Source organism: Lysobacter sp. KACC 24251 (assembly GCF_057747755.1).
The window spans coordinates 113,898-341,258 of the sequence record NZ_CM173222.1 but is presented as its reverse complement, the minus strand read 5'-3'; the positions used below and the strand labels follow the sequence as shown (position 1 = coordinate 341,258).

Annotated in this window: 202 protein-coding genes (2 of these 202 running past the window's edge); 82 read left to right on the top strand and 120 right to left on the bottom strand. The window is 68.2% G+C overall.

From position 1 onward, the window contains the following. The 4 genes from AC3ARF_RS01545 to AC3ARF_RS01530 all read left to right on the top strand — a co-directional run. Positions 1 to 404: the end of an efflux RND transporter periplasmic adaptor subunit gene (locus tag AC3ARF_RS01545; RefSeq protein WP_498929662.1), read on the top strand. The gene continues 844 nt to the left of window position 1, outside the view; the window shows 404 of its 1,248 coding nt (coding positions 845-1,248); the start codon falls outside the window, past its left edge; the stop codon is at positions 402 to 404. A 4-nt stretch (positions 405 to 408) separates the two neighbouring features. Beyond that, entirely contained in the window at positions 409 to 1,110 is a 702-nt protein-coding gene (locus AC3ARF_RS01540) for an ABC transporter ATP-binding protein (RefSeq protein WP_498929660.1), read from the top strand. Positions 1,111 to 1,113: 3 nt separating this feature from the next. Then, positions 1,114 to 2,274, top strand: a complete 1,161-nt coding sequence (locus tag AC3ARF_RS01535; RefSeq protein ID WP_498929658.1) for an ABC transporter permease — start codon at positions 1,114 to 1,116, stop codon at positions 2,272 to 2,274. A 69-nt stretch (positions 2,275 to 2,343) separates the two neighbouring features. Continuing rightward, positions 2,344 to 3,546: an ABC transporter permease gene (locus tag AC3ARF_RS01530; RefSeq protein WP_498929656.1), complete on the top strand. Its 1,203-nt coding sequence runs from the start codon at positions 2,344 to 2,346 to the stop codon at positions 3,544 to 3,546. A 28-nt stretch (positions 3,547 to 3,574) separates the two neighbouring features. Here AC3ARF_RS01530 and rarD read toward each other — a convergent pair whose 3' ends face one another. Together rarD and yedA are read right to left on the bottom strand one after the other, a co-directional pair. Further along, the gene (gene rarD, locus AC3ARF_RS01525; RefSeq protein WP_498929655.1) at positions 3,575 to 4,498 is read right to left on the bottom strand and encodes an EamA family transporter RarD; all 924 of its coding nucleotides are present in this window, start codon (positions 4,496 to 4,498) and stop codon (positions 3,575 to 3,577) included. Beyond that, positions 4,495 to 5,424, bottom strand: a complete 930-nt coding sequence (gene yedA, locus AC3ARF_RS01520; protein ID WP_498929653.1) for a drug/metabolite exporter YedA — start codon at positions 5,422 to 5,424, stop codon at positions 4,495 to 4,497. Before yedA ends, rarD begins: the two co-directional genes overlap by 4 nt. Before the next feature lie 221 nt (positions 5,425 to 5,645). Between yedA and AC3ARF_RS01515 the strand changes: the two genes are divergently transcribed. Then, entirely contained in the window at positions 5,646 to 6,137 is a 492-nt protein-coding gene (locus AC3ARF_RS01515; RefSeq protein ID WP_498929650.1) for an Lrp/AsnC family transcriptional regulator, read from the top strand. Between the two features lie 313 nt (positions 6,138 to 6,450). Here the strand turns inward: AC3ARF_RS01515 and AC3ARF_RS01510 are convergent, their stop codons facing one another. The 8 genes from AC3ARF_RS01510 to AC3ARF_RS01475 form a co-directional block, all read right to left on the bottom strand. Then, positions 6,451 to 7,680 (bottom strand): alpha/beta hydrolase, encoded by a 1,230-nt coding sequence (locus AC3ARF_RS01510; protein ID WP_498929648.1) that lies wholly within the window; start codon positions 7,678 to 7,680, stop codon positions 6,451 to 6,453. A 541-nt stretch (positions 7,681 to 8,221) separates the two neighbouring features. Beyond that, positions 8,222 to 8,482 (bottom strand): hypothetical protein, encoded by a 261-nt coding sequence (locus AC3ARF_RS01505; protein ID WP_498929646.1) that lies wholly within the window; start codon positions 8,480 to 8,482, stop codon positions 8,222 to 8,224. A 142-nt stretch (positions 8,483 to 8,624) separates the two neighbouring features. Further along, positions 8,625 to 8,942, bottom strand: coding sequence for a hypothetical protein (locus AC3ARF_RS01500; RefSeq protein WP_498929644.1), 318 nt, complete (start codon positions 8,940 to 8,942; stop codon positions 8,625 to 8,627). Between the two features lie 1,689 nt (positions 8,943 to 10,631). Further along, a complete protein-coding gene (locus AC3ARF_RS01495) occupies positions 10,632 to 10,937 on the bottom strand; it encodes a hypothetical protein (RefSeq protein WP_498929642.1) in 306 nt (101 codons plus the stop codon). 434 nt (positions 10,938 to 11,371) lie between these two features. Further along, the gene (locus AC3ARF_RS01490; RefSeq protein ID WP_498929641.1) at positions 11,372 to 13,549 is read right to left on the bottom strand and encodes a carboxy terminal-processing peptidase; all 2,178 of its coding nucleotides are present in this window, start codon (positions 13,547 to 13,549) and stop codon (positions 11,372 to 11,374) included. A 188-nt stretch (positions 13,550 to 13,737) separates the two neighbouring features. Continuing rightward, positions 13,738 to 14,748 (bottom strand): lipoyl synthase, encoded by a 1,011-nt coding sequence (gene lipA / locus AC3ARF_RS01485; RefSeq protein ID WP_498929639.1) that lies wholly within the window; start codon positions 14,746 to 14,748, stop codon positions 13,738 to 13,740. A gap of 85 nt (positions 14,749 to 14,833) precedes the next feature. After that, positions 14,834 to 15,463, bottom strand: a complete 630-nt coding sequence (gene lipB / locus AC3ARF_RS01480; protein WP_498931938.1) for a lipoyl(octanoyl) transferase LipB — start codon at positions 15,461 to 15,463, stop codon at positions 14,834 to 14,836. Between the two features lie 74 nt (positions 15,464 to 15,537). Then, a complete protein-coding gene (locus AC3ARF_RS01475; RefSeq protein ID WP_498929638.1) occupies positions 15,538 to 15,816 on the bottom strand; it encodes a DUF493 family protein in 279 nt (92 codons plus the stop codon). A 215-nt stretch (positions 15,817 to 16,031) separates the two neighbouring features. Here AC3ARF_RS01475 and AC3ARF_RS01470 point away from each other — a divergent pair, with 215 nt between their 5' ends. Next, complete coding sequence (locus AC3ARF_RS01470) at positions 16,032 to 16,205, top strand: hypothetical protein (protein WP_498929636.1); 174 nt, start codon at positions 16,032 to 16,034, stop codon at positions 16,203 to 16,205. Positions 16,206 to 16,317: 112 nt separating this feature from the next. Here the strand turns inward: AC3ARF_RS01470 and AC3ARF_RS01465 are convergent, their stop codons facing one another. From AC3ARF_RS01465 to AC3ARF_RS01430, 8 genes are all read right to left on the bottom strand, one after another. Next, positions 16,318 to 17,541, bottom strand: a complete 1,224-nt coding sequence (locus AC3ARF_RS01465) for a D-alanyl-D-alanine carboxypeptidase family protein (protein ID WP_498929635.1) — start codon at positions 17,539 to 17,541, stop codon at positions 16,318 to 16,320. Between the two features lie 83 nt (positions 17,542 to 17,624). Then, positions 17,625 to 18,872 (bottom strand): septal ring lytic transglycosylase RlpA family protein, encoded by a 1,248-nt coding sequence (locus AC3ARF_RS01460; RefSeq protein ID WP_498929634.1) that lies wholly within the window; start codon positions 18,870 to 18,872, stop codon positions 17,625 to 17,627. Next, positions 18,869 to 20,017: a lytic murein transglycosylase B gene (gene mltB, locus AC3ARF_RS01455; RefSeq protein ID WP_498929632.1), complete on the bottom strand. Its 1,149-nt coding sequence runs from the start codon at positions 20,015 to 20,017 to the stop codon at positions 18,869 to 18,871. The genes AC3ARF_RS01460 and mltB overlap by 4 nt, the downstream gene beginning before the upstream one ends. A gap of 100 nt (positions 20,018 to 20,117) precedes the next feature. Beyond that, entirely contained in the window at positions 20,118 to 21,230 is a 1,113-nt protein-coding gene (gene rodA, locus AC3ARF_RS01450) for a rod shape-determining protein RodA (protein ID WP_498929630.1), read from the bottom strand. Beyond that, positions 21,227 to 23,281, bottom strand: a complete 2,055-nt coding sequence (mrdA, locus tag AC3ARF_RS01445; protein ID WP_498929628.1) for a penicillin-binding protein 2 — start codon at positions 23,279 to 23,281, stop codon at positions 21,227 to 21,229. The genes rodA and mrdA overlap by 4 nt, the downstream gene beginning before the upstream one ends. 3 nt (positions 23,282 to 23,284) lie before the next feature. After that, positions 23,285 to 23,770, bottom strand: a complete 486-nt coding sequence (gene mreD / locus AC3ARF_RS01440) for a rod shape-determining protein MreD (protein WP_498929626.1) — start codon at positions 23,768 to 23,770, stop codon at positions 23,285 to 23,287. Continuing rightward, positions 23,767 to 24,999, bottom strand: a complete 1,233-nt coding sequence (gene mreC, locus AC3ARF_RS01435; protein WP_498929624.1) for a rod shape-determining protein MreC — start codon at positions 24,997 to 24,999, stop codon at positions 23,767 to 23,769. The genes mreD and mreC overlap by 4 nt, the downstream gene beginning before the upstream one ends. A 71-nt stretch (positions 25,000 to 25,070) precedes the next feature. Then, positions 25,071 to 26,117 carry a rod shape-determining protein gene (locus AC3ARF_RS01430; RefSeq protein ID WP_498929623.1) on the bottom strand — a complete coding sequence of 349 codons (1,047 nt, stop codon included), beginning with the start codon at positions 26,115 to 26,117 and terminating at the stop codon, positions 25,071 to 25,073. 289 nt (positions 26,118 to 26,406) lie between these two features. Between AC3ARF_RS01430 and AC3ARF_RS01425 the strand changes: the two genes are divergently transcribed. Together AC3ARF_RS01425 and AC3ARF_RS01420 are read left to right on the top strand one after the other, a co-directional pair. Further along, a complete protein-coding gene (locus tag AC3ARF_RS01425; RefSeq protein WP_498929621.1) occupies positions 26,407 to 27,339 on the top strand; it encodes a carbohydrate kinase family protein in 933 nt (310 codons plus the stop codon). A 116-nt stretch (positions 27,340 to 27,455) separates the two neighbouring features. Next, positions 27,456 to 29,291 (top strand): serine hydrolase domain-containing protein, encoded by a 1,836-nt coding sequence (locus AC3ARF_RS01420; RefSeq protein ID WP_498929619.1) that lies wholly within the window; start codon positions 27,456 to 27,458, stop codon positions 29,289 to 29,291. Between the two features lie 18 nt (positions 29,292 to 29,309). Here the strand turns inward: AC3ARF_RS01420 and AC3ARF_RS01415 are convergent, their stop codons facing one another. The 5 genes from AC3ARF_RS01415 to ubiE all read right to left on the bottom strand — a co-directional run bounded on the left by AC3ARF_RS01415 (position 29,310) and on the right by ubiE (position 34,566). Next, positions 29,310 to 29,777 carry an aminoacyl-tRNA deacylase gene (locus AC3ARF_RS01415; RefSeq protein WP_498929617.1) on the bottom strand — a complete coding sequence of 156 codons (468 nt, stop codon included), beginning with the start codon at positions 29,775 to 29,777 and terminating at the stop codon, positions 29,310 to 29,312. Positions 29,778 to 29,928: 151 nt separating this feature from the next. Further along, positions 29,929 to 30,669, bottom strand: a complete 741-nt coding sequence (locus AC3ARF_RS01410; RefSeq protein WP_498929615.1) for a hypothetical protein — start codon at positions 30,667 to 30,669, stop codon at positions 29,929 to 29,931. Next, positions 30,666 to 31,640: an alpha/beta fold hydrolase gene (locus AC3ARF_RS01405; RefSeq protein WP_498929614.1), complete on the bottom strand. Its 975-nt coding sequence runs from the start codon at positions 31,638 to 31,640 to the stop codon at positions 30,666 to 30,668. Before AC3ARF_RS01405 ends, AC3ARF_RS01410 begins: the two co-directional genes overlap by 4 nt. A 3-nt stretch (positions 31,641 to 31,643) precedes the next feature. Continuing rightward, positions 31,644 to 33,581 carry a M1 family metallopeptidase gene (locus AC3ARF_RS01400; protein WP_498929613.1) on the bottom strand — a complete coding sequence of 646 codons (1,938 nt, stop codon included), beginning with the start codon at positions 33,579 to 33,581 and terminating at the stop codon, positions 31,644 to 31,646. Positions 33,582 to 33,780: 199 nt separating this feature from the next. After that, positions 33,781 to 34,566, bottom strand: a complete 786-nt coding sequence (gene ubiE, locus AC3ARF_RS01395) for a bifunctional demethylmenaquinone methyltransferase/2-methoxy-6-polyprenyl-1,4-benzoquinol methylase UbiE (RefSeq protein ID WP_498929611.1) — start codon at positions 34,564 to 34,566, stop codon at positions 33,781 to 33,783. Positions 34,567 to 34,691: 125 nt separating this feature from the next. On the opposite strand from ubiE, the gene AC3ARF_RS01390 reads away from it, so the two are divergent. Then, entirely contained in the window at positions 34,692 to 36,377 is a 1,686-nt protein-coding gene (locus AC3ARF_RS01390) for a GspE/PulE family protein (protein WP_498929609.1), read from the top strand. 85 nt (positions 36,378 to 36,462) lie between these two features. Here AC3ARF_RS01390 and AC3ARF_RS01385 read toward each other — a convergent pair whose 3' ends face one another. The 13 genes from AC3ARF_RS01385 to AC3ARF_RS01325 all read right to left on the bottom strand — a co-directional run bounded on the left by AC3ARF_RS01385 (position 36,463) and on the right by AC3ARF_RS01325 (position 50,664). Further along, complete coding sequence (locus AC3ARF_RS01385) at positions 36,463 to 38,205, bottom strand: S8 family serine peptidase (protein WP_498929607.1); 1,743 nt, start codon at positions 38,203 to 38,205, stop codon at positions 36,463 to 36,465. 123 nt (positions 38,206 to 38,328) lie between these two features. Further along, positions 38,329 to 39,699, bottom strand: coding sequence for an ATP-dependent protease ATPase subunit HslU (hslU, locus tag AC3ARF_RS01380; protein WP_498929605.1), 1,371 nt, complete (start codon positions 39,697 to 39,699; stop codon positions 38,329 to 38,331). Positions 39,700 to 39,701: 2 nt separating this feature from the next. Next, positions 39,702 to 40,253, bottom strand: a complete 552-nt coding sequence (gene hslV / locus AC3ARF_RS01375) for an ATP-dependent protease subunit HslV (RefSeq protein ID WP_498929603.1) — start codon at positions 40,251 to 40,253, stop codon at positions 39,702 to 39,704. 169 nt (positions 40,254 to 40,422) lie between these two features. Further along, positions 40,423 to 41,310, bottom strand: a complete 888-nt coding sequence (xerC, locus tag AC3ARF_RS01370; RefSeq protein WP_498929601.1) for a tyrosine recombinase XerC — start codon at positions 41,308 to 41,310, stop codon at positions 40,423 to 40,425. Further along, positions 41,300 to 41,974 (bottom strand): DUF484 family protein, encoded by a 675-nt coding sequence (locus AC3ARF_RS01365; protein WP_498929599.1) that lies wholly within the window; start codon positions 41,972 to 41,974, stop codon positions 41,300 to 41,302. The genes xerC and AC3ARF_RS01365 overlap by 11 nt, the downstream gene beginning before the upstream one ends. Continuing rightward, positions 41,971 to 42,837: a diaminopimelate epimerase gene (dapF, locus tag AC3ARF_RS01360; RefSeq protein ID WP_498929597.1), complete on the bottom strand. Its 867-nt coding sequence runs from the start codon at positions 42,835 to 42,837 to the stop codon at positions 41,971 to 41,973. Before dapF ends, AC3ARF_RS01365 begins: the two co-directional genes overlap by 4 nt. Further along, the gene (lptM, locus tag AC3ARF_RS01355) at positions 42,830 to 43,099 is read right to left on the bottom strand and encodes an LPS translocon maturation chaperone LptM (protein ID WP_498929595.1); all 270 of its coding nucleotides are present in this window, start codon (positions 43,097 to 43,099) and stop codon (positions 42,830 to 42,832) included. The genes dapF and lptM overlap by 8 nt, the downstream gene beginning before the upstream one ends. Positions 43,100 to 43,146: 47 nt before the next feature. Continuing rightward, positions 43,147 to 43,539: a YbaN family protein gene (locus AC3ARF_RS01350; protein WP_498929593.1), complete on the bottom strand. Its 393-nt coding sequence runs from the start codon at positions 43,537 to 43,539 to the stop codon at positions 43,147 to 43,149. Between the two features lie 75 nt (positions 43,540 to 43,614). Next, positions 43,615 to 45,822: a S9 family peptidase gene (locus AC3ARF_RS01345; RefSeq protein ID WP_498929591.1), complete on the bottom strand. Its 2,208-nt coding sequence runs from the start codon at positions 45,820 to 45,822 to the stop codon at positions 43,615 to 43,617. A gap of 86 nt (positions 45,823 to 45,908) precedes the next feature. After that, positions 45,909 to 48,053 carry a prolyl oligopeptidase family serine peptidase gene (locus AC3ARF_RS01340; protein WP_498929590.1) on the bottom strand — a complete coding sequence of 715 codons (2,145 nt, stop codon included), beginning with the start codon at positions 48,051 to 48,053 and terminating at the stop codon, positions 45,909 to 45,911. A gap of 107 nt (positions 48,054 to 48,160) precedes the next feature. Further along, positions 48,161 to 48,550 carry a hypothetical protein gene (locus AC3ARF_RS01335; protein WP_498929588.1) on the bottom strand — a complete coding sequence of 130 codons (390 nt, stop codon included), beginning with the start codon at positions 48,548 to 48,550 and terminating at the stop codon, positions 48,161 to 48,163. Between the two features lie 127 nt (positions 48,551 to 48,677). Continuing rightward, a complete protein-coding gene (locus tag AC3ARF_RS01330) occupies positions 48,678 to 49,694 on the bottom strand; it encodes a patatin-like phospholipase family protein (RefSeq protein WP_498929586.1) in 1,017 nt (338 codons plus the stop codon). A gap of 1 nt (position 49,695) precedes the next feature. Next, positions 49,696 to 50,664: a helix-turn-helix transcriptional regulator gene (locus AC3ARF_RS01325; RefSeq protein WP_498929584.1), complete on the bottom strand. Its 969-nt coding sequence runs from the start codon at positions 50,662 to 50,664 to the stop codon at positions 49,696 to 49,698. Between the two features lie 158 nt (positions 50,665 to 50,822). Here AC3ARF_RS01325 and AC3ARF_RS01320 point away from each other — a divergent pair, with 158 nt between their 5' ends. The 5 genes from AC3ARF_RS01320 (at position 50,823) to AC3ARF_RS01300 (ending at position 56,505) form a co-directional block, all read left to right on the top strand. Beyond that, positions 50,823 to 53,807 (top strand): molybdopterin oxidoreductase family protein, encoded by a 2,985-nt coding sequence (locus AC3ARF_RS01320; RefSeq protein WP_498929582.1) that lies wholly within the window; start codon positions 50,823 to 50,825, stop codon positions 53,805 to 53,807. Then, positions 53,804 to 54,031 (top strand): hypothetical protein, encoded by a 228-nt coding sequence (locus AC3ARF_RS01315; RefSeq protein WP_498929581.1) that lies wholly within the window; start codon positions 53,804 to 53,806, stop codon positions 54,029 to 54,031. The genes AC3ARF_RS01320 and AC3ARF_RS01315 overlap by 4 nt, the downstream gene beginning before the upstream one ends. Further along, positions 54,028 to 54,801 carry a 4Fe-4S dicluster domain-containing protein gene (locus tag AC3ARF_RS01310; protein WP_498929579.1) on the top strand — a complete coding sequence of 258 codons (774 nt, stop codon included), beginning with the start codon at positions 54,028 to 54,030 and terminating at the stop codon, positions 54,799 to 54,801. The genes AC3ARF_RS01315 and AC3ARF_RS01310 overlap by 4 nt, the downstream gene beginning before the upstream one ends. After that, positions 54,798 to 55,754, top strand: coding sequence for a dimethyl sulfoxide reductase anchor subunit family protein (locus AC3ARF_RS01305; RefSeq protein WP_498929577.1), 957 nt, complete (start codon positions 54,798 to 54,800; stop codon positions 55,752 to 55,754). Before AC3ARF_RS01310 ends, AC3ARF_RS01305 begins: the two co-directional genes overlap by 4 nt. A 97-nt stretch (positions 55,755 to 55,851) precedes the next feature. After that, on the top strand, positions 55,852 to 56,505 hold the full coding sequence (locus tag AC3ARF_RS01300) for a DUF481 domain-containing protein (protein WP_498929575.1): 654 nt from the start codon (positions 55,852 to 55,854) through the stop codon (positions 56,503 to 56,505). Positions 56,506 to 56,519: 14 nt separating this feature from the next. On the opposite strand, the gene hemC is transcribed toward AC3ARF_RS01300, so the two are convergent. From hemC to dtd, 8 genes are all read right to left on the bottom strand, one after another. Next, the gene (gene hemC / locus AC3ARF_RS01295; protein ID WP_498929574.1) at positions 56,520 to 57,437 is read right to left on the bottom strand and encodes a hydroxymethylbilane synthase; all 918 of its coding nucleotides are present in this window, start codon (positions 57,435 to 57,437) and stop codon (positions 56,520 to 56,522) included. A gap of 91 nt (positions 57,438 to 57,528) precedes the next feature. Continuing rightward, the gene (locus AC3ARF_RS01290) at positions 57,529 to 58,257 is read right to left on the bottom strand and encodes a LytR/AlgR family response regulator transcription factor (RefSeq protein WP_498929572.1); all 729 of its coding nucleotides are present in this window, start codon (positions 58,255 to 58,257) and stop codon (positions 57,529 to 57,531) included. A gap of 11 nt (positions 58,258 to 58,268) precedes the next feature. Continuing rightward, positions 58,269 to 59,330 carry a sensor histidine kinase gene (locus AC3ARF_RS01285; protein WP_498929570.1) on the bottom strand — a complete coding sequence of 354 codons (1,062 nt, stop codon included), beginning with the start codon at positions 59,328 to 59,330 and terminating at the stop codon, positions 58,269 to 58,271. Between the two features lie 3 nt (positions 59,331 to 59,333). Beyond that, positions 59,334 to 60,020: an alpha/beta hydrolase gene (locus AC3ARF_RS01280; protein WP_498929568.1), complete on the bottom strand. Its 687-nt coding sequence runs from the start codon at positions 60,018 to 60,020 to the stop codon at positions 59,334 to 59,336. Positions 60,021 to 60,076: 56 nt separating this feature from the next. Further along, positions 60,077 to 60,547: a hypothetical protein gene (locus AC3ARF_RS01275; protein WP_498929566.1), complete on the bottom strand. Its 471-nt coding sequence runs from the start codon at positions 60,545 to 60,547 to the stop codon at positions 60,077 to 60,079. Positions 60,548 to 61,105: 558 nt separating this feature from the next. Further along, positions 61,106 to 61,513: a hypothetical protein gene (locus AC3ARF_RS01270; RefSeq protein ID WP_498929564.1), complete on the bottom strand. Its 408-nt coding sequence runs from the start codon at positions 61,511 to 61,513 to the stop codon at positions 61,106 to 61,108. A 68-nt stretch (positions 61,514 to 61,581) separates the two neighbouring features. After that, positions 61,582 to 63,438 carry an RNA polymerase sigma factor RpoD gene (rpoD, locus tag AC3ARF_RS01265; protein WP_498929563.1) on the bottom strand — a complete coding sequence of 619 codons (1,857 nt, stop codon included), beginning with the start codon at positions 63,436 to 63,438 and terminating at the stop codon, positions 61,582 to 61,584. Between the two features lie 99 nt (positions 63,439 to 63,537). Continuing rightward, entirely contained in the window at positions 63,538 to 63,978 is a 441-nt protein-coding gene (gene dtd / locus AC3ARF_RS01260) for a D-aminoacyl-tRNA deacylase (protein ID WP_498929561.1), read from the bottom strand. A gap of 66 nt (positions 63,979 to 64,044) precedes the next feature. Here dtd and AC3ARF_RS01255 point away from each other — a divergent pair, with 66 nt between their 5' ends. The 3 genes from AC3ARF_RS01255 to AC3ARF_RS01245 are packed head-to-tail and all read left to right on the top strand — an operon-like array spanning position 64,045 to position 67,038. Further along, the gene (locus tag AC3ARF_RS01255; protein ID WP_498929559.1) at positions 64,045 to 64,971 is read left to right on the top strand and encodes a lauroyl acyltransferase; all 927 of its coding nucleotides are present in this window, start codon (positions 64,045 to 64,047) and stop codon (positions 64,969 to 64,971) included. 20 nt (positions 64,972 to 64,991) lie between these two features. Further along, on the top strand, positions 64,992 to 65,525 hold the full coding sequence (locus AC3ARF_RS01250; protein ID WP_498929557.1) for a PH domain-containing protein: 534 nt from the start codon (positions 64,992 to 64,994) through the stop codon (positions 65,523 to 65,525). Beyond that, positions 65,509 to 67,038 carry a PH domain-containing protein gene (locus AC3ARF_RS01245; protein WP_498929555.1) on the top strand — a complete coding sequence of 510 codons (1,530 nt, stop codon included), beginning with the start codon at positions 65,509 to 65,511 and terminating at the stop codon, positions 67,036 to 67,038. The genes AC3ARF_RS01250 and AC3ARF_RS01245 overlap by 17 nt, the downstream gene beginning before the upstream one ends. A gap of 29 nt (positions 67,039 to 67,067) precedes the next feature. On the opposite strand, the gene AC3ARF_RS01240 is transcribed toward AC3ARF_RS01245, so the two are convergent. After that, on the bottom strand, positions 67,068 to 68,057 hold the full coding sequence (locus AC3ARF_RS01240; protein ID WP_498929554.1) for a glycosyltransferase: 990 nt from the start codon (positions 68,055 to 68,057) through the stop codon (positions 67,068 to 67,070). Positions 68,058 to 68,170: 113 nt separating this feature from the next. On the opposite strand from AC3ARF_RS01240, the gene AC3ARF_RS01235 reads away from it, so the two are divergent. Continuing rightward, a complete protein-coding gene (locus tag AC3ARF_RS01235; RefSeq protein WP_498929552.1) occupies positions 68,171 to 69,229 on the top strand; it encodes a hypothetical protein in 1,059 nt (352 codons plus the stop codon). Next, the gene (locus AC3ARF_RS01230) at positions 69,226 to 70,290 is read left to right on the top strand and encodes a glycosyltransferase family 9 protein (protein ID WP_498929550.1); all 1,065 of its coding nucleotides are present in this window, start codon (positions 69,226 to 69,228) and stop codon (positions 70,288 to 70,290) included. The genes AC3ARF_RS01235 and AC3ARF_RS01230 overlap by 4 nt, the downstream gene beginning before the upstream one ends. A 123-nt stretch (positions 70,291 to 70,413) precedes the next feature. Here the strand turns inward: AC3ARF_RS01230 and AC3ARF_RS01225 are convergent, their stop codons facing one another. From AC3ARF_RS01225 to def, 4 genes are all read right to left on the bottom strand, one after another. Then, positions 70,414 to 72,084, bottom strand: coding sequence for an ArnT family glycosyltransferase (locus tag AC3ARF_RS01225; protein ID WP_498929548.1), 1,671 nt, complete (start codon positions 72,082 to 72,084; stop codon positions 70,414 to 70,416). A gap of 125 nt (positions 72,085 to 72,209) precedes the next feature. Next, positions 72,210 to 73,520, bottom strand: coding sequence for a 16S rRNA (cytosine(967)-C(5))-methyltransferase RsmB (gene rsmB, locus AC3ARF_RS01220; protein WP_498929546.1), 1,311 nt, complete (start codon positions 73,518 to 73,520; stop codon positions 72,210 to 72,212). Further along, positions 73,517 to 74,437, bottom strand: a complete 921-nt coding sequence (gene fmt, locus AC3ARF_RS01215) for a methionyl-tRNA formyltransferase (protein WP_498929545.1) — start codon at positions 74,435 to 74,437, stop codon at positions 73,517 to 73,519. The genes rsmB and fmt overlap by 4 nt, the downstream gene beginning before the upstream one ends. A 94-nt stretch (positions 74,438 to 74,531) precedes the next feature. Further along, entirely contained in the window at positions 74,532 to 75,047 is a 516-nt protein-coding gene (gene def / locus AC3ARF_RS01210; RefSeq protein ID WP_498929543.1) for a peptide deformylase, read from the bottom strand. Between the two features lie 172 nt (positions 75,048 to 75,219). Between def and AC3ARF_RS01205 the strand changes: the two genes are divergently transcribed. From AC3ARF_RS01205 to AC3ARF_RS01165, 9 genes are all read left to right on the top strand, one after another. Further along, complete coding sequence (locus AC3ARF_RS01205) at positions 75,220 to 76,368, top strand: LysM peptidoglycan-binding domain-containing protein (protein ID WP_498929541.1); 1,149 nt, start codon at positions 75,220 to 75,222, stop codon at positions 76,366 to 76,368. A gap of 70 nt (positions 76,369 to 76,438) precedes the next feature. Beyond that, positions 76,439 to 77,614 carry a DNA-processing protein DprA gene (dprA, locus tag AC3ARF_RS01200; protein ID WP_498929539.1) on the top strand — a complete coding sequence of 392 codons (1,176 nt, stop codon included), beginning with the start codon at positions 76,439 to 76,441 and terminating at the stop codon, positions 77,612 to 77,614. Between the two features lie 86 nt (positions 77,615 to 77,700). Then, positions 77,701 to 78,189, top strand: coding sequence for a DUF494 family protein (locus tag AC3ARF_RS01195; RefSeq protein WP_498929537.1), 489 nt, complete (start codon positions 77,701 to 77,703; stop codon positions 78,187 to 78,189). 264 nt (positions 78,190 to 78,453) lie between these two features. Beyond that, complete coding sequence (locus AC3ARF_RS01190; RefSeq protein ID WP_498929535.1) at positions 78,454 to 81,003, top strand: DNA topoisomerase I; 2,550 nt, start codon at positions 78,454 to 78,456, stop codon at positions 81,001 to 81,003. Positions 81,004 to 81,082: 79 nt separating this feature from the next. Further along, the gene (tsaC, locus tag AC3ARF_RS01185) at positions 81,083 to 81,655 is read left to right on the top strand and encodes an L-threonylcarbamoyladenylate synthase type 1 TsaC (protein ID WP_498931936.1); all 573 of its coding nucleotides are present in this window, start codon (positions 81,083 to 81,085) and stop codon (positions 81,653 to 81,655) included. A 94-nt stretch (positions 81,656 to 81,749) separates the two neighbouring features. Continuing rightward, entirely contained in the window at positions 81,750 to 82,478 is a 729-nt protein-coding gene (locus AC3ARF_RS01180; protein ID WP_498929534.1) for a DUF4124 domain-containing protein, read from the top strand. Between the two features lie 1,164 nt (positions 82,479 to 83,642). After that, a complete protein-coding gene (locus tag AC3ARF_RS01175) occupies positions 83,643 to 84,152 on the top strand; it encodes a hypothetical protein (RefSeq protein ID WP_498929532.1) in 510 nt (169 codons plus the stop codon). A 722-nt stretch (positions 84,153 to 84,874) separates the two neighbouring features. Further along, complete coding sequence (locus AC3ARF_RS01170; RefSeq protein WP_498929530.1) at positions 84,875 to 85,225, top strand: HNH endonuclease; 351 nt, start codon at positions 84,875 to 84,877, stop codon at positions 85,223 to 85,225. Between the two features lie 997 nt (positions 85,226 to 86,222). Continuing rightward, complete coding sequence (locus AC3ARF_RS01165; RefSeq protein WP_498929529.1) at positions 86,223 to 86,687, top strand: hypothetical protein; 465 nt, start codon at positions 86,223 to 86,225, stop codon at positions 86,685 to 86,687. Here the strand turns inward: AC3ARF_RS01165 and AC3ARF_RS01160 are convergent. Beyond that, on the bottom strand, positions 86,652 to 86,939 hold the full coding sequence (locus tag AC3ARF_RS01160; protein ID WP_498929527.1) for a hypothetical protein: 288 nt from the start codon (positions 86,937 to 86,939) through the stop codon (positions 86,652 to 86,654). The genes AC3ARF_RS01165 and AC3ARF_RS01160 overlap by 36 nt on opposite strands. Positions 86,940 to 87,110: 171 nt before the next feature. Here AC3ARF_RS01160 and bamE point away from each other — a divergent pair, with 171 nt between their 5' ends. From bamE to AC3ARF_RS01070, 18 genes are all read left to right on the top strand, one after another. After that, positions 87,111 to 87,488: an outer membrane protein assembly factor BamE domain-containing protein gene (gene bamE / locus AC3ARF_RS01155; protein WP_498929525.1), complete on the top strand. Its 378-nt coding sequence runs from the start codon at positions 87,111 to 87,113 to the stop codon at positions 87,486 to 87,488. Positions 87,489 to 87,937: 449 nt separating this feature from the next. After that, on the top strand, positions 87,938 to 88,399 hold the full coding sequence (locus tag AC3ARF_RS01150) for a hypothetical protein (protein WP_498929523.1): 462 nt from the start codon (positions 87,938 to 87,940) through the stop codon (positions 88,397 to 88,399). A gap of 479 nt (positions 88,400 to 88,878) precedes the next feature. Continuing rightward, positions 88,879 to 89,121, top strand: coding sequence for a hypothetical protein (locus AC3ARF_RS01145; RefSeq protein ID WP_498929521.1), 243 nt, complete (start codon positions 88,879 to 88,881; stop codon positions 89,119 to 89,121). A 963-nt stretch (positions 89,122 to 90,084) separates the two neighbouring features. Next, positions 90,085 to 90,450, top strand: a complete 366-nt coding sequence (locus AC3ARF_RS01140; RefSeq protein ID WP_498929519.1) for a hypothetical protein — start codon at positions 90,085 to 90,087, stop codon at positions 90,448 to 90,450. A gap of 384 nt (positions 90,451 to 90,834) precedes the next feature. Then, positions 90,835 to 91,134, top strand: a complete 300-nt coding sequence (locus AC3ARF_RS01135) for an immunity 53 family protein (RefSeq protein WP_498929518.1) — start codon at positions 90,835 to 90,837, stop codon at positions 91,132 to 91,134. A gap of 70 nt (positions 91,135 to 91,204) precedes the next feature. Continuing rightward, positions 91,205 to 91,687: a hypothetical protein gene (locus tag AC3ARF_RS01130; protein WP_498929516.1), complete on the top strand. Its 483-nt coding sequence runs from the start codon at positions 91,205 to 91,207 to the stop codon at positions 91,685 to 91,687. Between the two features lie 66 nt (positions 91,688 to 91,753). Then, positions 91,754 to 92,047, top strand: coding sequence for a hypothetical protein (locus AC3ARF_RS01125; RefSeq protein ID WP_498929514.1), 294 nt, complete (start codon positions 91,754 to 91,756; stop codon positions 92,045 to 92,047). 609 nt (positions 92,048 to 92,656) lie between these two features. Beyond that, complete coding sequence (locus tag AC3ARF_RS01120) at positions 92,657 to 93,124, top strand: hypothetical protein (RefSeq protein ID WP_498929512.1); 468 nt, start codon at positions 92,657 to 92,659, stop codon at positions 93,122 to 93,124. A gap of 62 nt (positions 93,125 to 93,186) precedes the next feature. Next, complete coding sequence (locus AC3ARF_RS01115) at positions 93,187 to 93,789, top strand: hypothetical protein (protein ID WP_498929510.1); 603 nt, start codon at positions 93,187 to 93,189, stop codon at positions 93,787 to 93,789. 507 nt (positions 93,790 to 94,296) lie between these two features. After that, the gene (locus tag AC3ARF_RS01110) at positions 94,297 to 94,806 is read left to right on the top strand and encodes a hypothetical protein (RefSeq protein WP_498929509.1); all 510 of its coding nucleotides are present in this window, start codon (positions 94,297 to 94,299) and stop codon (positions 94,804 to 94,806) included. 614 nt (positions 94,807 to 95,420) lie between these two features. Then, positions 95,421 to 95,669 carry a DUF1272 domain-containing protein gene (locus tag AC3ARF_RS01105; RefSeq protein WP_498929507.1) on the top strand — a complete coding sequence of 83 codons (249 nt, stop codon included), beginning with the start codon at positions 95,421 to 95,423 and terminating at the stop codon, positions 95,667 to 95,669. Positions 95,670 to 96,544: 875 nt separating this feature from the next. Next, positions 96,545 to 96,925, top strand: a complete 381-nt coding sequence (locus AC3ARF_RS01100; protein WP_498929506.1) for a hypothetical protein — start codon at positions 96,545 to 96,547, stop codon at positions 96,923 to 96,925. A 76-nt stretch (positions 96,926 to 97,001) separates the two neighbouring features. Beyond that, the gene (locus AC3ARF_RS01095; RefSeq protein WP_498929504.1) at positions 97,002 to 97,301 is read left to right on the top strand and encodes a hypothetical protein; all 300 of its coding nucleotides are present in this window, start codon (positions 97,002 to 97,004) and stop codon (positions 97,299 to 97,301) included. 57 nt (positions 97,302 to 97,358) lie between these two features. Further along, on the top strand, positions 97,359 to 97,826 hold the full coding sequence (locus AC3ARF_RS01090; protein WP_498929503.1) for a hypothetical protein: 468 nt from the start codon (positions 97,359 to 97,361) through the stop codon (positions 97,824 to 97,826). Between the two features lie 254 nt (positions 97,827 to 98,080). Continuing rightward, the gene (locus AC3ARF_RS01085; RefSeq protein ID WP_498929501.1) at positions 98,081 to 98,365 is read left to right on the top strand and encodes a hypothetical protein; all 285 of its coding nucleotides are present in this window, start codon (positions 98,081 to 98,083) and stop codon (positions 98,363 to 98,365) included. A 927-nt stretch (positions 98,366 to 99,292) separates the two neighbouring features. Further along, the gene (locus AC3ARF_RS01080) at positions 99,293 to 99,670 is read left to right on the top strand and encodes a GFA family protein (protein WP_498929499.1); all 378 of its coding nucleotides are present in this window, start codon (positions 99,293 to 99,295) and stop codon (positions 99,668 to 99,670) included. Between the two features lie 31 nt (positions 99,671 to 99,701). After that, positions 99,702 to 99,842, top strand: coding sequence for a hypothetical protein (locus AC3ARF_RS01075; protein ID WP_498929498.1), 141 nt, complete (start codon positions 99,702 to 99,704; stop codon positions 99,840 to 99,842). Continuing rightward, positions 99,832 to 100,212, top strand: coding sequence for a VOC family protein (locus tag AC3ARF_RS01070; RefSeq protein WP_498929497.1), 381 nt, complete (start codon positions 99,832 to 99,834; stop codon positions 100,210 to 100,212). The genes AC3ARF_RS01075 and AC3ARF_RS01070 overlap by 11 nt, the downstream gene beginning before the upstream one ends. A gap of 84 nt (positions 100,213 to 100,296) precedes the next feature. On the opposite strand, the gene alr is transcribed toward AC3ARF_RS01070, so the two are convergent. Both alr and AC3ARF_RS01060 read right to left on the bottom strand, forming a co-directional pair. Next, entirely contained in the window at positions 100,297 to 101,370 is a 1,074-nt protein-coding gene (alr, locus tag AC3ARF_RS01065; protein WP_498929495.1) for an alanine racemase, read from the bottom strand. 94 nt (positions 101,371 to 101,464) lie between these two features. Continuing rightward, positions 101,465 to 102,718, bottom strand: coding sequence for a D-amino acid dehydrogenase (locus tag AC3ARF_RS01060; protein WP_498929493.1), 1,254 nt, complete (start codon positions 102,716 to 102,718; stop codon positions 101,465 to 101,467). Between the two features lie 137 nt (positions 102,719 to 102,855). Between AC3ARF_RS01060 and AC3ARF_RS01055 the strand changes: the two genes are divergently transcribed. Then, positions 102,856 to 103,335 carry an Lrp/AsnC ligand binding domain-containing protein gene (locus AC3ARF_RS01055; protein WP_036140013.1) on the top strand — a complete coding sequence of 160 codons (480 nt, stop codon included), beginning with the start codon at positions 102,856 to 102,858 and terminating at the stop codon, positions 103,333 to 103,335. A gap of 93 nt (positions 103,336 to 103,428) precedes the next feature. Here AC3ARF_RS01055 and AC3ARF_RS01050 read toward each other — a convergent pair whose 3' ends face one another. Further along, complete coding sequence (locus tag AC3ARF_RS01050; RefSeq protein WP_498929491.1) at positions 103,429 to 104,205, bottom strand: SDR family oxidoreductase; 777 nt, start codon at positions 104,203 to 104,205, stop codon at positions 103,429 to 103,431. Between the two features lie 138 nt (positions 104,206 to 104,343). Between AC3ARF_RS01050 and AC3ARF_RS01045 the strand changes: the two genes are divergently transcribed. Further along, the gene (locus tag AC3ARF_RS01045) at positions 104,344 to 104,571 is read left to right on the top strand and encodes a hypothetical protein (protein ID WP_498929489.1); all 228 of its coding nucleotides are present in this window, start codon (positions 104,344 to 104,346) and stop codon (positions 104,569 to 104,571) included. Between the two features lie 13 nt (positions 104,572 to 104,584). On the opposite strand, the gene sppA is transcribed toward AC3ARF_RS01045, so the two are convergent. Both sppA and AC3ARF_RS01035 read right to left on the bottom strand, forming a co-directional pair. Continuing rightward, entirely contained in the window at positions 104,585 to 106,474 is a 1,890-nt protein-coding gene (gene sppA, locus AC3ARF_RS01040) for a signal peptide peptidase SppA (protein WP_498929487.1), read from the bottom strand. 222 nt (positions 106,475 to 106,696) lie between these two features. Then, the gene (locus tag AC3ARF_RS01035) at positions 106,697 to 108,097 is read right to left on the bottom strand and encodes an MATE family efflux transporter (protein ID WP_498929485.1); all 1,401 of its coding nucleotides are present in this window, start codon (positions 108,095 to 108,097) and stop codon (positions 106,697 to 106,699) included. A 124-nt stretch (positions 108,098 to 108,221) separates the two neighbouring features. On the opposite strand from AC3ARF_RS01035, the gene AC3ARF_RS01030 reads away from it, so the two are divergent. Beyond that, positions 108,222 to 109,394, top strand: a complete 1,173-nt coding sequence (locus AC3ARF_RS01030; RefSeq protein ID WP_498929483.1) for a DUF3667 domain-containing protein — start codon at positions 108,222 to 108,224, stop codon at positions 109,392 to 109,394. Between the two features lie 6 nt (positions 109,395 to 109,400). Here the strand turns inward: AC3ARF_RS01030 and AC3ARF_RS01025 are convergent, their stop codons facing one another. Both AC3ARF_RS01025 and AC3ARF_RS01020 read right to left on the bottom strand, forming a co-directional pair. Beyond that, a complete protein-coding gene (locus AC3ARF_RS01025; RefSeq protein ID WP_498929481.1) occupies positions 109,401 to 110,054 on the bottom strand; it encodes a DUF3106 domain-containing protein in 654 nt (217 codons plus the stop codon). Beyond that, positions 110,041 to 111,045, bottom strand: coding sequence for a hypothetical protein (locus tag AC3ARF_RS01020; protein ID WP_498929479.1), 1,005 nt, complete (start codon positions 111,043 to 111,045; stop codon positions 110,041 to 110,043). Before AC3ARF_RS01020 ends, AC3ARF_RS01025 begins: the two co-directional genes overlap by 14 nt. Before the next feature lie 452 nt (positions 111,046 to 111,497). Between AC3ARF_RS01020 and AC3ARF_RS01015 the strand changes: the two genes are divergently transcribed. Further along, a complete protein-coding gene (locus tag AC3ARF_RS01015; RefSeq protein WP_498929477.1) occupies positions 111,498 to 113,762 on the top strand; it encodes a primosomal protein N' in 2,265 nt (754 codons plus the stop codon). 111 nt (positions 113,763 to 113,873) lie between these two features. Here AC3ARF_RS01015 and AC3ARF_RS01010 read toward each other — a convergent pair whose 3' ends face one another. The 3 genes from AC3ARF_RS01010 to rpoH form a co-directional block, all read right to left on the bottom strand. After that, on the bottom strand, positions 113,874 to 114,389 hold the full coding sequence (locus tag AC3ARF_RS01010) for a MarR family winged helix-turn-helix transcriptional regulator (protein WP_498929476.1): 516 nt from the start codon (positions 114,387 to 114,389) through the stop codon (positions 113,874 to 113,876). Between the two features lie 463 nt (positions 114,390 to 114,852). Then, on the bottom strand, positions 114,853 to 116,559 hold the full coding sequence (locus AC3ARF_RS01005; RefSeq protein ID WP_498929475.1) for a histidine kinase: 1,707 nt from the start codon (positions 116,557 to 116,559) through the stop codon (positions 114,853 to 114,855). Positions 116,560 to 116,622: 63 nt separating this feature from the next. Next, the gene (gene rpoH, locus AC3ARF_RS01000) at positions 116,623 to 117,516 is read right to left on the bottom strand and encodes an RNA polymerase sigma factor RpoH (protein WP_498931934.1); all 894 of its coding nucleotides are present in this window, start codon (positions 117,514 to 117,516) and stop codon (positions 116,623 to 116,625) included. Between the two features lie 202 nt (positions 117,517 to 117,718). Here rpoH and AC3ARF_RS00995 point away from each other — a divergent pair, with 202 nt between their 5' ends. Next, the gene (locus tag AC3ARF_RS00995; protein WP_498929473.1) at positions 117,719 to 118,756 is read left to right on the top strand and encodes a LacI family DNA-binding transcriptional regulator; all 1,038 of its coding nucleotides are present in this window, start codon (positions 117,719 to 117,721) and stop codon (positions 118,754 to 118,756) included. Between the two features lie 137 nt (positions 118,757 to 118,893). Here AC3ARF_RS00995 and AC3ARF_RS00990 read toward each other — a convergent pair whose 3' ends face one another. Both AC3ARF_RS00990 and AC3ARF_RS00985 read right to left on the bottom strand, forming a co-directional pair. Then, complete coding sequence (locus AC3ARF_RS00990) at positions 118,894 to 120,744, bottom strand: alpha-amylase family glycosyl hydrolase (protein ID WP_498929471.1); 1,851 nt, start codon at positions 120,742 to 120,744, stop codon at positions 118,894 to 118,896. Positions 120,745 to 120,753: 9 nt separating this feature from the next. Beyond that, positions 120,754 to 122,265 carry an MFS transporter gene (locus AC3ARF_RS00985; RefSeq protein ID WP_498929469.1) on the bottom strand — a complete coding sequence of 504 codons (1,512 nt, stop codon included), beginning with the start codon at positions 122,263 to 122,265 and terminating at the stop codon, positions 120,754 to 120,756. Positions 122,266 to 122,511: 246 nt separating this feature from the next. Between AC3ARF_RS00985 and AC3ARF_RS00980 the strand changes: the two genes are divergently transcribed. The 3 genes from AC3ARF_RS00980 to AC3ARF_RS00970 all read left to right on the top strand — a co-directional run bounded on the left by AC3ARF_RS00980 (position 122,512) and on the right by AC3ARF_RS00970 (position 129,170). Further along, entirely contained in the window at positions 122,512 to 124,128 is a 1,617-nt protein-coding gene (locus tag AC3ARF_RS00980; protein ID WP_498929468.1) for an alpha-glucosidase family protein, read from the top strand. Between the two features lie 178 nt (positions 124,129 to 124,306). Further along, positions 124,307 to 127,084 (top strand): alpha-1,6-glucosidase domain-containing protein, encoded by a 2,778-nt coding sequence (locus tag AC3ARF_RS00975; RefSeq protein ID WP_498931932.1) that lies wholly within the window; start codon positions 124,307 to 124,309, stop codon positions 127,082 to 127,084. 16 nt (positions 127,085 to 127,100) lie between these two features. Continuing rightward, on the top strand, positions 127,101 to 129,170 hold the full coding sequence (locus tag AC3ARF_RS00970) for a glycoside hydrolase family 97 protein (protein ID WP_498929466.1): 2,070 nt from the start codon (positions 127,101 to 127,103) through the stop codon (positions 129,168 to 129,170). A 72-nt stretch (positions 129,171 to 129,242) separates the two neighbouring features. On the opposite strand, the gene AC3ARF_RS00965 is transcribed toward AC3ARF_RS00970, so the two are convergent. Together AC3ARF_RS00965 and AC3ARF_RS00960 are read right to left on the bottom strand one after the other, a co-directional pair. Continuing rightward, on the bottom strand, positions 129,243 to 130,181 hold the full coding sequence (locus AC3ARF_RS00965; protein WP_498929464.1) for an endonuclease/exonuclease/phosphatase family protein: 939 nt from the start codon (positions 130,179 to 130,181) through the stop codon (positions 129,243 to 129,245). 363 nt (positions 130,182 to 130,544) lie between these two features. After that, positions 130,545 to 133,226: an alpha-amylase family glycosyl hydrolase gene (locus AC3ARF_RS00960; protein WP_498929462.1), complete on the bottom strand. Its 2,682-nt coding sequence runs from the start codon at positions 133,224 to 133,226 to the stop codon at positions 130,545 to 130,547. A gap of 253 nt (positions 133,227 to 133,479) precedes the next feature. On the opposite strand from AC3ARF_RS00960, the gene AC3ARF_RS00955 reads away from it, so the two are divergent. Then, positions 133,480 to 136,200, top strand: coding sequence for a TonB-dependent receptor (locus AC3ARF_RS00955; RefSeq protein WP_498929460.1), 2,721 nt, complete (start codon positions 133,480 to 133,482; stop codon positions 136,198 to 136,200). 109 nt (positions 136,201 to 136,309) lie between these two features. Here AC3ARF_RS00955 and glk read toward each other — a convergent pair whose 3' ends face one another. The 7 genes from glk to rhlB form a co-directional block, all read right to left on the bottom strand. Beyond that, entirely contained in the window at positions 136,310 to 137,299 is a 990-nt protein-coding gene (glk, locus tag AC3ARF_RS00950; RefSeq protein WP_498929458.1) for a glucokinase, read from the bottom strand. Between the two features lie 219 nt (positions 137,300 to 137,518). Further along, positions 137,519 to 138,580, bottom strand: a complete 1,062-nt coding sequence (locus AC3ARF_RS00945; RefSeq protein ID WP_498929456.1) for a prephenate dehydrogenase/arogenate dehydrogenase family protein — start codon at positions 138,578 to 138,580, stop codon at positions 137,519 to 137,521. A 94-nt stretch (positions 138,581 to 138,674) separates the two neighbouring features. After that, positions 138,675 to 139,376, bottom strand: a complete 702-nt coding sequence (gene ung, locus AC3ARF_RS00940; protein ID WP_498929454.1) for a uracil-DNA glycosylase — start codon at positions 139,374 to 139,376, stop codon at positions 138,675 to 138,677. A 95-nt stretch (positions 139,377 to 139,471) separates the two neighbouring features. Further along, the gene (locus AC3ARF_RS00935; RefSeq protein WP_498929452.1) at positions 139,472 to 140,314 is read right to left on the bottom strand and encodes a response regulator; all 843 of its coding nucleotides are present in this window, start codon (positions 140,312 to 140,314) and stop codon (positions 139,472 to 139,474) included. A gap of 2 nt (positions 140,315 to 140,316) precedes the next feature. Continuing rightward, entirely contained in the window at positions 140,317 to 141,273 is a 957-nt protein-coding gene (gene ftsX, locus AC3ARF_RS00930) for a permease-like cell division protein FtsX (RefSeq protein ID WP_498929451.1), read from the bottom strand. Next, complete coding sequence (gene ftsE / locus AC3ARF_RS00925) at positions 141,270 to 141,956, bottom strand: cell division ATP-binding protein FtsE (protein ID WP_498929449.1); 687 nt, start codon at positions 141,954 to 141,956, stop codon at positions 141,270 to 141,272. The genes ftsX and ftsE overlap by 4 nt, the downstream gene beginning before the upstream one ends. Before the next feature lie 111 nt (positions 141,957 to 142,067). Continuing rightward, entirely contained in the window at positions 142,068 to 143,837 is a 1,770-nt protein-coding gene (gene rhlB / locus AC3ARF_RS00920) for an ATP-dependent RNA helicase RhlB (RefSeq protein ID WP_498929447.1), read from the bottom strand. Positions 143,838 to 144,107: 270 nt separating this feature from the next. Between rhlB and trxA the strand changes: the two genes are divergently transcribed. Both trxA and rho read left to right on the top strand, forming a co-directional pair. Beyond that, on the top strand, positions 144,108 to 144,434 hold the full coding sequence (trxA, locus tag AC3ARF_RS00915; protein ID WP_498929445.1) for a thioredoxin TrxA: 327 nt from the start codon (positions 144,108 to 144,110) through the stop codon (positions 144,432 to 144,434). Between the two features lie 207 nt (positions 144,435 to 144,641). Next, positions 144,642 to 146,393: a transcription termination factor Rho gene (rho, locus tag AC3ARF_RS00910; protein ID WP_498929443.1), complete on the top strand. Its 1,752-nt coding sequence runs from the start codon at positions 144,642 to 144,644 to the stop codon at positions 146,391 to 146,393. 84 nt (positions 146,394 to 146,477) lie between these two features. Here rho and AC3ARF_RS00905 read toward each other — a convergent pair whose 3' ends face one another. Further along, complete coding sequence (locus tag AC3ARF_RS00905) at positions 146,478 to 147,287, bottom strand: energy transducer TonB (RefSeq protein WP_498929441.1); 810 nt, start codon at positions 147,285 to 147,287, stop codon at positions 146,478 to 146,480. A 125-nt stretch (positions 147,288 to 147,412) separates the two neighbouring features. After that, a complete protein-coding gene (locus AC3ARF_RS00900; RefSeq protein ID WP_498929439.1) occupies positions 147,413 to 148,288 on the bottom strand; it encodes an energy transducer TonB in 876 nt (291 codons plus the stop codon). 107 nt (positions 148,289 to 148,395) lie between these two features. Between AC3ARF_RS00900 and AC3ARF_RS00895 the strand changes: the two genes are divergently transcribed. Further along, on the top strand, positions 148,396 to 150,213 hold the full coding sequence (locus AC3ARF_RS00895) for a monovalent cation:proton antiporter-2 (CPA2) family protein (RefSeq protein ID WP_498929437.1): 1,818 nt from the start codon (positions 148,396 to 148,398) through the stop codon (positions 150,211 to 150,213). Positions 150,214 to 150,307: 94 nt separating this feature from the next. Here AC3ARF_RS00895 and AC3ARF_RS00890 read toward each other — a convergent pair whose 3' ends face one another. From AC3ARF_RS00890 to AC3ARF_RS00875, 4 genes are all read right to left on the bottom strand, one after another. Next, a complete protein-coding gene (locus AC3ARF_RS00890; protein ID WP_498929435.1) occupies positions 150,308 to 153,616 on the bottom strand; it encodes an ankyrin repeat domain-containing protein in 3,309 nt (1,102 codons plus the stop codon). Further along, positions 153,609 to 153,881: a YcgL domain-containing protein gene (locus AC3ARF_RS00885; protein ID WP_498929433.1), complete on the bottom strand. Its 273-nt coding sequence runs from the start codon at positions 153,879 to 153,881 to the stop codon at positions 153,609 to 153,611. The genes AC3ARF_RS00890 and AC3ARF_RS00885 overlap by 8 nt, the downstream gene beginning before the upstream one ends. Positions 153,882 to 153,992: 111 nt before the next feature. Continuing rightward, entirely contained in the window at positions 153,993 to 155,000 is a 1,008-nt protein-coding gene (gene cydB / locus AC3ARF_RS00880; protein ID WP_498929431.1) for a cytochrome d ubiquinol oxidase subunit II, read from the bottom strand. Positions 155,001 to 155,046: 46 nt separating this feature from the next. Continuing rightward, on the bottom strand, positions 155,047 to 156,516 hold the full coding sequence (locus tag AC3ARF_RS00875) for a cytochrome ubiquinol oxidase subunit I (protein WP_498929429.1): 1,470 nt from the start codon (positions 156,514 to 156,516) through the stop codon (positions 155,047 to 155,049). Positions 156,517 to 156,707: 191 nt separating this feature from the next. Between AC3ARF_RS00875 and AC3ARF_RS00870 the strand changes: the two genes are divergently transcribed. Further along, the gene (locus AC3ARF_RS00870; RefSeq protein WP_498929427.1) at positions 156,708 to 159,083 is read left to right on the top strand and encodes a prolyl oligopeptidase family serine peptidase; all 2,376 of its coding nucleotides are present in this window, start codon (positions 156,708 to 156,710) and stop codon (positions 159,081 to 159,083) included. A gap of 362 nt (positions 159,084 to 159,445) precedes the next feature. Beyond that, the gene (hemF, locus tag AC3ARF_RS00865) at positions 159,446 to 160,390 is read left to right on the top strand and encodes an oxygen-dependent coproporphyrinogen oxidase (protein ID WP_498929425.1); all 945 of its coding nucleotides are present in this window, start codon (positions 159,446 to 159,448) and stop codon (positions 160,388 to 160,390) included. 87 nt (positions 160,391 to 160,477) lie between these two features. Here the strand turns inward: hemF and AC3ARF_RS00860 are convergent, their stop codons facing one another. The 4 genes from AC3ARF_RS00860 to AC3ARF_RS00845 form a co-directional block, all read right to left on the bottom strand. Continuing rightward, on the bottom strand, positions 160,478 to 160,951 hold the full coding sequence (locus AC3ARF_RS00860; RefSeq protein WP_498929423.1) for a DUF421 domain-containing protein: 474 nt from the start codon (positions 160,949 to 160,951) through the stop codon (positions 160,478 to 160,480). A gap of 480 nt (positions 160,952 to 161,431) precedes the next feature. Further along, entirely contained in the window at positions 161,432 to 164,239 is a 2,808-nt protein-coding gene (gene polA, locus AC3ARF_RS00855; RefSeq protein ID WP_498929421.1) for a DNA polymerase I, read from the bottom strand. 24 nt (positions 164,240 to 164,263) lie between these two features. Further along, on the bottom strand, positions 164,264 to 165,244 hold the full coding sequence (locus AC3ARF_RS00850; protein WP_498929419.1) for a PA2778 family cysteine peptidase: 981 nt from the start codon (positions 165,242 to 165,244) through the stop codon (positions 164,264 to 164,266). Then, positions 165,244 to 165,618 carry a PA2779 family protein gene (locus AC3ARF_RS00845; RefSeq protein ID WP_498929417.1) on the bottom strand — a complete coding sequence of 125 codons (375 nt, stop codon included), beginning with the start codon at positions 165,616 to 165,618 and terminating at the stop codon, positions 165,244 to 165,246. Before AC3ARF_RS00845 ends, AC3ARF_RS00850 begins: the two co-directional genes overlap by 1 nt. A gap of 144 nt (positions 165,619 to 165,762) precedes the next feature. On the opposite strand from AC3ARF_RS00845, the gene AC3ARF_RS00840 reads away from it, so the two are divergent. After that, a complete protein-coding gene (locus AC3ARF_RS00840) occupies positions 165,763 to 166,062 on the top strand; it encodes a DUF2782 domain-containing protein (RefSeq protein WP_498929415.1) in 300 nt (99 codons plus the stop codon). A 112-nt stretch (positions 166,063 to 166,174) separates the two neighbouring features. Here AC3ARF_RS00840 and AC3ARF_RS00835 read toward each other — a convergent pair whose 3' ends face one another. From AC3ARF_RS00835 to AC3ARF_RS00735, 21 genes are all read right to left on the bottom strand, one after another. Then, positions 166,175 to 166,678 carry a hypothetical protein gene (locus tag AC3ARF_RS00835; RefSeq protein ID WP_498929413.1) on the bottom strand — a complete coding sequence of 168 codons (504 nt, stop codon included), beginning with the start codon at positions 166,676 to 166,678 and terminating at the stop codon, positions 166,175 to 166,177. 33 nt (positions 166,679 to 166,711) lie between these two features. Next, positions 166,712 to 167,953: a beta-ketoacyl-ACP synthase gene (locus AC3ARF_RS00830; RefSeq protein ID WP_498929411.1), complete on the bottom strand. Its 1,242-nt coding sequence runs from the start codon at positions 167,951 to 167,953 to the stop codon at positions 166,712 to 166,714. Then, positions 167,950 to 168,678, bottom strand: coding sequence for a 3-oxoacyl-ACP reductase FabG (gene fabG, locus AC3ARF_RS00825; RefSeq protein WP_498931930.1), 729 nt, complete (start codon positions 168,676 to 168,678; stop codon positions 167,950 to 167,952). Before fabG ends, AC3ARF_RS00830 begins: the two co-directional genes overlap by 4 nt. A gap of 20 nt (positions 168,679 to 168,698) precedes the next feature. Then, entirely contained in the window at positions 168,699 to 169,160 is a 462-nt protein-coding gene (locus AC3ARF_RS00820) for a hotdog family protein (protein ID WP_498929410.1), read from the bottom strand. Next, positions 169,160 to 170,350 (bottom strand): beta-ketoacyl-ACP synthase, encoded by a 1,191-nt coding sequence (locus AC3ARF_RS00815; protein WP_498929408.1) that lies wholly within the window; start codon positions 170,348 to 170,350, stop codon positions 169,160 to 169,162. The genes AC3ARF_RS00820 and AC3ARF_RS00815 overlap by 1 nt, the downstream gene beginning before the upstream one ends. Continuing rightward, on the bottom strand, positions 170,347 to 170,913 hold the full coding sequence (locus AC3ARF_RS00810; RefSeq protein ID WP_498929406.1) for a DUF3261 domain-containing protein: 567 nt from the start codon (positions 170,911 to 170,913) through the stop codon (positions 170,347 to 170,349). The genes AC3ARF_RS00815 and AC3ARF_RS00810 overlap by 4 nt, the downstream gene beginning before the upstream one ends. Beyond that, a complete protein-coding gene (locus AC3ARF_RS00805; protein ID WP_498929404.1) occupies positions 170,901 to 171,995 on the bottom strand; it encodes a methyltransferase in 1,095 nt (364 codons plus the stop codon). Before AC3ARF_RS00805 ends, AC3ARF_RS00810 begins: the two co-directional genes overlap by 13 nt. Continuing rightward, the gene (locus tag AC3ARF_RS00800) at positions 171,992 to 174,358 is read right to left on the bottom strand and encodes an MMPL family transporter (protein ID WP_498929402.1); all 2,367 of its coding nucleotides are present in this window, start codon (positions 174,356 to 174,358) and stop codon (positions 171,992 to 171,994) included. Before AC3ARF_RS00800 ends, AC3ARF_RS00805 begins: the two co-directional genes overlap by 4 nt. Next, positions 174,351 to 175,007 carry an outer membrane lipoprotein carrier protein LolA gene (locus tag AC3ARF_RS00795; protein WP_498931928.1) on the bottom strand — a complete coding sequence of 219 codons (657 nt, stop codon included), beginning with the start codon at positions 175,005 to 175,007 and terminating at the stop codon, positions 174,351 to 174,353. The genes AC3ARF_RS00800 and AC3ARF_RS00795 overlap by 8 nt, the downstream gene beginning before the upstream one ends. A gap of 98 nt (positions 175,008 to 175,105) precedes the next feature. Next, positions 175,106 to 175,561, bottom strand: coding sequence for an acyl-CoA thioesterase (locus tag AC3ARF_RS00790; RefSeq protein WP_498929400.1), 456 nt, complete (start codon positions 175,559 to 175,561; stop codon positions 175,106 to 175,108). Then, entirely contained in the window at positions 175,551 to 177,104 is a 1,554-nt protein-coding gene (locus tag AC3ARF_RS00785; RefSeq protein WP_498929398.1) for an HAL/PAL/TAL family ammonia-lyase, read from the bottom strand. Before AC3ARF_RS00785 ends, AC3ARF_RS00790 begins: the two co-directional genes overlap by 11 nt. After that, a complete protein-coding gene (locus AC3ARF_RS00780) occupies positions 177,085 to 178,035 on the bottom strand; it encodes a lysophospholipid acyltransferase family protein (RefSeq protein WP_498929396.1) in 951 nt (316 codons plus the stop codon). Before AC3ARF_RS00780 ends, AC3ARF_RS00785 begins: the two co-directional genes overlap by 20 nt. Further along, positions 178,032 to 178,781: a glycosyltransferase family 2 protein gene (locus AC3ARF_RS00775; RefSeq protein WP_498931926.1), complete on the bottom strand. Its 750-nt coding sequence runs from the start codon at positions 178,779 to 178,781 to the stop codon at positions 178,032 to 178,034. The genes AC3ARF_RS00780 and AC3ARF_RS00775 overlap by 4 nt, the downstream gene beginning before the upstream one ends. A gap of 5 nt (positions 178,782 to 178,786) precedes the next feature. Beyond that, entirely contained in the window at positions 178,787 to 180,493 is a 1,707-nt protein-coding gene (locus AC3ARF_RS00770) for an ApeI family dehydratase (RefSeq protein ID WP_498929394.1), read from the bottom strand. After that, positions 180,486 to 181,019, bottom strand: coding sequence for a COG4648 family protein (locus tag AC3ARF_RS00765; RefSeq protein ID WP_498929392.1), 534 nt, complete (start codon positions 181,017 to 181,019; stop codon positions 180,486 to 180,488). Before AC3ARF_RS00765 ends, AC3ARF_RS00770 begins: the two co-directional genes overlap by 8 nt. 38 nt (positions 181,020 to 181,057) lie before the next feature. Continuing rightward, the gene (locus AC3ARF_RS00760) at positions 181,058 to 181,309 is read right to left on the bottom strand and encodes an acyl carrier protein (protein ID WP_498929390.1); all 252 of its coding nucleotides are present in this window, start codon (positions 181,307 to 181,309) and stop codon (positions 181,058 to 181,060) included. A gap of 19 nt (positions 181,310 to 181,328) precedes the next feature. Further along, on the bottom strand, positions 181,329 to 181,586 hold the full coding sequence (locus AC3ARF_RS00755) for a phosphopantetheine-binding protein (protein WP_498929388.1): 258 nt from the start codon (positions 181,584 to 181,586) through the stop codon (positions 181,329 to 181,331). Beyond that, positions 181,573 to 182,382 (bottom strand): lysophospholipid acyltransferase family protein, encoded by an 810-nt coding sequence (locus AC3ARF_RS00750; protein ID WP_498929386.1) that lies wholly within the window; start codon positions 182,380 to 182,382, stop codon positions 181,573 to 181,575. Before AC3ARF_RS00750 ends, AC3ARF_RS00755 begins: the two co-directional genes overlap by 14 nt. Next, on the bottom strand, positions 182,375 to 183,214 hold the full coding sequence (locus tag AC3ARF_RS00745) for a beta-ketoacyl synthase chain length factor (protein ID WP_498929385.1): 840 nt from the start codon (positions 183,212 to 183,214) through the stop codon (positions 182,375 to 182,377). The genes AC3ARF_RS00750 and AC3ARF_RS00745 overlap by 8 nt, the downstream gene beginning before the upstream one ends. A 91-nt stretch (positions 183,215 to 183,305) precedes the next feature. After that, positions 183,306 to 185,510 carry a DNA helicase II gene (gene uvrD, locus AC3ARF_RS00740; protein WP_498929383.1) on the bottom strand — a complete coding sequence of 735 codons (2,205 nt, stop codon included), beginning with the start codon at positions 185,508 to 185,510 and terminating at the stop codon, positions 183,306 to 183,308. Between the two features lie 28 nt (positions 185,511 to 185,538). Continuing rightward, complete coding sequence (locus AC3ARF_RS00735; RefSeq protein ID WP_498929381.1) at positions 185,539 to 186,135, bottom strand: TIGR00645 family protein; 597 nt, start codon at positions 186,133 to 186,135, stop codon at positions 185,539 to 185,541. Between the two features lie 133 nt (positions 186,136 to 186,268). Between AC3ARF_RS00735 and AC3ARF_RS00730 the strand changes: the two genes are divergently transcribed. The 4 genes from AC3ARF_RS00730 to AC3ARF_RS00715 all read left to right on the top strand — a co-directional run bounded on the left by AC3ARF_RS00730 (position 186,269) and on the right by AC3ARF_RS00715 (position 192,370). After that, positions 186,269 to 186,958 carry a glutathione binding-like protein gene (locus tag AC3ARF_RS00730; RefSeq protein WP_498929379.1) on the top strand — a complete coding sequence of 230 codons (690 nt, stop codon included), beginning with the start codon at positions 186,269 to 186,271 and terminating at the stop codon, positions 186,956 to 186,958. 54 nt (positions 186,959 to 187,012) lie between these two features. After that, entirely contained in the window at positions 187,013 to 189,232 is a 2,220-nt protein-coding gene (locus AC3ARF_RS00725; protein WP_498931924.1) for a S9 family peptidase, read from the top strand. Positions 189,233 to 189,422: 190 nt separating this feature from the next. Continuing rightward, entirely contained in the window at positions 189,423 to 191,246 is a 1,824-nt protein-coding gene (locus AC3ARF_RS00720; protein WP_498929377.1) for a DUF885 domain-containing protein, read from the top strand. A 314-nt stretch (positions 191,247 to 191,560) separates the two neighbouring features. Next, entirely contained in the window at positions 191,561 to 192,370 is an 810-nt protein-coding gene (locus AC3ARF_RS00715) for a glycosyltransferase family 2 protein (protein WP_498929375.1), read from the top strand. Positions 192,371 to 192,431: 61 nt separating this feature from the next. Here AC3ARF_RS00715 and AC3ARF_RS00710 read toward each other — a convergent pair whose 3' ends face one another. After that, positions 192,432 to 192,848 carry a hypothetical protein gene (locus tag AC3ARF_RS00710; protein WP_498929373.1) on the bottom strand — a complete coding sequence of 139 codons (417 nt, stop codon included), beginning with the start codon at positions 192,846 to 192,848 and terminating at the stop codon, positions 192,432 to 192,434. 76 nt (positions 192,849 to 192,924) lie between these two features. On the opposite strand from AC3ARF_RS00710, the gene AC3ARF_RS00705 reads away from it, so the two are divergent. Together AC3ARF_RS00705 and AC3ARF_RS00700 are read left to right on the top strand one after the other, a co-directional pair. Further along, positions 192,925 to 193,974: a chorismate transformation FkbO/Hyg5 family protein gene (locus tag AC3ARF_RS00705; RefSeq protein ID WP_498929371.1), complete on the top strand. Its 1,050-nt coding sequence runs from the start codon at positions 192,925 to 192,927 to the stop codon at positions 193,972 to 193,974. Between the two features lie 149 nt (positions 193,975 to 194,123). Next, positions 194,124 to 194,372: a hypothetical protein gene (locus AC3ARF_RS00700; protein WP_498929369.1), complete on the top strand. Its 249-nt coding sequence runs from the start codon at positions 194,124 to 194,126 to the stop codon at positions 194,370 to 194,372. 41 nt (positions 194,373 to 194,413) lie between these two features. Here AC3ARF_RS00700 and AC3ARF_RS00695 read toward each other — a convergent pair whose 3' ends face one another. The 3 genes from AC3ARF_RS00695 to AC3ARF_RS00685 form a co-directional block, all read right to left on the bottom strand. Beyond that, positions 194,414 to 195,982: a dipeptide ABC transporter ATP-binding protein gene (locus AC3ARF_RS00695; protein WP_498929367.1), complete on the bottom strand. Its 1,569-nt coding sequence runs from the start codon at positions 195,980 to 195,982 to the stop codon at positions 194,414 to 194,416. Further along, positions 195,979 to 196,812 carry an ABC transporter permease gene (locus AC3ARF_RS00690; RefSeq protein ID WP_498929365.1) on the bottom strand — a complete coding sequence of 278 codons (834 nt, stop codon included), beginning with the start codon at positions 196,810 to 196,812 and terminating at the stop codon, positions 195,979 to 195,981. Before AC3ARF_RS00690 ends, AC3ARF_RS00695 begins: the two co-directional genes overlap by 4 nt. A 148-nt stretch (positions 196,813 to 196,960) precedes the next feature. After that, positions 196,961 to 197,287, bottom strand: a complete 327-nt coding sequence (locus AC3ARF_RS00685; RefSeq protein WP_498929363.1) for a high-potential iron-sulfur protein — start codon at positions 197,285 to 197,287, stop codon at positions 196,961 to 196,963. A gap of 202 nt (positions 197,288 to 197,489) precedes the next feature. Here AC3ARF_RS00685 and hemB point away from each other — a divergent pair, with 202 nt between their 5' ends. Continuing rightward, positions 197,490 to 198,482: a porphobilinogen synthase gene (hemB, locus tag AC3ARF_RS00680; protein WP_498929361.1), complete on the top strand. Its 993-nt coding sequence runs from the start codon at positions 197,490 to 197,492 to the stop codon at positions 198,480 to 198,482. Between the two features lie 119 nt (positions 198,483 to 198,601). On the opposite strand, the gene AC3ARF_RS00675 is transcribed toward hemB, so the two are convergent. After that, positions 198,602 to 199,498, bottom strand: coding sequence for a TolB family protein (locus AC3ARF_RS00675; RefSeq protein WP_498929359.1), 897 nt, complete (start codon positions 199,496 to 199,498; stop codon positions 198,602 to 198,604). 47 nt (positions 199,499 to 199,545) lie between these two features. Between AC3ARF_RS00675 and aroE the strand changes: the two genes are divergently transcribed. Both aroE and AC3ARF_RS00665 read left to right on the top strand, forming a co-directional pair. After that, positions 199,546 to 200,406: a shikimate dehydrogenase gene (aroE, locus tag AC3ARF_RS00670; protein WP_498929357.1), complete on the top strand. Its 861-nt coding sequence runs from the start codon at positions 199,546 to 199,548 to the stop codon at positions 200,404 to 200,406. An 11-nt stretch (positions 200,407 to 200,417) separates the two neighbouring features. Beyond that, positions 200,418 to 200,672, top strand: a complete 255-nt coding sequence (locus AC3ARF_RS00665; RefSeq protein ID WP_498929356.1) for a YkgJ family cysteine cluster protein — start codon at positions 200,418 to 200,420, stop codon at positions 200,670 to 200,672. A 35-nt stretch (positions 200,673 to 200,707) separates the two neighbouring features. Here AC3ARF_RS00665 and AC3ARF_RS00660 read toward each other — a convergent pair whose 3' ends face one another. Next, on the bottom strand, positions 200,708 to 201,268 hold the full coding sequence (locus AC3ARF_RS00660; protein WP_498929354.1) for a gamma carbonic anhydrase family protein: 561 nt from the start codon (positions 201,266 to 201,268) through the stop codon (positions 200,708 to 200,710). Between the two features lie 144 nt (positions 201,269 to 201,412). On the opposite strand from AC3ARF_RS00660, the gene AC3ARF_RS00655 reads away from it, so the two are divergent. Then, complete coding sequence (locus AC3ARF_RS00655) at positions 201,413 to 202,849, top strand: coniferyl aldehyde dehydrogenase (RefSeq protein WP_498929352.1); 1,437 nt, start codon at positions 201,413 to 201,415, stop codon at positions 202,847 to 202,849. Between the two features lie 73 nt (positions 202,850 to 202,922). Here AC3ARF_RS00655 and ltaE read toward each other — a convergent pair whose 3' ends face one another. Beyond that, entirely contained in the window at positions 202,923 to 203,951 is a 1,029-nt protein-coding gene (gene ltaE / locus AC3ARF_RS00650; RefSeq protein WP_498929348.1) for a low-specificity L-threonine aldolase, read from the bottom strand. 61 nt (positions 203,952 to 204,012) lie between these two features. Between ltaE and xth the strand changes: the two genes are divergently transcribed. Further along, positions 204,013 to 204,783 (top strand): exodeoxyribonuclease III, encoded by a 771-nt coding sequence (gene xth, locus AC3ARF_RS00645; protein WP_498929346.1) that lies wholly within the window; start codon positions 204,013 to 204,015, stop codon positions 204,781 to 204,783. Between the two features lie 57 nt (positions 204,784 to 204,840). Here xth and AC3ARF_RS00640 read toward each other — a convergent pair whose 3' ends face one another. Continuing rightward, positions 204,841 to 205,113 (bottom strand): GlsB/YeaQ/YmgE family stress response membrane protein, encoded by a 273-nt coding sequence (locus tag AC3ARF_RS00640; protein ID WP_498929344.1) that lies wholly within the window; start codon positions 205,111 to 205,113, stop codon positions 204,841 to 204,843. A 219-nt stretch (positions 205,114 to 205,332) separates the two neighbouring features. Between AC3ARF_RS00640 and AC3ARF_RS00635 the strand changes: the two genes are divergently transcribed. The 9 genes from AC3ARF_RS00635 (at position 205,333) to rpmG (ending at position 212,579) form a co-directional block, all read left to right on the top strand. Continuing rightward, the gene (locus AC3ARF_RS00635; protein WP_498929342.1) at positions 205,333 to 205,929 is read left to right on the top strand and encodes a 4'-phosphopantetheinyl transferase family protein; all 597 of its coding nucleotides are present in this window, start codon (positions 205,333 to 205,335) and stop codon (positions 205,927 to 205,929) included. 85 nt (positions 205,930 to 206,014) lie between these two features. After that, entirely contained in the window at positions 206,015 to 206,677 is a 663-nt protein-coding gene (rsmG, locus tag AC3ARF_RS00630; RefSeq protein ID WP_498929340.1) for a 16S rRNA (guanine(527)-N(7))-methyltransferase RsmG, read from the top strand. A 222-nt stretch (positions 206,678 to 206,899) separates the two neighbouring features. Continuing rightward, a complete protein-coding gene (locus AC3ARF_RS00625) occupies positions 206,900 to 207,715 on the top strand; it encodes a ParA family protein (protein WP_498929338.1) in 816 nt (271 codons plus the stop codon). After that, a complete protein-coding gene (locus AC3ARF_RS00620; protein WP_498929336.1) occupies positions 207,712 to 208,638 on the top strand; it encodes a ParB/RepB/Spo0J family partition protein in 927 nt (308 codons plus the stop codon). Before AC3ARF_RS00625 ends, AC3ARF_RS00620 begins: the two co-directional genes overlap by 4 nt. Positions 208,639 to 208,717: 79 nt before the next feature. Continuing rightward, complete coding sequence (locus AC3ARF_RS00615; RefSeq protein WP_498929335.1) at positions 208,718 to 209,458, top strand: glycosyltransferase family 2 protein; 741 nt, start codon at positions 208,718 to 208,720, stop codon at positions 209,456 to 209,458. A gap of 32 nt (positions 209,459 to 209,490) precedes the next feature. After that, positions 209,491 to 209,817 (top strand): lipid-A-disaccharide synthase N-terminal domain-containing protein, encoded by a 327-nt coding sequence (locus AC3ARF_RS00610; RefSeq protein WP_498931922.1) that lies wholly within the window; start codon positions 209,491 to 209,493, stop codon positions 209,815 to 209,817. Between the two features lie 252 nt (positions 209,818 to 210,069). Further along, a complete protein-coding gene (locus AC3ARF_RS00605; RefSeq protein ID WP_498929334.1) occupies positions 210,070 to 211,863 on the top strand; it encodes a DUF885 domain-containing protein in 1,794 nt (597 codons plus the stop codon). A gap of 301 nt (positions 211,864 to 212,164) precedes the next feature. Beyond that, the gene (gene rpmB / locus AC3ARF_RS00600) at positions 212,165 to 212,401 is read left to right on the top strand and encodes a 50S ribosomal protein L28 (protein WP_036137641.1); all 237 of its coding nucleotides are present in this window, start codon (positions 212,165 to 212,167) and stop codon (positions 212,399 to 212,401) included. 13 nt (positions 212,402 to 212,414) lie between these two features. After that, complete coding sequence (rpmG, locus tag AC3ARF_RS00595; protein ID WP_036137644.1) at positions 212,415 to 212,579, top strand: 50S ribosomal protein L33; 165 nt, start codon at positions 212,415 to 212,417, stop codon at positions 212,577 to 212,579. A gap of 130 nt (positions 212,580 to 212,709) precedes the next feature. On the opposite strand, the gene AC3ARF_RS00590 is transcribed toward rpmG, so the two are convergent. The 3 genes from AC3ARF_RS00590 to AC3ARF_RS00580 form a co-directional block, all read right to left on the bottom strand. After that, positions 212,710 to 214,632: a M20/M25/M40 family metallo-hydrolase gene (locus tag AC3ARF_RS00590; RefSeq protein ID WP_498929331.1), complete on the bottom strand. Its 1,923-nt coding sequence runs from the start codon at positions 214,630 to 214,632 to the stop codon at positions 212,710 to 212,712. 111 nt (positions 214,633 to 214,743) lie between these two features. Beyond that, positions 214,744 to 216,975: a M4 family metallopeptidase gene (locus AC3ARF_RS00585; RefSeq protein ID WP_498929330.1), complete on the bottom strand. Its 2,232-nt coding sequence runs from the start codon at positions 216,973 to 216,975 to the stop codon at positions 214,744 to 214,746. Between the two features lie 466 nt (positions 216,976 to 217,441). After that, the gene (locus AC3ARF_RS00580; protein WP_498929328.1) at positions 217,442 to 218,845 is read right to left on the bottom strand and encodes a GGDEF domain-containing protein; all 1,404 of its coding nucleotides are present in this window, start codon (positions 218,843 to 218,845) and stop codon (positions 217,442 to 217,444) included. Positions 218,846 to 218,928: 83 nt separating this feature from the next. Here AC3ARF_RS00580 and AC3ARF_RS00575 point away from each other — a divergent pair, with 83 nt between their 5' ends. Beyond that, on the top strand, positions 218,929 to 222,387 hold the full coding sequence (locus AC3ARF_RS00575) for a hybrid sensor histidine kinase/response regulator (protein WP_498929326.1): 3,459 nt from the start codon (positions 218,929 to 218,931) through the stop codon (positions 222,385 to 222,387). Positions 222,388 to 222,411: 24 nt separating this feature from the next. On the opposite strand, the gene AC3ARF_RS00570 is transcribed toward AC3ARF_RS00575, so the two are convergent. The 7 genes from AC3ARF_RS00570 to acs all read right to left on the bottom strand — a co-directional run. Then, the gene (locus AC3ARF_RS00570; protein ID WP_498929324.1) at positions 222,412 to 224,184 is read right to left on the bottom strand and encodes a GGDEF domain-containing protein; all 1,773 of its coding nucleotides are present in this window, start codon (positions 224,182 to 224,184) and stop codon (positions 222,412 to 222,414) included. A gap of 69 nt (positions 224,185 to 224,253) precedes the next feature. Further along, entirely contained in the window at positions 224,254 to 224,532 is a 279-nt protein-coding gene (locus tag AC3ARF_RS00565; protein WP_498929323.1) for a hypothetical protein, read from the bottom strand. A 135-nt stretch (positions 224,533 to 224,667) separates the two neighbouring features. Further along, on the bottom strand, positions 224,668 to 224,925 hold the full coding sequence (locus tag AC3ARF_RS00560) for a hypothetical protein (protein WP_498929321.1): 258 nt from the start codon (positions 224,923 to 224,925) through the stop codon (positions 224,668 to 224,670). A gap of 22 nt (positions 224,926 to 224,947) precedes the next feature. Next, positions 224,948 to 225,811 (bottom strand): SAM-dependent methyltransferase, encoded by an 864-nt coding sequence (locus tag AC3ARF_RS00555; RefSeq protein WP_498929319.1) that lies wholly within the window; start codon positions 225,809 to 225,811, stop codon positions 224,948 to 224,950. 71 nt (positions 225,812 to 225,882) lie between these two features. Further along, positions 225,883 to 226,437, bottom strand: a complete 555-nt coding sequence (locus AC3ARF_RS00550; protein WP_498929317.1) for a GNAT family N-acetyltransferase — start codon at positions 226,435 to 226,437, stop codon at positions 225,883 to 225,885. Between the two features lie 30 nt (positions 226,438 to 226,467). After that, the gene (locus tag AC3ARF_RS00545) at positions 226,468 to 227,136 is read right to left on the bottom strand and encodes a response regulator (RefSeq protein ID WP_498929316.1); all 669 of its coding nucleotides are present in this window, start codon (positions 227,134 to 227,136) and stop codon (positions 226,468 to 226,470) included. Positions 227,137 to 227,145: 9 nt separating this feature from the next. Next, positions 227,146 to 227,361: the 3' portion of an acetate--CoA ligase gene (gene acs, locus AC3ARF_RS00540; protein WP_498929314.1), read on the bottom strand. It continues 1,737 nt past the right edge of the window; 216 of the gene's 1,953 nt are visible here — the last part of the coding sequence; the start codon falls outside the window, past its right edge; the stop codon is at positions 227,146 to 227,148.

The window sequence follows — 227,361 nt, the reverse complement described above, 5'->3', positions numbered from 1 at the left end:
AAGTCATCGCCATCATCCCCACCGCCGACCGCACCAAGGCCACGGTCAAGGTGCGCATCGCGCTGGCACAGAAGGACCCGCGCATCGTGCCTGACATGGGCGTACGCGTGAGCTTCCTGGAGAAGGCCGGCGCCAACACGCCCAAGCCGGTGGGCGTGTGGATCCCGGCCAAAGCCATCGTCCTGCCGGATGGAACCGATCCAAAGGCCGCCGAACGGGCCAAGAGCGGGTATGTCTTCGTCGTGGCCGACGGCAAGGCCACGCGTCGCGAGGTGCAGTTGGCCGAAGTGCGCGACGCCGACCGCCATGTCGTCGCCGGGCTCAAGCCCGAGGAGGCGGTGGCGCTGGACCCCGCCAAGCTGCGCGAGGGCCAGCGCGTGACCACCGCCGCGGACAAGCGGTGAACCCATGGATGCGCGCCCGCTGGTACAGATCCGCGACCTGACCAAAACCTACGAGCGCGGCAAGCAGCGTATCGAGGTGCTGCACCACATCAACCTCGACATCCCGCACGGCGACTTCGTCGCGCTGATGGGGCCGTCGGGCTCGGGCAAGACCACCCTCCTCAACTTGATCGGCGGGCTGGACTCGCCCACCGATGGCGACCTGCGCGTGGATGGCGTGGCCATCGACGACCTCGACGGCGACGCACTGGCTGCCTGGCGCGCCGAAACCGTGGGCTTCATCTTCCAGAGCTACAACCTGATGCCGGTGCTGACCGCGCAGAAGAACGTTGAGCTCCCGCTGCTGCTCACCGACATGGGCGCCGCCGAACGCGCGCGCAGAGCCTCCGTGGCGCTGGAGCTGGTAGGGCTCGGCGATCGCGCCCGGCACAAGCCCAACGAGCTTTCCGGCGGCCAGCAGCAGCGCGTGGCCATTGCCCGTGCGCTGGTCTCCGACCCGCTGCTGCTGATCTGCGATGAACCCACCGGCGATCTGGACCGCAAGACCGCCGACGAGGTGCTCACGCTGCTGCAGCAACTAAACCGCGAGTTCGGCAAGACCATCGTGATGGTGACCCACGACCCCAAGGCGGCCGACTACGCCAAGCACACCGTGCACCTGGACAAGGGCACCCTGGTCGATGAGCCGGCGGCAGGCTCGCACTGAGCCATGGTGCGCAAATACCTGCCACTGGTGTGGGGCTCGCTGTTCCGCAAGAAGACGCGGACCGGCTTCACCCTCGCCTCGCTGACCGCGGCGTTCCTGCTGCTGGGGCTGCTGCAGGCGGTGAACTCGCTGTTCAATTCCGGCGCGGACTTCCTCGGCGCCAACCGGCTGATCGTGCAGGCCAAGACCAGCTTCACCCAGCCTCTGCCGATGCGCATGCTGCCGCAGCTGGAAGCGGTGCCGGGCGTGGAGCGCGTGGCCACCTCGCAGTTCTTCGGTGGCCAGTACCGCGACGAGCGCGCCGGCTTCCCGCAATTCGCGGTGATCCCGCAGCGCCTGCGCGACACCTATCCCGAATGGGTCATGCCCGAGGACCAGTGGCGCGCGTTCGTCTCCACCCAGGACGGTGCCATCGTCGGCCGCAACCTCGCCGACAAGTATGACTGGAAGCTCGGCGACATCGTGCCGCTCAACAGCTTCATCTGGACCAAGGCCGACGGCAGCCGGATCTGGGAGTGGCGCATCGTCGGCATCTTCGATGGCCGCGATGCCAAGTGGCAGGAGCAGGCGGGCATCATGTACCTGCACTACGGGCAGTTCGACGAGGCGCGCAGCGAGCGCGCTAAGGGGCTGGCCGGCGTGTTCATCGTGCGCGTGGCCGATCCGCTGGATTCGCCCCGCGTAGCGGCGGAGATCGACCGTCGCTTCGCCAACTCCGCCGACGAGACCAAGACCCAGAACGAGCAGGACTTCCAGCTCGGGTTCCTGCGTCAGTTCGGCGACATCGGCTTCATCATGAACGCCATCTCCGGCGCGGTGTTCTTCACCATCCTGATCCTGACCGGCTTCACCATGAGCCAGGCAGTGCGCGAGCGCATCCCCGAGCTGGCGGTGCTCAAGTGCCTGGGCTTCACCGACCGCACCGTGCTGTGGCTGGTGCTGGCCGAGGCGCTGTTGCTCTGCGCACTGGGCGCCGCGCTGGGCATGGGGCTGGCGGCGGTGATCACCGCGCACCTGCCCCCCGAATTCCCGCCGCTGCAGCCCGACCGCCGGGTGTGGCTGTTCGTGACCGCCGCGGTGCTGGTGCTGACCGCCGCCGTCGGCCTGCCGCCCGCGCTGCGCGCGATGCGGCTGAAGATCGTCGATGCGCTGGCGGGACGCTGACATGGGCATTCACGACGCTTGCGCAATCCACGCCCGCAGTCACGGCACGGACCTTTCGGGACGGCAACGATGAGCGGCCGCCAGCAGAACGCGCTCCGGCAGATCCGCGAGATCGTGCTGATGAACCTGCAGAGCATCCCGCAACGTTGGGGCGCCTCGCTGGTGATCGTGGTGGGTATCGCCGGCGTGGTCGCGGTGCTGGTGGCGATGCTGTCGATGTCCGCCGGCCTTACCCGCACCCTCGGCACCACCGGGCGCATGGACCGCGCCGTGGTGCTGCGTGGCGGCAGCACCGCGGAACTGTCCAGCTTCCTCGACCGCGCGCTGGTCACCCTGATCAAGCAGGACCCGGCCATCGCCCGTGGTCGTGACGGCTTGCCGCTTGCGTCCGGGGAGATCATCGTGATCACCGAGGTGGCGCGCAAGGGAGAGAGCGGCGGCACCAACGTGACCCTGCGCGGCGTGGAGCCCAACGCCTTCGAACTGCGCCCCGAACTGTCGCTGGTGCAGGGACGGCGCTTCCGTCCCGGATTGCAGGAACTGCTGGTGGGCGTGGCCGCACAACGCCAGTTCGACGGACTGGACGTCGGACGCACCCTGCGCTTCAAAGGCTCGGACTGGCGCATCGTCGGCGTGTTCGAGTCCGACGGCGACGGCCACGAGTCGGAACTGTGGGCCGACACCGAATCGGTGCAGAACGCCTTCGACCGCAGCGGCTACTCCTCGGTGCTGGCGCAGATGACCAGCCTGGCGGCCTTCGATGGATTCCGCGAACGGCTGAAGAACGATCCGCAGCTCACGGTCGATGTGGAGCCGGAGCTGGAGTACTTCAGCAAGCAGTCCGAAACGCTGACCTTCCTGATCCGCCTGCTGACCAACGTCATCACCGTGATCATGGCGATCGGTGCGTTGTTTGGCGCACTCAACACCATGTACTCCGCGGTGTCGGCACGCACCCGGGAGATCGGCACGCTGCGCGCACTCGGATTTGGTCGCCTGGCGGTGATCGCCTCGGTGATGGCCGAGGCATTGGTGCTGGCGGTGGCAGGTGGCATGCTGGGTGCGTTGCTGGCCTACCTGTTGTTCAACGGCTACAGCGTGTCCACGCTCAGCCCGGGCTCGTTCACCCAGGTGGCGTTCAATTTCGCGGTGACGCCCGCGCTGCTGGTGCAGGGGCTGGCGTGGGCGCTGCTGATCGGCTTTCTCGGCGGGTTGATGCCGGCGCTGCGGGCGGCGCGGATTCCGGTGACGGAGGCCCTTCGGGCCACCTGAGGATCAAGCCATACGCTGTCAGTGCGCGTTACCGTTCCATGGGCGTTGCAGGCACGGACACGCGACGTCGCGACTGGCGCCAGCCATCAACCGCAAACACCGCCAACCCTACCCAGATCAGCGCAAAGCCGAGCATCCGCTCGCGCGGGAATGCCTCGCCGAATACCAGCGCGCCAATCAGCAGCTGCAACGTCGGGGCAATGTATTGCAGCATGCCAACCACCGTGTACGGCACGCGGCGTACGGCGAAGGCGAAGCCGATCAGCGGCAGCGCGGTCAACGCGCCCGCCAGCACCAGCAGCAGGTCTATGCCCAGGCCCCAACCGGACAGGAAGTGGCCCTGCCCGGACGCCTCCAGCCACACCAGCGCGGCCAGCGCCGGGAGGAACAGGTACGCGCCTTCCACGCCCAGCCCAATCACCGCGTCCACCGCCAGGATCTTGCGCAGCAGGCCATACGCCGCGAAAGAAAACGCCAACCCCAACGCGATCCACGGCACCTGGCCCAGCGCCACGGTCAACCACAACACGCCCGCGCCGGCGAGGCCCACCGCCACCCACTGCATCGCGTTGAGCCGCTCGCGCAGCAGCAGCACGCCCAGCACCACGTTGACCAGCGGGTTGATGTAATAGCCCAGGCTGCCTTCGATCACGTGGCCGGCATTCACCGCCCAGATGTACAGGCCCCAGTTGAAGGTGATCAGCACGCTGGTAACCCCCAGCATCGCCGCGGCACGCGGCCGCGCCTTCACCTTGCGCCACCAGCCCCCGCCCTGCTTCACCACCAGCCACAGCGCCACCAGCAGCGCGCTCCACACCACCCGGTGCAGCACGATCTGCAGCGACGGCACCGCCTTGAGCAGATGCCAGTACAGCGGCATCAGCCCCCACAGCACGAACGAGGCCACCGCGCCCCACAAGCCGGCGCGGTCGATGGGAGTGCCGGGGCTCATGCCGCGGGCTCGGATTCGGCCGGCGGTTCCGCGGGCTTGGCCGCGCGCGCTTTGGCCAGGGTGATGATCACCACGCCGGCCAGGATCACCGCCATCGCCCCGATGTCGTGCGAGGTGAACCGTTCGCCTGCCAGCAGCGCGCCGAATAGCACCGCGATGGGCGGATTGACGTAGGCGTAGCTGGTGGCGAGCGCGGGCCGCACGTGGTGCAGCAGCCAGATATAGGCGGTGAAGCCGAAGATCGAACCCGCCACCACCAGGTACAGCAACGCAGCCGTGGCGCCGCCCGAGGGCATGCCGTCGAAGCGCTCGCCAGTGACCAGCGCCGCCAGCAACATCCATACGCTGCCGGTGAGCATCTGCCCCGCGGCCGACATGAAGGGACCGGGCAGGTCCTGGTCGCGGCTCCAGATCGAGCCCCATGCCCAAGCGATGGGCGCTATCACCAGGCACACAAGCCCCAGCGTCGACGACGACAGCGCGCTGCCCGCGTTGAGCCAGATGACGCCGAGGAAGCCCACCACCAGGCCGACCCACTCGATCTTCGACGGATGGCGCCCGCGCAACATCGCGAACACGCCGGCGAACAACGGCATCGACGCCACCGCGATGGCCGCGAGCCCCGAGCCGACCTCGGTCTCGGCGAGGTTCACCAGGCCGTTGGACAGCAGCACCATCCAGATCGACAGCACCCACAGCGTGCGCCACTGCTTGGCGGTGGGGCGTGTCTCGCCGCGTGCGCGCAGCACTGCATACATGACTGCGCCAGCCAGGGCCATGCGGATGGCGCCGAGCAGGAACGGCGGGTAGCTCTCAAGCGCGAAGCGGATCGCAAGGTAGGTGGAACCCCACAGGATGTAGACGGACGCCAGCGCGATGGCGATGGCGGCGGCCGAAGCGGAGTGGGCGGAAACGGCGGTGCTCATGCGGGAAGGACGCTCGGAAAGGGTCTGGATCGGAGGTGGTGTCGCCGGCGGACCCGACCGCCCAGCAACCCGCACCTGGAATTCCGCGCACGCCCGGCCCGCCGGGCCGGTCACTCCTGCGGACCGGGCTCCGGCGCCAGACAGGCGACGAGTGGAGTCAGCGTAGCCGCTGCCCGCGCACGCCGGTTGAAAATTCATGCGCCATCGCGCAAGAATTTTGCATGAACCAGCCACCGTCGCTCGACGAGTTCGACCATCGTCTACTGGAGCTGCTACAGCGCAACACCGATACCACCCTGACCGCACTGGGCGAGTCGGTGGGCCTGTCGGCCAGCGCCGTGCAACGGCGCATCACCCGCTACCGCGCCAGCGGCCTGCTGCGGCAGGTTGGGGTGCTGGACGCGCGCCAGCTGCCCAGCGTCACTCTCGCCTCGGTGCTGGTGGCGATGGAACGCGAAGGCGCCAAACGCCACGCCGCGTTCACCGCGCGCATGCGCGCCGCGCCCGAGGTGCAGCAGTGCTATGTGCTGGCCGGCGATTGGGATTACCTGGTGATCCTCGCCACCACCAGCCTGGCGCACTGCCGCGAGGTCGCCGAACGGCTGTTCGTGGACGAAGGCACCATCCGTCGCTATGAGACGCGGATGGTGTTCGACGTGGTCAAGGCGGGGTTGCAGTTGCCGACGCGGGTGGCGGCGCGGCGGCGGAAGTGAACGGTGCTGCGCATAAGATGTCGGTTCTCGTATCAGCACCAACGTCTCCCTCCTCGCTGCTCTGCTGTTCCGGGTTGGCGACGCAGAGTAGCCTCCAGGGTTGAGGAGACCGAGATACGAACCGTATCCTCGCGTCATTGAGGGTCCCTGACGAAGTATCCGCGCTCCGAGTGGTCGTATGACCCAGAGTGCTTCCGGTAGGCGAAAGAACCAGACGCCCCCACCTATTGGGTCCATCGAAGCCAGCCGTCAAGCAACTGCTCAAACCGGTAGCTCATCCACTGATTTGCCGGGAGCAGTGATCGCTTGGTGCTCAGCGTTCGCCGCGGGGCGCCAGACCGCGCTCGGCCAGGAAACGCACGGTGATGGATCTCCGTGCCTGGTTGCCGAGCGAATTCGCGGCGAGCTGGTTGTAGACGTGGTTAGCGAACGGGATCCGCACGAGTTCCACGTCGATCCCCGACTTCCGCGCGGAGTGGGCGAAGCGGATCACGGACCACGCCGGGACGAGTCCGTCCTTCTCCGGGGCGAGAATCAGCGTCGGCGGTGCGTGACCATGGAGATGGGTATGGGAGCTGACGGCCCGCACCCGCTCAGGCAGCGCGTGCGGTGACCCGCCCAGATACCCACTGACGAGCATTCGCGGCTCGAAGCCACGAACCGGGTAGCCGTGTTCGTAGATCGCCAGTGGATCGACGGCCGGGTACTGCACCACGACCGCGCTGCCTGTGGGCACTGCGCCGCAGTTGCTGCGCACGTCGCCGCTGGCAGCCGCGTACGCGAGGTTGATGGCGAGATTGCCCCCGGCCGAATCGCCCAGGTAGGCGAGCCGTCCAATATCGCCGCCGAAGTGCGAGGCGTGCGTGCCTAGCCACGCAGCCGCGCACGCGACATCGGCAGGCGCTAGATCCCAAGTCGGAGCGCCTTCGGGAAAGAGCCGATAATCGACGCTCACCACCAGCCAGCCCTTATCCGCGAACCATCGCAGATCGGCGTCCGTCTCCGTGACAGAGCCGGTCATGAAGCCGCCCCCGTGCACGTAGAGGAGCACCGGCGCCAGGCCCCCGGAGAGGTGCGGGCGGTATATCGCTGCCCGCAGGGGCCGGCCGTCCACCGTAGCAACCGTGACCGTCTCATCCGGACCACCGACCGTCATAGGCTGGAGGAATAGGCCAGCGAGCGGGCTGACCGCCCCTCCCGCCACGCGCGTCGCCGAGACGATTTGCCAAGTGATGAACACCGATCCGAGAGTGGCGCAGCTGGCTAGCGTGAGCGCAAGGATTGCAAGCCGCCGCGGCGCGCGTTGGAAGGCGTAGATCCCGATTCCGAGCGCGAGCAGGCTTAGCAGCACGAAGTGCGGCCCAAAGGTGGTCCAGAGGGCCGAGCCGAGCATGCCGTGCAGGCTCTCGGTGGGATCGCGCAGCGCGCCGACCACCAGCACTAGAGGAATCGCGGCGAGCAGAATCGCCGCAACGCCGGCGGCTCCGTACTTGGCCCCACCACCGGCCCGACGCAAGGGGCGTTTACCCTCGGCAACTGACATGGTCAATCCTCGACGGGAGTGAAAACGGGTCGGAATCGAGTCTAACGCCTGAATTAAGCCGAGTTGCGAAGCAACTTCGGCTTGAATGAACTGTTAGGCCACAGACCGGCTGCTACGACCATGAACCCTGAACCCATGCAGTGGCAACGGCGCTCAACCCAGATACAAGACACACCGCAACAAAGACCCCAATCGCCCCAAGAGTGGCAATCAGGCCGCGCCTCCAGCCGCGGGACCTTACGAGATAGTAGGGCAAGGCAACCGCAGCCAAGCCAAACACTGCGACGTTGAGAAAAGGAGAGCGCCGATACGAGCGTTGGATTGCGTCCGCACGGAACCAAGCGAATGTGGCCAAGGCGAAGAGAACTACGAACACGGCGCTGGCCGCCTCAGACGGATGGTACGGGTCTGGATATTGGGTAGCGATGCCATTGGCTATTGCGAGCGCCGTCAAAACAATGAGGGCTAGCGACTTTATGCTCATTCGGCCTAACGCTTGAATTAAGCCGAGTTGCGAAGCAACTTCGGCTTGAATGAACTGTTAGGCCGTGGGCCGCGCAAGGCGGGAGCCAAGGTAGCGACCCGCTAGCGCGCCGAGCACGGTTCCGATGAGGGATGCGGGAAATGTGCTCTCAAGGAACAATCCGCCAACAACCATGCCCAGACCAAAGCCGACAAGAGCGCCAATGCCGGTCGAGCGTTGGTGATGCGGAACCGCCTGCTGCGTTGCTTTGGCAGGTTTGTTCGCGCGCTCAACGTCCATCAGGACATCAGCGGCGGTCTCGACTTGCTCTCTATCCATTTGCTGAAGACTCCATTACAAGGCCTAACGCCTCAGTTAAGCCGCCTTGCGTAGCGTAGCCGACAACATGGCAAGCTTTACCTGCCATGTTGTTGGTGTAGCGAAGCAAGTTCGGCTTGAATGAATTGTTAGGGCCCAAGCCTCAGCCCCTCTCAACGCACCGAGCCCCAACGATTAGATGCTCCACAAACAGCTCGTCAGATTTGTGTCCGCCATAATCTATCTCGGCGTTTGTGTAGAACTTGCGGCCGTACTCTTGCTCGTAGGCGCTTACCTCGAACTCTAGCAGCTCAACGCAGTCTTCAAGGCTGTTGTATCCGCCCAAGTGGAAATCGCGCACCGCTCCTGAGCTGTCCTGCAACATCAGGTATGCCTGAAAAGGCCCTTTGGGATCGCTACCGGACTCGCCGCAACCGGCAAGAAGCACAAGCAGAAGAGCGGCTAGTATTTTGACCGTCACGTCAATGTGTCCATGGGCCCTAACGCCTGAGTTAAGCCGAGCCCAAGCGCGTAGCGATTGGGCTTCGGCTTGAACGAATTGTTAGGCCCGCAGCGAGGGAGAAAGCGACCCCAGCCACAAGCCCCAAACCTGCGCCCCAGCCAATCTGAAGTGCCCCAGGTGGCTGCTGATTCAACGAAAGCGCCCAAGTGAGGAGCGAGAAGGCAGCCATGCCTATAACGGTAGATCCGGCGCAGACTGCGATGGCGCTGAGAGAGCCACGGAACCGGAGCCAGAGCACGTAAGGAAGACCGAAGCAAAGCATTGCTAAGAACGAAACCGGGACTGCCACAGTGAGAAAAATAGCGCTGTTGCCAATCAAGTAGCCGATGGAGCCGCGGTCGGCCAAGCGGAACATCTCTGGCACTAAGAAGCACAAGGACGGTGCCAGCACCGCGGCAAGCGAGCCTAGCCAGATTGATCGCCGGTGCTGAGGATGTTTCATATGGGCCTAACGCCTGAATTAAGCCGAGCCGCGAAGCGGCTTCGGCTTGAATGAATTGTTAGGCGCCAAGCCCACCATGGCTAGGGAGCGCCTCACAACGGTTCTTGCGGCGATTTTCGGTTGAGTAGCGTCGCAACGAACACAACTAGCAGACACACGCCGGCGACCAATGTCGCTATGGCGGCGATCGAATGCGTATCTAGGTACGCAAGGAACGCTCGGCCTATTACTACCCCAATGCCGATAATAGCTAGGGTGCCATAGAACCATCGAAGCAGTCTTTGGTCGCGCGGGGTGAGCTTCATCTATGGCGCCTAACGCCTGAATTAAGCCGAGCCGCGAAGCGGCTTCGGCTTGAATGAATTGTTAGAGGTGAGGCTAGCTGGCTGTGCAAGCATTCTTTTGTTCCTCGCCCGCCCTGACGTAGAACGCCTCATTTCTAGTGCGTTCGCTTTTGGTGGTGAGCCGCGTGCTGTCAGCATTAACGCCGAGGTAGATGGTCAGAAGGCTTCCCTTTGCATTTACGGCAAGCATTACCTGGCCGGGAGCCTCCTTGAACAAGAATGGAGACTTTGGCTTGCCCGACCTTAAACTGAAGCCGTATCCCTCTGGGAAGAATTGAAGAGTGTCCTTTGGGCTGTTGTCAGGGTCTTGGCATAGAACCCAGGTTCCGATCAGCGGGCTCGATGCGGGGTCGGATGCATGAGCCGTTCCGGAAGCCGAGGCCACGGCGATGATTGTTGCTACAACCAGCGACCAAACTTTCATCCTCACCTCTAACGCCTGAATTAAGCCGAGCCGCGAAGCGGCTTCGGCTTGAATGAACTGTTAGAGCGCAAGCTAGCCGAAGCCGCTCTCGTGTGCACGTTTGGCCCAATCTCGATCCACTGGCCCGTCGAAGCCTACGACCGCGTCTACGCTGCAATGTGGACATATCGCTGTTTGACCCACCCCATCATCGTCCTCGTCGCACCAGTCAACGACATCCGACGGAGGAAATTCAGCGAAGCAGTAGTAGCAGACTGCGACCTCACTTTGGAGGAGTTGTTTTCGATGCCCGGAAGATTCGCAGGTCCTGCCCATGCGCTCTAACGCTTGAGTTAAGTCGAGCTCAAGCGCGAAGCGATTGAGCTTCGACTTGAACGAACTGTTAGGCCATGCGGCCATTAATGCGATTCTAGGGGTGTTGCACTTGTTGTGTGAATTCACCGCTCAGACCGGCTGCGCAAAAACCGCACTGCGTATACACCGGCAAGGCCCAGTACGAGAACAGCCGAAGCGAACAGGAAGGCAACAATTGCCCAGAAGAACAATGGGTTGTCGTCCGACGAGAACGAGCCACGGCACCGCCAGCCCGGACAGGGCGTGGCACCAGACTGCAATGCATCAATCACGCCGTAAAGCCCCAGGAACGCCCCAAAACCACAAGCTGCAAGGATGAAAGCGAAGCCGAGCCAGGTGCGCCCAATGCGGGCACCGAGCTTGTGAGCTGCGTCTTGCAAAAAGATCACGATATGAGCCCTAACGCTAATTAGATCCCGTTTCGGGACGATATCACCGTATGGTCGGATCGCCCTGCGGGAGTGTCAACATGAAAATTCTCCCACCAAATCAATCTCTTGCTCCGCATCCTAATGCCCCTCCAGACTGCCCGCGGCGTGTTATCCGGCGAATATGAGGTGATAACGCTTATCACCGACAAATTGTCGTGATATGCACGCGTGTCGACGCGCCGCCGCAGTGTGTGTGTTAACCGACGTTCAATGCGTGGTCGCCGCCAAAGGCGACAGGTGGCCCGCCGCAGGTCGGATATCACAGGTGCAAACGCCCTTTCGTTTGGCGCCGAACAAGACAAGACCCCATAAAAAAACGGGCGACCTTGAGGTCGCCCGTTTCATGTGGACTTACAACCATCCCCGCCCGGCAACGCCGGGCGCCGGCACGCTCAATCCGCCCAGTGCCCCCGCACATTCGCGGTGGGCAGCACCACCGCCGAGAGCTTGTCGTCGCCATTGAGCAACCGCACCGCATCCGCCAGGATCGCCGCCGATTCACGCAGCAGCGGATCGGGGCGGGTCTCGGCCAGCTTCTCGCGCGCGGCGTCCTTGGCGATGTCGCGCTCGCTGGCGGCCAGGCCGTCGTCGGCGCCTTCGTCCGCCAGCGGGTCCAGCGCCAGGCCCAGGGCCTTGCGTTGCTCCTGGCGCAGCTTGCGCTTGGCCTCGTTGCGGTCCCGCTCGGCGCGACGCTCGGCCTCGTTGAGCGACACCGACTTCTTGGCGCGCTCGGCCTTGAACTGCGCCACGTCCTCCGACCACCACTTGTACTCCTTGTTGTCGGCCACGCGCTTGTCGTGCAGCACGCGCAGCTTGGGCAGCAACGGCTCGAAGTTGCCATAGCGCGTGTGCGGCACCGCGGCGATGCGGGTCCACGGCAGCGCATTGTCGTAGGTGCTCTCGCCAAACTCGCTGGCATCCACGGACGCCGGGAACGCGATGTCCGGCTCCACGCCCTTGTGCTGGGTGGAGCTCCCGTTGACGCGGAAGAACTGGGCGATGGTCAGCTTGACCTGGCCAAAGCGCGCGGTCTCGTTGGCCGGCCAGCGGTCCAGGTCCACCAGGTTCTGCACGGTGCCCTTGCCGAAGGTGGTCTCGCCGATCACCAGGCCCCGGCCGTAGTCCTGCATCGCACCGGCGAAGATCTCCGATGCCGACGCCGAGCCGCGGTTGATCAGCACCGCGAGCGGGCCTTCCCAGGCGATGCCCGCATCGCTGTCGGATTCCACGCTGACGCGGCCGCCGGACTCGCGCACCTGCACCACCGGGCCACGGTCGATGAACAGACCGGACAGCTCGATCGCCTCGGTCAGCGAACCGCCGCCGTTGTTGCGCAGGTCCAGCACGACGCCGTCCACGCCTTCGCCGCGCAGCTTGACCAGCAGCTTGGCCACGTCGCGGGTGGCGGAGGCGTAGTCGCCGTTGTTGCGGCGGCGGCCTTCGAAGTCCTGGTAGAAGCCGGGCAGCTTGATCACGCCGATGCGCTTGGCCGGTGCCTTGCCGGCGGCCGGGATGGTGATGACCTCGGACTTGGCGGCCTGGTCTTCCAGCCGCACCTTGTCGCGCACCAGCACCACGCGCACCGGATCGCTGTCGAGGCCCGCCTCGGCAGGGATCACGTCCAGCCGCACCTTGGTGCCCTTCTTGCCACGGATCTTGGCCACCACATCATCGATGCGCCAGCCGATCACGTCCTCCATCGGCCCGCTGTCGCCCTGGCCCACGCCGACCACGCGGTCGCCGGCCTTGAGCTTGCCCGAGTTGCCCGCCGGGCCACCGACCACGATCTCGCGGATGGCGACCACGTCGTCCTGCTTCTGCAGCACCGCGCCAATGCCCTCCAGCGAGAGCGACATCGACAGGTTGAAGTTGTCGGCCGAGCGCGGGGTGAAGTAGTCGGTGTGCGGATCGACCGAGTTGGCGTAGCTGTTGACGAAGGTCTGGAACACGTCCTCGCCCTTCAGTTCGCCGATACCCTTGGCCAGGTTCTCGTAGCGCTTGTCCAGCGTCTTGCGGATGTCCTCGGGCTTCTTGCCGGCCAGCTTCAGGCGCAGCCAGTCGTTGCGCACCGACTGCTTCCACAGCGTATCGAGGGCGGCCTTGTCGGCGGCCCACGGCACGTCCTCGCGGTCGTAGACAAAGCTGTCGTTGCCGGCGAAGTCGAAGATGTCCTGCTTCAGCAGCGCGCGCGCATGCGCCACGCGGGCCTCCACGCGCTGGCGGTACACGGCGAAGATGGCGTAGGCGGCGGACATGTCGCCGCGCTTGAAGCCGTCGTCCAGCTTGGTCTTGTACGCGTCGAACCTGGCGATGTCCTGGGCGGTGAAGAACTGCTTGCCCGGGTCCAGCGCCTCCAGGTAGCGCTTGTACATGTCGGCCGCGAGCGCGTCGTCCAGCGCCTTGGGCCGGTAGGCGTAGCGGCTGTCGGACAGCAGCCCGTAGACCAGCTTGGCCGCGGTGGCCTGGTCGGCGGTGGGCGCGCTGGGCAGGGCGGTGCCGCTGTCGGCACGGGCCATCAGCGCGAACGGCGCGGTGAGCAACAACGCGAGCAGGGTTTTCTTGACGGTCATGGGGGAGCTTCTGTGGCCACGGGCGGCCGGAACCTGGGGGGCGGATTGCACGTTCAGGATGGTCCAAGCTTCGACCACCCCACAGTGCCGAAAGTTGCGGCCGGTGTCATCCGACCATGCCCCAAAAACCAACGCCCCGGGGCGCGGGGGGCGGCCGGGGCGCAGTCGGTGTTCAGGTTGGGGCGCGGTCAGGCCGTGGCGACGCCGGCTTCCTTGGCCGAGCGGTCGGCGTGGTACGACGAGCGCACCAGCGGCCCGGAGGCCACGTGGCTGAAGCCCAGCTCGTAGCCGTAGACCTCCAGCGCCTTGTACTCGTCCGGGGTCCAGTAGCGCAACACCGGGTGGTGGTGCGCTGATGGCTGCAGGTACTGGCCGATGGTGACCATGTCCACGTCGTGCGCGCGCAGGTCCCGCAGGGTGGCCTGCACCTGCTCCATGGTCTCGCCCAGGCCCAGCATGATGCCGCTCTTGGTGGTCACGTCCGGGTGCTGGGCCTTGAACTTCTGCAGCAGGGTCAGCGACCACTGGTAGTCCGCGCCCGGGCGCACGTTGCGGTACAGGTCGGGCACGGTCTCGATGTTGTGGTTGAACACGTCCGGCGGGTTGGCCGCCAGGATCTCCAGCGCGCGCTCCATGCGGCCCTTGCCGCGGAAGTCGGGCGTCAGGATCTCGATCTTGGTGCTGGGGGTGAACTCGCGGATCGCGGTGATGCAGTCGACGAAGTGGCCGGCGCCACCGTCGCGCAGGTCGTCGCGATCGACGCTGGTGACCACCACGTACTTCAGGCCCATGTCCTTGACGGTCTGGGCCAGCTTCAGCGGCTCGGCGGCATCGGGCGGCTTGGGCCGCCCGTGGGCCACGTCGCAGAAGCTGCAGCGGCGGGTGCAGACCTCGCCCAGGATCATGAACGTGGCGGTGCCGTGGCCGAAGCACTCGTGGATGTTCGGGCAGCTCGCCTCCTCGCACACGGTGACCAGGCGGTTCTCGCGCAGCTTTTCCTTCAGCTTCTGCACCGAGTTGCCCGAGGGGATGCGCACGCGGATCCACGAGGGCTTGCGCAGCACGGGCGCGTCGGCGAACTGCACCGGGGAGCGGTTGATCTTGTCGCCGGCCAGCTGCTTCGCGCCCGGTTCGAGCGACGCGGGGGCATCACCGCCCACGACTGCGAGCGGGATGGACTTGGGGGCGGAGTCGGTCATTGCTGCTGTGGCGCCTTTGCGGATGGCCACGCAGGCCGTGGCCGGGCCGGGCGCGTCCGCCGGTCGGGGCGCGCTCGCGAGGGGGTCAGCCGAACGACGGCGGCGCGGCGGGTTCGACCGTCAGCCCGAACAATCGGGCGATGTGGCCGACCAGCACCGGCTTGACCGCGTCCAGGCCGGACGGGCCGCCCAAGTCTACCATCGACGTCACCGCCATCCCCGCGTAACCACAGGGATTGATACGTTGGTAGGGGGACAGGTCCATGGCGATGTTGAAGGCCAGGCCGTGGAAGGTGCGGCCGTTGCGCACGCGGATGCCGAGGGCGCCGATCTTGGCCCCGTTTACGTACACTCCCGGGGCGCCGTCGAGGCGGCGGGCCTCGATGTTCCAGTCGGCCAGGGTGTCGATCATGGCCTGCTCGATGCGGCAGACGTACTCCTTCACCCCGACCTTGAGCCGCTTCAGGTCCAGCAGCGGGTACAGCACGATCTGGCCGGGGCCGTGGTAGGTCACTTGGCCGCCGCGGTCTACCTTGATCACCGGAATGTCGCCGGGCATCAACACATGCTCGGGCTTGCCGGCCTGGCCAAGGGTGAACACCGGGTCGTGCTCCACCAGCCACAGCTCGTCCGGGGTCTCCGCCGTGCGCGCGTCGGTGAAGGCCTGCATGGCACGCCAGACCGGCTCGTAGGGCCGGCGACCGAGGTCGCGCAGGCGTGCGGGAGGAACCGCCGCCTCACGCGTGCCGGCCGGTGGCGCAAGCGTGCAGGCGAGCTCCTGCTCGCCGCTCACAGCGTCCACTTCACTTCCGGATGGTCGCGCAGCACCTGGTGGGCACGGTCGTACTGCTCGCGACTGTCGGCCTGGAAACTGATCCGCACCGACACGTAGCGACCGTTGCTGGAGTGCTTCCAGGTGACGGTTTCCTGGACGACGTCGATGCCCGCGTCCATCAGCAGGTTGGGCAGGACGGTTTCCAGGTCCATTTCGGCGGTGCCCATGGCGCTGAGCTCGAAGGTGCCGGGGAACTGGAAGCCGTGGTCGGGGTTGTCGGATTTGATTTCCATGGCGGGATTATGGGTGCGGGAGGCGTTAATCCCAAGGCAAGGGACCGAGGTTGCGGAACCCGAGTGCACCGGAAGCCCCTTGACCCGGGCGGTACAGTGGGGCCATCGAGGAACCCGCCGGTACGCTCAGCTCATATAGGGAATAGACACCCGGCGGTGGCACCCCGCATGCCATTCTTGGTATTCCGGCTCGGGCCGATGGGGCGAGGAGTAACATGGAAATGTTTGCCAATGCACTGCTGTGGATTTCAGGCTCCACACTTATTGTCCTGCCGAGCCTGGTCATCCGGCACGTTGTCAACCCAAAGCGGAAACGCTTCTTTTCCACGATCTACGGCTTGACCGTGGCTCTATTTGCCGTTGGGTGGATCATCAAAAACCACTCCTAGCACTGCCGCAAGAAGCAGTTGGCCAGGTCTGCGCTTGACCTTGCGAAAGTCCAACGCCACCAAAGACGAAGCCGGCTCCCGCCGGCTTCGTAATCTTGCGCAATGTGTCGCCTCAGTCGGCGTACCACCACATCAGCAGTTCGTGCCACAGGCGCTTGAAGAAGCCGGCCTGCTCGATGGCGTTGATCGCCACCAGCGGGCGCTGGGCCACGACCTTGCCATCCAGCATGACCTTCACCGTGCCAATGGCCTGGCCCTTCTTGATCGGGGCCACCAGCGACTTGGGCACGTCCATCATCGGCTTGAGCTGGTCGTACTTGCCCCGCGGGATCGTCACCAGCATCGGCTCGGCCACGCCCAGCAGCACTTCGTTCTCCTGGCCCTTCCACACCTTCTGCTGGGCGATCTGCTTGCCCACGTCGTACAGCTTGTGGGTTTCGTAGAAGCGGAAGCCCCAGTTGAGCAGGGCCAGGCTGTCGCTGGCGCGCTGCGCCTCGGAGGTGGAGCCCATCACCACCGAGATCAGGCGCTGGTCGCCGCGCTTGGCCGAGGCCATCAGGCAATAGCCCGCCGCGGCGGTGTGGCCGGTCTTGATGCCGTCGACGGTGCTGTCGCGCCACAGCAGGAGGTTGCGGTTGGGCTGGGTGATCGGGCCGACGGTGAACTCCTTGATCTTGTTGTAGGAGTACGCCTTGGGGAAGTCGTGGATCAGCGCGCGGCCCAGCATCGCCAGGTCGCGGGCGGTGGAGACGTGGCCTTCGGCCGGCAAGCCGTGCGGATTGACGAAGTTGCTGCTCTTCATGCCGATCCGCTGCGCATACATGTTCATCAGCTGCGCGAAGGCATCGGTGCTGCCGGCCACGTGCTCGGCCAGCGCGATGGCGGCGTCGTTGCCCGACTGCACCACCATGCCCTTTTCCATCTGCTCCAGCGGCGCGGTCTTGTTGACCTCGAACCCCGAGTAGCTGCCGTCGGTGCCGGCACCGCCCTGGCGCCAGGCGTTCTCCGACATCATCACCTGGTCGGTTTCCTTGATCTTGCCGCCGGCCAGTTCGGCCGCGATCACGTAGCTGGTCATCACCTTGGTGATGCTGGCCGGCTCCAGCGGGGTGTCGTAGTTCTCACCCGCGAGCACGTTGCCGCTGGCGGCATCCACCAGGATCCAGGCCTTGCCGGTAATGGCCGGGGGCGGCGGCACCGGCAAGTTGCTGCTCAACGCCGCCGCCGCGGGCTTGGCCGGCGTGGCGGGCGTCTGCTGGGCCACGGCCAAACCGACGGCAAAGGTGGCCAGGGCGGCCACCGCGAACCCGCGCAGGGCGTTCACTCCAGGGGTCATGCGGGTGCGGGGTGAGAAGCGGGCTTTCATGGTTGAACGGCTCCGGAGGGCCGGGGGGTGTCCGGCCGGGATGATCAGGAATTCTAGTCGTGCACGAACTGCGGTTGGCCAAAGCCGAGGCCCACCAGGCGTGCGCTCAGTTCCGACGCGGCGCTGACCGCGAGCGGTCCCACGCGCAGGCGCCAGACGCTGCGTCCGTTGGCTCTGCCATCATGCAGGCTGGCGCCAGCGATGCCGGCGCCGCGCAGCAGGTCCAGCGCGCGGTCGGCGTTGCCGCGGGTGGCAAAACTGGCCACCTGCAGCGTGACGTTGCCGGCGGCCGGCACGGCGGCGGCCACGGCCTTGGCTACCTGGGTGGGCGATGGCGGTGGCGGCGCGGCAGCCGCGACGGTCAGCGCCGCCTTGGCGCCGCCTTCGCTCACTGCTTCGGCGGAGGCACTGCCCTTGCCGGGGACGGCGTCGGATGCGGGGTCGGAGGTCGCACCCGCAGCGCGCGGCTTGCCGGTGGCCACGGTCAGCCGGCGCGACTTCATCCACGCGTCGAACTCGTTGGCGGTCATCGGCTTGCCGTCCTGGCGCATGTCGAAGCGCTGTTCGGCGCCGCCTGCGGCCACGAGGCGATCCATCGGACTGGGCTTGGCCCCGCGCGGCTCGGCGCGCGCCAGGCGGCCATCCGCGCCGGGGGTCAGCGCACGGACTTCGACGCGGCCCACGCCCCGGTGGGTGATGCCCAACTTCACCGCCGCGGCGTAACTCAGGTCGATGATGCGCCCGGCGTGGAACGGGCCGCGGTCGTTGACGCGCACCACCACCGACTTGCCATTGTCGAGGTTGGTGACGCGGGCGAAGCTCGGCAACGGCAGCGTCTTGTGCGCGGCGGTGAAGGCGTACATGTCGTACACCTCCAGGTTGGACGTGCGGCGGCCATGGAATTTCTGGCCGTAGTAGGAGGCGTGGCCCTCCTCCACGTAGTCGGCGGCATCGGCCAGGACCCGATACTGCTTGCCCAGCACGGTGTAGGTGGAACGATTGCCCGCGCGCGAACGCGGCTCGGCGACCACCTCGGGCTCCGGAATGGCATCCACGTCGGGCACGTAGTCCGGCGTGCTGTCGGGCACGCCCGGCTTGTACAGGCCGCCGGCAACGTAATCGCCGCGGGTAGTCGGGTCTTCCTGGGCGGGTGCGTAGGGCGAGACCTTGGCCGGCCGCGGCGCGCTGGACGCGCTTGCCGCGCTGGCGGCAGCCGGGGCTTGCGGCGGGGGCGACTTCTTCGGCGCGCTGGCGCAGGCGGCCAGGCCGAGCACCATCGCGACGGCGAGCAGCCGCCTCATGCGCCCGACTGCCCTTCGACGGTGGCGGCGAGCGGGTTCTCGCGCCCGGCCACGGCTTCGGACAACTGGTACACCGCCATCGCGTAGTGCTTGGAGATGTTGTAGCGGGTGATGGCGTGGAAATTTCGGAAACCAAACCAGTACTCGGGGCCGCTGACGCCGTCGAACTTCAGCACGGTGGCGGTCTGCACGCCCGGCACGTCGACCAGCGGACGGAAGCCGCGGGCGGCCAGTTCGGCCATCGGCACCACCGGCTCCAGCGATTCGGGTTCGAGGTCGCGCGCGTCGGCGGCACGGTTGGCGCGCACGGTGACCGGCGCGCCGCGCATCCAGCCGCCCTTCTTCACGAAGTAGTTGGCGATGGAAGCGAACACGTCGTCGGTGCTGGTGAACAGGTCGCGCTTGCCGTCGCCGTTGCCGTCCACCGCGTATTCGCGGTAACTGGAGGGCATGAACTGGCCCCAGCCCATCGCGCCGGCGTAGCTGCCGGTGAGCGTGGTGATGTCCATGCCGGTTTCCTTGCCCAGCGCGAACAGTTGCGCCAGTTCGCCGCGGAAGAACGCCTCGCGGCGGTTCTCGCGATCGGCCTTGGCCGGGTCGCCACTGCGCGGGTAAGCGAAGGCCAGGGTGTACAGCGCATCCACCACCCGGTACTTGCCCATGTTGGCGCCGAAGCTGGTTTCCACGCCGATGATCGAGACGATGATCTCAGCCGGCACGCCGTATTGCGCTTCCGCCCGCGCCAAGGCGTCGCGGTGGGTGGCGAGGAACGCCTTGCCCCCATCGATGCGCCCCTGGGTGATGAAGATTGGGCGGTAGTCGCGCCACGGCTTGGCTTCGGCCGGTCGCGACATCGCGGCGATGATCGACTCGCTGATCTGCGCCCTTGCCAGCACGGACTCGATGTACGCCGCCTCCACGCCGTACTGGGCCGCGGTGTCACGGACGAAGGCGGCCTTGGCCTCGGCCAGCGGCATGGCCGGCAACGGCGGAGGCAGTGGGTCGGTGCCCGGGGTGGTGGTCGCTGGCGCCGGCGTGGCGGCCGGTGCGGCATCAGGGGGAGACGGCACCTGCGTCGCGCAGGCCGCCAGCACGAGCGGGAGCACGCAGATCGCGGCCCGGCGGGTGAGGTCGGTTCTACTCATCGCAGCGAGGGTAGCATGCGCAAGTTGGGGCAAAAAACCGGGGGATTTGGCCCGACTGAACGTGTCAGTCAGGTTGGGCGGACGCAGGCGGGCGGTCGACTCATCGCCCATGCACCGGCCGGTGCGCGCGCACCGCCATCACCACGCCCAGGCCCGCGAGCAGTGACACCGCCGACGTACCGCCATAACTGAGCAACGGCATCGGCACGCCCACCACCGGCAGCAGGCCGGAGATCATGCCGCCGTTGACGATCACGTACACGCAGAATGCCAGGCCCAAAGCGCCTGCCAGCAGCCGTGAGTATCCGTCGCGCGCGTCGGCGGCAATCCACAGGCACCGCCCCACCACGAACAGGTACAGCGCCAGCACCGTGGCCACGCCGATCCAGCCGAACTCCTCGCTGAGCACGGCGAAGATGAAGTCGGTGGTGTGCTCGGGGATGTAGTTCAGATGCGACTGGCTGCCCTCGCCCCAGCCCTTGCCGGTGAAGCCGCCGCCGCCGATGGCGATCTTCGACTGGATGATGTTCCAGCCGGTGCCGAGCGGGTCGGACTCCGGATTCAGGAAGGTGAGGATGCGGTCCTTCTGGTACGGCCGCAGCAGCCAGAACCACGCCACTGGCGCGATCGCCGCCACCCCGGCAAATGCCGCGCCGAACCACCACCACGGCAGGCCCGCCAGGTACAGGGCGAAGGCGCCGCTGCTGGCCACCAGCATCGCGGTGCCGAAGTCGGGCTGCTTGAGGATCAGCAGCGTCGGCACGGCGATGATCACGGCAGCGACCAGCACCACATTGAACCGCGGTGGTAGCGGCTGGGTGTTGAGGTACCAGGCCACCATCATCGGCAGGCTCAGCTTGAGCAGCTCGGCCGGCTGGAAATAGAACACGCCCAGGTTGATCCAGTGGTTACCGTGCTTGCCCTCGCCGACCACCAGCACCAGCAGCAGCGGGATCAGGGTGACCGCATACACCGGGGGCGTCCAGTTGCGCAGTTGGGTGGGCGGCACGCGCGACAGCGCCCACATCGCGCCCATGCCCACGGCAAACCGCGCGCCCTGTGCCATCACCAGCGTCGTCGACCCGCCGCCGGCGCTGTACAGCACGGCCAGGCCAATGGCCATCAGCGCCAGCAGCGCGGCCATCAGCGGCGCATCCAGCGTACGCAGGAAGTGGGCCGCCAAGCCATAGAGCCAGCGCAGGATGGCACTCATCGGCGCGGCTCCCGGCTGGGGTCCGGGGCGGCCGGGGTCGTGGCCGGGCTTGCCGCCGTTGGCCGCGCGTTCGGCGCCGGCGTCGTAGCCGGTGTCGTCGCCGGCTGTGTCGTCGGTGAAGCGCTCGCATTGGCCACCACTGGTGCGGCAGCCTCACCCGCAAGCGGCGCGCCCGGCCGGCTGGCCGCACTCGGCGCCGGCGGCTCGGGCATCTTGCCCAGCAGCCACGCGTCAAAGATCTTGCGGGCGATGGGCGCGGCGGTGCTGCCGCCATAGCCGCCGTGTTCCACCACCACCGCCACCGCGATCTTCGGGTTGTCGGCCGGGGCGTAGCCCACGAACAACGCCTGGTGACGCAGGTGGTACGGCAGGTTGTGCGGGTCGACGCTGGCGCTGCCCTTTCGGCTGACCTTCTGCGCGGTGCCGGTCTTGCCAGCCATCAGGTAGGGTGCGCCGCGGGCCATCGCCGCGCCCGTGCCACCACCGTGGATCGTCGCCATCATGCCTTCCTGCACCGCGCGCAGATGCGCCGCGTTGTCGGTGATGCGCGTGGGCTTCGGCTGCGGCAAGGCGGACCACGGCGCCTCGAATCCGTCGCGACGCTGCGCCACCAGGTGGGGCCGGCGGAGGTCGCCGCCGTTGGCGATCGCCGCCGTGGCGCGCGCCAACTGCAGCGCGGTGGCAATCCAGTAGCCCTGGCCGATGCCGGCGATCACCGTCTCGCCCGGGTACCAGTTCTCCTTGGTACGCGAGGCCTTCCACTCCGGCGATGGCACCACGCCCGCGTTCTCGCCCGCCAGGTCGATGCCGGTGGGCTGACCGAACCCGTACCGGTGCATGTAGTCGGCGAAGGTGCGGATGCCCATCTCGTAGGCAAGCTTGTAGTAGTAGTAGTTCACCGACTCCGAGATGGACTTGCGCAGGTCGGTCCAGCCGGCGCCACCGTGTGCGTCGCGGTAGCCGCGGCGCTGCCCGGGGATGTGGAACTCGCCGGTGGAGAACACCTTGTCCTCCGGCGTGCGCAGGCCGCTGTCCAGGCCGGCGAGCGCGACCATCGGCTTCACCGTGGACCCCGGGGGGCCGCCGCCCAGCACGTTGCGGTTGAACAGCGGACGCGAGGGGTCGTCCATCAGCGCGCGGTAATCGGTGTGCGAGATGCCGTTGACGAACAGGTTGGGGTCGTAGCCCGGCAGGCTGACCATGCCGAGGATCTCGCCGGTGGACGGGTCGATCGCCACCGCGGAGCCGTCCATGTCGCCGAAGGCGTAGACCATGGCCTGCTGCAGGTCCAGGTCCAGGCTCAGCCGCAGGTCGGCACCCGGCACCGCCGGCACGCGCCCGACCAGCCCCATCGGCCGCCCGTCGACGTTGGTCTCGATCTTCTCGTAGCCGATACGGCCACGCAGGGCCTCGTCGTAGTAGCGCTCCAGGCCCGTCTTGCCGATATGGCTGAACGCTGCATTGGCTTCGCCCAAGGCCTCGGCGTCCTTGGCATCCACGCGGGCGACATACCCGATCACATGCGAAAACAGGTCGGCATGGGGGTAGCGGCGATTGAGGTACGACACCAGCTCCACGCCCGGGAAGCGCCACTGGTCCACGGCAAAGGCCGCGGCCTCCTCCTCGCTCAGGCGCAGCTTCAAGGTCACCGGCTTGTAGCCGCGCGCGGCGCGACGGCCTTCCTCGTAGCGCTTGAGGTCGTCCGCGCTCAGCGCCACCACCTTGGCTAGCGCCGGCAGCCATTTCTCCGCGTCACCGGCTTCGCGCGGGGTGACGTCCAGGCGGAACGCGGGCACGTTGTCAGCCAGCAGCCGGCCCTTGCGGTCGTAGATGAGTCCACGCCCCGGGACCACCGGCTGCAGCTTGATGCGGTTGGCCTCCGAACGCGTGGCGTACTCGGCGTGCTGCCAGACCTGCAGGCGGAAATACCACAGGGCCAGGCCGCCCAGCGCCAGCATCACTCCCGCGAAGGCGAGCGCGGAGCGGCGGCGGAACTGTTCGGCTTCGGCCGCACTGTTCTTGAGGATGCGGCGCCCGCGCCGTGGACGCATGGCTCAGCCCCTCCGCCACCGGCCGTAGCGCGCCGCGTCCAGTGCGAGGAACACCAGCGGCCACAGCACCATGCCGGCGACAGGCGCCAGCCAGAACATCGACGGCAGCGCCTTCAGGCCCAACGCCACGTGAATGGCCGCGGCGACGATGCGGTCGTTGAACAGCAGCCCACCGATCGACAACGCCTGCTGCCAGATCGGGAAGAAGCGCAACCGCGCGCGGAAGCGCTGGATGATGAAGCCCATCACCACCAGGCGCAGCGCCTGCTCGCCCAGCAGCGTGCCGAAGGCCAGGTCGGCGATGACGCCGACGCAGAAAACCACGCCCAGTCCTACCCGGTCGGGCTCCTCGATCAGCCAGTACGCAAGCACCAACGCGATCCAGTACGGACGCAGCGGCTGCAGCATCGGCGGCAAGGGCAGCAGGCCGAGCAGCAGCGCGGCGACCACGCTCAGCGGCAGCACCCAATGGGTCAGCGTGCGGCTCATCGGCCCGCTCCTTCGTTGGTGGCGGGCGGCGACGATGGCGGCGGCGGGCGGCGGACCGGGGCGGCTTGAGGCGACGTGGTCGGAGGCGGCGTGGTTTGAGGCAGCGTGGTTTGAGGCTGCGCGGATGGCGGCGGAGTGACCGCCGCTGGCGCCGCGGGTTGGTTGACCGCCGGGGTGCTACCGGCAGTCCCCGCCGCTCCGGTCGGTGGCACGGCCGCGTTCTGCGTGGCCGGGCCGTCACCGGGGCCGGGCGTGGGACGCCGCGGGTAGCGGACCTGCAGCGCGGGCGAAACCGGCGCCAGTTGTCCGGGCACGCCAGCGGCGGCGTTGGTGGCCTCGGTCGCGGCGGGGGCCGTGTTTATACCGGCTGAAGGCACGGCCGCGGGGCCCGGCGCCGCGCGCAGCAGCAGCACGTCGCGGCCCCGGTCCAGTTGCGCGGCGGGCCGCACCTCTCCTTGCAGGTAGGCGCGGCTCTCATCGGGCCTCAGGTCAACGATGGTGCCCACCATGAAACCGGCGGGGAAGCGACCGCCCAGCCCGGAAGTGATCAACTCGTCGCCCACCTTCACGTCACTGGAGGTGGGAATGTTGCCCAGGCGCAGGCGTCCCCCTTCGCCGCTGCCGTAGGCCACCAGGCGCACGCCGTTGCGCACCACCGCCACCGGCACCGCGTGCGCCGGGTCGGTGATCAACAGCACGGTGGACTGTTGCGGGTTGACCTGGATGACCTGCCCCAGCAGGCCACCGGCATCGATCACGCTCTGCCCGACCCGCACGCCATCGGCCGTGCCGGCCCGCACCACCAGGCGCTGGCGGGTGGGATCGAGGTCGATATCGAGGATCGGCGCCAGTTGAACGTCGACGCCACTGGTCTGGGCGGCACCGAGCAGCCCGCGCAGGCGTTCGTTGTCGGCCGCCACGGTGCGCAGGCGTGCCATTCGCGCCTGGCTGAGCAGCAGCTCCTGGCGCAGGTGCTGGTTCTCTTCGGTGAGCTGGCCCAGCGTGCCGGCATCGTCCTGCACGCGGCGCATGGCTTGCCCGGGCCATCCGGCCACCGCCCACAGGGGCTGCACGACCTGGGAGACGACGGTCCGCGCCTGGTGCAGCCAGCCGCCGCGGTGGTCGAGCACGATCAGGGCCAGCGCCAGCCCTAGGTAAATCATCAGCCGCAGTGAATCGGCAATCTCGCCGGAGCGGGGGGGCGTGGGGGGACCGGCGTAGGGCGGCACGTCAGCGGATCAGGTCACGGATTGGAGGGGACGACGGGGCCGCGCCACGCGCGCGGTAACACGGATGCGGCTCAGTCCGGCGCGAAGAACTCGTTGCCGTGCATGTCCACCAGTTCCAGCGCACGACCGCCGCCACGGGCCACGCAGGTCAGCGGGTCATCGGCCACCTGCACGTGCAGGCCGGTTTCCTCGCTGATCAGGCGATCCACGTCGCGCAGCAGCGCGCCGCCACCGGTCAGCACGATGCCGCGCTCGGCCACGTCGGCACCCAGTTCGGGCGGGGTCTGCTCCAGCGCCAGCTTGATCGCGGTGACGATGCCGGCCAGCGGCTCGCGCAGCGCTTCCAGCACCTCGTTGTTGCTGATGGTGATCATCTTCGGCACGCCCTCGGCGAGGTTGCGGCCGGTGACCTCCATGGTGCGGTTGTCCTTCTGCGGGTAGGCGCAGCCCAGCTCGAGCTTGATCCGCTCGGCGGTGGCCTCACCAATCAGGGTGCCGTAGGTGCGGCGCACGTAGTTGATGATCGACTCGTCGAAACGGTCGCCACCGATGCGCACCGATGCCGAGTACACGATACCGTTGAGCGCGATCACCGCCACTTCGGTGGTGCCGCCGCCGATGTCCACGACCATCGAACCGCGGGCCTCGGTCACCGGCATGCCGGCACCGATCGCCGCCGCCATCGGCTCCTCGATCAGGTACACCTCGCGCGCGCCGGCCTCCTCGGCCGATTCCTTGATGGCGCGGCGCTCCACCTGGGTGCTGCCGCACGGCACGCACACCAGCACGCGCGGGCTGGGGCGCAGGAAGCGGCTCTTGTGCACCTTGCGGATGAAGTACTTGAGCATTTCCTCGGTGTAGGTGAAGTCGGCGATGACGCCATCCTTCATCGGCCGGATGGTGGTGATGTGGCCGGGGGTGCGGCCGAGCATCTGCTTGGCCTCCGCGCCGACCGCGGCCACCGACCGGGTACCGCCAATCAGGCGATCCTGGCGGACCGCAACCACCGAGGGTTCGTTCAGGACGATGCCCTGTCCGCGGACATAGATGAGGGTATTGGCCGTGCCCAGGTCGATGGACAGGTCATTGGAGAACATGCCGCGAAACTTCTTGAACATCGGGAAACAGGCCGTCTTGGGGGATGCGGGGGCAAGTGGTCTAGCCTAGCAACACCCCCCGGGCCGGGCAAGGAAAATCAGGGGTTTGCGTCGGTTTTCGCGACGTTCACAAGGTCCCGCGCTGGCGCTTGGTTCAACTTGCGACGGCGGTCACGGGCCGGAGTCGGCTGGCCCGGGGGCGGCCCACCGGCTACCCTACGCGCCGTACGGCCACGTCCGTCCCTTCCACACCCTGCCGCACCCGTCCGTCCGGCGGGCGGCCTGCCCCCTCAACAGGAGCTTCCCGCCCATGTCGGCACTCATCTGCGGTTCGCTGGCCTACGACACCATCATGGTGTTCCCCGACCAATTCAAGAACCACATCCTCCCGGACAAGGTGCACATCCTCAACGTGTCCTTCCTGGTCCCGCGGATGCGCCGCGAATTCGGTGGCTGCGCCGGCAACATCGCCTACAACCTGAAGTTGCTTGGCGGCGATCCGATCCCGATGGCCACGGTGGGCCAGGACTTCGGCCCGTACCGCGACTGGTTCACCGAGCAGGGCATCACGCTCGACCGGGTCAAGGTGATCGATGAGCTTTTCACCCCGCAGGCATTCATCACCACCGACCACGACAACAACCAGATCACTGCGTTCCACCCGGGCGCGATGATGCGTTCGTACGAGAACCACGTGAAGGACGTGCCTGGCGTGACCTTCGGCATCGTCAGCCCCGATGGTTACGAAGGCATGCTGCAGAACGCGAAGCAGTTCGCCGAAGCCGGCATCCCCTTCATCTTCGATCCGGGCCAGGCGATGCCGCTGTTCAACGGCGAGGAACTGCGCAATTTCATCGAGTTGGCCGACTACGTCACCGTCAACGACTACGAGTCCAACCTGCTGCAGGAGCGCACCGGCTGGAGCGAGAAGGACATCATGCAGCGGGTGAAGGCATACATCTGCACGCGCGGGCCCAAGGGTGCGGAGATCCACACCACGGAGAAAACCTTCGACGTGCCGCCGGCGCACGAGCGCCGCGTGACCGACCCGACCGGCTGCGGTGATGCGTTCCGCGCGGGGCTGATCTTCGGCATCGAGAAGGGCTACGACTGGATGACCATCGGCCGCATCGGCAACCTGATGGGTGCGCTGAAGGTGGAGCATCCGGGCACGCAGAACCAGCGCTTCGATTACGAGGAGTTTGCCGAGCAGTTCAAGCAGCAGTTCGGCTACGCGCTTTAAGTCCCAGCGCCCGCGGCTCGCTGCGGCAGCCGGTCGTTGGGATGACCTTCGGCCCTGTCCCATCATGCTGGCCGTCGGTTGAATGGCCATGGCCGCGTAACCGGGAGTGCCACAGGATGTGGAGCGATCATCAACGCCTGCTCATCGCGGGCGTGCTGGCAGGACTGTTGGGCGTGGTGGCACCGGCGCGCGCCGCGCCCGGGGCCCTGAAGGCGCAGGTCGAGCGGACCTTGCAGGAGGAAGGCGTGACCGGCGCGGTCTGGGCCACGCTCGGCCGTGACGGTGCGATCCACACCGGCGCGGCCGGGGTGAAGAATGCGGCCACCCGCGAGCCGCTTCGCGCCGACAGCCGGGTGCACGTCGGCTCGATTGCCAAGACCGTGCTGGCCACCGGCCTGCTGCACCTGGCGAGCACCGGCCGGCTGGACCTCGACGCGCCGGTCAACCGCTACCTGCCGGCACTGCGCTTCGACAATCCGTGGCCCGACCAACCGGTGCGCGTGCGCCACCTGCTCGACCACACCGCGGGGCTCGACGACATCCGCCTGTGGCAGCTGTTCAGCACGCAGCCGACGCCCGACACGCCATTGCGCGAGGCCTTTGACCGCGATCCGACGGTACTGGCCATCCGCAGCCGCCCCGGCAGCCAGTTCTCCTACTCGAACATGGGCTTCGCGTTGGCCGGCATGGTGATCGAAGCGGTCACGCGGGAACGCTATGAAACCTGGCTCGACCGCGAACTGCTGCGGCCACTGGGCATGCGCGACAGCACCTTCCGCTTCACCACGCAGGACGGCCCGGGCGCGGATCCGCGCCTGGCCTGGGGCCACCACGATCTCGCCACACCGGCGCCAGCGATGCCGGTCTACCTGCGGCCCGCGGGGCAGTTCACCACCACGGCGCGGGACCTGGCGGTGTTCGGGGCCTTCCTGCTGGGCGAGGGACGCGTCGGCGACCGCCCGCTGGTGGCGCCGTCGCTGCTGCGCGCGATGGGCCGGCCGACCTCGACCGACGCCGCGCGCGCCGGCTTGCAGGTGGGCTACGCCCTCGGCCTGGCGCGCCGCGACCGCCATGGCGTGGTCGGCCTGTGCCATGCCGGCGACGTGGTCGGCTTCCACGCGATGCTGTGCGTGTATCCGGACCCGAACGCCGCCCGTGGCGGACACGTGTTCGTGACCGTGCAGAACGCCGACGGCGATGGCCGCGATTCGGGTCGCTTCGACGCGCTGCTGGTCAACGCCCTCGGTCTGCCCGCGGCCCGCAGGGAAAGCGCGCAACCGCCGCCGCGCAACGTAGCCGCGTGGACGGGGCGCTTCGTCCCTGCGCCCAACCGCATGGCCCAGTTTGCCTACGCCGACTTCCTGTTCGACAGCGCAACCCTGGCGTGGGACGGCCAGGCCCTGCGCTACACCCACGGCCAACGCCCCACGCGCACACTGACTCCGCAGGGCGGGGCGCGTTTCGTCGCCGACGATCGCAGCAGTGCCTCGCACGTGCTGTTGTCCGGCGCGAACGGCGAACGACTGATCAGCGACGGCCTGCGGACCCATCGCCAGGTGCACCCCGCCACCTACTGGTCCATGGTGGCCAGCCCGGCCTTGGGACTGCTGGGACTGGCGTGGTTCCTGCTGGTCGTACCGGTACGTGCCGCACTGGGGCACGAACCGCTCCGCACGCCGGGCGTGATGGGGGCGGCGCTGCTGGTGCTGCCGGTTCCGCTGTTCCTGCTCCAGTCCTATACCCAGTTGGGCGACCGTACCGCGGCCAGTCTGGCGCTGTATGCGGTCACGGCCGCGTTGCCGCTGCTGATGCTGTGGCAGGCGTGGCGCAGCGTCCGCGGGCACGAGGGTCTGGTGCGTGGCCGCTTCAACCTGGTCGCCGCCGTGCTGGTGCTGCAGTGGTGCGCGGTGCTCGCGGCTTGGGGCATGTTGCCGTTCGCACTGTGGCGTTGAGCAGCAGAGGCGCCGCCTCTACATCACGTGCGCGAGCCACAGCAGTTCCGGCTCGGCGAGCCTCTCGAATTCGGCGTACGGCATGCGCACCGCGTCGGTGTGCGTGCCGGCATTGAAGGCGATCTCCGGCTGCTGCGCCAGGCGCGAGTCGACGTACACCGGCATGCCATACAGGTGACCGAACGGTGGCATCGCGCCCAGTTCGCAGTCGGGGAAGGCATCGCGGAATTCCGCCTCTTCAGCCACCTCGACCAGGGGACCGCCCAGCGCCAGCGACAGCCGATGGAGGTCGACGCGGTAGGCGGCGGGCATCACCATCATCGCCAGTGCGCCATCGATCTTGAGCATCACGGTCTTGGCGAACAACTCGCGCCGGACATGCGCGGCCGCAGCGGTGTCGAGCGCGGTGACGGAACGCTCGTGGGACAACGGGGTGTAGGGCGCGTGTTGCGCATCGAGCAGGTTGTGCAAACGGGGCGAAAGCATGGCGGCCTCCCGGAAGGCGGCGCCTGCGCTCCACGCGGCGTCGCCGCAGTGACGGGGCGCGGGGTTCCGCCTCGCGCCGGCATGGCGGGCGATCCGCGCGCCATGCCCGGAGCTTACTCCCGTGATGGAAAAGCGACGTAAAGCCCAGCGCCTATTGCGGCCACTTCGGCAGCGAGGTGGTATCCAGCGCGGCTACTTCGAACACCGCGGTGCGCGTGCCACCGGCCTTCACCGGGAATTCGATCTCAATCACCTTGGCGTCGCGCGCCAGCTTCCACAACGCCTTCTCGTCCTCGATGAACATCGCGATGGCCTCGTCGGTCTTCGGGCGCGTGGCGGCCATCGGCCTGGGTGCGACATCGTCAGCCTTCACCTTGACCTTGCAGCCGGCGTAACAGTTGAAGTCACCGGCTTCCAGCACGAGGTAGCTGCTGGTGCCCCACTCCGGGTGGTCGCGGAAGATCAGGCGCACGGGTTGGGCGCCGCCGCCGGTGTCCACCGGTTCCTGCGAGTAGATCGACGCGGACAGCTGGCTGCCCTTCCGCGCCGGCTCGTTGCCGTACGACCACAGTGAGGACAGGCGACGCTGCTCGCGCGCGTCGACGGCTTTGGTCACGGCCTCAGCGTGGCGTTCCTTGATGCGCGCGGCGGCGGTGCTGTCGGGGTACTTGTCGATCAGCACGTCGCCGTGCGCCTTGGCCAGCTCCCAGTTGTGGCGGCCGTATTCGGCGTCGAACTGCCTGGCGGCTTCGTCGGCGGCCTGCTCGATCGCGGCCTTCTGCCGCGCGGCGATGGCAGCGGGATCCTCGGCGGGCTTGCAGGCCACCACAGCCAGTGCGGCGGCCAGCGGCAGAAGGAGACGGAGGGGGGCGGGCTTGTTCGGTACGGTCATCGGGGCTGTCCTCGTTCGATCAGCGCGACCACCGCATCGGCAACGGCCGCAGGTTGTTCCATCAATGACATGTGGCCGCAGCCATCGAGCAGTACTTTTGCCGCCTGTGGCATGCGCGCGGCGTAAAGCTCGAGTGCACTGGGGTCGATCACCGCGTCCTGGCGGCACCATAGCAGCAGCGCGGGCTGGCGGATGTGCCCGGCTTCATCCCCGGGCAGGAATCGTTCGTCGCCGCGACCGATGCGGTCGAGCACGGCCTGTTCGAAGGCCGCCTCGCGCTGGCGACGCGCGATGTAGATGCCGTCCGCCGGCCACGGGATCCAGGGCTTGGCGGCGTCGACGTGGAACACGGTGTCGAGGTAGCGGTGCATCGTGGCGACATCGTGCACTTCAAACGGGTTGCGTCCGGCGAGCACTTCCTCGCCAAAGCGGTTGTCGGCGAACCGCACGCCGGCGGCATCGAGCAGGCCGACGCGATCGATCAATTCGGGATACCGCGCTGCCACCAGCGCGGCGATGCCCCCGCCCATGGAGTGGCCGAGCAGCACGGTCGGCCGCCCGGTCTGACGCGCCGCCTTGACGAAGGCCGCCACGCGCCCGGCCTGCGCGGCGAAGCCGTAATCGGCGCCCGGCTGCCTGCTGCTGGCGCCCCACCCGGCTAGATCGGGCGCGACCAGCCTGTAGCGCCCGCGCAACTGCGCGGCCAGTGGGTACCAGTTCTCCTTGCTGCCGGTGAAGCCGTGCAGCATCACGATCAGCGGCGCGTCGGCCGGGGCGTCGTCGTTGTACGCGTACACCCAGCGGTGTCCGGCCGCCTGCACCGTGCCGGAACGCAGCCCCGCCTTCCAGCGCAGGCGGGCGAACTCGCCGCGCAGCACCACCTCCGGATCGCGCGCCACCCACGCACCACCCGCCAACAACAACGCGGCCGCCACGAGGGCGGCCGCGATGAAGGCATTGCGCCATCGCATGCGTTACTGCGCCGGAGCCTGCTTGGCCTTGGCGATCACCGCTTCCACCGAACCGGTGGTGATCGGGTGGTAGCCCGGCTTGGCCTTGGCGAAGGTTTCCTCGGCCAGCTTCAGGCCTTCGGGCGTCTTCACCAGCGCGCTGTAGGTCGGCATGATCAGCTTGCGGCGGCCGATCTTCTGCAGGAACGCGCTGATCGCGGCATTGGCCTGGGTGTAGCCGCTGCGCACCGCCAGCGGATACCAGCGCTGCGCGATCTCGCCGTTGGGCGTGCCGGTGAACTGGTACGCGGCATCCAGCGCGGCCAGCTGGTCAGGCTTGAGCGTCTCCGGCATGCCTTCGATGAAGTGCACCCACTCCTGGGTGATCCACTTCGAGGTCAGCGCCTTGTCCGGCAGCGTGCCGTTGTCCAGCCACGCCTTGCGCGCGGTGTCGACGGCCTCGAAGCGCGCCGATACGGTCTTCGGAGCGAAGTCGGGGATGCCCGGCTGGTACACCCACTGCTCGACTTCGGCCATGGTGACCTTGCCCGGGTGCTTCTCGATCAGGTTGGTCTTGAGGTAGTCGACGAACTTCGCGGTGGGGATCGACTGGAACGCGAAGTGGTCGAAGTAGCCCTTCAGGAACGGGTCGAACACGTCACGCCCGAAGCGCTGCTCGAGGAACTGCAGGAACCACGCGCCCTTGGTGTACTGCTGCGAGGTCAGCGTGTCGTCCGGGTTTCGGATGGTTTCAGGCTTGAGCGCCAGCACGGTGAGTTCCGGCTTGGCGTCCTTGAACTCGTCGGCCAGCTCGTTGCGCGAGATCACGCTCTCCATGTCGGCCTGTTCCTTGCCGAACAGGTCCTCGATGATGCGGTTCTCGACGTAGCTGGTGAAGCCTTCGTTGAGCCACGCGTCCTTGGAGCTGGAGAAGGTGACCAGGTTGCCCGACCAGCTGTGCGCCAGCTCGTGCGCGATCAGCGACACCAGCGTCTTGTCGCCGGTGATCACGGTCGGCGTGGCGAAGGTCAGGCGCGGGTTCTCCATGCCGCCGTACGGGAACGACGGCGGCAGCACCAGGATGTCGTAGCGGCCCCAGCGGTACGGGCCGTACAGGCGCTCGGCAGTGTCGATCATGCGGCCGGTGTCGGCGAACTCGGCCGCGGCCTTGGGCGCCATCGACGGCTCGGCCCACACGCCGGCCTTGTCGGTGATCGGCTGGAACACCAGGTCGCCCGCGGCAATGGCCAGCAGGTACGACGGGATCGGCTGCGGCATGGTGAAGCTGTAGTCGCCGTCACGCGCGGCCTTCGGATCGTTGTCGGCGCTCATCAGCACCATCGCATCCTTCGGCGCGGTCACGTGCGCGGTGTAGGTGAAGCGCACGCGCGGCGTGTCCTGCAGCGGCACCCACGAACGCGCGTGGATCTGCTGCGACTGGCTGAACATGAAGGGTGTCTTCTTGCCCTCGGTCATCGCCGGGGTCAGCCACTGCAGGCCCGAGGCCTCCGGCGACGTGGTGTAGGTCACGCGGATGCGGGCGTTGCGCTGCGGCGCTTCGATGGTGAGCTTGCTGCCCAGCAGTTCGTCCGCCGGCGCGAAGCTGAACTTGAGGTCGTCCCACTTGCCGTCGGCGCGCTCGCCGACCACCTTCTCGACGGTGATCGCACGGCTGTCCAGCACCAGCTGGGTGGCGTTCTTGTCCAGCCAGTCCAGGGTGTAGGTGGCACTGCCCGACAGGGTCCTGGCGTCGAAGTCGACCTTCAGCTCCAGCGCGAGGTCCTTGGTGCGGACCTTGTGGGGTTCGGCGTAGGACTGCTCGTCGGTTTCGGCGGTGGCGTTCACGGCGGCCTGCTGGGTGGCGGCGGGCTGGGCATCTGCGCCGGGGGCCGGCGTGGTGTCGCGCGAGCAGCCAGCGGCGAGCGCGGCGGCCAGGCACAGGGTCAGGATCGAATGACGCATGGAAGGACCACGGTTGCGGGTGAGCGGCCGAGTGTACCGCCGCCCGCGTCGATGGTGCGCCTGCGGCCTGTCACGCCAGCCCCGGCTTGGGCGCCGTCAGGCCTCCACACGCCGATTTGGCGACGTCTGCGATGGCCCGCCCCGCCGCGGGGGAGCGGGCATCAGCCGCGTTCGGGGTGCGGCTCGCGGGGTGCAGCCCTCAGGCCTTGTAGCCGGTGTGGATCGCGACGATGCCGGCGTTGAGGTTCTTGTAGTCGCAGCGGGCGAAGCCGGCGGCCTGCATCATTGCCTTCAGCTCGTCCTGCGGCGGGTGCTTGCGGATGCTCTCGGCCAGGTACTGGTAGCTCCCCGCGTCACCGGCGAACAGGCTGCCCAGCTTGGGCAGCACGTTGAACGAGTGGAAGTCGTAGATCGGCTTGAACCAGTCGGCCTTGACCTCGGAGAACTCCAGCACGCGTGCCTGCCCGCCCGGCTTCAGCACGCGGAACATCTCGCGCAGCGCGGCGTCCTTGTCGGTGACGTTGCGCAGGCCGAAGGCAATGGTGATCAGGTCGAAGCTGGCGTCCGGGAAGGGCAATTTCTCGGCGTTCATCTGCACGTATTCGAAGCCGCCGACCTTGCCCTTGTCGGTCATGCGATCGCGGCCCACGCGCAGCATTTCGCCGTTGATGTCGCCCAGGACGATGCTGCCGCTGTCGCCCACGCGGTCGCGCAGCAGCAGGGCGATATCACCGGTGCCGCCGGCCAGGTCCAGCACGCGATCGCCACGGCGTACCTGCGCGGTGCCGACGAAGTAGCGCTTCCAGATCCGGTGGATGCCCAGCGACATCAGGTCGTTCATCAGGTCGTACTTACCCGCGACCGAGGAGAACACTTCGGCCACCAGCTTCTGCTTCTGGGCCACGGGCACGTCGCGGTAGCCGAAGTGGGTGGTCTCGGGCTTTGCGGCGGGCGGGGTCTGGGGTGGGGTCTGGGCATCGCTCATCCGGCGATTATCGCACCCTCGGGCCGGCGGCCCACGATCCACCCCGCCGGCCGGGGGCTTGACACGCATCAAGACAAGCCGCGCGCCTTGCAGCACACTGGGCAAAGCCCACCCGAGTGCCGCCCATGGCCGACGACACCGCACCTGGCGATGGACCGCTGCTGATCGACAGTTCCGCTGCGTTGGACCAGTTCCTGGCCAATTACCCGCGTTCCGCCTTTGCCCGCCTGCGTGGCTCATCCGGCACCCCGCTGGAAGGCTGGCTGGCGCTGGGGGACGACGCCTCCGAAGCCAGCTACCGCGTCGCGTGCCGGTTCGGCGTGCCCCTGGTGCGGCTGTCGGGCCTGGAGCCGGCCCAGGACGCACTCACCCAGATCAGCCCGGCCATCGCCCGGCAGCTGCGCGCGGTGCCCCTGCGCACCCATAACGGCATGGTGGCGGTGGCGATGGAGGACCCCGGGGCCGCCAACGCACAGGCCACCCTCGACTTCCTCAGTCCCGAACGCATCATTGCCCTGGTCGCCAGTCCCCGCGACATCCGCGAAGCCATTGCCCGGCTCTACGACCAGGTCGAAGACCGCGACGTGGTCCAGCAGCTGGGCCTGGACCCCACCGCCACCGCCATCGAGAGCGAACAGGAAGCGCAGCGGCTGGCCCGCGAAGCACCGGTGGTGCGGATGGTGAAGACGCTGATCACGGAAGCGGTGCTGCGTCGCGCCTCGGACATCCACCTGCGACCGGGAGTCCACGGTACCGACGTGCTGTACCGCATCGACGACGAGATGGTGCCGGTGCGCCGGCTGATGCGCGCGCTGCACCCGGCGGTGGTCAGCCGCATCAAGGTGCTCGGTGCGATGAACCTGGCCGAGCACCGACGCCCGCAGGACGGTCGCACCAGCCACGTGATGGACGACGGCCGCAAGATCGACATGCGCATCTCGGTGCTGCCGGCGGTGCATGGCGAAAGCGTGGTCGTGCGCCTGCTGGACGCAAACGAAGGCCTGTGGAGCCTGGACCAGCTGGGACTGACCGCGCACGACCGCGAGCGCCTGGACGACGTGATGTCGCGCAGCCACGGCATGTTCCTCACCACCGGGCCCACCGGCTGCGGCAAGTCGACCACGCTGTACGCGATGCTGCTGGAGCTGCGCCGGCAGCGCATCAACATCCTCACCATCGAGGACCCGGTGGAATTCCACGTCGAGGACGTGCAGCAGATGCAGGTGAACCGCGCCGCCGGCTTCACCTTCGCCTCGGCGATGCGCAACTTCCTGCGCCACGACCCCGACGTGATCATGGTCGGCGAGATCCGCGACCAGGAAACGGCCGACATCGCGGTCGAAAGCGCGCTCACTGGCCACCTGATGCTGAGCACGCTGCACACCAACACCGCGGCCACCACCGTCACCCGATTGCTGGACTTGGGCGTGGAGGCCTACCTGCTGCGCGCTTCGCTGCTGGCGGTGATGTCGCAGCGGCTGGTGCGGCTGACCTGCGTGCATTGCCGCGAGGTCGAAGCGGTGCATCCGCACATCCGTGAGGCGCTGGGGGTGGACGCGGATGAGGTGTTCCATACCGGCCACGGCTGTCCGCAGTGCGACGGCCTGGGCGTGCACAAGCGCCGTGCGGTCTACGAACTCATGGTGATGACGCCGCGCCTGCAGGCACTGGTGGTGCCCGGTGCGCAGGCGGACGAGATCCACCGCACCGCCGTCGAGGAAGGCATGGTGCCGCTGACCCAGGCCGCGGTGGCGCTGGCGCGCACTGGCGCCATATCGCTGGCGGAGGCGTGGCGGGTGCGGGCGGACTGACTCTGGCCACCCGAGGGCAGAACTATCGCTGCCCGAAGAACCGAGGGCCCGCAACGCGGGCCCCCGGGTACCACTGCGCGACAGGTCAGAAGCTGACCGTGACCGACCCGCTGCATTCGCTGGTGCCCGCGTTGCACACTTGGTAGGTGTACGAGCCGCGCGCACGCACCGACTGCGCGTACGTGCCGGTATTGGCAATCCCCCCGGCCACGACGCTACCGTTGCGGCGAACGTCGACGGCGCTGGCGCCACCGCTCCAGTTCAGGGTGATGGTCGACTTACCCTTCACGACCGCCCCCTTGCTCGCGGTCAGGTTGGCCGGCGGGGTGCCGCCACCGCCGCCGCCCAGCAACGCCTCGCTCGCATCGAATGCCTGCACCAGCCCATAGCCGAAGTTGTTGTCGCGGCCCGCTGCGCCCAGGTCGATCGCCGTGGACTCCAGGGCCGAACGCACGTCGCCGTTGGTCGCCGTCGGCTTGGCACTCCACGCCAATGCCGCCACGCCCGACACATGCGGTGTCGCCATCGACGTGCCATCGAGATAGGCATAGCCACTGGTATTGCTGACCGGCACCGTGCTGACACTGGCGTTCTGGCCCAGCACGCCGGCCACCAGGGACTGCCCGTCCTCCTGGCTCATGCTCACCGCGGGAATCGTGGAGCTGCCGTTCAGCGTTCCGGAAAAGCCCCCGGATACGTTGTTGTAGATCACCGCTGCCGCGCCGCCACCGCTGGTGACGTTGGCCACCTTCTGCGCAAAGCTGACCACGCCGCGTTCGCACAGCACGACCTTGCCGGCCCAACTGCCGACGCTGTCGCACAGGCCGCCGTTGACCAGCGCGCCGGAGGCGGTGGACTGCACGGTGCCGTCAATGGCCGATACCAGGTAGCTGTTCCCGCCAACGGTGACGTCGGCGCTCTTGAACGGGTACGTGCTGAGCACGCCCACGCCCGGCGCGGCGATGTCGACCGCACTGTTGTACTGCGAGAAGGTGGCCTTGGCATTGGCGCTGTCCGTGGCCGCCACCGACATCACACTGGCGTACGAAGCGGGGTAGCTGAACGTGGAGTTGCCCGCGTTGCCTGCGGCCGCGATGCTGAGGATGCCCGCGCTGTTGAGGTTGGCGAACGCGGTGTTTTCCGTTGAGCTCGAGCCGCTGCCACCCAGGCTCATGCTAATGATCTTCGCGCCCGCCGACTGGCAACGGTTGGCCGCATCCACCAAGGTCGAGCTGTAGCTCCAGCCGCAACTGGCGCCGTCGAACACCTTGACGATGTGCAGACTGACCTTGGCCGGGCTGACGCCGACCACGCCCACGCTGTTGTTGGCGGCGGCGATGGTGCCGGCAACGTGCGTGCCGTGGCCGCAACTGTCGTTGTTCCAGCCGCTCGGGTAACCGGTCATGCTGATGCCGGCGAAGTCCTCGTGGCTGGCGTTGATGCCCGAGTCGATCACGCACACCTTGATACCGGTGCCGTCGGCGCCAGTGGCGGCGGTTTCCGGCGCCTGCACGCGGGTGATGCCCCACGGCGTGGTCTGCGCCGTGGGATAGCGCGGCACGTCAGCTTCGATGTATTCGATGTTGGGGTTGTTGCGCAGACCCTGCAGCGCTTGCGGCGGTACGGTGGCGGCGAACGCGCGCAGGCGGTCGAACCGGTAGTGGGTGCGGGCGCCGGCGGCCTTCAGCGCCGCCTCGGCACTCGCGCCGGCACCGGGTTTGTACTTCACCCAGACGCGATTGGGATCCGGCTGGGCGGCGAGCGCGGTGGCGGACAGGGTCAATGCAAGGGCGGCGGCAAGCGCCGCGACGAGCTTCTGCTGCTTCATGTGTGGTCCCCGAAAGAGTGGAACGGACGAACGCGCAGTGCGCGCATCTCCCCCTGTCGGCGCGCACCGAGGACCGTAGCCCGGTGCGCGTTAAGCTCACGTAAAGCAAATGCCGCCCCGCGGTTACAGGATGTAACGGCTCAGGTCCGGGTCCTGCACCAGCTCGCCCAGATGCGCATCGACATACGTGCGGTCTATGGCCACGCCCTGCCCGTCGCGATCCGGCGCCTCATAGCTCAACGTGTCGAGCAGGCGCTCCAGCACCGTGTGCAGGCGGCGCGCGCCGATGTTCTCCTGGCGGTCGTTCACCTGCGCGGCGATCTCGGCCAGGCGCTCGACGGCATCGGCGCTGAACGAAAGGTCCACGCCCTCGGTGCGCATCAGCTCCACGTACTGGGTGGTCAGCGCCGCCTTGGGTTCGGTGAGGATGCGGACGAAGTCGTCCTTGCTCAGCGCGCCCAGCTCCACCCGGATCGGGAAGCGGCCCTGCAACTCGGGGATCAGGTCGCTGGGCTTGGCCAGGTGGAACGCACCCGATGCGATGAACAGGATGTGGTCGGTCTTCACCGGCCCGTACTTGGTGCTCACGGTGGAGCCTTCGACCAGGGGCAGCAGGTCGCGCTGCACGCCCTCGCGGCTGACATCGCCGCCGGTCGCACCAGGCTGGCTGCGCTTGGCGACCTTGTCGATCTCATCGATGAACACGATGCCGTGCTGCTCGCACGCTTCGATCGCGGCGGCACGGATGTCGTCCTCGTTGACCAGTTTGGCCGCCTCGTCCTCGACCAGCAGCGTGCGCGCGGCCTTGATCGTCAGCTTCTTCTTGTTGGTCTTGTTGCCGGCCACCTGCGAGAACATCTGCCGCAGCTGTTGCCCCATCTCTTCCATGCCGGGCGGCGCCATGATGTCCACGCCGATGTTGACCGCGGCATCGACTTCGATCTCACGCTCGTCCAGCGCGCCACTGCGCAGCTGCTTGCGCAGCTTGATCCGCGTTTCCGACTCCTGCGCCGATGGCTCGGCCTGCGCGGCCTGCGGGTCGAAACCGATGCCGGTCACGCGGCGCGGCAGCAACGCATCGAGGATGCGGTCTTCGGCGCGTTCCTCGGCCTGGGTGCGCACCTGTACCTTGGCCTGCTCGCGGTACAGTTTGACCGCGGTGTCGGCCAGGTCGCGCACGATCTGCTCCACGTCCTTGCCGACGTAGCCCACTTCGGTGAAACGCGTGGCCTCGACCTTCACGAACGGCGCGTTGGCCAGCGTGGCCAGGCGCCGCGCGATCTCGGTCTTGCCCACGCCGGTGGGGCCGATCATCAGGATGTTCTTCGGCATCACCTCGTTGCGCAGCTCCGGCGCCAGCTGCATGCGGCGCCAGCGGTTGCGCAGTGCGATCGCCACCGCGCGCTTGGCCTGCTGCTGGCCGACGATGTGGCGGTCGAGTTCCTGCACGATCTCGCGCGGGGTCATGGTGGCACTGCTGGTGTCGGGTTTCATGCTCACAGTTCCTCCACCACGACGTTGCGGTTGGTGTAGATGCAGACGTCGCCGGCGATGCCGATTGCCTCCGTGGCGATGGAGCGGGCGTCGAGTTGGGTGTGCGCCATCAGCGCGCGCGCGGCCGACAGCGCGTACATGCCGCCGGAACCGATGGCGATGATGCCGTCCTCGGGTTCGATCACGTCGCCGGTGCCGCTGATGATCAGCGAGGTCTCGCGGTCAGCCACTGCCAGCAGCGCCTCGAGCTTGCCGAGGCGGCGCTCGGTGCGCCAATCCTTGGCCAGCTCGACGGCGGCGCGGGTCAGCTGGCCGTGTTTCTCCAGGTTGGCCTCGAACAACTCGAACAGGGTGAACGCATCGGCCGCAGCGCCGGCGAAACCGGCGATCACTTGGCCGTCGCGGCCAAGGCGGCGCACCTTGCGCGCGTTGCCCTTCATCACGGTGGCGCCGAGGGTGACCTGGCCGTCGCCAGCGACGGCGACGCGGCCGTCGCGACGCACGGACACGATGGTGGTGGCGTGGAAGACGTTTGGATTCTGGCTCGGGCCCATGGGGACCTTCCTGGGGGAGGAAACCCATGGATGGGGGTGGGTCTTGCGTCCCTCAAGGGTTACTGGGGGCGGGCATGGGGTGCCCTCGCAAGTCGCTCCCCGATACTCGCTTGGTTGCGAGAGCACCCCATGCCCGCCTCCAGCCCTTGGCGGTGACGTCTCACCGCTCTCACCCCTTCCGCTTGGCCCGCGGATGCGCCGCGTCGTACACCTTCGCGAGGTGCTGGTAGTCGAGGTGGGTGTAGATCTGCGTGGTGGCGATATCGGCGTGGCCGAGCAGTTCCTGCACACCGCGCAGGTCACCCGAGGATTCGAGGATGTGGCTGGCGAAGCTGTGCCGCAGCAAGTGCGGATGCACGCGCTTGAACAGCCCCTGGCGCTGCGCCAGCTGACGCAGGCGCAGCTGCACCGCGCGCGACGTGATCGGCCCGCCGCCGCGCCCCGGGAATACCGGCGCGTCGCTGGTGGCGCCGGTGGACGCACGCCATTCGTGCAGCGCCGTGCGCGCGAAGGAGCCCAGCGGCACGCTGCGCTGCTTGCTGCCCTTGCCCAGCACCGTGACCAGGCCATCGGCCAGGTCGAGGTCACGCCAGCGCAGCGCGCACAGTTCGCCCAGGCGCAGGCCGGAGGAATAGAACAGTTCCAGCAACGCACGGTCGCGCAGGCCGAGTGGCACGTCGGTGGGCACTTCCACCAGCGCCTTCACCTCGTCCGGGTCGAGCACCTGCGGCAGCTTGCGCGGCGCCTGGGGTGCACGGATTCCTGCGACGGGACTCGCGGCTAGCCGACCGTGCCGCACCAGCCAGCCGTAGAAGCTGCGGCACGCGGACAGGCGCCGCTGCAGGCTCTTGGGCGACAGGCCACGGCGGTGTTCGGCGGCGACGAAGCCACGGACCTGCTCCGGCTGTAGCTCGAGCACATCGATAGCCTGTGCGTCGCTCCACTGGGCCAGTGCCTCGAGGTCGCGGCGGTAGGCATCGATGGTGTGCGCGGACATGCGCCGCTCCACCGTCAGGTAGGCGAGGAAATCCTCGACCGCGGGAAACTCAGTCCGCATACCTCGCCAGTGCCGCGGTCAGCGATTCGCCCATCATGCGCAGGAACAGCGTGCCCATGCCGGGGAAGAAGCGGTTGGGGTCGCGGCTGCCCACGGCCACCAGGCCGATGCCCGGCAGCGGCAGCAGTGCGGTGGACTGCACATCCTCGGCTCGCGGGCCATACAGCACGACGTGCTTTTCCGGCTGCAGGCGACCACACAGCGGCTCGCCCGCGCCCATGCAGTCGCGGAACGAATGCAGGCGCGCGTCATCGCTGGGCATCACCTGCAGCCACTCGGCCTCGTCCAGTCCGGCCACGGGCTTGAACAGCACCATGCGCACCAGGTCGCCGTTGAAGTCCTCGGCCAGCGAGGCCGCCATCGCGCGCAGCGTGTCCGCGGCCGTGCCCTGACGCATCAGTGCCAGCGTGAGCTGGTGCGTGCGCACGGTCAGGCGCTCGTTCTCCTGTGCGTTGCCGAACAGGTCCTGCAGGCGGCGGGCGAGTTCGCGGTTCTTGTCGCGCAGCACCTCGAGCTGGTAGCTGGCCAACGAGGCCGCCGGGCCTTCGTCGCGCGGCACCACCAGGCTGATCGCGAGGTCGGGAAACTGCTGCAGGAAGCGCGGGTGGCGCCGCAGCCAGATCGCGACTTCATGGGCGCCCAGCTTCTCAACGGTATCGGTCATGGCGTCGCGTTCTCGCTCAGGAGGCCTTCGAAGACGAAAGCAGTGGGGCCGGCCATGGCCAGCGGCGCATCGTCGGCCGGCCAGCGGATGCGCAGTTCGCCACCGGGCAGCGTGACCGCGACGTCGCGCGCCACGCGGCCCCGGCGCATCAGCACCGCTGCCGCGGCGCAAGCGCCACTGCCGCAGGCCAGGGTCTCGCCAGCGCCACGCTCGTACACCCGCAGGCGGATGCGGTCGAAGGCGTCCACCTGGGCAAAGCCGATGTTGGCCGACTCGGGGAAGGCGGGCTGCGCCTGCAGCGCGGGGCCGAGCGTGGCCACGTCGGCGCTGGCGGTGTCGGGCACCTCGAGCACGGCGTGCGGGTTGCCCATCGACACCGCGCCGAAGAACTGGGGCGTGCCCGCAACGTCGAGGACGTAGGTGTCCTGCCTCTGCTCGAAGCCACGCAGCGGCACGCGTGCCGGCTCGAAGTCCGGCACGCCCATGACTACTTCGAAACGCCCGTCGCCGAGGTCGGTGACCGCATGGGTGCCGACCGGGCTGTCGAGCTGGAACTGGCCGCCGGCGGGAGCGGCCCCATCGCGCACCAGCCACGCGGCGATGCAGCGCGCGCCATTGCCGCACTGCTGCGATGGGCTCGCGTCGGAGTTCCAGATGCGGTAACTGGCGACCGAGCCGGCGGCGCGCGGCGGCTCCACGGTCAGGATCTGATCGCAACCCACGCCGCGGTGACGGTCACCGAGCAGGCGACACAACGTGGCATCGGGCGCGGGCACGCCATCGCGCAGATCGATCACGACGAAATCGTTGCCGGCGCCGTGCATCTTGCTGAAGCGCAGGCTCGAAGCGGAGGTCTCAGCCATCGCCGTCCTGCGGGGCGGGGTCTGGCGGTGTGTCGGCGGTTGGCACCGGCGGCACATCGGGCGCAGTGGCGTCGGGCGCGGGGGCGTCTGGCGCGGTGGCGTCGGCAGGCACCGGCTCGGCGGGCACCTCATCCACCGGCGTCACCGGCACCGTCTCGTCCACCGATACCGGCGCCTGCGGCAGCACCAACGGGCCCTTGTTGCCGCAGCCGGCGAGCGGCAGCGACAACGCGATCAACAGCATGGCGGTTTTCAGCTTCATCCGCGCAGTGTAGCGCGACCCCGCGATGGCTCAATGCCGGGCAGCGGTCAGGGCTCCGGGCGCATCCACAACCACATCGCCACCACGGCCATGACCGCGCTGCCCAGCGCCGCCATCCACCAGGCGGGCGCGGTCAAGACCATGATCAGGGCACACACGATCATCATCCCGATGGCCAGGCGCTTGGCGCGGCGGCTGACCGCCCCGCTGCGCTCCCAGTCGCGGATCATCGGCCCGAACTGACGGTGCGCGTGCAGCCACGCGTGCAGGCGCTTGGAACCGCGCCCCGCCGCGAATGCGGCCAACAGCACGAACGGCACCGTCGGCAGCCCGGGCAGCACGATGCCGACCAGGCCCAGGGCCAGCGCGGCGTAGGCCAGCAGCCACCAGGCCCAGCGGAATCGGCCGAGATGCGCGTCGTCCGGCGGTTGTTTAGTCATGGGCCAAGTATGCGGCAGTGAGCGGCAACGCTGCCGCTCGAACCCGGAACCACCGGCTGGCGCGACAGCATCACGTCAGTCCGACAAGGAAGCACCTTGCTTGACGCCCAACTGGTCCAACAGGAACGCATACATCTCCGACAGCTCGCGATACCGGCGGAAGCGCCCTGACTTGCCGCCGTGCCCCGCGTCCATGTTGGTGCGGAACAGCACCGGCAGCGGCGAGGTGTTCAGGTCACGCAACCGCGCGACGTACTTGGCCGGCTCCCAGTACTGCACCTGCGAATCCCACAGCCCGGTTCCCACGAACATCGCCGGGTAGGCCTGCGCCTTCAGGTTGTCGTACGGCGAATACGACAGCATGTAGTCGTAGTAGTCCTTCTTTTCCGGATTTCCCCATTCGTCGTACTCGTTGGTGGTCAACGGGATCGACGGGTCGAGCATGGTGGTGACCACGTCCACGAACGGCACCTGCGACAGGATCACGCGGTAACGGTCGGGCGCCAGGTTGCTGATCGCGCCCACCAGCAGGCCGCCGGCGCTGCCACCGTAGGCCGCCACGCGGTCCTTGGCTGCATAGCCTTCCCTGACCAGGAAGTCGGTGACGTCGATGAAGTCGGTAAAGGTGTTCTGCTTGTGGAACAGCTTGCCGTCGTCGTACCACTTGCGGCCCATCTCCTGGCCGCCGCGGATGTGGGCGATGGCATACACCACGCCGCGGTCGAGCAGGCTCACCACCGGCAGGTTGAAGCCCGGGTCGATGGAGTTGCCGTAGCTGCCGTAGGCGTACTGCAGCAGCGCCGCCTTGCCGTTCTTCTCGAAGCCCTTGCGGTACACCAGCGACACCGGGACCTTGGTGCCGTCCTTGGCCGTGGCCCAGACGCGCTCGGTGGTGTACTTGGACGGGTCGTAGCCCAACACCGGCTGCTGCTTGAGCAGGCGGCGCTCGCCCGACCGGGTGTTGACCTCATACGTGGTGGCCGGCGTGGTCAACGAGGTGTAGGTGTAGCGCAACCAGTCGGTGTCATGCTCGGAATTGGTCGACAGGCCCATGCTGTAGGCAGGCTCGTCGGCACCCACGTACTCCTCCTGGCCATCGGGCTTGAGCAGGCGCAGGCGCTCCAGGCCGTTGCTGCGCTCGCTGATGGCGCTGAAGCCGTCGAACAGCTCGAAGCCTTCGATGAACACGTCGTCGCGGTGGCCGATCCACTCCTGCCAATGCGCGCGCGAGGTCGCGTCGCTGGGCGCGGTCATCAGCTTGAAGTTGGAGGCAGGCTTGCCATCCCTGCCCGGCGCGTTGGTGCGGATCACCCAGCGGCCCCCGTGGTGGTCGGCCTGGTATTCCACGTCGCGCTGACGCGCGGCGAGCACGGTGAAGTTGTCGGGATTGGCGGCCGGGGCACAGCGCGATTCGCTGGACACCGTGCTTTCCACGCCGATGCAGATGTACTGGTCGTCGCGGGTGCGACCGATGCCCATGTAGAAGCTGTCGTCGTGCTCCTCGTATACCAGCACGTCCTGCGCGACGGGGGTGCCGAGCACGTGCTTCTTCACCCGCACGGTGAGCAGGGTTTCCGGGTCGTTCTCGACGTAGAACAGGGTCCTGTTGTCGTCCGCCCACACCAGGTTGGGGGAGACGCCGGTGATGGTGTCGGGGTACACCTCGCCGGTGTCGAGGTTCTTGATCCGCACGGTGTACTGGCGACGACCCACCGCGTCCTCGGCCCAGGCCAGCAGTCGGTTGTCCTGGCTGACTTCCCAGTCGCCGACGCTGAAGTAGTCCTTGCCCTGGGCCATGACGTTGACGTCGAGCAGCACCTGCTCGTCGGCATCGGGGGTCTCGCTGGCCTTGAGCACGGTGGCGGCATTGGCGCCGGCGACGTCCTTGCGGCGCGCATAGATCGGGTAGTCCTGGCCGGTGGCGAAACGGCTGTAGTACCACCAGCCGCGCTCGCGATACGGCACCGAGCTGTCGTCCTGCTTGATGCGGCCCACGATCTCGTCGTACAGCGCGTTCTCCAGCGGCTTCAGCGGCGCCATCAGCGCATCCACGTAGGCATTCTCGGCGTTGAGGTACGCGAGGACTTCGGGGTTCTTGCGCTTGTCGTCGCGCAGCCAGTAGTACTCATCAACGCGCTGCGCGCCGTGCGGGGCCTTGACCACGTGCGGCTTGCGGGCGGCATCAGGGGCGGGCGGCAGGTCGGTGCGGCCGGCAGCGCCGGCGAGGCTGGGGGTGGTGGTCATGAGCAGCGTGGCCGCCAGGATCAGGGAAGTGGGCTTCATGGAATGGGGTCCATCCTAGTCAAAAGCAACGGGCGCCCCATGGAGGCGCCCGTTGCGGTATCACGTCAATGCCTCACGGCGCCCGCTCACTTGCTCAGCTGGTTCCAGAGGAAGGTGTAGGCCAACGCGCTCATGTGAGCGGCCTGCGCGTTGTTGGCCGCACCACCGTGGCCACCCTCGATGTTCTCGTAGTAGCGCACATCCTTGCCCGCCTCCGACATCAGCGCGTGCATCTTGCGGGCGTGGCCCGGGTGCACGCGGTCGTCGCGGGTGGAGGTGGTGAACAGGGTCGGCGGGTACTGCTTCTTCGCGTCGAACAGGTGGTACGGCGAGAAGGTCTGGATGTACTCCCAGTCGGCGGTGTCGGGGTTGCCGTATTCGGCCATCCACGACGCGCCGGCCAGCAGGTGGCTGTAGCGCTTCATGTCCAGCAGCGGTACCTGTACCACCACCGCGCCGAACAGCTCGGGGTACTGGGTCAGCATGTTGCCAGTCAGCAGGCCACCGTTGCTGCCGCCCTGGATGCCCAGGTGCTTCGGCGAGGTGATCTTCTTGGCGACCAGGTCGCGGGCGACCGCGGCAAAGTCCTCGTACGCCTTGTGGCGGTTGGCCTTGAGTGCGGCCTGGTGCCAGCGCGGGCCATACTCGCCGCCGCCGCGGATGTTGGCGACCACATACACGCCACCCTTCTCCAGCCATCCCTTGCCGGCGCCGGCGTTGTAGCTGGGGGTCAGCGCGATCTCGAAGCCGCCGTAGCCGTACAGCAGTGTCGGGGTCTTGCCGTCCAGCTTCAGGCCCTTGGGCTTGACCATGAAGTACGGCACCTTGGTACCGTCCTTGCTGGTGGCGAAGTGCTGCTCCACCACGTGCCGGGTGCCGTCGAAGAACACCGGGTTGGTCTTCAGTACTTCGGGCTGCTGGCCCGACGCGCCGGGCTCAAGCTGGGCCAGCGACAGCGAGGTCGGGGTCAGGTAGTCGGTGGCGGTCATCCACACTGCGTTGCTTTCGTCGGCGTCCACCGCGCTGACGGCCACGGTGCCGAGGGTCGGCACGCCCACCATCGGCGCACTGGCCCACGCGGCGCCCTGCGCGGCGTCGGCCGCGGGCGGCGTCAGCACGCTGATGCGGTTCTTCACGTCCTCGAGCACGTTGACGACGAGGTGGTCCTTGGTCCAGCTGTAGCTGGCCAGCGACGTACGCTCGGTCGGCGCAAACAGCGTGGTGAACACGCGCTGGCCGGCCATGAAGTCGTCGAACTTCGTGGCGATCAGGCTGCCCGCGGCATGGGTCTGGCCGCCCGCGGCATACGGTTCACGCAGCTCCAGCAGCAGCCACTCCTTGTGCACACCCTTGTTGGCCGAATTGGGCGCGTCGATCTTGGTCAGCCTGCCGTCCTTGCCGCGCAGGTACAGCTCATCGTTGTAGAACGCCAAGGTGCGGCTGACGAAGTCGCGCTCGTAGCCCACGGTGTCGTCGTGCATGCCCGCGATGTACATGTCGTCGGCCTTGCCTTCGTACACCACGGCGGCGGCGGACATCGGGGTGCCGCGCTTCCACTGCTTGACCACGCGCGGGTAGCCTGACGAAGTCATCGACCCGGGGCCGAAGTCGGTGTAGACGTAGACATTGTCCTGGTCGATCCAGCCCAGGCCGCCCTTCGCCTCGGGGCGGAAGAAGCCGTCCTTGATCCAGGTCTTGCTGGTGAGGTCGAACTCGCGGGTGACGTCGGCGTCGGCGCCGCCGCGCGACAGTGCGACAAGGCAGCGTTCGTACTTGGGCTTCAGGCACTGCGCACCGTGCCACACCCAGTTCTCGCCTTCGGCCTTGTTCAGGGCGTCCAGGTCCAGCACCGTTTCCCACTTCGGCTCGGGCTTGCGGTACTCGTCCAGCGTGGTGCGGCGCCACAGGCCGCGCTGGTGGTTCGCGTCCTTCCAGAAGTTGTAGTAATAGGGCCCGATCTTCTCCACGCCGGGGATCTTGGCGGTGGAGTCGAGGATGGCGCGGATGTCGGACTCAAGCTGCTTGAACGCCGGGGTGGTGGCCAGCTCCGCTTCCGCCTTGGCGTTCTGCTGCTTGACCCAGGTAAGGGCGCGCTCGCCTTCGACGTCTTCCAGCCAGGCGTAGGGGTCGGTCATCGCGGTCTCCTTGGCGTGGGCGAATCCCACGGTGGCGACGGTGGCGAAGCCGGCGGCGGCCACCAGGTGCTGGCAGGCCTTCGACAGTTGCGTCATGGGTTCTCCGAACGGGCATCCAAACCCCGGACGCTAGCACACCCCCGGAGCCGCACCCGCGTGGCCAAAGTCATGGCGCCCCGGGTGCGGGCCGGGCCAGGCAGGCGTCAGGCTGCCCGCGCGCGCACCGGCGTCCCCGTGCCCCGGGCCCGGCGGCGGGCCTGCGGCTTGGTGCCGCGACGGCGCGCGCGAATCGCCGGTGCCGCCGGTTTGCGGCCGCCCCACCGCAGCGGGAAACCACGGATGGCCCACAGCGCCACCAGCGGCATGCCCAGCAACCACATCGGCAGCCAGCCCACGCTCACCGCCGAGCCGCGGGCGTCGGGCAGCAGCAGCACCAGCACGGCGCCCACCGCCAGCAGGAGTCTCAATGCCTCGTCCACGCGCGGGTCGGGCGCCACGTGCCGGGGTGCGCCCGCTAGCCGGGGACAGGCCCGCGTGTCAGTAGCGCTGGCTGCAGTGGACGGACGGGCAACGGCGGCGAGCATGCGGGTCATGGCGGTGGCTCCGAAGGTGTGGAGACACCATCACTCGCGCTTGTCTCAGGGACTGCGACCCCCACCGGCCCGTTGGCCGCCAGTTGCGGTGTCGGCGGGGTCGGTGGCGGCATGGGCCGCCAGCGGCTCAGTACCCCGCCGCGTTCAGCACCTTGTCCGCTTCGCGCCGGCCGATCTCGATCAGTTCGCCGGCGCGCCAGAACTCGTAGAACTGGCAGGCGTCCCGCGGAATGCGGATCACCAGCTCGGGCGGGTCGAGCGCCATCTGCACCCGCGCGATCTGTGCCTGCATCGTGTCCAGCGAGCGGGCCATCAGCTCGGTGAACCCGAGCGGCGCCGGCATGCCGATGGACGCCAGGGCCGAGACCGGCGCCTGCCGCTGCGCCTCGTCGCGAAAACGTCGGGCCAGCCAGCTCATGACCCGGGAGCGCTCCATTTCGGGCGCGAGGGGCGTCTCCGGAATACCCTCGATCTCGCGCTCGCCCGCACTGGCATCGGTAGCCGTCGGGTTGCGAGCGCCATCGCCGGCTCCGTTGCCGCTGGCCAGGCGTCCGACCGGCCGGTCCGGCCAGCTGTGCATGTCGACGGCGATCAGGCGGTGCGCACCGGACAGGCGCGTGGCGGCAATCGGCAGCGGCGCGAGAAGGCCGCCGTCGACCAGCGCGCGGCCGCGCACGACGTGCGGGGTAAAGATCCCGGGGATTGCGATCGATGCGCGCACCGCATCCCACAGGTCGCCCTCGCGAAGCCACACCTCGCGCTGGCGCATGAGATCGACGGCGACCGCGGTGAACGGGATCGCCAGTTGTTCGATGCGGTGGTCACCGGCCTGCTCGCGCAGGGCCTGGATCAGGCGCTCGCCGCCAAACAGGGAGGGCTGGCCGAATACCGGGTCCAGCAGGCGAAGCATCGCGGTGCGGCTCAGGCCCAGCAGCCATTTCTGGAAGTCGGGCAGCCGGCCGGACGCGTACAGGCCCCCGACCAGCGCCCCGCTGGACGAGCCGGCAATCGCGACCACGCGCAGGCCGCGCGCCTGCAACGCCTCGATCACCCCGATCTGGGCAAAGCCGCGCGCGCCGCCGGCACCCAGCACCAGCGCCACCGGTTCGCCCTGTTCGATCTTCGGCGCGTCGGCGGCCGCCATGTCAGCGCTCGTAGTTGCCCAGCGCCAGCGACAGCAGCGCCCGTGCCTGCTCGCGCAGCACCGGCGGCTCGATGATCTCGGCGTCGGCGCCGTAGTGCATCACATCCATCAGCAGTTCGCGGCCGGCGCTGTAGGGCACCTTCAGCTCGTAACGGCCGTCGGCGAGGAAGCGGCCCTGTTGTTGCGAATGCCAGTGTTCGTCGGCCACCCAGCGCGCGGCCTTGGCACTGAACACGATGGTGGCCCAGCCCTTGGGCGTGCCGGAGAAGATGCCGTAGCTGGACGCCAGATGCTGGTTGAGCTCGTCCTCGGGCAGGTCGCGCGCCGCGGCATCGCCGACGCGCGCATTGCCGATGCGATCGACGGAGAAGCTGCGCAGTGCTTCGCGCGCATGGTCCCAGGCATCGAGGTACCAGTTGTCCCGGTAATGGGTCAGCCGCTGCGGCGACACGGTGCGGCGGGTGGTCTCGTCGGTGGATCGCGCGCGGTATTCGAAGGTGAGCTGCTTTCGGTCCAGCACCGCGGTGGCGACGTTGCGGAAGGCGTGTTCATCGAGGCGGCGGGTGCGGTGCGGCACCACGCGCACGCGCTCGACCGGGATGCGACGGCCGCCGGCATGTTCGTCGAGCAACTTCTCGATGCGGTGCTGCAACGGCGCCAGCGCGTTCGACAGCACCCCACCGCCGCTGCGCATCAGCAACTGCTGCGCGGCCAGCAGCGAGTGCAGCTCTTCCGAGCTCAGCCACAGGCCCGGCAGCTCGAACCGTTCGTTCTCGCTGTGGTCGTAGCGGAAGCCGGCCTCACCGTTGCCGACCAGGGGCGCCATCAGGCTGTCGCGCAGGTAGGCGAGGTCGCGGTACACGGTGGCGCGCGAGCACTCCAGCTCGTCCTGCAGGCGCTGCACCGTCACCGGATAGCGCGCGGCGGACAGGATGCGATGCAGGGCGTGGATGCGTTCGATGCGTTCCATGGCGGGCCGGAAGGCGGGTGGCAGGGCTTTAGGATGGCACACGCGGCCCGCCAAGGACCGCGCCGCCGTCACTTAACCGCCAACGGCGACCCCGCGAGCCCCCGCGCCACGTGGCTGGCGACGTGGTGTCGCGCAGGCGGCGCGGGCACAATGCGGGCATGCGCTTGCCCCCGGAACCGGCCATCGACACCTCGCCCTCGCCGGGCGACGAGGTCAAGACCACGACCTGTTACATGTGCGCCTGCCGCTGCGGCATCAAGGTATGGCTGCGCGACGGACGGGTGCGCTACATCCAGGGCAACCCCGACCATCCCGTCAACCAGGGCGTGCTGTGTGCCAAGGGCTCGGCGGGGATCATGCAGCACTACTCACCCGCACGGCTGGACAAGCCCTTGCTGCGCGTGGGCGAGCGCGGCAGCGGCGAGTTCCGCGAGATCGAATGGGACGAGGCACTGCAGATCGCGACCGACTGGCTGGCTCCGATCCGCGAACGCAATCCCGATGAACTGGCGTTCTTCACCGGCCGCGACCAGTCGCAGGCGCTGACGGGCTGGTGGGCGCAACAGTTCGGCACGGTCAATTACGCGGCCCACGGCGGCTTCTGTTCGGTGAACATGGCGGCCGGCGGCCTGTACACGCTGGGCGGCAGCTTCTGGGAATTCGGTGAGCCCGACTGGGATCACACGCAGTACCTGATGTTGTGGGGCGTGGCGGAGGACCACGACTCCAACCCGATCAAGCTCGGCCTGGGCAAGCTCAAGGCGCGCGGCGCGAAAATCGTGGCGGTGAACCCGGTGCGCAGCGGTTACGGCGCCATCGCCGACGAGTGGGTCGGCATCCGCCCCGGCACGGACGGCCTGTTCGCCTTCGCGCTGATCCACGAGCTGCTCAAGGCCGACCGCATCGACCTCGATTACCTGGTGCGCTACACCAACGCGCACTGGCTGGTGGTGCGCAACCCGGGCGGCGCCGATGACGGGCTGTTCGCGCGTGACGCCGAGGGCCGGCCGTTGTGCTGGCAGCGCGGCGACGTGATTGCGGCACCTGCAGACCAGGCAGTCCGCATCCACGCATCGCCGGGCAAGGAGGACAGGAGCGATGGGCCTCGCGAACATACGTCGGGCCGCGTCGTTGCCGCGGATGCCATCGGCATCACGCCCGCGGTCGTCGGCGAAGTGACCCTGCCGGACGGCCGCCGCGCCGTCCCCGCGTTCCACCTCCTCGCCGAGCGCTACCTCGATCCGCAATACGCACCCGATGCGGTCAGCGAACGTTGTGGCATCCCCGCCGACACCATCCGCCGCGTTGCCCGCGAACTGGCGGAAACCGCCTTCGAGCGCGAAGTGCGCCTACCAATCGCGTGGACCGACGCCTGGGGCCGCGAGCACGACGAGATGGTCGGGCGCCCCGTGGCGTTGCACGCCATGCGCGGAATCAGCGCGCACAGCAATGGCTTCCACACGTGCCGCGCGCTGCACCTGCTGCAGTTGCTGCTGGGCGCGGTGGATACGCCCGGTTCGTTCCGTTACCAGCCGCCCTACCCCAAGCCGATCCCACCGCCCAATCGCCCCGGCAAGGCGCGGCAGGCCAACGGTGCGCTCGACGCGGCGCCGCTGGGTTTCGTGCACGGACCCGAGGACCTGGTGGTGGATGCCGATGGGGCGCCGCGCCGCATCGACCATGCGTTCTCGTGGGCCTATCCGCTCTCCGCGCACGGGATGATGCACACCGTGATCCGCAACGCATGGGCCGGCGACCCGTACCGCATCGACACGCTGCTGATGTTCATGGCCAATATGGGCTGGAACTCGGCGATGAACACCGCGCAGACCATCGGCTGGCTGACTGACAAGGATGACCGCGGCGAATACCGCATCCCGCGCATCATCTACGCCGATGCGTACGCCAGCGAGACCGTGGCGTACGCGGACCTGGTGTTGCCCGACACCACTTACCTCGAGCGCTTCGACGCGATCAGCCTGCTCGACCGCCCGATCTCCGATGCCGACGGCGCCGCCGATGCAATCCGCCACCCGGTGCTGGACCCGGCGCTCGGCGGCAGCGCGCACGCCGACGACGGCGCCGACGCCACGCCGCGAAGCCGCGACGTGCGCGGCTTCCAGAGCGTGCTGCTCGACCTGGGCGCGCGGTTGGGACTGCCGGGCATGGTCAACGACGACGGCTCGCCGAAGTACCGCGACTACGCCGACTACATCCTGCGCCACGAACGCGCGCCCGGCGTGGGCCTGCTGGCCGGCTGGCGCGGCGAGGACGGCTCGCGCGAGGCCAAGGGCGCGCCCAATCCGGACCAGCTGCAGCGCTACATCGAACACGGCGGTTTCTGGCGCAGCGAGATCCCCGAGCACGCGCGCTACTTCAAGATGGCGAACCGCGGTTACCTGGACTGGGCGCAGCGCATGGGCTTCCTCGGCCACGCGGAGGCCATCCCGTTGCAGCTGTACTCCGAGACGCTGCAGAAGTTCCGCCTGGCCGCGCTGGGCCATGGCCCGCAGCAGCCGCCGGATGCCCACCGCAAGCGCGTGGCCACCTACTTCGACCCGCTGCCGATCTGGTACGAACCGTTTGAAGGCGCACAGGCCGTAGGCACGTTTCCGCTCAGCGCCGTCACCCAGCGGCCGATGTTCATGTACCACGCCTGGGGTTCGCAGAACGCATGGCTGCGGCAGATCGCCACGCGCAACGTGTTGTTCCTGCACCCGGACACCGGCGCGCGCCATCGCATTGCCGATGACGACTGGATCACCGTGACCTCGCACCACGGCACCATCACCGTGCAGGCCAAGCTGGCCGCCAACGTGCAGCCCGACACGGTGTGGACGTGGAATGCCATCGGCAAGCGCAAAGGCGCGTGGCGCCTGGACCCGGACGCCCCCGAGGCGAACCGGGGCTTCCTGCTCAACCACCTCATCAGCGACATCACCCCGCGCGGCGACTACGCCAATGCCGACCCGGTCACCGGCCAGGCCGCGTGGTTTGACCTGCGCGTAAGCATCGCCAGGGCCGACGGCGCGGTGGAGGCCGCGCCCCGGTTCGCACCCCTGCCCCATGGCGGGGCGGATCCGCGGCCGTTGCGCTATGGCGCCGCCTTCCGCATCGCCACCAAGCCCGGAGACAAGCTATGAACGAAGGACGCCGCATCGCCGGCTGGCTGTGCGTGGCCCTGGCCTTTGCCGCGGTCGTGCTGCTGGGCTATGGCGCGATCGATCCGATCGGCGTGTCCGCCACCCAGGCGACGGCCTCGCTGGCCGCGATGCTGTTTGCGCTGCTGCCCACGGTACTGGGCGCGCTGGCGCTGTTCGTGCTGGGCCTGTGGCTGCTCAAGGGCGCCAAACGGGGCCGCCAATGACTGCACTGCCACCGCCATCGAAGAAGAAGCTGGGGCTGGTGATCGACCTCGACACCTGCGTCGGCTGCCATGCGTGCGCGGTGAGCTGCAAGGAGTGGAACGCCGGCGGATTCGCTGCCCCGCTCACCGACGAGCAGCCGTACGGCAAGGCGCCGTCGGGCGTGTGGTTCAACCGCGTGCACAGTTATGAACTGGCGGCGACCACCGGCTGCGCCGCCAGTGCCGGCACCGCGGCCGAGGCCGCGCAACCGGCGATGACCCTGCACTTCCCGCGTTCGTGCCTGCATTGCGAGCAGCCAGCCTGCGTGACCGTATGTCCCACGGGCGCCAGCTACAAGCGTGCCGAGGACGGCATCGTGCTCGTGGACGAAGACAAGTGCATCGGCTGCAAGCTGTGCTCGTGGGCCTGCCCCTACGGCGCGCGCGAGTACAGCCACGTCGAAGGCGTGATGAAGAAATGCACGCTGTGCATCGACCGCATCTACAACGAACACCTCGACGAAGCCGAACGCCAGCCGGCTTGCGTGCAGGCCTGCCCCACGCGCGCGCGCCATTTCGGCGACCTTGGCGATCCCGAATCCAAGGTGTCGAAGCTGGTCGCCGAGCGCGGCGGCGTCGACCTGATGCCCGAACTGGGCTATCAGCCCACCAACAAGTACCTGCCTCCCCGACCTCGTCGCGCCGGATCCGCCGCACCCACCCAGGAGACCCTGGACACCGCGCAACTGCCCGGCGTCCTTCGCTGGCTCGACCGGGTGCTGTCGCGATGAATCCAGCCTTCTCCGTCATCGTTTTCACCACGCTGTCTGGCGCGGGCTACGGACTGTGGTGCTGGCTCGCGCTGCGGCTTGCGGTGGGCGGCGTTACGCGTGCCGACGCCGGCGTGTGGCTGGCGGGACTGTTGCTCGGTGGCGTGTTGGTCACAGCCGGCCTGTTGTCGTCGCTCGGCCACTTGGGCAAACCACGACGCGCCTGGCGCGCGTTCTCGCAGTGGCGCACCTCGTGGCTGTCGCGCGAAGGGGTGGCGGCCATGCTCACCTTCGTGCCGGCCTCGCTGTTGCTGGGGCTACTGGGCGCGCGCCATCTTGACCTGGGCGGCCACGGCTTGGGCTACCTGCCCGCCGGGTGGTGGACGCTCGCCGCCAGCCTGCTGGCCGTGGGCAGCCTGGTCACGGTGGCGTGCACAGCGATGATCTATGCCTCGCTCAAACCGATTCCGGCCTGGTGCCAACCGCTGGTGCTGCCGGGCTACCTCGGCTTTGCGTTGTTCACCGGAGGCGTGCTCGACCAGGCGGTACTGGCGTTGTCCGGACGGACTGTTCCGGGTACCTGGGCGATGCTCGCGATGGCGGCGGCCCTGGTGCTGCTGAAACTGGGCTACTGGCGCGCCATCGACACCACGCCGCTGCCGGTCAGCCGCGGCGATGCGTTGGGACTGCCAACGCGCCAGCCCAGCGTGTTCGAGCGCCCGCATACCGAAGCGAACTACATCACCCGCGAGATGGGCTACGTGCTGGCACGAAAGCACGCGCGTGCATTGCGCGGGTGCGCGCTGGCGTTGTTCGGTGCGGTGCCGATGCTGTGTCTGTCGCTGGGCGTGGTTTGGCCGAGCGCCGTGCCCGCACTGCTTCTGCTGGCCACGCTGTCCGCACTGCTGGGCACGGCGGTGGAGCGCTGGCTGTTCTTCGCACAGGCGCGGCACGTGGTCAGCCTTTACTACTGAGCACCGCCAGAGGCGGCCTGCGTTGGTCCCGCCGCCCGGGATGCCTCGCAGCCGGCTTTTGGCATAATCAAAGTCCACTCCCTCGCGCAGCCTTCGCATGCTCGGTGCCGTTGGACTGGCCCTGCTGTCGGGCCCGTTCGTGTCCTTCCCCACGCCGGTGTACGGCGGCGAGCCCGCATTGATCGTGCTTGCCAGCGACCCGGCGAACCTGCGCCTGCGCTGCTATTCCACGCAGTGCGGCGACCGCGAGTGGCGGCTGGCCGGCGATGCGAAGGCGCAGCGGCTGGTGACCGCCAGCCGCGCTCCGGTCAGGCTGCCCGGCAGCCACCGCCGCGCCCCATTGAGCGCTCCAGCCACCCGCCGCGACGCCGCCGCCCACTACGCCGACCATTTCCGCGTGGGCACCACTTACGGCTACGACGCACTGCGGGACGGCGACACGCGGCTGGGCCTGAACTTCGGCGCCGGCTACCGGCTGGCGCCGCTGCACGATGATGGCGTTCGCCGCGCCGGGCCGGTATTCCGCGGCGAGTTGCGCGTCGGCCAGCGGCTCGGCGAGCGCGCTGAATGGACCCAGCGGATCCAGGTGGAAGCGGGGCGCGGCGACACCTTCGTCAAGCAGTCGATCGGGCTCGACGTGGCCCTGTGGCCCGAATGGACACTGGAAACCGATGCAGTCATCCGCCATCGCCCGGATGCGGACACGTTGCGCACCGCCGAGGGTTGGCTGGGAATCCGTCGACGGTTCTGATCGCCCGGAAGGTGTCAGACCGCAGCGTTGATCAGGTCCCGCGCGCCCTGCTCCAGCAGCGCCTGCGCCACTGCGGTGCCCAACTGCGAGGGCACAGCGGCCGCACCTTCGCCGTGTGCGCGCACCACGGTGCCGTCGGTCGCCGAGCCCACCGCGCCTTCCAGCTGCAGTCGATCGCCCTCCAGCGAGGCATAGGCCGCCACCGGCACATGGCAGCTGCCGTGCAGCGCCAGGTTCATCGCGCGCTCGGCCGACACGCAGGTCCGGGTAGGCGCGTGGTCGAGGACCGCGCACAGGGTCTGCACCTCGGCGTCGTCGTCACGGGTCTCGATGGCGATGGCGCCCTGCGCCGGCGCAGGCAACCACTGGGGCGCATCCAACCGCGCACGGATCCGCGACTCGAAGCCCAAGCGCGCCAGACCCGCACATGCGAGCACGATGGCGTCGTAGTCGCCCGCGTCCAGCTTGGCCAGGCGCGTGTTGACGTTGCCGCGCAGGTCCAGCAACTGCAGGTCGGGGCGCAATGCACGCAGCTGTGCCTGACGACGCAGCGACGACGTGCCCACGCGCGCACCCTGCGGCAACGCGGTGATGCCGTCGAAGTGGTTGCTGACGAAGGCGTCGGCGTGGTCGGCGCGCTCCAGGATGGCCGGCAGGGCGAAGCCGGGCTCCAGTTCCATCGGCACGTCCTTGAGCGAATGCACGGCGCAATCGGCTTCGCCGCGCTGCATCGCCAGCTCCAGCTCCTTGAGGAACAGGCCCTTGCCGCCGATGGCCGCCAGGGAGCGGTCCAGCACCTCGTCGCCACGGGTGCTCATCGGCACCAGCACCACCTCCAAGCCGGGGTGGGCGGCGCGCAGGCGGGCGGCGACGTGCTCGCTCTGCCAGAGGGCGAGCGGGCTCTTGCGGGTGGCGATGCGCAGGGTCTTCATCCGACCATTATCGGTGATCGCGGCATCGGCCGCGCGAACCAGGCACCTTTCCCTTGCCGCCCGCGGCCAGGCAGCGACGCGGCAAGCCGGCTTACAGGTGCTTCAGCGTCTCGCGCAGGTGCGCCACGCAGCGCCGGCTGACCTCCAGCGGCTGCCGACCATGGCGCAGGACCGCCTGCGTATGCCCATCGGGGGCGCGGCGCAGCTCGGTGATCTCGTGGCGGGCCACCAGGCAGTTGCGGTGGATGCGCACGAAGCGCTCGCCGAACTCCTCTTCCAGCGACTTCAGCGACTCCTCGATCAGGTCCTCACCGCGGGCGTGGTGCACCACCACGTACTTCTCCTCGGCCTGCAGGTAGTGCACGTCCTCGATCGGGATCAGGCGCAGGCTGCCGCGCAGGCGCGCGCACAGGTGGCTGCGGCGGCGGCAGTCGGCGGCGGGCGCCGACTGCTGGCGGCCGGCGGCGAAGGTGCGCACGCGCTGCAGGGCCGCGACCAGCCGCTCGGGGCGCACCGGCTTGACCAGGTAGTCGATGGCCTCGGCTTCGAAGGCCGACAGGGCGTGGGCATCGTAGGCGGTGCAGAACACCACGGCGGGGCGCGGCTCGAACGCCGCCAGGTGCCGCGCCGCCTCCAACCCGTCGATGCCCGGCATGGCGATGTCCAGCAGCACCAGGTCCGGGTTGAGCTCGGCGCAGGCATGCAGCGCCTGCTGGCCGTCGGGCACCTCGGCGACGACCTCGATGTCGCCCATGTCCGCCAGCAGCCCGCGCAGACGCTCGCGGGCCAGTGGTTCGTCGTCGGCGATGATCACCCGCATCGGCATCCCCTTCATCCGGCGCGCGGCCCGCCCCCCAGCGGAACGCGCAGTTCACACAGATAGTAGTCCGCCTCCCAGCGCGCGGTCATCCGCGCCCGGGGGCCGTAGTGGTAGCGCAGGCGCTGGCCGATGTTGGCCTGGGCGTGCTGGGCGCCGCGGCCGTCGCGCTCGCGCGGCGGGGGGGCCGGGTTGCGCACCCGCAGGAGCAGCTCGTGGCCTTCCACGGACAGCGCGATCTCCACCGTGCCGCCCTCCGGCAGGCGCGAGATGCCATGCAGCACCGCGTTCTCCAGCAGCGGCTGCAACACCAGCCGCGGCATGGCGAAATCCCACGGCAGCGGCTCGTCGCGGTACCAGTTCACATTCAGCCTATCGCCCAGGCGCAGTTGCTCGATGGCGAGGTAGCGCTCGGCCAGTTCCACCTCTTCGGCCAGCGTGGAGTCGCCCTTGTTGGCGCCGAGCGCGGCGCGGAACAGGTCGGACAGGTCCAGCACCGCGCGCTCGGCCACGGCGGGGTCGCTGCGCACCAGCCCGGCGATGGTGTTCATGCTGTTGAACAGGAAATGCGGCTTGATCCGCGCCTGCAGCGCCTCGACCTCGGCGCGGGCGCTGGCGCGCACCTGCGCCTGCCAGCCGTCGTTGATGTACAGGTAACGCAGCACCACCGCGGCAATGAGCATGGTGATCGCCGCCGCGCCCCAGGCGAAGCGCAGCAGGCTCACCGCGGGTGGCACCAGCGCGTAGCCGAGGCTGCTGTCGATCACGTGCACCATCGAGGCGCCCACCGCCGCGATGATCCCGGCTCCCAGCAGCGCCAGCGTCGCGCCCACCGGCGGCGGCAGGCGCGACAGCGCGCGACGCGAGACGCAGAGCAGCACGGACGCGGTCAACGCCAGCCACAGCGCGAAGCCGCTGGCGGTGATGAAGCGCTCGAGGTCCCAGCGCGCGCCGCCGTCAGGCGACAGCGCCAGCACCACCACCACCAGTTCGGCCACGCCCAGCATCACCGCCAGCCGCGGCAGCCGGCACAGGTCCGGCAGCCAGGGTTCGCGCTCGGTGCCGGCGTGGGCCATCGGTCAGGCGTCGGTGAAGCGCCGGGTCAGCCACTCGCCCAGGTCGCGGATCTGCTCGGCGCAGACCTGGTGCGCCATGGGGTAGGCGTGCCAGTCGACGCTGAAACCCAGTTGCCGCAGCAGCCCGGCGCTGAACTGACCCGCCTGCACCGGGACGACCGGGTCCATCGTGCCGTGGGCCATGAACACCGGTTGGGCCTTCGCCTCGGTCCGCGCAAACTCACCGGCCTTCTGCGCTGACGGCACGTAGGTCGACAGCGCCACCAGCCCTGCCAACGGATGCGTCGTACGTACGCCCCACGCAAGCGTGATCGCGCCCCCCTGCGAGAAGCCGGCCAGCACGATGCGCTCACGCGGGATGCCCCGCTCGACCTCGCGCGCGACCAGCGTCTCGACCTGTTCGATGGACTCGGCCACGCCCGCCTCATCGGCGCGGCTGGCCAGGTCGAAGTCCTTGATGTCGTACCAGGCACGCATGCGCGCACCGTTGTTGATGGTCACCGCGCGCACCGGCGCATGCGGGAACACGAAGCGGATCGCGGGCCAGTCCGGGCGCAGCAGCTCGGGCACGATGGGTTCGAAGTCGTGGCCGTCGGCGCCGAGGCCATGCAGCCAGATCACCGACCACGTGGGCGACGGGCCGGTCTCGCGTTCGACGGTTTCAAGCAATGAGGGGGCAAGGCTGTCCATGCCCGCATTGTGGCCGCAGCCGCCGGGGCGTGCCAGCGGCGCGGGTCGCGGTTTGCTCAGCCAGCCGTTGCCTTCGACCGGGTGGCCACCTTGATGGTGGACGGGTCGGGGAACTTGCAGGTCTTGAAACCGGCCTCGTAACGGCACGTGGTGACGTTGCCGTACGCGTCGGTCCAGCGCTCGGTGCGATCGGACACATAGACGTCCCAGCGATTGCCCTCGTGGTCCCTGATCACCCGCGTGGCATTCGCCTGGGTGGCGCCGGCGAACTTGCGCTGGCTGTCGTCGCAGCTCTGGATTCCACCCGTGGGCGCCGTGGCGAACGACTCGTCCTGGGTGCCCGCCAGGCATTTGACGACGCGTCTGCCGGCGTGGTCGTACTCGCGCCACATGTTCGGACCTTCGCTCCAGCCCTTGCCGGTGGGCGCCGGCACATAGCCGTCGGGGAGCCGGGAACGGGCCTCCGTGGCCCCGGCAAAACAGGGAGCAAGGGTGAGCACGAGGGCGACGGCGAGCTTGCAGGACATGGTGCGGCGGCTTCTTACAGGATCCGCCCCGAGGCTATCGCCTGCACCCGGTGTGAAAAGGTGCGCCGCGTCGCAATCCCGGACGCGCTGCACACGCTGTCGCGATGGCACCTCGTTTCACTGGTCGCGAGGCGCCGGAATCAGCAGCACCTTGGAAGAGTGGAAGCCCGGCGGTTGGCGACAACAGGGGTTGGTGGGCCCACCAGGATTCGAACCTGGAACCAAGGGATTCGCGTAGCCCATCGGTTTCCCGACGGCGCGGACTATCTCTTCGCCCTTCGTCACACGCAGTGGCGTGGGACGGGTGGGGCGCGGGACGCTCTAGCCTGTCATCAAGGGCACTTCAGCCCCCAGGTAGTCTCTGCACCTTCCGGCGGTGCACCGCCGGCTTGGCTCAGGGTTGCCACCGTCCGCGCTGTGCGCGCCGCTGAGGTTTCCCTGAATTCATCCCGTTCCCGTCCGCACATTCCTGCACGGCGGCACCTTTCGATGAGTCCCCTGCTCTAACCGTTGAGCTATAGGCCCGTAAGCGCATGTTAGCAAGTCACAGAGATCATCTCACTCATCCTTGAATTGGATTATTCTGCTTTGATGGAATCTCCTACATCCTGCGTAGTCTGCAATAGGTATTTGTCTGGTCGACAGCGCCGATTCTGTTCGCGCGTCTGCAAGAATCAGGACACCAACTCCCGGCACCAGAGCTACGAGAGCCAGCAGTTGCGAGGGCTTCGGAGGAAAACCGAACTCGTTGTCGCCGCGGGCAATGGATGTACCCGCTGCGGATATCAGCGCAACTTGGCAGCGCTGACGTGGCACCACCTTGACCCATCCGAAAAACGTTTCAATCTGGACGTCCGGGCGTTGTCCAATCGGAGCCAACTGGAGATCGATGCGGAAGTGCGAAAATGCGTGTTGCTCTGTGCCAACTGTCACGCCGAGGTGCACTTTCCAGAGTTGAACCAGCACGTGGCCACACCTGAAAAAGAAAACGGCCGCAAACGCGGCCGTTGATTCTCGACTCCACAGCCCCTCGATCAGTCGATATCGAGGAAGCTGCGCAGTTGCTCCGAACGGCTCGGATGACGCAGCTTGCGCAGCGCCTTGGCCTCGATCTGGCGGATGCGCTCGCGGGTCACGTCAAACTGCTTGCCGACCTCTTCCAGGGTGTGGTCGGTGTTCATGTCGATGCCGAAGCGCATGCGCAGCACCTTGGCCTCCCTCGGGGTCAGGCCGGCCAACACGTCGCGCACCGTCTCGGTGAGGTTGATGTTGGTGGTGGCTTCGATCGGGGACTCCACGTTGGTGTCCTCGATGAAGTCGCCCAGGTGCGAGTCCTCGTCGTCGCCGATCGGGGTCTCCATGGAGATCGGCTCCTTGGCGATCTTCATGACCTTGCGGATCTTGTCCTCGGGCATGTCCATTTCCTTGGCCAGCTCCTCCGGCGTGGCCTCGCGGCCGAACTGCTGGAGCATCTGGCGGGAAATGCGGTTGAGCTTGTTGATCGTCTCGATCATGTGCACCGGGATGCGGATGGTGCGCGCCTGGTCGGCGATCGAGCGGGTGATCGCCTGGCGGATCCACCAAGTCGCATAGGTCGAGAACTTGTAGCCGCGACGGTATTCGAACTTGTCCACCGCCTTCATCAGGCCAATGTTGCCTTCCTGGATCAGGTCGAGGAACTGCAGGCCGCGGTTGGTGTACTTCTTGGCGATGGAGATCACCAGGCGCAGGTTGGCCTCCACCATCTCCTTCTTGGCCTTGCGCGCCTTGGCTTCGCCATAGGCCATCGCGCGGCTGATTTCCTTGAGGTCGGCCAGGGTCACCAGGATGCCGGTCTCCAGGTCCAGGGTGGCCTGCTGTTCGGCCACGATCTGGTCCTTGACGTCACGCAGGCCCGACGACCACTTCTGCTTGCGCTTGATCAGCTCGTCGGTCCACTCCAGGTTGGTCTGGTTGCCATCCCACGCGCGGATGAAATCCTTGCGCGGCATCTTGGCGATGCGGGTGGCCATGTCGAGGATGCGGCGCTCATGCTCCTTCACCTTGGCCTGGACGTCCCGCAGGTTCTTGACCAGCACGTCGGTCAGCGGCAGCGGCAGCTTGAAGGTGACGAACACTTCCGCCATTTCCTCACGCAGCTTCAGCGCGGTCTTGTGCGCGGCGCCGTGCTTGGCGTGGGCCTTCTCGAACTTGGCGTACGCGTCGGCCAGCACCTGCATGCGGTTGGCGACCTCCACCGGGTCCGGACCGGTCGGGGTGTCGTCGGTCTCGGTGGCGTCGGCCGCCTCCTCGTCCTCATCCTCGGCATCGGCGTCGGCGACCGCCACCTCTTCGAGCACGGGCTCGGGGGCGGGCTCGTCGATCAGGTCGTTGAAGCCGACGATGATCTCGGCGAGGCGCTTCTTGCCGGCCTTGTGCTGCTCGTAGTCCTCGAGGATCGAGGCGATGGTGCCCGGGAACGAAGCCAACGCGGCCTGCATCTGGCCCAGGCCTTCCTCGATGCGCTTGGCGATGGCGATTTCGCCTTCGCGGGTCAGCAGCTCGACCGTGCCCATCTCGCGCATGTACATGCGCACCGGGTCGGTGGTGCGGCCACCCTCGGCGTCCAGGCCGCTCAGTGCCGCGGCGGCCTCTTCGGCGGCGGTCTCGTCGACTTCGCGGCCGCTGGCACTCTCGCCGGCGAGCAGCAGGGTCTCGGCGTCGGGGGCGACTTCATGCACCTGGATGCCCAGGCCATTGATCATGCCGATGATGTCTTCGATCTGTTCCGGATCGACGACGTCATCGGGCAGGTGGTCATTGACCTCGGCATAGGTCAGGTAGCCCTGCTCCAGGCCCTTACTGATCAGTTGCTTGAGTTCGGACTGGGGGGCCTGACGTTCGTTTGCCATGGGCTGCGCCACCACGGTGGTTGGAAGGTGAACCAAGCATTATACCAGCGCAGACGGCATCCATTGGAAAAACCGGCAGTCGCGCCCGCAAGGGGTGGTTCAGGCCCGCAGCAGGAAGGTCACCGGGCCGTCGTTGACCAGGCTAATGACCATATGGGCGCCAAACTGCCCGGTTTCCACCCCCGGCCCGTGTTTTTGCCGGCACGTTGCCAGCAACTGGTTGAACACCGGTTCAGCCAGCGACGGCGCTGCCGCGGTGCTGAAGCCAGGGCGCATGCCGCTGCGGGTGTCGGCGGCTAGGGTGAACTGGCTGACGAGGAGCAATCCCCCGCCGGTATCAGCCAGGCCGAGGTTCATCCTGCCCTCGGCATCGGCGAACACCCGGTAGCCGAGCAGGCGTTCGGCCATGCGCACCACCTGCGCGTCGCCGTCACCGGGCTCGACGCCCACCAGCGCCAACAGGCCGGGGCCGATCCGACCGATGACGTCACCGTCCACGCTGACGCTGGCCTGGGTGACGCGCTGGATGAGGGCGAGCATCGGCAGGGCTCCATGGGGGACGCGCGGCGGTAAAGCTAGCAGAACCCAACGGCTACACTTCGGCCCATGACTGAATTCGCCGCCCGCCTGCTGTACCTGCTTGCCGCCGCCGTCGCACGCCTGCCCTGGTCGTGGCTGGCGCGACTGGGCGATGCAATGGCACGGGCGGTGGTGCGCCGCGACCGGCGCGAGAGCCGGGTCACCCGACGCAATATGGAGATCATCCACCCGGAGCTGTCGGCGTCGCAGCGCGAGGCATTGCACGACGCCATCCTGCGCACCACCGCGCGCCAGGTGCTGGAGACGCTGCGCCTGTGGACGCGGCCGCATGCGAAGAACCTGCGGCTGCTGCGTGCCGAGCACGGCGTGGAACTGTTCGACGCGGCGCTGGCCAGCGGGCGCGGGGTGATCGTGGCCGCGCCGCACTACGGCAACTGGGAGCTGCTCAACCAGTGGCTGGCGGCGAAGACGCCGCTGGCGGTGCTGTACGCGCCGCCGGACTCGAAGGTGGGCGAGGCGTTCCTCAACCTCGTGCGCGCGGCGCCGGGCAACGATGCCGAGCGGGTCACGCAGGTCCGCGCCGAGGGTCCGGCCGCGGTACGCCAGTTGCTGAAGCTGCTCAAGGACGGCGGCGTGGTCGGGATCCTGCCCGACCAGCAGCCCAAGCGCGGCGACGGCGAGTTCGCACCGTTCTTCGGCCGCCCGGCGCTGACCATGAGCCTGCTGACGCGGCTGGCGGCGCGCACCGGGGCGACGGTGCTGTATGCCTACTGCGAGCGCGTGGCGGACGACGGCAACGAACCGGCCTTCGAACTGCACATCGAGCCGGCGGCTACCGATGTGGCGAGCACGGACCCGCAGGTGGCGGTGGCCGCGCTCAACGCGGGGATCGAGCGCATTGCCCGCCGGGATCCCACGCAGTACCAATGGACCTACAAGCGCTTCTCCCTGCAGCCCGATGACGCCAACCCGTATTCGCCCGATTGCTACTGAGTGCCACAGAAGGCTGACGCATGCATTCCACGCTTGATTCCCACGCTTCACCGGAGGCCGCCGACCAGGGTTGGCAACCGCTGCCCGTGCGCGCCCGCGGCTTGATGGCGCTGACGGGCGCTCTGCAGTTCGCGTTGCCCGGTGCGGGCGTCGCGTTCGTCATCGGCCGTATGCTGGCCGATGCCCTGTCCTTGCCACCTGCGTGGCCGCTGCGGCTGGGTGCGATCGGCCTGCTGCTGGCGGCGGCGGCAGGCCTGGGCGCCTGGATCGGCGTGCGCCGCTACCGCCACACCCACTGGCGCCACGATGACCTGGGCCTTGCCCTGCGCAGCGGCCGCCTGTGGCACCGCGAGACGCGGGTGCCGGCCACCCGGGTGCAGCACCTGGACGTGACCCGTGGTCCGCTGCAGCGCGGCCGCGACCTCGCCACGCTGGTGGTGCACACCGCCGGCACGCAGCACAGTGCGGTCAAGATCCCCAATCTCGATGCCGGCGACGCCGAGCGACTGCGCGATGCCCTCGGCCGGCAGATCGACCATGACGACGACGCCTGAGCCCCTCGCCACCGGCGCGGTAGCGCAGGCAGTGATGGCCGAACGCCGCCTGCACCCGATGTCGTGGCTGTTCGTGCTGCTGGCCCAGCTGCGGCAGTTCGTGGTGCCGCTGGTGGCGCTGCTGGTGTTCGGACGCGGCGACCGCAACGAGCTGTGGCCGCTGATCGGCGTGGGCGTACTGGCGCTCAGTTCGGTGTGGCAGTACTTCACCTTTCGCTACGGCGTAGCCGGCGACGCACTGCTGGTGCGCAAGGGCCTGCTGGAGCGCAGCGTGCGGGTCATCCCCTTCGCGCGCATCCACAATGTGGCCCTGCAGCAATCGCTGCTGCACCGCGTGTTTGGCGTGGCCGAAGTGCGCCTGGAGTCGGCCGGCGGCAAGAAGCCCGAGGCGGAAATGCGCGTGCTCACGCTGGCCGATGCGCTGGCACTGGAGCAACTGGTCCGACATCGCGGACAGGTGCCCCACGTGGGCGACGACGCCGACGGTGCGGTCGCGGCGGCAGCACCCGAAGCCACCACCCTGCTGCAGCTGCCGCTGGGTGAGGTGCTGCGCCACGGCCTGGTCTCCAATCGCGGCCTGATCGTGGTCGGCGCCGGCGTCGCGGGCCTGTCGCAGTTCAGTCCGCGGCTGTTGCCCAATCTGTTCGAGCGCTGGGGCGAAGTGGTGTTTGGCTACGCCGGCAGCCACGACTTCGGCATCGCCGAATACGCGCTGGCCGCGGCCAGCCTCGCGGCGTTGGCGGTGGGCTTGTTGCGCCTGCTGTCGGTGCTGCTGTCGCTGCTGCAGTACTACGGGTTCACCCTGCGCGAGTCAGGCCGGCGTTTGACCGTGGAACGTGGACTGCTGGCGCGCTGGCGTACCAGCGCCTCGCGTCGGCGCATCCAGGCCTGGACCCTGCACGAGGGCGTGATGCACCGGCTGCTACGCCGGCGGAGCCTGCACGTGGACACCGCCGTCGCCGAGGACCAGCAACAGCAACGCGCACTGCGCGAAGTGGCGCCCATCGCCACCCCCGAAACCTGCGATCGGCTCGTCGCGCACCTGCTGCCGAACGCGGACTGGGCCGGCCAGGCCTGGCAGCCGATCCCCGCGCGAAGTTGGTGGCGGCTGTGGCTGCCGAGCGTGCCTTGGCTGGTGCTGTTCGGCGCCGTGGTGGGCTGGCGCTTCGGCGCAGTGGGCCTGCTGGCGTTGCCATGGCTCGCCTGGAGCGCCATTGCTGCGCGCCAGCATGCGCACCGCGCCGCCTATGCCGTCAACGACCAACTCGTCGCCGTGCGCGGCGGCTGGTGGAGCCGCTGGTGGCGTTTCGCCGAGGTCGACAAACTTCAGGCGGTGTCGCTCCGCCTTTCGCCGCTGGATCGCCGCTGCGGCACGGCCACGCTGTGGCTCGACACCGCGGGCGCAACACCGATGGCGCCGCCGTTGCGGATCCGCTTCCTGCCAGAGGCCGAAGCCCGCGCGTTGCACGAGGCGCTGACGGCAACACTGGCGCGGCGACCGCTGCGTTGGTGATCGCCGCGGCGCCTTTGCGGTAAGCAACGTCAGCGCTTCTCGCCCCAGGCGCGCGCTACGCGTGAAGCGATGTCGCGCATCCGTCGGTGCCACAGAGGGACGGGGCGTTGCTGCTGACGCGCCCACGCCGGAACCAGCACCTCGTCCCTTAGCTGGCGCCATGCCGCCAGCGTGGCGTCGTCGGTGAAGGCCGCACCGCGCGCGCGGCCGTTCTCCACCATCGTCCGGTACAGCGCGGGATCGGCCAACAGGCGGTCGATGCCCGCCATGGTGTCCTCCACGCCGGTGGCCTCGATGTAATCCAGGGGGCCGGTGCGCAGCTCGCGGTAACCGGCTTCGGGTCCGAGGATGGCCGGCACCCCGGCCAGCCACGCGTTGAACAGCTTCCACGCCGGCTTGTTGCGCACCAGGGTTGCACCGCTTGGACGCACGGCCAGCATCAGGTCCACGTCGTGGTAGTCATGCCATGCCGGCGGCCTGCCGCCCGCGCGCGCGTAATGGCAGCGGAACTCCAGCCCGCGCGCCTGCACGAACGCGTCCCACTGCGCCGAGCGGAAGCCGGGATGCAGGTTCTGCGGCGTGCCGGGAAACAGCACCGTGCGCAGGGTGTTGCCGCGCGCGGGGTCGCGCGCACGCAGCCCCGGTTGCGGCCAGTGCGGGACGTGGAAGGCGCGCACGCCATCGGCGGATGCCGCGTTCTGCACCACCTCAAGATCGGCGAACCCGACGGGGTGGCGGTCACTGCGCACCCCTACCAGCAGGGCGCGGCTGCCACGCTGCGCCGCGCGCCACACCGCACGCTTGTCGCCGGCGTAGAACAGCACGATGCCCGACTCGGGCACGTGGTTGTCCAGCTGCACGGCATCGCCAGCGTCGCGCAGCCGTGCATACGTCTGCGTGATCCAGTAGTCCTCGCCCAGCACCAGCCGTTGCGGTTCCGCATCCGGGCGCAGTGCGCGCCACGACGCGATATCCTTGTCGTCGACATCCAGGTAGAACGTGACGGGAACAGGTTGCATGGCCGCTTCGCTGCTTCAGGTCGGGCGATGATAGCGACGCGCCGCGCACAACGGCGTGCGCCGCATCGCGACCTGCGCCTCCGCCCCTTCCCGTTGCCGCAAGGAACGCCCGCATGAGCCGCCTGCTGTTCGTCCCGGTATCCGGCAGCCAGGGCAGTGGCGAAGTGCAGCGCTGTCGCTTGCTGGCCGATGCGCTGCACGCGCGCTGGCCCACTGTCCAGGCGCATTTCCTGCTCGCCGAAGGCACGTCCCCGCTGCCGTGGCCGACCACGACGCTCAGCGCCTCGCCCACGCGCGCGGTGCCCGAAGTGGTCGCCGCGATCGAAGCCGTGCGCCCCGCCGTGGTGGTGTTCGACGGCAATACGCGCGTGGCCGCCCTGCGCGCGGCGCGACGCGTGGGCGCGCGCGTGGTGCTGCTGAGTTCGCGACCCAGCGCGCGCGACCGCGGCTTCCGCTGGCGGCGCATGGCGCACCTGCACGAGCACTGGCTGGTCGGGGCCGACCTGCTGGCCGCCGGCGGCTGGCGCGAGAAGCTGGCGCGTTGGCGCCATCCCTCCGTGGTCGTGCGCCGGTTCGCCACCCTGTTCGCGCCGCCGGGCGATGCGGCACCGCTGCTGCACCGTCTGGGGATCAGCGGCCCCTACGCAGTGCTGTGTCCCGGCGGGGGCCGCCATGTGCTGGCCGGCGAAAGCGCCTCGCAGCGCTTTGGCGCCGTGGCCACCCGGGTGGCCCGCGAAGGCTTGGCTGCCGTGGCCGTAGCCGCGCCCACCGCGGCGCCCGCGGTCGATGCCGGTGAGCTGCCAAACGCCGAGCTCATGGCGCTGCTCTCCCACGCCGACGTGGCCCTGCTGGGCGGCGGCAGCCTGCTGGTGCAGGCGCTCGCGCTGGGCACGCCCACGCTGGCCCTACCGCTGCAGGCCGAGCAGGCCGCGCGCGTCGAATGGCTCGCGCGCGCCGGTGCCGTGCTCACCTCGCCGGGCTCGACGCCAGACGTTCTCACCGACGCCCTGCTGCGCCTGCATTCCGATGACGGCTCGCGCGCACGACTGCGCGCGCAAGCCGCCGCCCTGGGCCTGTCCAACGGCCTGCCGGCCGCCGTCGACGCCTTGGCCGCGCTCGCCGGCCTCGGTGCCAGCAGCCCCGTGCCCGATTCTTCTGGAGCCCGCGCATGAGCGCACGCCCCCTCATCGTCCGCTGTGGTGCCTTTGGGGACATGGTGCTGATCACGCCGCTGATCCGGCTGTTGGCCGCCCGCTACGGGCAACCGGTCGACGTGGTCAGCAGCGGCGGCTGGACGCCACCGCTGTTGCAGCACGAACCGGCGGTCGGCCACCTGCAGCTGGTCACCAGCCGCAACACCCCGTACCTGCTCTGCCCCAGCCAGTGGGCGCTGGTGCGCTGGCTGCGCGCGCGCGGACGCGGCCCGGTATACCTGTGCGACGCGGACGCGGAGATGGCCGCACTGTTGCGGCGCGCCGGCATTGCCGATGAGGACATCGTCGGGCGCCTGCCCGGTGACGCCGTCGTGGACGGCCAGCAACAACTGTGGCCGGACCGCTGGCTGCGCATGGGCGCGCGCAATCCGGCGCACCCCTACCCCGCGCAGGACGTGGATCCCGCGCCCTTCCGCCTGCCCGCACTGGTGGTGGGCGAGGACGACCGCCGCGCCCTTGACCCGTGGCGTGCCGCCCACGGGTTACAGGGGCCGCTGGTGCTGTTTCAGCCTGGCAACAAGCGCACCCACAAACGTGGCACGGTCGCCACCCGCCAGCACCCCAAGCACTGGCCGCCCGAGCGCTGGGCAGCCGTCGCGCGCGCGGTGTGGGCCCGCCTGCCCGACGCGCAGGTGGTGCTGTGCGGCTCCGAAGGCGAACGCGAAGTGCTCGAGGAGATCCGCGCGTCCGCCGGCGGCGACCCGCGCCTGCACAACCTGGCCGGCGACCTGCCCATCCCGCGCCTGCTGGCGCTGCTGGAAGTCGCGCACAGCATGGTCTCGGTGGACACGGGTCCGGCCCACGCGGCGGCGGCGTTGGGTTGCCCGCTGGTGGTGCTGTTCGGCAATGCGTCGCCGGCGATGTGGCGACCGCTCGGTCCGGGCCCTGTGCGCTGCCTCGGCGGCGAGAACGGCGAGCAGAGCCAAGCCCGCGACATTCCCGCCGAGGCCGTCATCGCCGCATGGCAGGACATGGCGGACGCGATCGCCGCACACGGTCGTGCCGCCGTCCCGGGCTGATGCGCCCGGCGCCCGGGCGATCCACCGCGCGGCGTCAGGTCGCCGTCACGCTCCTTACTGAAGGCGCACGCCGGCGCCCAACGACATGCGAGGCCCCAGACGACGCTACGCCGCGCGGCACGCTCATGGGTGCTGGCACGCCGCGCGGGCCGGCACCAGCCACCACTCACGCCGGTTGGAAACCCCGAGGTTCTCCGCCTGCGACCAGTCCACGCACGCACTGAGCGCGGCGCGCTCCACCAGCAGCCAGCGCGTGGCGGGCGCCTGCGCCTGCCATGCCTGGGCCTCGCGCAACTGCTCGTCGGCCGGACGCAGGAAACCGAAGGTCCGCGCCGGCCGGTCGGCCATCAGCAGGTTCTGTTCCTTCCACGCCACCAGCCCCAACTCGGCCTCCGGGCCGATGCGCGCACCCGCGCGTTGCATCAGGCCACGCGCGGAGCTGGCATCGTTGAGCAGCGGGTAGCCGATCAGGCTGACGCCCACCCAAAGCCCCGACAGCACCCACGCCAACGCGGCGACGCCGCGACCTGCGCGCAGCCACGCCACCGCCGCCAGCCCGAACGCGCCGATGGCCAGCAACATCGCGCCCAGCGGATCGGCGCCGTGCGCCACGCCGCGCGCATCTTCCAGCGTCCGCTCGAAGCTGGGCTCGCCCAGCACCACCAGTGCGCCGGCGATCGCCAACAACACAGACAGCCCCAGCGCGATGCCGAAGGCGATCCGACGTGGCCACGCCTTCGCCAGGATCTCTGGCAGGTACGGGCCCATCGCCAGGCACAACATGGGCAGCGCCGGCATGATGTAAACCTCGCGCTTGCCGCTGCTGAGGCTGAAGAACAGCAGCACCAGCGCCACCCAGGCCAGCGGCAGCAGGATGCGGGCATCACGCGCGCGCAGCGCGTCGCGCCACGGCCGCAGCATCCATGGCAACGCAGCGACGGCCGGCAACCATTGGGTCAGGGCGATCTGGATGAAGTACCAGAACGGCTGGTGGTGGTGCCAAGGATCGGCGTAGCGCTTGGCCGTCTGCTTGAGCAGGATGTTGTCGGCGTAGGCGCGCAATGCGGGATCGTCGCTGGCGTTGACCGCCAGCAGCATCGGCACCAGCCACAGCGCCAGCGGCAGCAGCAATGCCATGGGGCCCAGCCAGAACTTCGCGCCGCGCATCGAGGCCACGCCGGTCCAGCCACGCCATTGCGCCCATGCCGCCGGCAGCAGCACCAGCAATGCGACCACGCCCACGCCCTTGCTGATCACGCCCAGGCCGGCGGCGAACCAGCCAAGCATCCAGAAGCGCCAGTCGGGTCCGCGCAGCAGGTGGCGCAGCAGCGAGTACACCGACAGCGTGATGAAGAAGGTGACGGTCGGGTCGATCTGCGCGCGCTTGGCCTGCCAGGTGAACTGCAGCGCGAACAGCAGCGCCCATGCCGCATACGTGCCGGCCTGCGCCGACCACAACCGGCGCCCGAGGTCGCGCACCAGCCACAACGTGCCCAGCGCCGCGAGCAGCGACGGCAGCAGGAACGCGATGCGCAGCTGCCCGGTCAGCGCATAGGCGGCCGCCTGCAGCCACATGAACAACGGCGGCTTATCCGGATACAGCTCGTCACCGCGCATCGGGAACAGCCACTGGCCGCTTTCCACCATCTGCTTGGCGACCAGCGCGAAGCGCGGTTCGTCGGCGGGCCACGGATCGCGCAGGCCGAGGCCGGCGAACAGCACCACCGTGGCGACCAGCCAGAACAGCCAGGCGTCGCGGGAGTCGGCGGAATTCAGAGCAAGGGGCGTGCGCATCGGCGGATGATACTGGCCGACATGCACCTGTCGCACCGCGACGGACGCTAGCGCCGTGGTGGGACGCCGGTCCGCGGGCCTGCCGTCACACAATTGCCAGGGAATCGCGAGGCTCCGCGCGCGGGCTAACCGGCCTTCCGCAACCTGGCGTAGAAGAAGCCGTCGCCACCGGCTTCGCCTGGCAGCCGCTGATGGCCGGCGTAACGGCCATCGACCTGCACGGCCCGGCCGAAGCGCTCGTCGAGCGGCTCCAGCATCGCATCGGGCGTGCGCGCCAGGAATGCGGCGACCTGATCGGCGTTTTCCGCTCGCAGGATCGAGCACGTGGCGTACAGCAGCACGCCGCCGGGGGCGACGGTGGTCCACAGCGTGTCCAGCAGTTGCGCCTGCACCGCGGTCAGGGTGACCAGATCGGACGCGCGCCGGTGCAGCAGCACGTCCGGCTGGCGGCGCACGATACCGGTGGCCGAACAGGGCGCGTCCAGCAGCACGGCGTCCTGCGGTTCGCCGTCCCACCAGGCGGCAAGCTGGGTGGCATCGGCCGCAACCAGGCGTGCGCGGTCGGCCAGCCCGACCCGGCGCAGGCTGTCGTGCACGCGCTGCAGGCGGGTGTTGTCGATGTCGAGTGCGGTCAGGCGCAGGCCCGGCTCCCGTTCGAGCAGGTGCGCGGCCTTGCCGCCGGGCGCGGCGCAGGCGTCGACCACGCGCGCGCCGGGCCGCAGTTCCAGCGCATCGGCCACGCGTTGCGCGGAGGCATCCTGTATCGACACCGCGCCGTCGGCAAAACCCGGCAGCACCGACACCGCGACCGGCACATCAAGCCGCACGGCATCGGACAGGGTCGGGTCGATGGCATGAGCGATGCCAGCCGCCTCCAAGCGCGGGAGGTACGCATCGCGCGACTGCACCCGGCGGTTGACCCGCAACCACATCGGGGGCGTGATCGCGCCGGCGTGGAAGATCGCCTCGGCGTCCTCCGGCCAGTCGGCGGCGATGCGCTCGCGCAGCCAGCGCGGCCAGTGCGCCTGCATCTCGGCCACGGGGACGCCTTCCCGCTGCGCACGGCGCAACAGAGCGTTGACCATGCCGGCCTGGTGGCGTCGGCCGATCAGCCGGGCCGCTTCCACGGTTTCAGCCACCGCCGCGTGGGCGGACAGGCCCAGCGGGTCGAGCTGGGCGAAGCCGACGAACAGCAACGCGCGCAACGGCTGGTCACGCTTGCCCAACGGGCGCGGGATCCAGGCATCCAGTGCGGCCTGGTAGCGGGCGGGCTGGCGCAGTACAGCGAAACAGATGCTTTCGACCAGCGCCCGGTCGCGCGGATCGGGCAGCGTGGGCAGGTGCGCGCCCAGTTCCGCCTTCAGCGAACGGCCCTGGTGCAGCACCGCATCGAGGATGCGGGCTGCCAGGGCGCGTGGCGCGGCGCCGCCGCTCATGCACTCCTCAGGTCGGGACGGCCATTGAGGTAGTCGGCCGCGGTGATGGCCTTGCCGCCGTCACGCTGCAGCACGCGGATGCGCAGCACGCCTTCGCCGCAGGCCACGTCCAGGCCATCGCGGCCGGCCCGCAGCAGCGTGCCCGGTGCAGCGGCAGGCGCCTCGTCCAGCGCCGCCGCCCCGTGCAGGCGCAGGCGTTCGCCGGCCACCACCGCCTCGGCCATCGGCCAGGGGTTGAAGGCCCGCACCCGGTTGGCCAGCTCGGCGGCCGGGCGCGTCCAGTCGAGTTTGGCTTCGGCCTTGTCCAGCTTGTGCGCGTAGGTGACGCCTTCGGCCGGCTGCGGCTTTGCCACCGGGCGGATGCCGGCGCGCAACAGGCCGAGGCCATCGGCCAGCACCTGCGCGCCCAGTTCGGCGAGTCGGTCGTGCAGCTGGCCGCCGGTGTCGGTGGCGCCGATCGGCAACGACTGCGACAGCAGTACCGGACCGGTGTCCAGGCCCTTTTCCATCTGCATCAGGCACACGCCGGTCTCGGCGTCGCCGGCCTCGATCGCGCGCTGGATCGGCGCCGCGCCTCGCCAGCGCGGGAGCAGCGAGGCGTGCACGTTCCAGCAGCCGTAGGTGGGGATGTCGAGTACCGACTGCGGCAGGATCAGCCCGTAGGCGACCACCACCATCAGGTCGGGCTCGAGCGCGCGCAGCGCGGCCCTGGATTCGGCGCTGCGGAAGTTCTCCGGCTGCAGCACGGGAATGCCACGCAGCAGCGCTTCGCGCTTCACCGGCGACGGGGTCAATTCACGGCCGCGGCCGGCGGGGCGGTCGGGCTGGGTGTACACGGCCACCACCTCGCCGCGCTGCGCTGCGGCGTGCAGGCAGGGCACGGCGAAGTCGGGAGTGCCGGCAAAGACGATTCTCATGGGGCGGCCAGGTCCTGTGGCGGTCGCAGTGCGAAAGTCTGCGCTAGGCGGGAACGACGGGCGGCCGACGGTGCGGACGCGCCCACCCGGGCTGTCAGGCGGCCTTGTGGCGCTGCGCCTTGGCCAGCTTCTTGCGCACCATCTCGCGCTTGAGCGGCGAGAGGTAGTCGACGAACAGCTTGCCTTCCAGGTGGTCCATTTCGTGCTGGATGCACACCGCCAGCAGGCCGTCGGCATCCAGCTCGAACGGCTGGCCGTCGCGGCCGATGGCCTTGACCGTGATCTGGTTGGCGCGGGTGACATCGGCGAAGATGCCCGGCACCGACAGGCAGCCTTCCTGGTAGACCTGGTGGCCGTCGGCGGCGGTGATCTCCGGGTTGATGAAGACCAGCGGCCGGTCCTTCTCATCGGATACGTCTATGACCATGAAGCGCTGGTGGACGTCCACCTGGCTGGCAGCCAGGCCGATGCCCGGCGCTTCGTACATGGTCTCGAACATGTCGTCGAGCAGCCGCTGGAACTCCGCCCCGGTGACCTGGGCAGGATCGACCGGCACCGCCTTGGTGCGCAGGCGCGGATCGGGGAACTCGAGGATGGGGAGCTGGGCCATGGCGGAAAAATGGGGGCGCTTGTCACAGACGCAAGCTTTACACGGGCATTGTAGCGCCGTTGTGAGCCGACCATGCTTGCAACCGCGTGCACCTTCTGGGCTATAGTGCCGGTGCCTCATCGGCGCTGCCGCCCGGGGAAAACCTGCAAGGGGAATCAGGTAGATGGCTGCCATGTTTAAACCGATCCGTGCGGTGATGACCGCCGCGTTGCTGACGATTGCCACCTATGGTGTCGCTGCCGAGATGGCGGGGGGCCATCCCGACACGTACATCGTGAAGCGTGGCGATACCCTGTGGGACATCGCCGGCAAGTTCCTGAAGCGTCCGTGGCTGTGGCCGGAGATCTGGCAGGCCAACCCGCAGATCAAGAATCCGCACCTGATCTACCCGGGTGACGTGATCTCGCTGGCCTACCTCAACCGCGTCGCGGTGCAGGAAGGCCCGCGCGACGAGGCGCCGATCAACGCGATCCCGCTGGCCGACGTGGAGAAGTTCCTCAAGGACCTGCGCGTGGTCGACGAGTTCGAGCAGCTGCCGTACGTGGCTGGCCTCGAGGATGACCGCTTGCGCACCGCCGAAGGCCAGGTCGCCTACGTCCACGGTTTGGCCGACGCCCAGCCGGGCCAGCGCTACCTGGTGGTGCGCGCCACCCAGACCTACGCCAGCATCGACCCGACCCGCTGCTGCGGCACCGAAGGCCGTCGCGCCGCCGACCTGGATTTCCGGGGCCGCGCCAACATCGGCGTCGAGCGCCTGTGGGGCTACCAGATCCCGCACGGTGGCGGCGAGTTCCTCGGCCACGAGCTGATGCGCCAGAACACCGGCACCATCACCCGCCCCGTCGAAGGCCGCGCCGAAGTATCCACCCTGCTGCTCGACCAGGGCGGCCGCGAGGTGCGCGTCGGCGACCGCCTGCTCCCGATCGAGGCACAGCCGTACGACCTGCAGTTCATCCCGCACCCGCCGGCGCAGGAGATCGAGTACGGCAAGGCCAAGGTACTGGCCGTGGCCGACATGCTCACCACCGGTGGTCCGCGTGACGTGGTCGCGTTGTCGGTCGGCGCCCGCGACGGCGTGGACAACGGCACCGTGTTCTCGGCGTGGCGCCCGGGCAGCAACGTTGCCGACGTGGTCACCCGCGGCGCCGAGCACGAGAACAAGGTGCTGCGCTCCAGGGACGGCATCCAGCTGCCCGACGAGTTCGCCAGCCACCTGATGGTGTTCCGCACGTTCGACAAGGTCAGCTACGCGCTGGTGATGGACGCGACCAAGCCGACCCGCCTGGGCTACGAGCTCAAGCATCCGGACGCGGCTTACTGATTCTTCGGAATCGTCCTACACGATGTTGCGACGGCGCCCTAGGGCGCCGTCGTCGTTTCTGCCCCAGACTGTGGCGATGCACTCCGACGATATCGATGCCTTGCTGCGCCTGCTGGCCGCAGGGGGGCCTTCCGGACCCCGCCGCCAGCTGCTGGCCGCCCTGGGGAGTCCTGCCGCCGCACTCGGCGCAGGCGCCCGTGCCTGGCGCGAGGCCGGCTTGAGCGAAGCCCAGCAGGCCGCGCTGCAGGGACCGGCGCCACGCGAGCTGGTCCGCAGCCGGGACTGGCTGCAGGCGCCCGAGCACCACCTGCTGGGCTGGCACGACCCCGACTACCCCGCGCTGTTGCGCCGCGCGCCCAGTCCGCCGCTGGCGCTGTTCGTGTCGGGGAACCCGGCCCTGCTCTGGCACCCGGCGGTGGCGGTGGTCGGGAGCCGCTCGCCCACCCCGGGAGGGCGCGACAACGCCGCCGATTTCGCCCACGCCCTCGCCGCGTCCGGACTGGCCGTGGCCAGCGGGCTGGCCGCCGGGATCGACGCCGCCGCCCACGAGGCCGCGCTGGCCGCAGGCGGCCTGACCCTGGCGGTGATCGGCACCGGCCCCGACGTGCCGTACCCGCGCAGCCATGCCGGCCTGCACGCACGCATTTCAGAGCACGGCGCCGTCATCAGCGAACACCCGCCCGGCACCGGCCCGCAGCGCCAGCACTTCCCGAGCCGCAACCGGATCCTCGCGGGGCTGACCCTGGGCACGCTGGTGGTGGAGGCTGCCGAGCGCTCCGGGGCATTGATCACCGCCCGCCAGGCCACCGAGGCCGGCCGCGAGGTGTTCGCCGTGCCCGGTTCGATCCACAACCCGCTAGCCCGCGGCTGCCACCGCCTGATCCGCGAGGGCGCCGGACTGGTGGAAAGCGCCAGTGAGGTGATCGCCGCCCTGGCCCCGCTGGCCGCGGAACTGGCCGACGACTTGCGCGCCCGCCTCGCCGCCCCCACCTCAGTCGGCCACGGAACGGTCACATCCCGCCGGCAGCCTCGTGAACGGGACTCAACCCCTGTTCATCACGGAGGCCCCGCTGACGACCCCGACTACCAGAACTTGTGGCAGGCGCTCGGGCATGACCCAACCGGTATGGATCAGCTGGTCGAGCGAACCCGATTGACGGCCGCCCAACTGTCCTCCATGCTGCTGCTCATGGAGCTTGAGGGCCGGGTGTCGTCTAAACACGGCCGGTACTACCGCAACCGCTGACCACCGTGCTTTTCCGCAGGGATCCGTCCGGTGGCCAGTCCGCAACTCCTGCCCACCGCGCCGCTCCCGGCGCAGGCCGAGGGGAAATGAAAGAGAGCATCCTGGACGTCCTGCTGTACCTGTTCGAGCACTACTTCACCGACGATGCGGACCTCGTCCGCGACCGTGATTCGCTCCAGAGCGGCCCGCTGTTCGATGAACTGGGGCAGGCCGGTTTCAGCCCCGCCGAGATCAACAAGGCGTTCGAATGGCTCGATGCCCTGGCGCAGCAGCGCCCGGCACCCGAGCCGCGACGCGCCGACGGCCCCACGCGCGTGTTCAACGGCCCGGAGCTGGACAAGCTGGACGTGGAGTGCCGCGGGTTCCTGCTGTTCCTGGAGCAACACGGCGTGCTCGACGCCGGCCAGCGCGAGCTGGTGCTGGACCGCGCCATGGCCCTGGACCAGGACCAGCTGGACCTGGACGACCTCAAGTGGGTGGTGCTGATGGTGCTGTTCAACCAGCCCGGCAGCGAGGCCGCCTACGCCTGGATGGAGACCCAGATCTTCGCCGACGAGCCCGAGCCGGTGCATTGAGCCGGCGGGGACGTTGTCCGTCCTCACGCCGGGATCACGTAACAGCCGCTGTGATCCCGTGCGGCGCCTCCGGCGTCCGTGACCGCCATCGCCGTCAAAGCGGCGATGGCTTGACAGCCGGCTCCGGCGCGTGATTCCACTATATATAAGGAAACACCCCACGCCCGCGGCCAGACCCCGCGGGCGTCGCTACTTCAGCGGTTGCCACGGACAGGCCGGCGGCGACCCCCCATGCGGGCTCCCCCGGACCCGCGGAGATGTTCCATGGCCAAGAACCTCCTGATCGTCGAGTCGCCCGCCAAGGCGAAGACGATCAACAAGTACCTCGGCAAGGATTTCACCGTCCTTGCCTCCTACGGCCACGTCCGCGACCTGATTCCCAAGGAAGGCGCGGTCGACCCGGACAAGGATTTCGCGATGACCTACGAGGTCATCGAGAAGAACGAGAAGCACGTCGACGCGATCGCCAAGGCAGCCAAGCAGGCCGACCACCTGTTCCTGGCGACCGACCCGGACCGCGAGGGCGAGGCGATCAGCTGGCACATCGCGGAGATCCTGCGCGAGCGCGGCCTGCTCAAGGACAAGTCGCTGGAGCGCGTGGTGTTCACCGAGATCACGCCGCGCGCGATCAAGGAAGCGATGACCCACCCGCGCGCCATCGCCAGCGACCTGGTGGACGCGCAGCAGGCGCGCCGCGCGCTGGATTACCTGGTGGGCTTCAACCTCTCGCCCGTGCTGTGGCGCAAGGTGCAGCGCGGCCTGTCGGCCGGACGCGTGCAGTCGCCGGCGCTGCGCATGATCGTGGAGCGCGAGCAGGAGATCGAAGCCTTCATCGCGCGCGAGTACTGGTCGATCGAGGCCGAGTGCCTGCACCCGAAGCAGGCATTCACTGCCCGACTCACCAAGCTGGACGGTAAGAAGTTCGAGCAGTTCACCATCACTGATGGCGACACCGCCGAGGCGGCGCGCCAGCGCATCGTCAAGGCCGCCGATGGTGCGTTGCACGTCACCGACGTGACCAGCAAGGAGCGCAAGCGCCGCCCGGCGCCGCCGTTCACCACCTCCACGCTGCAGCAGGAGGCCTCGCGCAAGCTGGGCTTCACCACCAAGCGCACCATGCAGGTGGCGCAGAAGCTGTACGAAGGCGTGACGCTCGGTGACGAAGGCACCGTGGGCCTGATCAGCTACATGCGTACCGACTCGGTCAACCTGTCGGCCGAAGCGGTCGCCGAGATCCGCGACGTGATCGCGCGCGACTACGGCACACAGGCGGTGCCGGACAAGCCCAACACCTACCAGACCAAGTCGAAGAACGCGCAGGAAGCGCACGAGGCGGTGCGTCCGACCTCTGCGCTGCGCACGCCCGCGCAGATGGCCCGCTACCTGGATGACGACGCGCGCCGCCTGTACGAGCTGATCTGGAAGCGCGCCGTCGCCTGCCAGATGGTGCCGGCCACGCTCAACACCGTCTCCGTCGACCTGGCCGCGGGCAGTGAGCATTCCTTCCGCGTCTCGGGCACCACCGTGGTCGATCCGGGCTTCCTCGCCGTGTACGAGGAAGGCAAGGATGCCAAGGCCGCGGAGGACGACGACGAGGGCCGCAAGTTGCCCGCGATGAAGACCGGCGACCGCATCCCGCTGGACCGCATCCATGCCGACCAGCATTTCACCGAGCCGCCGCCGCGCTATTCGGAAGCCTCGCTGGTGAAGGCGCTGGAGGAATACGGCATCGGCCGGCCGTCGACGTACGCATCGATCATCGCCACGCTGCTGTTCCGCAAGTACGTCGAGCTCGACAGCCGCCGTTTCAAGCCGACCGACGTAGGCCGCGCTGTGAGCAACTTCCTCAGCAGCCACTTCACCCAGTACGTCGATTACGACTTCACCGCCAAGCTCGAAGACGAGCTGGACGCGGTGTCGCGCGGCGAGGAGGAGTGGGTGCCGCTGATGGTGAAGTTCTGGGGCCCGTTCAAGGAACTGGTCGACGACAAGACCGAATCGGTGGACCGCACCGAGGCCACCGGCGCGCGCGAGCTGGGTACCGACCCCAAGAGCGGCAAGCCGGTCAGCGTGCGCCTGGGCCGCTACGGGCCCTATGCACAGATCGGCACGGCCGAGGATGAGGACAAGCCGACGTTCGCCTCGCTGCGTCCCGGCCAGAGCATGCACACGATCGCACTGGACGATGCGCTGGAGCTGTTCAAGTTGCCGCGCAAGCTGGGCATGAACGACGGGCATGAGGTCAGCGTGGGCGTCGGGCGCTTCGGGCCGTTCGCCAAGCGCGGCACCACGTATGCCTCGCTGCCGAAGGAAGACGACCCGTACACCATCGAGCTGGATCGCGCGGTGTTCCTGATCGAGCAGAAGGAAGAGATCGCGCGCAACCGCATCATCAAGGCGTTCGAAGGCAGCGACATCCAGGTGCTCAATGGCCGCTTCGGCCCGTACCTGAGCGACGGCAAGCTCAACGGCAAGATCCCCAAGGACCGCGACCCGGCTTCGCTGACCCTGGAAGAGGTCACGCAGCTGATGGCCGAGACCGGCAAGCCGATGCGCGGGCGCTTTGGCAAGAAGGTCGCGGCCAAGAAGGAACCGGCGAAGAAGGCAGCCAAGAAGACCGCCGACACCGCAGCGAAGCCGGCGAAGAAGGCCGCGAAGAAGACCGCCAAGAAAACGGTGAAGAAGGCGGCCAAGAAGACCGCAGCCAAGGCGCCGGCGAAGGCGGCGAAGGCCGCCCCCGCCGCGAAGAAGGCCACGAAGAAGGTCGTCAAGAAGACCGCCACCGTGGCGGACGACGACGACGCGCCGTTCTGACGGCATCCGGGCCGCGGCCGCCTCACCGGCGGTTGCGGCAACCGGGTGCGTGGGTTCAACCGCCGAGTACTCCAGCAACATGCAGGACACCAACCGCACTGACAGCCTGGCCGCCACCGTCGACGCGCTGCGCCGAGGCGGCGTGGTGGCCTACCCGACCGAAGCGGTTTGGGGATTAGGCTGCAATCCGTTCGATGAGGCGGCGGTAACGCGCCTGCTGGCGATCAAGCAGCGCCCGGTGGACAAGGGGTTGATCCTGATTGCCGCGGACGCCGCGCAGCTGGACCCGCTGGTGGACTGGGCCGCCCTTGCCGGCGACCGCCGGCTGGTGGTGCAGGCCACGTGGCCCGGCCCCAACACCTGGACCGTGCCGGTCACCGACCGCGTCCCGGCCTGGATTCGCGGCGCGCACGCGAGCGTGGCGGTGCGGGTCAGCGACCACCCCACGGTGATCGCCCTCTGCGAGGCCTTCGGCGGCCCGCTGGTGTCCACCAGCGCCAACCTGACCGGCATGCCGCCCGCCTTCCACCGTGACGCGTTGGACCCCGCTCTGGTGGACCAGCTGGATGCGGTCTGCGAAGGCGAGACCGGCGGCCTGGCCAGCCCGACGGCAATCCGCGACGCGGCCACGGGCGACGTCCTGCGCAGCTAGGCCGCACCGTCGCTCCGACGGCATGCATGAATCCCTGCGAACGACCCGCACGGACCGCCTTCCGGGCGCGGTACCGCTGGCGCAAGATGGCGGCATGCGCTCCGTCCTGCTGCTGACCCTGTTGCTGCTGGCAACCCACACCGGGACACCCGGGCACGCGGGCGAGATCACCGTGTACCGCTGCACGGACGCGGCCGGCCGGGTCAGCCTGCGCGATACGCCCTGCCCTCGCGGCCAGCGGCAGAGCACCCGCGAGATGCTTCGGCCGAAGGATCCCGCGCCGAGCGCGACACCCGCGATACGTCCGTCCACACCGCCCCTGTCATCGACGCCCGTGCCGCCCAGCGTGGTGGTGGTGCGGATGCCCGAGCCGGTGTACGAGTGCGTGACGCCTGACGGCGAGCGGTACACCTCGTCCAACCCCGACGGCAACCCGCGCTGGGTGCCGTCGTGGACACTGGGCTATCCGGTCTATCCCGATGTCCCCGTGCACCACGATGGCGTGCGCGGGCGCGTCGACATGGGCGGAGGTCGCGTGCGCGGCCGCGTGGAGTTTGGCAGTACGCTGCCGCCCCGCCCGCCCCTGACGCGGCCCGTGCCCACGCCGCAACCCTCCACCGTGGTGGCGGCCTTCCCGGCCGGCACCTGGATCCGTGATGCGTGCACACGGCTGCCGCAGGCGGAAGTGTGTGGCCGGCTGCGTGACCGCCGGTATGCACTGGACCGGCGCTACAACAGCGCGCTGCAAAGTGAGCGCCAGCGCATCACCGACGAGCAGAGGCTGATCGATGGGCAACTGGCGGAGGGGTGCGGCGGCCGCTGACGTGGGCGCGGGCTTGCCCGCCCTTCGGGGGTGCCGATTGGTTGCGATATCAGCCTAGGCTGCATTCAACTTCTTGCGACGGACGGCGAACCGGCGTGGATCGTCGTGCAAATAGTGGTTTCGAAAGGGCGGGAAACCGCCGTGCTTATCACGACGTTCTGCGGTGGATAAATTGTTATCACTACAAATGTGCGTGATAACACTGCTGCCATCTGGGTGGGGAGCAGCGTTGCGACAAGCGCAAGGCATTGAGCCCAAGGGAAAATTCCCGATTGACAGGCGTCAGCAGGCTCTCGACCATACGGTGATATCGTCCCGAAACGGGATCTAATTAGCGTTAGGCCTCACTGAAAATGCGCGTACTTTCCTTTGCACTAATGCTGGCCGGATTGCTAGTTTTCTCTTGGGCGAGCCCACGATATGCCTCGTATCTGTCCTCCCATCGCCCCGAAGCTCCGAACATTGCTTCCGGGCAAACCCTAGAGCGAAAGTTTCGTGGCGGGCACCCTGTCTACATTAGTTACAGCGACATGTTCATAGAAGCGACCATTGTGCTGAGCGGCATGGCATTGTTCGCAGCAGGTTTCACTGTCTTTGACCGGTATTACCCACCTCGACGCGAGAGTTGAGATCACACACCAAGTGCGACACCCAGAATCTAGTACTTACAGGCCATTGGCCTAACAGTTCGTTCAAGTCGAAGCTCAATCGCTTCGCGCTTGAGCTCGACTTAACTCAAGCGTTAGGCACCATCACAAAGCATGTCGCGACTAATCTCCCCAATGGAGGCTGCAATCGTCGAGCGCGCACTTCAAGTTGCGCCGACCACTGAGGTTGCGCAGGAGGTCTTTGCCTCGATTCACTCCTTACAGGTAACAGCAACGTGTGATTGCGGCTGCGCGACCGTGTGGTTTGGCCCTGAGGGAGCCGCCTCAACCGGAAAGATTCTGGCAGACGCTCGAGGCACCGCTGACGGGCAAGATATGGACGTCATCGTCTGGTCCAGCCAAGGAGCGCTCGTCGGTCTGGAGCTGGTTGGTATGGGCGCAACCCCATTGCCCCAGCCGGAGTCAGTTCGAGGGCATGATGTTGCCTAACAATTCATTCAAGCCGAAGCCGCTTCGCGGCTCGGCTTAATTCAGGCGTTAGGCCTGTTTCAGAGCAATGTCGATCCCGATGAAGCCAACTAGCGCTGTGCCCGTGTTCTTCCCGGTCTCTGTCGGGAAGTTCTTGGTGATGTCCATCTGCACGTTCGGTCTTTACCAGATCTACTGGTTCTACTGGAATTGGCGTTTGCTCAAGCACCGCGAGCAAAGGCGCCTGTCGGCCCCATGGCGGTCTGTGCTCGGCCTGATTTTTGCTCTGCCTCTTTTCCGCCGGATGGCTCACCCGGCAGGACGCCATTCAATCGCACTTGCGTTTGCATGCTTCCTAACGTGGGTGGTTCTCTCGCTAGCCAGCTACAGTTCCGAGCCCTGGGCTGTTGTTGCGCTGCTCTCGGTAGTGCCGCTGTTGCCTATGCAAGTGCTGGCAAATCGCACCAACGCTGAGCAAGCTCCTCTCCACGCTCCAAACTCGCGAATCCGGGGCTGGAACTTTCTGGCGGTCGCAATCGGCGGGCTCCTCGTCCTACTCACAGCACTGGACTTGGCGGTTGGCGCAGGGCAGGAGTGAATGCACACACCAAGTGCAACAGCCACAGAATCAATTGCGTTCGGGCCATCGGCCTAACAATTCGTTCAAGTCGAAGCCCAACCGCTTCGCGCTTGAGCTCGACTTAACTCAAGCGTTAGGCAGCAGGGGAGCAATGAGCGCTTTGATATTTCCAACTTCGAGGTATCTGAGAGAGCGGTGGTGGCACCGCCTTGCCATTGTTGTTTTTTGGGCCTGGCTTGCCATTTCTGCATTGTTTGCGCTGAGATGGATCGTGTTCGAGCCATACTCATCCTGCGTGCGAATCAAGTACGCCTTGTCAGAGCCGTCCAATTTAGACTGCGGTTCTGGCCCTTTCAGCTACCTAGTTCATGCGTTGTCGCAAGAGTCGGATGTCTGGGTAAGCGTTACTTTCCTGCTTGTGGCACTGATGATTGTGCTTCTGGCGCCAGGCATGCTCTATCGCATCTTTCTTTACATCGCCAAAGGCAGCTCCTGGAAGGATCGCGGGCCAGCTGCCTAACAACTCATTCAAGTCGAAGCCACTTCGTGGCTCGACTTAATTCAAGCGTTAGGCACTGGTTGACGGAATAGGCCGCACCCGATGTAAACTCGGTAGGTGCCCGAAACGAGGGGCACAGTAAGACTGAGCTAAAGCCAGTCCACGCTCGCTACTACCTTGGCGAGTCTCCCGTGATGCCCTGCCGGCAATCGGGACTCTAGATCCTTAAGAGTCCTTTGCCATGACATCACAACTACCCAAGACAAGATCCCTTGCCTTTCAACAGCAGCGTCAGCGCTGCTACTACTGTTTGCATCCCATGTGGCAAACACATCGGAAACAGTTCGCAAAGACACACGGGCTAACCCCAGATCAGGCCAAGCTTCATCGTTGCACTGCGGAGCACTTGATGGCCCGCAGCCTCGGCGGCTCCAATCACGCCAGCAATATCGTGGCGGCGTGCTTGTACTGCAACCAAGAACGTCACAGAGTGCGCCACGCTCTTGAACCTGATAGCTACAAGGATTACGTTCGCCAGGAGCTTCGAGAGGGGCGCTGGCATGGACACCAACCTGTGCCGGCCAGTGCCTAACAGTTCATTCAAGCCGAAGTTGCTGCGCAACTCGGCTTAATTCAGGCGTTAGGCGCGCTCGGGAAGTTTGCCGTGTGGAAACGATTGGACGTTGATAAGGACCAGCAGTACCAAGTCGCTTTGTGCCAAGAGCCCAATGGCACTCGTCGATACGCCCTGGTGTTGGCTGGCAGCAATTCTTTGCCTGACCACTGCGTTCTCCTTACCGGAGTGGTTCCATACGACCTGCTGTGGCGGGGAGATGTTGTTGGTATCGGGCAGACAATCGCGCTCACTAACGGCCGGCCCTTTGGTACTGACGCCCATGGCATATGGTTCACTGAGCAAGAGATGGACGCGTGGTCCAAGGATGTACCCTGGCATGACATCCCGTGGCTCAACGGCCTTCCTCCTGCCAACATGCCTCCGTGTTAGCAATTTGGCGTGGCGCGTCGGCGGCACCGGGGCGCGCGCCTAACAATTCATTCAAGCCGAAGCCGCTTCGCGGCTCGGCTTAATTCAGGCGTTAGGCCCATATGAAACATCCTCAGCACCGGCGATCAATCTGGCTAGGCTCGCTTGCCGCGGTGCTGGCACCGTCCTTGTGCTTCTTAGTGCCAGAGATGTTCCGCTTGGCCGACCGCGGCTCCATCGGCTACTTGATTGGCAACAGCACTATTTTTCTCACTGTGGCAGTCCCGGTTTCGTTCTTAGCAATGCTTTGCTTCGGTCTTCCTTACGTGCTCTGGCTCCGGTTCCGTGGCTCTCTCAGCGCCATCGCAGTCTGCGCCGGATCTACCGTTATAGGCATGGCTGCCTTCTCGCTCCTCACTTGGGCGCTTTCGTTGAATCAGCAGCCACCTGGGGCACTTCAGATTGGCTGGGGCGCAGGTTTGGGGCTTGTGGCTGGGGTCGCTTTCTCCCTCGCTGCGGGCCTAACAATTCGTTCAAGCCGAAGCCCAATCGCTACGCGCTTGGGCTCGGCTTAACTCAGGCGTTAGGCCGCATGGAGGAGAACATGCCCGACCGCAAGGCTTCTATCTTTCTTTCGTCCACCGCCGCAATCGTGCTTGGTTGGGTATTTCCGTACTTACAACTTTATGCCATGCAGTACGTGACAAGGTGGATGCCCTTTCCAGGAATTTTAAAGGCAGCCGGCTTTACTGGAAGCCAGTTCACTTGGGCGCTTTTCCCAATTGACTTTGTCACGTGGGTACTCATCGCCCTGCCGATCGCGCTCGTACTCACTTGGCTAAGCCCTGCTCGCCTTGTTTGGTATACCGCGCTCGCCACCCTTCCATTCTTTCTCGCCATGAATATCCGGCTGCTAGTAGATGGCAATCTGCTGCTATCAGGCCTATTGGTGCGCGAATGGATAGGTTGGCTATTTGTGTTGCCTTGCACAGTGCTCGTCGTCAACGGACTTGCCCAGGTGCGGCCTAACAATTCATTCAAGCCGAAGTTGCTTCGCAACTCGACTTAACTCAAGCGTTAGGCCCGCATGGACATAGACGCAGGTTTCATCGCTCTCATTGGTCTCGCCTGCTTCCTCTGGCCTGTCCTGTTCTTTCTGGCATTCCGGCGAGTCAACCGCTTCCTGATCTTCCTGCTTGCCATTGCATTCGCATGTTTTGTGGTCGCACTTGGGGTCATGGCTTGGGAGGACTATCAGCAGGGTATCGCCCATATTCCCGCTGGCCGCCGCACCACCACTGAGATCACGCGAGACCAGCACCCTGCGCTATTCTGGGCGTCGACTACGGTTGTGTGGCTTGGTGTCGCAGGCCTGCTGTCAATGAGTGCATACCTTCTTAGGATCGCAGTCATGCGGCGCCGGCAGCGGGCCTAACAGTTCATTGAAGCCGAAGCCGCTTCGCGGCTCGGCTTAATTCAGGCGTTAGGCCCTATGAGAGCACTCAAAGCTTTGACGGTCACGGCGGCTGCAATTGCATCTATCGCTGTGGCAGCGTGTGTCTATTGGCATGTAACGCGCGGCCCTACTGAGTTTGACCGCACCGTATGGCTGAAGAGTGCGCCCACCTCTGGAAACCCGCGTCCTCGGATGGCCGACGGCCTACTTAGATCGCAGGTCCTCCTAGGCAAGTCCAGACCCGAGATTGAGGCACTGCTTGGCCCGCCAACCTCCACGGATAAGTTTAGAGACTCGGGTTTGGCCTACTGGCTTGGGCCGGAGCGCGGGTTCATTAGCATTGATTACGAGTGGCTAACGCTAAACTTTGACCAGGCGGGCAAAGTCCGTGACGCTCGCATTGTCACGGACTAGGGCCTAACAATTCATTCAAGCAGAAGCCGCTTCGCGGCTCGGCTTAATTCAGGCGTTAGGACCCATGTCGGACTTCCTCTGCCCCTCTTGTAAAGAGTCACTGCGGATAACCAGCTGGGATTTGGTTCCATCCAGTTTCCCCGACAAGCATTCCTGCAATACGTGCGGCGCACCTAGCATGCTGAGCCGCAAGACAATCACGCTTTCTCTCGTACCAAGCCTAGCGCTCTCGCTCATCGTCGGCCTGATCCATCGTCTCTGGCCCACTGACGTTGGTCCCGTCATTGTCGTGGTGGCCGCTTACCTGGTGGGCATGCCGATCGGCGTTTGGGCTGCGCGGCGGTACGGTAGGCTAGTTGAGCCATACGGGCCTCTACTCTAGGGGCCTAACAGTTCATTCAAGCCGAAGCCACTTCGTGGCTCGGCTTAATTCAGGCGTTAGGTGGCACTTGGACTCTTCCGCACTCGCAAAGCTGCTAAATCGCGATGATGTGCGCGGCCGCATCATCCGTGACACTTCCATCCTTGATGTAGAGATGGGCATTGCGATCTGCTTTTACTTCACAACCGATCAACGCTGGCGAGCATTTCACGAGCTAATCGTTGATCGGCTTGGATTCAACGACAAGATCGCAATTCTCGAGAAGATTCCGTATCGCAAGAAATACCTATCTCTAAAATCGCTCACGCATGTACGTCACTTGCAGCAGGTACGCAATTACGTCGCCCATGAGCATTACGTCCACCAGAGCGACAAGAAGTTCGTCTCGGCCGCCTGGAAACCGCTATTCTCCAACTATCCGAAAAGCTATGACTCGGCGGTCCACTCGGCCAGACGCGGAATTGGCCGTATCATCGGCACAAATGAATTCTTGGATCACTTCGCCCCACATCGACGGGGCGCCACCTAACAATTCATTCAAGCCGAAGCCGCTTCGCGGCTCAGCTTAATTCAGGCGTTAGGCCATGTTCGAGCGACTACCAGAACTCTTCCACAAGGTCATGCCACAAGTCTCCGTGGCATCCTTTGTGGTTCTCTACGCTGTGTATCACTTGATCTTTACCGTAGCGGCAAAGAAGAATGATGCGGACATGGATGAGATTCGCCCTCTAATTCCAATCACATTTGGGCTGATTGTCATGCCTGCGATATATCTGGTTTGGCGCGGCTGGTTCAAGAACTCGTAGGCCATCCCTTGCTGTCGGCTGGCCTAACAATTCATTCAAGTCGAAGCTGCTTCGCAGCTCGACTTAATTCAAGCGTTAGGCACGCATGGTCGTTATTCGGCAGCACGGAACCAACAGCAAGCTCTTTGACATCGCGAGCTTTCTCGCTGACGTCGATCGGTTTGCGCCACCTGACACTTGGCACATAACAATCGATGAGTGCATGGGTGACCGCGCATTAGAGATTGAGCAGCTCACGGCCTCCGGCTTGTCATTGCCGGATGGAGAGTTCCGAGCTCTATACCGCGGCATTTACCAGACAATTGATGGCCACTTTGTTGGCCTAGCCAATGGGGAGCGCGTGTTTGAGCTGATTGCGGTCGACTCGTCGTTCTGGGAGGTGACTGGCTCACCAGCGTTCGAGTCGCATATGCTCGCAACTTACGGGGCGTGGCAGCGCGCCTAACAATTCATTCAAGCCGAAGCCGCTTCGCGGCTCGGCTTAATTCAGGCGTTAGGCCTGCAAGGAACGCACATGAGCCTATTTGCCCTTATTGTCGCTGCAATTATTTCATGCGCATGGTTCCTGCTGTCGCTTCGCCCAGGATCCGCACTAGGTTTCGCGTTCACTAGCGGAGACTGGCTCCGTTCTTTTCGGGAGTCGGGCGGCGGCGCACAGCTGGACCGCGCGCTGCTCTGGTCTGCTTGTCGGCGATCTCTGTTCTTTCATTTGGGCTTGGCGGTGTTGCTCACGACAAGCCATGTTTCCTTGGGGGTGGCCGTCGCCTCTGGCATCCTTCTTGGCTGCGGCATACTCTTTGTAACCACACGGGTTCCGACAAGTCGCTCCGGGGCCTAACAGTTCGTTCAAGTCGAAGCTGCTTCGCAGCTCGACTTAACTCAAGCGTTAGCGCTCAGAGCAAATCACATATTCTCCGGGGGAGAAGATGCCAGCTCGAAACATGCTAGCTGTCGCGTGCCACACGGTGGACGCAATCGTGGCTAGCCCACGAGTAGAGATGTACAACGTTGGCATCACTATGAGTCCAGACCGACGTCGGCGCCAATATGTGCTCTATTCAACGCCGCGACCTTGGAAACACATGACTTTTCTAGCCTACGGCCTCACCTTGAAGCAGGCAAAACGTCTCGAGGAAGGTCTGTTTAATTACTGCACGGAATCGGAGCCGAAATCGCTTCGCTGCAGAAAATACAGCCCAGTTAAGGAAGGCCCGTATCGCGCCAGTTCCGGCGGGCGGGCCGATGATGGCAACCCGATTTATTCGGTTTACGTTGCTTGGTGCGAGCCGGGAGCGCGCTAACAATGCGTTCAAGCCGAAATTGCATCGCTACGCCGTCAACATGGCAGGACAGCTTGCCATGTTGCCAGCTAAGCGCTGCAATTCGGCTCAACTTAGGCGTTAGGCCCGTGCACAAACGTCACCGTTATTTGATTCCAATTGTTGCGCTCACGGCTGGCGGCTGCACGCCCGGCAACTACGCTCCAGTGGACGTTCGCAACGCGTGCAACACCTTTGTGTCTGAGTCGGCACCGCGCCAAACCCCTGCGCTGCGGCGCGGCAAGGGCGGCTTGGAGCTGGTCTTGTCTTTCACGCCGGCTAAGGACCCTGAGGCAGATGCAATCCTCAGTGCTGTACGTAAAGGGCCGGTAGAGCTGATAGTTCATCCAGGCATGGAGCGCTTGCGGGCTCTCGGCGAGGAGGATGGCTATCTGGTTCTGTCTGTTTCCTCGGAGACCCATGCCAAGCAGGTGGAGCGGCTACTGTGCTTCTAGTCCCTGCCCACGGGCCTAACAATTCATTCAAGCCGAAGCCGCTTCGCGGCTCGGCTTAATTCAGGTGTTAGGTGCCATAGATGAAGTTCACCCCGCGCGACCAAAGACTGCTTCGATGGTTCTATGACACCCTAGCTATTATCGGCATTGGGGTAGTAATAGGCCGAGCGTTCCTTGCGTACCTAGATACGCATTCGATCGCCGCCATAGCGACATTGGTCGCCGGCGTGTGTCTTCTAGTTGTGTTCGTTGCGATGCTACGCAACCGAAAATCGCCGCAAAAACCGTTGTGAGGCGCTCCTCAGCCATGGTGGGCTTGGCGCCTAACAATTCATTCAAGCCGAAGCCGCTTCGCGGCTCGGCTTAATTCAGGCGTTAGGCCGCATGGACGAACTCCAGAAACTCCAAGATTGGTACATCTCTCAGTGCAACGACGACTGGGAGCACTCCTTTGGCGTGAAGATCGACACGCTGGACAATCCTGGTTGGACGCTAGAGGTCGACCTCCGCGAGACAGAACTAGCGGGGCGCAGCTTTGAGCCGCTTAGCCGTGGGGACAGCGAGGATGACTTTGACTGGATTCACTGCAAGGTGGAGCAAGAGAAGTTCATTGGCGCAGGTGGTGCGAACAATCTCACCAAGCTTTTGCGCGTATTCCTTACATGGGCTGCCAGTGCGGCCTAACAATTCATTCAAGCCGAAGCCGCTTCGCGGCTCGGCTTAATTCAGGCGTTAGGCCTTGTATCGGAGGCTCATGAACTTTCGGCTTTTGCTCCTCTCGCTCTTACTCATCCTTTCCTGCACCGTGACAGGAGCGCCAAGTGCAAATATTGTTGGCGCTTGGGTGTGCGGTCCCTATGAGATAAGCGACCAAGACTTTGCGATTACAGCCGTTGATCGACCAGTCTATTCAAACGACGGTACGTTCGCGGAGCTTGGCAAAGCCACTTACACTCTTCCCGGTGGCACCAAGATCCGGACGGAGACAAAGCATGCAGGTCACTGGTCACTCCAAGCGGACCTCATTGAGATCCGCTTCACTTCAGCGGAGTTCCTATCCTCTGACCACCCGGCAGTTACCGTCGCGGCCGGCCAAGCGTCACTTGATGCCATGATGCAGCGCAAGAATTGGACAAGAAAACGTATCCTTAAACTTGACGGGCAGGAGCTTGTCACGATTCCTGTGGATACCAACCTCAAACAGGCCGAGGTTAAGGTCTCTTGCAGCAAGGCCTAACAACTCATTCAAGTCGAAGCTGCTTCGCAGCTCGACTTAGTTCAGCGTTAGGCAGCAGAAGCAGCCATGTCGCAAACTCCAGAGGCATTACCGCAGCGATTCGTACTGGCTTTGGCAGCTGGCGCTGCTTCGCTGGTTGGGCTCTGCGCCCTGTTTGTCGCAACAATGCTGCTGCACTACCGAGCCATAGACTTCGCATACTTGTCGCTCGCTCTGCTGCGCATCACGGCAATCTCCGGAGTGGTCGCCGCCATCACCTTTGTTGTGGCCCGACATCTACCCTCTCTATGGGCGGCAGTTCTGTTTGGCGTGGTGGTAGGGGGCATGGGCGGAGTGGCGTTTGTCGCCGTTGCTGCCTAACAATTCATTCAAGTCGAAGCCGCTCCGCGGCTCGGCTTAATTCAGGCGTTAGAGGCCATGGAAAGATCATTTCGAACGTCGCTAATTGCCACAGCGTTACTTCTGCTGAGCCCTTCGGCGAGCTCGACAGAGTCAGTATTTGTTGGTCGGGTCGAGCAGGTTCTCGTCCTGCCAAAGGGCCATGCCCGGTGCCAATGCAGCGCCCCTCCTGGAAAGATCTGCGTGTCAAACAGCTGTGGCTGTGCCGAGGCATCGGTTACACCAAGCAAAGTGTTGGTCGGCCCTCTTCCAGGTGGGCCACTCGTAGTTCTAGAACGTCTTGATGAGTGGTGTCGCTTGCCCATCCATCCCGATTCTGAGCTGGTTGTGCGGCAACTCTCACCATCCGATGTTGCCTGGACGCCCATCGAGATGGGGCCACACGGGCCGGAGTTTGACGCATCTGCCTTCCCGGCCATTGGCAGCCTCCCTATCTCAGAGGTTCCGGCGGAGGAAGGCCGTATACCGCTGGCTGAGCTGGTTCGCCGGCTTGGCCTCTAACAATTCATTCAAGCCGAAGCCGCTTCGCGGCTCGGCTTAATTCAGGCGTTAGGGGGCTTGGGAAGCGTCATGCATCTGCAGGTCGCAAACTGGCAGATTGAGTGCGATGCGGAGGCCACTCGGTCGGCCTACGCAGCGCTCCCCGTCGGTACTGATTGCCCTTGCGATCAATGCCGCAACTTCAACGCTGCGGCGGGCCGTACCTTCCCATCCGAGTTCATTGTGCTTGCCAAGTCCATTGGCATTGACCCATCCAAACCAGCTGAGTTGTGTCATTGGTGTCGAGAGCCTTCCGGCCTCTATCTCACTGGCGGCTGGTTCCATTTCGTTGGCCGCATTATTTCCGGCGCGGACGCAATGCCGCACTCGGATGGCACTGGCACTATCCAGTACCAACCTCTGGCACCTGGCATCGAGCTCGGCCTGACGCACCACACCGGCTTGGTGCCTGACACATTCGCCGGGCTTGCCGTCTGCCAGCTTGAGTTCCAGACTCGCGTGCCATGGGTGCTGGGAGATGTTGAGCCCGCCCCCTAACAATTCATTCAAGCCGAAGCCGCTTCGCGGCTCGGCTTAATTCAGGCGTTAGGTGCCAGGACATGTATCGCCAACTTTCAGCCTTTATCTTCGCTTTGATCGTTGTTCTGGCGTCTGTTGGTCTTGTGTCGCTTCTTTGGTCATCTCAACCGCTGTATTTTCCGCAGGGCATCCTCGACGCGGGCTCCAAGCAGTCCGACGAGTTCCAGAACAACTGGTACTCCCGTCAACTCAGTGCCATGGATGAGCCCGTGCTCAAAGCCGGGACAGGTACTCGCACATATCGTTTCACATGGCTTCGCACATTCCATCACCCAGTTGCGGTACGGATCGCCCAAACAAACTCAAGCGCCCACCTTGTAGCAGTCGAGCTGGACGGCGCCGGAGGCTATAACCCTGGCTCTGTACTTCGGCGCAAAGCCGTCGCCTTATCCAAGTCCCAGTTCGAAGATATCGAGCGCCTTATTGGCAAAAGCGGGTTCTGGGATACGCCGTCTAGCGAAAGAACTAACGGCCGGGACGGGTCAGGATGGATAGTCGAGGGAGCTACCTCCAAGTATCACGTGGTCAGCCGGTGGACACCCACGTCAGGTCCAGCGCATGAGATTGGCACGCACCTACTGTCACTTACCGGCTGGGACTACCCCGCAGATGAAACATACTAGGCTGGCACCTAACAATTCATTCAAGCCGAAGCCGCTTCGCGGCTCGGATTAACTCAGGCGTTAGCGCTATGAAAGGACTCTTGCCATTCGTCCTCCTGCTTGGCGGCTGCGCCACATCGGTCATCCCTTTGGCCAAGCTTGGCCAGGATCGCGATGGATCACGTGTTTCAGTTACTGGCCAGTTGTACACGCAATCTGGCGCGTATCAGCTATTCCATCTTTGCCCGGACGCATCTGCTGAGGAGACGTACCGCAGCTGCATTGACCTGGTGGTGCCCCAGCGGCTACAGCCATCTTTTCCGGCCGAGCAAGGTGCTTGCGTCGCCCCTTCCGGAAGGTTCCACGCGTTTGGCCCTGACCGCGTTGGCCTCGGCAACTACTACAGCAGCATCGGGTACATTGTGGTCAGCCGCGTTGCTCACTGCACTGGGCAGCGCTAACAATTCATTCAAGCCGAAGCCGCTTCGCGGCTCGGCTTAATTCAGGCGTTAGGCCTGTTTCAGAGCAATGTCGATCCCGATGAAGCCAACTAGCGCTGTGCCCGTGTTCTTCCCGGTCTCTGTCGGGAAGTTCTTGGTGATGTCCATCTGCACGTTCGGTCTTTACCAGATCTACTGGTTCTACTGGAATTGGCGTTTGCTCAAGCACCGCGAGCAAAGGCGCCTGTCGGCCCCATGGCGGTCTGTGCTCGGCCTGATTTTTGCTCTGCCTCTTTTCCGCCGGATGGCTCACCCGGCAGGACGCCATTCAATCGCACTTGCGTTTGCATGCTTCCTAACGTGGGTGGTTCTCTCGCTGACCAGCTACAGTTCCGAGCCATGGGCTGTTGTTGCGCTGCTCTCGGTAGTGCCGCTGTTGCCTATGCAGGTGCTGGCAAATCGCACCAACGCTGAGCAGGCTCCTCTCCACGCTCCAAACTCGCGAATCCGGGGCTGGAACCTTCTGGCGGTCGCAATCGGCGGGCTCCTCGTCCTACTCACAGCACTGGACTTGGCGGTTGGCGCAGGGCAGGAGTGAATGCACACACCATGTGCAACAGCCCTAGAATCTATTGCGTTCGGGCCATCGGCCTAACAATTCGTTCAAGTCGAAGCCCAACCGCTTCGCGCTTGAGCTCGACTTAACTCAAGCGTTAGGCATGCTTATGACCCTACTTGCGGCCACACTCCTTACAGCAGCACTTATGGGCGCTGGCGGTTCGCAGGCGAGCACCTGCGTCATCCATTCTGCAAATGGAGACTCCCACAGCGGCACCTCCCAGCAATTCGCGGTTGCATTGGAGAGGTCCGTGACCGCGGTCAGAACTCTAAGCCTTGCGCAAACCAACGGCGCATTCGATATTGAGTTCTATCTGGTGCGTGCACTGGCCAACAACATCCGAGACTATCCTAAAGATGACCGGTTTCGGGTGTTCTACGTCTTGAAGAGTCAAGAGGAAAGGTTCATCTCTGCAGATGTCTTGAGCTGTTCTGGAAATGGATCAGAGTGCGCAGCATCTGCTGCAAGGAGGCTTGTGGAGGCTTGCGCCCGTAGGCCTAACAGTTCATTCAAGCCGAAGCCGCTTCGCGGCTCGGCTTAATTCAGGCGTTAGGCCGCGAGATAATTGGCGTCCCTCACGATAGGAGCCCGACATGCTGCAAATGCGCCCTGGCTGCGAGTGCTGCAATATTGATCTCCCACCAGATTCGAATGACGCTTGGATCTGTTCCTTTGAGTGCACGTTCTGCACGACTTGCGTTGAGTCAAAGCTTGGTGGTCGCTGCCCAAACTGCGGCGGGTCGTTTTCCAAGCGCCCCACCCGCGTGGCTGGCGCCTTGGAAAGAAACCCAGCATCAACAGTACGCGTCTTCAAACCCAGTGGCTGCGCTCCCGCGGCCTAACAGCTCATTCAAACCGAAGCCGCTTCGCGGCTCGGCTTAATTCAGGCGTTAGGCCCAGAGGAGGCTCTATCGTGTCTTGGCGTAAGGCCATTGCGATTGTTCTTCTGACTCCAGTGGCTCTCGTCGCTTTGTATGTCGGCCTTCTTGCCGCGAGCTATAGAAGCAAAAGTGTCAGCTAAGGCTCTGCCTACGGCTTTCAAATCGGCGACTCAAAGGCACAGGTGGCTAGCTCCCTAGATGCTTTCCGACGCGACTATCCGGAGGCGACGGTATATGTCAGCTACGGCCCCAGGGCCGGCGACCATTTCACCGTCCCCGCTTCAGAGACACAGTTGACTCGGCTGCGGCCGCACGACCAGTGGGATGTCTTGCTTGCTGGCCCGGGGGAGTTCAATAACTCCGTCAGGCTGACCTTCAAGATGGACAGACTCGCAACGATCTATCGGCATCGGCAATACTTTGAGCTTCCGTAGGGCCGCGGCTGGGCCTAACAATTCATTCAAGCCGAAGCCGCTTCGCGGCTTCAGGCGTTAGGCCTGGGAGGGAGAATGGACGTAGTTGATGCAATGGCAAGCGCCAGTTTGGTTGGACTAGTGGCCCTTTTGATTGCGGCCACAGTCAGAACCCTATTTTCCTTGTCGCGCCCGGATTATCCACCCATGATCTTTGCAGTCGGCGCGTTCGCTGCTGCTTGCGGACTCGTGGAGCTCTACCAGTTGGACCAGCCATACAGTAGCCTGATCAAGTTCGTTGCACTCGTAGGGACGCTATACGCGTTCCCCAGTTTCCGGCAGTACCTGCGCCGGGGGTGAACCCTTAGGCTAGGGGAAACTCAAGACATAAGGCGTTAAGTCATTGATCAAGGAGATCAGTTAATGCGAAAGGAAGTACTTCTTGGTGCTATCGCAATGTTTACGGTGCTGGCGGCGATCAGTTTCCTGCCGTATGCGGCCAGAACGCTGACGGGACTTGCCGCACAAACGGCGATTGGGTTTCTGATAAGCGCGTTCATCGGCTCCATCGTGGCCAAGCGGAATTTTATGGTTCCGGCAACGCTCATCTGGGCTGCGATTTGGTACTTCACGCTCTACTTTGCGCTGCGTATCGCACAACCAGCTGGGGGCGACATGGCATCTGTTATCAGTTCAAACTCGACCTCCGTATTGCTTTCGCTAGCCGCTGTAGTAGCTGGTGCGCTGCTCGGGCAGTTCGCAGCGTCGCGGCGAACACCAGGTCGCGACCGGGCAATGACCTAACAGTTCATTCAAGTCGAGGCTGCTTCGCAGCTCGACTTAATTCAAGCGTTAGGCCTCAACAGGCATTGTCAAAGCCATGACCCAACCAACGCTCAACATTTTGTTTTCGGTCGCGTTCCTCACCACCCTGTGGTACTTGATCGAGTGCGTCATCTTTACGCGTAGACTCGAAACGAAGAATCGCACTGAATGGGAAGCAATGGGCCGTCCAAGTCTGTGGGACATCCGCGCCCAAGGCCCGCTGCTCGCTATCCTGTTGGGAACTTCATCCTTGGGCCTCATCCAAGATGACTATCGCCAGCAACTTCTGAGGATCAGAGTGCTTCTCGCTACTGCATTTAGCCTCATGGTCGTCGTCGCAATTGGCACGGCCTAACAGTTCACTCAAGTCGAAGCTGCTTGGCGGCTCGGCTTACTTCAGGCGTTAGGCCTCATGAAGAATCTCCTCGTGGTCGCCGTTGTCCTCTCGGGGTCGGTAGCTTGCTCCGGTGCTGCCATTAGAGATAGAGAGCTTAGTCTTGGGGGAGTGGCGCTCGGCGATTCCGAGACCCAGGTGCTTGCCGCTCTCGGCCAGCCCAAGACGCGAACTGACACGGGCGAGGGTGTTGCCCTTGAATACTCCGGCCTGACCGTGCTGATCGGCTGGTTAGACCAAGCCGCTCCGGGCAAGCAACAGCGCGTGTTTCAACTCACCGCCACTGGCCCCAATGCCTGCACCCCCTCTGGCATTTGCCCGGGTGCTCCGGTATCAAGGGCCGTGGCCATCTATGGCCAACCGGTCAGGGCCGCTCGGCAGTCTGGTAGCTTCATGGAGTACTACAGCAACCAATCCTCCTGTTGGCTTCAGGTCGGCGCATCCGGCGACACCATTCGTTCAATCGGCGCGGTGTGTCAGCCATGAGGCCTAACAGTTCATTCAAGTCGAAGCTGCTTCGCAGCTCGACTTAATTCAAGCGTTAACGCTTACCAACGCTACAATGGAGACTCGGTATGGAAACTAGGATCTTCCGCGGACTAATGCTGCTTTCGCTAGCGCTGCTCTTAGCTGCAGTATCAGTCGCTTGGCCAGTGGCAGGCACCCCACCGGCTCAGACTGGAGATGTCGAGTTTTCGGCGCAAGCCACGTTCGGCGCCACCTACTCCATCTTGTGGGCTGTGTTCTACGTCGCCAGCTTCATTGGAATGTTCCTGTTCCGTCCTTGGGGACGGCTCCTTTCACTCGTTGCTGCGCTGCTCCTGCCCACGGCTGCCTTAGTACAGGCGCTGATCTTCGGCGAGCAATCCGCTTCTGAGGTGGAGCCCGCGGCGTCCACCGCCCTGCAGCAACTTTCAGATCTAAGCTGGGGCGCTGTCATTGCGCTTGCCTACTTCTCACAGATCAGGCACCAGTTCGGCGCTAACAGTTCATTCAAGCAGAAGCCGCTTCGCGGCTCGGCTTAACTCAGGCGTTTGGTGCCAATGGACAAGTCTATGCTCGTGAATTGCCCCGCATGCGCAAAGCCTATTTCACGGAAAGCTTATTCTTGCCCGCAATGCGGCCACCCAAACGCCCATTTGACGCGCAACTACTAATTGCGTCGGCTATGCTCGCCATAACGGGCCTGGGGATTGTGTCGTGGCGCATCGTCAAAACCAATGCAGAGCACGACCGTTCGCTCCGATCAATCGCCGCGCGCGTCGAGAGAATGTACGACGAATCACTGCGTTCTGGACAGCGCCACCAGCTTTGCACGTATGCCAATTTCTTGGTGTCAATCTATGTCTCAGCCAATGACTCTGCCCATGTCAACAAGTGGCGGGCCAATGCAGCTAGGGTTTGCGGTAGCCAGATTGGTACCTAGCAATTCATTCAAGCCGAAGCCGCTTCGCGGCTCGGCTTAATTCAGGCGTTAGACCTCACTAAATGGCATTGTCCTCCAAGCGCAATAACGTCAACACCGCACTGGGCATCGTCCTACTTGCGGGGGTGGCGTACTGGCTATGGCCGTTCGTCGCGGGCCCGCGCCAGATGCGGAGTTTTTGCCAGAGTCTTCCGGCCGGCGCCACCGTCGCTCAAGTTCGCTCTATCTCTGAGCAGCTCGGATACGCTGTTTCGCCAGTCGCTGACGGCCAGTCCTTCATATACTCGGCACGAGCGTTCGGGAGGGTCGGCTGCACTGTGCAATTTGACTCTAGCGGGCTTGTGTCGTGGAAGTACAGGCTCGATGAGTAGGGGTGAATTCAACCACCAAGTGCGACAACGCTGATCAGCCAGACACACTGTTTTGTGATCGCACCCTGCATCCCTAGTTCCACGTCTCTCCCCGCCACTCGCCACTGCGCCTTGCACATAAGGCGTTGCGGTACAACCAGCAACGGCGTATTCCTGTGAGTCACGAACGAGTTCCGCTGCAAGGTTCATGCCACTGCGGCTCAGTCCGCCTTACTCTGCCGGCGGCGCCCGAAACGGCGACGAGTTGCAACTGCTCGTTGTGCCGGCGCACGGGAGCCATATGGGCGTACTACGAACTTGGCACGGTCTTCTTCGAAGGCCATCCCGAGAACACGGAAAGCTACATCTGGGGTGATAGGACCCTTACGAACGTTCGTTGCAAGACCTGCGGCATCCTCACCCACTGGGAACCCCTCGAACCTGCGACCGGCGCTCGTCATGGAGTGAACCTGCGGAATTTCGCACCAGGGCTCCTGCAGTCGGTCGTCGTCAGACGGTTCGATGGGGCAGATACATGGGAATTCCTGGATTGAGCACTTGCCGCTTCTTTAAGGAGAGCCCGTCATGATTCTGAGTTCCATGCTGGCAAACAGCCCGGTGTGTCTTGTCGTCATGTCCGCGCTCTTGCTGGCGCTGTATGGCGCTTTTCGCCTTGTCCAGGCGTGCTCAGGCATCAAACGAAGGCTTCTGATCCATGAAGATTGACCACGTAACACTGTTGGTTTCGTCGCTCGACCGAAGCATGCCGTACTACGATCATTTGTTGCCTCTGGTTGGCTTCTGCAAGACGAGGGATCATGTCTGGACGGACGGTAACGGCTTCTTCTTTCAGTTTCTGCAAGCCAAGGCCGGCACGTCGCCCTATGAGCGGTACGGGGCGGGCATGAACCACCTCGGGTTTGGTGCCTCATCTCCCGACGAGGTTCATGCCATCCGCGCGTCCATGCGTGACGCGGGCTTCGAGGTTCCCGACGTCCAGGACCTTCGCGGCGCCATTGCGCTCTTCATGAAGGACCCGGATGGGATGCGGTTTGAGATCACCTACTACCCGCCTGGGATGGCGGTGGTGGACTAGGTTTCTGTGGGGCCTGACTGCTCACTCGAGTCGAAGCTGCTTGGCAACTTCACGCACGTGTTGCGCGGAGCTTCGCAGGGCGGCTCAGCCCCCGAGGTAGGCGCGCACCGCACGCTTCAGCGCACACGGCAACTGGTAGGCACTGGCGCGCGCCGCCGCGGCCACGGCGGTCAACGGCACCTGCGCGCCCCACAGCTCCACCGTGCTGCCCACGCCGGCCTGCGGGTGGTCGGTGAGGTCCACGGTCAGCATGTCCATCGACACGCGGCCGATCAGCGCGCCCGCGGCGCCGTCGATGGCCACCGGCGTGCCGCTGGGCGCGAACTGCGGATAGCCGTCGGCGTAGCCCATCGCCACCACGCCCACGCGGGTGGGGCGCGCGGCGACGAAGTGGGCGCCGTAGCCCACCGGCTCGCCGATGGCGATGTCGCGCACGCTGATCACCTGCGATTGCAGGGTCATCACCGGGCGCAGGCGCGCGGCCACCGGATGCGGCTGCGGGAAAGGGCTGAGGCCATACAGCATCAGGCCGGGGCGGGCCCAGTCGTTGCGCAGGTTGTCCCAGCCCAATAGCCCGGGCGAGTTGGACAGGCTGCGCGGCAGGCCGAGGCCGGCGGTGGCGGCGTCGAACACCGCCGCTTGGGCGCGGGTGGTGTCGCGGTCGAGCTCGTCAGCGCGGGCGAAGTGGGTCATGGCCACCACTTCGCGCACGTGCGGCAGCGCCTGCAGGCGCGCGGCGGCGGAGGCGTAGTCGGCGGGCTCGATGCCGAGGCGGTGCATGCCCGAGTCCAGCTTGAGCCACACGGTGAACGGCCGGGCCGGCCGCGCCTGTTCAACCGCGGCCAGTTGCCACGGCGTGGCCACGGCAAACCACAGGTCGTGCTGGTCGATCAGCGCCAGCTCGGCGGTGTCGAAGAAGCCTTCCAGCAACAGGATCGGCGCGCGGATGCCGGCGGCGCGCAGTTCCAGCGCTTCCTCGATGGCGGCCACGGCGAAGGCGTCGGCCTCGGCTTCCAGCGCGCGGGCGCAGGCGACGGCGCCGTGGCCGTAGGCGTCGGCCTTGACCACCGCCAGCGCCTTGCCGCCGCCCAGCTCGCGGGCCAGGCGGTAGTTGTGACGCAGGGCGTCGAGGTCGATCAGGGCACGGGCGGGGCGCAAGGCAAGGGTTCCGGGTAGGTGGGCGGCACGGGGTCGACGCGGGTCAGGTCAGGGGGCGGGGTGCAGAGGGCGACTGAGGTGGGCCGGGCGTCGCTCAGTCGTAACGCGACAGGTCGAGGCCTTCGCCGCTGATCTGCGGGGTGCGGCCATCGATCACGTCGGCCAGGTAGCGACCGGACCCGCAGGCCATGGTCCAGCCAAGGGTGCCATGGCCGGTGTTGAGGTACAGGTTGCCGTAGCGGGTGGCGCCCACGACCGGCGTGCCGTCGGGAGTGGCCGGGCGCATGCCGGTCCAGAAGGTCGCCGCGGCCACGTCGCCGCCGCGCGGGTACAGGTCGCCCACCACCTTCTCGAGCGTGGCACGGCGACGCGGCGACAGCGACAGGTCGAAGCCGGCCACTTCGGCCATGCCACCGACGCGGATGCGCTGGTCGAAGCGGGTGATCGCCACCTTGTAGGTCTCGTCGAGGATGGTCGAGGTCGGTGCCATCGCCGCATCGGTGATCGGCAGGGTCAGCGAGTAGCCCTTGAGCGGGTACACCGGCAGGCGCAGGCCCAGCGGCGCGACGAGCCTGGGGGAGTAGCTGCCCAGCGCCAGCACGTAGCGGTCGGCACGTTCGATTTTGCCATCGATGCGCACGCCGGTGATGCGCGCGCCGTCGTGTTCCAGCGCCTGGATGTCCTGGCCGAAGCGGAATTCGACGCCGGCGCGCGCGGCCATCCCGGCCAGGTGGCGGGTGAACAGCTCGCAGTCGCCGGTCTGGTCGTTGGGCAGGCGCAGCGCGCCGACCAGCGGCGCGGGCGCGTTGGCCAGCGCCGGTTCCACGCGCGCGATGCCGTCGCGGTCCAGCAGCTCGTACGGCACGCCGTACTGCTCCAGCACCGGGATGTCCTTCGCGGCGCCGTCCAGTTGCGCCTGGGTGCGGAACAGCTGGGTGGTGCCGAGCTGGCGGTCCTCGAAGTCGATGCCGGTCTCGGCGCGCAGCTCGTCCAGCACGTCGCGGCTGTATTCGGACAGGCGCACCATGCGCGCCTTGTTGACCGCATAGCGCGCGTGCGTGCAGTTGCGCAGCATCTGCAGCAGCCACAGGTACTGCTGCGGGTCCATGCCCGGTTTGATGGCCAGCGGGGCGTGGCGCTGGAACAGCCACTTCAGCGCCTTCAGCGGCACACCGGGCGCGGCCCACGGCGAGGCGTAGCCGGGCGAGATCTGGCCGGCGTTGGCGAAACTGGTTTCCTGCGCGACCGCGGGCTGGCGGTCGACCACGACCACCTCATGGCCGGCACGAGCCAGGTACCACGCGCTGCTCACGCCGATCACGCCACCGCCCAGCACCAGAACCCGCATCGCTCGCCTCGTCCGTCACCGCCGGCAGGAGTGCCGGCAAAGTCGCGCAGTATCGGGCAAAGCACGCAGGGGGTTTTTCTGATTTTTACGCCGAGTACAGGTGTAAACTTCGTGCATAGCCACTACTGCAGTGCAACATGGCCGGCAAAGCCCGCGAACTCGACAGGATCGACCGCCACATCCTGCGCATCCTGCAGGAGGAGGGGCGCATCTCCTTCACCGAACTGGGCGAGCGCGTGGGGCTGTCCACCACGCCCTGTACCGAGCGCGTGCGGCGGCTGGAGCGCGACGGGGTGATCACCGGCTACCACGCGCGCCTGGACCCGCAGCACGTGAAGGCCACGCTGCTGGTGTTCGTGGAGATCAGCCTGGCCTACAAGTCCGGCGACATCTTCGAGGAGTTCCGCCGCGCGGCGTTGCGCCTGCCCAATGTGCTGGAATGCCACCTGGTCTCGGGCGACTTCGATTACCTGCTGAAGGCGCGCATCAGCGAGATGGCCAGCTACCGCAAGCTGCTGGGCAGCACCCTGCTGACCATGCCGCACGTGCGCGAGTCGAAGAGCTACATCGTGATGGAAGAGATCAAGGAGACGCTGAGCCTGCCGATTGCCGACTGAGCGTTCGGCAATCAAAGGCGCAACTCACGCGCGGGGGTGCGCGGGGTGTGTCCACGGGCAACACGGGGATAGCCGGCACGGCGACCGCCGCTGTCAGAACCCGTAGCGCAGGAACCCACCGTCCACCGCGATGCACTCGCCGGTGACGTAGCTGGAGGCCGGCAGGCAGAGGAAGGCCACTGCCGCGGCCACCTCCTCCGGCTCGCCGATGCGGCCCAGCGGCGTGCGCAGCAGCACCTCGTCCAGGTAGTCGGGATCGGCCAGCTTGTCGTGGGTGCGGCGGGTGCGGATGTACCACGGCGCCACCGCGTTGACGCGGATGCCGTCCTCGGCCCACTCCACCGCCAGGTTCTTCGTCATCTGGTGCATCGCCGCCTTGCTCATGCCGTACGGCGCGCCGGTGCGCACGTGGGTCAGGCCCGACACGCTGCCCACGTTGACGATGCTGGACGCCGCGTGGCGGGTCAGCAACGGATAGGCGTAGCGCGACAGCTCGAACGCGGAGAACAGGTTGATCTCGAAGATCTGCCTCCACTCGTCCTCGGTGTAGTCGGTGGCCGGCTTGCCGAGGTTGCCGCCGGCGTTGTTGACCAGGATGTGCAGGCCTTCGCCGAAGTCCTCGACCCAGTCCAGCAGTTCGCGGCGCTGCTCGTCATCGGCGACGTCGGCGGCAAATACATTCACCTCGCGCTCGGGGAAGTCCTCCAGCAGCTCGGCGCGCACCCGGTCGAGCGAGGCCGCGTCGCGCGCGGCGAGCAGCACGTCGGCGCCGAAGCCCAGCAGTTCGCGGGCGATGGCATGGCCGATGCCGGCGCTGCTGCCGGTGACCAGGGCCAGTTGTCCGTCCAGCCGCCAGCGCTTGGGGTCCATGCTGCTCTCCGTGTTCTGGCGCACGTGCGCCCAGGGCGTAGGATAGCCGCAGGCCCGATCCGGAGTGCCACCATGTCCGAGCCCCGCCACGCTGCCCGCCCGCGTCCACCCATTCGTGCAGCGCAACCGCCTCGCCACATGGCCACGGCACTGCTCGCCTGCATCGCGCTGGTGTCGGCGGCCTGTTCGCGCCCCGAGCCCCCTGAGAAGGAGCGCCCACCCGAGCCGCAGGCTAGTGCGCCGGCGCGCCACACCGAACTGCGTGACGCAATCCAGGCGCCGCAGGACAAGGCGCGCGCGGTGGAAGGCGCGGTGGACGATGCGGCCAAGGCCCAACGCAAGGCGATCGAGGCGGCGGGCGGCTGAAGCGACCCGCCCGTTACAACCCGCAGAAGCAGTACGCCAGCGCCTTGACCGGCACGCCGCGGGTCGGCTTGATCGCGCCCTGGATGAAGCGCAGGTCGTTCGCGGCCTGCGGCATCGCCTGCGCCACCAGCGCCTGCAGCAGCGACGAGTCCTTCAGCAGCGCTGCGCCCATGCGGCTCTCGGCAAAGCCGGCGAAGAACTGCTCGAACGGCGAGCCGGCCTTCTCGAGGTAACGCACGCCGTAGTTGCCGCGCTTGCCCAGCTTGGCACGCGCGGCGGCGTCGTCGAGGGCCGCCTGCAGGCTACCGAGTTCGTCGACCAGCCCACGTTCCTTCGCCTGCGCGCCGCTCCATACGCGGCCGCGCGCGACGGCGTCGATCGCGGCCACCGGCTGCTTGCGCGCCGCCGCGACCCTGCCGGTGAAATCGCGATAACCCTTGTCGATCACCGACTGGATCACCTGCCCCACTTCCGGCTGCAGGTCGCGGGTGATGTCGAACGCGCCGGCGAAGCGCGTGGTGCCGACGCCGTCGGTGCGCACGCCGATCTTCTCCAGCGTGCGCGGGATGGTCGGGATCATGCCGAAGATGCCGATCGAGCCGGTGATGGTCGACGGATCGGCGTAGATGCGGTCGGCATTCATGCTGATCCAGTATCCACCGGACGCGGCCAGGTCGCCCATCGACACGACCACCGGCTTGCCCGCGGCCTTGAGGCCTTCGACCTCGCGGCGGATCTGCTCGGAGGCGAACACTTCGCCGCCCGGCGAATCCACGCGCAGCACCACCGCCTTGACCTTGTCGTCGTCGCGCGCCTCGCGCAGCAGCGCGGAAGTGGACACGCCGCCGATGGTGCCAGGCGGCTGCTCGCCGCCCGTGATCTCGCCTTCGGCCACCACCACCGCGACCTGGTCGCGGCGCGGGTCGACGGCATTGAGGCTGGTGTTGACGTGGGCGAGGAAGCCGTCGAGCGTGACCTGGCGGAACCCGCCATCGGCATCCTCGTCGGCGACGCCGCGCTCGGTCATCAGGGTGTCGAATTCCTCGCGGGTCTTCAGTCCGTCGACCAGCTTCTGCTGCAACGCGTACCTGGCCAGGTCACCGCCGGCGGCGGCGATGCCCGCGGGCATGGTGTCGATGCCGGCGGTGATCGCGGCCGGCTCGAGCTTGCGCGCCTTGGCCACATCGGCCACGTAGCGCTGCCACACGTCGTTCATCCAGTACAGGTCGGCTTCCTTGGCCGCAGGCGACGCCGCGTCGAGCACGTAGGGTTCGGCCGCCGACTTGTACTCGCCCACCTTGAACAGGTGCACGTCCACGCCGAGCTTGTCCTGCAGGCCCTCGCGGAAGTACTGGCGGTAGCGGCCGAGGCCTTCGAGGAACATGCCGCCCATCGGGTCGAGGTAGATCTCGTTGGCCTGCGCGGCGATCAGGTACTGGCCCTGGTCCATCGCCTCGGCGAAGGCGACCACCTGCTTGCCGCTGGCCCGCACGCGCGCGACCGCCGCGGCCACTTCGCGACGCGAGGCCATGCCGCCACCGCTGAGCTGGTCGAGGTGGAGCACCACGCGCTCGATGCGCTTGTCCTTGGCCGCGGCGTCGAGTGCGGCCAGCAGGTCACGCAGGCGCACTTCGTCCTTGCCATCGCCCATCGCCTTGGCGAAGGCGCGCAGGGCCGGGTCGATGGTGTACTGCTCGACGAGTTCGCCTTGCGGGGCGATCACCAGCGCGCTGCGCTCCAGCACCGGGCGGGTGCGTTCGCCGGCGCCGAGCATGGCCAGGAACAGGATCAGCAGGCCGAAGAACACCACGTTGAAGAACAGGCGCCGGGTGAAGTTCATCGCATCCCACAGCCCGACAAGCAGGCGGACGATGGGGCCACGGCGAGGGGGTTGGGTGCTCATTTCGCGGGTGCCCTCCAAGGGGCAATGGAACGTTTCGGAATCAGGTTAGCGCCGCGGCGGCCGCAGGCACATCGGCCATTGGTCACCGGGCCGGACGGAAGGGTGCCCGGGTGGACGCCGCTCGCCCGTGAAGACCCAGGATGGAAGACGCGGCGTCCCACCCGTGGATGGCCACCCTGGGCGAGTCGTGCCCGGCGAGGACCGCGACGCGCGGGGCTGCGCTCATGGCCCGAGCCGCCGGGTCAGGCGTGCCGGCGCACTGGCGCGCAGGAAGCGCGCGCCGAGCAGCACCGCGGCCACGCTCAGCCCGGCGATCAGCCCCATCCACATGCCCTTCGGGCCCCAGCCCAGGCCCAGCCCGAGCCCGGCGCCCACCGGCATGCCCACGCCCCAATAGGCGAACATGGCCAGGAACATCGGCACGCGCGTGTCCTTCAGACCACGCAGCGACCCGGCCGACAGCACCTGCACGCCATCGGGGAACTGGAACATCGCCGCGTACAGCAGCAGGCCGGCGGCCAGCGTGGCCACCGCCGCGTCGCGGGTGTAAACGCCCACCACCCATTCGTTGGCGGTCAGCAGTACCGTCGCCGACAGCAACTGGCTGGCCAGCACGATGCACAGTCCCGCCAACGCGGCGCGGCGCACGCCGTGCACGTCGCCGCGGCCCAGCGCGTGGCCCACACGCACGGTGGTCGCTTCGGCCAGGCCCATCGGCACCATGAAACACAGCGTGGCCACGTTGATCGCGATCTGGTGCGCGGCGGCGGGCACCTCGCCTAGCCGGCCGATCAGCAGCGCAGTGGCGATGAACAAACCGCCTTCCATCAACACCGTCACCCCGATCGGCAGGCCGGTGGCGAGCAGGCCGCGGATGGTCGGCCAGTGCGGATGGTCGAAGCGTGCGAACAGGCCAAGGTCGGCAAAACGCCGCGCGCGACGCAGCACCAGCACGAAGGCGATGGCCTGCAGCCACAGCACCACGGCCGAGGCCAAGCCGAGGCCGCCGGCGCCGAGTTCCGGCAGGCCCAGGCGACCGAACGTCAGCGCCCAGCCCATTGGCAGCAACAGCAGCGGGCCCGCCGCGCTGATCAGCATGGTCGGCAGGGTCCAGTGCAGGCCTTCGCTGAGGTAGCGCATGGTGAAGAACAGCGTCAGCGCCGGCACGCCCCAGCGGATGCCGTGCAGGAACGCGGTGGCGCCGGGAATGATCTCCGGGGCGATGCCGAACGGCGCCAGCGCCAGCGGCAACAGGCTCATGAAGGCGAACAGCACCACCGCCAGGCCCACGGCCAGCCACAACGCCTGGCGGAACACCGCGCCGATCTCGCCGCGGCGGCCGGCGCCGTCCAGGTGCGACACCGTTGGCGGCACGGACAGCAGCGTGCCGATCGGCACCATCATTGGCAGCCACCACAGCGCGGTGCCGATGGTGACCGAAGCCAGCGTGTTGGTGCTGTGGTGCCCGGCCAGTACGTTGTCGACGAAACCGATCAGGCCGGTGGACACGTGCCCGGCCACCAGCGGCGCAGCCAGCAGCGCGCTGGTGCGGATTTCATCCGGCAGGCGCAGGCTGGGCCGCGCTTCGGGCGCGGCGGTGGGCGGGGTGGGTGCGGACGACATAGAGGCGGCGGGCGACTGCGGCCGCGTCGACGCAACCGATGGCGGACGCTGGCGCCGGGTCGCGACAGGCCGCTATCTTAGCGCCTCGCCGGTGATGGGACGGCGCCACCGGGGAAAGGAAACGATGGGCACGCACTCACTCACGCACTGCGAGAACTGCGAGGCCGCGCTGCAGGGCCCCTATTGCCATGCCTGCGGCCAGCCGGTGGTCAGCCCGGTGCGGCACGCGGCGCATGCCATTGAAGACGTATTCGAGTCGTTCTGGCACCTGGACGGCCGCGTTTTCCGCACCCTGCGCGACCTGCTGGCCCCCGGCCGCGTCGCGCTGGAATACCTGGCCGGCCACCGCGTGCGCTACATCGCGCCGCTGCGCCTGTTCGTCATCCTCAGCCTGCTGACGTTTTTCGTCGGCAAGCTGGTGGTGCACGCCGAGGGCCCCGTGTTCCAGGTGGATCCCGAGGACACCAAGTTCGCGCAGATGCAGACGGTCGCGGAAGTGGAGCAGGCGCGCGACCGCGCCCTGCAGAAGATCAGCGTCGCCGAGCAGCGCGGCAGCGACACCCCCGGGGCGAGCCCCACGCTGGTGATGATGCGCACGCAGGTGCAGGGCGCAGCGGCGGCGCGCATCGCCGAACTGCGTAAGCAGGCCCCGGCCGCGGAGGGCGCGAAGGCGGGTGCGGGCGTCCCTGCCGAGGCGACAAGCCCGGCGCGCCCATCGCCTGCCGCGCCCAGCGCGCCGGAAGTCGCCTTCGGCGGCCAGTGGGATCCGAAGAAGGACCCGATCCGCATCGGCTGGCTGCCGGACTTCGCCAACGAATGGCTCACGGCCCGCGCGGCGCGCGCGCAGCGCAACATGGCCGCGATGGAGAACGACGGCGACGCGCTGCTGCAGGCGTTCATGGGCGCGTTGCCGACCGCGCTGTTCCTGCTGGTGCCGGTGTTCGCGCTGCTGCTGAAGGTGTTCTACCTCGGCTCGGGTCGGCTGTACCTGGAGCACCTGACGGTGGCGCTGTACAGCCACGCGTACATGCTGCTGGCGCTGCTGGCTTCGTTCCTGCTGGTCGCGGTTGGCAACGCTTTTGGTGCGCCTGCCAGCCTCGTCGAGCCGCTGACATCGCTCGGCGCGATCGCGGTGTGGACGTGGGTGCCGATCTATCTGCTGCTGATGCAGAAGCGGGTGTATGCGCAGGGCTGGTGGGCGACGGTGATCAAGTACGTGGTGATCGGCTGGATCTACCTGGTGCTGGTGTCGTTCGCGGCGCTGTACGCGCTGTTGGCCGGCCTGGTCGGCATGTAAGCGCGGTCAGCGGTCCAGCCGCTGCCACAGCCACGCCTGGCGTTGCCCGGCGGCGGTGGAAACCAGTTCGCGGCGCAGCAGCGGCCGCTCCTGCGGTGGGGTGCGATGCACCAGCACGGCCAGATCGGCCCGCTGCGGCGGCGTCAGCTCCCGCAACACCCGCAGCAGGGATTCCTGCTGGGCGGCCGGGACCTGCGCGAGCAACGGCTGCAGCCGGGCATAGTCGGCCCCGAGCTCGGGGCCCAGCAGCCAGCCCCGCTGAGCACTGCGATCCAGCGCGTCAAAGCGCGCCCGCCAGGCCTGTTGCTGGGCCGGGTCCAGTTGCTGCCAGCGCAGGGCCACCGCGCGCAGCTGCGCTTGTTCGCTGGGCGGAAGGCGGCGCCATGCGGTGTAGCGCTCGCGGCGACTCGCGCGCGCGTCGGGCGACAGCGCCGCCCATGCGACCGCGCGCTGCCGCACGGCGGAACGTTCGGTCTCGCCCCAGCCTTCCCAGCGGGCGGCCCGGGCCTGCAGTTGCGCGCGTTGCGCCGCCGGCAACTTGGCCACGCTGTCGCCGAAGGCGGAGAGGATTGGCGTCGCGGCGTGCCCGAGGCCGACCACCAACAGCAGGGGCAGCAGCAGGCGCGGCGTCCGGCTTGGGCGGCGGTCAGGGCTGCGCATTGGCGTCGCCCTCCTCCGTGGACTCCAGCGGGGCGACAGTCGCATCGGGGAGGGCTTCCAACGGCGCGACGGCCGGCACATCCGGGTCGTCACCATTGGCAGGTTCGGCGGTGACCGTGCCGGCCTCCACTGCCACCAGCCAGGACTGCAGGGGCAGGTCGGCCGCCGCGGCCTCGCCCTCCGGGTCGGCGAGGAGGGCGAAATCAGGGTGGGCGACGAGGGCGGCATCAGCTGTCAGAGTCGCCCGCGGGGCGTCGGCCGGCGGCAGCGGCTCGATCCGCACGCCCCGCCGCCACCCGGCGGGTCCCAGCCCCTGTGCCGGACCCCACCACGTGGCCGCCAGGGCCACCGCGCACAGCAGCAACAAGGCCCACAGCACCCACAGCACCCAACGCGGCCGCGGCCGCGGCGGCGCCTCGGCGGCCGACGCCAAGGGGTGGTCAGCGGCGGGCTCTCCGCGCAGCAGCGCCTCGCGGGCCTGGGCCAGGCGGCTCAGCCGCTCGGGGGCCAGGGTCTTGATCTTGCGGTGCACCTGGTCGCGCAGGTGCTGCCAGGCCTGTGGGTCGGCGCGGCCGTCGCCATGGTGCGGCAGTGCACCGCGCAGCGCGAGGCGGTAGCTGGCCTCACCCACCCCCAGCACGCTGGCGGCCTCGGCCTCGGGCAGTCCGGCGGCAAGCCGCAGCAGCAGGGCCGCACGTGGGCCCGTGGCCAAGTCGCCCAGGCGATCGGTGGCGTCAAACGGCACGGCCACCGCCACGCGCCGGCGCAGCGCGGGCTCAGCCAGCAGGGTCGCCCAGAAGCGGCGCGGCCATTCGGCCATCGGAACGCCGGCGGCGCCGTCGCGGAAAACGCGCATGGCCGCCACCAGAGCCGTGTCACCGGCTGCCGCATCGCCACACTGCAATTCGGCCAGCACGGCACCGCGACGCTCGACGCCGCGCAGGAAAGCGCTCAGGGCGGGCGGGGGAGAAGTGGGACGAACGGGGGACACTACGGGACGGGGAACGGCATCGGCATGGTCCGCATCATAGCGAGACCCATGTCCCAATATTCTCTTGACAAGCGGTCATTCACGCGCCCAACACGCAGCGGCGCGGGTTGCAGCGGATGGCGGTTGTGCACAGCGTTCAAATTCCCGTCATCTGGCGATGCGGCGCAGCATGGTGACGCCGTCGAACACGAATGTTTCACACGCAAGTCTTTGTTTAGGCTCAAAAAAACACATATGGCACTTTTTTGTCCAACCTGACCGAAGGGCTTGTATCAACGATGTCACGCAGGCCTGCCGCAGCACGATGCACAGACTTATCCACAACTTGTGTGGATAAACGTGAATTCTCTTTGCGCCCCGACACTTACGTGACGTTCATCAACCAACGCCCAGCAATGCCTCACAACTCCCTTAATGGCGGCGCCGAGGGCCTGGCACCGTAAACTTTGCCCATGGCCAATGCCGACTCTCCGTCCCTTTTTCCCGTCTGGCGGGTGGCCGTACCGGTGCCCTTGGCCCGGTTGTTCGACTACCGCGCGGTGGACGGACACGTCCCCTCCGCGGCCGACATCGGCAAGCGGGTCCGGGTGCCATTCGGGCCGCGCGAGCTGGTGGGGGTGGTGGCCGGGATCGGCATGGCTGAGGCCGAGAGTGCCGCGGGACTGCGCGATGCGGGCCCCGTACTCGACCCGGCGCCGCTGCTCTCGGGCGAGCTGTACGACTCGCTTGGCTGGCTGGCCCGCTACACCCATGCGCCGCTCGGGGAAGTCTTTGCCACGGCCCTGCCCGGCCCGTTGCGCCAGGGTGAACCGCTGGCCGTCGCCCACGCTTGGGCGTGGCGGCTGACCGAGGCCGGACACACCGCGCGGCCCAAGCTGCGGGCGGGCCGACCGCGGCAACTGGCGGAGATGCTGGCCGCCGCCCCGGGTCCGCTGGACGAAGATCGACTGGACGCCGACGACGCGGTCGCCACGGGCTGGCGCGCCGCCGCACGCGCCCTGGCCCAGCGCGGCCTGGCCGAGCGCGTCGCGGTGACCGCCTCCGGGGCCGCCGCCGCGCCGCGCTTCGGCCCCACCCTCAATCCGGACCAGCAGGCCGCGGTGGACGCCGTGCTGGCCGCCCGCGACGGCTTTGCCGCCCTGCTGCTGGACGGCGTCACCGGCAGCGGCAAGACCGAGATCTACCTGCACGCCATTGCCGACTGCCTGGCGCGCGGGCGGCAGGCGCTGGTGCTGGTCCCGGAGATTGGCCTCACCCCGCAGACCCTCGCCCGCTTCCGCGCGCGGCTGGGGGTGCCGGTCCACGCCCTGCACTCGGGCCTGTCCGATGGCGAGCGCGGCCGCACCTGGGCGGCGATGGCCCGCGGCGAGGCACGGGTGGTGGTGGGCACGCGCTCGGCGGTGTTCCTGCCGCTGCCCGAGGCCGGGCTGATCGTGGTGGACGAGGAGCACGACGGCAGCTTCAAGCAGCTCGACGGCATCCGCTACCACGCCCGCGACTTCGCCCTGGTGCGCGGCAAGGCACTCGGCGTGCCGGTACTGCTGGGCAGCGCCACGCCTTCGCTGGAGTCGCTGCACAACGCGCGCGTCGGCCGCTATCGCCACCTGCGCCTTCCCGCGCGCGCAGGCGTCGCCAAGCCGCCACACGTGCGCGTGGTGGACGTGCGCAAGCGCCCGCTGGAGGCGGGGCTGTCGCCGGAGCTGCTGGAGGGCGTGGCGCGCGCGCTGGACGCCGGCGGCCAGGTGCTGGTGTTCAAGAACCGTCGCGGCTATGCGCCCGTGCTGCTGTGCCACGACTGTGGCTGGACCGCCCACTGCCCGCGCTGCAGCACGCCCGAACAGGGCACGCCGATGACCGTGCACGCCGCCGGCCGGCGGCTGCAGTGCCACCACTGCGGCACGCGGCGTCCGGCGCCCAACGCCTGCCCCGACTGCGGCGGGCTGTCGCTGCAGCCGCAGGGCGCCGGCACCGAGCGCATCGAAGAGGTGTTGGCCGCGCGCTTCCCCGACGTGCCGGTGTTGCGCATCGACCGCGGCACCACCCAGGGCCGCGACGCGCTGGAGAAGCATCTGGCCGCGTTCGGCAACGCCCCCGGCGTCCTGGTCGGCACGCAGATGCTGGCCAAGGGCCACGACCTGCCCAACCTGACCCTGGTCGCGGTGGTGGGCATCGACGAAGGGCTGTTCTCGGCCGATTTCCGCGCGCCCGAGAAACTGGCGCAACTGTTGATCCAGGTCGCCGGCCGCGCCGGCCGAGCCGACAAACCCGGGCAGGTGCTGCTGCAGACCCACCACCCCGAGCACCCGCTGCTGCTGACCCTGCTGAGCGGCGGCTATGCCGCCTTCGCCGAAACCGAACTGGCGCAACGCGAGGTCGCCGGCTTCCCGCCGTTCGGCCACCTGGTGCTGTTGCGCGCCGAAGCCAAGCAGGTGGAACAGGCAAACGCCTTCCTGCGCGCCGCCCGCGCGGCCATCGACAGCGCCGCCGACGAGCTGTTCGACCCCAACGACCCGGACGCGATGATAGAACTCAACGGCCCGCTGCCCGCGCCGATGCCGCGGCGTGCGGGCTACCAGCGCGAGCAACTGCTGCTGTCCTCGCCCACCCGCCGCCACCTGCATGCGGCGCTGGACTTCGCATTGCCTGCGATCCACGCCCTGCCCGAGGCACGGCGCGTGCGCTGGTCGCTGGACGTGGATCCGACCGACTTGTATTGACGCGGCCTCCAGCACCACGCCCCAGCGCCCCGCACCAGACGGCGCCGATGTCCCATCGTGATATCGGCGGAGCCACTAGCCTTGCCCGACGCAACACCAGACGGACTCTGCTCAGCGCCCGCGGCGCGTTGCCTTGCCGCCGTCGAAGCCCTGCACCGCCGCCACCGAACGCAGCGCCACCGTCAATTCCTCGCGCGCGGCCTGCGCCAGACAGCCGAACAGTTCACGGTCGACCTTGCGCTCGGTCTCCAGCAACTGCGGCACCAGCGCGCGCCCCGCGTCGGTGATCTCCACCCGCACAAAGCGCATGTCGTCGATGTCGGTGCTGCGGCTGACGTAGCCCAGGTCCTCCAACGAGGCCAGCGCGCGCGACAGCGAAGGCGCGGTCAGTCCCGCGTCGGTGGCCAGGCGGCATTGGGTGGTGCGGCCGCTGCGCTGCAACTGGCGCAACGCGACCCATTCGGTGGTGGTGATGCGCAGCTTGCGCGCGGCGCGCTCCAACTGCAGTTGGCGATTCTTGGACACCAGCGCCAGCCAGTGGCCGAGCAGGGAGTCGGGACCCGGCTGGCCGTGCAGCGGCACGACCTCGGCGCTGTAGGGCGGGGCGGCCGCCAGCGCCCCGCTCACAAAGGCCTCCGTTGCGCATCAGCGCGGGCCACGGCGTACCAGGTGGCGAAGGCGAGCTTGGTGGTGGACGGCTTGGCGGTGTTGAGCTTGGCGATGGTCATGGTGGCGATCCTCGGGTGGTTTGCTGGTGGTGGCCCGGGCCCCAGAACAAAAAACCCCGCGCTTCTTTCGAGGGCGCGGGGTTCAGGTCTGTTGCCTGGGCTGGTTGGCGTTGGCCTACACGTGCCCGATTCCCGCGCGATGTGCCCAGGTAAAGGTGGTAATCCAGTTCAGGCCGGTGGCTTGGGCACGCGCACACGGCCGGATCGCGTCGAGGGACGCATATACGGCAAGTTTGCGAAGGGCGTGGGCGGTGCTCATGGGTATCGAGAACACCATGCCGGCGGCGGCGGTGTCAACCGTTTCGTGCGATATGAATTGCGCTTCTGAGCGCCTGCGTCCACCCCATGGGACGGACACCCCACTACGGTGCCGCCGGGGACTCCAGGGGCTGTCGCAGCAGCGCGTGCAGGCGCAGTCCTTCACCGATGGAGGCCATGTGCAGGCGCCCCCCCAATGCCAGCACCCGGTCCCGCATGTTGACCAAGCCGCGGCCCGTGGCGCGACCCGGGCGCACGCCAATGCCGTCATCGCGGATATCGATGAACATCCACAGCATGCCGTGGCGCTGGTTGACCCGCAGGCGCACCCGGCAGTGCCCGGCGCGTGCGTGGCGGACCACGTTGGTCACGCCCTCCTGCACCAGGCGGTAGGTCGCGATGCGCAACGTGTCGTCCAGCTGCGGCAGCAGGCGGGCGTCGCCCTCGAGCACGGTCTCCAACTGCACCCCGGCCTCCTCCGCCAGGCGCCGCACCATGCCCTGGTCGATCGCGCGGTAGAGCCCGAGTTGCTCCAGAGCGGAGGGCCGCAATGACTCCAGCACCCCGGAGATGTTGCCGCGCATTGCACGGGTCAACTCCAGCAGCGACTCCACCGCCGCGGCCTGGCCGCACTGGTTCAATTGCGGCGCCACCAGCATCAGCCGGGTCTGCAACGCGGTGAGGGTCTGGCCGAACTCATCGTGCAACTCGCCGGCAAGGCGGCGACGCTCGCGTTCCTCCGTGCGCAGGTTGCGGCGCGCCGCGGCGTTGAGCTCCAGCGCCAGCCGCTCGCTTTCCTCCTTCGCCTGCTGCAGCTGGCGGGCCTGCGCCCGCAGGCCGTCCACCGTGGCCCCGAACAGCAGGGCGGTGGCGCCGGTGACGGCGGTGAACAACTGCATCCGGGTGGGGTGGGCCAAGGGCGCCAGCAGTTGTGCCTCCAGGCCGGTCACGACACTGAGCCCCCACAGGGCCAATACGGCGCCGCGCCAGCCATGCCACACCGCAAACACCACCGCCACCACCAACAGCACGCGGCGCACCAGCTCTACCAGTTCGGCGCCCGGCGTGCCGGCCACCCACGCCAGGTACCCACCGGCAATCGGCAACAGCACGAGCAGGCCATTGCGCAGGATCGGCAACGAACCTGCGCGGTTGGCCCCCCGCACCACCCATGCCAGCATCGGTGCGGCCAGCAGGACCGCATGGAATGCGGACAACAGGCTGTGGAAGGCGAAGACCGCCAACGGAGGGACATCCCCTGCCCGCAGCGGTGGAGCGGACGCGTTGCCCGGCGTGGCCCTCGTTCCGCCCATCCCGTGGGCGATCCAGACGTGGAGCAGTTCCCCTGCCATCACCGCCAACGCCGAGACCACGGCTGCCACCAGCAGCCGCGACGCCTGGTGCAGGCTGGGAGGGGTGCGCGGGGTAATCTGCCAACGCCGGAGCAGCAACACGCCCCCCGCCACCAGCAAGGGCTCGAGCAGGTGGACCACCGACTGGGCGCCCGCGACCTGCGAGACAGCCTGCAGGTCCCAAGACCCGCGCTGGACCACCCCACCCACGCTGCGGGCCAGGATCATCCCGGCGAACAGCCAGGGCCAGTGGTGACGCGCCGAAAGCCAGAGGGCGGCGAATAGCGCTCCCGTTCCGAGCGCGCCGTACGGGAACCCGAGCAGGCCGAGCCCGAGGTAAAACGCGGCGGCAACCACCAGCAGTCCCGGCCCAGCCGCCCAGCGAAGGGCGCCGGGCAAGAGGGGACCAGGAATCAGGAAGGCGCGAATCGTCGCGAAGGGGGCCAGCGTTCGATTCATCGCCCACAGGCTACCGTGGGGTCCGTCGCCGCTGTTGGGAGCTTTTCTCCCGCCCCGCCGGGATCAGGCCGCGAACAGCGCCCGCATCTTCTTCAGCGCGTTGGCCTCGATCTGGCGGATGCGCTCGGCGGAGACGCCGTATTCGTCGGCCAACTCCTGCAGGGTCACCTTGCCGTCGCCATCCAGCCAGCGGCGCTTGACGATGTCGCGCGAGCGCTCGTCCAGCCCGGCCAGGCCGTCACGCAGCAGCTGCAGCTGGTTGTCTTCCTCGTCCATGCGCTCGTAGGCCTGCGACGGGTCCTCGTCGCTGGTGCGCAGGTACGCGGCCGGCGACGGCGGCGCGTGGTCGTCGTCCTCGTCTGAGGGCAGGTCGAAGCCGATGTCGCGGCCGGACAGGCGCGACTCCATCTCCAGCACTTCGCGCTCGGAGACGTTGAGGTCGGCGGCGACGGCGCGCACTTCCTCGGCGTTCATCCAGCCCAGGCGGGTCTTGGACTTGCGCAGGTTGAAGAACAGCTTGCGCTGCGCCTTGGTCGTGGCGACCTTGACGATGCGCCAGTTCTTGAGGATGAACTCGTGCATCTCGGCGCGGATCCAGTGCACCGCGAAGCTCACCAGGCGCACGCCCTGGTCCGGGTCGAAGCGCTTCACCGCCTTCATCAGGCCGATGTTGCCTTCCTGGATCAGGTCGCCCATCTGCAGCCCGTAGCCGTTGTAGCCGCGGGCCACGTGCACGACGAAGCGCAGGTGCGAGTGCACCAGCTCGCGGGCGGCGTCGAGGTCTTCCTCGTCGCGGAAGCGGCGGGCCAGCACCTGCTCGTCCTCGACGCTGAGGACGGGGATGCGGTGCACGGCGCCGATGTAGGCCTCGAGCGAACCGAGGGGGACCAACCCGCCCATGGCGGGGATGGGGAGATTGTTGGCGACCAGGGCGGTGGAGGAGGCGTTCTGGGTCATAAGGGCCATCTTAGCAGTCGGGGGGTATGACTGCTAAAGGGGTTAAAAGTTCCGCTGTGTTGCGGGCATGGAACGCCAATATGGGGGCTTGGCGGGTCGGGGGAGCGTGCCAAAAGAGGGGTTAAGGCGGGGACAAGGGGGCTGCGGCGGGGACCGCTGCGTCTACACTCGGGCGGTCCGCTTCACCAGGCATCCTGCCCGCATGCGCAAACGCACCAAGGCCACCTCGATCGACATCGCCCACCGCGCCGGGGTCTCCCAGGCCACGGTCTCGCGGGTGCTGCGCGGCAGTCCGCTGGTCAATGCCGAGACCCGGCGACGGGTGGAGGACGCGGTGCGGGCGCTCAACTACAAGGTCGACCGCCACGCTTCCAGCCTGCGCACCCAGCGCTCCGGCACCCTGGCGCTGCTGCTGTTCGAGGAGCCGACTCCGGACCATGCACACATCAACCCGTTCTTCCTGTCGATCCTCGGCTCGGTGACCCGGGCCTGCGCCCGCCACGGGCAGGACCTGCTGGTCTCGTTCCAGCAGCTGTCGGACGACTGGCACGCCGACTACGAGGACAGCATGAAGGCCGACGGGCTGATCCTGCTGGGCTACGGCGACTACCGCCTGTATCGCGACAAGCTGGACGCGCTGGTGGCGCAGGGCACGCGCTTCGTGCGCTGGGGCGCGGTACAGCCGGACCAGCCCGGTATCTCCATCGGCTGCGACAACGCCGATGGCGGGCGGCTGGTGGGCGAACACCTGGTGGCCCTCGGCCGGCGGCAGGTGGCGTTCCTGGGCTACGCGTCGCGCGGCTACCCGGAGTTCCTGGACCGGTACAGCGGCTGCGAGGCCGCGTTGCAGGCGGCCGGACTGGCGCTGGATCCGGCGCTGCAGGTGGACGCCGACAGCTCGGAGGAAGCCGGTTACATCGCGGCGATGGCGCTGGTGGAGCGCGGGCAGCCGTTCGACGCGGTGTTCGCGGCCAGCGACCTCATCGCCATCGGGGCCATCCGCGCACTGGCCGAGAAGGGCCTGCGCGTGCCCGAGGACGTGGTGGTGGTGGGCTTTGACGACATTCCTACGGCGCGTTTCACCAACCCGTCGCTGACCACGGTGGTGCAGGACACCGCGCGCGCTGGCGCATTGCTGGTGGAAACCCTGCTGAAACTGGTGAAGGGCGAGACGGCGGAAAGCGTGACCCTGCCGGCGCAACTGGTGGTGCGGCGTTCCAGCGGCGCTGCCGCAGGCTGAAGGCGACGCGGTTCGCTGTTGGCAGTGGGCGGTGAAGGGCAAGCAGTCCACACCGCCCCCCGTACGGTGGGCGTCGCACCGCTTGATCCCACGAGGGGGGCGGATGCCCCCTAAAGCGCGCCCACGGCGCGCGATCGTCAGCGGCGCGGTTGCGCCCCTGCCTGCGCCTTGTCCAGTTCGCGTGCCAGGTCGGCGCGGCCCACCGGCGCATCCAGCAGAAACACCTCCACCCCGTGCGCCGGCACGGTGGTCGACAGCGCGCCGCCTTCGGCCACGGTGACCTCGCCGCCGCCAATCGCAGCACGCCAGCGGCCCGCCTGCACGTAACGTCGCTCGGTGAAGGTGGTCGGCGCATCGCCCTTGTTGAGCAGCACGAGCGCGATCTGCGCCTGCCCGCCCTGCTGGTAAACGCGGTAGAACGCCGCGCGGTCGCCGGCCATCTCCAGGTTGAGCTGCAGGCCGCGCTGCAGCGCGGGCGAGTCCGCGCGCAGGTGGGCGATGCGCTTGAGCGGGGCGTAGATCGGGCTGCGCGATGCAGCGTCGATGCGCGCCTGGCCGTAATAGTTGCGATTGCCCGCGTGTTCCGCGGTGCCGCGCTCGAAGCCGGTTTCCGAGCCGTAATAGATCACCGGGATGCCGCGCGAGGTGAACAGGAAGTTGTGCGCGTCGATGAAGCCTTCGTCGCGGGCGTCCAGCCGCGCCATGTCGTGGTTGTCGTAGAAGGTCATCAGCTCGTACGGATTCTGGTACGGGCCGTCCACCAGGTACAGGCGCTCGGCGATGCGCTCGAAGCCGCCACCCTTGCGGCCGAACACCTCCGCCATCCGCTCCTTCAGCGGGAAATCCAGCACGCTGACGCCGGCGTTGTGCGGCAGCGTGTGCGCGGCAATCGTAGCCGCATCATGGTCGAATGCCTCGCCGAACATGAAGAAGCCCGGATGCTTCTCGCGGATGCGCGTGGTGAAGGCATGCCAGAACGCGTGCGGCATCCAAGGAATGGTGTCGATGCGGAACGCGTCGGCGCCCTGGTCGATCCATTGCGAGTAGGCGCCGACGAAGTACTCGAGCACTTCGGGGTTGTTCTCGTTGATGTCCGACAGCTGCGCCAGGCCGGGCTTGGTGTTGTACCAGCGGTGCAGCGGGTTGCGCTCCGGATCGAGCTGCGCGGGTGGCAGGTTCTGGTGGTCGGCGAGCAGCGTGCCGTCGGCGGCATGGATCTCGCCGAATTTCGGCTGATCCTTCGGCATGGTGTACGCCGGCGAGCCGTGGTTGGCGACGATGTCGAGCACGGTCTTCAGGCCATGCTGCTTGAGCCCGGCGGTGAGGCCGGTAAAGTCCAGCCCGGGGCTGGGCAGGTGCTCGTCCAACTTGTAGAAGTTCACGCCCCAGTAGCCGTGGTAGCCGGTCTTGCCGCGGTCGGTGAACATTCCACCCCATTTCACCGCGTCGCCGCCGGTGAACGCTTCGTCGGGGTTGTCGACGATGGGGGTCAGCCACACCGCGCCGAAGCCCAGGTCGCGGATGTAACCGGCGTTGTCGAGCAGGCCGCGGAAGTCACCACCGAGGTAGCCGACATTGTCGCTGCGGCCTTTGGGCGCATGCGGCACGGGCCGGTCGAAGGTGCGGCGGCTGGGATCGGCGCCGCCCTGCGTGCGCTGGTCGTTGCCGGGGTCGCCATTGACGAAACGGTCGGTGAGCACGAAGTACACCGCGTCCGCGGCCATCGGCTCGGTGGTGCCGTAGTACTGCGCTTCGGCGCCGGCGTGCCCGCGGTCCCATTGCGGAGCGTGGACATGCCCTTCGTCCACGCTCACACACCCCGACAGCAACAGGGCGGCAACAGTGGTAACCGCGCGGACTCGACCCGGCCACGAGGCCACGGCAGTGCGTGCCCCCCGGGCCAGCGCCGTGCGCGCGGCCGTGATCGCGGTGCCACAGGAGGCAGGATGCGCGCCTGCCTGTTTGGTGCTCGAGGGGAGCGATCGCATGCGGCTTCCTCAGTGTGCGCCGGCGCCGGCGGGCATCGGGGTTGTGGCCGGTTCCGGCACGCGCAGCATGCACAGGCCCGCCAGCACCAGGCTGACGCCGCCGATCAGCAGTGCGTAGATCGGCTGGTTGCCGAACAGGCCTTTCACCATCAGCCCCAGCAGGCTCACCGCCACCAGCTGCGGAATGACGATGAAGAAATTGAAGATGCCCATGTAAACGCCCATCTTCGCCGCGGGCACGCTGTCGGACAGCAATGCGTAAGGCAGCGACAGGATCGACGCCCAGGCAAAGCCGACACCCACCATCGACAGCAGCAACCACTTCGGATCGTGGATCACCAGCATCGACAGCAGGCCCGCCGCGCCCAGCAACGCGTTGACCAGGTGGCTCATGCGCAGGCCGATGCGCCGCACCATTCCGGGGATCAGCACGGCGGCCAGCGCGGCGAACAGGTTGTAGGCGGCAAACAGCACGCCCACCCAGTTGGCGCCTTCGTTGTACGCCGCCGACGCGGTGTCGGTGGCGGCGTAATGCACCGAAGTCACCGCGGGCGTGGTGTAGATCCACATCGCGAACAGGGCGAACCACGAGAAGAACTGCACCACCGCCAGGCGACGCATCGCGCGGGGCATGCCGTGCAGGTCCTGCATGATGTTGGCCAGCATGCCGTCCTGTCGGGTGCGCATCGCCAGCAGCAGCAACGCACCGTACGCGGCGATGCCGCCGGCCAACACGTACAGCTGCTTGTCCAGGCCGAAACGCGCGACCGCGAACCATCCCGCCAGCCCCAGCACCAACGCGGCCATTGCCAGCGGCGTCCAACGCGCCAGTCGGGCGCCGCCCTCGCGGTGCACGTCGGCCACGGCCGGCTCGAAGTCGTCGAACGCCGCCAACTGCTGGGGTGAGTATTCCCGCGTGCGCACCACCGTCCAGGTGATCGCACCCAGCAGCACCACGCCCCCCGCATAGAACGCATAACGCACGGTGTCGGGGATCTGGCCTTCCGGCGCGGTGTTGTCCACGCCGAGGTGCTGCAGGATCCACGGCAGCATGCTGGCCACCACCGAGCCCACACCGATGAAGAAGCTTTGCATCGCGTAGCCGGCCGGGCGCTGCGCCGGCGCCATCTGGTCACCGACGAAGGCGCGGAACGGCTCCATCGAGATGTTGATCGACGCATCGAGTAGCCACAGCATGCCGGCCGCGACCCACAGCGCCGGCACGTTGGGAAACAGGAATAGCGCCAGCGACGCCAGCACCGCGCCCACCAGGAAATACGGCCGGCGACGCCCCAGCCCGGTCCAGGTGCGGTCTGAGAGGTAGCCCACGATGGGCTGCACCAGCAGGCCGGTGAGCGGCGCGGCGATCCACAGCAGGGGAATGGCCTCCACGTCCGCGCCCAGTGTCTGGAAGATGCGGCTGACATTGGCGTTCTGCAGCGCGAAGCCGAACTGGATGCCAAGGAAGCCGAAACACATGTTCCAGATCTGCCAGAACGAGAGCTGCGGTTTGTGGGTCATGGGCGATCGGCCTGGAGGGTGGATGACGCAATGCACAACGCACGGCGCACGCATGGCAATGCTTGTAACACCTGCCGTGGCAGTGTGCGTGGCCATGGTAGGGGCCGGGCCCGCTGCACAGATTTCCCTGCAAACGTATTCATCCGCGGCACCCGGATTGCATCAACCCGTGCGTCGTCGCGGCGTGGAATAGTGGCGCTCCGGCGCGCCAGCACTGTCGCGGCCTGCAGAAGGATGGAGAGGCGGATGACGAGCAATCGCTGGTGGCGTGGCGCGGTGATCTACCAGATCTACCCGCGCAGCTTCCTGGACACCGACGGGGACGGCGTGGGCGACCTGCCCGGCATCATCCGCAAGCTGGACTACGTGGCCGGCCTGGGTGTCGACGCGATCTGGATCTCGCCGTTCTTCAAGTCTCCGATGGCCGACTTCGGCTACGACATCGCCGACTTCCGCGACGTCGACCCGATGTTCGGCACGCTGGACGACTTCGACCGGCTGCTGGCCAAGGCGCACTCTCTGGGCCTGCGGGTGATGATCGACCAGGTGCTGAGCCACACCTCGGTGGAGCATGCGTGGTTCAAGGAAAGCCGCGAGAGCCGTGACAACCCGAAGGCCGACTGGTATGTGTGGGCCGATGCCAGGCCCGATGGCACGCCACCCAACAATTGGCTGTCGATCTTCGGCGGCGTGGCGTGGAAGTGGGAGCCTCGGCGCGGCCAGTACTACCTGCACAACTTCCTGTCCTCGCAGCCGGACCTGAATTTCCATTGTCCTGAAGTGCGCGCGGCGATGCTCGGCAGCGTGCAGTTCTGGCTGGACAAGGGCGTGGACGGCCTGCGCCTGGACTCGATCAACTTCCCGTTCCACGACGCGCAACTGCGCGACAACCCCCCCAAGCCGGTGGAAGCGCGGACCGGGCGCGGCTTCAGTGCCGACAACCCGTACGCGTTCCAGTACCACCACTACAACAACACGCAGCCGGAGAACCTGGCGCTGCTGGAGGACCTGCGCGCGCTGCTGGACCGGTATCCCGAGGCGACGACGCTGGGCGAGATCTCCTCCGAGGATTCGCTGGCGACGATGGCCGAGTACGTCACCGAGAAGCGCCTGCACATGGGCTACAGCTTCGAGCTGCTGGTCGACGAGTTCAGCGCGGCGTACATCCGCAGCACCGTGCAGCAGCTGGAAGCGAAAATGACCGATGGCTGGCCGTGCTGGGCCATCTCCAACCACGACGTGCGGCGCGCGGTGACCCGATGGGGCGGACCGTCGCCGGATCCGGCGCTGGCGCCGCAGCTGGTGGCACTGGTGTGTTCGCTGCGCGGCTCGGTATGCCTGTACCAGGGTGAGGAACTGGGCCTGCCGGAAGCCGACGTGCCTTACGAGGCGCTGCAGGATCCGTACGGCATCACTTTCTGGCCGAACTTCAAGGGCCGCGATGGGTGCCGCACGCCGATGCCGTGGCGTGACGCCATGCACGGTGGATTCACCGAGGGCGCGCCGTGGTTGCCAGTGCCGGCGGAACACCGCGCGCGCAATGTCGCCGCGCAGGAAGCCGGGTCGGATTCGGTGCTGGCCCACGTGCGCCGCTTCCTGAGCTGGCGCAAGGCGCATCCGGCGCTGGTGCTGGGCGACATCCGGTTCCTGGAGACGGCCGAGCCGGTGCTGGCGTTCACCCGCGAGCACGACGGGCGGACGCTGCTGGTTGTGTTCAATCTCTCGGCGCAGCCGTGCACGTGGTCGTTGCCGCAGGGCTTCGCCCCAGTGCCGCTGGAGGATCACGGTTTGCTGACCGCGCATGTGGACGGGGGCGTGCTGCATCTGCCCGCGCACGCGGTGTTCTACGCGACGCTGTCCTGACGGCCTGATTCGGAGCGACGGGACGATGGACATGCATCCGCTGGTCGCTCCAATCCCGGCCACAGCTACATCGACAGCAACGTCTACAGCGACGGCACCAACGGCAACAGCAACCGCAACGTGGCCACAACCTCGGGCGCCCCGGCGTCGCCGCGTACTGCCGTGTCTGTTGGCCGCGATGTTCTGTACCGGCCCTGCCATCGCCGCCCCGCACGCCGTTTCCGCGGGGCCTGCACCCAGCCTCGCCGACTGCAACGCCGACACCCACGCGCGCGTGCTGGTTCCCGCACCGACGGCGGCGCTGCCCGCCGCCGCGCACTGGCTCGACGGGACCCGCCTGCAGTGGCCGCAACGCGATGCCACTGGCCGCTTCCGCCTGTACCACTCGCGTGATGGCCGCATCGTCGCGTCACCGGGGCAGCGCGTGCTGGGCGCCGACGGCGCACTTGCGCTGCGCCGCGCATCCGCGCCGCTGCCGTCCTCCCTCGCCTCGCGGTTCGCCTTTGTGGCCCCGGGCGTGGTGCTCGAGATCGCCCCCGCCGACCGCACGCAACGGGCCGCCCTGCACGCTGGGCAACTGGTGCTGGTGGAGGAGGACGCCACGGGCCGCACCCTGGCCGCGACCCGCGTGCAGGCCGCAGGCGCGCTCGACGACCTGCACGCCGCGGCGGAGTCGCTGACGGACCTGGGAGCCACGCCCGGCAACCACGGTACGACCTTGCGCCTGTGGGCGCCCACGGCGCAGCGCGTGGCCGCATGCCTGCATGCCGATGGCCGCGCGGGTGCGCACACGCTGGTGCCGCTGACCGCGGACGCCGCGACCGGCGCATGGTCGTACCGCCACCCGGCCAACCTCAGCGGCCAGTACTACACCTACTTGGTGGACGTATTCGTGCCCGGCACCGGGCTGGTGCGCAACCGCGTCACTGATCCGTATTCGGTCAGCCTGACCGCCGACTCCCGCCGCAGCTACATCGCCGACCTCGACGATGCGGCGCTCAAGCCCGCCGGCTGGGATGCCACGCCACGGCCCGCGCCGCTGGCCGCGCAGACCGACATGGTCATCTATGAGCTGCACGTGCGGGATTTCTCCCGCGGCGATGCCAGCGTGCCCGCGGCCCGGCGCGGGAAGTACCTGGCCTTCACCGAGCCCGGCAGCGACGGCATGCGCCACCTGCGCGGCCTCGCCGCCGCGGGCCTGACCGACGTGCACCTGCTGCCGGTGTTCGACCTGGCGACCGTGCCGGAGCAGGACTGCGCGACGCCACGCGTGCCGGAAGCGGCGCCCGAGAGTGAGGCGCAACAGGGCGCGGTGATGGCCGACGCCGCGCGCGACTGCTTCAACTGGGGCTACGACCCGTACCACTTCAACGCGCCCGAGGGCAGCTATGCCAGCGACGCGTCCGATGGCGCGGTGCGCATCCGCGAGTTCCGCGCGATGGTGCAGGCCCTGCACCGCGCCGGCCTGCGCGTGGGCATGGACGTGGTCTACAACCACATGACCAAGTCCGGCCAGCACCCGCACTCGGTGCTGGACCGGATCGTGCCTGGCTACTACCACCGCCTGGATGCCAATGGCGCGGTCGAGCGCTCGACCTGCTGCGACAACACCGCCACCGAGCACCGGATGATGGCGAAGCTGATGGTCGACTCGGCGGAGCTGTGGGTGCGGCACTACCGCATCGACTCGTTCCGCTTCGACCTGATGGGACACCAGCCGCGCGCGGCGATGGAGCAACTGCAGGCGCGTGTCGACGCTGCCGCCGGCCGCCACGTGCAGCTGATCGGCGAGGGCTGGAACTTCGGCGAAGTGGCCAACGGCGCGCGCTTCGTGCAGGCGGCGCAGGGCGCATTGAACGGCTCGGGCATCGGCACGTTCAGCGACCGCGCGCGCGATGCGATCCGTGGCGGCGGGCCCGCGGACAAGGGCGAGGCGCTGTTCACTCAAGGCTATGTCAATGGACTGGCCTATACGCCCAATGCGCACGCGAGGGCGTTGGCCGCGGCAACGCGCACGCGCCCGCCAAACGACCCCACCGGGGTCGGCTCGAGTGCGAAGGCGGCGCTACTCCACCACGCCGACTTGGTGCGCGCCGGCCTGGCCGGCACCTTGCGCGACTACGTCATCACCGACCGCACGGGGGCGAGGAAACCCCTGTCCGCGCTCGACTACAAGGGCCAGCCCGCCGGCTACGCCAGCCAGCCGGGCGAGGTCGTCAACTACGTCGAGAACCACGACAACCAGACCCTGTTCGACATCAACGTGTTCAAGCTGCCGCGGGACACGCCGTCCGCTGAGCGCGCGCGCGTGCAGGTACTGGCCCTGGCGCTGAATGCCCTCAGCCAGGGCGTGGCGTACTTCCATGCTGGCGGCGAACTGCTCCGCTCCAAGTCGCTGGACCGCAACAGCTTCGACTCCGGCGACTGGTTCAATCGCATCGACTGGACCGGGCAGCAGCATCATTTCGGCACCGGCCTGCCGCCGCGCGATGACAACGGGACCGACTGGGCCCTGATGCGCCCGCTGCTCGCCGATGCCGCGCTGCGCCCCACGCCCGTTGACATCGCGTTTACCCGGGACGCGTTCCGCGACCTGCTCCGACTTCGCGCCAGCTCGAGCCTGTTCCGCCTGCGTACCGCGGCGGATGTGCAGCAGCGCCTGCACTTCGCCAACACCGGCCCGACCCAGAACCCGTTGGTGATCGCCGGGCACCTCGATGGCCGCGGCTACCCGGGCGCGCACTTCGACGAGGTGCTGTATCTGGTCAATGTCAGCCCCGAGGCGCAGACGTTGTTGTTGCCCGATCAGCGCGACAAGGCGTACCGCCTGCATCCGGTGCACCGCGCCGACGACGCGGCCGATGCGCGCCCGCGCCAGTCGGCGCGCTACGACGCTCGCCGCGGCCGCTTCATCGTGCCGCCGCGCACCGCGGTCGTGTTCGTGGTCGAGCCATGACCCCGCTCCCGAACGCATGCCTGCCGCCACCCCACTGCCTTCCGCCCGGAGCCGCCTGATGCGCCCGCTGTCCGCCCTGTTGCTGCTGCTTGCCCTCCACGCCGGCGCCGAGGCCCGGGCCGCCACCGTGGCCGAAGTCACCTCCCCAAGCGGCGTGCTCACCGCCACCCTGGACCTGCATGAAGGCCGGTTGAGCTACCACGTGCAACGCTTCGGCGAGCCCGTGATTGCACCGTCGGCGCTGGGCTTCCAGATCCGCGGCGCGGGCAAGCTGGAGCGCAGCCTGGCGCTGACCTCGCACTCCACCTCCAGCTTCGACCAGACCTGGGAACAGCCGTGGGGCGAGTCGCGGCACGTGCGCAACCACTACAACGAACTGCGCGCGCGCTTCACCGAGACCATCAAGCCCGGCCGCATCGTCGACGTGGTGTTCCGCGTGTATGACGACGGCGTCGGCTTCCGCTACGAGTTTCCGCAGCAGGCGGCGATGGACGAAGTCATCATCGACGACGAGTTGACCGAGTTCGCGATCGCCGCACCGGCCACCGCATGGTGGATCCCCGCAGGCGAGTGGAACCGCTACGAGTACCTGTACCAGCGCACGCCGCTTGCCGAGGTCACCCAGGCCCACACCCCGATCACCGTGCGCACCGACGATGGCTTGCACCTCGCGTTCCACGAAGCGGCGCTGGTGGACTACAGCGCGACGTGGCTGCGTCGCACCGAGGGTCAGCGCCTGCGCGCGCAGCTCTCGCCCGCCTCACAGGGCTGGAAGGTACGGCGCACGCTGCCGTTCCACACCCCGTGGCGCACGGTGCAGATCACCGACAGCGCCGCCGCGCTGTACGCAGCGTCCAACCTGATCCTCAACCTCAACGAACCCAACGCGCTGGGCGATGTGAGCTGGTTCCAGCCGGCCAAGTACATCGGCATCTGGTGGTCGCTGCACCTGGAGAAGGAGAGTTGGGCCACGGGAAAGAAGCATGGCGCCACCACGGCCAACACGCGGCGCTACATCGACTTCGCCGCCAGGCACGGCTTCCGCGGCGTGCTGGTCGAAGGCTGGAACCCCGGCTGGGACGGCCAGTGGTTCGGCAACGGCTATGACTTCAATTTCACCCAGGCCACGCCGGATTTCGACATCGAAGGCCTGGCCGCATACGCGAAGTCGAAAGGCGTCCACCTGATCGGCCACCACGAAACCGGCTGCGCGGTCAGCCACTACGAAGACCAGATGGAGGCGGCGTTCGCGATGAACGAGCGCCTGGGCATCGACGTGGTCAAGACCGGCTACGTGTGCGATGCCGGGCAGATCGAGCGCCGCGGCGACGACGGCAGGATCGTGCGCGAATGGCACGACGGCCAGTGGAATGCCAACCACCACCTGCGCGTGGTGCAGGCGGCGGCCAAGCACCACGTCGCGATCAACGCGCACGAGCCGATCAAGGACACCGGCCTGCGCCGCACCTACCCCAACTGGGTCGCGCGCGAGGGCGCGCGCGGCATGGAGTACGGCGCCTGGGGCAACCCGCCCAACCCGCCGGAACACGAGGTCAACCTGGTGTTCACCCGCATGCTGTCCGGGCCGATGGACTACACCCCGGGCATCCTGAGCCTGCAGGGCCGCGGCCAGGCGATCCAGACCACGCTGGCCAAGCAGCTGGCGCTGTACGTGACGCTCTACAGCCCGGTGCAGATGGCGGCCGATCTGCCGGAGAACTACGCCAAACACATGGACGCGTTCCAGTTCATCAAGGACGTGCCGGCGGACTGGGCGCAGACCCGCGTGCTTAACGGCGAGGTGGGCGACTACGTGACCATGGCCCGGCAGGACCGTAACAGCGCCGACTGGTACCTGGGCGCGATCACCGACGAGCAGGGGCGCATGCTGCAGGTACCGCTGTCGTTCCTCGACCCAGGCGTGACCTACGAAGCGCAGGTGTACCGCGATGGCGACGGTGCGCATTGGAAGACCGCACCGTTCAAGTTCATCCGCGAAACGCGCACGGTCACCAGTGCCGACACGCTGACCCTGCGCCTCGCCGCCGGTGGCGGGCAGGCGATCCGCTTCACGCCCAGGCGCTGAGGCACGGACGGATTGGCAGGCCTCGCGGCCGCCGTGCGTCGGAAGCGCACGTGGCGCGGGCGATGGCGCCGCTCAGGGCGGGGCGGGCGTCGGCCAGGCCAGATCGGCCACGACCGGAAAGTGGTCGGAGGGAAACCTTCCCGCGTCCTGCGCATCGAGCGTCGCGGCCCGCACCACGTCCAGCCCGCGCACCAGGATCCAGTCGATGCGCCGGTCGGCGCGCCCGCTGAACCCGTGGAAGGTGGCCGCCGGGCCTTCCTGCTGCGGCGCGGCCGGCCACGCATCACGCAACGGCGGCACCAGCGCGGCGTGCACCGGATTGGCCGGATCGATGTTGAAGTCGCCCGTGACCACCACCGGCACACCGGCCGGCAGCGCCGCAATGCGTGCGCGCAGCAGCGCCACGCCACGCATCCGCGCCGGCTGGTCCTCGTCGCGGTACGGCAGGTGGGTGTTGAACAGATAGAACCGGTGGCCGTCGGCCTTGCGTTCGAACAGCGCCCAGGTGGCCAGCCGCGGATACAGGTGCTGCCACGTGATGCTGCCCGGCACCTCCGGCGTGTCCGACAGCCAAAAATCGCCTGAAGCGAGTACGCGCAGGCGGTCGTGGCGATACAACACGCCGACGTGCTCATCACCGGGCCCGCCCCGCCGGCCTTCACCGAACCACGCGTAGCCCCGCAGGTGCTCGACCAGGTAATCACCCTGCTCGGCGTACAGCTCCTGGGTGCCGATCACGTCCGGTTGCTGCGCGGCCAGCAGCCGTGCCATCTGCTCGCGCCGCAGCGCCCAACGGTTGTCGCCGTCGGCGTCGGTGGGCAGGCGCACGTTGAAGGTCATCACCCGCAGCGGCGGCGCACTGGCGGGCGCTGGCGCTGGCACGGCCGGCGGACCGGCCACGGCGGGCAACCACACCGCCGCCACTGCGACGGCAACGGCCATCACCCGCAGCACATCGCGCGCGACCGCGCCGCGCCCCCACCATTCACGCATCCGCTTGCAATGCTGCATCGTCTGACTCCGCCACATCCGCCGCGAGTGTAGCCGGCAAGCCAGGAAGCCTCATGCATGAGCCTCCGGGCCTCACCGCTGAGGCAAGAAGCCCCATGCGCGAGGCATCAGGGCTCACGGACGAGCGAAAAAGCCTCGTGAGTGAGGCTTCGGGGCTCAACGACGAGGCAAAAAGCCTCACGCACGAGGCTTCGGGGCCCAACGGTGCAGCAAAGAGCCTCATGCACGAGCCTCCGAGCCTCAACCGTGGGGCAAAAAGCCTCATGCACGAGGCCCAGCGGCTCACCACCGAGGCATGAACACTGGAGGGGGAGGCTGAAACGCTCAGGGGGAGGCCTGAGCCCGGGATGCCTACCAGGCGCCCTACCGCGTACTTACGCTCACCGCATCCATCACCCGCGGCGCGGTCGCGCCATCGCCACCGCCGAACACCATCGCCCCGCCCGCCGGAGTCAACGCGCGGTAGCCGCCGTCGTAGTCCCAGGTGGTGACGTACACCTTGACCCCGGCCAGCGTCGCCGGGTGGCCGAGCGCGCTGGCAGGCAGGGTCAGGCGCAACGTCGCGCTGGCGCGATCGACGCCGAGGGTCGCCGCCGGCGTCACCGCAGTGCCCTCGTCGGTGGCAGTGGCGCCGTCCGCGGCGAACAGTGCGTTCGACCAGCCGTGCACGCGCAGCCGGTAATGCCAGCGCATGCCGTCGGGCAGGTGGGCGTTCTGTTGTGGCATGACCGTCGCGCCATCCGTGCGACCCGGCAGTTGCACGTACACGGTGTAGGCGGCGTGGTCGAAGCCGTTGGCGGGGTTCCACGCCGCGGCCATGGCGGCGGTCTGCAGTTCCAGTTGCAGCGCGCCGCCATTGGCCGCCACGCGCACGCGGCGCAGGTCGAGCACGCGCCCGGCCGCGCGCCAGCCGGCGTCGTCGGGGTAACGGTACTGGCCGTTGGGGCCGTGGTCGTCATCGGCGGGATCATCCACCACGGCGAGCGCGGTCCACACCGGATCCACGCGAAACACCTCCGCCGCGGATGCAACACCGCCGATCGGGTCCCATGCGACGAGGCGATGCTCCACTGCGGCGTCCACCAACCCGGCAGTGGCGACGTGGGCCTGCCAACGGCCGTCGCGGCCGACCGGCACGCGTTGGGCGGTGGCGACGTCGCCATCCAGCACCAACTGGATTTCACGCTGTGCACGCGCCGTGCCGCGGGCGGTGATGGGGCCGCCTGCCGCGCGTGACGGCAAGGCATCCAGGGTGAGGTGCGGCGTGGCCGCCACCGAGCGATCTGTCGCTGCGGCGGACGGCATTGGCGGCGCCGCGCCCTCCGCGTCCGGCGAAGCATTCGGCGCGGCGATCTGCGCCGAATGCAACCACACCTGACCGCTGCGCGCAGCCAACAGCAGCGTGACCCGTCCGCCCGCGCCCACCACCAACTCGTGCACCGGCGCATCGATCGCGAAGGCACCCCGCAACACCGTGCCCGTGGGCAGCCCGGTGTCGAGGTTGTCGAGCAGCGTGGCGCGATCGGCGGTGTTGAACACCACCAGCGCGGCGTCGCCTTCGCCGCGCATGCGGTAGGCCAGGGCGCCCGGTGCCGCCGCGTTGGCCTGCAGCACCTCGGGCACGCCGCGGGACAACACCCGGTGCCCGCGGCGCAGCGCGATGACCTGCTGCAGGTAGCGGTACAGCGGCGCCTGGGTGTCGAAGTGGTCGCGTCCGCCAGCGCCATAGCCCGCCGCGAACATCGCCGCGCGCGGCTGGGTGAAGCCCTGCTCGGTGCCGTAGTAGATGGTGGGAATGCCGGGCAGGGTCATCAGCATCAGCAACGCCTGCTTCAGCCCTGGCTCGGTGCCACCGGCCAGGAACCGGTCGACGTCATGGTTGTCGATGAAGCTGGGCATCAGGTGCGGCTGCGCGTGTACCTGCATGACGTTGGCGATGCGGTGTGCCAGCGCGGCCGGGGCCTGCCCGCGCGCAAACACGTCCAGCGTGGTGCCGTACAGCGGGAAGTTGATCATGCCCGGTAGCAGCGGCGTGCCATCGGCGCCACGCATGTAGCCGTCGATTCGCCGCGCCTGCACGTCCTCGAACGGGCGGTCGATGCCGAAGCCCTCGCCGAAGACGTGGAACTGCTCGCGCCCCGTCGCCCGCGCGGCCTGCAGGATGCCGGGACGGCCCGGGCCACGACCGTGGAGGAAGTCGGCGAAGAACGCCGGCGGCACGTAGAACGCGGTGTCCACCCGATACGCGTCCACCCCCGCCTCGCGGATCCAGTACGCATACGAGTCGCGTAACGCGTCGCGCACTTGCGGGTTCTCGGTGTTGAGGTCATCCAGCCCGGCCATCTGCCAGTCGCGTTCCTGCACCGGGTCGGCATAGTCACTGATGTCAGGGGTCCAGTGGTAGATCCCCGCCGCACGGTGCGAACGCCGGCGCGGATCATTCAGGTCGAACGGCGCCTGCGTCGGGGCCGTGCGCCCGCCCGCGGCCGGATGCAGCACGAAGTGCGCCGCAGGATCGTCGGCGGACCACCCGCCCTTGTAGCCCCAGTAGTTGGCCACGTGGTTGACCACGATGTCCTGCACCAGGTACATGCCACGCGCGTGCAGCCCGCGCGACAGCGCCCGGTAGTCGTCCAGCGTGCCGAAGTGCGCGTCGATGCGTTTGAAATTCTCGGCCCAGTAGCCGTGGTAGCCCCCGTAGGTCACGTCGCGGTTCCACCACTGGTGCGCGACCGGTGGCGTGATCCACACCGCGGTGGCGCCCAGTCCGCGGATGTAGTCGAGCCGCCTGGCCAAGCCTCGCAGGTCGCCCCCGCTGTAGCGCGCGCCGTCGCGCGGGTCGGACTCGCCCTCGCCCTGGTTGTTGTTGCGCGGGTCGCCATCGTCGAAGCGGTCGATCATCGCGAAGTAGATGACCTGGTCGCGCCAGTCCGGCGACGGCACGTGCAGCGCGCCCGACGGGCGGGACGCGGCGGCCGCCGGCGTCGGCGCGCATGCCATGGCCAGCCCGCCGGCCAGTCCCCAAACCAATGGCGCAAAGCGCATTCAGAAACCCTCCCGCGGCGGGTCGGCTCCGCCCGTGGCGCGACCAATATTCCACGCACCCGGGGCAAACGTGACCACGCATGCGTCCGTTCGCAATGAATACGTATGCAGCCCGATTTGTGCACGACCGGCCGCGACTACCATCGGTTCACGCTGGAGTTGGGCATTACGTCCAGCCAAACCGGGGCCAGCCAGGCGCAATCGACGCAAGCGGTCCGAAACAGATAACGATTGAGTTCAAGTGGAGGGGGAGATGTTGAAGCTGAAGCGCAACCTGCTCAGCGTGGCGCTGGCATCGGCAACGATGCTCGTGGCCGCGGGCGTACAGGCGCAGACCGTCACCGACGGCGCCCAGGAGAATCAGAGCGACGCGACCCAGGACGATGCGTCAACCCTGGACAAGGTCACCGTGACCGGCATCCGCGTCGGCATCGAGCGTGCGATCGAGACCAAGCAGTCGGCTGACGTGATCGTCGAGGCGATTTCCGCCGAGGACATCGGCAAGCTGCCCGACCAAAGCATCGCCGAGTCGATCGCCCGCCTGCCGGGCCTGACCGCGCAGCGCGTGGCCGGCCGCGCCTCCACCATCAGCATCCGCGGCCTGGCCGAGGACTTCGGCACCACCCTGTTGAACGGGCGTGAGCAGGTCAGCGTGGGCCACAACCGTGGCGCCGAGTTCGACCAGTACCCCTCCGAACTGCTCAGCGCCGTGGTGGTGCACAAGACCGTTGACGCGGGCCTGATCGGCCAGGGCCTCTCCGGCACCGTGAACCTCAAGACCGTGCGGCCGCTGGACTTCAGCGAGCGCGTCACCGCGTTCAACGTGCGCGGCGAGAAGAATTCGCTGGGCGAGCTCAACCCCGGCTACGACGACATGGGCTTCCGCGCCAGCGCGTCGTACATCGACCAGTTCCTGGACGACAAGCTGGGCGTGGCCATCGGCTATGCGCACATGGATTCGCCGGGACAGGCGAACCGCTGGGAAGCGTGGGGCTATCCGACCGACTTCCCTGGCGCCGGCGGCAACGCCGTGATCGGCGGCAGCAAGTCGATCGCGTCGTCCACCGAGAGCAAGCGCGACGGCCTGATGGGCGTGTTGGAGTTCAAGCCCAACGACCGCTACTCGACCGTACTCGACCTGTTCTACTCCGAGTTCGACAAATCCGAGACCAGCCGCTTCATCGAGGCGCCGCTGGGCTGGGGCAACCGCAATGAGGTCACGCTCACCAACCCGGTGATCCGCGATGGCATGGTCGTCGGCGGCACCTTCAGCAACGTGCGCCCGGTGCTGCGCAACGACCTCAACACCCAGGACGACAAGATCTTCGCCGCGGGCTGGAACCACAAGTTCCGCTTCAACGACCAGTGGACGGCCACCGCCGACCTCAGCTGGTCCAAGGCCGAGCGCGACGAGATGCTGCTGGAGACGTACGCCGGCCTCGGACACGTCAGCCAAGGCAACACCGCCAACGTCGACTTCACCATCGACACCGCCACCGGCCTGCCCAACTTCACCTACGACGTGGCCCTGGCCGATCCGGCCAACGTGGTGCTCACCGACCCGGCGGGCTGGGGCCAGGCGGGCTTCGTCAAGTTCCCGCGCGTGGAGGACGAGTTGACCTCGCTGCGCCTGGGCGCCGAGCGCAGCTTTGACGACGGCATCTTCAGCAGCGTGGAATTCGGCGTTAACCGCGCCGAGCGCGAGAAGACCCGGCAGAGCGGGCTGGAGGCGTTCCTGCGCGTGCCCAACGGTGGGCTGTCGATGCCGATCCCCGGCAGCGCGATCAACGATCCCGCGGACCTCGGTTTCACTGGCATTCCCGGCACCATCAGCTACGACATCATGCAGGTCTATGGCCTGTACGAGATCGACCCGCACAGCCATCCCGACATCCGCAACAAGAACTGGACGGTCAACGAGGACACGACCACCGGTTACGTGAAGTGGAATATCAATACCGACGTGGGCTCCACGTCGCTGCGCGGCAACGTCGGCCTGCAGGTGGTGCGCGTCGACCAGAGCTCCGATGGCCTGATCGTGCCCTTCTCCGACGCCGACGCGCCGATTCCGCTCAACGGCGGGGCGGTCCATACCGACGTGCTGCCCAGCCTGAACCTGGCGTTCGGCCTGGCCCATGACCAGACGCTGCGCATTGGCCTGGGTGAGCAGATGGCCCGTCCGCGCATGGACCAGATGCGCGCCAACCAGAACGTCGAGGTCAAGACCGACCGCGGTCCTACCCCGGTGTGGTACGCCAGCGGCGGCAACCCGGAGCTGGAACCGTGGCGCGCGACCGCGGTGGACGTGTCGTACGAGAAGTATTTCGCGGACCGCGGCTACTTCTCCCTCGCGGCCTTCCACAAGGACCTGCATTCGTGGGTCATGGAAGTCGAGGAATACGGCTACGATTTCACCGGCTACGAGCCGCGCGGCATCGTGCCGCCGTCCAACATCGGCTACTTCAAGGCGCCGCGCAACGTGAACGGCGGCATCATCTACGGCTTCGAGGCCGCGGTGTCGGTGCCGTTCGACCTGCTGTGGGCGCCGCTGGACGGCTTCGGCGTACAGGCCAGCTACTCCAACACGCACAGCCGCGTCACTCCGTTCGAGAACGAACCGGCGATCCAGCTGCCGGGCCTGTCGCGCGAGGTGTCCAACCTCACCCTGTACTACGAGAAGTATGGCTTCTCGGCCCGCGTGAGCCAGCGCAAGCGCTCCTCGTTCCTGGGCGAAGTGCAGGGCTTTGGCGGTGACCGTTCGCCGCGCTACATCCAGGGCGAGGAGATCATCGACGCGCAGCTGGGCTACACCTTCGGCGAGGGCACCAGCCTGGCAGGCCTGTCGCTGCTGCTGCAGGTCAACAACCTGGACAACGAACCGTACCGCGAGACGTTCGATGCCGACGGCAACCAGCCGCGGATGTACAACGAGTACGGCCGCCAGGTCCTGCTGGGTGCCAGCTACCGCTTCTAAGGCTTGCCCGCGTCGGAAAAAACGAACCCGCCAGCTGATGCTGGCGGGTTTTTTATTTTGTCGTGGGCGAGGTCTGCAGACCAGCAGGTATCGTGCCCGTCGTCGAGGATCAGGCCGTGCCCTGGCGCAACGCCACCGCCGCGCCGAGCAGCCCCGGATGCGGGTGCGTCACCACATTCACCGACACCGACTCCAGATACGCCGCGAACCGCCCCTTGGCCAGGAAACGCTCGCGGAACGCGCTGCTGCGCAGGAACGGCACGAAGCGCGGGACGATGCCGCCGGCGATCACCAGCGTGCGTGCGCCATGGATCAGCGCGGCGTCGCCGGCCACGCTGCCGAGGATCGCGCAGAAGCGCGCCAGCGCGCGGCGTGAGGCTACGTCGTGGCCTTCCAGCGCGGCGGCCACGATCTCGGCCGGATCTCGCACGCCAGTCGGTGTCGCACCGGGGGTGGGGGCCACGCCGCGCAACGCGGCATCCAGTTGGGCGAGGCCGGCACCGGACAACACGCGCTCGTGCGATGTGCGGCCGTGCTGCGCATCCATCCAGCGCACGATGGCGTGCTCCTCCTCGCCGATCGGGGCCAGGGTCACGTGGCCACCCTCGGTTTCCACCGGCTGCCAGCCGCGCTGGGCGTCGCCAACCAGCAGGGCCACGCCAAAGCCGGTGCCCGGGCCCAGCACACTCACGGGCCCGCGCAGCGGTGCCATCGACGGGCCATACAGGGCGACGCAGTCCTCCGGCGACAGCGCCGGGACCGCCCACGCGACGGCGCCAAAATCATTGAGCATGCGCAGCTCATCCAAGCCCAGCGTACGTTGCAGCTCGCTGCGGCTGAACGACCAGGCGCGGTTGGTCAGCCGGATCTCGTCGGCCGCAACCGGCGAGGCGACGGCGATCGCGGCGCGCCGCGGGCGCACCCCGACACCTTCCAGGTAATGCTCCGCCGCGTGCTGCAGGCTGGCGAACTCGGCATTGCACAGCGCCCGCGACTGCAGCAGCGCCGGCTGCGGCGCGGACAGATCGGTCAGCGCGAAGCGCGCGTTGGTGCCGCCGATGTCGGCGATCAACGCCAGCTGGTTTGAATCCGCCGTCATGACACTCCCCTGCCTTGCCCGCTGGCTTGCGCAACCCGCGGCTGGCGCGGGACCCAGAGGCAAGCGTACCTGCCAGCAGGGGGATGAGCAGGTGCATACGATTGCAGCTGCCTGCTTGGGAGCAAGGCTACGCTAAAGAACACACTTACCGCATTCGAACGTGCGACAAGCGTCTAGGGACACACGACCGTCACGTCAGCGGCATGGCGAGAAACCGCGTTATCCCGCTCCCTGCACCCTCCGGCTCATCCCGAGGATGCCGCGGAACAGCACCTGCACGTCGTCTGGCGCGAGCCCCGCCGCTTCGGCCCATTGCGCGCGCTGGTGCATCAGGTCGGCCTCCCGCGTCGGGTCCAGCACCGGCGCCCCAAGTTCACGTTTGGCCGCCGCTGCCCGTGCGCTCAGTTCACGTCGACGACGCAGCAGGTCCACCAGCTCGCGGTCCAACTCGTCGATGTGTTCGCGCACCTCGCGTAATGCCGGCGAATGTTGTCCGAGGTCCGGAATCGCCAGAGCCACCGCGGCGGCCGCGGGCTCGCTGGTGGCGCTGTCGCCGATGCGTTCGTCGATCTGCCGCAATGCGTCGATGAACTGACGCCGGGTGTGCGCGGCGTATGGATTGTCGTTCTGGATCGCGCGGAACAGGTGGCCGGCGTCCGCGCGCACCGCGGCGATCGAGGCCGCGAGGGCGGCGAAGCTGGGCGGGGCCCAACGTAGGTCATCGCCCACGCCGAGGTCGAGCAGGCCCTTGGCGATGAAGAACGCCATCGCATGGGTCAGTGCCATGAAGCGGTCGTGCGCCTCCGGCGTCTGCCGCGTCACTTCGCTGCCGAGTGCGACGAACAGCGCCTCGGCGCGGTCCGCGGCGCGCGGATGCTGCGGACTGGAGCAGATCACGGTGCGCAACGGCTCGGCGCGCGCGATGCTGAGCGGACCGAACAGCGGATGCGCGCCAACGTGCGCGATGTCGCGTCCCAGCAGCGCATCCATCACTTCGCACGGCCCCTGCTTCACGCTTGCCACGTCGATGACGATGTGGTGCGGCTGCAGGTGTGGACGCAGCGCCTGCAGCGCGGATTGGAACTGCGACACCGGCACCGCGACGATCAGCACCTCGGCCTGCGCTGCCAACGCCTCGGGCGAGGCAACGGCATGGGCTGCGGGCACCGCAGCCACCGGATCATGCGCGTACCAGGGGTATGCCTGTGCTTGCAGCAGACCGGCCAATGCCTGGCCAAAGCGGCCGTAACCGAGGATGCCGAGGGTGCCGGCCACTGCCATGGGACTGCCTTGCGATGCGGGACGACCATTTTTTCACGCCGACACCCCTATTTTTTCAGCGGTTTCCGAGGAAACGGTCACCGCTGATGCGCCCTCAGGCCAACGCCGCGCGCGGCGGCAACGACCAGTCGATGGGCGCCAATCCTTGCCGCGCGAGGTAGGCGTTGGCGGCGGAGAAGTGCCCGCAGCCACTGAAGCCGCGATGTGCCGACAGAGGCGACGGGTGCGGCGCCTTCAGCACCTTGTGCCTGCGCGGATCGATCACCTTGCCCTTGGCCTGCGCGTAGCTGCCCCACAGCAGGAACACCAGCCCTTCGCGTTCACGGTTGAGCGTGTCCACCACGTGGTCGGTAAACCCTTCCCAACCCTTGCCCTGGTGGCTGCCCGCCTTGCCGGCCTCGACCGTGAGCACGGCATTGAGCAGCAGCACGCCTTGCCGCGCCCAAGGCAGCAGGCAACCGTGGTCCGGTCGCGGCACGCCGAGGTCGCGTTCGATTTCCTTGTAGATGTTGAGCAGCGACGGCGGCACGTCCACGCCCGGCTGCACCGAGAAGCACAACCCATGCGCCTGGCCCGCACCGTGGTACGGGTCCTGGCCAAGGACCACCACTTTCACCTGGTCGAAGGGCGTGGCCTCGAACGCGGCAAAGATCTGCGGCCCCGGCGGATACACCTCCGCGCCCCGCGCCTTGCGCTCGCGCAGGAAGTCCGACAGCGCCCGCATGTCCTCGCGCTGCAGCCAGTCGCCCACGCGCGCTTTCCACGAAGGCTCGAGCTTGATGCGTTCTTCAACCATGACGCATGGCAAGCCGGGAGGGCAGCGCCCTCTCAACAAAGCGTGTAACGGGGAGCGACTTGAGAGGGCGCTGTCCTCCCGGCTTCCCGCAGTACTCAACCATCAATCGCCCCCTGCTCCGGCAGCCGCGCCAACCGCAACTGGAACAGCGTCTTGGTGATCAGCAACCGCTCCTCGATCGGCTTCAGCACCAGATCATTGGCGCCATCTCGCAGCAGCGCCGTCTGGTTGGCCGGATTCGCGTCGCCGGTCATCACCAGCACCGGCAGGCGCCGCTTGCCGTAGCCGTACACCTGGCGCACGCGCTGCAGCAGGTCGCCGCCTTCCAGCGCACCCTTCAGGTACACGTCGGTGAGGATCACGTCGGCACCGACGTCGTCCTGGCCCAGGTGCGCCTCCAGGTGCGCCAGCGCCTCTTCCACGCCGACGAAATGCAGCACCTTGAGGCCGTGGCGCTCAAGCATCCGCTTGGTCGCCAGCGCCACCACCTTGCTGTCCTCCACGTACAACACGCGCGCGCCGGGGATGGCCTCGGGCTGCACGTAGCCGCGGATGAAGGTGGCCAGCGCTTGATGCCCCAGCGCCTTGTCGAAATAATCGGTGACGTCTTCGGTGAAACGCCGCGCCTCCAGGTGCGACTGTGCCTCGCCGGAGACCACGATCACCGGCACATACGCCTGTCCTGCGGCCTCGCGCACGGTGCGCGCCAGTGCTATGCCATCGCCGTCGGGCAGCACCAGCGAGGTGGTGACCAGGTTGACCGGGCCCCCGGCCAGCGCCGCACGGGCCTCGGCGATGCTGCCGCATGACACCAGTTGCACCCCCGGCAGCTCGCGCACCAGCACGTCGCCGATGAGCTTGCGCACCAGTTTGGAGCCGTCGACGACCATCACCCGCGTGGCGGCGGCGTCCAGATGACGGAGTTCGGTGCTGTCCATGCTCAGGTGTCGGTTGGTCGCGTCTGCCGCAGGTAATGGCCGGTGACCAGGCCAGCACCGAGCCAGCCGAGCCCGCCGGCGCCGGCCACGAGGCACGCGGCTTGTTGCAGGTTGAAGCCCTGCAGGGCGAAACGGCTGCCGTAGCTGGCGGCCAGTTCGGCCAGTGGCACGCGCAGGGCGAGGTCGGCGGCGTTCAGCATCGCCAGCGCAATCGCGCCCGCGGCAAGGCCGTAGCAGGCACCCAGGTACAGGAACGGACGGCGGATGAAGCCGTCGGTCGCGCCCAGCAACTGCAGCACGCCGATTTCCTCGCGCCGCGACTGGATGTCCAGGCGGACGGTGTTGCCCACCACCAGCAGCGCGCCAAGCCCCAGCAGCGCGGCCAGCACCAGGGCGACGCGGCCACCGAAGCGGAGCCAGCCATCCAGGCGCTGGCGCCAGGTGGCATCGTGCTGCACCACGTCGGCCTCCGGCAGCGCCTGCAGCGCGTCGGCAAGCAGCGTCTCGTCGCCCCTTGGCATGACCAGCAGCAGGTGCGGCAGCGGGTTGCCGTCCACGCCGGCGAGCACGTCGGAAAGCCCGCTGCGCTCGCGCAGTTCGGCCAGCCCCTGTTCAGGCGTGCGGTGCTCGACGGCGGCGACGTCGCCGCGCGCGCGCAGTTGCGCAGCGAGTTCGGTGGCGCGGGCGCGGGCGACTTCGGGCTTGAGGAACACGCTGACCTGCCGCGCCTGCTGCACATCGCCGGTGAAGCGCTGCACGTTCTGCAGCGCCACCCACAACCCGAGCGGCAGCGCCAGCGCCACCGCCATGACGCCCACCGTCAGCAGCGTGGCCCAGGGTTTGCGCAGCATGCGGCCCACGCTGGCCACCAGGCTGTAGACGTGGTGGTCGAACCACGTGCCCAGCCGGGACTGCGCGCGACCGGGGGGCGTGGGCAGGTTGCCCGTGTCGACACTCATTCGGCCAGTTCCTCCGGACGGATGTCATCGACCAGGCGGCCCTGGTTGAGCACCAGCACGCGCTTTTTCATACGCTTGACCAGCCCCAGGTCATGGCTGGCCACCAGCACGCTGGTGCCGCGCTCGGGCAGGCTTTCGAACAGGGCCAGGATCTCGGCCGACAACGTGGGATCCAGGTTGCCGGTGGGTTCGTCGGCCACCAGCAGCGCCGGCTCGGTCACCACCGCGCGGGCGATGCCCACGCGCTGCTGTTCGCCGGCGGACAGCTGGGTCGGCAGCGCATTGGCACGCGCACCCAGCCCCACCCGCTCCAGCACCACGCGCACGCGCTTGGCGATGTCGCCCCGGCGCAGCCCGCGCAGCAGCAGTGGCAGCGCGACGTTGTCGGCCACGCTGCGATCCGCGAGCAGGCGGTGGTCTTGGTAGACCACGCCCACGTCGCGTCGGTGCAGGGCGACTTTGCCGCCACGCACCTTCAACAGGTTCTTCTCGCGGAACAGGACGGCGCCGCGGCTGGGGCGCTCGCTGAGGTGGATGAGCTTGAGCAGGGTGCTCTTGCCGGCGCCGGAATGCCCGGTGACGAACAGCATCTCGCCGGCCGCCACGTCAAAGCTGACCTCGCTCAGGGCGGTATGGCCACCGCCGTATTGCTTGCTGACGTTGTCGAAGCGCAGGACGCTCATCGGTCACCGGTCGTTGTCGATGCCATCAGTATCGACGGCGACGGCGACGAAGACCAGCGCAGCACGGCGACACCCCGCCCGAACGGGGCAGGGCGTCGCAGTCCCATGGCGTCAGTGCTGCGAACGCGGGGCGCGGGTCACCAGCGCCTTGAGCCCACGGCCGATGCGCGTCAGCAGGCCCGCCTTGGCTTCAGTCGCGGCCGGTCGCGACGGCTTGGTAGCCGGCACGTGGTTGGGCTTGCCGGCCGGGCGCGCCACGGGGGCCGGTGCGGCGACCTGCCCATCGTTGGCGACGGCGCCCTCGGCCCCGTCGATGCGGCGCCCACCGCGGCGGCGGCGGCGCTTGCGCGCGGGACGATCGGCCTCGGCCCCTTCCGCACCGGGAGCGGCCTGCACCGCCGGATTGGGTTCGGGGCGCGGCGGCCGCGCGGGCTGCCCCTCCCCGGCCTCGCGGCGCGGACGGCCGGCATGACCGCCGCCCTCGCTGCGGCCACCTTCGCGGCGAGCGCCTTCGCGGGTTCCGCTACGGCTGCCGCTTCCGCTGCGGCTGCCGCGCGCGCCCTGGCCGCGACCACCGCCGCGACGCTCCTCGTCGGCGGCGCGCTGCTCGCGCGCCTCCTTGAAGATGCCGGCGATGCTCTCGGCCTCGCCATCCTCGCCCTCGTCCACTCCGCCTTCCGGCAGCGGGCGCGGAGTGCGCGGCAGCGCCGTGAGAAGCTCGGCGGTCACCGGCTCGGACGGGATCTTCTGCTCGATGTAGGCCTCGATGTCCGGCAGGCCCTGGGCATAGCGCTCGCAGGCGAAGCTGATCGCGTCGCCCTCCGCGCCCAGGCGCGCGGTGCGGCCGATGCGGTGCACGTAGTCCTCGGCATCGAACGGCAGGTCGTAGTTGTAGACGTGCGACACGCCGTCGATGTGCAGGCCGCGCGCGGCCACGTCGGTGGCCACCAGCAGCTCCAGCTGACCGGCCTGGAACTTCTTCAGCAGCGACTCGCGCTTCTTCTGCGGCACGTCGCCCGACAGCACGCCCACGCGGTAACCGGCCTTCTCCAGCGCCCGCGCCACGCGCTCGACGAACGCCTTGGTATTGACGAACACCATCGTCCGCGCACCCTCGCTGCGCGACAACAGGCCCAGCAGCAGCGGGATCTTCTCTTCGTCCGCGGGGTAGTACAGCCTCTGCCGCACCCGGGCCGCGGTGATGGATTCGGTTTCCACGACGAGCTTCTCCGGCTCGTTCATGTGCTCGTAGGCCAACTCCAGCACGCGGTGGCTGAGGGTGGCGCTGAACAGCAGGGTCTGCCGCGTGGTGCGCTCGGGCATGCGGCGCAGCAGGAAGCGGATGTCCTTGATGAAGCCCAGGTCGAACATGCGGTCGGCTTCGTCCAGCACGCACATCTCGCAGGCGTGCAGGCTGACCACCTTGTGCTGCTTGACGTAGTCGATGAGGCGGCCGGGCGTGGCGATGATGACGTCGGCGCCCTTCTGCAGGATCTCGCGCTGCTTGTCGTAGTCCACGCCACCGTAGACCAGGGCGAACTTCAGGCCCAGGTCGCTGCCGAACTTCACCGCGTCCTTGTGGATCTGGATGGCGAGTTCGCGGGTCGGCGCGAGGATCAGCGCGCGCGGGTCCTCGGGCTTGCGGTCGGCCAGGGCCGGACGGGTCAGCAGGCGGTTCATCACCGCGACCAGGAAGGCCAGGGTCTTGCCGGTGCCGGTCTGGGCCTGGCCGGCGACGTCGCGGCCCTGCAGGGCCAGCGGCAGGGTCAGCGCCTGGATCGGGGTCATGCGGGAGAACCCGGCGCTCTCCAGACCGGCCAGCAGGCTCGGATGCAGGTCGAACGACGAGAAGGAAATATCGGTTAGGGGCTTGTCGCTCATCGGCTTGGCATGTCCGCGCGCGGTCCGCAGAGTTGCGGTGGTGCGCTTGCGTGGGTGGCGGTCCGCATCGCAGACTGCCGGTGCCGGCGTCCTCGGATGCCGGCTCGGATTGGGGTCCCCGGCCGCCTTGAAGCCGTCGGGTAACGCCCCAGTTTACCGTATGGCCCGCCGCGCAGCGGGCCGGGCGGCCGGCGACGGCGGCTTCGCGCCCCGACCACGGCCCCCATGCCACCCTGGCCGTGCCCAGACCCAACCCGCAGGAGAATCCTTGTGAGCGATAAAGTGATGCATGTCGGCGATGCCGATTTCGACGCCGCCGTGCTGCAGTCGTCCGAACCGGTGCTGGTCGACTTCTGGGCGGAGTGGTGCGGCCCCTGCAAGATGATCGCCCCGGCCCTGGACGCCATCGCCGAGGAATACGCGGGCAAGGCCAAGGTGGTGAAGGTCAACGTGGACCACAACCAGGCCACGGCCATGAAGTACCACGTGCGCTCGATCCCGATGCTGCTGGTGTTCAAGAACGGCCAGGTGCAGGCCACCCAGATCGGCGCGGTGGGCAAGCCGCAGATCGCGCAGCTGATCGACAAGGCGCTCTGAGCGCCCCTGGCGCCGACCGGGGACGGCCGGCGCCACACCTGAACCGGATGCACCCTCCCCTCCGACAGTGCTTGCGCGGCACGCGGCCCCGGTGCTAGTTTCGCGGTACTGGGCGCGCCTACGCCGCCACACCCCTCTTTCATAACCACGTCCCTGACGTCCCGCTCGCCGCCTGCGAGCGCTCGCCGCTTAGCGAGGATTCCCTGCTTGTCCGATAACACCCCCGACGCCGGCGAAACCGCCGAAAAGCGCGTGCGCAAGCCGCGTGTGCCCAAGGCTGCCGCCGAAACGGCGCCTGCGACCCCCGACACCGCCCCGACCCGGGCACCGGCGGCCGCGTCCGCCCCGGCACCGGCACCGGCTGCGGTCACCGCCGCGCCTGCCGCGGCACCGGCTCCAACTTCGGCTCCGGCACCGGCACCGGCGCCGGCTCCGGCCGCACCCGCCGCTGGCGGTGGTGGCGGCGAAGCCAGCCCGCCCCAGGCCGGTGGCGAAGGCGCCGGGCAGGGCCAGGGTCAAGGTGGCGGCCAGCGCAACGACCGTGACTTTGACGGCCGCGGCAACCGCCGTGACCGCTTCCGCAACCGCCGCGACCGCCAGCGCGATCGCCAGCGCGATGGCGGCATGCCCGACGACGGCGGCGGCAACGACACCTTCGTGGCCCGCCCCCACCCGCAGGTGCCCGAAGGCTTCCCGGCGTACTCGCTGGGCGACCTCAAGCGCATGCCGACGCCCAAGCTGCTGGAAATTGCCGACCAGCTGCAGATCACCGACGGCGTGGCCCGCGCGCGCAAGCAGGACGTGATCTTCGCCCTGTTGAAGGTGCTGACCCGCCATGGCGAAGGCGTTGCCGCCGACGGCGTGCTGGAAATCCTCCCGGATGGCTTCGGCTTCCTGCGTGCGGCCGAGGCCAGCTATCTGGCCGGCCCGGACGACACCTACATCAGCCCCAGCCAGATCCGCCGCTTCAACCTGCGCACCGGCGACCATCTGTCGGGCCGCATCCGCTGGCCGAAGGACGGCGAGCGCTACTTCGCGCTGAACGTGGTCGACACCATCAACGGTGAGCCGCTGGAAGCGTCGAAGAACAAGACCCTGTTCGAGAACCTCACCCCGCTGTTCCCGCGCAAGAAGTTCCGCCTGGAACGCGGCGATGGCAGCACCGAGGACATCACCGGCCGCATCCTCGATTTGATGGCGCCGCAGGGCAAGGGCCAGCGCGCGCTGATCGTGTCGCCGCCCAAGGCCGGCAAGACCATGCTGATGCAGCAGGTCGCCACCGCCATCACCAGCAACCACCCGGACGTGCACCTGATCGTGCTGCTGGTGGACGAGCGTCCGGAAGAAGTGACCGAGATGCAGCGCACCGTGCGCGGCGAAGTGGTCAGCTCGACCTTCGACGAGCCGGCCGCGCGCCACGTGCAGGTCGCCGAGATGGTGATCGAACGCGCCAAGCGCCTGGTCGAGCACAAGAAGGACGTGGTGATCCTGCTCGACTCGATCACGCGCCTCGCCCGCGCCTACAACAACGTCGTGCCCTCCTCGGGCAAGGTGCTGACCGGCGGCGTTGACGCCAACGCCCTGCACCGCCCGAAGCGCTTCTTCGGCGCGGCGCGTAACGTGGAGGAAGGCGGCTCGCTGACCATCATCGCCACCGCGCTGATCGACACCGGCAGCAAGATGGACGAGGTGATCTACGAGGAGTTCAAGGGCACCGGCAACAGCGAAGTGCACCTGAACCGCCGCATCGCCGAGAAGCGCGTGTACCCGGCCATCGACATCAACCGCAGCGGCACCCGCCGCGAGGACCTGCTGATCGAACCCGAACTGCTGCAGAAGATCTGGATCCTGCGCAAGCTGCTGCACGGCATGGACGAGATCGGCGCGATGGAGTTCCTGCTGGACAAGATGAAGACCACCAAGTCCAACGACGAGTTCTTCAGCTCGATGAAGCGCTGAGTGCTGCTGTAGCCTGCGTTCCTTACAGCACCCGAATCCGGACAGACGCCCCGCAATGCGGGGCGTCTGTTTTCTTCCAGGAATTCAACCGCCTTCTTTCAGTACGAAGGGACTGTTCAGCGCCACCGATTTCGATGGCCGCGTGCGTTCCCGGCCAAATGCGACCTGGCATGCATCCGACTGAACCTGCTGGTCTCGCAGCGCCTTCTGCTCGGCCCTCCACGCCTTGCGGCTGAAGGGTTCCATGCCGAATTCCAGAGGGATGGACATGGACGTCGGCACCGCTTTGCCGGCCACCATTTCGGGCTCGTAGCGCAACTCGGCCACCCAAGCCTTGATGGATTCGGCAAAGGTCTTTTCAGCACGCGCACCGCCTTCGATCACCCTCACTTGATCCATGCGGGCCGTGCCATCCGGCTGCAAAGTAACCTGGACCTCAAAATGTCCGGTGGCGCCAATGCGCAATGCAGCGGCCGGATAGGTGGGATGGGGAAGCTTGGAATAACCGGGGCCATGCGAGGTGTAGGCGAATGCCAACCGAAATCCATCCTGCTCCAACGGAACGGCACACCCCATCATGCGAACGAATGTAGTACCCGCAGCAGGTTTGTCATCGACGGTCGCAGGGGTGAACGACAGCGCACGCACAGCCCTCTCAACGGCGCCACCTACCTCACGCCCAAGCGCCAAATCGGGGATTACCCTCGTGATGTCGCCGGTTGGCCCGATCTCGACCTTGGCCACAACATGGAAGACTTTCGGTTCTCCGCGCTCCTTTCCCTCGACAACACTGCCCGGGCCCCTGAGTGAACGGTCTGCGCCACTCGCGGGCACCGATGAGGCCCACAGCGACGCGATTGCCAGAAACACCCCTTTCACTACCCGTGCTTCCATCTCTACTCCCCTTGCGATAATCCAAAATTAGGCGCTCAGGTCGCCAGCGCGCACCTTGAGATGCCCCGGCTTTGAGGCGCTGATTCCTCACCGCCCGCCGGACCAAGCGGATCCGCCGCTCGAACTCAGCCGCCGTCAACCAGCGCGGTCAGCAGGCGCAATCCATCCCTGCCAAACAGGGGCTGCGCGCCGGCGCCCGTAGCCATCAGGTCCGGCGAGCCGCCCAGTTCGCCGACCCGCCAGGGCGCGGGATGGTACGGGCCCGGCACATAGGAGGCCCACTGGCCATAAGGCACGTCCACCGGCTTGCCGCCCTCCACCTGGAACACGTACGGCACGCGCACGGAAGTCGACTTTCCAACCTCCTCGCCGGCGGTCGGGGGATTGAACTGGGAGGCCATGGCGGCACGGACCGCGGAATCACCGAACACCTTGCGGTAGCGCTCCATGGCCTTTTCGGGTGCAACGAACGGCAGGTTGACCTGCTCGGCCACGGCGTCTTCCGGTTGCCCGTCCGGCCCCACCTTGACCACCACAAAGACCGCCGCCGAGGCGCCACTGCTCAAGGCGCCCATGGGGTAGCGAGGCTGTGTCATCTTTTTCGATGATGGGTACGTGCCGGGTGCGTACCCATTGCCCGGGAAGTCGGCATCCTGGAACTCGATCGAGTAGTCGCCATGGTCGAGCTTGCGTGCCACCACCCGCACGCGCATCTTCGATCGGGCCGGGCGGGCCACGCCATCCACCACCACCGGTTCGAACCGCCATTGCGGCACTGCCCTGCCGAACAGGCCCACCACGCCCGCGGGGACCTTCTCGACCTGATCGATCTGGTGCGCGGTGACGTGGCCCCGTTCGTCGACGCGGATCTCGCCGGTCACCACCATGCTGGCGACCGCCTGCTTGCGCACCGCCGCCGCACCCCCACCCGATGCGCTGGCCGCAGGGGCCACGACAAGCCCAATCATCAGTGCCAGCGTTACGTTGAACATCCTGACCATCGCGCGACTCCCTTTGCGTGACTTTGGTATGTGCTCCGGAGTCTAGCAACGCCCGCCGGCAACGCGCGACTGCCACGCCGGCGGCATAATCACCTCTGGAGGTGCATATGCACGGCGGCGGTCTCGAACTCGCACTGGTGTTCCTGCTGGCCGCGGTGATCGCGGTGCCGGCCTTCCGCCGTTTCGGGCTCGGGGCGGTGCTCGGCTACCTGGTGGCGGGGGTAGCGCTGGGGCCCAATGGCCTGCGCTTCGTGCGCGACGCGGAGCCGGTGCTTGCCGCGGCGGAGATTGGCGTGGTGATGATGCTGTTCGTCATCGGCTTGGAGCTCTCCCCGTCGCGCCTCAAGGTGATGCGCCGCCCGGTGTTCGGCAGCGGCGGCGCGCAGGTGGCGCTGACGGGCCTGGCGCTGGGTGCCGCGGCGATGGCGTTGGGCCTGGGCTGGAAGGCCGCGCTGGTGGTGGGCGTGGGCCTGGCGCTGTCGTCCACCGCGGTGGGCCTGCAGTTGTTGTCAGAGCGCAAGGCGCTCAACACCGACCACGGCCGCCTGGGCTTCGCGATCCTGCTGTTCCAGGACATCGCCGCGATCCCGCTGCTGGCGGCCATCCCGCTGCTCGGCCGCGCCGCGGCGGTGGACGGCGGGCTGGGCTGGGACGAGTTGTTCAAGGCGCTCGGTGCGATCGCGCTGTTGGCGCTGGGCGGGCGCTGGGCGCTGCGCCACCTCTTCCGCGTCGTGGCGCGCGCGCAGATGCCGGAGGTGTTCACCGGCGCGGCGCTGCTCACCGTGCTCGGCGCGGCATGGCTGATGCAGGAAGCGGGCCTGTCGGCGGGCCTCGGTGCGTTCCTCGCCGGCGTGCTGCTGGCGGACTCGGAGTTCCGCCACGAGCTGGAATCGCAGATCAATCCGTTCAAAGGCCTGTTGCTGGGCCTGTTCTTCATGGCGGTGGGCATGTCCATCGACCTGGGGCGGGTGATGGCCGAGCCGGGCCAGGTGCTCGGCCTGGTGGCCGGGTTGATGGCAGTGAAGTTCCTGCTGCTGCTGCTGGTGGGTCGCCTGCCCGGCGGCCTTGATCGGCGCGAAGCGCTGCAGCTGGCGGCGGTGCTGGCGTTGGGTGGCGAATTCGCCTTCGTGGTGTTTGCCGAAGCGGTGAAGGCCGGCCTGCTGGCCGAGGTCCTTCGCGACCGGCTGGTGGCGGTGGTGGGTGTGTCCATGGCGCTGACCCCGCTGCTGGTGATGGCGGTGACGCGGCTGCTGGCGGCGCGCGCGCCTACCGCGCCCAAGCGTGCCTTCGACGCCATTCCCGACGGCCATCCGCAGGTGCTGATCGCCGGCTTCGGCCGCTTCGGGCAGATCATCGCGCGCCTGCTGGTGGCGCAACGCGTGCCGTTCATCGCCATCGAGCACAGCGCCGACCAGGTGGATTTCGTGCGTCGCTTCGGCAACATCATCTATTACGGCGATCCGGCCAATCCCGAGCTGCTGCGTTCGGCCGGTGCGGCGCACGTCAAGGCGTTCGTCATTGCCATCGACGAAACCGAAGGCAGCCTGCAGACGGTGCGCACGATCCGCCGCCTGTATCCCGATGCCAAGGTGTTTGCCCGCGCGCGCGACCGGCGCCACGCGTGGGAACTCATGGACCTGGGCGCCTATGCGGTGCGCGAGATGTTCCACTCCAGCCTGCGCCTGGGCGAGGAGGTGCTGATGGCCCTGGGCGTGCCGGCGGCCGTGGCGCAGCAGCATGCGCGGCGCTTCCGCGAGCATGACGAGCGCGTGCTGCTGGCGCAGTACCAGGTGCATGAAGACGAGGCGGCGCTGCTGCAGACCGCCGCGGATGCGCGCAAGGAACTGGAGGAGTTGTTCAACGCCGACCAGGGCGAGGGCGTGCTGGGCGGCATGGCGGTGGAGCGCCGACGCTCCACCGATTGAACGGCCGGACCCGGCAACGGCGTCGGCTCAGTGGACAGCGTCCATCGCGACGTACGAGCGCCTGCGGATGGCGGGGCCGCCCCGCCATCCGTGCCTAGCGTTGCTCGCGCAGGAAGCGTGCCATCGACACGTCGCCGCTGCGCGGGCGCGAATCCAGCTCGGCGGCGATGTCGACGAAGCCCCGCATCACCGCGATCTCGCGCGGGGTGCGGTTGAGTCCATCGCGTAGGCTGGCGTCCGCGCCGGCGCGCTGCAGCCACTGCACCACGCCCAGCAGGCCGTGCAAGGCGGACAGATGCAGGGGTCCGAAACCACGCGGGTCCTGCGCATCCAGGCGCGCATCGTGGTCGAGCAGCTGCTCCAGGCCCGCGATGAGCACCTCTTCGTCCGCGGCGCTGCCCGGTTCGGCGCGCGCACCGAGGAGCAGCAGCAGCGGCGTGGCACCGGCGGCCGGTACGTTGACGCCTGCCTCGGCACCGGCGAGCAGCAGGGTGTCGAACAGCGCGACCACGCGGCTGCGCTCGCGCGCGGTGAAGGCGAACATGCTGGCGCAATGCAGCGGCGTGCGGCCCTGCGCATCGATGGCGTGAACGTCGGCGCCCGCGGCCAGCAGCCGCGCGGCCATTTCCGGCAGGCCCAGGGCGCACGCCACCATGAGCACGGTGAGTTCTCCCGGCAGGCGCTGCTCGACGGGGGCGCCGGCCGCGATCAGCCGATCGACGAGTTCGACGTGGCGCATGCTGACCGCCGCCGACAACGGCGTCGCGCCGGACCGGGCCGCGAGTTGCGGGTCGGCGCCACGCGCCAGCAGCAGGTCGACGACCGCGCGGTGTCCGCCACCGGCGGCGCGCAGCAGTGCGGTGCAGCCCTGGGTGTCCACCGCATCCACCGGCAGGCCGAGGTCCAGCAGGCGGCGCACGGCGTCGGCGTCGCCGACGATGGCGGCGGCCGGTACATCGCTGGCCTGCAAGGCGCGGTGCGGCAGCGGCCAGCCGCGCCAGTCCAGCCAATCGGCGATGTCGCGACGGCCTGACGCCAGCGCGACGCCGAGCGGAGTCTGGCCATCGGCCGCAAGCAGGTCGGGCGAGGCGCCGTGGGCGACGAGGGTCTTCACCATCGCCTCGCGACCGAGCGCCGCCGCCAGGTGCAGCGCGCTCATGCCATGGCTGTCGCGGGTGTCGAGGTGAACGCCGATCGCCAACAGGCGCGCCAGCAGGCGGGTCCAACCCAGGCGCACGGCCATGGCAATCGGCGGGTCGCCCGCCGGGGAAGGACCGAAGGGATCGGCGCCACGCTCAAGCAGGTCGAGGGCCTGCTGCTCCAAGGCGCGGCTCGCCTGGTCTTCCGCCGCGCAGGCCGCGAGGAATCGGGCCAGGCCGCCGCGACCGGCCGGAGAGACCGCGCGTTCCAGCAACGCGCGCACCGCCGGCAGCGCCGAGGGGCCTTGGGCCAGGCGTGCCAGCAACGGGGTGTCGCCCTTGGCATCGCGCACGTCCGCCACGGCGCCCTGGTCGAGCAGCCAACTGATGCGATGCGGCTGCCGTGCCTCGTCGTCGTGCAGCATGGCGCCCAGCTCAGCGGGCGAGAGCAGGTGCGCCAGCGGGGCCAGCGCATCCTCCCGACCGTCATGCATCGCTTCGCGCAGCAGGGCGGCGGGAGCGCGGTCGGGCAACGGCGTGTCGGCGTCGGTCTCGCGCACGCTGGCGGGCAACGGGTAGGTGGGGTCCAGCTCGGCGACGAGGGCCCAGCGGCCAGCCTCGGCGGCGCGGTCGACCGGGCGCTTGCCGTCCTGGTCCGGGCGCAGCGGGTCGAGACCCAGTTCCACCATGCGGCGTACCATCGCCGCCGATGCCTGCTCCGCGACCACCGCCAGCGCCAGCGCATTGCGGCCCTGGTCGTCGACGGCATCGAGCAATGTCTGCCCGCGCGCGAAGTTGTGTTCAAGCAAGCGCTCAAGCACCGCGGCATGGCCACCGCGCGCGCCTTCGAGCAACGCAGTGCGGCCCTGGGCGTCGGCGTGGGTCAGGTCCGCACCGGCCGCCAGAAGGGCCGCGACGACATCGGCGTTGCCGGCATGCGCGGCTTCGAGCAGCGCGGTGCGGCCCTGCGCGCCGCGGGCATCCACCTTGGCCCGCTGCTTGAGCAGGAGCAGCACGCCGGCCGGGTCGTCGTCATCGCTACCCGCCGCCGCCAGCAGCGCCGGCTGGCCGCCCGCGGGTTCGGCCTTGGCGCCCCGTTCCATGAGGAAGCGCGCCAACCGCCAGTTGCCCGCGGTGCAGGCCACGCCCAGGGGTGAGAAGCCTTCGTGGTTGAGCGCATCGATCTCGGCAGCCGCATCCAGCAGGAGTGCGGCCACGCCCGGATCGGAACTGCGCGCGGCGTGATGCAGCGGAGTGTTGCCGTCAAAGTCGGTGGCGCGCGGGTCGGCGCCGTTGGCCAGCAGGGTCATCACCGCGTCGGGGCGGCCGTGCCAGCTGTCGCGGCAGGCGGCGAGCAACGGGGTGATGCCGGCCGCGGCCGAATTGAGGTCCACGCCGTGGCCGATCAGCGCGCGCAGCAGGCGCAGGTCGGGCAGCACCGCCGCCAGCACGGCGAGGCTGCGGCGGTCGCGATCCTCCGCCGGGGGCGGTGCGTGCGGGTCGGCGCCTGCGGCGAGGAGCTCGAGCGCGCGCTCGGCACGACCGGTGCGGGCGGCGGTGTAGAGCGCGGGTTCCAGCGGGCCGTCGACCGGCATGGGCGGCTCGACGGGCGCGTCGGCATCGAAGGCGGTGCCCGATGCGTCGTCGAGCAGCATCAGTTCGTCGGCCGGCTCCTGGCGCTGCAGCAGGTAGTGCAGCGCCGGCGAAGCCAGCGCCAGCAGCAGGGCTACGCGCCAGCGGGCGCCGTCGGCCAGCAATCCGGGCCAGGCCAGCACGATCACCAGCGCGGCAATGGCCGCCACGGCCACGGCCACGACCAGCCCGCGCCACGCGCCCGGCTCCAGTTCGGACAGCCGCTGCCAATGCCAGCGCAGGTCGCCGCCTTCGCGCTCGACCGCGTGCCAGAGTGGCCACAGGCGCCACAAGCCGAGCAGTGCCAGCCCGGCAACGCCGCTGAGCACCAGCGCCGAGGCCAGCGAACCGCTGTCCATCAGCGCACGCAGTGGCCATGCCACCAGCAGCGCGATCGCGGCGATGCCGACGGACCACAGCCCCAGCAACGCCAGGGCGTCCCGGCGCCAGGCCGAAGGCGTGGTCAATTCATCGCGACGGCGCCACGCCGACACGGCAATCGCGAAGGTGGGCTGGGCCAGCACGCCGGCCACCGCCGCCAGGGGTCCGGCGAACACGGTCAATGCGGACAGGACCAGCCCTGCGAGCAGCAGCGAGATTGGCGAAAGCAGCATCCGCCGCAGGTCAGCCATCGGTGCCCCAGTCTTCGGTCATCGGGTCCAGTGCCTGTGACGGCGGGAACTGCAGGTGGAAGCCGCGTGCGGCAAGGTTCTCACGCACCGTGGCCACGTCCTCGCGCGCCAGGCGGCGCTCCGGGGTCAACGCCACTTCCATCACGAACTGCAGCGGGCCCAGCTGGGTGCGCAGCGGTTCCGGTAGACGCGTGAATTCGTCGCGCACGGCGAGGTAGATGTAGGTGTCGGCCTTTCTCAGGCTCTTGTACACGTAGGCTTGCATGCGGGGAGGCCAGCGGGGGCTGGCCGCGGGTTCCGGAACTGGGTGTTCCACAGCATACCCGCTGTAACGCAGGTGCGAACCATGACGTCCCCGCCGGCGCGCGTGGGAGGTTCAGTGATAGCCGGCGTCGGCGGCGACCTTGCCGCGAAATACCCGGTACGACCAGGCGGTGTATCCGAGGATCGCCGGCAGCAGCACCACCAGCCCCACCAGCACGAATCCCTGCGACGAGGGCGGCGATGCCGCCTGCCACAGGGTCAACCCGGGCGGCACGATGTACGGCCACATGCCCAGCACCAGGCCGGCGAAACCGAGCACGAAGAAACATAGCGTCAGCACGAAGGGGGCGGCGTCGCGCCCCTGCCGCAATGCCGCGCGCCACAGCGCCAGCGCGTTGGCCAGCACCAGCAGCGGCACCGGCGACAGCCACCAGAAGTTGCCGCCCTCGAACCAGCGCGCCATCAACCGCGAATCCAGGAACGGCAGCCACGCGCTGACCAGACCCATGAAGACCACCACCACCAGCACCAGCGGCCGGGTCATGGTCCGCGCCATCGCCTGCAGCCGGCCTTCGGTCTTCAGCACCAGCCAGGTGCTGCCGAGCAAGGCGTAGCCGAACACCACCGCCGCGCCGGTCAGCATCGAGAAGGGACTGAACCAGTCGAACGCGCCGCCGACGTACTTGCCCTCCTGCAGCGGCATGCCCTCCACCAGTGCGCCGAGGATCACCCCTTGGGCGAAGGCCGCCAGCAGCGAGCCCAGCGAGAACGCCACGCCCCAGGCCGCCTTGGCACGTTGCGCGCGGAAGCGGAACTCGAAGGCCACGCCGCGGAACACCAGCGCGATCAGCATCAGCAGCACCGGCAGGTACAGCGCCGACAGCACCACCGCATAGGCCTTTGGGAAAGCCGCGAGCAGGCCCGCCCCGCCCAGCACCAGCCAGGTTTCGTTGCCGTCCCAGATGGGGGCGGCGGTGTTCATCATGTGGTCCAGTTGGTGCTCGTCCTCGGCGAACGGGGCGAGGATGCCCAGGCCGAGGACGAAGCCGTCGAGCAACACGTACATCAGCACGCCGAAACCAATCACGCCGTACCAGACCACCGGCAGCCATGCGTCCATCAGACCGCCTCCTCATCGCCGTGCAGGTGGGGACCTGCGCGCGCGGTCATGACCGCACCTGCGGCGAGGTGATGTCGGCGTCGTCCATCAGTGACAGCGGACGCGCGGGTGTTTTCTCGCCTTCATCCCTATCCGGCGCCGGTTCGTGCGGTTGCGGCCCCTTGCGCACGAGTTTGACCAGGTACCAGAGCCCCGCGCCGAACACGACCAGGTACACCACCGCGAACACCAGCAGCGAGAACAGCACGCTGCGTCCGTCCACGGCACTGACCGCATCGGCGGTGCGCAACAGCCCGTAGACGACGTACGGCTGGCGGCCTATCTCGACCACGTACCAGCCCGCGACGAGGGCCACGAACCCCGAAAACGTCATCCAGCGCCAGCCGCGCTGCAAGCCGCGGCCCAACGCACTATCGCCAGCGAACAGAAGGTCGCGCCACCACGCGAACGCCGAGCCCAGTGCCAGCAACAGCATCGCCACACCCAGCCCGACCATCACCCGGAAGCCGAAGAACACCGGCGCCACCGGCGGCCGTTCACTGGGGGGCACGGCTTTCAGCGGCTGGATCTCGCCATCGAGCGAATGGGTCAGGATCAGGCTGCCCAGGCGCGGGATGGCGATCTCGTAGTCGTTGCGCTCGGCGGTGGCATTGGGCACCGCGAACAGGACCAGCGGCACACCCTCGCCGGGTGCGCCCGCCTCCCAGTGCGCCTCCATCGCCGCCAGCTTGGTCGGCTGGTGCTCGCCCACGTTGAGGCCATGCAGGTCGCCCACCAGCACCTGCAACGGGACGGTGATCGCGGCGAAAGCGACCGCCAGCTTGAGCATGCGCACGCCAGCCTCGCGATGCACGCCGCGGCGCAGGTAACCGGCGCTGACCCCACCGATGACGAAGCAGGTGGTGATGAACGCGGCCAGCACCATGTGCGCCAGCCGGTACGGGAACGACGGGTTGAAGATGATCGCCCACCAGCTGGCGGGCTCGAACACGCCATCGGCGGTCAGCGTGTAGCCGGCCGGCGTCTGCATCCAGCTGTTGGCCGCGATGATCCAGAACGTGGAGATCAGCGTACCCAGCGCCACCATGCAGGTGGCGAGGAAGTGCAGCCGCTCCGGCACCCGCTTCCAGCCAAACAGCATGACGCCGAGGAAGGTCGCTTCGAGGAAGAACGCGGTCAGCACCTCGTAGCTCAGCAGCGGCCCGAGGATGTTGCCGGCCTTCTCGCTCAGCACCGACCAGTTGGTGCCGAACTGGAAGCTCATGACGATGCCGCTGACCACCCCCATGCCGAACGACACGGCGAAGATCTTCAGCCAGAAGAAGTACAGGTCGCGCCACAGGCCGTCGCGGGTGCGCAGCCAGCGCCATTCGAGGAACGCCAGCCAGCTCGCTAGGCCGATGGTGAAGGCCGGGAACAGGATGTGGCAGGTGATCACGAAGCCAAACTGGATTCGGGAAAGCAGCAGCGGATCAAACAGCGCCACGGACGACTCCGCGTGGGTCGGTCCGGGCATGGTAGACCCGCACACCCGGGTGGGGGTGCGACCGTTTGTCGCAGGGGGCGGCAGTGTGGTCGGGACCGGTCCTCGCGCCGTGGTGCGGAACCTTGCACCATCGGCCGGGGTGCGCGCGGGGGTGACGGATGGCCCATCCTCCTCCCTGCGGCGCTGTTAACCTTCCGTGAAACCTCCCGGGAACCCTGCCCATGCGTCGCCTGCTGTCCCTTGCCGTCCTCGCCTTCGCCGCGCCTGCGCTGGCGCAGGCGCCCGCCGCGCCCACGCCCATCACCCTGGACCAGGCGATGGCCGACCCGGACTGGATCGGCCCGGCGGTGGAGCAGGCGTGGTGGTCGTGGGACGGCCGCCAGGCGAATTACACGCTCAAGCGTGCCGGGGCCAGCATCCGTGACACGTGGCAGGTCCCGGTGTCCGGCGGCGCGCCCCAGAAGGTGGATGGTGCGGCCCGCGCCACCCTGGACGGGGCCCAACGCGCCTACAACCACGACCGCACGCGCATGGCCTTCGTGCGCAACGACGACATCTTCGTGCGCGACCTGCGCACCGGCGCGTTGACCCAGGTGACCCGCAGCAGCGAGAGCGAGTCGCGCCCGCAGTGGAACACGCAGGGCGGCCTGGTGTTCCGCGCCGGCAACCAGTGGTGGGCGTGGAACGCGGCGGGTGGCTTGCGCCAGGCCACCGACGTGCGCGCCGAGAACGACGCCAACGCCGCGCCGCCGGCCGACGACCTGCGCGAGCGCCAGCTGGCGATGAGCCGCACCCTGCGCGAAATACGCGAACGCCGCGATGCCGCCCGCCAGCAGGACGAGGCGTGGCGCAATGCCGACCCGAGCCGCGCCCCCGCGCCCGTGTACCTGGGCGACAAGGTCGAGATCAATGACAGTGCGCTGTCGCCGGACGGGCGCTGGCTGCTGGTGGTGACCCAGGAGAAGGGTGCCGACGCCGGCGAGGTCGGCAAGATGCCCAAGTACGTGACCGAATCGGGCTACGAGGAGTTTGAAGAGGTGCGCACCCGCGTCGGCCGCAATGCGCCGCTGCCGCATCGCCTGTGGCTGGTGGACGTGGCCGCCGCCAAGGCACGCGAGCTGAACTTCGACGGGTTGCCCGGCATCGGCGAGGATCCATTGGCCACGCTGCGCAAGTCGGCCAAGCAGGAGCCGCTGAAGGGCAACCGTACCGTGCGCATCGAGACCGACGGCGACGGCACCGGCCCGGCCATCCATTGGAGCGACGATGGCCGGCAGGTGGCGGTGCTGGTGCGCGCGGCGGACAACAAGGACCGCTGGATCGCCAGCGTCGACCTCGCTGGGGCGAAGCTGGTCCCGCGCCACCGGCTGACGGACCAGGCGTGGGTCAACTGGACCTTCAACGAGTTCGGCTGGACCGCCGACGGGGCACTGTGGTTCCTCTCCGAGCAGAGCGGCTACTCGCACCTCTACCTGAGCAGCAATGGCGGCGCGGCGCGTGCGCTAACTGCCGGCAAGTGGGAAGTGTCGATGCCGCAGCTGACCGCCGACGGCCGCGGCTTCTTCTTCCTGTGCAACCGCGCGTGGCCGGGTGACTACGAGGTGTGCGCGGTCGATGGCGTCGGCAGCGCCGTGCGCGAAGTGACGGCGCTGGATGGCGTGGAGGATTTCAGCCTGTCACCGGACGGGCGCCAGCTGCTGGTGCGCCATTCCGACAGCTACCTGCCCGCCCAATTGGCCGTGGTGGGCACCAATGGCGGCGAAGCCCGCACGCTGACCGACACGCGCACCGACGCCTTCAAGGCGCGCACCTGGATCGAGCCCGAGTACGTGCAGGTGCCAAGCAAGCATGGCGCCGGCACCGTGTGGGGCAAGTTCTACGGGCCCAAGACCTACGAGCCGGGTCGCACGTATCCGATCGTGATGTTCGTGCACGGCGCGGGCTACCTGCAGAACGTGCACGACCGCTACCCGGCGTACTTCCGCGAGCAGATGTTCCACAACCTGCTGGTGCAGCAGGGCTACGTCGTGCTCGACCTGGATTACCGCGCCTCGGAAGGCTACGGCCGCGACTGGCGCACCGCGATCTACCGCAACATGGGCCATCCGGAGCTGGAGGATTACCTCGACGGCCTGGACTGGCTGGTCGCCAACAAGCAGGGCGACAAGAACCGCGCCGGCATCTACGGCGGCAGCTATGGCGGCTTCATGACCTTCATGGCGCTGTTCCGCTCGCCGGGCACGTTCAAGGCCGGCGCCGCGCTGCGCCCGGTAACGGACTGGTCGCAGTACAACCATGAGTACACGTCCAACATCCTCAATACGCCGGTGCTCGACCCGGAGGCGTACAAGGCGTCCTCGCCGATCGAGTACGCGTCAGGGCTGCAGGACCACCTGCTGATCGCCCACGGCATGATCGACGACAACGTGTTCTACAAGGACTCGGTGATGCTGGCGCAGAAGTTGATCGAACTGCGCAAGGACAAGTGGGAGCTGGCGTCGTATCCGCTGGAGCGGCACGGGTTCGTGCATTCGGACTCGTGGTATGACGAGTATCGACGGATCCTTGAGCTGTTCGAGCGCACTCTCAAGAACTGAGCTTTTGTGTAGGCCCGATGGCGTGGGGGACGGAGGCGGTGCAGGGGCCATGTCGCTCCGGCGCTCCGTCCGCGCATCCTGCGCGGAGTCGCGCCGCGGGCCATCCATGGCCCGCTTCTGCGCAACATGGCCCCTGCACCACCTCCTGATGCCAGGCAGTTGGCCTTCTGCCGCACTTCTCGGAAGAAGCAGAAGCGCCAAGGGTCCGAGGGAGGCTGGGTGCGTGAGGGGTGCGGAAAGCGCGCCATGGCGCGGCGGCGACTCGGCACAGGATGTGCCGACGGAGCCGAGTAGCGCCCCTCATGTAACCAGCCTCCCCTGGCGAAGCTTGGAGGCAAACCGCGTCCGCATACAATGGCGGGATGAACCCGAACGACACCGATTTCAATCGCGTCCGCGACTACCTCACCGGATTGCAGGACCGTATCTGCACTGCCATCGAGCAGGCCGATGGCCAGGCGCGCTTCGTCGAGGACGCGTGGACCCGCGAGGGAGAGGGCGCGCTGCTCGGCGGCGGCGGGCGCACCCGCATCCTTCGCGATGGCGCGGTGTTCGAACAGGCGGGCATCGGCTTTTCCGACGTGTCGGGGACCCAGCTGCCGCCGTCGGCGACCGCAGCCCGGCCGGAGCTGGCCGGCGCCTCGTGGCGGGCGGTGGGCGTGTCGCTGGTGTTCCACCCGCGCAATCCCTACGTGCCGACCACGCATGCCAACGTGCGCCACTTCCACGCCACGCGTGAGGGCGAGACGGTGGCCTGGTGGTTCGGCGGCGGCTTCGACCTGACCCCGTTCTATCCGTTCGACGCGGACGTGCTGCATTGGCACCAGGTGGCGCGGGACCTGTGCGAGCCGTTTGGCGGCGAGGAGCGCTACGCCGCGCACAAGCGCTGGTGCGACGAGTACTTCTTCCTCAAGCACCGTGACGAGACGCGCGGCATCGGCGGCCTTTTCTTCGACGACCTGCACGGCGACTTCGAGCGGGATTTTGGCTACCTGCGCGCGGTGGGCGACGGCTTCCTCGATGCCTTCCTGCCGATCGTGGCGCGTCGCAAGCACCTGTCCTATGGTGAGCGCGAGCGCCAGTTCCAGCTGTACCGGCGCGGGCGCTACGTGGAGTTCAACCTGGTGTTCGACCGCGGCACCCACTTCGGGCTGCAGTCGGGCGGCCGCACCGAATCGATCCTGATGAGCCTGCCGCCGCTGGTGCGCTGGGAATATGGTTATGCGCCCGAGCCCGGCAGCGCCGAGGCGGCACTGGCCGACTTCCTGCGTCCGCGCGACTGGCTGGCGGAGCTGGAGTCGCGGTAATCCGCACCCGCTGACACGCCCAGGCGTGGGATCGGCCTGGGATACCGCGCAGCGCGTGCTCACCTGGGCGCAGCCGGTTGCGACGCGTCAGTCCTTCGCCACGATGCTGATCTGGCCGTTGGTTTCCAGCAGCGCCAGCTTGACCTCGGCGATGTCGGTACAGCCCTGCTCGCGCATCGCCTCGTAGAAATCGGCGCGACTGACCAGCTCGCGCTTGAGCGCAGCCTCGTAGAGCTTGCCCTTGCTCGCCAGCACCACCGGCTCGCCTTCGATCATCCGCTCGGCGTGGCGACTGCGGGCGGTGACGAACCCCAGCAACCAGTTCAGTGCGATCAGCGTGGTCGCCAGCAGGATGCCGCCGACCAGCGATGTGTCCTTGCCCAGCAGCGAGTTCTGCACGGCATTGCCCAGCAGGACAATGAGCAGCATGTCGAAGGGCGTGAACTGGCCCATGGTGCGCTTGCCCGAGAGCCGGATCAGCACCAGCAGCACGATGTAGACCGCCGCCGCACGCAGCACGAATTGCCACCAGGGCATCGCCAGATCAAAAGCGCCGTCCATCGCCCTTCTCCCGTGCGGCGGCGCAGGCGGGCGGACTGCCCATCCTCGGGCGCGCCGGCGCCTCGCCCGGATTCTGGCCCGGAACGGCGTGATGCAGCTGACAAGGCGCGCGCCCTCGCTGGCCTCAGGACCCCTCCCCCACCGCTTGGAGCGGCGAGCCCCTGCCCCCGCAACCACGCGGATAACGGGCCGCGACTTGCGGGGGCAGGGGCACGCCGCCCGAGACACCCAAACGACAGGCAATAAAAAGCCCCGCAGGCAGGGGGGGCCGGCGGGGCTGGGGAGCAGGACCTGGGGAGGGGTGCCTGCTCCGGGGATCACTCCAGGGGAGGGAGAGATCTGCGACAGGCGTTGCACCTGTCACGGTCTATATGACCACTTCGAACATGGATGGTTCGTGAAGATTCGGGTTAAGGAATTGTTGGATTCAGGGAGCATTCATAGGGTCAAAATCGGCAAAAATGCCGTTATCTGCCCGCTTCAATGCGCTTCGTCCCAATTCTGGCCGGTTCCGCTGTCCACCACCAGCGGCACGCGCAGGTCTGCGGCCGCCGCCATGCGGCCGGAAACCTCCTCCAGCAACGTTGGCACGAAGTTCGCATCCACTTCGAAGACCAGTTCGTCGTGGACCTGCAGGACCATCAGGGCCCGGTCCCGGTGCCCCGCCAGCCAGCCGTCGATATCGATCATGGCCCGCTTGATGATGTCGGCGGCGGTGCCCTGCATCGGCGCGTTGATCGCGGCGCGCTCGGCGCCGGCGCGCAGGCCCTGGTTGCGGGCGTGGATGTTGTCCAAGTACAGGCGGCGACCGAACACCGTTTCCACGTAGCCGCGTTCGCGTGCCTGCTGGCGGGTACGCTCCATGAACTCGCGCACGCCCGGATAACGGTCGAAGTACAGGGCGATGTAGTCCTGCGCCTCGCCGCGGCCGATGCCCAGCTGCTTGGCCAGGCCGAAGGCGCTCATGCCATACATCAGCCCAAAGTTGATCGCCTTGGCGGCGCGGCGCTCGTTGGCGCTGACCTCATCGATGGCCTTGCCGAACACCTCGGCGGCGGTGGCACGGTGGATGTCGGCGCCCGCGGCAAAGGCGCGCAGCAGGCCGGCGTCCTCCGACAGGTGGGCCATGATCCGCAGTTCGATCTGCGAGTAATCGCAGGCGACGATCCGGCGGCCTTCCGGGGCCACGAACGCGCGGCGGATGCGGCGGCCGTCCTCGGTCCGGATGGGGATGTTCTGCAGGTTGGGGTCGCTGCTGGCCAGACGGCCGGTGGCGGCGCCGGCCTGGTGGTAGCTGGTGTGCACGCGGCCGGTGTGGGGGTTGACCATCTCCGGCAGCTTGTCGGTGTAGGTGCTGCGCAGCTTGGCCAGGCCGCGATACTCGAGGATGACGCGCGGCAACTCGTGCTGGTCGGCAATGGCCTCCAGCGCCTCCTCGTTGGTCGAGGGCGCGCCGCCGGGGGTCTTCACCAGCGCCGGCAGCTTCAGTTCCTCGAACAGCAGCGCGCACAACTGCTTGGGCGAATCGAGGTTGAAGGTGCGCCCCGCCAGCTCGGTGGCCTTCTGTTGGGCGGCCAGCATGCGCTTGGACAGGTCGGCGGACTGGCGGCGCAGTTCGTCGCCATCCACCTTCACGCCATTGGCCTCGACCCGCGCCAGCACCGGCACCAGCGGCATCTCGATCTCGCGATACACCTTTTCCAGCGCCGGCTCGGCCGCCAGCTTGGGGGCCAGCACGCGGTGCAGGCGCAGGGTGATGTCCGCGTCCTCGGCGGCATAGGGGCTGGCGTCGTCGATCGCCACCTGCGAGAACGGGATGGACTTGGCGCCCTTGCCCGCGACCTGCTCGTACTTGATGGTCTCGTAGCCGAGGTAGCGCCGGGCCAGCGAGTCCATGTCGTGGCGCGTGGCGGTGGCGTTGTAGATGAAGCTCTCGAGCATGGTGTCGTCGGCGTAGCCGGCCACGTCGACGCCATGGCGACGCAGCACGTGCAGGTCGTACTTGCCGTGCTGGCCCACCTTGCGCTTGCCCGCATCGGTCAGCAGCGGGCGCAGCGCGTCCAGCACCCTGGCCCGCTCCAGCTGTGCGGGCGCACCGGGATAGTCGTGCGCCAGTGGGATGTAGCAGGCCCGGCCCGGCTCGACCGCGAAGCTGACCCCGACCAGCTGGGCGCGCATCGCATCCAGCGAGTCGGTCTCGGTGTCGAAGGCGATTTCCTCGGCTGTGCGCAGCATTTCAAGCCAGCTGGCCAGCTGCGCGTCGGTGAGCACGGTTTCGTACACGCCGGGCGCGGCGAGCGCGGGATCGGGCACCTCGTCGTCGGTGCCCGCGCGCGCATAACCGGCGGCGGTGCTGCGCAGGCCGGCCGCGCCGCCAACATCGGTCGGCCGCGTCGTGGACCCGGCGGCCGCGCTGTCATGGCCTGCGCCGGCTTCGCCAGTGGCCGCCTCCAACTCGCGTAGCGCCTGCTTGAAGCCGTAGCGCGCGTAAAGCACCTTGAGGTCAGCGACGGGGCGCTCACGCAACGCCAGGTCGGTGGGCCGCTGCTCAAGGGCGACATCGGTGCGGATCGTGGCCAGCTCGCGGTTGAGCGGCAGGCGCGCGAGCACGGCGCGCAGGTTTTCGCCCAGCTTGCCCTTCACCGCGTCGGCATGGGCGATCACACCGTCCAGCGAACCGTACTCGTCCAGCCATTTCGCCGCGGTCTTTGGCCCGCACTTGTCCACGCCGATGATGTTGTCGACCTTGTCGCCCATCAGCGCCAGGTAGTCCACGATCTGGTCGGCGCGCACCCCGAACTTCTCGATCACCGCGGCATCGGAGTCGGTGCGGCTGCCGGTCATGGTGTTGACCAGCACCACGTGCGGACGCACCAGCTGGGCGAAGTCCTTGTCGCCAGTGGAAATGGTGACATCGATGCCGTCCGCCGCGGCCTGCACCGCGAGCGTGCCGATCACGTCGTCGGCCTCCACGCCAGGCACGCGCAGGATCGGCATGCCCAGCGCCGCCACGACCTGCATCATCGGTTCCACCTGCGCGCGCAGTTCGTCCGGCATCGGCGGTCGGTTGGCCTTGTACTGCGGGTCCAGGTCGTCGCGGAAGGTCTTGCCCGGTGCATCCACCACGAAGGCCACGTAGTCGGGCTGCTCCTTGAGCGTGGCACGCAGCATGTTGACCACGCCGAACAAGGCGCCGGTGGGTTCGCCGGCGTCGTTGCTCAGGGGAGGCAGGGCGTGGAAGGCGCGGTAGAGGTAGCTGGAGCCGTCGATCAGTACAAGTCGTTTCATGCCCGGGATTCTACGCCCGCGCTCTCATCGCCCCGCGGTGGGTGGCGCGAGTGTTTCGCAGGTCGACTGGCGCCGGACCTTGCCGGTCTCGATCTCGGTGCGGGTCTGGCGCAGCGCGGCGGCCCAGCGCGGGTCGTCCGCGCGCACGCCTTCCAGCACGGCCAGCGCCTCGCGGCGGCAGCCCAGTTCGCCCAGCACGCTGGCGAGGTTGTTGCCCAGCACCGCATCACCCGGCGCGCGTGCCAAACCATCGCGATAGAAACGCGCAGCCCCCGCACGGTCGCCTGACGCATGGCGCAGGTTGCCCATCGCCAACAACACGTGGGGCTGGGCCGGCCACTGCCGGAATGCGGCCTCATAGGCCGGTTTGGCGGCCGCCGCACCGGCAACCGCCTCGAAGTCCGCGACGGCCGCGAGGTACAACCCCGGTTCCGCCGTGGCGGGCAGCTCGCCGGGTCGGAGGGCCACCAGCCCCCAACGCCCCGCCCAATCCCAAGTGCGCAGGAACGTCCTGGCCGGAGTGGCCAGGGCGCGCCGGGTGCCACTGTGCAGGACGATGCGGTTGCGCTCCGGCTCAGCGCCGACCACCACGGCGTAGTGCCATTTGGGCACGCTGCGGGTCAGCAGGTTCTGCAGGACCAGCACTGGCCGCCCGGCGCGGAGTTCGTGGAGCAGGCCTTCCGGAGTCGGCGCCACCGGGTAGGGGATTCGCCCGGCGCGGCGCATGGCCGCGCCCAGTTCCACCTGCAGGCTGCCTTCGCGTCCCGGCAGGTAGACCTGCGACACCAGGGCATCGGGGTCTGCAGGGATGCCGCTGGCGCCCAACACCATCGCCAGCGCGGCGGGGCCGCACTGGTATGCCTCCTGGGGGTGGAACGGCACCTGCTGCAACAGCCGCGGCGTGCCCGGTGCGGCCTCCGAGACCCGCAACGCGGGTCCGATGGCGCATCCTGACAGCGCGGCGGCAAGGAGCGCCCCCGCCGCCAACCACTTGCGTGCGGGCATCAGGTCTTCTTGAAGATGTCGATCACGCCCACGAGCTCAAGGATCAGCAGGACGACGAACACCACGCCGACCACCGCCAAGGCACTGCCGCCCGCGGGAAGACGATCCACCTGACCCTGTAACTGCATCAGTTCCGCGTCACTGAGCGAAGCCACGCGGGCTTCGGCATCGGCGGGATCCACGCCCATGCGCTGCATGGCCTGGCGTACGTCCTCACGCGCAAAGGCCTCGCGGACCTGGGTTTCGGTGGCAGCCCGGCGCTCCGCCGACAGCGCCTGCTGGGTGCCGATCACGGCCGCCTGGGTGGTGCTGGCGTAGCCGCCGGTGACCAACGCGATGACCAGGGCCGGCGCAACGATGTACTTGCGGAGCATGACGCACTCTCCAGTGATGGGATGCGCCTGTAATGCCACGGGTAGGGTGAAGCTCACGAGAAAACGGCCCCCATGACCCCCATGAATCGGCCACGGGTTGGGGGCAAGGGGGTATGCTGGATGCCCGCCCATCGGAGCCCGGCCATGCGCCTGCTGCCCCTTGCCCTGCTCGCGGTTTGCCTCGTCGGACTCACGGCCTGCGCCAGTCTCGCCGACAGCGACCCGACTGCGTCGCTGGAAGGCGCGGCGGTCACCACCCGCAGCGGCGAGAACGGCGACGTGATCGAGGAATACCGCGTCGCCGGCCAGCTGAAGGTGGTGAAGATCACCCCGCTGCGCGGCGCCCCGTATTACCTGATGGACCGCGACGGCGACGGCCACCTCGACAGCAGCAAGGGCGAGGGGCCGGTGTCGCCGGTGTACTGGAAACTGTTCGGCTGGTGAGTTTCCTCCCCTTGGCGTAGGCCTCTGTTGGCACCCGCCGGCATGGGATCGACCACCACCATGACCGCACGAGCGCCCAAGACCTTGCCCGGGCGCACGCGTTGCCCCGGGCTTACTGCGACGCCCGCTCGACGTTCATCGCCGGATCCAGCGTCGGATTCCGCAACCAACCAGCCACGTCTTCGCCCAGCTTGTCGGCGATCTGGGTGAGCGTGGTGCAGGCACGGAACGTGAACGGTCGGTTGGTAGTGCGCTTGAGCGTGAAGTTGCCCACCACGGCTCCGTCCTGTTTGAGTTCGCCATAGATCCGGCCCCACTTCGGCCCGGAGACAGCGCCGCCACCGGCCGCGTGCGCCTTGGTGATCACGATATGCAGGGTGCGCCCCGGCAACGTGGACAGGTCGGCCTCGGTGGCTTCCACCGCACCATGTGCATTGCGCACGATGCTGGCGCTGAGGTCACGACCCCAATCGCACTCGGCGCGGATCAGCGCGCCACCGACTGCAACACTGCGGTACTGAATGTCCTGGCTGATGCGGATGGTGTTGTCGGCGGCGTTGGCACTGCCGGCCATCGTCAACGCAGCCAGCGCCGCACCTAGAAAACGCTTGTCCATGTCCCCTGCTCCCCCTGTGTGGTTACGGTGTTGTCAATCGCGCCAACGGCGGAAGATCAACGAGGTGTTGATCCCGCCAAACGCGAAGTTGTTGCTCATCACGTAGTCGGTCTGCAGCTCGCGGCCGTTGCCGGTGATGTAGTCCAGCTCTGCGCAGCGCGGATCGACCTGCGCCAGGTTCAACGTGGGTGCGAACCAGCCGGCGCGCATCATCTCGATGCTGATCCACGCCTCCAGCGCGCCGCAGGCGCCGAGGGTGTGGCCCATGTAGCTCTTCAGCGAGGAGAACGGCATGCGCGCGCCGAACACCTCGGCCGTGGCCTTGGATTCGGCGATGTCGCCGTGGTCGGTGGCGGTGCCGTGGGCGTTGACGTAGCCGATCGCCTCCGGGGGCAGGCCGGCGTCGTCCAGCGCCAGACGCATGGCAACGGCCATGGTCTCCGCGCTGGGCTGGGTGACGTGTGCCCCATCGCTGTTGGTGCCGTAGCCGACGATCTCGGCGAGGATCTTCGCGCCGCGCGCCCGGGCGTGCTCCAGGTCCTCGACGATCAGCGTGCAAGCGCCCTCGCCCAGCACCAGTCCGTCGCGGTGGGCATCGAATGGGCGCGGGGTCAGCTGCGGCTCGTCGTTGCGCACGCTGGTGGCGAAGAGGGTATCGAACACTGCCGAGGCGGTGGCGTCCATCTGCTCCGCGCCGCCGGCCAGCATCGCGAGCTGCTTGCCCGCGCGCACCACCTCGTACGCGGCGCCGATGCCCATGCTGCCGGAGGTGCACGCGCTGGAAGTGGTGATGACGCGCCCGGTGAGCCCGAAGAACACGCCGATGTTCACCGGCGCGGTGTGGCTCATCATCTTGATGTAGGTGGTCGCGCTGATGCCGGCGGTGGTGTGCTCGTTGAGCATGCGGCCGAAGTCACCGATGGCCGAATGGGTGCCCGCGGAGGAACCGCTGGAAACACCGACGCGCCCACTGGTCAGCACCGGATCGCCGAGCAGGCCGGCGTCGGCCAGCGCGATCTCGCTGGCACGCACCGCCATCAACGCCACGCGGCCCATGCTGCGGGTGGTCTTGCGGTTGTAGTGCGCCGGCAGCTCGAACGGCGCGGCCGGCGCCGCGAGCTTGGTGTTGAGGCCGTCGTAGATGTCCCACTCATCGATGCGCTGCACCGCGTTGCGGCACTCGCGCAGGCGGGCGTGGATGCTGTCCCAGTCGTTGCCCAGCGGGCTGATGCCGCCGGCACCCGTGATGACGACGCGTCGCTGCAGCTGGCTCATCCGACCATCCCTCCGTTGACCGAGATGACCTGGCGGGTGATGTAGCCGGCATCGGCCGACAGCAGGAACGCGACCGTGGCGGCGACCTCCTCGGGGCGGCCGAGGCGGTTGGCGGGAATCAGTTTCATCGCGTGCTCGATGACCTCTTCGCTGAGCATCTCGGTGTCGACCAGTCCGGGCGCCACGCAGTTGACGGTGATGCCGCGGCTGGCCAGCTCCAGCGACAGCGCCTTGGTCGCGCCGATGATGCCGGCCTTGGCCGCGCTGTAGTTGGTCTGCCCGCGGTTGCCGACCAATCCCGACACCGACGAAAGGGTGACGATGCGGCCAGGCTTGCGCCGCCGCACCATCGGCATCACCAGCGGGTTGAGCACGTTGTAGAAGCCATCGAGGTTGGTGTGCACCACGCGGTCCCACTCCTCGCCGGTCATCGCGGGGAAGGCGGTATCGCAGGCGATGCCCGCATTGCACACCACGCCGTAGTAGGCACCATGGGCTTCCACGTCGGCGGTCAGGGCCTGCGCGGCGGCGGCGCGGTCAGCGATATCGAAGCCGAGCACGCGTGCCTGCCGGCCCAGCGCGCGCACCTGCGCGGCCACGACCTCGGCTTCCTCGACCCGGCTGCGGTAATGCACGACCACGTCAAAGCCATCCTGCGCGGCGCGCAGCGCAATCGCCCGGCCAATGCCGCGGCTCGCGCCCGTAACCAGCACGGTCGTGTCCATCCCCATCCCACTGCCCCCGCTCATGTTTCGTTTTCCAGATAGGCCATCGCGTCCGGTGGTTCGAACACCGACACGTTGGCCGTCGCCAGCGCCTGGTCTGCGGCCAGGATGCGGCAGGCGAATACCCCGAGGCCATTTTCGCCCAAGATCTCGCGCCGTGCCTCCACCCGCAGGCGCTGGCCGCTGCGGAACAGCGGCACGGCGCATTCGTAGCGGCGGGTGCCGAGCAGGAAACCGATCGGCGGCGGCTCGCCGCGGCCGCGCGCGTGGCAGCCCGCCCAGCAGGCCACCGCCTGCGCCATGTACTCCACGCCGACGTAGGCCGGCACGCCACCTTCGACGTGGAAGGGGCTGTCCGCGGGCACGCACAACTCCAACGCGATCCACTCCAGGTCGTACTCGAGCACGCGATCCAGCAGCAGCAGCGTGCCCCGGTGCGGAATGACCTGCTCGATGTCGTGGATGGCAGGAAACGTGGCCATCAGCCAGCCCCCAGCAGCAGCGCGGCATTGCTGCCGCCAAAGGCGAACGAATTGCTGAGCGCATAGCGCAAGGGCCCGGCCGCCCGCGCGCCCGGCGCGACGAACTCCAGCGCTGGCAGCTCCGGATCGGCGACGCCGTCCCACCAGTGGGGTGGCAAGTGACCCGCAGGGTTGCGCGCCAGTGTCAGCCAGCACAGACCTGCCTCGATCGCGCCCGCCGCGCCTAGCGCGTGGCCGGTGAGCGGTTTGGTGGAGCTGGCCGGGACGCGGGCGCCCAAGGTCGCCGACACCGCGCGGCTTTCCATCGCATCGTTCTGCGGGGTGGCGGTGCCATGCAGGTTCACGTAGCCCACCTCGTCGGGCCGGATGCCGGCACGGACCAGCGCCTGCGTGATGGCGTCAATCGCGCCACGGCCCTCCGGTTCGGGTGCGGACATGTGGTGCGCGTCCGAACTCTCCCCCCAGCCCGCCAGCCGCACGGGTCCCGCCTCGCGCGTGACCAGGAACAGCGCCGCGCCCTCGCCGATGTTGATGCCGTCGCGGTTGCGCGAGAACGGGTTGCAGCGTGTGACGGACACCGACTCCAGGGCGCTGAAGCCATTGATGGTGAATGCACACAGCGAGTCGGCGCCGCCCGCGATCACCGCGTCGACCACGCCGGCGCGCAGCAGCCTGGCCGCCGAGGCGAGGGCCTTGGCGCTGGACGAGCACGCGGTGGAGATCGTCCAGGCCGGGCCGCGCGCGCCGGACTGCAGCGCGACGAAGCGCGACGGCGCGCCCATCTCCGACTGCGCGTAATGGAAGTCAGAAGGCCAGGCGCCGTTGGCCTGCAGGAAGGGCATCGCCCGCTCCGGCTCGGCGATCCCGGAGGTGCTGGTGCCGATGATCACCGCGACCCGGTGCGCACCGTGGCGCTGGATTGCGGCGTCGGTCGCCGGGCGTATCTGGTGCAGGGCCATGCGCAGCAGCGCGTTATTGCGGCTGCGGAACGGCAGCGCGCAGTCGGAAAGCTCTGCCATTGGTCCTTCGACCGCACCCAGCGGCAGTGGTCGCCCCGGGGTGTGGAGTGCGGTGGTTGCCACGCCACCCGGCCCCTCGCTGGCGAACAGGGCCGCGGCCACCGCCGTCGGGCTGTGCCCCAGTGCACACACAATCCCCAACTCGTTGAGGAACACCGGCGGTTGGCTCACGGCTGTACACCGTCGGCGGGGACCGTTTCGCTGGTGGCCGAGTGGATGTCGAGTACGTAACCTTCGGCGTGGTTGGCGAACTGCACGTGCTGGCCATCCATGCGGGTGACCGCCAACCACGGCGTGCCCGCGTGCACCAGACGGCGGCGTGGGCCCTGTTCCTGCAGCGTCCAGCCTGCCGGCAATACCTGGCGGATCGCATCGGCAGGCCACAGCACGAACTGCAGGTCGTCCAAGACTCGCTCCGCGCGGACGGCCGGCGGCAGCCATGCGGCCCGCTGCTGCTGCAACACCTGCCCATCCCAGGACAGGCGCACGCCGGTCTGGCCCAGCGCCTGCACCACCAGCCGCACTTCGGTGGCGTCCACTTCCAGCAGCGCATCCATGGCGCGCTCGTGCGCTCCAAAGCGGAACTGCAGTTGTTGCTGCAGGGACACCTCATGCCCCAGCGCCGATGGCGCCAGCCGCAGCGCCGGCAGGTCCACCGCCGGGCGCGGCGGCGCCACGTGCGCGCACGCGACCAGCAGCAGCGTCGACAGTGCGGTGGCGATCAGGCGGCGCACGCCGGTGCCTGCACGGGTTTGACCACCTGCGTCACGGTGTGGCTGATGCCGACGCCGTCGACCTCCTCGGCCACCACCAGGCCCGCCCGCTCGATGCACTGGTGCAGCACCGAGGAGTGGTACATCTGGCTGTTGCCATTGGCCATGCAGGTGAAGTACAGCGAGGTCTGCTGCAGGCAGAACGCGGCGTTCTCGAATCGCTGCCGGTCCCAGTAGGTTTCCATGATGTAGAGCCGCGTGGTCGCGGTCATCACCCGCGCCGCCTTGCGCAGGATCATCACGATCTCGTCTTCCGAGAAACAGTCCAGGAACTGGCTCATCCAGATCACGTCGTGGCCGTCGGGCAACGCGGTGTCCGGCCGCAGGATGTCGATCGGGTACTCGGCCACTCGGTCGGCCAGGCCACGCGCGTGGATGTGCGCGCGGGCCTGGGCCAGTTGGCCCGGCAGGTCACACATCGTCACCCGCACATCGGGGTCGTGGCCGGCACAGGCGATCGCCCACTTGCCGGTGTTGGCACCCACGTCCAGCACCGAGGCGACGGGTTGGCTGAAGATGATCGGCAGCACGGTCTGGAACGAGTTGTCGGAATAGTAGTGGTCGAAGTTGAACCAGCTCTCCCGGGCCTGCTGCGGCAGCGTGGCCAGCGCCTCGTAGATGGTGCCGGCATCGGGCGCCAGTTCCTTCAGCCCGGCGGGCCGGCCCTCGCGCAGGCTGTCCTGCAGGTGGAACAGCCCCTTGTAGTTGACGTCCTGGGTGAAGTCCATGTTCACCTGGGTCATGCGGTCGTTCAGCAGGTACCACCCCAGCCGGGTGAGGACGAAGCAGTCGCCGTCCAGGACCAGCGCGCCGATGCCGAGGCCTGCTTCGGCCAACACCCGTGCCGCGTACCGCGACAGCCCGGTGCGGGCCTCGATGGCGTCCAACGCTAGACCCTCGTCACCGGCGGCCTCGACCGCGGACAACACGCCAAGGTCGCGCATCGCCTTGGCGGCCTGGAAGATGAAGGGGCCAAAGGCGATGCGCTGGGCTTCCTGCTTGGCCTGCAGGGCCGTGTGCTTGTCGTGGCTGAAATGGTTCACGCGGAGGATCCGTTGAAGGTCGAAGTGCAATCGGGGCCCTCGCGCAGTGCGCGTGGGCGGAACAGGGGCGAGATGATCCACACCAGGCCGATGCCCAGCAGCAGGGTGAGGCCGAAGGCGCGCAGTGCCGGCGTGGCCGACAATGCCAGCAGGCCGAACGACAGCCAGGTGCTGGCGGCGCCCACGCACACCGCCAGCCATGCTGATGGATCACCGCGGTGCTCGAGCAGGAAGATGCCGTAGTCGATGCCCATGCCGAGCAACAGGAGCAGCGCCAGAACGTTGAACAGCTGCAGCGGTTGCCCCAGCCAGCCGAGGAAGGCGACGGTAAGCACGCCGGCCAGCAGCGTGGGAACGGCGGCACGCCAGGCGTCGCGACGGTAGCGTGCGGCGAGCGTCAGCAGCACCAGTGCCACACCGGCTAGCAGCAACCAACCCATCATGTACCGGTAGTGGCCCAGCAACGCGGAGAACTCCGCGGTGCGGTTGACCCAGCGCACGCCTTCGAGGCCGCCGGCCTGGGCCTGCAGCGTGGCCAGCACCGCGTCGCCACCGGCCGCATCCACCAGGACCACGCTGCCCACGCCGCCCCCGCTGCGCCCAAGCCACAGGTGGCGCAGCGGCTGTGACGCCGGCGAGGCGAGCCAGACATCCAGGTTCAAAGGTTGCGCTGCGAACACCGGGCGCTGCAGCGGCTCGCCGGTGGCCGCGGCCACGCGCGCCAGTACCGCGGTCTCGGTGCGCGCGCTCAGCGCGGCGTCGGCGTCCTGCTGGCGGCGGGACGGCAGCCAGTCGCTGATCGCACGGTAACCGTTGATGTGGCCCTGTGCGGCCAACGATGCCAGGCGGGTTACCAGCGCGTGCTCGCGCTGCAGCAGCGTCTCCGCATCGGGTGCGCGCACCAGGTAGAACTGCGCCGGACTGGGCAGGGCCAGCAGGCGACTGATCTCCGCCTGCTGCGCCACGAGCGCCTTCGGCGAGGATTGCAGGTTGCGCAGGTCGTCGTCACTGCGCAGCTGCCACAGGCCCCCGGCCGCGAGGGCGCACGCGGCGAGGCCGGCGACAGCCCACGCACGGCTGGCGCGCACGTGCGGCCAGCGCGTCAGCCAGCCGGCCATCGCCTGCGACAACGGCGTGGCCGTTGGCGCATCGCGCTCCAGCCAGGGAAACCAGAAGATCACGGTGGCGAAGGCAGCGGCGAGCCCGGTCACCGAGAACACCGCCATCTGCCGCAAGCCCGGGAACGGCGCCAGTCCCAGCGCGAGGTAGGCAAGTGCGCTGGTCAGCCACGCCAGCAGCATGCCCGGCAGCAGCCAGCGCAGCAGCCGCCAGCGCTCGGTCCGCGGGTGTCCCTGGCGCGAGGCGAACCAGTGGATGCCGTAGTCCTCGGCGACGCCGACGAGGCTGGCGCCGAACACCAGCGTCAGCAGGTGCACCTGGCCGAACACCAGCGCGGTCACCGACAGGGCGGTGGCCACGCCGACCAGCAGCGACATCGCCACCAGCAGGATCGGCCGCAGCGAGCGGAACGCCAGCCACACCAGCAGCAGCACCGCCGCCAGCGAGCCCAAGCCGATGACGTTGACCTCGCGGCTGGCCTGAACCGCGGCGGCTTCGGCATGCAAGGGCACGCCTGCGCGCAGCTCGCGCAGGCTGGGCGCGACGCTCCGGGCGGCGGTGGCCGCTTCGTCCAGCGCGGCGTCGATCACGCGCTCCCCATCCAGCCGGAAGGCCGAAGCGCGGGTCTCGAACTGCAGCACGGCCCACACGCGGTCATCAGCTTGCAGCAGGCCCTCGCCATCGAAGCGCAGGCCGGAACCCGACGCGCGCGCCTGCCACCAATGCGGCCACAGGTTGAGCGGATCGGCCTGCCAGTCGGTCAGGCGCGGCGCACCCATCGGGCCGTACAGCGCGGCAAGGGCCTCGTCGGCGAGCGCGTCGGCCGGGGCGTCCCGAAGCCGCCCGCGCTGCTCCGCGGTCAGCAGGCGGTCGCGCCACGGCTGGTAGAACACGCGTGATGCCTCGAACCAGCCGGCCATCGACGCGCCTTCGGTAAACGGCAGCGGTTGGCGCCGGTCCGCGGCCTGCAACGCCACGCGGTACGCCTTGGCGGCGGCTTGCGCCTGGGCCGCGTCGGCGGCGCCGAGCAGCACCACCATCTGCCGCGCACTGGCATCGGCGATGCGTCGGGTGGCCTCGGCGAGCACCGGATCGTGCGCGTCCTGCGGCAGCAGGGCGAGCACGTCGCTTTCCAACCGCGACTCGGACCAGAAACGCACTTGGTGCGCGCCAACCGCCAACACGACGGCCAGCCACAGCCAGGCCAGCCAACGCCAGCCGCGGCGCGCGCGCGCGTCAGTCAAAGCGGCGCGCCTCGTCGGCGGTCAGGCGCGACGGCGTTTCGACCATGCCGGTGAAGCGCAACTGTGTGCGGTCACCGCTGCGCTCCTCGATGTCCACGCTGCGCACGTAGCGATCACCCTCCAGCGTGACCCGCTGGAACGCCTGTGCCATTGCGCCCGGTTTCGGGGTCAGGACGAGGCGCCAGCCGTTGCCGGCCAGCAGGGTGGGCTCCACCTTGAAGGTGACGGTCATGGCCTGCACGTCGCCGCTCATGAGGGCGAACATCATCGCGTTGACCGAACGCAACGCCGGCTGCTGCCGGGCATCCACTTCAATGCGCGAGCGCCCGTCCGCCTGACGGGTGAGGATGCGGTCGCGGGTCAGCACCACGTCGGAAGGAAATGGCTTGAGCGTGGACCAGAACACACCGCGATCGCGCGCGATGAGGAAGCGGCCCTGCGATCGCAGCGGGTTCCTGAAGCCCTGAACGCGCTTCTCCTGGGCGAACTCACCCCGCAACACCGGCACCTGGGCGATGCGCCGCTGCACCTGTGCCAGGGCCTCGTTGGGGGGAGCAGGCTTGCGTGCCGCCCCGGCAGCTGTCTGCGCGCCGGCGATTGCCGGCATCGCCGTCGCGGTGAACAGAGGCGACATCAAAAGCACCACCATCAGCACCACCCGCGCCAGGCGCGCAAAGCGCCGCCGTGCTCGCGGCCGCACGCCCGCGGGCGCGAGGATGGCGAGCGGCAACCCACCCGGACATGAGCTCAGCATCCCGGCTGCACTCCCAGGCGTTCCCACAGCACCGGCGGGCACACGTAAAGCATCTCGCCTGATTCGATGCCCACCGCGACCTGGATGGTATGGGCGCGGGTGAGCAGCTCGCCGCTGGCCGCGTCGCGGATCTCGTACTCGATCTTCAACCGGTTTTCCCATTCGGTGATCCGCGCGCGCACCTTCAGTGGCTGGGCAAAGCGCAATGAACGGATGTACTTGACCCGCGCGTCCACCACCGGGAACAGGTACCCCGATGCGCCCATCTGCGGGTAGTCGTAGTCGTACCGCTGCAACAGCGCACAGCGCGCAATCTCGAAGTACTTGAAGTAGTGGCCATGCCAGACCACCTGCATCGGATCGCAGTCGTGGAACGCGGGCGCCAGATCGATCTCGATCGACAGCGCCTCGTCCGACGACGCGGATGGCCACACGGACTCAAGTTTCATACAGGCTCCAACGCTGCGCGCGCACGTCGTCCAGCAACAGGCGCAGCTCGTGGTCCAGGGCCCGGTCCTCCTCGACCAGGGCGATGCGCGTGGCAAGGTCGTCCAGCATCACCGCGGGCGCGCCTTCAATCCGGGTTTCCGGCGCGACGCGCTGACGCAGCGTCACGCCCTGGCGCGCGGCGATCAGCATCGCCGCCACCACCTGCTCGGTCAGCTCGATCACGCGCAGGCAGTCGCGTGCCGCAATCGTGCCCATACTGACCTTGTCCTGGTTGTGGCACTCGGTCGAACGCGAGAACACCGACGCCGGCATGGTCTGCTTCAGCGCCTCGGCGGTCCACGCCGAAGCACTGATCTGCAGCGCCTTCAGGCCGTGGTTGATGGCCGCCCTTGGCCCGGTGGCGGCGGACAGGTTCGACGGCAGGCCGTGGCTGAAGCGGGTGTCCACCAGCAGCGCCAGCTGGCGGTCCAGCAGGTCGGCGAGGTTGGCCACGGCGTTCTTCATCGCATCCATGGCAAAGGCGATGTGGCCGCCGTAGAAGTGGCCGCCGTGCAGGATCTGCTCGCGATCCGGGTCGACCAGCGGATTGTCGTTGGCGCTGTTGAGCTCAATCTCGATCAGCTGGCGCAGGAACGGCAACGCGTCTTCCAGCACGCCGATCACGTGCGGCGCACAACGCAGCGAGTAGCGGTCCTGCAGGCGCTGCTCGTTGCGCGGCGGGCGATCGCTGTGGAGGTCGGCGCGCAGGCGCGCGGCCACGCGCATCTGCCCCGGGTGCGGTTTGGCGGCGAACAACACCTCGTCGTAGTGGTGCGCGTTGCCGGCGCTGGCGACGACGTTGAATGCGGTCAGTCGCGTCGCAAGCCGGCACAGGTAATCGGCGCGGTCGTAGGCCAAGCACGCGAGCGCGGTCATCACCGCGGTGCCGTTCATGATTGCCAGGCCTTCCTTGGGCCGCAGGCGCAGTGGCGACAGGCCAGCCTCAGCCAACGCATCGGCGGCCGGGCGGCGCACGCCGCGGTGCAGGACCTCGCGCTCGCCACACAGCACCGCGGCCACGTACGACAGCGGGGTGAGGTCGCCGCTGGCCCCGACCGAACCTTCGGCCGGGATCAATGGCAGGATGTCGTGCTGCAGCAGCGTGACCAGGCTCTCCAGCAGCGGCAGGCTGACTCCGGACATGCCGATCGACAGCGAAGCCAGCCTCGCGGCCAGCACCGCGCGCGTCTCATCCGCGGCAAGGAAGCGGCCCAGGCCGCAGCCGTGGTAGGTGAACAAGTGGTGCGGCAGTTCGGTGAGCAGGTCCGGCGGGATGACCACGGTGCACGAATCGCCGTACCCCGTGGTCACGCCGTAGACCACGCCGTCCTCGCGCAGCAGGCGATCGAGGAACTCGGTGCCGCGGGTGATACGCGCGCGGAACGCCGCGTCGGCCGAGAGCACCACGCCACGCTCGCGGCGCGCGATCGCGACGACGTCCTCGATGCGCAAGGGGGAATCGCCGAACGACAGCGGCGGGGAATCAGCGCGGGGCGGGGTCATGCGGTACCTGGTCCCAGAACGGGAAGAAATTGAACCAATCCAGCGGCGAATGGCGCACCTGCGCCTCCAGCCAGGCGGCGAAACGGGTGGCATGCGCGACCAAGGCAGCCTCGCGGGTGCCGCGCGGCAGCAGCACGCGGTCGCAGAAGCGCTCGAAGCGCACTCGGTAGCCACCACCCGCGTGGGTGCAGGCCATCGCGAAGAGTGGGCAACCCAGTGCAGCCGCCAGCACGTAAGGCCCCACGGGGAACGGCGCGGGTTGGCCCAGGAACGGCACGAACACGCTGCGTCCCCCACGGACCGGCACGCGGTCGCCGGTGATCGCGACGAACTCGCCGGCGGCGACGCGCTCGCCCAGCCGGATCGCCATCGCCGCGTCCAGCTCGGTCACCTGCAGCAGCTCGACCCGGGTGTCGGGATTGAGCCGTCGCAGCAGGCGGTTGAAGTCCTCGGCATGCGCGGTATGCACCAGCGCGGAGAGGCGAAAACCGGGCACCGCGTCGGCCAGCGCCTGACACAACTCCAGGCAGCCGATGTGCGCGGTGAGGATCACTCCGCCCTCGCCACGCGCGATCTGCTGCAGCATCACGTCGCGCTCGGCGCGCACGCGCGCGGCCGGGTAGCGGCCATGGCTGGCGAGCAGCTTGTCCAGGATCGTTTCTGCGAAGCAGGCGAAGTGGCGCAGACCGAGCCACGCCCCGGGCACGCGCGGGAACACGCCATGCGCGGCATGCAGGCGCTGCAGGTATTCGCGCGAGGCGTGGCGCGCGGTGCGATTGAGCAGCCAGTGACCCAGCACCACCGGATACAGGCACGCACGGAACGGCCAGCGTCCGAGCCCGCGCTCCACCGCGCACAGCAGGCGGATGCCAGTAACGAACGTGGACTCGCCGATCCCGGCCCAGTGCGGCGCGCGCGCAACCGTGCTCATCGCGGCGTCCGCAGGAGCAACCGCGGCAGACGCCGCAGCATGCCGAAGAACAAGCGTGCGTGCATGCGGCTGATCCGCACGTTGTCGCGCCACACGTCGAAGTGCGAGACGCCATCGCTGGGGTAGCGCACGGGCGTGGGCAGGTTGCGCACCGGCACGCCACGCCAGTACAGGCGCACGATGATCTCGGGGTCGAAGTCCATGCGCCTGCCGATCGGTTCGGCAGCGACCAGCGCCAGCACCGGGGCCAGTGGATAGGCGCGGAAACCGCACATCGAGTCGCGGATCGCGAACGACAGCGTGTTGATCCACACCCACACGTGGGTCAGGTAACGCGCGTACAGCCGACCCTTGGGCACGCTGGCGTCGTACACCGGCGCGCCGTTGATGATGGCGGTGGGCTCCGCGGCGGCGTAGGCCAGGAAGCGCGGAATGTCGCGCGTCTCGTGCTGGCCATCGGCGTCGATCTGCAGCACGTGGGTGGCACCCATTCGCGCCGCCTGGGCGAAGCCAGCAAGCATCGCGCCGCCCTTGCCCTGGTTTTGCTCCAGTCGGAGCAGGTGCACGCCGTCGCGCCGGGCCAGTTCGCGCAGCACGGCCGCGCAGGACTCGCGCGATCCGTCGTCGACCAGCAGGCAGGGCTGGCCCGCCGCGCGAACGCCGTCGACCATGGCGACGATCGCGTGCTCGTGGTCATACACCGGGATCACCACGAGCGGGCGGAACCTTTCCGCCGGCGGGGACATGGCGTTCACGCGCCCTCCTCGCCCAGCAGCACCCGCCCGCTCGCGTGGGGGCCCAGCGAGGACTCGTAACGGAACGCCAGCGTGGATTTCTGCGGCAGCCACTCCAGGTGCAGGCGGATGCGCATGCCTGGCCGGGCCACGCGCTGGAACTTCAACATCTCCATGCGCAGGAAGTGCGGCGGCAAGGCGAATGCCTCGCGACCGAAGCGCACCGCCCAGTCCAACTGCGCGACGCCGGGCAGGATCGGCACCTGGGGGAAGTGGCCATCGAACACCGCCAGGGCGGCATCCAGCTCGAGGTCGAGCTGGGCCTGCGTCGCCTCGCGCATCACCCACAGCGGCGTGGGTCGCTCCGGCCGGAACAGCGCGCGCAGAGCGGCGTCGGTGGTCTTGCCCTGCGTGTTCATCGGCAGCGCGTCGACGAAACGCCAGCGCCGCGGCCGCGTCACCGCGTCCTGCCCGCCGGCCAAGGTCTGGCCCAAGGCCTGCGCGAGCGCGCGGCGTCCGCATGCCTGCAAGCGCGCGCGGCCCTGGGCACTCAACACCACCACTGCGGACAACTCGGCGCGCGGACCATCGATCAGCACCACGCGCGCCTCGGCCACGTCGGGCACGACCGCAAGCTGGCGCTCCAGCGCGGTGAGCGAGACCCGGCGTTCCTCCACTTTGACGATGCGGTCTGCGCGGCCGAGGAGGTGGAAGCCGCCGGCACCGTCTGCCTCAACGCGGTCGGCGCTGCGCCACCAGTTGGTGCTGGGCAGGTGCGGCGAAGCGACTTCCAGCTGCCCCTCGGCGATGCGCCAGGACACTCCCGGCAACGGCGTCCACGCCGCGTCGGCAACCTCGCGCCGACGCCAGGCGATGCCGCCGGTTTCGCTGCTGCCAAAAATCTCGATCGGGGCCTGGCCCAGCAGGGTGCGGGCGGAGTCCGCCGCCTCTTCGGGCAGCGCACCGCCGGAGCTGAACACCGCGCGCAACTGGGACCGCGCCGCCCGCCAGTCCACGGTGTCGGGGATGCGCTTGAGGTGCGCCGGGCTGCTGACCAGCAGCGCGGGCGCGTCCAGCGCGGCGGCGATCTCCTCGTGGAAGAACAGTCGTGGCGCGATCACCTGGCCGGCGGCCAACGGCCACAGCACGCGGAACAACAACCCGTAGATGTGCTGGTGCGACACCGTGCCGTGGACCACGGCGCCTTCGAGCATGTCGCCGAAGGAGGCCTGCAGCGCGTCGACCTCGCGCGCCAGCTGCGCCAGGGTCTTGCTGATCGCCGTTGCCGCGCCGGTGGAACCGGACGTGTAGACCACCAACCGCGTTGCCTGTTCGTCCAGCGGCGGCCAGATCGATCCGTCGTCCTCCACCATCGCCGCGGACGGCGATCCGTGCACGGCCAGCGGCGTACACCCCTCCGCGAAATCACCTGCCAGGCCATCGACCTCGGCGCGCAGGGCCGCCACCGTCTGCGGCAGCGCATCGGCGCAGAGCACCACGGTCTTGCTGGCATGCCACGCGCCAAACATCGCCGCCGCAAACGCCACGGCGTCGTCGAAGTACAGCGCCCAGCGTGTGCCCGGCTCGGCGTCGAACGCCTGCCGCCAGCGCGCCACCTGCGCACGGAACACAACATGGTCCAGGCTCGCGCCCGCACCCTGGGCCACGGCCCGCCCGGGCCGAGGCCGCACCGCGACCTGATTCGGCGCGACCCACTCAGCCATGCGCGCGCGCCTTCACCCGCTGTCGCACCAGCCACTCAACGGCAAACAGGGTGCCGATCAGCCCATAGGCGATGAGACCGTTGTACAGCGCCCACACGCGCTCGCTGGCCCACAGCGCGGTCGCCAGTGCCAGGCCACCGTTGAGCACGAAGAAGCCGCACCACACCTGGGTCACGCGACGGGTGTACGCCACTGCCGCCGCCGGCAGGTCCGGCTCCTGCAGCCGCGCCAGCCGCTCGGCCACCGGTGGACCGAAGCGCAGGCTGAGGCAGAACACCAGCAGCAGCACGCCATTGACCAGCGCCGGATACAGCTTCAGTGGTAACGCCGCGTTGAACACGGTGGCCCACACCGCCAGCAGCGCGGTGCCTGCGGCGGCCCACAGCCATGGCCGCTCGCGGGTGGTGATGGCACGCAGCAACGCCAGCGCGCACAGCAACACCGCCAGCCAGCGTGGTTCGAAACGACCGAGCATGGTGTATACCGCCAGCGGATACGCCAGCGACAACGCAATGAACAGCAACATGCGCATCCGGCCCACGGCGTCCCCTCGCCGCCGGCGGATCAGGCGGCTTCGCGGATCAGGCCGTGCAGCACGTCCACGACGTCCTGCACCGTGCGCACGGACTTGAACGCGTCCGGCTGCAGGCGGCCACCAAGCAGCGGCTTGAGCTGCACGATCAGGTCGACGGCGTCGATGCTGTCGATGTCGAGGTCCACATTGAGGTGCGCTTCGGGCGTGATCCGCGCGGGCTCGATCTCAAAGGTGTCCTGCAGGATGCGGCTGATGCGGTCGAAGAGTTCGTTCTTGGTCATGGTGCCTGCTCCCCTGCGCTCAGGCTTGCTGCGCGGAGACGAACCGGGCCAGCGCGTCGACGCTGGCGAAATGCTGGCGGGTTTCCTGCGAATCCGCGGACAGCGTCACGCCATAGCGCTTCTGCAGCGCCAGGCCGAGCTCGAGCGCGTCGATGGAATCCAGGCCAAGGCCTTCGCCGAACAACGGCGCCGCGGCGTCGATGTCATCGGGCGCCACGTCTTCCAGCGACAGCGACGAAATGATCAGGTGCTTGATCTCAAGCTCAAGTGACTGCACGCAGGCCCCCCGCCGCGAAGAAATACTGGGTCAGATAGTCGGTAAGTTGGCGCGCAGCCAGAGCCTCACCCTGTGCCCCGTTCATGAACGGCGCGATATCCAGGTCAGGCTGAACGTCCACCACCACATGGAACCGGCACGCCGGAACACGATACCACTTCTCGCCTTTGCCCAACGTCATGGGCGTACAGCTCAGCCGTACGGGCGTGATGGCCAGCCGGCCGCGCACGGCGATATTGGCCGCGCCGCGTTGCAGCTGCATCGGCGCATCGCGACGGGTGCGGGTGCCTTCCGGGAAGATGACCAGGGTGCCACCGCGGCGCACGGCGGCGATGCAGTCATCGACCAGCCCCGCGCCATCGTCGTTGAACACGTAGCCAGCCGCGCGCACCGGGCCCCGCGTGAACGGGTTGCGGGCCAGCGCCGACTTCACCACGCAGTCGGCGTTGGGTAGCAGCGAGATCAGGAACACCACATCGATGAGCGTGGGATGGTTGGCCAGCACCAGCAGGCCATCGCGTTGCAGGCGCTCACGGCCGCGGATTTCGTAGGTCAGCACGCCCAGCACGCGCATCAGCTCGATGTGGGAGGCGAAGCTCTTTTGCACCAGTCGCCGGGCCCAGCGCCGGCGCCGCGCGGGATCGCGCACCGCCAGGTTGATCAGCGGGAACACCAGCAAGCCCAGCAGCAGGCCACCCACGCCAAAGGCGAGGAAGCTCACGCCGGTGGCCGCGATCCGCCACAGGTGGTTGAGGCGCTCCGCCCAGCCGGACCGCGTCAGCGTGGCCTCAACCATGGCGTTGCCACGTCCAGCACAGGCCATCGGCACGGTGCTCGCGCAGCCCATCCCCGGCGAGCAGGAAACGCAGCGCGTCCAGGCCGGCGGGAAGCGCTGTCGTGAGGGTGGCGCAATTGGCGAGCACAGTCGTCTCGTCATGTGCGTCGCCCAGCCCGCGCTCGCCGGCGATCAACGTGCGTGCCGCGGAAGGCGCCTCCTCAGGGGCGGAAGCGTCATCACCGGTCATCTCCGCCGCCCACGCCAGCGACAGGCGCGTGCCTTCCCCATCGGCGCGCACGCGCCAGCTCCAGGCGTAGAACGGATCGGGCTCGTCGAGGAAGCTGGCGTACGCTGCCGGCGGACGGGCGTCGTACACCACCACCAGCACCTCCGGCGCGCCATCGGCGAGCAGCCCGGCCGCTTCCACCAGCGCAGCTTCGGCGGTGGCCCGGCCGGCGGCGAGCGCGAGGTAGTTGCCGCGCTCGCCACGCACGATGGAGTACAGCGCGGCGATGGCGTTGTGCACCGACAGGCCGAAGTGGGTCGGCGACATCGATTCGCCACGGGCCAGTTGCTCCAGCAACTCGAACGAACGCTGCACGTCGCCGTGGCGCGAGGCGAAGACCAGCGGCACCCCGGCCGTCTCGGCCTGGCTGCACCACCACGCGGCCTGCACCGCCATCCGCCCCAGCCGTTCGATGCGGCGTCGCTGCATGGCCGGCACCTCCGGCAAGGCCGGCGTATCGTCGCCCGCCGGCAAGACAGGCGCCTTCGACCAGGCCTGCCACGCCCCGCGCTCGTGCAGGCCGGGGGCCCACGCCGCCCAGTCCGCCACCGTGAATTGGATCATGCCCCTGCCATCTGCCAACGCCCCAAGCGCATTCTAGCGCCCGGCCCCGGTGCGAACCTGAGTGGGCGATGGGCAAATTTCGCGCAGCTGGTCACACCGGCTGCAGGTTGGCGTAGGCCAGCACCAGCCACTTGCTGCCGGCGTCGTCGAAGTTGACCTGCACGCGTGCGTGCGCGCCGCTGCCCTCGTAATCAACCACCGTGCCGGTGCCGAAACTGGGATGGCGCACCACCGCTCCGAGCTTGACCGGCGGCGCCTCGATCGACGCATGCCCGCGCCCGCCGGCGGGGAACGCGCGCGGCGCGCTGCCGTACACCGGGCGCGACACCTGCACCTTGGGCCGAACCTCATGCAGCAGGTGCGGCGGAATCTCGCGCAGGAACCGCGACGGCATGCCGTACATGTCCTGGCCGTGCAGGCGGCGGCTCTCGGCGTAGCTGAGCACCAGCTTCTGCCGCGCACGGGTGATGCCCACGTACGCCAGCCGGCGTTCCTCCTCCAGCCGGCCCGACTCCTCGCTCGACTTGGCACTGGGGAACAGCCCCTCCTCCATGCCACCAAGGAACACCAGCGGGAACTCCAGGCCCTTGGCGCTGTGCAGGGTCATCAGCTGTACGCCTTCTTCGCCGGCCTGGGCCTGGCCTTCACCGGCCTCCAGCTGCGCGTAGCTGAGGAACGCGATCAGCTCGGGCATCGCCGCGTCCACCTCGTCGTCGCCGCGGGTGAAGCGCGAGGCCACCGACACCAGTTCGTCGAGGTTATCCACGCGCGAGTCGAGCTGGCCGCGCGACTCGTTGAAGTAGTGGTCGCGCAGCCCGGAACGGATCAGCGCGTGGTCGATCTTCTCCGGCAGGGTCATCGCCTGCACGTCGTTGTCGATGGCATCGAGCAGCGTGAGGAAGCCGCCCACCGCGTTGCGCGCGCGTGCGGTCAGTCCGCCCTCGTCGACGATGCGGCGCGCGGCTTCCCACAGCGCCACGGCGTCATGGCGCGCGCGGCGCCGCACCTCGTCCAGCGTCTTCTCGCCGATGCCGCGCGCCGGCGTGTTGACCGCGCGCTCGAACGCAGCGTCGTCGCTGCGGTTGGCGATCAGGCGCAGGTAGGCCAGGGTGTCCTTGATTTCGGCGCGCTCGAAGAAGCGCATGCCGCCGTACACGCGGAACGGCACCTGCTCGGCCAGCAGCAGTTCTTCGAACGCACGCGACTGCGCGTTGCTGCGGTACAGGACCGCGCAATCGCCATGGCTGCCGCCGTCGCGCACCCACTGGCGGATGCGCTCGACCACGAAGCGCGCCTCGTCCATCTCGTTGTATGCGGCGTACAGGTCGATCGGCTCGCCTTCGCCGGTGTCGGTCCACAGCTTCTTGCCGAGGCGGTCGGGGTTGTGTGCGATGACCGCGTTGGCGGCGTTGAGGATGTTGGCGCTGGAACGGTAGTTCTGCTCCAGGCGGATGGTCTTCGCCTCGCCGCTGGCGGTGTGCGCGAAGTCCTTGAGGAAGCGCTGCACGTTCTCGACCTTGGCACCGCGCCAGCCGTAGATCGCCTGGTCGTCGTCGCCGACCACGAACACGTGGCCCGTGTCCCCAGCCAGCACGCGCACGAACGCGTACTGGATGGCGTTGGTGTCCTGGAACTCGTCCACCAGGATCTCGCTGAAGCGGTGGCGGTAATGCGCCAGCAGCGCCGGGTTGTCGCGCAGCAGCTCGTGGGCGCGCAGCAACAATTCGGCGAAGTCGACCAGCCCGGCGCGCTCGCAGCGCTCCTGGTAGGTCTCGTAGGCGCGGCGCATCACGTCGGCCCACGGATCGGCGCTGGCCTGGATGTGCTGCGGACGCCGGCCCTCGTCCTTCTGCGCGTTGATCCACCAGACGATCTGCCGCGGCGGGAAGCGCACGTCGTCCAGCTCCAGTTGCTGCACCACGCGCTTGACCAGGCGCAGCTGGTCGTCGCTGTCGAGCACCTGGAAGCCCTCCGGCAGCCTGGCGTCCTGCCAGTGCAGGCGCAGCAGGCGGTGGGCGAGGCCGTGGAAAGTGCCGACCCACATCCCGCGGGCGCCGTGGCGCAACTGTGCGTCCAGGCGGTGGCGCATCTCGCCGGCGGCCTTGTTGGTGAAGGTCACCGCCAGGATGCCGTGCGTGGGCACGCCGTGGACTTCGTTCAGCCAGGCGATGCGGTGGGTGAGCACGCGGGTCTTGCCGGAACCGGCGCCCGCCAGCACCAGGTAATGGCCGGGCGCCGCGGACACGGCTTCGCGTTGCGCCGGGTTCAGCGCGTCAAGCAGGTGGGAGACATCCATCGCGCCATTCTACCGGGCGCGATGAGCCTCAGTGGTGCGCTTCGTGCTCGCGCTTGGCCGACACGCCGGTCATCAGCTTGTCGGTCCAGGCAATGCCGATCGCCGACAGGATGAACACGCAGTGGATGATGGTCTGCCACATCACGCCGGCGGCGGTGGTCTTGGCGCACAGCGCCGCTGCCGCCGTCAGTTCCGGGGTGCACAGCGGCAGGCCCAGCTGCCCGGCCTCGATGAAGGTCTTCAGCAGGTGGATCGAGGAGATGCCGATGATCGCCATCGCCAGCTTGACCTTGAGCACGCTGGCGTTGACGTGACTCAGCCACTCGGGCTGGTCCGGGTGGCCTTCCAGGCGCAGGCGCGAGACGAAGGTCTCGTAGCCGCCCACGATCACCATCACCAGCAGGTTGGAGATCATCACCACGTCGATTAGGCCGAGCACGATCAGCATGATCCCCTGCTCGCTCAGCGAGGCGGCGTCCTGGATCAGGTGCAGCAGCTCCTTCAGGAACAGGAACACATACACGCCCTGCGCCGCGATCAGGCCCAGGTACAGCGGCAGCTGCAGCCATCGCGAGCTGAAGATCAGGGCGGGTAGGGGGTTGAGCGACGGGCGGGGCTGGGACATGGGTACGGCGTGGGTTGGCTCGAAAGTCGCCTAGAGTACCGGCGCCTCGGCCCTGCGCCAACGGCCCGCACAGGTCGCGGAACCCTGCCGCCACACCGCGTACACTCGCCCTTCCCCCGCCCGGAGCCACGGCATGATCGAGCTGTACTACTGGCCCACGCCCAACGGCCACAAGATCACCCTCTTCCTCGAAGAAGCAGCCCTGCCCTACACCGTGCACCCGGTGGACATCGGCGCCGGCGACCAGTTCAAGCCCGAATTCCTCGCCTTCTCGCCCAACAACAAGATGCCGGCGATCATCGACCGCGCCCCCGCCGACGGCGGTGCCCCGATCAGCGTGTTCGAATCCGGCGCGATCCTGCAGTACCTGGCCGGCAAGACCGGGCGTTTCCTCCCCGCCGACCCGCGCGCGCGCATCGAAGCCAGCGAATGGCTGTTCTGGCAGATGGCCGGGCTTGGGCCGATGACTGGCCAGTACGGCCATTTCCATGTCTACGCCCCCGAGGACATCGCCTACGCCAAGGACCGTTACCGGCGCGAAGTGCTGCGCCTGCTGGGGGTGCTCGACCGGCGCCTGGAAGGCCGCGCGTTTGTCGCCGGCGACGAGTATTCCATCGCCGACATGGCCATCCATCCGTGGATCAACCCGTACACCAAGGCGCCGCTGGACCTGTCCGGCTTCCTCCACCTCAACCGCTGGCACGCCGATGTCGCAGCACGCCCGGCGGTGCAGCGCGCGTACGCGCTGGCCACGCAGTACGGCGCGCAACGCGAGATGACCGCGGAAATGCGCAAGAACCTGTTCGGAACCCCGACCCCGTAAGCCATGAACAACAGCCTCCGCCGCGGCCTCGCCGCCAGCCTGATCGCCACGTCGATGATTGCCACTGCCGCCCTTGCCTCGCCCGCCTCGCCCACGCCGGGCAAGCTCACCCTGGAAGCCATCACCGGCAGCACCTCGCTGTCGGGGCCGAGCCTGATGAAGGCCAAGGTCGCACCCGACGGCAGCCGCGTGACCTTCCTGCGCGGCAAGGACGCGGACAAGAACCGCCTCGACCTGTGGGCCTACGACATCGCCACCGGCACCACCGCGCTGCTGGTGGACTCCAACGACGTCCTGCCCGGCGCCGAAGTACTCAGCGACGAGGAAAAGGCCCGCCGCGAGCGCCAGCGCATCGCCTCGCTCAGCGGCATCGTCGATTACCAGTGGTCGCCGGACGGCAAGGCGCTGCTGTTCCCGCTGGGCGGCGAACTGTACCTGTACGACCTGGCCCAGCCCGGCAAGGCCGGCGTGCGCAAGCTGACGAATGGCGAAGGCTTCGCCACCGACCCCAAGCTCTCGCCCAAGGGCGGCTTCGTCAGCTTCATCCGCGAGCGCAACCTGTGGGTGATCGACCTGGCCACCGGCAAGAGCGCGCAGCTCACCAGGGACGGCAGCGCGGTGATCGGCAACGGCGTGGCCGAATTCGTCGCCGATGAGGAAATGGACCGCCACACTGGCTACTGGTGGGCGCCGGATGACAGCGCCATCGCCTTCGCGCGCATTGACGAGAGCCCGGTGCCGGTGCAGAAGCGCTACGAGGTGTATCCGGATCGTACCGAGGTGATCGAACAGCGCTATCCGGCTGCCGGCGACAAGAACGTGCTGGTGCAGCTGGGCGTCATCGCACCCAAGGCCGGCGCCAAGCCCACCTGGATCGACCTGGGCAAGGAGGACGACATCTACCTCGCGCGTGTGGACTGGCGCGATGCGAAGCACGTGACCTTCCAGCGCCAGTCGCGCGACCAGAAGTTGCTGGAGCTGGTCGAGGCCGACCTCCGCAACGGCAAGCAGCGCGTACTGGTCACCGAGACCAGCAAGACCTGGGTGCCGCTGCACAGCGACCTGCGCTTCCTCAAGGATGGGCGACTGCTGTGGAGCAGCGAGCGCAGCGGTTTCGAGCACCTGTATGTAATCGGCGCCGACGGCAACGCCACCGCGCTGACCTCGGGCGCGTGGCCGATCGATGCGGTGCTCGCGGTGGACGAGGCGGCGGGCTTCGTCTACTTCAGCGCCGGCAAGGACACGCCGTTGGACGTGCAGGTGTACCGCGTGCCGCTGGCTGGCGGCGCCATCGAGCGCCTGTCGAAGGCCGACGGCGTGCACAACGCCACCTTCGCCACCAACGCCAGCGTGTACGTCGACAGCTGGTCCAACCCGACCACGCCCCCGCAGCTGCAGCTGTTCCGCAACGACGGCAGCCCGCTCGCCACGCTGCTCGCCAACGATCTCGCGGATGCCACGCATCCGTACGCGCCGTACCGCGATGCGCAACGGCCGGTGGAGTACGGCACCCTCACCGCCGCCGATGGCACCACCGCGCTGCACTACAGCGTGATCAAGCCCGCTGGCTTCAACCCGGGAAAGCGATATCCGGCGGTGGTGTACGTGTATGGCGGACCGGCCACGCAGACCGTGAGCCGCGCCTGGCCTGGCCGCGGCGACCACTGGTTCAACCAGTACCTGGCGCAGAACGGCTACGTGGTGTTCTCGCTGGACAACCGCGGCACCCCGCGCCGCGGCGCGGCCTTCGGCGGCGCGCTGTACGGCGTGCAGGGCACGGTGGAAGTGGAGGACCAGTTGGCCGGTGCGAAGTGGCTGCAGGCCCAGCCGTGGATCGACCCGGGCCGCATCGGCGTGTACGGCTGGTCCAACGGCGGCTACATGACGCTGATGCTGCTGGCCAAGGCCTCCGACACCTACGCCTGCGGCGTGGCCGGGGCACCGGTCACCGACTGGGGCCTGTACGATACCCACTACACCGAGCGCTACATGAACCTGCCGGCGGCCAACCCGGACGGCTACCGCGACGGCCGCGTGCTCACCCACATCGACGGACTGAAGTCGCCGCTGCTGCTGATCCACGGCATGGCCGACGACAACGTGCTCTTCAGCAACTCCACCGTGCTGATGAGCGCCTTGCAGAAGCGTGCTCAGCCGTTCGAGCTGATGACGTACCCGGGCGCCAAGCACGGCCTCAGCGGCGCCGACCTGCTGCACCGCTTCCGCCTGACCGAAGACTTCTTCGGCCGCTGCCTGAAGCCGTCGACACGCTGAGTCGCACCGGCAGCCGGGGCGCCCTGCCCCGGCTGGCGTCGCACCGCGGGCCCTGACCCAAGCCCTCCCCGCGCCTGCGCCGCGGGCACGCACCCGCTGCGGAGGAGGCCGGGCACTGTGACCTTCGGCGGATGTGATGGCGGCCCCGCTGCGGCGATGCTGGGGGCCTTTCCGCCCTGGGGCCTCCCACATGACCAAGCCACTCGTCCTCGCCATCGCCGTGGCGCTGCTCGCGCCCCTGCCTGCCCTCGCCGCGCCCGTACTGCTGGCGCCCGCCTCCGCGACCGCCGCCGCAAAGGCCCCCGCGGCCAAGGCCGCCCCTGCATGGGTGGCGCGCAGCAACGAATACACCTCGATCCTGCTCAAGGCGCAGGGCGACTTCTTCCCCGAGCAGCTGTCGTTCTTCGGCATCCCCGGCTACGACGACAAGACCGCCGATTTCGGCCCCGACAATGGCAAGCGTTTCCGCGATGCCACCGGCAAGGCCCGCGCCGAACTGTCGACCAAGCTGCAGCTGGAGCGCGATCCCAACGTCCGCCAGGACCTGGAAATCCTGATCAAGGCGGCCGATGACGCGATCGAGGCCAGCGAGGTCAACGAGCGCCTGACCCGGCCGTGGGCCGATGTCGGCCAGTCGGTATTCCAGGGCATGCAGGGCCTGCTCAGCGACCAGACCCCGCCGGCGCGCCGCGCGATGGCACTCAAGCGCCTGCAGCGCTATGTCGGCCAGGTCGCCGGGAGCACGCCGCTGGCCACCCAGGCGCGCCAGCGCTACGACGAGCGCAACGAGGCCGGGCTGCTGCAACCCACCCAGCAGTCGGTGCAGCAGTCCATCGACAACCTGCCCACCTACCTCAAGGGCATCCGCGCACTGTTCGCCAAGTACAAGGTCGAAGGCGCCGATACGGCGCTCGACGCGCTGGACAAGCAGCTGACCGACTACGCCGCGTGGTCGAAGGCCAGCGTGCTGCCGACCGCACGCACCACCTACCAGCTGCCCGACGAGCTGTACGCGCTGTCGCTGAAGAACGTCGGCATCGACATCGATCCGCGCGTGCTGATCGAGCGGGCGCAGCTGGAGTTCATGGAAACGCGCAACGCCATGCAGCAGCTGGCACCGCTGGTGGCCAAGGCCAAGGGGCTCAAGGCCACCGACTACATCGGCGTGATCAGGGAACTCAAGCAGCCGCAGCTGGCCAACGACCAGATCGAGCCGTTCTACCGCACCACGGTGATGCCGGAGCTCGACCGCCTCATTGCCAAGCACGACATCGTGTCGCTGCCGCAGCGGCCGATGCAGATGCGTTTGGGCAGCGAGGCCGAAAGCGCCGCGCAGCCGGCGCCACACTTCCTGCCGGCGCCGCTGGTGGGTAACACCGGCCAGCAGGGCACCTTCGTGCTGCCACTGGGCAACCCCAACGCCGGCGCCGACGGCGCGTATGACGACTTCAACTACCCGGCCGGCGCGTGGACGCTCACCGCGCACGAAGGCCGCCCCGGCCACGAATTGCAGTTCACCGCGATGGTCGAGCGCGGCGTGTCGCTGGCGCGCACGCTGTACGCGTTCAACTCGGTCAATGTCGAAGGCTGGGCCCTGTATGCCGAGGCGGAGATGGTGCCGTACGAGCCGCTCGAGGGCCAGCTGATCGCCCTGCAGTTCCGCCTGCTGCGCGCCGCGCGCGCGATGCTCGACCCGATGCTCAACCTGGGCCTCACCGACCGCGACACCGCGTTCAAGGTGCTGACCGAGCAGGTGGGGTATTCGAAGGCGATGGCGCGGCAGGAAGTCGACCGCTACACGGTCAAGGCGCCCGGCCAGGCCGGCAGCTACTTCTACGGCTACGCGCGGATCATGCAGCTGCGCGCCGAGACCGAGCTGGCGCTGGGCGACCGCTTCAACCGCAAGGCGTTCAACGACTTCCTGCTCGACCAGGGCCTGCTGCCGCCGGACCTGCTGGCCAAGGCGGTACGCGAGGAGTTCGTTCCGGCGCAGAAGGCCAAGCCGCGCGGCTGATGGACGTCGACGCCGGCGCCCACGTGGTGGGGCGCCGGCGGAGCCGAGCTGCACCTGGATCAGCCGAGGGAGCCGCGCCGCCGGTCACAGACCCAAGGCAATACCGGCCGTCCAACGCGGCAGCACCTCCACGCGCGCGCTGCCCGCCCTCGCCATGCGCCAACACGATGCGCATTCCAGCCTGAATGGAGGCACGGGCATTGGCCGCCCCGGGGTTCCACATCACGCGCCACTGCCTATACTCCGACCCAAGTCGGTCGGCCCTACGACGCAGTGCGCAGGGCTTCCGTCGCTCCCCCTCGCCGGAACCGCGCATGCTCGAACGCCACAACGTCGCCGTCGTCATACCGGCCCTCAACGAATCGCTGCGCATCCGCGGCGTGGTCGAGGCGGCATTGGCCGAATGCGCGCACGTGATCGTGGTGGACGATGGCTCCGACGACGGTACCGCCGCCTGTATCGCCGACCTGCCGGTCACCGTGCTGCGCCATCCCACGCGCCGCGGCAAGGGTGCCAGCCTGCGCACCGGCTTCAACGAAGCACTGCAGCGCGGCCTGCGCGGCGTGGTCACCATGGACGGCGACGGCCAGCATCGTGCCGAGGACATCCCGCGCCTGCTCGACGCCGCCAACCGCTATCCCGGCCACCTGGTGATCGGCGCGCGGCTGCGCAAGCGCGCGCAGGCCCCGCTGTACCGCAAGCTGGCCAACCGCTTCGGCGACTGGGGGATCGCCTGGGGCACCGGCTACCAGATCGCCGACACCCAGAGCGGCCAGCGCTTCTATCCCGCCGAGGTGTGCGCATTGCGCGACATCCCCGGCGAAGGCTTCGTGTTCGAGGCGCAGGTGCTGATTTCCGCCGCGCGCCAGCTGGGTACGCGCGTGGTGTCGGTGCCGATCGAATCGCGCTACCAGCAGCCCAACGGCGACGAGCAGTTCCGCGCCAGCCATTTCCGCCCGCTGCAGGACTTGGGCCGGATCACCTCGCACGTGGTGGCTCAGGTGCTGCGCCGCGGCGGGATGTGGCAGGTGTACCGCAGCATCCGCGCGCATCCGCCGCTGATCGACGATCCCAGCGGCGAGTTCGCGCCGGCAACCGCGGCCCCGCGGGCCGTCACGCGCTGAACGTGCCCCGGCCCGGCCCGGCCCGGCGCCGAAGCTGAACGGACGCGCCCGGTCTTGCCCCTTATTCCTCGATGACGTGGATCGCCACGCCCACCGCCTGCCGCTGCGTGGTCGGAACCCCGAAGCCGCCGTAGATGCCCACATGGCTGCGGTGAACGCCCGTACCCACGCCCACCGACACCGGCGGCGCCACGCTGCCCACGCCGAGCAGCAGCACGCCGTTGGCGCCCAGCTTCGCGGCCTCGCGGCGCAGGCGCGCGATCGCGGCGTCGGTCTGCCCCGGCGTGCCAAAACCAATCGCGCTGGACGATTCCAGCCGCGCGATCTCCTCGTAGCGCTTGGGGGCCACGTGGTAGACCTTCACCTGCTCGACCGCAATGGCGGGGCGCGGCGGCGCAAGGATGACCCGGTGGGTGCTGGCGCAGCCGGCCAGCAGCAGGGCGGACAGGGCGAGGGCGGACAGCAGGCGGCGGGGCATCATCGGGGTCGGACTCGGCGGGTTTCTTCGAGCATACTCCGCGCACCGGCCTGAACCGGCCCGGTATCATGGCGGCATGACTTCGCCGCACCCGACCGCTGGCGCTCCGTCGGTGGCCGCCACCTCCTCCCCGCCGGCCCCGCGCTGGACGGTGGACTACTCCGACGCCGACCTCGACGCGCTGCTGGCCGGCGACAACACCCTGGCCGTGTTCGGCTTCGGGCGTGACGCGCCGCGCCACGACGATCCGCGCTATCTGCGCGTGTCGCTGCAGCCGCACGGGACCGCCCCGCTGGAAGTGTGGCGCGGTGCCGGCCCGGTGGCGCGCGGTCGCGACGGCGACGTCGCCTGGGCCGAAGACGGCGCGCTGCAGTTCGGCGCCATCGAACTGGACGAACTGCCCGGCGACGACGACAGCGACATCGAGCGCACCACGGAAGCCATCTACCGCCGGCTGTCGGCCTTCGTCGTCGCGCGCGGCTACCCGCACCTGCTGCGGATGTGGAACTACCTCGACGGCATCACCACCGGCGACAGCGACGACGAGCGCTACCGCCGCTTCTGCGTGGGCCGCGCGCGGGCGTTGGGCACCGTGGACCCGGGCACCCTGCCCGCCGCCACCGCCATCGGCCGGGTCGACGGCGAACGCCGGCTGCAGGTGTACTGGCTGGCCGCACGCGCACCCGGCACCCCGCTGGAAAACCCACGCCAGCTCAGCGCCTGGCGCTACCCGCGCCAGTACGGCCCGCAACCGCCCGGCTTTGCCCGCGCGATGCTGCCGCCGGCGGGCAGCGCGATGCCGCTGATGCTCTCGGGCACCGCGGCGATCGTCGGCCACGAATCGCAGCACCGCGACTGCGTCGAAGCGCAACTGGACGAGGTGCTGGTCAACCTTGACCACCTCATCGACCGCGCTCGCCAGCAGCGGCCCGGCTTGCCGGCCTCGTTCGGCGCGGGCAGCCGGCTCAAGGTCTACGTGCGCGACGCCGCCGAGCTGCCGCGTGTCACCGAAGCACTGGCCGCACGCCTGCCCGCCTCGGTGCCGCATATCGTGCTGCACGGTGCGGTGTGCCGGCGCGAACTGCGCGTGGAGATCGACGGCGTGCACGGGCAAGCGGTGGCCTAGACCCGGCGTTGGCTCCGGCAACCACGGAGACCCGGACCGTCCCGCCGCCGACGCGCCCCGCGCCGGCCCGGGCCCATGTCAGCACTCCGGCCAGCGATCGGTCATGATCATGGCAACGGCGCCTGCGCCATCATCATGGAGCGTTCTCGATGGGATTGATCAGCTTGGTGTGGGGCATCGTCGCGATGGTGTGGATGATCGTGGCGTTGATCCCGCTGCTCGGATGGGGTAACTGGTTCCTGATCCCGTTCGCCGCGATCGGCGCAATCATCGCCGCGGTCGGCATCCTGCTCAGCCGGCCCGGCCACCGCGGTCGCGCGAAAGCCGGCCTGGTGCTCAACGCGCTGGTGATCGTGGTCGGCGTCGTGCGCTTGGGGATCGGCGGCGGCGTGATCTGAGGCGACTGCCCGGCGGGTAGCCTCCCCGCCGCGCGGCGCGCTCACACGGCCGGCCGCGCCGCCAGCAGGGCCCGGGTGTGCGCATGCCGCGGCACCCGCAGCACCTGGGCGGTGGCGCCAGTCTCGACGATGCGCCCGCCCTCCAGCACCGCGATGCGTTCGGCCACCGCCGCCGCCGCGGCCAGGTCGTGGGTCACGAACAGCAGCGCCAGGCCGCGTTCGCGCTTGAGCCGGGCCAGCAGCGCCAACACCGACGCGCGATGGTGCGCATCCAGCGCGGAGACCGCCTCGTCGCACACCAGCAGGTCCGGATCGGTGGCCAGCGCGCGCGCGATGGCGATGCGCTGGCGCTGTCCGCCGGAGAACTGGTGCGGGTAGCGATCGAGCATGGCCCGCTCCAGCCCCACGGCTTCCAGCAGCGCCGCCGCCCTGTCCCGCCGCGTGGGGGCATCGCCCAAGCCATGGATGCGCAACGGTTCGGCCACGATGTCGGCGATGCGCATGCGCGGATCGAGCGAGGCATACGGATCCTGGAACACCACGCCGACGCGGCGACGCAGACGGCGCAGGGCGGCGCGCGGCAACGCGGTCAGCTCCTCGTCCTGCAGCCACACCCGTCCCTGCGCTCCACGCAGCAGGCGCAGCAGCGCGCGGCCGAGCGTGCTCTTGCCGCTGCCGCTCTCGCCCACCAGCGCCAGGCCTTCGCCGCGACGCAGCACCAGGTCCACGCCATCCAGCGCCGCCCGCGGCGCGCGTGGGTAGTGCATGCGCAAGCCTTCGCCCCGCAACAGCACCGGTGCCTCGCCTGCCACCGGTGGCAGGGATGCCAAGCGGTCGGCCGCCAGCAGTTCCCGGGTGTAGGCGTGCGCCGGCGCGGCGAACACGCGGCGCGTGTCGCCCTGCTCCACCACGTGCCCGCGGCGAAGCACCACCAGGTGCTGTGCGTACTCGCCCACCAGCGGCAGGTCGTGGCTGATCAGCAGGAGCCCCAGGCCGTCCTCGCGGCGAAGCTGGTCCAGCAGGTCGAGGATGTCGCGGGCGATGCGCGCGTCCAGCGCCGATGTCGGCTCGTCGGCAATGAGCACGCGCGGCTGCGTGGCCAACGCCAGCGCGATGGCGATGCGCTGGCGCTGCCCGCCCGAGAACTGGTGCGGAAAGCGCCCGAGGGCCGTTGCGGGGTCGGGCAGTTGCACGCGCGCGAGCAGGCGCTCGGCCTCGGCGGACGCAGGCGCGCGGGACAGGCCGCGCACCACGCGCAGGGTTTCGACGAGTTGCGCCCCGATGCTGCGCAGGGGATGCAGGGTGGCCAAGGGGTCCTGCGGCACCCAGCCCAGCGTCCGCCCGCGCAGTGCGGCATGCGCCGACGTGCCCAGCCCGACCGGCACGCCATCCACCGACAGCGCGCCGGTGGCGGACAACCCGGTGGGCAGCAGGCCCAGCAGCGACAGCGCGCTCAGGCTCTTGCCGCTGCCGCTTTCACCGACCAGGCCGAGGCATTGGCCCGCGTGCAGGCCAAGATCCAAGGGGCCGAGCAGGCAGCGGCTGGGCGCCCGCCGCGGGGGCCGGGTTGCCACTTCCAGCCCGTGCACGGCGATCAGCGCCACGCTCACGCCGCCGCCTCGTCATGCCCACCACGGACGTCCATCCAGTCGCGCAGCCCATCGCCGAGAAACTGGAACAATGCCAGCGTGGTGACCAGAAAGCCGGCCGGAAACAGCAGCGTCCACGGCGCGCTGTCCAGTTCCTGCACGCCTTCGGCCAGCAGCGTGCCCCAGCTGGCTGACGGCTCGTCCACGCTGAGGCCAAGGAAGCCGAGGAAGCTTTCCACCAGGATTGCCTGCGGCAGGATCAGGCCAAGGTAGACGAACGCCAGCGGCAACAGGTTGGGCAGCACGTGCCAGTGCAGGCGTTGGCGGAAACTCGCGCCGGCGGCCTGGGCGGCAAGCAGGAACGGCGCCTCGCGCAGGCGCGCGGCCTCGGCGCGCATCACCCGCGCGAGGTCGATCCACACATAGCCACCGATGGCGGCCAGCAACAGGCCGAGCGAGCGCTCGAACAGGGTCAGCAGCAGGATCACCACCAGCAGGAACGGCAGCGCGCTGAAGACGTCAAGCACGCGCAGCATCGCGCGTTCGACCCGTCCGCCGGCCAGGCCCGCGATGGCGCCGTAACCCACGCCGACCAGCAGCGCGATCACGCTGGACATCAGGCCGATGGTCAGCGACAGCCGCCCGCCGGCGAGGGTGCGGGCCAGCACGTCGCGGCCGATGGCGTCGGTGCCGAAGCCGTGCCCCGCCACGCCCGGCGCCACCGACAAGGCACTCCAGTCCGGCGCGTGCGGGTCGTGGCCATCCAGCCACCCACCGAGCCAGCACACCGCGACCAGCGCGGCCAACGCCAGCAGGCAGACGCGAACGGAGACCGGGAAGGAGCGGAACATGCGCACCGCGCCATCCTACCGGGCGTATGCGGATACGGGCAGACGTGCACGCTCGCGTATCGGGACCGCTCCCGCGCCAGCCGCCAGCGTGCAGGCACCGCGAAACGCCCACTCCAACGCGACCGGAGTGGACGTCGGTGTTATCCGATCAGGCCTTCTTCGCCCAGGCGCTGCACCAGCCCTTGGCCGCCACCGTGTTCTGCGGGAACAGCGTGCACGGCCCGTAGGCCTGGCCCTTGGCGCCCTTGTACAGCGTGCAGTTGAGGCAGTTGCTGCCGGCCTTGAACACCGGGTGCTTCACCGCGGCGGCGTTCTCGGTGTAGGCCAGCGCCTTGGCCTGCGGGTTGGCGACGGTCAGCTTGGGCAACGCAGCGGGCGCGGCCTCGGCCGGCAACGCCTTGAGCACCAGCGGGATCGCCGCGGCGGCGGCGGAATAGGCGAGGAAACGACGGCGACCCGGGTTGCGGAGATCCATGGCTGTGAACACTGAGGTGGCTAGGATGGCGCCACTCTAGTGCCCTGCCGCGCGCGCGCCTTGACCGGTGTCAAATGTGCGTTCGACGGCGCGAATGCGTGGGCCCTGCGTTCAGCGCCGCTACGGGATGCCCACTCATGCCCGCAGACGAGCCTGATCACGATCAAGCCGCGCCCGGCCACCGCGCGTACAATGCCCCGCCATGAGCTACCCCTACACGCGCCCGCGGCGGATGCGCCGCGACGAGTTCTCGCGCCGGCTGATGCGCGAGACGGTCCTCACCGCGAACGACCTGATCTACCCGGTCTTCGTCCACGAGCTGAAGGGACGCGAAGCCGTCGCTTCCATGCCGGGCATCGAGCGCCTGTCGATCGACGAGCTGCTCAAGGTGGCCGAGCAGGCCAGCGAACTGCGCGTGCCCGCGCTCGCCCTGTTCCCGGTCACCGCGCCGGAGGCCAAGTCGCTGACCGCCGAAGCCGCGTGGCAGGACGACGGCCTGGCGCAACGCGCCGTGCGCGCGCTGAAGGAACGCTTCCCGCAACTGGGCGTGATCACCGACGTGGCGCTGGACCCGTACACGGTCCACGGCCAGGACGGACTGCTGGATGACAGCGGCTACGTGATGAACGACGAGACTGTCGAGGCGCTGGTCAAGCAGGCGATCTCGCACGCGCGCGCCGGCGCCGACGTCGTCGCCCCCAGCGACATGATGGACGGCCGCATCGGCGCCATCCGCGGCGAGCTGGAAGTCGAAGGCCACATCCACACGCGGATCCTCGCTTACAGCGCCAAGTACGCCAGCGCGTTCTACGGCCCGTTCCGCGACGCCGTCGGCAGCGCCGGCGCGCTCGGCAAGGGCAACAAGTACACCTACCAGATGGACCCGGCCAACTCCGACGAGGCGATGCGCGAGATCGCGCTGGACCTGGACGAAGGCGCGGACATGATCATGGTCAAGCCGGGCCTGCCGTACCTGGACATCGTCCGCCGCGCCAAGGACGAGTTCGGCGCGCCGACCTTCGTCTACCAGGTCAGCGGCGAGTACGCGATGCTCAAGGCCGCCGCGCTGAACGGCTGGATCGACGAGCGTGGCTGCGCGCTGGAAGCGCTGACCAGCATCAAGCGTGCCGGCGCCGATGGCGTGCTTACCTACTTCGCGCTGGATGCGGCGCGGTGGTTGAAGGACGCGGACTGACATCGCGCGGACACTGCGCGTCTCCCCGGAGAAACCCGCCCAAATGGCGGGTTTTTCGTTGCCGCTGAACGTCGTGCCAGCACCTGCCTGCAATCAGCCCACGCGTGTGCCGGTTGGATTCAGCCCAAGCAGCCTCGCTTGCCAGTCACCGCGGGCGCCTTCATGCGGTACAGGTCCAACCCACCGGCGCGCGGCGACCGCGCACTGCCGGTGACCAGCAACTCCCCCGGCTTGTTCCACTCCACCACCGGCCCCAGCGTCGTGGCGGCGTCGGTGTTGAACGAAAGCTTGAGCGGCGCGATGCCGCCATAGCGCTTGCCGTCGCACTGCGCCAGTTGCAATTGGATCGGCTTGGCCTGCGCATCGGCGGAGCGCGCGAACACGATCGCCTCGCCATCGCCCAGCCAGGCCGCGTCGAATTCGTCGTCGCGGGTGTTCACCCCGGGCACCGGCTGCACGGCACCGAACACGGCGCCGTCCCAACGGGCGAAGAACAGGTCGTGGCGGCCGGCGCCGCCGTGGCCATTGCTGGCGAACAGCAGCGCCTTGCCGTCGCGGCTGGGGGTCGGCGCCCGTTCGTCGCCCTTGGTGTTGACGCCCGCGCCCAGGTTCTCCGGCTTGCCGTAGCCGCTGCCATTCACCGCCGCGCGGTACAGGTCGTCGCCGCCGCGCCCGCCCGGCCGGTCGCTGGAGAAGTACAGCCAGCGCCCGTCGGCGCTGAACATCGGGGCGGCGTCCTTGGCCTTGGTGTTCAGCGCCAGCGGCTTGGCGTCCTGCCAGCGGCCGTCCTTGAGCGTGGCCTGCCACAGGTCGCCACCACCCGGGCCGGCTTCGCGATCGGGGCTGCCCCACACGATGCGCTGGCCGTCGGGGCTGACCGTGCCGCGCACTTCGCTGGCCTTGGTGGACACCACGCCCATGCCTTCGATGCCGAACTCGGCCAGGGCGAAAGCCGTGCCGCCGAGCAGCAGCAGCGGGAGTAGACTGAAACCGATCAAGGCCGGGTTGCGCCGCATCGTGCGTCTCCTGGGTACTGGCCATGCAGTCTAGCGAGGGATCTGCCATGTCGAATCCGAACGCCGTTGCAAAACGTTTCGCGGTCATCGGCCACCCGGTCGCCCACTCGCTGTCGCCGCGGATCCACGCGGCCTTCGCGCGGCAGACCGGCATCGCCCTCGAATACACCGCGATCGACGCGGCGCCGGAGGCCTTCGACGCGGCCCTGGCCGCCTTTGCCGCCGAGGGCGGTGCGGGCGCCAACGTGACCCTGCCGCACAAGGAGCACGCCGCGGCGATCTGCAACAACCTCAGCGAGCGCGCCCGCCGGGCCGGCGCGGTCAACACGCTGGTCCGCACCACCACCGGCTGGGACGGCGACAACACCGACGGCGCCGGGCTGGTTCGCGACCTGACCGAGCGCCACAGCCGCGACCTGCGCGGCCGCAAGGTGCTGCTGATCGGTGCCGGTGGCGCGGCGCGCGGCGTGGCGCCCACCCTGCTCGATGCCGGCATCGCCAGCCTGTACATCGTCAACCGCACCGCCAGCCGGGTGGATGCGCTGGCCGATGCGCTGGGCGAGCCGGATCGGGTGCACCCGCGCTACCTGGACGACATCGGCGCGCTGGGCAACTTCGACCTGGTCATCAACGCCACCTCGGCGGCACGCGGCGCGGGCTTGCCGCCGCTTCCGGGCACGCTGCTGGCGCCGCGCTGCGACGCCGTCGACCTGAGCTACGGCGAGGCGGCGATCCCGTTTCTCTCGTGGGCACGGGCGGCGGGTGCCCACCTGGTCATCGACGGGCTGGGCATGCTGGTCGAGCAGGCCGCCGAGAGCTTCCAGCGTTGGCACGGCGTGCGCCCGTATACCGACGAGGTCTATGCCGCGCTGCGCGAGCGGGACGACGCGCTGGTCACCGCGGACTGAGCCAACCCCCCATGGATTGCCGCGCGCGCTGCGGCGCGTGCTGCATCGCGCCCTCGATCACCTCACCCATCCCCGGCATGCCGCATGGCAAGCCGGCGGGGATGCCGTGTGTGCAACTGGATGACGAGTACCGCTGCCGCCTGTTCGGCAAGCCGGAGCGGCCGGCGTTCTGCGCCAGCCTGCGGCCGGCGGCGGACCTGTGCGGGCAATCGCGCGAAGAAGCCTTCACCCTGATTGAAATGCTGGAGCGGCAGACGCTGCCGTAGCCAACAGCCCCGTCGCGCTTGCTGACGGCCTGGCCTCAGCGCACGAGCATCTGCGCGCCCTCGCCCATCCCCAGGTACCGGTCCTTCAACCGCACGTAGTGGCCGGCGCTGTAATGCAGCTGCTCCAGCTCCCGGTCCGTCAGCTTGCGTGCGAAGCGCGCCGGGTTGCCCAGCCACAGCTCGCCTTCGCCGACCACCTTGCCTGGCGACACCACCGCGCCCGCGCCGACGAAGCCGAAGCGCTGCACGTGGCAGCCGTCCAGCAGCCGCGCGCCCATGCCGACCAGTGCGAACTCGTCGACGGTGCACGCATGGATGATCGCGCCGTGGCCGATGGTCACGTCGTTGGCGATGAGCGTCGGCAAGCCGCCCGGGCGCGTGTACGGCCCCTCGTGGGTGACGTGGACGATGGTGCCGTCCTGCACGTTGGTGCGCGCGCCAATGCGGATATGGTTGACGTCGCCGCGGACCACGCAGCCGGGCCAGATCGACGCGTCGTCGCCCAATACCACGTCGCCGATGACGGTGGCGGCCGGGTCGACGTAGACGCGCTCGCCGGTGACGGGGAAATGCTCGAGGTAGGGCCGCAGGGTCATCGGGCGATTCTACCCACCGATTCCCCCTTCGAGGGGGAACCCGCGCACGGGGCTCCCGCCCGACAGGGCCCGTTAAGCGGGCGGTCCGCCGTGGACGGCGGCGCCCTCCCCGCGCCGGGCGGGGATGGGACTAAACTCGCCCGTATGGACATTACCGCCGACACCACCCCGCAGGAACTGGCCGCCACGCGCGAACGCCTGCGCGTGGCGTGGCAGGCCCGCAAACCCGACCTCGCGCAGCGCCGCCGCGACCTGCTGCGGCTGCGGGAGGCGTTCCGGGCCGCGGTGCCGGCGATGGACGCGGCGATCAGTGCCGATTTCGGCCACCGCTCCGCCCACGAGAACCTGATCTCCGAGGCGATGGTGACGCTGGCCGAGATCAACCACGCGCTCCGCCACCTGCGCCGCTGGTCGCGCCCGCAGCGTGCCGCGGTCGGCTGGAAGCTGTGGCCGGCCACCGCCGAGCTGCGTTACGAGCCGGTCGGGGTGGTCGGCATCATCGCGCCGTGGAACTACCCGGTGAACCTGGCGCTGGTGCCGCTGGTCTCCGCGATCGCCGCCGGCAACCACGTGTATCTCAAGCCGTCCGAGCACACCCCGCGCACCGGCGCATGGCTGCGGCAGTTGCTGGCCGATGTGTTTCCGCCCGACCGCGTGGCCGTGGCCCTGGGCGGCGTGGAAGTTGGCGCCGCGTTTGCGGCGCTGCCCTTCGACCACCTGCTGTTCACCGGCTCCACCGCGGTGGGCCGCAAGGTGATGGCTGCCGCCGCACCCAACCTGACGCCGGTGACGCTGGAACTGGGCGGCAAGGCGCCGGCGGTGGTCTGCGCCGACTTCCCCATTGGCAGCGCGGCCGCGCGCATTGCCACCGGCAAGTGGTTCAACGCCGGGCAGACCTGCATCGGCGTGGACTACGTGCTGGTCGACGCCGCGCGCCGCGATGCGCTGGTGCACGCGCTGGTGCATGAGCTGCGCGAGCGCTATGGCCACGACTTCGTCCACACCAATGCCTACACCCGGGTGATCAACGAAAGCCAGTTCCGCCGCCTGCACGGTTACCTGGCCGACGCGCGCGAGCGTGGCCACAAGGTGATCGAGCCGTTCGCCGACGCGGCGCGGCGGCACGCGGCGTTGATCGAGGAGCAACACCTGTTCCCGCCGGTGCTGGTCATCGACCCGGCGATGGACGCCGAGGTCATGCGCCACGAGATCTTCGGTCCAATCCTGCCGGTGTTGTCGTACGACAACCTGGACGAGGCGATCGCACGGATCAACGCGCTGGAACGGCCGCTCGCGCTGTACCCGTTCAGCAATGACCGGGGACGCGTCGATCACATCCTGGCCAACACCTTGGCCGGTGGCGTGACGGTCAACGACACCCTGCTGCACTTCGGCGCGCACGGCTTGCCGTTTGGCGGGGTCGGCGCCAGCGGCATCGGTGCAATCCACGGCCGCCACGGCTTCGAAACCTTCAGCAAGGTGCTACCGGTACTGCGCCAGCGTCGCTTCGCCGCCAGTGACTGGATCAAGCCGCCCTACCGCGGGCACGTGGACCGGTTGATCCGCTGGCTGTCGAAGTAGTCGATTCCCGCCCCCATACTTGCGGGGCGGCGCGTACCGTCCGGCGAACTCGCGTCGGGGCCCCGAACGTCGCTCAGCCGGGGAACGTGCGCAGTGCGTCGATCGCGCGCTGCAGAGCGGCGTCATCCACATCGCGATGCAGCACCAGTCGGACGCGCGGGGTGTAGCCCACCGAAACGCGTACCCCGGCCGCCTCCATGTGCGAGCGGAATGCGTCCACGCGCCCGTTGGTCACCTCGAGGAACACCATGTTGGTGTGTTGCGCCGCCACGCGCACGCCCGGCGCATCGTCCAGCGCCGCCGCCAGCCGAGCCGCGCGCGCGTGGTCGTCGGCCAATGCCGCCACGTGATGATCGAGCGCGTGCAGCCCGGCGGCCGCGATGATGCCGGCCTGGCGCATGCCGCCACCGGCGACCTTGCGCCAGCGCCGCGCGATCGCGATCAGCGCCTGCGCGCCCAGGAGCACAGAGCCGACCGGCGCGCCCAATCCCTTCGACAGGCACACCGAGACACTGTCGAAATGCGAGGCGATGGCCTGCGCGGGCACACCCTGCGCCACCGCCGCGTTGAACAACCGCGCGCCGTCCAGGTGCAACGCGAGGCCGCGGCGGTCGCACAGCGCGCGCGCCGCCTGCAGGTAGTCCAGCGGCAGCACGCGCCCGTGCCAGGTGTTCTCCAGGCACACCAGCCGGGTACGGGCGTAATGCGCGTCGTCCAGTGGCTTGATCGCCTGCTCGACCATATCCAGCGGCAGGCTGCCGTCCGCCGCCTGCACCAGCGGCTGCGGCTGGATCGAGCCCAGCACCGCGGCGCCACCGCCCTCGTAACGATAGGTGTGCGCGTCCATGCCGACGATGTACTCGTCGCCGCGCTCGCAGTGGGCCAGCAACGCGAGCAGGTTGGACTGCGTGCCACTGGGCACGAACAGGCCCGCCTCGAAGCCCAGGTCCGCGGCCAGCCGCGACTGCAGCGCGTTGACGGTGGGGTCCTCGCCGTACACGTCGTCGCCCACCTCGGCGCGGGCCATCGCCTCGCGCATCGCCGGCGTGGGGCGGGTCACGGTATCGCTGCGAAGGTCCACGACGGATGCGACGGAGGGCATGGCAGGCTCACGAACACGGCGGAAATTCCATCATGCCATTCCACCCGACTAGACTGTCGCGATGAAGATCGCCAGCTGGAACGTCAATTCGCTCAATGTCCGCCTGCCGCACCTGGAGCAGTGGCTCGCCACCTTCGCTCCGGACATCGTCGGCCTGCAGGAGACCAAGCTGGAGGACAGCCGTTTCCCCGATGCCGCGCTGGTCGGCGCCGGCTACCGCAGCGTGTTCGCCGGGCAGAAGACCTACAACGGTGTGGCCATCCTTTCGCGCGCGCCGGCCGAGGACGTGCAGGTCGGCATCCCCGGTTTCGACGACGAGCAGAAGCGGGTGATTGCCGCAACGGTGGGCGGGGTGCGTATCGTCAACCTGTACGTGGTCAACGGCCAGGACGTGGGCACCGACAAATACGCGTACAAGCTGCGCTGGCTGCAGGCGATGCACGACTGGATCGCGCACGAGCTGCAGCGCCATCCCGAGCTGGTGGTGATGGGCGATTTCAACATCGCCCCGGACGAGCGCGACGTGCACGACCCGGCGGTGTGGAACGACGGCCACATCCTGACGTCCACCGCCGAGCGCGACGGCCTGCGCCGGCTGTGCGCGCTGGGCCTGCACGATGCGTTCCGCCTGCACAGCGACGTCGCCGGGGAGTTCAGCTGGTGGGATTACCGCCAGGCGGCGTTCCGCCGCAACCTGGGGCTGCGCATCGACCTGACCCTGGTGTCGGACGCGCTGCGCGCCCGCTGCGCGGGGGCCGGCATCGACCGCGAGCCGCGCACCTGGGAGCGGCCCAGCGACCATGCGCCGGCGTGGGTGGAATTGGGCCCCTGAAAACGCAGAAGGCCCGGACACAGGTCCGGGCCTTCTGCATTGCAGCGTAAGCGCGATTTAGCGCACGCGGCCGCGGCGGAACAGGTTGACGATGCCGAGCAGGACAATCGCGCCGACCAGGGACAGCAGCAGGCCGGTGATCGAGAAGTTGCCGTCGTTGATGTCGGCGCCGCCCAAGCCGAGCATGCCGCCCAGCCAGCCGCCGAGGAACGCGCCGACGATGCCGACGATGACATTCAGGAAAATGCCCTGCTGGCCGTCGGTCTTCATGACCAGGCTCGCAAGCCAACCGATGATGCCGCCGACGATCAGCCAGATGATGATGCCCATGGTGTCTCTCCTTGTAGTGAGGGTTTGCTGTTCGGGGTGGACTGCACCCCGCGTTGGGGGTGGACGCAGTGTCCCTAGATGAACGTGATGGCGATGTCTGCGAAATCAGGCGTTTGCGTGATGAACGGGTGACGATTCCCGGAAACTTTTACAGTTGCCGCAAGGTGCCGCCGGCGCCCCTCCCATGACCCCACCCGCCGGGTGTTTACACTGCCGTCCGTGAGCTACGCGCCCCCCATTCCCACCTTGCTTCCAGCCCCGCGCATCGCATGGATGCCCCGCGATCGCGCGGTGCCGGCACAGGCCCAGGCGGCGGCGTGGCTGGCCGAATCGCTGGCCACGGAAACTTCACGCGTGGCCTTCGCGCGGGACGCGTTTGGCCGGCCGCAGCTGCAACCGCCGCTGCACGCGCACGACTGCAACTGGAGCCACAGCGGCGAGGGCCTGCTGGTGGCCGTGGGCGAGGGCGTGGATCTCGGCGTGGACCTCGAATGGCGGCGCCCGCGGCCGCGCGCGCTCGCGCTGGCCGAGCGCTTCTTCGCCTTGCCGGAAGTGCAGTGGCTGCAGGCGAGTCCCGACGACACCCGCGAGGCACGGTTCCTGCGCCTGTGGTGCGCCAAGGAAGCGGTGTTGAAGGCACACGGCCAAGGGCTGTCCTTCGGCCTGCACCGGCTGGTGTTCGGCGAGGACGATGGCGCGCTGGTGCTGCACGACTGCGACGCCGCGCTGGGCGCCGCCTCGGCGTGGACCGTGCAGGAGCTCGTCCCGGCACCGGGCTACCTCGGCGCGCTGGCGTGGCGCCGTCGCCTCGGCTGAGCTGCTGCTCCCGAGCGCGGCACGGGTACGGCCTGCAGCGTCGCGGTTCCCACCCCGCGCGTGCAGCGGTCATACTTCGCCCCGCATGAACACGCCCGACCTGCCCGCCGACCTGCGCCCCCTGCTCGAATCCGGCCTCGTCCGCCTCGGCCTGGAGCCGGCGCTGGCGACCCCGCTGCTGGCCTACCTGGCGCTGCTGGTGCGCTGGAACAAGACCTACAACCTCACCGCCGTGCGTGATCCGCACGAGATGGTGACCAAGCACCTGCTCGACTCGCTGGCCATGCACCCGTACGTCGAGGCCATCGCCGCGCGGGGCGGCGCCTTGGCCGACCTCGGGACCGGCGCCGGCCTGCCCGGCATCCCGCTGGCCATCGTCAGGCCCGGCCTGCGCGTCACCCTGGTGGAGAGCAACGGCAAGAAGGCGCGCTTCATGCGCGAAGCGGTTCGCCAGTTGGGGCTGAAGGACGTCCGGGTGGCCGAATCACGGATCGAGGCCCTGGCCGAGTCCGGCACCTACGACGCCATCACCGCCCGTGCGCTGGCCACCTTGCCGCTGATCCTCGAGTTGGGCGGCCACCTGCTCAAGCCGGAGGGTGAGCTGTTGGCGATGAAGGGCGTGCACCCGATCGACGAGATCGCCGGATTGCCTGCCGGCTGGGAAGTGCGCGCCTCGCATCCGCTGACCGTGCCGGGGCTGGACGCCGAGCGGCACCTGGTAGTGGTGGGGCGCGCGGCGGCGGGCTGAGCAGGGCCCACTCCGGGCCGCGGAGTCCCCGAGGCAACATCGGGCGCCGCAGTCGGACTCACGCGTTTCCTCCCCGATCGCGCCCCTGTCGCGACCCCTGGCTCAAGCCCTGCCGCGACGGCGCTCACGGTTTGACTGGCTCGGCAGCGCCCAACGGCAGCGTGCATAATCATCTGTCCGGCCCCGTGCCGGACCCATCCGCCACTGACCAGGACGAGCCGCATGGCCCGCATCATCGCCGTCGCCAACCAGAAAGGCGGGGTCGGCAAGACCACCACCGCCGTGAACCTGGCCGCCGCCCTGGCCAAGACGCCCAAGCGCGTACTGCTCGTGGACCTGGACGCCCAGGGCAACGCGACCATGGGCAGCGGCATCGACAAGCGCGAGATCGAGACCTCGATCTGCGACGTGCTGCTGGGCGAGGCGGACACGGCCAGCATCCTCAAGCGCACCGCCGAGGACTTCGACCTGCTGCCGTCCAACATCGAGCTGACTGCCGCCGAGATCAGCCTGATGAACCAGAACGACCGCGAGCAGCGCCTCAAGGCCGCGCTCACGCCGCTGCGCCCGCACTACGACTACATCCTGATCGACTGCCCGCCGGCGCTGTCGCTGCTCACCCTCAACGCGCTGACCGCCGCCGACTCGGTGATCGTGCCGATGCAGTGCGAGTACTACGCGCTGGAAGGCATCAGCGCCCTGCTCGACACCATCAACGCGCTCAAGGCCCGACTGAACCCGGGGCTGGAGATCGAAGGCGTGCTGCGCACCATGTTCGACGTGCGCAACAACCTGGCCAACGCGGTGTCGGCGGAGCTGACCAACCACTTCGGCGACCGCGTGTTCCGCACCATCGTGCCGCGCAACGTGCGCCTGGCCGAGGCGCCCAGCCACGGCCAGAGCATCGTCGGCTACGACCGCGCCAGCCGCGGCGGCATCGCCTACCTGGGCCTGGCCGGCGAAGTACTGCGGCGCCAGCGCGAGCGCGAACAGGCCGCCAAAGCCGGGCAGGACGCCACCAGGGAGGTGGCCGCATGAGCAACGCCAAGGGGGGCGCCGGCGCCAAGAAGCGCGGATTGGGTCGCGGACTGGAGGCCCTGCTGGGGCCGACAGCGGCGGCGCAGGCACCGGCGCTGGAGGCCACCCCGGGCGACGTGCTGCGCACGCTGCCGGTGGACGCCCTGCAGGCCGGCAAGTACCAGCCGCGCAAGGTCTGGGACGAGGACAAGCTGGCCGAGCTGGCCGAGTCGATCAAGGCGCAGGGCGTGATCCAGCCCATCGTCGTGCGCGACCTGGGCGGCAAGACCTACGAGATCATCGCCGGTGAACGCCGCTGGCGCGCCAGCAAGCTGGCCGGCCTGGCCGAGATTCCGGTGGTGATCCGCGAGGTCGACGACCGCACCGTGGTCGCCATGGCGCTGATCGAGAACATCCAGCGCGAGGACCTCAACCCGCTGGAAGAGGCCAACGCGCTGCAGCGGCTGATCGACGAGTTCGACCTGACCCACGCCCAGGCCGCCGAGGCCGTGGGCCGCTCGCGCGTGGCGGTGTCCAACCTGCTGCGCCTGCTGGAGCTGCCGCCGGAAATCCGCGTGCTGGTGGAAACCCAGGCGCTGGACATGGGCCACGCCCGGGCCCTGCTGGCCCTGACCCCGCAAGCGGCCATTGCCCTGGCCCGGCAGGCGGCCGAGCTTGGCTGGTCGGTGCGCGAGGTCGAACACCGCGTGCAGCAGCTCACCGCCGGCCTGATCCACACCAGCAGCACCGCCAAGGCCAAACCCGCGAAGGCCAAGCCGCAGGCCGACATCGTGTCGCTGGAACGCGAGCTGTCCGAATCGCTCAATGCCCGCGTCAACGTGCTGCACGGACGCGGCGGCAAGGGCCGGCTGGTGATCCACTACACCGACCTGGACTCGCTGGAAGGCGTGCTGGAAAGGCTGCGCGGCCGCGTCGAGGCCTGACCCTGCGCTCATCGTCGGGCATTTTCGCCGACAATAGGGCGATACGGACCGCCCCGTGCGGCCCCAACCCCCGAGACCGATGACGACCAGCCCCCAACTCTCCGTCGTGGTGCCCGTGTTCAACGAGCGCGACAACGTCGCCCCGCTGATCCATGAGATCACCGCCGCGCTGCGCGGACGCGCCCCGGCCGACGGCGGCGACTTCGAGATCGTCTACGTCGACGACCATTCGAAGGACGACACGCTGGCCGTGCTGCAGCAGCTCAAGGCCGAGGTGCCGGAACTGCGCGTGGTGCACCACGTCACCCAGAGCGGGCAGAGCACCGCGATCCGCAACGGCGTGAAGGCCGCGCGCGGTGCGTGGATCGCCACCCTTGACGGCGACGGCCAGAACGATCCGGCCGACATCCCAAAACTGATCGCCGAGCGCGCCAAGGCTGCGCCGGAGGTCAAGCTGTTCGCCGGCTGGCGCGTCAACCGCCAGGACAGCGGCAGCAAGCGCTGGGCGTCGAAGTGGGCCAACGCGATCCGCAGCCGGATGCTGCGCGACGACACCCCCGACACCGGCTGCGGCATCAAGTTGTTCGAGCGCGAGGCGTTCCTCGACCTGCCGCACTTCAACCACATGCACCGCTACCTGCCGGCGCTGATGCAGCGCGCGGGCTGGAAGACGGTGAGCGTGCCGGTGCACCACCGCCACCGCACCGCCGGCGTGTCCAAGTACAACAACCTCAACCGCGCGCTGGTGGGCATCAGCGACCTGCGCGGCGTGGCGTGGCTGATCAAGCGCGGCAAGGTCACGCGCGTGGAAGAGGTCTGAGCATGCCCGTCGACCTGGTGCCGGTGGACTTCATGAACACGCCGATCGCGTGGCTGGAGTGGACCGGGCTGCACATGTCGCCGTGGAAGGTGATCGGCCTGACCGGCGCGCTGATGTTCGGCGGGCGCTGGGTGGTGCAGTTCCTCGCCTCACGCCGGCATGGCAAGCCGGTGATCCCGCGCTTGTTCTGGTACATGAGCCTGCTGGGCAGCGTGATGACGCTGAGCTACTTCGTGTTTTCGCAGAAGCAGGACTCGGTGGGGATCATCCAGAACCTGTTCCCCGCGTTTACCGCGGCGTACAGCTTGTACCTCGACATCCGGCATCGCGGGTGGAAGCGCGATCGCGCTTCGCATTGATGCTTCTTTGAGCGTTGCTTGGCTGGCTCCGGAGGGGGCCGGCGAGCCCGATGGGCATTGCTGCTCGGCTCCGTCGGCACATCCTGTGCCGAGTCGCCGCCGCGCGCCATCCATGGCGCGCTTTCCGCAATACCCATCGGACTCACCGTCCTCTAGCGCGTGTTGGCAGTGAAACCCCACGAAAGGGCAAAATGCACGGGGCTCAGCAGAGTGCGAAGATCGGCACTCACCACTTGCCGGACGCCGTACGCCGTGAAGCCCCTGCTGCCCACCCTCCTCGCGCTGCATCTCGCCCTCGCGCCCATCGCCCTGGCCCATGCGGCCACCGTGCCGACGGCGGACGCGCACTTCGAGGCGATCTACGCCAAGGAATGGACGTGGCGGCAACGCGAGACCGGTGGCGCCGACGAGGACAGCGACACCTCCGGTGGCAACCCCCGCCTGCCCACGGTGGACGCCGCCAGCCAGCACGCGCGGCTGAGGGTGTGGGAAGGCGTGCTGCGCCAGCTTGATGCCATTGATGCCAGCAAGCTCTCCGCGGAGAACCGCATCAACCTCGCCGTGTACCGCGCGCAGGTCGAGAACCTTGCGGCCGAGGTGCGACTGGGCGGCTACGAAATGCCGTTCAACTCCGACTCCTCGTTCTGGTCCAACCTTGGCTTCATGGCCCGGACCACCTTCAAGAACACGAAGGATGCGGAGGCCTACATCGCGCGGCTCAACGACGTGCCGCGCCACTTCGAACAGCAGATGGGCAACATGCGCGCCGGCCTGGCGCGCGGCTTCAGCGTGCCGCGCGCTGTGCTGGACGGCCGCGATGTGTCCATCGCCGCCATCGCCCAGCTCAAGGACCCGGAGCAGGCCACGCTGTATGCGCCGTTCCGCAAGCTGCCCAATGGCATCGCCGCCACCGACCAGGCGCGCCTGCGCGAGGCTGCCCGTGCCGCGATCAAGGACCGTGTGATCCCCGCCTACGGCACGCTGCTGGCCTTCTTCCGCAACGAATACGTGCCGAAGGCGCGGACTACGCTGGGCGCGTCGCAGATGCCCGGCGGCGCGGACTTCTACCGCCAGCAGATCCGCGAATACACCACGCTCGACCTGGCGCCCGACGAGATCCACGCCATCGGCCTGCAGGAGGTGGCGCGCATCCAGGCGCAGATGAACGCGATCATCCAGCAGGTCGGCTTCAAGGCGCCCGCGGGCCAGGCCACCTTCCCGGCGTTCCTGCACTTTTTGCGCACCGACCCGCAGTTCTACGTGACCACGCCGCAGGCGCTGCTGGAGCGCGCGGCGTGGATCGCCAAGCGCGTGGACGGTGAGGTCGGCAAGGTCATCGGCACGCTGCCGCGCGGCCGATTCACCATCATCCCGGTGCCGGACGACATCGCCCCGTTCTGGACCGCCGGCCGCGGTGGCAACGGCACTTACTGGGTGAACACCTACAACCTGCCCTCGCGCCCGCTGTACAACCTGCCGGCGCTGACCCTGCACGAGGCCTCGCCGGGCCACGCGCTGCAGGGCGCCCTGGCCGAGGAGCAGACCGGCCAGCCGGACTTCCGCCGCAAGTCCTACATCTCCGCCTATGGGGAGGGCTGGGCGCTGTACACCGAGAAGCTGGGGCAGGAGATGGGCATCTACCAGACCCCGTACGAAGAGTTCGGCCGGCTGACCTACGAGATGTGGCGCGCATGCCGGCTGGTGATCGACACCGGCATCCACGCCAAGGGTTGGACCCGCGAGCAGGCGCTGGCCTACCTGCGCGACCGCACCGCGCTGAGCGAGCACGAGGTCACCACCGAGGTCGACCGCTACATTTCCTGGCCCGGCCAGGCGTTGAGCTACAAGCTGGGCGAGATCGCGATCGTGAAGCTGCGCGCCGAGGCCGAGCGCGAGCTGGGCGCCCGATTCGACGTGAAGGCCTTCCACGACGCCATCCTGCGCCAGGGCTCCCTGCCGCTGCCGGTGCTGGAGAGCGAGGTTCGTCGCTGGATCGCCGAGGCGAAGGCGGCGCCGGAGAGCGGTGCGTCGAAGGCCAAGGGCTGAACCACCCCACCGCTGGATAAGGCCCGGAGCCACCCGGGGGTGCTCTGCCATCCAGCCCCCAAAGTTGCCCACAGGCAGGGGTTCTGGAATAATGTGCGGCTCACTGTGTCCAGCCTGCCCGTAGGGCATGCATGGCGGCTCCCCGGAAGCGCGATTCCGGACCGTCCGGTTCCAGTGGCCGCTCCGCCCGCACGGGGAGCAAACACCCACCCGTATCGCGCGCCGTCCGCGGATCTCCGCAGCCGGCAGGGCCGCCCGCCTCCCTGGCCAAGGGAAGCCCCAATTACCTTTCGAGGTGCGTATGTCCCGAGTTTGCCAAGTAACCGGCAAGCGCACTGTGACCGGCAACAACGTGTCACATGCGATGAACAAGACCCGCCGCCGTTTCCTCCCGAACCTGCATGAGCGCCGGTTCTGGGTTGCCAGCGAAAACCGCTGGGTGAAGCTGCGTGTTTCCACTGCTGCCCTGCGCACCATCGACAAGAACGGCATCGACTCCGTTCTGGCCGAGCTCCGCGCCCGCGGCGAAAAGATCTGAGGAGGACTGAACCATGGCTTCCAAGCGTGACAAGATCCGCCTGATCTCGTCGGCCGGCACCGGCCACTTCTACACCACCGACAAGAACAAGAAGAACACCCCCGGCAAGATGGAGATCAAGAAGTACGATCCCGTCGTGCGCAAGCACGTGCCGTACAAGGAAGGCAAGATCAAGTAAGCCCACCGGCTTGCGCGATCGACCCCTCCGGGTTGGTGGAATGCTGCAAACAGAAGCCCGCCTTTCGGCGGGCTTCTGCGTTTCCGGCGGCGTGGCCCGGAGCTGCGTCGTGGCGCCGGGGCCGCGAGCCTCAGGGCGTCAGCGACCAGCTGTCGATGTAGCCGGTGTCGCCGCTGGCGTTGTCGTTCACCCGCAACTTCCACGTGCCGTTCAGCACTTCGCTCGACAGGTTGAGGGTGAAGGTACCGATCACGTTGTCGGTGCTGCTGCCGGTGCGGTTGTGCAGGTTGTAGAGCGTGCCATCCGGCGCCACCAGGTCCACCTTCAGGTCGCCCTTGTAGGTGTGCTTGATGTCCACCGCCACCTTGGCCGTCGACGAGGCATTGCCCGAACGGCCCGAGACGGTGACCGGACTGTCGACCGTGGCGTTGTCGCTGATCGGGTAGTCCGTGGTGTTGCTGTAGACCAGCGCGCCGGTGTCGAAGCTGCCGGTGAGGGTCAGGCCGGAGTAGGCGCTGTAACCACGCAACATCACGTAGTAGGTGCCGGCCTGCGCCGTGGTGATCGCACACGTCTCGTTGTTGGCGCTGTTCTCGGACTTGCACGCAAAGCTGCTGGTGGTGGGCCGGGTACCGAACTGTGCATACAGGTCGGCGTCGCCGCTGCCGCCACTGCTGGTGAACCGGAGGTTGCTGGCACCGGCGGGCACCGACATCGTCCAGTACTGGCTGCTGCCGGCCGCCCCGCTGATGTTAGTCAACGGCATCTTGTTGATCAGCACGGGCGCGGTGCCCCCGCCATCGCCGGCGGTCTTGCCCAGCTCGCCGACGAAGGCCAGCCCGAACTTCGCCAGGTTGACGCTGACCGCGGCGGTGTTGCCCATGTTGGCCAGCGTGTCGCCGGTGGTGTGCAGGCTGCCGAAGAACTCCGGCTCGGCCATCATCGCCGCGGGGAAACCGGCGTTGGTCCACGAGGCGTGGTCGGAGCACGCATAGCCGCAGGTCTCGGTGCCGCGGCTCAGTCCGAGCGGTGCCAGGTAGGTGTCGAACAACTGGGCGAAGAACGTCTTGAGCTCGGCGCTGGCGTAGTCGCTGACGATACGCATGTCGACATTGGACGCGCCGGCATAGTTGGTCATGTCGAGCTGCAGCACGCCGACCACGTTCTGGCCGCTGCTCCTGAACGCCTGCGCGATGGCGTTGGAACCGCGCAGGCCCACTTCCTCGGCCGCGTAGCCCATGAACTTGACGGTGCGCTTGGGCTTCCAGCCGCTGGCCAATGCCACGCGCACCACCTCGGTGATGGTGGCGATGCCCGAGGCGTCGTCGTCCGCGCCCGGTGCCAGCATGCTCTCGCCGCTGCCGCTGTTGGAGATCGAGTCCAGGTGGCCGCCGACCACCACGATCTCGCCAGGCAGCTCGCTGCCCTGCACGGTCAGGATCACCGACGGCTGGGTCGCGCAATTGCCGCAGGCGGTGAACAGCTCGGCGCTGACATCACTGCGACCGGCCGCCAGCGCCAGCCAGCGATCGCGAATCCATTCGGCCGCCGACTTCCCGGTGGTGGTGGTGTAGTACCGGTTGCGGTAGTTGCCCGACAGGTGGCTGATCGTGCCGCGGATGTTCGCTTCCTGCACCTGCGGCAGCCACGCGCCCACCGTGGCCTGGTTGTCGACGGTGTAGCTGACCGCCGCGGCGACGGCATCGGCGGAAGCGCCGTTGCGGATGAAGGCCTCGGCCTCGGCTTGGGTGTCGAAGGCGAAGTAGCCACCGCAGTGGTGTTCCTCGCGATGGATGCGCTGGCTGATGTCGAGCAGTTGGTGCGATTTCAGCTCGGCCAGCACCAGCGCCTCGCCCGAGCGGCCGCGGCGCGCGACGGCATTGCGGGCGGCGTGCGCCATGTGGTCGGTGTAGGTATCGCGGGCGGCGACCACGAAGACCGGCTTGAACGGGTCCTCCGTAGGCGTTGTCGATTGTGCATTGGCGGAGAACGCGAACGCGCACAACAGCGTGGATGACAGCAGGGGGACGAGTAGGACGGCTTTCCTTGTCATGACAGGTTCCTTGGCGGCCGCGCGTGGCGACCACCCTGTGGTGTGTCGGAGAAAGGGACCGCGGGCCGATGACGATCGGCCCGCGGTCGGTTGCACGACGCAGGATGCGTCTTAGAACGTGACGCTCCAGCTGTTGATGTAGCCCGTGTCGCCCGCGCCGGCGTCATTGACGCGCAGCTTCCAGGTGCCGTTGAGGGCTTCACTGCTGACGTTGAGCGTCACGGTCTTGATGACGTTGTCGGTGCTGCTGCCGGTATGGTTGTGGATGTTGTAGAGCGTGCCATCCGGAGCCACCAGATCCACCTTCAGGTCGCCCTGATAGGTGTGGCGGATATCCACCGTCACCGAGGCATCGGCCGGTGCGTTGCCGCTGCGGCCCGACACCGTGATCGGGCTGTCCACGGTCGCGTTGTCGCTGATCGTGTAATCCGCGCTGTTGGTGTAGGTCTGGCGATCGCCGCCACCGCCACCGGCCGGGGTGTAGTCGCCGAGCAGGCTGACCCCGGAGAAGGCCGAGTAGGCTTTCAGGCGCACGTAGTAGGTACCCGCCGACGGGGCCGCAAACGTGCAGGACTCGGCATTGCCGGACTTGTACGGACGGCAGTCGTAGACGCTGTCGGTCGGCGTGGAACCGAACTTCACGTACATGTCGGCATCGCCGGTACCGCCGGACATGGTGACGGTCAGGTTGGTCGCGCCGGAGGGAACGGCCAGGGTGTAGACCAGCTCGCTGCCCGTGGCGGCCGACAGGTTGGTCGCGGCCACGCCCTTGGTCAGCACACCGCCGCCGCCACCACCGCCGCCCCCGCTGCAGCTCACGCCCACCGCCTGGAACGCCGCGGTCACGTTGGCCTTGCTCAGCCCCATGTCCTGCGCGGCGGTTTCAACGCCGCACGCGCCCTGGTTGAAGTTGGTGCTGCTGGTCCAGTAGTCGCGGTTGGCGCGCGCGAACACCTGGAACGCGGTCTTGGTGTTCCAGCCCGCGGTGTTGGCCAGCAGGTAGAACGCCTTGTTGTACACGCCCGAGGAGTTGTGCACGTCCATGCCGCTGACGTAGTTGGACGCGTGGCCAATGGAGCGCCCGTCGCGGGTCGGGTCATCCATGTAGCGCAGCGCGCCGGTGCCCTTGAAGATCTGCGCGCCGACCAGGAAATCGTTGCTGCCCTTCATGAAGTACTCGGCCGCCTCGCCGGCGATGTCCGAGTAGGCCTCGTTGATGCCGCCCGATTGCCCGGAGTACACCAGGCCGGACTGCTGCTCGGTGTAGCCGTGCGAGACCTCGTGCGCGGACACGTCCAGGCTGACCAGCGGGTAGAACGTGGTGGCGCCGTCGCCGAACGTCATCGCCGATCCGTTCCAGGTCGCGTTCTCGTAGTTGGTGCTGTAGTGCACGCGCATGGTCAGCTGGAACGTGAGCGGCGCGGAGTTCATGTACGCCTGGTACATGTTGAACACCACGCCACCGAAGTAGTGCGCATCGTTGAGTGGCGAGTACGCGCCGTTGATGCTCTTCACGGTGTTGCGCGGGCACGTGTACGAGAAGGCCGTGCTGCCGGTGGTGCCGTGGTTGAGATTGACCGTCTTGACGTTGGCGTTGTTCATCGTGCAGGTGCTGCCACTCTGCGCCACGTCGTTGTAGCCGTAGTTGGTGCCGTATTCGTACTGGCCGGTCTTCTGGTTGCCGCCGGGGCCGGTGCCGACCATCGCGTGCTGCAGGTTTTCCCACTGCTTGAGCACTTTGCCGCTGTACGCGTCGACGATCACGATCGGGCGCGTGGGCGATCCGCCGGTGATCGAGTCGGCGTAGTAGGACACGACGTAGGCCATGTGCGCGCGGCCGTTGTCGTCGATGTAGATCATCTGCTGCGACGACTCGTTCTCGGTGCGCAGCATGCCCATGCGGCTACCCATGCCGGCGCGCTTGCCGATCGTCAGCGCATCGGCGCTGCCCAGGCGCGGCGCGGTGGCCGGCAGCTCGCTCTCCAGGCCGGTGACCATGCGCCCGAAGAGGGTGCGCACGTTGCCGTTGCCGTCCTCGCTGACCACGATCTGCTCACCGAATACCGGCACGCCGCGGAAGGTCTGCTGGTAGCGCGTGTTGCGCACGCCGAAGTCGGTGTTGCGGGCTTTCAGCACCAGGCGTGAGTCGGCGTCCAAGCCGATCAGCTCGGCGTGGCGCTGGTGCGCCATCGCGGCCGGACCGGTCCTGGCAGTGACCGCCTTGTACTGCTGGTTGAGCCGGGCGATGTCCGACCGGTGCAGGTCGACGCGGTCGGCGGCGGCGGCCGAGCCGGCCATCAGCACCAGCGTCGTGGCGACGGCCAGTGCTTGCTTGCGATGCATGTGGTTCACAGTGTGGTTCCCCGAACTGATTGAGTTGTTGCCGCCATCAGGCAGCGTCCTTGTCGCGGTGTTGCATCCGTCCTTGGCATCGATGGCGACCGCAATGGCTCTTCCGTGCACGCACGGTCGAAGCGACGTTCGGGTCGGATGCTGTCGAGCGCCCCCTCGCCGACAGCGGGCGGACCTTAGGAGCCGGCGTTTGGACGCGTCAACGCCTCCCGGATCAATTTTTTATCTCCGCAGGGGCCCTGGAGGCGGAATAAGGGCCACAAGTCCCGCGTGGCGGTCGTTTACACCCAGAGGGGACGGTTGGCCCAAGCCCGACCGAAATGTGCAGGTCGTCACCTTCCGCAATCGCGTCTTTTGCGCCGCAACACACATTGGCGCCGGCTGAACAGGGCCTTCGGGGCGCCCGCCAGGCAGTCTGTCCACCCGCCTCGGCCGAACTGACTGCTGCCCCGCTCGATCACGCCGCCGGCGCTTGCTCGGCCGATGTCACCCGGTCGCGTCCCGTGGCCTTGGCCGCGTACAGGGCGGCGTCGGCGCGCCCCACAACGGCGGCAGCGGACTCGTGGCGGCCCGCAGCCGCCAAACCGATGCTGACCGTCACCGACCGCCCGGGCCAGGCCTCGTCGTGGAATGACCGCACGATGCGCTCGGCGACACGGGCGGCCTCGTCCGCATCGGTGTCCGGCAACAGCACCGCGAATTCCTCGCCGCCGTAACGTGCCGGGTGGTCACCGGGCCGCAGCGCCGCGCGCAACAGCCCGGCCGTGCGTCGCAGCACTTCATCGCCGGCGAGGTGGCCATGGGCGTCGTTGTAGTCCTTGAACCGGTCCAGATCGAGCATCAGCAAGGAAAAGCTGCGGTCGTGTTCGCGCCGGCCATGCACCAGGCTGGCGATGGCCTCGTCGAACGCGCGGCGGTTGGGCAGGCCGGTCAGCGCGTCGGTATGGCTCTCGCCGTGCAACGCGATCACCTGCGCGCGCTCGCTTTCCAGCCGGTCCAGCAGCAGCGCCACCCACCAGATCAGCCAGGCCATCGCCCCGCCACTGACCAGCGCCAGCATCGACACCACGGTGGTGGTGGACCACGACAACCAGTCACCCGCCACGCGCGCGAACAGGCCGAGCAGGCTCGGTAGCAGCACCGCCGGGAGCAGCAGCCGCCGGGCCACCACGCCGCCTAGGCCTCGGGCGTGCACCACCCGCATCAGGCCCTGTGGCGCTTGGCTGGCCAGCCAGGCCAGCGCCGCGACCAGGAACAGCAGCGCGGTGTGGATCGCCACGGGGGTGAAGTCAGGCTGGGCTTCGCGCACGCCGGCCTGGTAGCCATATGAGGCCAGCGCGAACATCGCGATGGCCAACACCAGAAAGGCCAGGACCTGCTGCAGTCGCCACCATGGGCTGCGATCGGGCAGCAGGCCCAGCAAGCCCAGCAGCGTGAACCCGGTGGCGGTGACAGCCGACATCCGCCCGGGGATCCGGTCCATGGCCACAGCCTCGGGATCGGGGTACCAGCCATCGCTGGCCAGCGGGAAATCGAGCGCATAGGCGGCCAGGCTCACCACGCCCGCGCCGGCCACCATGGTCGACAGCAGCCAGCCCAGCGCGGACACGGGCATGCGACTGCCGCGGTTGAGCAGCGCAAGGCCGGCCAGCAGGAAGGTCACGGCCGACAGGGGCTTCATCGAGTTGGCGCCCGGCAGCACCGAGCGCAGCACCGCCACGTCGAACTGCCAGCCCAGCAACACGACCACCGCCACCACCACCAGGGCCATGCCGGCGCGACCGACAAAGGCTTGCCCCATGGACGGGGCGATGGGCTCCATTCTCGGCATGGCCAGCATCGGTCCGCGCGGTAGGCTCATTGACACCCGATCATAGCGCCCGCGCGCGTCGGCGTTGCCGCCGCCGTACACTCGGGACGACGCGGGCGCGGAGGTATACACGGGTGATCCCTGGCTGGTTGCTGCTGCTGGTATCGGTGGCCTATGTGGGCGTGCTGTTCACCGTGGCCTATTACGGCGACCAGCGCGAGACCACGCCGCGGGCCAAGTGGTTGCGGCCCGTGGTCTATTCGCTGGCGCTGGCGGTGTACTGCTCATCGTGGACGTTCTATGGAGCGGTGGGTACGGCGGCGCGGACAGGGCTCGGCTTCCTGCCGATCTACCTGGGGCCGCTGCTCCTGCTGATCTTCAGCTGGCGCATCCTGGAGCGGCTGGTGCTGATCTCCGGCGAAAACCGCATCGTGTCCATCGCCGACTTCCTGTCCTCGCGCTATGGCCGCGCGCCGGGGTTGGCGGCGCTGGTCGCCTCGGTGGCGCTGATCGCGGCCATTCCGTACGTCGCGCTGCAGTTCAAGGCGGTGGCGATGAGCGTGCAGGTGCTGGCCGGCACGCCTGCCGACCCGGGCGTGTTCGGCGACCCCGCCTTCTACGTGGCGCTGCTGCTGGCGGTGTTCTCGATCCTGTTCGGCACCCGGCAGATCGACGCCACCGAACACCACCACGGCATGGTGCTGGCCGTGGCGCTGGAATCGCTGGTGAAGCTGCTGGCATTCCTGGCGATCGGCGTATTCGCGCTGACCCACCTGCCCGGCACCGGCGGCCTGTTCGAACGCATGTCCGATGCGGCGCGCGTGGTGGTGACGCCCAACCTGCCCACCGGCTTCGCCGCCCAGACGTTGCTCGCCTTCGCCGCGATCCTGTGCCTGCCGCGCCAGTTCCACGTCGCGGTGGTCGAGTGCCAGGACCCCAACGACGTGCGCGCCGCGCGCTGGATGTTCGGCGGCTACCTGGTGCTGTTCTCCCTGCTGGTGGTGCCGATCACCCTGGCGGGGCAGGCGGTGCTGGCGGGCACCGGGGTGTCGCCGGATACCTACGTGCTGGCACTGCCCTTGGCGCTCAACCAGGACACGCTGGCGCTGGTGGTGTACGTGGGCGGTTTCTCCGCCGCGACCGGCATGGTCATCGTCTCCAGCGTGGCACTGGCGACGATGGTCAGCAACGATCTGGTGATGCCGGTGCTGCTGCGCACCAAGGCGCTGCGCCAAGGCCCGGGCATCGACCGCCAGGTGCTGTGGGTACGACGCCTCACCATCCTCGCGCTGGCCATGCTGGCGTACGCCTACCACCGCGGCTCCGGCGGCCAGAACACGCTGGCCCAGCATGGGCTGCTGGCGTTTGCCGCGGTGGCGCAGTTCGCGCCGGCACTGATCGGTGGCCTGTACTGGCGCGGGGCCAGCCGCCCGGGTGCGCTGGCCGGCGTGCTGGCCGGCACGCTGGTATGGGCCTACACCCTGCTGCTGCCCGCCCTGGCGCAGGGAGGCTGGATCGATGGCGGCTGGATCAGTGACGGTCCGCTCGGCATCCAGTCGCTGCGCCCGGAACAGCTGTTCGGCCTGGAGGGCTGGGACCGGCTGACCCACGGCACGTTCTGGTCGCTGCTGTTCAACGTGGCGGCGTTTGTTTACGTCTCGGTACGCAAGCGCCCCCGCCTCCAAGACCAACTGGCGGCCGCGCCCTTCCTGGATCCCTACGTGCAGCGCCCGCCGCTGGGCCCGGGCGGCTGGGCCGGCAGCGTGCGCAGCGGCGAACTGCTCGCGCTGGCCGAGCGCATCGTCGGCGAGCGCCACGCGCGGCGTTCGTTCGAAGACTACGCCGCACAGCAGTACGACACCTGGAACCCCGAGCGTCCCGCCGACCGGGCACTGGCGCAGTTCACCGAGCGCCTGCTGGCCTCGGCGATCGGCGCCGCCTCCGCACGCCTCACGCTGACCACTGCATTACGCGGTTCCGGGATGGAACTGGGCGAAGTGGTGGCGGTGCTGGACGAGGCCAACGAGGAACTGCGCTTCAACCGGCAGGTGCTGTCCACCACGCTGGACAACATCAGCCAGGGCGTCAGCGTGGTCGACCGCGACATGCGGCTGGTGGCGTGGAACAAGCGCTACCAGCAACTGCTCGACTACCCCGACGGCATGCTCTATGTCGGCCGTCCGGTCGCCGACCTGATCCGCTGGAATGCCGAACGCGGCGAACTGGGCCCCGGCCCGATCGAGGAAAAGGTGCGCCGGCGCATGGACCACATGCGCGCAGGCACTCCGCATATTTTCGAGCGCGTGCGCGCCAGCGGACAGGTGATCGAGATGCGCGGACGACCGCTGCCGGGCGGTGGCTACGTCACCAGCTACAGCGACATAACCGACTACAAGCGCGCCGAACAGCAACTGCGCGAGGTCAACGAAACGCTGGAGCAGCGCGTGGACCTGCGCACGCGCGAGGCCGAAGCGGCGCAGCAGTCCAAGACCCGGTTCCTGGCCGCCGTCAGCCACGACGTGCTGCAACCATTGAATGCGGCGCGGCTGTTCACCAGCGCCCTGCGCGAAAGTCCCGACGGCACCGAGCAGCAACACCTGGCCGAACGCATCGACGCTTCGCTGCGCGCCGCCGAGGACCTGCTCGATGGCTTGCTCGACATCTCGCGCCTGGACGCTGGCGTGCTCAAGCCGGAGATCTCCGACTTCGACGCTGGCGAGTTGCTGCGCGAACTGGCCGCGCAGTACGCGCCCAGCGCTGCGGGCCGCGGCCTGCAACTGCGCGTGCGCGCGCCGATGAGCCCACTGCCGGTGCGCAGCGATCGCCGCTTGCTGCGTCGCGCGCTGCAGAACTTTCTCGCCAATGCGCTGCGCTACACCCGCGAAGGCGGCGTGCTGATGACCGCGCGCCAACGCGCCGCCGGCCGCATCGAGCTGCAGGTGTGGGACACCGGTCCCGGCATCTCCGCCCACCACCTCGAGCAGATCTTCGACGAGTTCCAGCGCTTCGACCAACCCGGAGTTGGCGGTGAGCGCGGGCTGGGACTGGGCCTGTCGATCTGCCAGCGCATCGCGCGCACGCTCGATCATCCACTGTCGGTGCGCTCGCGCGTGGGCATGGGCAGCGTGTTCACCATCACCGTGCCGCCGGCGCCGGCATTGCAGCCGCCCAAGCCGCTGCCGCCTGAGAGCAACGTCATCGCCGACTCGCTGGCCGGCCTGCGCGTGCTGTGCGTGGACAACGACCGCGAGATCCTCGACGGCATGCGCACACTGCTGGAGCGGTGGCGGGTGACCGTGCTGACCGCGGCCAGCGCCGATGATGCGATGGCCCTGCTGAAGGACCTGCCGCACGTGCTGCTGGTGGACTACCACCTGCACGATCGGCTGGATGGCCTCGGCGTGATCGACGCCCTGCGCGAGCGTCTGGGCGCGCCACTGCCGGCGGCGCTGGTGACGGGCGATGGCAGCGACGCGGTCAAGCTGGCCGCGCGCGAGCGTGGCTGCCCGGTCCTGACCAAGCCGTTGAAGCCGGCGTCGCTGCGCGCGTTCCTCGCCGCGCAGCGGCAGATGATCGGCACGGGTGCCGGCTGACGCGCCGGCACCGGGCCGCGGCGCTTAGCTGCGCACCAACTCCAGGACCGTTGCCGGCCCCACCCCGCCTTCCCCGTAGGCGCGGACGCGATCGCGGCCCCCGGCCTTGGCCTGGTACATCGCCGCGTCGGCATGGGCAAACATCGACTCGAAGGCGTAGCCCGAGCGCGCCGACGTGGTACAGCCGAAGCTGGCGGTGACCGGGCGGCCAATCACCGAAGTGTCGATGGCCGCCAGGTGCTCGCTGCAGCGCTGGGCGATACGCCGCGCCGCCTCGATGTCGCTGCCGCAGGACAGGATGGCGAACTCCTCGCCGCCCAGCCTGCCGCATACGTCGCCTTCGCGGCACGCGCCCTGGATTGCCACCGCCACCTGCTGCAGCACCCAGTCGCCCACGGCGTGGCCGTGGCGGTCGTTGATGTGCTTGAAGTGGTCCAGGTCCAGCAGCACCAGCGAGGCCTCGCGGCCTGTGCCGGCACAGCGCTGCAGCAGCGCCTCGGCGTTCTGGCGGAAGTGGCGGCGGTTGCTGAGGCCGGTGAGTCCGTCGACCTCGGCCGCGCGCCGGAAAGCAACTTGCACGCGCTTGACCTTGTACGCCCACATGCCGATCGCGGCGAGCACCATGGCCAGCAACAACAGCAGCAACTGGGTGTTGCGGGCCGAGGCTTTTGAAATCTCCTGCTGAAGCTTCAGCACTTCGTTTTGCTTCTGCAACAGTTCGATGGCCTGGTTCTTCTGCTGCAACTCATGCCGACTGAGCTGGAACGCGAACTCACGCGCCTTGATCTCATCCAGTCGAGCCTTGTCGGCCTCCGCATAGCGCCGGTAGTGACCTAGCGCTGCTGGCTGGTCATTGCGCCGCAGTGCGATTTCATAAAGCACCTTGTGCGCGGTAACCAAAGGCAATGAGTACGCGCCATTACCCGCTTCGCTCAACGCGGCTCTCGCATCGCGTTCCGCGCCTGCGGTGTCCCCAAGCATCAAGCGGTACTCTGCAAGTAGTCCACGCGCCTCACCAATCAGACGCGGGTACCTGGTTGACTCCACCTCAGGCAGGTGCGTTTCCAATAACTGAATGCTGCGCTTGGCCTCGCCTTGAGCCGACCAGCGACGCGCAAGGTAGGTCCGCAGCAGGTTAGACGTGATGACATCCTGAAGTGCAACACATTCCGAGATCGCGGAAGCAACACCACTCTCATCCAAGAGTGGAGTACCCATACCCAGGAGTGCTTCCGCCTTGGTCTGATTCGCAATGCAACGACTTGCGGGTGATGCGGGTTGCTCCAGAACGCGCTCGGCGTAGTGCTTCCCCAGCGCAAACTGTCCGTACTGGTTATAGAGAACTGCGGCGACCAAGTAGGCCTGATGGCGGAGCTCTAGATCTTCAATCTGGTCGGAAAGACCAAGGGCGATTTCCAAGTAGCGCAGACCAAGCGAAAAGTCGCGGACAATCGCAGCGCTGTTAGCGATCAACAACGCCGATCGAAACTTTAGCGGAAGCTCCTTCGCCTCCTTGTGGAGCACCAAGGCCTGCTGGACTGCGGCGTCATACTTGCCCGTCAAGACCAACTGATAGGTCTGAAGCAGCCGCAAGTGGCGACGCTGCGTGGCCGAGGCGACATCCTTGACGCGTTCCAACTCAGCTAACGTCTCCGCAAAGGCTTTCGGGTCTTTACGACGCACCGTTTCCGCTTGGCGCAGCAGCGCGTCAGCATCAACAGCCGCCGCAGCTGCCGGAAGAGCCATTGCGAGAGAAAGAACAAGCGCCCCCACCCGAACAGCAGTCTTGTGCTCCATTGTCAGCCTCCTTGGTCTAGAACCTTTGACGTCCGCCTGCCGTCCTAGCGGTATTTGCCCCTGACGGGCTCAGGCAACCTTCAAATTCGTCTCGGGCAACTCTGAATCCCCATCACTATCCGTGTCGTCTTCGCGCTGCGGCTCGTCATTCTCCGGCAGTACGACGTTGCACACCATCCGCGCGCGGCCGCCAAGCAGACGATTCAAAGCGCCGGCATCTCCACAGAGCAGCGCTCGTGCAGCCGCAGGCGGCAAGCCGGCTTCAGCCAGGGCCAATTCCAGCTCCCGTGCAGACCTAAGCGCGGGCTTTTCCCCTAATGCTTCCAGAAACTTAACGGTACTGAACATCTTCGCTCCCCTGTTTTGGATTTGAATTTCTAGAACCACGTTGGAGGACGGCCGCCTGTAGCCACTCACCCCTCGCAAAAATCCGATCTAGTGAGACCATGGGCGGCTGACACTGCAATGGGGCAAGTCTGCCAGTCACGCACAAGTACGAATTCCGACAGTGAAGCTGTCCACTTCGTGCTGAAGTTCTTCGTCAGGCTGAGCATCTTCCGGCATGGCCACGGCGCAGAACATGCGGATACGCCCCCCCAACTCGCAATTCAATGCACGGACGTCACGCGCAAGCAACGCCTTCTTGACCGCCGGCTTCAGCGCAGCGTTCGACACGGCGTCCACGTAATCCGACTGCGCCAAAACAGCCGGGTTATTTGAGAGTGACTCCAGAAACTGCATGGCATTCGACATTGTTGGGGCCTCAGACTTCGGCGGTGGTAGGGAAATGTTGGATGGAGCAAACGCTGGCCATGGCGCCGGTTGCCAACGAATGCTCCAGCGCCTCAAGCCTGGCGAGGATTACGTCATCCCGCGCCATGGGCTGGGCGGGTGGAAGGACCACGGTGGAATGCGGGTGTACTTCCGAATCGGTCAGATCACGCAGCGCGATCGTCTCCATGCGTGGCGTCATGATCGGCAACGTAGCTGCCTCGTAGATCGTGATGCCATGTTCGGCGGGGTAGTCCTGCAGCAGGCGCTCCACCAGCAGGTGGCGATGCGCGGCGCCGGTGGTGAAGCGACGGTAACTGCGATCGCCGACGAGGCCCGCCTGCCATAAAACGAGGTAGGCGCTGGGGTCGATGCGGCGGCGGTAGAAGAGCAGCTGGCTGGCCTCGTAGTGCTGGCAGCCGAACCGTCCCGGATCGATGCCAAGGTCAGCGTAGAGGCAATCCTCAGCCGATATTCCTGGCTCCATGCAGGCCTCAAAGCCCTCTTCCCTCGCGCGCGCAATGGCGTCATGCGGAACCTTGGCGAACACCCCGGGGTGGCCATAGAACGCGCCACAGACGCGACGCCCGGCACGCACTTCGCTGAGGATGGCGTCCACCATTTCCCGGTAGCTGTCCGGGCGCGGCTTACCCTCGCCGTAATAAGGCTGCAGACTGCGCGCGTCCGCGTTCATCTGCTGCAGCCAGAGCTCGACCAGCGGATCCGACGCAAGGACGAACACGACATCAGCCGCCTCGATATGGGCACGCGCCCGGGGCCCAATGTGGGCTCCGAGCAACATTCCCACACCGACACAGGCGAGACTGCCCGGCGGATTGTCGACTGACACTGACATGCTGCGGCCACACTCCCCTGCGCCACTGGTCATTTACCTTAACCGCACCGCCCCAATTTGTGCAAAGCCGGTCACAAAATGTGGCCTCTCACACCCCACCCCTGGCGCGATAGCTCCCATCGGCACTGGCCGGGGCCCGAGGCCCGCTCCGGCGTGCGAGTGAATCCAAATCGCTCGAGCAGGCGATCGATGACCAGCGCATGGTCGTCGTCGGGTCGCTCGGCATAAACCAGCGCCAGGTCCATCGGGCCGAAGGCGTGCGCCAGCACCACGGTGAACGCCTCGCTTGAGATGCCGCGGTTCCACCCGCTTTCCCGGAGCATGACCCCCAATTCGGCCGCATCGCCTTGGCGGCGCAAGGCGGCTAGGCCGATGTCGGACGGTCCGGCTGAATCGCCCTGGCCCGCCCGCCAATCAATCCGCCAGTACCTGTGACCAGGAGTCGCCTGCTGGTTGTGGCGGCATGCTGCCTGGAAGGCCCGAGCCGCCGCCTCCGCCGATGTGGAGAAGGCGATCCGGCGCATCACCGCCGGATCGGTATAGAGGTGTACGAACAACGTCTCGTCGCCCGGCGCATCAGTTTCGAACAGGCGCAGGACCAGCCGATTGGTCTTGAGTGGTTGCATGAGCGATCCCTCGCAGGCGTGCCGCGCGCCTCAGTCCCCTTCTTCGGGCGGCGGCACGATCGCACTCGGATCCAGCGCGAGGCGCCCGGCAATCAGCACCGCCTGGGTGCGGTTGTTGGCGCCGAGCTTGCGCAGGATCGCGGTGACGTGGGCCTTGACCGTGGCTTCGGACACGCCCAGTTCGTAACCGATCTGCTTGTTCAGCAGGCCGCTGCCCAGCATCTGGAGCACGCGGAACTGCTGCGGGGTCAGGTCACGCAGGCGTTTGGCGGCGTCATGCTCGTCGGCGGCAGCAGCGGGTGCGCTCAACGCGGAGGCCGGGGCCCAGCGGTCGCCGTCCAGCACGGTGGCGATCGCCTGGCCCAGCGTGGCCGCGTCGGCCGACTTGGGAATGAAACCGATCGCGCCGTGGTCCAGCGCACGGCGCATCACCGCCGGTTCCTCGCGCGCGGACACCACCACGATGGGCAGCTGCGGGTACAGGGCCCGCAGGTGCACCAGTGCGCTGAAGCCCTGTGCACCCGGCATGTTGAGGTCCAGCAGCAGCAGGTCGGCGTCCGGGTGGGCTTCGACCAGCGCGTACAGCGCGTCCACGCTGTCGGCCTCGTGCAGGTTGGCCCCGGGCAGCACGCGCGCCACGGCACCGCGCAGCGCCTCGCGGAACAGGGGGTGGTCGTCGGCAATGAGCAGGGTAGCCATGGTCATACGTTACGGCACCCGGCGTTCCTTCACGAGCGAGTCCACCACCGAAGGGTCGGCCAGGGTGCTGGTGTCGCCCAGCTGGTCCGGCGCGTTCTCGGCGATCTTGCGCAGGATGCGGCGCATGATCTTGCCCGAGCGCGTCTTCGGGAGGCCCGGCGCCCACTGCAGGTGGTCGGGCGTGGCGATGGGGCCGATCTCCTTGCGCACGTGGGCGATCAGTTC

Bases quoted from the DNA above. Each gene is read 5' to 3' on its own strand.
- AC3ARF_RS01540 (WP_498929660.1), top strand. From the start codon at position 409: ATGGATGCGCGCCCGCTGGTACAGATCCGCGACCTGACCAAAACCTAC.
- AC3ARF_RS01535 (WP_498929658.1), top strand. From the start codon at position 1,114: ATGGTGCGCAAATACCTGCCACTGGTGTGGGGCTCGCTGTTCCGCAAG.
- AC3ARF_RS01530 (WP_498929656.1), top strand. From the start codon at position 2,344: ATGAGCGGCCGCCAGCAGAACGCGCTCCGGCAGATCCGCGAGATCGTG.
- rarD (WP_498929655.1), bottom strand. From the start codon at position 4,498: ATGAGCCCCGGCACTCCCATCGACCGCGCCGGCTTGTGGGGCGCGGTG.
- yedA (WP_498929653.1), bottom strand. From the start codon at position 5,424: ATGAGCACCGCCGTTTCCGCCCACTCCGCTTCGGCCGCCGCCATCGCC.
- AC3ARF_RS01515 (WP_498929650.1), top strand. From the start codon at position 5,646: ATGAACCAGCCACCGTCGCTCGACGAGTTCGACCATCGTCTACTGGAG.
- AC3ARF_RS01510 (WP_498929648.1), bottom strand. From the start codon at position 7,680: ATGTCAGTTGCCGAGGGTAAACGCCCCTTGCGTCGGGCCGGTGGTGGG.
- AC3ARF_RS01505 (WP_498929646.1), bottom strand. From the start codon at position 8,482: ATGGATAGAGAGCAAGTCGAGACCGCCGCTGATGTCCTGATGGACGTT.
- AC3ARF_RS01490 (WP_498929641.1), bottom strand. From the start codon at position 13,549: ATGACCGTCAAGAAAACCCTGCTCGCGTTGTTGCTCACCGCGCCGTTC.
- lipA (WP_498929639.1), bottom strand. From the start codon at position 14,748: ATGACCGACTCCGCCCCCAAGTCCATCCCGCTCGCAGTCGTGGGCGGT.
- AC3ARF_RS01475 (WP_498929638.1), bottom strand. From the start codon at position 15,816: ATGGAAATCAAATCCGACAACCCCGACCACGGCTTCCAGTTCCCCGGC.
- AC3ARF_RS01470 (WP_498929636.1), top strand. From the start codon at position 16,032: ATGGAAATGTTTGCCAATGCACTGCTGTGGATTTCAGGCTCCACACTT.
- AC3ARF_RS01465 (WP_498929635.1), bottom strand. From the start codon at position 17,541: ATGACCCCTGGAGTGAACGCCCTGCGCGGGTTCGCGGTGGCCGCCCTG.
- AC3ARF_RS01460 (WP_498929634.1), bottom strand. From the start codon at position 18,872: ATGAGGCGGCTGCTCGCCGTCGCGATGGTGCTCGGCCTGGCCGCCTGC.
- mltB (WP_498929632.1), bottom strand. From the start codon at position 20,017: ATGAGTAGAACCGACCTCACCCGCCGGGCCGCGATCTGCGTGCTCCCG.
- rodA (WP_498929630.1), bottom strand. From the start codon at position 21,230: ATGAGTGCCATCCTGCGCTGGCTCTATGGCTTGGCGGCCCACTTCCTG.
- mrdA (WP_498929628.1), bottom strand. From the start codon at position 23,281: ATGCGTCCACGGCGCGGGCGCCGCATCCTCAAGAACAGTGCGGCCGAA.
- mreD (WP_498929626.1), bottom strand. From the start codon at position 23,770: ATGAGCCGCACGCTGACCCATTGGGTGCTGCCGCTGAGCGTGGTCGCC.
- AC3ARF_RS01430 (WP_498929623.1), bottom strand. From the start codon at position 26,117: ATGTTCAAGAAGTTTCGCGGCATGTTCTCCAATGACCTGTCCATCGAC.
- AC3ARF_RS01425 (WP_498929621.1), top strand. From the start codon at position 26,407: ATGTCGGCACTCATCTGCGGTTCGCTGGCCTACGACACCATCATGGTG.
- AC3ARF_RS01420 (WP_498929619.1), top strand. From the start codon at position 27,456: ATGTGGAGCGATCATCAACGCCTGCTCATCGCGGGCGTGCTGGCAGGA.
- AC3ARF_RS01415 (WP_498929617.1), bottom strand. From the start codon at position 29,777: ATGCTTTCGCCCCGTTTGCACAACCTGCTCGATGCGCAACACGCGCCC.
- AC3ARF_RS01410 (WP_498929615.1), bottom strand. From the start codon at position 30,669: ATGACCGTACCGAACAAGCCCGCCCCCCTCCGTCTCCTTCTGCCGCTG.
- AC3ARF_RS01405 (WP_498929614.1), bottom strand. From the start codon at position 31,640: ATGCGATGGCGCAATGCCTTCATCGCGGCCGCCCTCGTGGCGGCCGCG.
- AC3ARF_RS01400 (WP_498929613.1), bottom strand. From the start codon at position 33,581: ATGCGTCATTCGATCCTGACCCTGTGCCTGGCCGCCGCGCTCGCCGCT.
- ubiE (WP_498929611.1), bottom strand. From the start codon at position 34,566: ATGAGCGATGCCCAGACCCCACCCCAGACCCCGCCCGCCGCAAAGCCC.
- AC3ARF_RS01390 (WP_498929609.1), top strand. From the start codon at position 34,692: ATGGCCGACGACACCGCACCTGGCGATGGACCGCTGCTGATCGACAGT.
- AC3ARF_RS01385 (WP_498929607.1), bottom strand. From the start codon at position 38,205: ATGAAGCAGCAGAAGCTCGTCGCGGCGCTTGCCGCCGCCCTTGCATTG.
- hslU (WP_498929605.1), bottom strand. From the start codon at position 39,699: ATGAAACCCGACACCAGCAGTGCCACCATGACCCCGCGCGAGATCGTG.
- hslV (WP_498929603.1), bottom strand. From the start codon at position 40,253: ATGGGCCCGAGCCAGAATCCAAACGTCTTCCACGCCACCACCATCGTG.
- xerC (WP_498929601.1), bottom strand. From the start codon at position 41,310: ATGCGGACTGAGTTTCCCGCGGTCGAGGATTTCCTCGCCTACCTGACG.
- AC3ARF_RS01365 (WP_498929599.1), bottom strand. From the start codon at position 41,974: ATGACCGATACCGTTGAGAAGCTGGGCGCCCATGAAGTCGCGATCTGG.
- dapF (WP_498929597.1), bottom strand. From the start codon at position 42,837: ATGGCTGAGACCTCCGCTTCGAGCCTGCGCTTCAGCAAGATGCACGGC.
- lptM (WP_498929595.1), bottom strand. From the start codon at position 43,099: ATGAAGCTGAAAACCGCCATGCTGTTGATCGCGTTGTCGCTGCCGCTC.
- AC3ARF_RS01350 (WP_498929593.1), bottom strand. From the start codon at position 43,539: ATGACTAAACAACCGCCGGACGACGCGCATCTCGGCCGATTCCGCTGG.
- AC3ARF_RS01345 (WP_498929591.1), bottom strand. From the start codon at position 45,822: ATGAAGCCCACTTCCCTGATCCTGGCGGCCACGCTGCTCATGACCACC.
- AC3ARF_RS01340 (WP_498929590.1), bottom strand. From the start codon at position 48,053: ATGACGCAACTGTCGAAGGCCTGCCAGCACCTGGTGGCCGCCGCCGGC.
- AC3ARF_RS01335 (WP_498929588.1), bottom strand. From the start codon at position 48,550: ATGACCCGCATGCTCGCCGCCGTTGCCCGTCCGTCCACTGCAGCCAGC.
- AC3ARF_RS01330 (WP_498929586.1), bottom strand. From the start codon at position 49,694: ATGGCGGCCGCCGACGCGCCGAAGATCGAACAGGGCGAACCGGTGGCG.
- AC3ARF_RS01325 (WP_498929584.1), bottom strand. From the start codon at position 50,664: ATGGAACGCATCGAACGCATCCACGCCCTGCATCGCATCCTGTCCGCC.
- AC3ARF_RS01320 (WP_498929582.1), top strand. From the start codon at position 50,823: ATGCGCTTGCCCCCGGAACCGGCCATCGACACCTCGCCCTCGCCGGGC.
- AC3ARF_RS01315 (WP_498929581.1), top strand. From the start codon at position 53,804: ATGAACGAAGGACGCCGCATCGCCGGCTGGCTGTGCGTGGCCCTGGCC.
- AC3ARF_RS01310 (WP_498929579.1), top strand. From the start codon at position 54,028: ATGACTGCACTGCCACCGCCATCGAAGAAGAAGCTGGGGCTGGTGATC.
- AC3ARF_RS01305 (WP_498929577.1), top strand. From the start codon at position 54,798: ATGAATCCAGCCTTCTCCGTCATCGTTTTCACCACGCTGTCTGGCGCG.
- AC3ARF_RS01300 (WP_498929575.1), top strand. From the start codon at position 55,852: ATGCTCGGTGCCGTTGGACTGGCCCTGCTGTCGGGCCCGTTCGTGTCC.
- hemC (WP_498929574.1), bottom strand. From the start codon at position 57,437: ATGAAGACCCTGCGCATCGCCACCCGCAAGAGCCCGCTCGCCCTCTGG.
- AC3ARF_RS01290 (WP_498929572.1), bottom strand. From the start codon at position 58,257: ATGCGGGTGATCATCGCCGACGACGAACCACTGGCCCGCGAGCGTCTG.
- AC3ARF_RS01285 (WP_498929570.1), bottom strand. From the start codon at position 59,330: ATGGCCCACGCCGGCACCGAGCGCGAACCCTGGCTGCCGGACCTGTGC.
- AC3ARF_RS01280 (WP_498929568.1), bottom strand. From the start codon at position 60,020: ATGGACAGCCTTGCCCCCTCATTGCTTGAAACCGTCGAACGCGAGACC.
- AC3ARF_RS01275 (WP_498929566.1), bottom strand. From the start codon at position 60,547: ATGTCCTGCAAGCTCGCCGTCGCCCTCGTGCTCACCCTTGCTCCCTGT.
- rpoD (WP_498929563.1), bottom strand. From the start codon at position 63,438: ATGGCAAACGAACGTCAGGCCCCCCAGTCCGAACTCAAGCAACTGATC.
- dtd (WP_498929561.1), bottom strand. From the start codon at position 63,978: ATGCTCGCCCTCATCCAGCGCGTCACCCAGGCCAGCGTCAGCGTGGAC.
- AC3ARF_RS01255 (WP_498929559.1), top strand. From the start codon at position 64,045: ATGACTGAATTCGCCGCCCGCCTGCTGTACCTGCTTGCCGCCGCCGTC.
- AC3ARF_RS01250 (WP_498929557.1), top strand. From the start codon at position 64,992: ATGCATTCCACGCTTGATTCCCACGCTTCACCGGAGGCCGCCGACCAG.
- AC3ARF_RS01245 (WP_498929555.1), top strand. From the start codon at position 65,509: ATGACGACGACGCCTGAGCCCCTCGCCACCGGCGCGGTAGCGCAGGCA.
- AC3ARF_RS01240 (WP_498929554.1), bottom strand. From the start codon at position 68,057: ATGCAACCTGTTCCCGTCACGTTCTACCTGGATGTCGACGACAAGGAT.
- AC3ARF_RS01235 (WP_498929552.1), top strand. From the start codon at position 68,171: ATGAGCCGCCTGCTGTTCGTCCCGGTATCCGGCAGCCAGGGCAGTGGC.
- AC3ARF_RS01230 (WP_498929550.1), top strand. From the start codon at position 69,226: ATGAGCGCACGCCCCCTCATCGTCCGCTGTGGTGCCTTTGGGGACATG.
- AC3ARF_RS01225 (WP_498929548.1), bottom strand. From the start codon at position 72,084: ATGCGCACGCCCCTTGCTCTGAATTCCGCCGACTCCCGCGACGCCTGG.
- rsmB (WP_498929546.1), bottom strand. From the start codon at position 73,520: ATGAGCGGCGGCGCCGCGCCACGCGCCCTGGCAGCCCGCATCCTCGAT.
- fmt (WP_498929545.1), bottom strand. From the start codon at position 74,437: ATGAGAATCGTCTTTGCCGGCACTCCCGACTTCGCCGTGCCCTGCCTG.
- def (WP_498929543.1), bottom strand. From the start codon at position 75,047: ATGGCCCAGCTCCCCATCCTCGAGTTCCCCGATCCGCGCCTGCGCACC.
- AC3ARF_RS01205 (WP_498929541.1), top strand. From the start codon at position 75,220: ATGTTTAAACCGATCCGTGCGGTGATGACCGCCGCGTTGCTGACGATT.
- AC3ARF_RS01195 (WP_498929537.1), top strand. From the start codon at position 77,701: ATGAAAGAGAGCATCCTGGACGTCCTGCTGTACCTGTTCGAGCACTAC.
- AC3ARF_RS01190 (WP_498929535.1), top strand. From the start codon at position 78,454: ATGGCCAAGAACCTCCTGATCGTCGAGTCGCCCGCCAAGGCGAAGACG.
- tsaC (WP_498931936.1), top strand. From the start codon at position 81,083: ATGCAGGACACCAACCGCACTGACAGCCTGGCCGCCACCGTCGACGCG.
- AC3ARF_RS01180 (WP_498929534.1), top strand. From the start codon at position 81,750: ATGCGCTCCGTCCTGCTGCTGACCCTGTTGCTGCTGGCAACCCACACC.
- AC3ARF_RS01175 (WP_498929532.1), top strand. From the start codon at position 83,643: ATGTCGATCCCGATGAAGCCAACTAGCGCTGTGCCCGTGTTCTTCCCG.
- AC3ARF_RS01170 (WP_498929530.1), top strand. From the start codon at position 84,875: ATGACATCACAACTACCCAAGACAAGATCCCTTGCCTTTCAACAGCAG.
- AC3ARF_RS01165 (WP_498929529.1), top strand. From the start codon at position 86,223: ATGCCCGACCGCAAGGCTTCTATCTTTCTTTCGTCCACCGCCGCAATC.
- bamE (WP_498929525.1), top strand. From the start codon at position 87,111: ATGAGAGCACTCAAAGCTTTGACGGTCACGGCGGCTGCAATTGCATCT.
- AC3ARF_RS01145 (WP_498929521.1), top strand. From the start codon at position 88,879: ATGGGTGACCGCGCATTAGAGATTGAGCAGCTCACGGCCTCCGGCTTG.
- AC3ARF_RS01135 (WP_498929518.1), top strand. From the start codon at position 90,835: ATGGACGAACTCCAGAAACTCCAAGATTGGTACATCTCTCAGTGCAAC.
- AC3ARF_RS01130 (WP_498929516.1), top strand. From the start codon at position 91,205: ATGAACTTTCGGCTTTTGCTCCTCTCGCTCTTACTCATCCTTTCCTGC.
- AC3ARF_RS01125 (WP_498929514.1), top strand. From the start codon at position 91,754: ATGTCGCAAACTCCAGAGGCATTACCGCAGCGATTCGTACTGGCTTTG.
- AC3ARF_RS01120 (WP_498929512.1), top strand. From the start codon at position 92,657: ATGCATCTGCAGGTCGCAAACTGGCAGATTGAGTGCGATGCGGAGGCC.
- AC3ARF_RS01115 (WP_498929510.1), top strand. From the start codon at position 93,187: ATGTATCGCCAACTTTCAGCCTTTATCTTCGCTTTGATCGTTGTTCTG.
- AC3ARF_RS01110 (WP_498929509.1), top strand. From the start codon at position 94,297: ATGTCGATCCCGATGAAGCCAACTAGCGCTGTGCCCGTGTTCTTCCCG.
- AC3ARF_RS01105 (WP_498929507.1), top strand. From the start codon at position 95,421: ATGCTGCAAATGCGCCCTGGCTGCGAGTGCTGCAATATTGATCTCCCA.
- AC3ARF_RS01100 (WP_498929506.1), top strand. From the start codon at position 96,545: ATGCGAAAGGAAGTACTTCTTGGTGCTATCGCAATGTTTACGGTGCTG.
- AC3ARF_RS01095 (WP_498929504.1), top strand. From the start codon at position 97,002: ATGACCCAACCAACGCTCAACATTTTGTTTTCGGTCGCGTTCCTCACC.
- AC3ARF_RS01090 (WP_498929503.1), top strand. From the start codon at position 97,359: ATGAAGAATCTCCTCGTGGTCGCCGTTGTCCTCTCGGGGTCGGTAGCT.
- AC3ARF_RS01075 (WP_498929498.1), top strand. From the start codon at position 99,702: ATGATTCTGAGTTCCATGCTGGCAAACAGCCCGGTGTGTCTTGTCGTC.
- AC3ARF_RS01070 (WP_498929497.1), top strand. From the start codon at position 99,832: ATGAAGATTGACCACGTAACACTGTTGGTTTCGTCGCTCGACCGAAGC.
- AC3ARF_RS01060 (WP_498929493.1), bottom strand. From the start codon at position 102,718: ATGCGGGTTCTGGTGCTGGGCGGTGGCGTGATCGGCGTGAGCAGCGCG.
- AC3ARF_RS01055 (WP_036140013.1), top strand. From the start codon at position 102,856: ATGGCCGGCAAAGCCCGCGAACTCGACAGGATCGACCGCCACATCCTG.
- AC3ARF_RS01050 (WP_498929491.1), bottom strand. From the start codon at position 104,205: ATGGACCCCAAGCGCTGGCGGCTGGACGGACAACTGGCCCTGGTCACC.
- AC3ARF_RS01045 (WP_498929489.1), top strand. From the start codon at position 104,344: ATGGCCACGGCACTGCTCGCCTGCATCGCGCTGGTGTCGGCGGCCTGT.
- sppA (WP_498929487.1), bottom strand. From the start codon at position 106,474: ATGAGCACCCAACCCCCTCGCCGTGGCCCCATCGTCCGCCTGCTTGTC.
- AC3ARF_RS01035 (WP_498929485.1), bottom strand. From the start codon at position 108,097: ATGTCGTCCGCACCCACCCCGCCCACCGCCGCGCCCGAAGCGCGGCCC.
- AC3ARF_RS01030 (WP_498929483.1), top strand. From the start codon at position 108,222: ATGGGCACGCACTCACTCACGCACTGCGAGAACTGCGAGGCCGCGCTG.
- AC3ARF_RS01025 (WP_498929481.1), bottom strand. From the start codon at position 110,054: ATGCGCAGCCCTGACCGCCGCCCAAGCCGGACGCCGCGCCTGCTGCTG.
- AC3ARF_RS01015 (WP_498929477.1), top strand. From the start codon at position 111,498: ATGGCCAATGCCGACTCTCCGTCCCTTTTTCCCGTCTGGCGGGTGGCC.
- AC3ARF_RS01005 (WP_498929475.1), bottom strand. From the start codon at position 116,559: ATGAATCGAACGCTGGCCCCCTTCGCGACGATTCGCGCCTTCCTGATT.
- rpoH (WP_498931934.1), bottom strand. From the start codon at position 117,516: ATGACCCAGAACGCCTCCTCCACCGCCCTGGTCGCCAACAATCTCCCC.
- AC3ARF_RS00995 (WP_498929473.1), top strand. From the start codon at position 117,719: ATGCGCAAACGCACCAAGGCCACCTCGATCGACATCGCCCACCGCGCC.
- AC3ARF_RS00990 (WP_498929471.1), bottom strand. From the start codon at position 120,744: ATGCGATCGCTCCCCTCGAGCACCAAACAGGCAGGCGCGCATCCTGCC.
- AC3ARF_RS00985 (WP_498929469.1), bottom strand. From the start codon at position 122,265: ATGACCCACAAACCGCAGCTCTCGTTCTGGCAGATCTGGAACATGTGT.
- AC3ARF_RS00980 (WP_498929468.1), top strand. From the start codon at position 122,512: ATGACGAGCAATCGCTGGTGGCGTGGCGCGGTGATCTACCAGATCTAC.
- AC3ARF_RS00975 (WP_498931932.1), top strand. From the start codon at position 124,307: ATGTTCTGTACCGGCCCTGCCATCGCCGCCCCGCACGCCGTTTCCGCG.
- AC3ARF_RS00970 (WP_498929466.1), top strand. From the start codon at position 127,101: ATGCCTGCCGCCACCCCACTGCCTTCCGCCCGGAGCCGCCTGATGCGC.
- AC3ARF_RS00965 (WP_498929464.1), bottom strand. From the start codon at position 130,181: ATGCAGCATTGCAAGCGGATGCGTGAATGGTGGGGGCGCGGCGCGGTC.
- AC3ARF_RS00960 (WP_498929462.1), bottom strand. From the start codon at position 133,226: ATGCGCTTTGCGCCATTGGTTTGGGGACTGGCCGGCGGGCTGGCCATG.
- AC3ARF_RS00955 (WP_498929460.1), top strand. From the start codon at position 133,480: ATGTTGAAGCTGAAGCGCAACCTGCTCAGCGTGGCGCTGGCATCGGCA.
- glk (WP_498929458.1), bottom strand. From the start codon at position 137,299: ATGACGGCGGATTCAAACCAGCTGGCGTTGATCGCCGACATCGGCGGC.
- AC3ARF_RS00945 (WP_498929456.1), bottom strand. From the start codon at position 138,580: ATGGCAGTGGCCGGCACCCTCGGCATCCTCGGTTACGGCCGCTTTGGC.
- ung (WP_498929454.1), bottom strand. From the start codon at position 139,376: ATGGTTGAAGAACGCATCAAGCTCGAGCCTTCGTGGAAAGCGCGCGTG.
- AC3ARF_RS00935 (WP_498929452.1), bottom strand. From the start codon at position 140,314: ATGGACAGCACCGAACTCCGTCATCTGGACGCCGCCGCCACGCGGGTG.
- ftsX (WP_498929451.1), bottom strand. From the start codon at position 141,273: ATGAGTGTCGACACGGGCAACCTGCCCACGCCCCCCGGTCGCGCGCAG.
- ftsE (WP_498929449.1), bottom strand. From the start codon at position 141,956: ATGAGCGTCCTGCGCTTCGACAACGTCAGCAAGCAATACGGCGGTGGC.
- rhlB (WP_498929447.1), bottom strand. From the start codon at position 143,837: ATGAGCGACAAGCCCCTAACCGATATTTCCTTCTCGTCGTTCGACCTG.
- AC3ARF_RS00905 (WP_498929441.1), bottom strand. From the start codon at position 147,287: ATGGAAGCACGGGTAGTGAAAGGGGTGTTTCTGGCAATCGCGTCGCTG.
- AC3ARF_RS00900 (WP_498929439.1), bottom strand. From the start codon at position 148,288: ATGGTCAGGATGTTCAACGTAACGCTGGCACTGATGATTGGGCTTGTC.
- AC3ARF_RS00895 (WP_498929437.1), top strand. From the start codon at position 148,396: ATGCACGGCGGCGGTCTCGAACTCGCACTGGTGTTCCTGCTGGCCGCG.
- AC3ARF_RS00890 (WP_498929435.1), bottom strand. From the start codon at position 153,616: ATGGCTGACCTGCGGCGGATGCTGCTTTCGCCAATCTCGCTGCTGCTC.
- AC3ARF_RS00885 (WP_498929433.1), bottom strand. From the start codon at position 153,881: ATGCAAGCCTACGTGTACAAGAGCCTGAGAAAGGCCGACACCTACATC.
- cydB (WP_498929431.1), bottom strand. From the start codon at position 155,000: ATGGACGCATGGCTGCCGGTGGTCTGGTACGGCGTGATTGGTTTCGGC.
- AC3ARF_RS00875 (WP_498929429.1), bottom strand. From the start codon at position 156,516: ATGCCCGGACCGACCCACGCGGAGTCGTCCGTGGCGCTGTTTGATCCG.
- AC3ARF_RS00870 (WP_498929427.1), top strand. From the start codon at position 156,708: ATGCGTCGCCTGCTGTCCCTTGCCGTCCTCGCCTTCGCCGCGCCTGCG.
- hemF (WP_498929425.1), top strand. From the start codon at position 159,446: ATGAACCCGAACGACACCGATTTCAATCGCGTCCGCGACTACCTCACC.
- AC3ARF_RS00860 (WP_498929423.1), bottom strand. From the start codon at position 160,951: ATGGACGGCGCTTTTGATCTGGCGATGCCCTGGTGGCAATTCGTGCTG.
- polA (WP_498929421.1), bottom strand. From the start codon at position 164,239: ATGAAACGACTTGTACTGATCGACGGCTCCAGCTACCTCTACCGCGCC.
- AC3ARF_RS00850 (WP_498929419.1), bottom strand. From the start codon at position 165,244: ATGCCCGCACGCAAGTGGTTGGCGGCGGGGGCGCTCCTTGCCGCCGCG.
- AC3ARF_RS00845 (WP_498929417.1), bottom strand. From the start codon at position 165,618: ATGCTCCGCAAGTACATCGTTGCGCCGGCCCTGGTCATCGCGTTGGTC.
- AC3ARF_RS00840 (WP_498929415.1), top strand. From the start codon at position 165,763: ATGCGCCTGCTGCCCCTTGCCCTGCTCGCGGTTTGCCTCGTCGGACTC.
- AC3ARF_RS00835 (WP_498929413.1), bottom strand. From the start codon at position 166,678: ATGGACAAGCGTTTTCTAGGTGCGGCGCTGGCTGCGTTGACGATGGCC.
- AC3ARF_RS00830 (WP_498929411.1), bottom strand. From the start codon at position 167,953: ATGAGCCAGCTGCAGCGACGCGTCGTCATCACGGGTGCCGGCGGCATC.
- fabG (WP_498931930.1), bottom strand. From the start codon at position 168,678: ATGGACACGACCGTGCTGGTTACGGGCGCGAGCCGCGGCATTGGCCGG.
- AC3ARF_RS00820 (WP_498929410.1), bottom strand. From the start codon at position 169,160: ATGGCCACGTTTCCTGCCATCCACGACATCGAGCAGGTCATTCCGCAC.
- AC3ARF_RS00795 (WP_498931928.1), bottom strand. From the start codon at position 175,007: ATGGTGGTGCTTTTGATGTCGCCTCTGTTCACCGCGACGGCGATGCCG.
- AC3ARF_RS00790 (WP_498929400.1), bottom strand. From the start codon at position 175,561: ATGAAACTTGAGTCCGTGTGGCCATCCGCGTCGTCGGACGAGGCGCTG.
- AC3ARF_RS00785 (WP_498929398.1), bottom strand. From the start codon at position 177,104: ATGACCCCGCCCCGCGCTGATTCCCCGCCGCTGTCGTTCGGCGATTCC.
- AC3ARF_RS00780 (WP_498929396.1), bottom strand. From the start codon at position 178,035: ATGAGCACGGTTGCGCGCGCGCCGCACTGGGCCGGGATCGGCGAGTCC.
- AC3ARF_RS00775 (WP_498931926.1), bottom strand. From the start codon at position 178,781: ATGTCCCCGCCGGCGGAAAGGTTCCGCCCGCTCGTGGTGATCCCGGTG.
- AC3ARF_RS00770 (WP_498929394.1), bottom strand. From the start codon at position 180,493: ATGGCTGAGTGGGTCGCGCCGAATCAGGTCGCGGTGCGGCCTCGGCCC.
- AC3ARF_RS00765 (WP_498929392.1), bottom strand. From the start codon at position 181,019: ATGTTGCTGTTCATTGCGTTGTCGCTGGCGTATCCGCTGGCGGTATAC.
- AC3ARF_RS00760 (WP_498929390.1), bottom strand. From the start codon at position 181,309: ATGACCAAGAACGAACTCTTCGACCGCATCAGCCGCATCCTGCAGGAC.
- AC3ARF_RS00750 (WP_498929386.1), bottom strand. From the start codon at position 182,382: ATGGTTGAGGCCACGCTGACGCGGTCCGGCTGGGCGGAGCGCCTCAAC.
- AC3ARF_RS00745 (WP_498929385.1), bottom strand. From the start codon at position 183,214: ATGATCCAATTCACGGTGGCGGACTGGGCGGCGTGGGCCCCCGGCCTG.
- uvrD (WP_498929383.1), bottom strand. From the start codon at position 185,510: ATGGATGTCTCCCACCTGCTTGACGCGCTGAACCCGGCGCAACGCGAA.
- AC3ARF_RS00735 (WP_498929381.1), bottom strand. From the start codon at position 186,135: ATGTCCCAGCCCCGCCCGTCGCTCAACCCCCTACCCGCCCTGATCTTC.
- AC3ARF_RS00730 (WP_498929379.1), top strand. From the start codon at position 186,269: ATGATCGAGCTGTACTACTGGCCCACGCCCAACGGCCACAAGATCACC.
- AC3ARF_RS00725 (WP_498931924.1), top strand. From the start codon at position 187,013: ATGATTGCCACTGCCGCCCTTGCCTCGCCCGCCTCGCCCACGCCGGGC.
- AC3ARF_RS00720 (WP_498929377.1), top strand. From the start codon at position 189,423: ATGACCAAGCCACTCGTCCTCGCCATCGCCGTGGCGCTGCTCGCGCCC.
- AC3ARF_RS00715 (WP_498929375.1), top strand. From the start codon at position 191,561: ATGCTCGAACGCCACAACGTCGCCGTCGTCATACCGGCCCTCAACGAA.
- AC3ARF_RS00710 (WP_498929373.1), bottom strand. From the start codon at position 192,848: ATGCCCCGCCGCCTGCTGTCCGCCCTCGCCCTGTCCGCCCTGCTGCTG.
- AC3ARF_RS00705 (WP_498929371.1), top strand. From the start codon at position 192,925: ATGACTTCGCCGCACCCGACCGCTGGCGCTCCGTCGGTGGCCGCCACC.
- AC3ARF_RS00700 (WP_498929369.1), top strand. From the start codon at position 194,124: ATGGGATTGATCAGCTTGGTGTGGGGCATCGTCGCGATGGTGTGGATG.
- AC3ARF_RS00690 (WP_498929365.1), bottom strand. From the start codon at position 196,812: ATGTTCCGCTCCTTCCCGGTCTCCGTTCGCGTCTGCCTGCTGGCGTTG.
- AC3ARF_RS00685 (WP_498929363.1), bottom strand. From the start codon at position 197,287: ATGGATCTCCGCAACCCGGGTCGCCGTCGTTTCCTCGCCTATTCCGCC.
- hemB (WP_498929361.1), top strand. From the start codon at position 197,490: ATGAGCTACCCCTACACGCGCCCGCGGCGGATGCGCCGCGACGAGTTC.
- AC3ARF_RS00675 (WP_498929359.1), bottom strand. From the start codon at position 199,498: ATGCGGCGCAACCCGGCCTTGATCGGTTTCAGTCTACTCCCGCTGCTG.
- aroE (WP_498929357.1), top strand. From the start codon at position 199,546: ATGTCGAATCCGAACGCCGTTGCAAAACGTTTCGCGGTCATCGGCCAC.
- AC3ARF_RS00665 (WP_498929356.1), top strand. From the start codon at position 200,418: ATGGATTGCCGCGCGCGCTGCGGCGCGTGCTGCATCGCGCCCTCGATC.
- AC3ARF_RS00660 (WP_498929354.1), bottom strand. From the start codon at position 201,268: ATGACCCTGCGGCCCTACCTCGAGCATTTCCCCGTCACCGGCGAGCGC.
- AC3ARF_RS00655 (WP_498929352.1), top strand. From the start codon at position 201,413: ATGGACATTACCGCCGACACCACCCCGCAGGAACTGGCCGCCACGCGC.
- ltaE (WP_498929348.1), bottom strand. From the start codon at position 203,951: ATGCCCTCCGTCGCATCCGTCGTGGACCTTCGCAGCGATACCGTGACC.
- xth (WP_498929346.1), top strand. From the start codon at position 204,013: ATGAAGATCGCCAGCTGGAACGTCAATTCGCTCAATGTCCGCCTGCCG.
- AC3ARF_RS00640 (WP_498929344.1), bottom strand. From the start codon at position 205,113: ATGGGCATCATCATCTGGCTGATCGTCGGCGGCATCATCGGTTGGCTT.
- rsmG (WP_498929340.1), top strand. From the start codon at position 206,015: ATGAACACGCCCGACCTGCCCGCCGACCTGCGCCCCCTGCTCGAATCC.
- AC3ARF_RS00625 (WP_498929338.1), top strand. From the start codon at position 206,900: ATGGCCCGCATCATCGCCGTCGCCAACCAGAAAGGCGGGGTCGGCAAG.
- AC3ARF_RS00620 (WP_498929336.1), top strand. From the start codon at position 207,712: ATGAGCAACGCCAAGGGGGGCGCCGGCGCCAAGAAGCGCGGATTGGGT.
- AC3ARF_RS00615 (WP_498929335.1), top strand. From the start codon at position 208,718: ATGACGACCAGCCCCCAACTCTCCGTCGTGGTGCCCGTGTTCAACGAG.
- AC3ARF_RS00610 (WP_498931922.1), top strand. From the start codon at position 209,491: ATGAACACGCCGATCGCGTGGCTGGAGTGGACCGGGCTGCACATGTCG.
- rpmB (WP_036137641.1), top strand. From the start codon at position 212,165: ATGTCCCGAGTTTGCCAAGTAACCGGCAAGCGCACTGTGACCGGCAAC.
- rpmG (WP_036137644.1), top strand. From the start codon at position 212,415: ATGGCTTCCAAGCGTGACAAGATCCGCCTGATCTCGTCGGCCGGCACC.
- AC3ARF_RS00590 (WP_498929331.1), bottom strand. From the start codon at position 214,632: ATGACAAGGAAAGCCGTCCTACTCGTCCCCCTGCTGTCATCCACGCTG.
- AC3ARF_RS00585 (WP_498929330.1), bottom strand. From the start codon at position 216,975: ATGCATCGCAAGCAAGCACTGGCCGTCGCCACGACGCTGGTGCTGATG.
- AC3ARF_RS00580 (WP_498929328.1), bottom strand. From the start codon at position 218,845: ATGAGCCTACCGCGCGGACCGATGCTGGCCATGCCGAGAATGGAGCCC.
- AC3ARF_RS00570 (WP_498929324.1), bottom strand. From the start codon at position 224,184: ATGGAGCACAAGACTGCTGTTCGGGTGGGGGCGCTTGTTCTTTCTCTC.
- AC3ARF_RS00565 (WP_498929323.1), bottom strand. From the start codon at position 224,532: ATGTTCAGTACCGTTAAGTTTCTGGAAGCATTAGGGGAAAAGCCCGCG.
- AC3ARF_RS00560 (WP_498929321.1), bottom strand. From the start codon at position 224,925: ATGCAGTTTCTGGAGTCACTCTCAAATAACCCGGCTGTTTTGGCGCAG.
- AC3ARF_RS00555 (WP_498929319.1), bottom strand. From the start codon at position 225,811: ATGTCAGTGTCAGTCGACAATCCGCCGGGCAGTCTCGCCTGTGTCGGT.
- AC3ARF_RS00550 (WP_498929317.1), bottom strand. From the start codon at position 226,437: ATGCAACCACTCAAGACCAATCGGCTGGTCCTGCGCCTGTTCGAAACT.
- AC3ARF_RS00545 (WP_498929316.1), bottom strand. From the start codon at position 227,136: ATGGCTACCCTGCTCATTGCCGACGACCACCCCCTGTTCCGCGAGGCG.